General features: G+C 61.5%; 225 protein-coding genes, 2 tRNA genes and 1 pseudogene (2 of these 228 running past the window's edge). 127 read left to right on the top strand and 101 right to left on the bottom strand.

Features of this window, described 5'->3' with window-relative positions:
- From GNP00_RS01355 to ttcA, 4 genes are all read left to right on the top strand, one after another.
- Positions 1–484, top strand: the 3' portion of a protein-coding gene (locus GNP00_RS01355; protein ID WP_011580607.1) for an RNA methyltransferase. It extends 305 nt beyond the left edge of the window; 484 of the gene's 789 nt are visible here — the last part of the coding sequence; the start codon falls outside the window, past its left edge; it ends in the stop codon at positions 482–484.
- Between the two features lie 65 nt (positions 485–549).
- The gene (gene murI, locus GNP00_RS01350; protein ID WP_011580608.1) at positions 550–1,374 is read left to right on the top strand and encodes a glutamate racemase; all 825 of its coding nucleotides are present in this window, start codon (positions 550–552) and stop codon (positions 1,372–1,374) included.
- A gap of 286 nt (positions 1,375–1,660) precedes the next feature.
- Positions 1,661–2,278 carry a 30S ribosomal protein S4 gene (rpsD, locus tag GNP00_RS01345; protein ID WP_011580609.1) on the top strand — a complete coding sequence of 206 codons (618 nt, stop codon included), beginning with the start codon at positions 1,661–1,663 and terminating at the stop codon, positions 2,276–2,278.
- Positions 2,279–2,362: 84 nt separating this feature from the next.
- Positions 2,363–3,217: a tRNA 2-thiocytidine(32) synthetase TtcA gene (ttcA, locus tag GNP00_RS01340; protein ID WP_011580610.1), complete on the top strand. Its 855-nt coding sequence runs from the start codon at positions 2,363–2,365 to the stop codon at positions 3,215–3,217.
- On the opposite strand, the gene GNP00_RS01335 is transcribed toward ttcA, so the two are convergent.
- Both GNP00_RS01335 and grxD read right to left on the bottom strand, forming a co-directional pair.
- Positions 3,214–4,461, bottom strand: coding sequence for a multidrug effflux MFS transporter (locus GNP00_RS01335; RefSeq protein ID WP_011580611.1), 1,248 nt, complete (start codon positions 4,459–4,461; stop codon positions 3,214–3,216). The genes ttcA and GNP00_RS01335 overlap by 4 nt on opposite strands.
- A 184-nt stretch (positions 4,462–4,645) precedes the next feature.
- Positions 4,646–4,981, bottom strand: a complete 336-nt coding sequence (gene grxD, locus GNP00_RS01330; protein ID WP_011580612.1) for a Grx4 family monothiol glutaredoxin — start codon at positions 4,979–4,981, stop codon at positions 4,646–4,648.
- Between the two features lie 207 nt (positions 4,982–5,188).
- On the opposite strand from grxD, the gene GNP00_RS01325 reads away from it, so the two are divergent.
- Together GNP00_RS01325 and GNP00_RS01320 are read left to right on the top strand one after the other, a co-directional pair.
- Positions 5,189–5,779 (top strand): biotin transporter BioY, encoded by a 591-nt coding sequence (locus GNP00_RS01325; protein ID WP_011580613.1) that lies wholly within the window; start codon positions 5,189–5,191, stop codon positions 5,777–5,779.
- Positions 5,776–6,240 carry a DUF1284 domain-containing protein gene (locus GNP00_RS01320; protein ID WP_011580614.1) on the top strand — a complete coding sequence of 155 codons (465 nt, stop codon included), beginning with the start codon at positions 5,776–5,778 and terminating at the stop codon, positions 6,238–6,240. The genes GNP00_RS01325 and GNP00_RS01320 overlap by 4 nt, the downstream gene beginning before the upstream one ends.
- Positions 6,241–6,253: 13 nt before the next feature.
- Here GNP00_RS01320 and GNP00_RS01315 read toward each other — a convergent pair whose 3' ends face one another.
- From GNP00_RS01315 to purC, 6 genes are read right to left on the bottom strand one after another with little or no spacing between them, the layout of a single operon-like run.
- Positions 6,254–6,487 (bottom strand): BolA family protein, encoded by a 234-nt coding sequence (locus GNP00_RS01315; protein ID WP_011580615.1) that lies wholly within the window; start codon positions 6,485–6,487, stop codon positions 6,254–6,256.
- A gap of 27 nt (positions 6,488–6,514) precedes the next feature.
- A complete protein-coding gene (purL, locus tag GNP00_RS01310) occupies positions 6,515–8,749 on the bottom strand; it encodes a phosphoribosylformylglycinamidine synthase subunit PurL (RefSeq protein ID WP_011580616.1) in 2,235 nt (744 codons plus the stop codon).
- 46 nt (positions 8,750–8,795) lie between these two features.
- Complete coding sequence (locus GNP00_RS01305; protein WP_041544642.1) at positions 8,796–9,194, bottom strand: hypothetical protein; 399 nt, start codon at positions 9,192–9,194, stop codon at positions 8,796–8,798.
- A 56-nt stretch (positions 9,195–9,250) separates the two neighbouring features.
- A complete protein-coding gene (purQ, locus tag GNP00_RS01300; RefSeq protein ID WP_011580618.1) occupies positions 9,251–9,919 on the bottom strand; it encodes a phosphoribosylformylglycinamidine synthase subunit PurQ in 669 nt (222 codons plus the stop codon).
- A gap of 59 nt (positions 9,920–9,978) precedes the next feature.
- Entirely contained in the window at positions 9,979–10,221 is a 243-nt protein-coding gene (gene purS / locus GNP00_RS01295; RefSeq protein WP_011580619.1) for a phosphoribosylformylglycinamidine synthase subunit PurS, read from the bottom strand.
- A gap of 18 nt (positions 10,222–10,239) precedes the next feature.
- On the bottom strand, positions 10,240–11,031 hold the full coding sequence (gene purC / locus GNP00_RS01290) for a phosphoribosylaminoimidazolesuccinocarboxamide synthase (RefSeq protein ID WP_011580620.1): 792 nt from the start codon (positions 11,029–11,031) through the stop codon (positions 10,240–10,242).
- 248 nt (positions 11,032–11,279) lie between these two features.
- On the opposite strand from purC, the gene GNP00_RS01285 reads away from it, so the two are divergent.
- Positions 11,280–11,600, top strand: a complete 321-nt coding sequence (locus GNP00_RS01285; RefSeq protein ID WP_011580621.1) for a DUF1476 domain-containing protein — start codon at positions 11,280–11,282, stop codon at positions 11,598–11,600.
- A 35-nt stretch (positions 11,601–11,635) separates the two neighbouring features.
- Here the strand turns inward: GNP00_RS01285 and GNP00_RS01280 are convergent, their stop codons facing one another.
- Positions 11,636–12,184: an RBBP9/YdeN family alpha/beta hydrolase gene (locus tag GNP00_RS01280; protein WP_041545254.1), complete on the bottom strand. Its 549-nt coding sequence runs from the start codon at positions 12,182–12,184 to the stop codon at positions 11,636–11,638.
- A 183-nt stretch (positions 12,185–12,367) separates the two neighbouring features.
- Here GNP00_RS01280 and GNP00_RS01275 point away from each other — a divergent pair, with 183 nt between their 5' ends.
- Positions 12,368–13,171: a VOC family protein gene (locus tag GNP00_RS01275; RefSeq protein ID WP_011580623.1), complete on the top strand. Its 804-nt coding sequence runs from the start codon at positions 12,368–12,370 to the stop codon at positions 13,169–13,171.
- On the opposite strand, the gene purB is transcribed toward GNP00_RS01275, so the two are convergent.
- The 4 genes from purB to GNP00_RS01255 all read right to left on the bottom strand — a co-directional run bounded on the left by purB (position 13,168) and on the right by GNP00_RS01255 (position 17,407).
- Complete coding sequence (gene purB / locus GNP00_RS01270; RefSeq protein WP_011580624.1) at positions 13,168–14,475, bottom strand: adenylosuccinate lyase; 1,308 nt, start codon at positions 14,473–14,475, stop codon at positions 13,168–13,170. The genes GNP00_RS01275 and purB overlap by 4 nt on opposite strands.
- Positions 14,476–14,574: 99 nt before the next feature.
- Complete coding sequence (locus GNP00_RS01265) at positions 14,575–15,309, bottom strand: DUF2259 domain-containing protein (RefSeq protein WP_011580625.1); 735 nt, start codon at positions 15,307–15,309, stop codon at positions 14,575–14,577.
- Positions 15,310–15,334: 25 nt separating this feature from the next.
- Complete coding sequence (locus GNP00_RS01260; protein WP_011580626.1) at positions 15,335–16,342, bottom strand: P1 family peptidase; 1,008 nt, start codon at positions 16,340–16,342, stop codon at positions 15,335–15,337.
- Entirely contained in the window at positions 16,343–17,407 is a 1,065-nt protein-coding gene (locus GNP00_RS01255; RefSeq protein ID WP_041544643.1) for a branched-chain amino acid ABC transporter substrate-binding protein, read from the bottom strand.
- Between the two features lie 145 nt (positions 17,408–17,552).
- Between GNP00_RS01255 and GNP00_RS01250 the strand changes: the two genes are divergently transcribed.
- The 7 genes from GNP00_RS01250 (at position 17,553) to GNP00_RS01220 (ending at position 23,945) form a co-directional block, all read left to right on the top strand.
- Entirely contained in the window at positions 17,553–18,047 is a 495-nt protein-coding gene (locus tag GNP00_RS01250; protein ID WP_011580628.1) for a flavin reductase, read from the top strand.
- A gap of 19 nt (positions 18,048–18,066) precedes the next feature.
- Positions 18,067–18,996, top strand: a complete 930-nt coding sequence (locus tag GNP00_RS01245; RefSeq protein WP_011580629.1) for an AAA family ATPase — start codon at positions 18,067–18,069, stop codon at positions 18,994–18,996.
- Positions 18,997–19,000: 4 nt separating this feature from the next.
- Positions 19,001–20,257, top strand: a complete 1,257-nt coding sequence (locus GNP00_RS01240) for a vWA domain-containing protein (RefSeq protein WP_011580630.1) — start codon at positions 19,001–19,003, stop codon at positions 20,255–20,257.
- Positions 20,258–20,301: 44 nt separating this feature from the next.
- Positions 20,302–20,640, top strand: coding sequence for an XdhC family protein (locus tag GNP00_RS01235; protein WP_011580631.1), 339 nt, complete (start codon positions 20,302–20,304; stop codon positions 20,638–20,640).
- Between the two features lies 1 nt (position 20,641).
- Positions 20,642–21,349, top strand: a complete 708-nt coding sequence (locus tag GNP00_RS01230; RefSeq protein WP_011580632.1) for an XdhC family protein — start codon at positions 20,642–20,644, stop codon at positions 21,347–21,349.
- Complete coding sequence (locus GNP00_RS01225; protein WP_011580633.1) at positions 21,346–22,962, top strand: NTP transferase domain-containing protein; 1,617 nt, start codon at positions 21,346–21,348, stop codon at positions 22,960–22,962. Before GNP00_RS01230 ends, GNP00_RS01225 begins: the two co-directional genes overlap by 4 nt.
- Positions 22,963–23,033: 71 nt before the next feature.
- Positions 23,034–23,945 (top strand): alpha/beta hydrolase, encoded by a 912-nt coding sequence (locus GNP00_RS01220; RefSeq protein ID WP_246259328.1) that lies wholly within the window; start codon positions 23,034–23,036, stop codon positions 23,943–23,945.
- A gap of 13 nt (positions 23,946–23,958) precedes the next feature.
- Here GNP00_RS01220 and GNP00_RS01215 read toward each other — a convergent pair whose 3' ends face one another.
- The gene (locus GNP00_RS01215) at positions 23,959–24,996 is read right to left on the bottom strand and encodes a DUF1176 domain-containing protein (protein WP_011580635.1); all 1,038 of its coding nucleotides are present in this window, start codon (positions 24,994–24,996) and stop codon (positions 23,959–23,961) included.
- Between the two features lie 177 nt (positions 24,997–25,173).
- On the opposite strand from GNP00_RS01215, the gene GNP00_RS01210 reads away from it, so the two are divergent.
- Positions 25,174–25,596 carry a hypothetical protein gene (locus GNP00_RS01210; RefSeq protein WP_011580636.1) on the top strand — a complete coding sequence of 141 codons (423 nt, stop codon included), beginning with the start codon at positions 25,174–25,176 and terminating at the stop codon, positions 25,594–25,596.
- Here the strand turns inward: GNP00_RS01210 and GNP00_RS01205 are convergent.
- Positions 25,577–26,974 carry an MATE family efflux transporter gene (locus GNP00_RS01205; RefSeq protein WP_041544644.1) on the bottom strand — a complete coding sequence of 466 codons (1,398 nt, stop codon included), beginning with the start codon at positions 26,972–26,974 and terminating at the stop codon, positions 25,577–25,579. The genes GNP00_RS01210 and GNP00_RS01205 overlap by 20 nt on opposite strands.
- A gap of 260 nt (positions 26,975–27,234) precedes the next feature.
- Between GNP00_RS01205 and GNP00_RS01200 the strand changes: the two genes are divergently transcribed.
- Positions 27,235–28,077, top strand: coding sequence for a DUF1194 domain-containing protein (locus GNP00_RS01200; RefSeq protein WP_011580638.1), 843 nt, complete (start codon positions 27,235–27,237; stop codon positions 28,075–28,077).
- A gap of 60 nt (positions 28,078–28,137) precedes the next feature.
- On the opposite strand, the gene GNP00_RS23540 is transcribed toward GNP00_RS01200, so the two are convergent.
- Together GNP00_RS23540 and GNP00_RS01195 are read right to left on the bottom strand one after the other, a co-directional pair.
- Positions 28,138–28,263, bottom strand: coding sequence for a hypothetical protein (locus tag GNP00_RS23540; RefSeq protein ID WP_281352145.1), 126 nt, complete (start codon positions 28,261–28,263; stop codon positions 28,138–28,140).
- Positions 28,264–28,282: 19 nt separating this feature from the next.
- A complete protein-coding gene (locus GNP00_RS01195) occupies positions 28,283–28,468 on the bottom strand; it encodes a hypothetical protein (protein ID WP_041544645.1) in 186 nt (61 codons plus the stop codon).
- A gap of 121 nt (positions 28,469–28,589) precedes the next feature.
- Here GNP00_RS01195 and GNP00_RS01190 point away from each other — a divergent pair, with 121 nt between their 5' ends.
- On the top strand, positions 28,590–29,489 hold the full coding sequence (locus GNP00_RS01190) for a LysR substrate-binding domain-containing protein (protein WP_011580639.1): 900 nt from the start codon (positions 28,590–28,592) through the stop codon (positions 29,487–29,489).
- A 70-nt stretch (positions 29,490–29,559) separates the two neighbouring features.
- On the top strand, positions 29,560–30,465 hold the full coding sequence (ligD, locus tag GNP00_RS01185; protein ID WP_011580640.1) for a non-homologous end-joining DNA ligase: 906 nt from the start codon (positions 29,560–29,562) through the stop codon (positions 30,463–30,465).
- 581 nt (positions 30,466–31,046) lie between these two features.
- Here ligD and GNP00_RS01180 read toward each other — a convergent pair.
- Entirely contained in the window at positions 31,047–31,742 is a 696-nt protein-coding gene (locus GNP00_RS01180) for an exopolysaccharide biosynthesis protein (RefSeq protein WP_011580641.1), read from the bottom strand.
- A gap of 231 nt (positions 31,743–31,973) precedes the next feature.
- On the opposite strand from GNP00_RS01180, the gene GNP00_RS01175 reads away from it, so the two are divergent.
- From GNP00_RS01175 to GNP00_RS01155, 5 genes are all read left to right on the top strand, one after another.
- Positions 31,974–32,135: an entericidin domain-containing protein gene (locus GNP00_RS01175; protein WP_041545260.1), complete on the top strand. Its 162-nt coding sequence runs from the start codon at positions 31,974–31,976 to the stop codon at positions 32,133–32,135.
- 263 nt (positions 32,136–32,398) lie between these two features.
- The gene (locus GNP00_RS01170) at positions 32,399–32,866 is read left to right on the top strand and encodes a hypothetical protein (RefSeq protein ID WP_011580643.1); all 468 of its coding nucleotides are present in this window, start codon (positions 32,399–32,401) and stop codon (positions 32,864–32,866) included.
- Positions 32,867–32,874: 8 nt separating this feature from the next.
- Positions 32,875–33,273 (top strand): hypothetical protein, encoded by a 399-nt coding sequence (locus GNP00_RS01165; protein ID WP_011580644.1) that lies wholly within the window; start codon positions 32,875–32,877, stop codon positions 33,271–33,273.
- 59 nt (positions 33,274–33,332) lie between these two features.
- Complete coding sequence (locus GNP00_RS01160; protein ID WP_343034321.1) at positions 33,333–33,722, top strand: hypothetical protein; 390 nt, start codon at positions 33,333–33,335, stop codon at positions 33,720–33,722.
- 399 nt (positions 33,723–34,121) lie between these two features.
- Entirely contained in the window at positions 34,122–34,493 is a 372-nt protein-coding gene (locus GNP00_RS01155; RefSeq protein ID WP_011580646.1) for a DUF4354 family protein, read from the top strand.
- 382 nt (positions 34,494–34,875) lie between these two features.
- Here GNP00_RS01155 and mmsB read toward each other — a convergent pair whose 3' ends face one another.
- The 6 genes from mmsB to GNP00_RS01125 form a co-directional block, all read right to left on the bottom strand.
- Positions 34,876–35,760, bottom strand: coding sequence for a 3-hydroxyisobutyrate dehydrogenase (gene mmsB, locus GNP00_RS01150; RefSeq protein ID WP_011580647.1), 885 nt, complete (start codon positions 35,758–35,760; stop codon positions 34,876–34,878).
- A gap of 45 nt (positions 35,761–35,805) precedes the next feature.
- Entirely contained in the window at positions 35,806–36,231 is a 426-nt protein-coding gene (locus tag GNP00_RS01145) for a VOC family protein (RefSeq protein ID WP_041544647.1), read from the bottom strand.
- 69 nt (positions 36,232–36,300) lie between these two features.
- Positions 36,301–37,935: an ABC transporter ATP-binding protein gene (locus GNP00_RS01140; protein WP_011580649.1), complete on the bottom strand. Its 1,635-nt coding sequence runs from the start codon at positions 37,933–37,935 to the stop codon at positions 36,301–36,303.
- The gene (locus tag GNP00_RS01135; protein WP_011580650.1) at positions 37,932–38,795 is read right to left on the bottom strand and encodes an ABC transporter permease; all 864 of its coding nucleotides are present in this window, start codon (positions 38,793–38,795) and stop codon (positions 37,932–37,934) included. Before GNP00_RS01135 ends, GNP00_RS01140 begins: the two co-directional genes overlap by 4 nt.
- On the bottom strand, positions 38,792–39,748 hold the full coding sequence (locus tag GNP00_RS01130) for an ABC transporter permease (RefSeq protein ID WP_011580651.1): 957 nt from the start codon (positions 39,746–39,748) through the stop codon (positions 38,792–38,794). Before GNP00_RS01130 ends, GNP00_RS01135 begins: the two co-directional genes overlap by 4 nt.
- A gap of 234 nt (positions 39,749–39,982) precedes the next feature.
- On the bottom strand, positions 39,983–41,464 hold the full coding sequence (locus tag GNP00_RS01125; RefSeq protein ID WP_011580652.1) for an ABC transporter substrate-binding protein: 1,482 nt from the start codon (positions 41,462–41,464) through the stop codon (positions 39,983–39,985).
- A gap of 226 nt (positions 41,465–41,690) precedes the next feature.
- Between GNP00_RS01125 and GNP00_RS01120 the strand changes: the two genes are divergently transcribed.
- Entirely contained in the window at positions 41,691–42,110 is a 420-nt protein-coding gene (locus GNP00_RS01120; RefSeq protein ID WP_011580653.1) for a L,D-transpeptidase family protein, read from the top strand.
- 7 nt (positions 42,111–42,117) lie between these two features.
- Here the strand turns inward: GNP00_RS01120 and GNP00_RS01115 are convergent, their stop codons facing one another.
- Entirely contained in the window at positions 42,118–43,038 is a 921-nt protein-coding gene (locus GNP00_RS01115; RefSeq protein WP_011580654.1) for a lipid A biosynthesis lauroyl acyltransferase, read from the bottom strand.
- 20 nt (positions 43,039–43,058) lie between these two features.
- Here GNP00_RS01115 and GNP00_RS01110 point away from each other — a divergent pair, with 20 nt between their 5' ends.
- Positions 43,059–43,304 (top strand): hypothetical protein, encoded by a 246-nt coding sequence (locus GNP00_RS01110; RefSeq protein ID WP_011580655.1) that lies wholly within the window; start codon positions 43,059–43,061, stop codon positions 43,302–43,304.
- Positions 43,305–43,316: 12 nt separating this feature from the next.
- On the opposite strand, the gene GNP00_RS01105 is transcribed toward GNP00_RS01110, so the two are convergent.
- The 5 genes from GNP00_RS01105 to GNP00_RS01085 form a co-directional block, all read right to left on the bottom strand.
- Positions 43,317–44,345, bottom strand: a complete 1,029-nt coding sequence (locus tag GNP00_RS01105; RefSeq protein ID WP_011580656.1) for a zinc-binding dehydrogenase — start codon at positions 44,343–44,345, stop codon at positions 43,317–43,319.
- A gap of 30 nt (positions 44,346–44,375) precedes the next feature.
- Positions 44,376–45,644, bottom strand: a complete 1,269-nt coding sequence (locus tag GNP00_RS01100) for a beta-ketoacyl-ACP synthase (protein WP_011580657.1) — start codon at positions 45,642–45,644, stop codon at positions 44,376–44,378.
- Between the two features lie 11 nt (positions 45,645–45,655).
- Complete coding sequence (locus GNP00_RS01095; RefSeq protein WP_011580658.1) at positions 45,656–46,840, bottom strand: beta-ketoacyl-ACP synthase; 1,185 nt, start codon at positions 46,838–46,840, stop codon at positions 45,656–45,658.
- A 23-nt stretch (positions 46,841–46,863) separates the two neighbouring features.
- Positions 46,864–47,148, bottom strand: a complete 285-nt coding sequence (locus GNP00_RS01090; protein WP_011580659.1) for an acyl carrier protein — start codon at positions 47,146–47,148, stop codon at positions 46,864–46,866.
- 94 nt (positions 47,149–47,242) lie between these two features.
- On the bottom strand, positions 47,243–47,794 hold the full coding sequence (locus tag GNP00_RS01085) for a histidine phosphatase family protein (RefSeq protein WP_011580660.1): 552 nt from the start codon (positions 47,792–47,794) through the stop codon (positions 47,243–47,245).
- Positions 47,795–47,917: 123 nt separating this feature from the next.
- Here GNP00_RS01085 and GNP00_RS01080 point away from each other — a divergent pair, with 123 nt between their 5' ends.
- On the top strand, positions 47,918–48,865 hold the full coding sequence (locus GNP00_RS01080) for an AEC family transporter (RefSeq protein ID WP_041544648.1): 948 nt from the start codon (positions 47,918–47,920) through the stop codon (positions 48,863–48,865).
- Positions 48,866–49,028: 163 nt separating this feature from the next.
- A complete protein-coding gene (locus GNP00_RS01075) occupies positions 49,029–50,486 on the top strand; it encodes an NAD-dependent succinate-semialdehyde dehydrogenase (RefSeq protein WP_011580662.1) in 1,458 nt (485 codons plus the stop codon).
- 233 nt (positions 50,487–50,719) lie between these two features.
- Here GNP00_RS01075 and GNP00_RS01070 read toward each other — a convergent pair whose 3' ends face one another.
- Positions 50,720–51,172 carry an Lrp/AsnC ligand binding domain-containing protein gene (locus GNP00_RS01070; protein WP_011580663.1) on the bottom strand — a complete coding sequence of 151 codons (453 nt, stop codon included), beginning with the start codon at positions 51,170–51,172 and terminating at the stop codon, positions 50,720–50,722.
- Between the two features lie 138 nt (positions 51,173–51,310).
- Here GNP00_RS01070 and putA point away from each other — a divergent pair, with 138 nt between their 5' ends.
- Positions 51,311–54,925, top strand: a complete 3,615-nt coding sequence (gene putA, locus GNP00_RS01065; protein ID WP_011580664.1) for a bifunctional proline dehydrogenase/L-glutamate gamma-semialdehyde dehydrogenase PutA — start codon at positions 51,311–51,313, stop codon at positions 54,923–54,925.
- 20 nt (positions 54,926–54,945) lie between these two features.
- Here putA and GNP00_RS01060 read toward each other — a convergent pair whose 3' ends face one another.
- The 3 genes from GNP00_RS01060 to GNP00_RS01050 all read right to left on the bottom strand — a co-directional run bounded on the left by GNP00_RS01060 (position 54,946) and on the right by GNP00_RS01050 (position 56,048).
- Positions 54,946–55,371, bottom strand: coding sequence for an SRPBCC domain-containing protein (locus GNP00_RS01060; protein WP_011580665.1), 426 nt, complete (start codon positions 55,369–55,371; stop codon positions 54,946–54,948).
- 32 nt (positions 55,372–55,403) lie between these two features.
- Positions 55,404–55,796 (bottom strand): GFA family protein, encoded by a 393-nt coding sequence (locus GNP00_RS01055; RefSeq protein ID WP_011580666.1) that lies wholly within the window; start codon positions 55,794–55,796, stop codon positions 55,404–55,406.
- Positions 55,797–55,889: 93 nt separating this feature from the next.
- Entirely contained in the window at positions 55,890–56,048 is a 159-nt protein-coding gene (locus GNP00_RS01050; RefSeq protein WP_157038047.1) for an SRPBCC family protein, read from the bottom strand.
- Positions 56,049–56,112: 64 nt separating this feature from the next.
- Here GNP00_RS01050 and GNP00_RS01045 point away from each other — a divergent pair, with 64 nt between their 5' ends.
- Positions 56,113–56,400: a GIY-YIG nuclease family protein gene (locus tag GNP00_RS01045; protein WP_011580667.1), complete on the top strand. Its 288-nt coding sequence runs from the start codon at positions 56,113–56,115 to the stop codon at positions 56,398–56,400.
- Positions 56,401–57,387: 987 nt separating this feature from the next.
- Here the strand turns inward: GNP00_RS01045 and GNP00_RS01040 are convergent.
- From GNP00_RS01040 to gpt, 5 genes are all read right to left on the bottom strand, one after another.
- Positions 57,388–57,774, bottom strand: a complete 387-nt coding sequence (locus tag GNP00_RS01040; protein WP_011580669.1) for a hypothetical protein — start codon at positions 57,772–57,774, stop codon at positions 57,388–57,390.
- A gap of 649 nt (positions 57,775–58,423) precedes the next feature.
- A complete protein-coding gene (locus GNP00_RS01035; RefSeq protein WP_011580671.1) occupies positions 58,424–62,200 on the bottom strand; it encodes a vitamin B12-dependent ribonucleotide reductase in 3,777 nt (1,258 codons plus the stop codon).
- 692 nt (positions 62,201–62,892) lie between these two features.
- Positions 62,893–64,455, bottom strand: a complete 1,563-nt coding sequence (locus GNP00_RS01030) for an inorganic phosphate transporter (RefSeq protein ID WP_011580672.1) — start codon at positions 64,453–64,455, stop codon at positions 62,893–62,895.
- A gap of 117 nt (positions 64,456–64,572) precedes the next feature.
- Positions 64,573–65,058 (bottom strand): NUDIX hydrolase, encoded by a 486-nt coding sequence (locus GNP00_RS01025; RefSeq protein WP_011580673.1) that lies wholly within the window; start codon positions 65,056–65,058, stop codon positions 64,573–64,575.
- A 96-nt stretch (positions 65,059–65,154) separates the two neighbouring features.
- On the bottom strand, positions 65,155–65,652 hold the full coding sequence (gene gpt, locus GNP00_RS01020) for a xanthine phosphoribosyltransferase (RefSeq protein ID WP_011580674.1): 498 nt from the start codon (positions 65,650–65,652) through the stop codon (positions 65,155–65,157).
- A 240-nt stretch (positions 65,653–65,892) separates the two neighbouring features.
- On the opposite strand from gpt, the gene GNP00_RS01015 reads away from it, so the two are divergent.
- From GNP00_RS01015 to GNP00_RS01005, 3 genes are read left to right on the top strand one after another with little or no spacing between them, the layout of a single operon-like run.
- A complete protein-coding gene (locus GNP00_RS01015; RefSeq protein ID WP_011580675.1) occupies positions 65,893–66,597 on the top strand; it encodes a Clp protease ClpP in 705 nt (234 codons plus the stop codon).
- Between the two features lie 14 nt (positions 66,598–66,611).
- Entirely contained in the window at positions 66,612–67,055 is a 444-nt protein-coding gene (locus GNP00_RS01010) for an ATP-dependent Clp protease proteolytic subunit (protein WP_049764726.1), read from the top strand.
- Positions 67,048–67,275, top strand: coding sequence for a Clp protease/crotonase-like domain-containing protein (locus GNP00_RS01005; RefSeq protein ID WP_157038048.1), 228 nt, complete (start codon positions 67,048–67,050; stop codon positions 67,273–67,275). The genes GNP00_RS01010 and GNP00_RS01005 overlap by 8 nt, the downstream gene beginning before the upstream one ends.
- Before the next feature lie 10 nt (positions 67,276–67,285).
- Here the strand turns inward: GNP00_RS01005 and GNP00_RS23670 are convergent, their stop codons facing one another.
- The 3 genes from GNP00_RS23670 to GNP00_RS00990 are packed head-to-tail and all read right to left on the bottom strand — an operon-like array spanning position 67,286 to position 69,417.
- A complete protein-coding gene (locus GNP00_RS23670) occupies positions 67,286–67,726 on the bottom strand; it encodes a DUF305 domain-containing protein (protein ID WP_198139711.1) in 441 nt (146 codons plus the stop codon).
- A gap of 58 nt (positions 67,727–67,784) precedes the next feature.
- Entirely contained in the window at positions 67,785–68,627 is an 843-nt protein-coding gene (locus tag GNP00_RS00995; protein ID WP_011580678.1) for a universal stress protein, read from the bottom strand.
- A gap of 49 nt (positions 68,628–68,676) precedes the next feature.
- A complete protein-coding gene (locus GNP00_RS00990; protein ID WP_011580679.1) occupies positions 68,677–69,417 on the bottom strand; it encodes a competence/damage-inducible protein A in 741 nt (246 codons plus the stop codon).
- Between the two features lie 160 nt (positions 69,418–69,577).
- Between GNP00_RS00990 and wrbA the strand changes: the two genes are divergently transcribed.
- The 4 genes from wrbA to GNP00_RS00970 all read left to right on the top strand — a co-directional run bounded on the left by wrbA (position 69,578) and on the right by GNP00_RS00970 (position 72,890).
- Positions 69,578–70,177: an NAD(P)H:quinone oxidoreductase gene (gene wrbA, locus GNP00_RS00985; RefSeq protein WP_011580680.1), complete on the top strand. Its 600-nt coding sequence runs from the start codon at positions 69,578–69,580 to the stop codon at positions 70,175–70,177.
- A 169-nt stretch (positions 70,178–70,346) separates the two neighbouring features.
- Positions 70,347–70,432: transfer RNA gene (locus GNP00_RS00980), tRNA-Leu, on the top strand.
- Positions 70,433–70,800: 368 nt separating this feature from the next.
- Positions 70,801–71,175, top strand: coding sequence for a TadE family protein (locus GNP00_RS23225; RefSeq protein WP_343034320.1), 375 nt, complete (start codon positions 70,801–70,803; stop codon positions 71,173–71,175).
- Positions 71,175–72,890 (top strand): TadG family pilus assembly protein, encoded by a 1,716-nt coding sequence (locus tag GNP00_RS00970; RefSeq protein WP_011580682.1) that lies wholly within the window; start codon positions 71,175–71,177, stop codon positions 72,888–72,890. The genes GNP00_RS23225 and GNP00_RS00970 overlap by 1 nt, the downstream gene beginning before the upstream one ends.
- A gap of 19 nt (positions 72,891–72,909) precedes the next feature.
- On the opposite strand, the gene GNP00_RS00965 is transcribed toward GNP00_RS00970, so the two are convergent.
- Positions 72,910–74,220, bottom strand: a complete 1,311-nt coding sequence (locus GNP00_RS00965; protein ID WP_011580683.1) for a DNA polymerase IV — start codon at positions 74,218–74,220, stop codon at positions 72,910–72,912.
- A 74-nt stretch (positions 74,221–74,294) separates the two neighbouring features.
- On the opposite strand from GNP00_RS00965, the gene GNP00_RS00960 reads away from it, so the two are divergent.
- Complete coding sequence (locus tag GNP00_RS00960; RefSeq protein WP_041545272.1) at positions 74,295–74,870, top strand: GNAT family N-acetyltransferase; 576 nt, start codon at positions 74,295–74,297, stop codon at positions 74,868–74,870.
- A gap of 112 nt (positions 74,871–74,982) precedes the next feature.
- Here the strand turns inward: GNP00_RS00960 and GNP00_RS00955 are convergent, their stop codons facing one another.
- Positions 74,983–75,267 (bottom strand): DUF3572 domain-containing protein, encoded by a 285-nt coding sequence (locus GNP00_RS00955; RefSeq protein WP_011580685.1) that lies wholly within the window; start codon positions 75,265–75,267, stop codon positions 74,983–74,985.
- A gap of 329 nt (positions 75,268–75,596) precedes the next feature.
- Here GNP00_RS00955 and GNP00_RS00950 point away from each other — a divergent pair, with 329 nt between their 5' ends.
- The 3 genes from GNP00_RS00950 (at position 75,597) to GNP00_RS00940 (ending at position 77,723) form a co-directional block, all read left to right on the top strand.
- A complete protein-coding gene (locus GNP00_RS00950; protein ID WP_011580686.1) occupies positions 75,597–75,968 on the top strand; it encodes a response regulator in 372 nt (123 codons plus the stop codon).
- Positions 75,969–76,008: 40 nt separating this feature from the next.
- A complete protein-coding gene (locus GNP00_RS00945; protein ID WP_011580687.1) occupies positions 76,009–77,382 on the top strand; it encodes a PleD family two-component system response regulator in 1,374 nt (457 codons plus the stop codon).
- Positions 77,383–77,495: 113 nt separating this feature from the next.
- Positions 77,496–77,723 carry a hypothetical protein gene (locus GNP00_RS00940; RefSeq protein WP_157038049.1) on the top strand — a complete coding sequence of 76 codons (228 nt, stop codon included), beginning with the start codon at positions 77,496–77,498 and terminating at the stop codon, positions 77,721–77,723.
- A gap of 420 nt (positions 77,724–78,143) precedes the next feature.
- Here the strand turns inward: GNP00_RS00940 and rpmG are convergent, their stop codons facing one another.
- From rpmG to GNP00_RS00895, 9 genes are all read right to left on the bottom strand, one after another.
- Positions 78,144–78,311, bottom strand: coding sequence for a 50S ribosomal protein L33 (gene rpmG, locus GNP00_RS00935; RefSeq protein ID WP_011580689.1), 168 nt, complete (start codon positions 78,309–78,311; stop codon positions 78,144–78,146).
- A 143-nt stretch (positions 78,312–78,454) separates the two neighbouring features.
- Positions 78,455–79,192 (bottom strand): NUDIX hydrolase, encoded by a 738-nt coding sequence (locus tag GNP00_RS00930; protein WP_041544651.1) that lies wholly within the window; start codon positions 79,190–79,192, stop codon positions 78,455–78,457.
- 20 nt (positions 79,193–79,212) lie between these two features.
- On the bottom strand, positions 79,213–79,647 hold the full coding sequence (locus GNP00_RS00925) for a DUF983 domain-containing protein (protein WP_041544652.1): 435 nt from the start codon (positions 79,645–79,647) through the stop codon (positions 79,213–79,215).
- On the bottom strand, positions 79,647–81,944 hold the full coding sequence (gene rnr / locus GNP00_RS00920; RefSeq protein ID WP_011580692.1) for a ribonuclease R: 2,298 nt from the start codon (positions 81,942–81,944) through the stop codon (positions 79,647–79,649). Before rnr ends, GNP00_RS00925 begins: the two co-directional genes overlap by 1 nt.
- Before the next feature lie 5 nt (positions 81,945–81,949).
- Positions 81,950–84,499 (bottom strand): type I DNA topoisomerase, encoded by a 2,550-nt coding sequence (gene topA / locus GNP00_RS00915; protein ID WP_166015993.1) that lies wholly within the window; start codon positions 84,497–84,499, stop codon positions 81,950–81,952.
- Between the two features lie 503 nt (positions 84,500–85,002).
- Positions 85,003–86,139: a DNA-processing protein DprA gene (dprA, locus tag GNP00_RS00910; RefSeq protein ID WP_011580695.1), complete on the bottom strand. Its 1,137-nt coding sequence runs from the start codon at positions 86,137–86,139 to the stop codon at positions 85,003–85,005.
- Positions 86,136–86,741, bottom strand: a complete 606-nt coding sequence (plsY, locus tag GNP00_RS00905) for a glycerol-3-phosphate 1-O-acyltransferase PlsY (RefSeq protein ID WP_157038189.1) — start codon at positions 86,739–86,741, stop codon at positions 86,136–86,138. Before plsY ends, dprA begins: the two co-directional genes overlap by 4 nt.
- A 21-nt stretch (positions 86,742–86,762) precedes the next feature.
- Positions 86,763–88,049, bottom strand: a complete 1,287-nt coding sequence (locus GNP00_RS00900) for a dihydroorotase (RefSeq protein ID WP_011580697.1) — start codon at positions 88,047–88,049, stop codon at positions 86,763–86,765.
- A complete protein-coding gene (locus GNP00_RS00895) occupies positions 88,046–89,005 on the bottom strand; it encodes an aspartate carbamoyltransferase catalytic subunit (protein ID WP_011580698.1) in 960 nt (319 codons plus the stop codon). Before GNP00_RS00895 ends, GNP00_RS00900 begins: the two co-directional genes overlap by 4 nt.
- 184 nt (positions 89,006–89,189) lie before the next feature.
- Between GNP00_RS00895 and GNP00_RS00890 the strand changes: the two genes are divergently transcribed.
- Positions 89,190–90,821 (top strand): acyl-CoA dehydrogenase family protein, encoded by a 1,632-nt coding sequence (locus GNP00_RS00890; RefSeq protein WP_011580699.1) that lies wholly within the window; start codon positions 89,190–89,192, stop codon positions 90,819–90,821.
- Positions 90,822–90,833: 12 nt separating this feature from the next.
- Here GNP00_RS00890 and ruvX read toward each other — a convergent pair whose 3' ends face one another.
- Entirely contained in the window at positions 90,834–91,316 is a 483-nt protein-coding gene (gene ruvX, locus GNP00_RS00885; RefSeq protein ID WP_011580700.1) for a Holliday junction resolvase RuvX, read from the bottom strand.
- 70 nt (positions 91,317–91,386) lie between these two features.
- Between ruvX and GNP00_RS00880 the strand changes: the two genes are divergently transcribed.
- The 10 genes from GNP00_RS00880 (at position 91,387) to GNP00_RS00840 (ending at position 99,149) form a co-directional block, all read left to right on the top strand.
- The gene (locus GNP00_RS00880) at positions 91,387–92,091 is read left to right on the top strand and encodes a metal-dependent hydrolase (protein ID WP_011580701.1); all 705 of its coding nucleotides are present in this window, start codon (positions 91,387–91,389) and stop codon (positions 92,089–92,091) included.
- Positions 92,092–92,177: 86 nt separating this feature from the next.
- Complete coding sequence (gatC, locus tag GNP00_RS00875; RefSeq protein WP_011580702.1) at positions 92,178–92,465, top strand: Asp-tRNA(Asn)/Glu-tRNA(Gln) amidotransferase subunit GatC; 288 nt, start codon at positions 92,178–92,180, stop codon at positions 92,463–92,465.
- A 4-nt stretch (positions 92,466–92,469) separates the two neighbouring features.
- Positions 92,470–92,946: a GNAT family N-acetyltransferase gene (locus tag GNP00_RS00870; protein ID WP_011580703.1), complete on the top strand. Its 477-nt coding sequence runs from the start codon at positions 92,470–92,472 to the stop codon at positions 92,944–92,946.
- Positions 92,947–92,956: 10 nt separating this feature from the next.
- On the top strand, positions 92,957–94,438 hold the full coding sequence (gene gatA / locus GNP00_RS00865) for an Asp-tRNA(Asn)/Glu-tRNA(Gln) amidotransferase subunit GatA (protein WP_011580704.1): 1,482 nt from the start codon (positions 92,957–92,959) through the stop codon (positions 94,436–94,438).
- A 68-nt stretch (positions 94,439–94,506) separates the two neighbouring features.
- The gene (locus GNP00_RS00860; RefSeq protein WP_011580705.1) at positions 94,507–95,307 is read left to right on the top strand and encodes a YdcF family protein; all 801 of its coding nucleotides are present in this window, start codon (positions 94,507–94,509) and stop codon (positions 95,305–95,307) included.
- Between the two features lie 224 nt (positions 95,308–95,531).
- Positions 95,532–95,660, top strand: coding sequence for a hypothetical protein (locus GNP00_RS23535; RefSeq protein WP_281352143.1), 129 nt, complete (start codon positions 95,532–95,534; stop codon positions 95,658–95,660).
- Positions 95,661–95,796: 136 nt separating this feature from the next.
- On the top strand, positions 95,797–97,197 hold the full coding sequence (locus GNP00_RS00855) for an L-serine ammonia-lyase (RefSeq protein ID WP_011580706.1): 1,401 nt from the start codon (positions 95,797–95,799) through the stop codon (positions 97,195–97,197).
- Positions 97,198–97,258: 61 nt separating this feature from the next.
- The gene (locus GNP00_RS00850) at positions 97,259–97,690 is read left to right on the top strand and encodes a DUF1489 family protein (protein WP_011580707.1); all 432 of its coding nucleotides are present in this window, start codon (positions 97,259–97,261) and stop codon (positions 97,688–97,690) included.
- A 38-nt stretch (positions 97,691–97,728) separates the two neighbouring features.
- The gene (locus GNP00_RS00845; RefSeq protein WP_011580708.1) at positions 97,729–98,457 is read left to right on the top strand and encodes a hypothetical protein; all 729 of its coding nucleotides are present in this window, start codon (positions 97,729–97,731) and stop codon (positions 98,455–98,457) included.
- A complete protein-coding gene (locus GNP00_RS00840) occupies positions 98,454–99,149 on the top strand; it encodes a DnaJ domain-containing protein (protein WP_011580709.1) in 696 nt (231 codons plus the stop codon). Before GNP00_RS00845 ends, GNP00_RS00840 begins: the two co-directional genes overlap by 4 nt.
- Before the next feature lie 37 nt (positions 99,150–99,186).
- On the opposite strand, the gene GNP00_RS00835 is transcribed toward GNP00_RS00840, so the two are convergent.
- Complete coding sequence (locus GNP00_RS00835; RefSeq protein WP_157038050.1) at positions 99,187–100,533, bottom strand: D-alanyl-D-alanine carboxypeptidase family protein; 1,347 nt, start codon at positions 100,531–100,533, stop codon at positions 99,187–99,189.
- A 565-nt stretch (positions 100,534–101,098) separates the two neighbouring features.
- Between GNP00_RS00835 and clpS the strand changes: the two genes are divergently transcribed.
- The 3 genes from clpS (at position 101,099) to GNP00_RS00820 (ending at position 105,508) form a co-directional block, all read left to right on the top strand.
- On the top strand, positions 101,099–101,428 hold the full coding sequence (clpS, locus tag GNP00_RS00830) for an ATP-dependent Clp protease adapter ClpS (RefSeq protein WP_041545276.1): 330 nt from the start codon (positions 101,099–101,101) through the stop codon (positions 101,426–101,428).
- Positions 101,429–101,436: 8 nt separating this feature from the next.
- Positions 101,437–103,896 (top strand): ATP-dependent Clp protease ATP-binding subunit ClpA, encoded by a 2,460-nt coding sequence (gene clpA, locus GNP00_RS00825; RefSeq protein ID WP_011580712.1) that lies wholly within the window; start codon positions 101,437–101,439, stop codon positions 103,894–103,896.
- Between the two features lie 352 nt (positions 103,897–104,248).
- Positions 104,249–105,508 carry an O-antigen ligase family protein gene (locus GNP00_RS00820; protein ID WP_041544654.1) on the top strand — a complete coding sequence of 420 codons (1,260 nt, stop codon included), beginning with the start codon at positions 104,249–104,251 and terminating at the stop codon, positions 105,506–105,508.
- Here GNP00_RS00820 and GNP00_RS00815 read toward each other — a convergent pair.
- The 5 genes from GNP00_RS00815 to GNP00_RS00795 all read right to left on the bottom strand — a co-directional run bounded on the left by GNP00_RS00815 (position 105,490) and on the right by GNP00_RS00795 (position 109,169).
- Positions 105,490–106,215, bottom strand: a complete 726-nt coding sequence (locus GNP00_RS00815; protein ID WP_011580714.1) for a glycosyltransferase family 25 protein — start codon at positions 106,213–106,215, stop codon at positions 105,490–105,492. The two genes, GNP00_RS00820 and GNP00_RS00815, sit on opposite strands and share 19 nt — an antisense overlap.
- A gap of 2 nt (positions 106,216–106,217) precedes the next feature.
- Positions 106,218–106,655: an HIT family protein gene (locus GNP00_RS00810; RefSeq protein WP_011580715.1), complete on the bottom strand. Its 438-nt coding sequence runs from the start codon at positions 106,653–106,655 to the stop codon at positions 106,218–106,220.
- A gap of 94 nt (positions 106,656–106,749) precedes the next feature.
- Positions 106,750–107,943, bottom strand: coding sequence for a GNAT family N-acetyltransferase (locus GNP00_RS00805; RefSeq protein ID WP_011580716.1), 1,194 nt, complete (start codon positions 107,941–107,943; stop codon positions 106,750–106,752).
- Between the two features lie 42 nt (positions 107,944–107,985).
- Positions 107,986–108,696: a glycerophosphodiester phosphodiesterase gene (locus GNP00_RS00800; protein WP_011580717.1), complete on the bottom strand. Its 711-nt coding sequence runs from the start codon at positions 108,694–108,696 to the stop codon at positions 107,986–107,988.
- Positions 108,693–109,169, bottom strand: a complete 477-nt coding sequence (locus GNP00_RS00795; RefSeq protein ID WP_011580718.1) for a RidA family protein — start codon at positions 109,167–109,169, stop codon at positions 108,693–108,695. Before GNP00_RS00795 ends, GNP00_RS00800 begins: the two co-directional genes overlap by 4 nt.
- Before the next feature lie 98 nt (positions 109,170–109,267).
- On the opposite strand from GNP00_RS00795, the gene GNP00_RS00790 reads away from it, so the two are divergent.
- The 14 genes from GNP00_RS00790 to lpxB all read left to right on the top strand — a co-directional run bounded on the left by GNP00_RS00790 (position 109,268) and on the right by lpxB (position 123,470).
- Entirely contained in the window at positions 109,268–110,119 is an 852-nt protein-coding gene (locus GNP00_RS00790; RefSeq protein ID WP_246259326.1) for a cell envelope integrity EipB family protein, read from the top strand.
- Between the two features lie 156 nt (positions 110,120–110,275).
- The gene (gene rpsB, locus GNP00_RS00785; RefSeq protein WP_011580720.1) at positions 110,276–111,079 is read left to right on the top strand and encodes a 30S ribosomal protein S2; all 804 of its coding nucleotides are present in this window, start codon (positions 110,276–110,278) and stop codon (positions 111,077–111,079) included.
- 83 nt (positions 111,080–111,162) lie between these two features.
- On the top strand, positions 111,163–112,086 hold the full coding sequence (gene tsf, locus GNP00_RS00780; protein ID WP_011580721.1) for a translation elongation factor Ts: 924 nt from the start codon (positions 111,163–111,165) through the stop codon (positions 112,084–112,086).
- Positions 112,087–112,217: 131 nt separating this feature from the next.
- Positions 112,218–112,961 (top strand): UMP kinase, encoded by a 744-nt coding sequence (gene pyrH / locus GNP00_RS00775; RefSeq protein WP_011580722.1) that lies wholly within the window; start codon positions 112,218–112,220, stop codon positions 112,959–112,961.
- A 12-nt stretch (positions 112,962–112,973) separates the two neighbouring features.
- Positions 112,974–113,534, top strand: coding sequence for a ribosome recycling factor (gene frr / locus GNP00_RS00770; protein ID WP_011580723.1), 561 nt, complete (start codon positions 112,974–112,976; stop codon positions 113,532–113,534).
- Positions 113,535–113,571: 37 nt separating this feature from the next.
- Positions 113,572–114,294: an isoprenyl transferase gene (locus tag GNP00_RS00765; protein WP_083764583.1), complete on the top strand. Its 723-nt coding sequence runs from the start codon at positions 113,572–113,574 to the stop codon at positions 114,292–114,294.
- A complete protein-coding gene (locus tag GNP00_RS00760) occupies positions 114,291–115,148 on the top strand; it encodes a phosphatidate cytidylyltransferase (RefSeq protein ID WP_011580725.1) in 858 nt (285 codons plus the stop codon). Before GNP00_RS00765 ends, GNP00_RS00760 begins: the two co-directional genes overlap by 4 nt.
- Positions 115,149–115,226: 78 nt before the next feature.
- Positions 115,227–116,366 (top strand): RIP metalloprotease RseP, encoded by a 1,140-nt coding sequence (rseP, locus tag GNP00_RS00755; protein WP_011580726.1) that lies wholly within the window; start codon positions 115,227–115,229, stop codon positions 116,364–116,366.
- A gap of 268 nt (positions 116,367–116,634) precedes the next feature.
- Positions 116,635–119,001, top strand: coding sequence for an outer membrane protein assembly factor BamA (gene bamA, locus GNP00_RS00750; RefSeq protein WP_166015689.1), 2,367 nt, complete (start codon positions 116,635–116,637; stop codon positions 118,999–119,001).
- 56 nt (positions 119,002–119,057) lie between these two features.
- A complete protein-coding gene (lpxD, locus tag GNP00_RS00745; RefSeq protein ID WP_041544656.1) occupies positions 119,058–120,110 on the top strand; it encodes a UDP-3-O-(3-hydroxymyristoyl)glucosamine N-acyltransferase in 1,053 nt (350 codons plus the stop codon).
- Entirely contained in the window at positions 120,110–120,580 is a 471-nt protein-coding gene (fabZ, locus tag GNP00_RS00740) for a 3-hydroxyacyl-ACP dehydratase FabZ (protein ID WP_011580729.1), read from the top strand. The genes lpxD and fabZ overlap by 1 nt, the downstream gene beginning before the upstream one ends.
- A 7-nt stretch (positions 120,581–120,587) precedes the next feature.
- Positions 120,588–121,421 carry an acyl-ACP--UDP-N-acetylglucosamine O-acyltransferase gene (lpxA, locus tag GNP00_RS00735; protein ID WP_011580730.1) on the top strand — a complete coding sequence of 278 codons (834 nt, stop codon included), beginning with the start codon at positions 120,588–120,590 and terminating at the stop codon, positions 121,419–121,421.
- On the top strand, positions 121,402–122,295 hold the full coding sequence (locus GNP00_RS00730; protein WP_011580731.1) for an LpxI family protein: 894 nt from the start codon (positions 121,402–121,404) through the stop codon (positions 122,293–122,295). Before lpxA ends, GNP00_RS00730 begins: the two co-directional genes overlap by 20 nt.
- On the top strand, positions 122,292–123,470 hold the full coding sequence (lpxB, locus tag GNP00_RS00725) for a lipid-A-disaccharide synthase (RefSeq protein WP_011580732.1): 1,179 nt from the start codon (positions 122,292–122,294) through the stop codon (positions 123,468–123,470). Before GNP00_RS00730 ends, lpxB begins: the two co-directional genes overlap by 4 nt.
- Before the next feature lie 16 nt (positions 123,471–123,486).
- Here the strand turns inward: lpxB and GNP00_RS00720 are convergent, their stop codons facing one another.
- From GNP00_RS00720 to uvrA, 3 genes are read right to left on the bottom strand one after another with little or no spacing between them, the layout of a single operon-like run.
- Positions 123,487–124,293, bottom strand: a complete 807-nt coding sequence (locus tag GNP00_RS00720; RefSeq protein WP_011580733.1) for a DUF72 domain-containing protein — start codon at positions 124,291–124,293, stop codon at positions 123,487–123,489.
- 10 nt (positions 124,294–124,303) lie between these two features.
- The gene (locus GNP00_RS00715; RefSeq protein WP_011580734.1) at positions 124,304–124,930 is read right to left on the bottom strand and encodes a glutathione S-transferase family protein; all 627 of its coding nucleotides are present in this window, start codon (positions 124,928–124,930) and stop codon (positions 124,304–124,306) included.
- A 57-nt stretch (positions 124,931–124,987) separates the two neighbouring features.
- Positions 124,988–127,900 (bottom strand): excinuclease ABC subunit UvrA, encoded by a 2,913-nt coding sequence (gene uvrA, locus GNP00_RS00710; protein ID WP_011580735.1) that lies wholly within the window; start codon positions 127,898–127,900, stop codon positions 124,988–124,990.
- Positions 127,901–128,794: 894 nt separating this feature from the next.
- Here uvrA and GNP00_RS00705 point away from each other — a divergent pair.
- Together GNP00_RS00705 and GNP00_RS00700 are read left to right on the top strand one after the other, a co-directional pair.
- The gene (locus GNP00_RS00705; RefSeq protein WP_011580736.1) at positions 128,795–129,277 is read left to right on the top strand and encodes a single-stranded DNA-binding protein; all 483 of its coding nucleotides are present in this window, start codon (positions 128,795–128,797) and stop codon (positions 129,275–129,277) included.
- Positions 129,278–129,738: 461 nt separating this feature from the next.
- Positions 129,739–130,215, top strand: coding sequence for a DUF4168 domain-containing protein (locus tag GNP00_RS00700; protein ID WP_011580737.1), 477 nt, complete (start codon positions 129,739–129,741; stop codon positions 130,213–130,215).
- A gap of 198 nt (positions 130,216–130,413) precedes the next feature.
- Here the strand turns inward: GNP00_RS00700 and GNP00_RS00695 are convergent, their stop codons facing one another.
- A complete protein-coding gene (locus GNP00_RS00695) occupies positions 130,414–131,046 on the bottom strand; it encodes a MarC family protein (protein ID WP_041545284.1) in 633 nt (210 codons plus the stop codon).
- Between the two features lie 435 nt (positions 131,047–131,481).
- On the opposite strand from GNP00_RS00695, the gene gyrA reads away from it, so the two are divergent.
- Positions 131,482–134,271, top strand: coding sequence for a DNA gyrase subunit A (gene gyrA, locus GNP00_RS00690; protein WP_011580739.1), 2,790 nt, complete (start codon positions 131,482–131,484; stop codon positions 134,269–134,271).
- A 21-nt stretch (positions 134,272–134,292) separates the two neighbouring features.
- Here gyrA and GNP00_RS23530 read toward each other — a convergent pair whose 3' ends face one another.
- Complete coding sequence (locus GNP00_RS23530) at positions 134,293–134,427, bottom strand: hypothetical protein (RefSeq protein WP_281352141.1); 135 nt, start codon at positions 134,425–134,427, stop codon at positions 134,293–134,295.
- Between the two features lie 181 nt (positions 134,428–134,608).
- On the opposite strand from GNP00_RS23530, the gene GNP00_RS00685 reads away from it, so the two are divergent.
- From GNP00_RS00685 to tgt, 6 genes are all read left to right on the top strand, one after another.
- On the top strand, positions 134,609–135,223 hold the full coding sequence (locus GNP00_RS00685; protein ID WP_011580740.1) for a LysE family translocator: 615 nt from the start codon (positions 134,609–134,611) through the stop codon (positions 135,221–135,223).
- Positions 135,224–135,271: 48 nt separating this feature from the next.
- Complete coding sequence (coaD, locus tag GNP00_RS00680; protein ID WP_011580741.1) at positions 135,272–135,772, top strand: pantetheine-phosphate adenylyltransferase; 501 nt, start codon at positions 135,272–135,274, stop codon at positions 135,770–135,772.
- A gap of 104 nt (positions 135,773–135,876) precedes the next feature.
- Positions 135,877–136,368, top strand: coding sequence for a peptidylprolyl isomerase (locus GNP00_RS00675; RefSeq protein WP_425482940.1), 492 nt, complete (start codon positions 135,877–135,879; stop codon positions 136,366–136,368).
- Positions 136,369–136,391: 23 nt separating this feature from the next.
- On the top strand, positions 136,392–136,868 hold the full coding sequence (locus GNP00_RS00670; protein ID WP_011580743.1) for a peptidylprolyl isomerase: 477 nt from the start codon (positions 136,392–136,394) through the stop codon (positions 136,866–136,868).
- 83 nt (positions 136,869–136,951) lie between these two features.
- Positions 136,952–138,028: a tRNA preQ1(34) S-adenosylmethionine ribosyltransferase-isomerase QueA gene (gene queA / locus GNP00_RS00665; protein WP_011580744.1), complete on the top strand. Its 1,077-nt coding sequence runs from the start codon at positions 136,952–136,954 to the stop codon at positions 138,026–138,028.
- On the top strand, positions 138,025–139,155 hold the full coding sequence (tgt, locus tag GNP00_RS00660; RefSeq protein WP_011580745.1) for a tRNA guanosine(34) transglycosylase Tgt: 1,131 nt from the start codon (positions 138,025–138,027) through the stop codon (positions 139,153–139,155). The genes queA and tgt overlap by 4 nt, the downstream gene beginning before the upstream one ends.
- Positions 139,156–139,388: 233 nt before the next feature.
- Here tgt and GNP00_RS00655 read toward each other — a convergent pair whose 3' ends face one another.
- Complete coding sequence (locus GNP00_RS00655; RefSeq protein ID WP_011580746.1) at positions 139,389–140,114, bottom strand: LuxR family transcriptional regulator; 726 nt, start codon at positions 140,112–140,114, stop codon at positions 139,389–139,391.
- A 571-nt stretch (positions 140,115–140,685) separates the two neighbouring features.
- Positions 140,686–145,578, bottom strand: a complete 4,893-nt coding sequence (locus GNP00_RS00650) for an apolipoprotein A-IV repeat region-like domain-containing protein (protein WP_083764588.1) — start codon at positions 145,576–145,578, stop codon at positions 140,686–140,688.
- Between the two features lie 273 nt (positions 145,579–145,851).
- On the opposite strand from GNP00_RS00650, the gene GNP00_RS00645 reads away from it, so the two are divergent.
- Positions 145,852–146,205 carry an Hpt domain-containing protein gene (locus GNP00_RS00645; RefSeq protein WP_011580748.1) on the top strand — a complete coding sequence of 118 codons (354 nt, stop codon included), beginning with the start codon at positions 145,852–145,854 and terminating at the stop codon, positions 146,203–146,205.
- A gap of 71 nt (positions 146,206–146,276) precedes the next feature.
- On the top strand, positions 146,277–146,597 hold the full coding sequence (locus tag GNP00_RS00640) for a 2Fe-2S iron-sulfur cluster-binding protein (protein WP_011580749.1): 321 nt from the start codon (positions 146,277–146,279) through the stop codon (positions 146,595–146,597).
- A gap of 35 nt (positions 146,598–146,632) precedes the next feature.
- Here GNP00_RS00640 and GNP00_RS00635 read toward each other — a convergent pair whose 3' ends face one another.
- Positions 146,633–147,256 carry a DUF922 domain-containing Zn-dependent protease gene (locus tag GNP00_RS00635; RefSeq protein WP_011580750.1) on the bottom strand — a complete coding sequence of 208 codons (624 nt, stop codon included), beginning with the start codon at positions 147,254–147,256 and terminating at the stop codon, positions 146,633–146,635.
- Positions 147,257–147,436: 180 nt separating this feature from the next.
- Here GNP00_RS00635 and folP point away from each other — a divergent pair, with 180 nt between their 5' ends.
- Genes folP through folK form a run of 3 tightly spaced genes read left to right on the top strand, consistent with a single transcriptional unit; the run spans position 147,437 to position 149,180 of the window.
- A complete protein-coding gene (gene folP / locus GNP00_RS00630) occupies positions 147,437–148,273 on the top strand; it encodes a dihydropteroate synthase (RefSeq protein ID WP_011580751.1) in 837 nt (278 codons plus the stop codon).
- 12 nt (positions 148,274–148,285) lie between these two features.
- Positions 148,286–148,645 (top strand): dihydroneopterin aldolase, encoded by a 360-nt coding sequence (gene folB, locus GNP00_RS00625; protein ID WP_011580752.1) that lies wholly within the window; start codon positions 148,286–148,288, stop codon positions 148,643–148,645.
- Positions 148,629–149,180, top strand: a complete 552-nt coding sequence (folK, locus tag GNP00_RS00620) for a 2-amino-4-hydroxy-6-hydroxymethyldihydropteridine diphosphokinase (protein ID WP_011580753.1) — start codon at positions 148,629–148,631, stop codon at positions 149,178–149,180. The genes folB and folK overlap by 17 nt, the downstream gene beginning before the upstream one ends.
- Here the strand turns inward: folK and GNP00_RS00615 are convergent.
- The 4 genes from GNP00_RS00615 to GNP00_RS00600 all read right to left on the bottom strand — a co-directional run bounded on the left by GNP00_RS00615 (position 149,149) and on the right by GNP00_RS00600 (position 152,923).
- A complete protein-coding gene (locus GNP00_RS00615) occupies positions 149,149–149,688 on the bottom strand; it encodes a hypothetical protein (protein ID WP_041545291.1) in 540 nt (179 codons plus the stop codon). The genes folK and GNP00_RS00615 overlap by 32 nt on opposite strands.
- Before the next feature lie 123 nt (positions 149,689–149,811).
- Positions 149,812–150,876: a YcjF family protein gene (locus GNP00_RS00610; RefSeq protein ID WP_011580755.1), complete on the bottom strand. Its 1,065-nt coding sequence runs from the start codon at positions 150,874–150,876 to the stop codon at positions 149,812–149,814.
- Complete coding sequence (locus tag GNP00_RS00605; RefSeq protein ID WP_011580756.1) at positions 150,873–152,336, bottom strand: YcjX family GTP-binding protein; 1,464 nt, start codon at positions 152,334–152,336, stop codon at positions 150,873–150,875. Before GNP00_RS00605 ends, GNP00_RS00610 begins: the two co-directional genes overlap by 4 nt.
- A gap of 86 nt (positions 152,337–152,422) precedes the next feature.
- On the bottom strand, positions 152,423–152,923 hold the full coding sequence (locus tag GNP00_RS00600; protein ID WP_011580757.1) for a SixA phosphatase family protein: 501 nt from the start codon (positions 152,921–152,923) through the stop codon (positions 152,423–152,425).
- Between the two features lie 238 nt (positions 152,924–153,161).
- Between GNP00_RS00600 and dksA the strand changes: the two genes are divergently transcribed.
- From dksA to GNP00_RS00575, 5 genes are all read left to right on the top strand, one after another.
- On the top strand, positions 153,162–153,578 hold the full coding sequence (gene dksA / locus GNP00_RS00595; RefSeq protein ID WP_011580758.1) for an RNA polymerase-binding protein DksA: 417 nt from the start codon (positions 153,162–153,164) through the stop codon (positions 153,576–153,578).
- A gap of 782 nt (positions 153,579–154,360) precedes the next feature.
- Positions 154,361–155,617 (top strand): threonine ammonia-lyase IlvA, encoded by a 1,257-nt coding sequence (gene ilvA / locus GNP00_RS00590; protein ID WP_011580760.1) that lies wholly within the window; start codon positions 154,361–154,363, stop codon positions 155,615–155,617.
- Positions 155,614–156,159 (top strand): DUF1697 domain-containing protein, encoded by a 546-nt coding sequence (locus tag GNP00_RS00585; protein WP_011580761.1) that lies wholly within the window; start codon positions 155,614–155,616, stop codon positions 156,157–156,159. The genes ilvA and GNP00_RS00585 overlap by 4 nt, the downstream gene beginning before the upstream one ends.
- Positions 156,160–156,403: 244 nt before the next feature.
- Entirely contained in the window at positions 156,404–157,786 is a 1,383-nt protein-coding gene (locus GNP00_RS00580) for a DEAD/DEAH box helicase (RefSeq protein ID WP_011580762.1), read from the top strand.
- Positions 157,787–158,011: 225 nt separating this feature from the next.
- Positions 158,012–159,052 carry a cysteine synthase A gene (locus GNP00_RS00575; protein WP_011580763.1) on the top strand — a complete coding sequence of 347 codons (1,041 nt, stop codon included), beginning with the start codon at positions 158,012–158,014 and terminating at the stop codon, positions 159,050–159,052.
- 52 nt (positions 159,053–159,104) lie between these two features.
- Here the strand turns inward: GNP00_RS00575 and GNP00_RS00570 are convergent, their stop codons facing one another.
- Complete coding sequence (locus tag GNP00_RS00570) at positions 159,105–160,307, bottom strand: alpha/beta fold hydrolase (protein WP_041545297.1); 1,203 nt, start codon at positions 160,305–160,307, stop codon at positions 159,105–159,107.
- 298 nt (positions 160,308–160,605) lie between these two features.
- On the opposite strand from GNP00_RS00570, the gene sseA reads away from it, so the two are divergent.
- Both sseA and GNP00_RS00560 read left to right on the top strand, forming a co-directional pair.
- Entirely contained in the window at positions 160,606–161,451 is an 846-nt protein-coding gene (gene sseA, locus GNP00_RS00565; RefSeq protein WP_011580765.1) for a 3-mercaptopyruvate sulfurtransferase, read from the top strand.
- Positions 161,448–162,023, top strand: coding sequence for a GNAT family N-acetyltransferase (locus GNP00_RS00560; RefSeq protein WP_011580766.1), 576 nt, complete (start codon positions 161,448–161,450; stop codon positions 162,021–162,023). The genes sseA and GNP00_RS00560 overlap by 4 nt, the downstream gene beginning before the upstream one ends.
- An 87-nt stretch (positions 162,024–162,110) precedes the next feature.
- Here GNP00_RS00560 and ald read toward each other — a convergent pair whose 3' ends face one another.
- Entirely contained in the window at positions 162,111–163,226 is a 1,116-nt protein-coding gene (ald, locus tag GNP00_RS00555; protein ID WP_011580767.1) for an alanine dehydrogenase, read from the bottom strand.
- Positions 163,227–163,367: 141 nt separating this feature from the next.
- Between ald and GNP00_RS00550 the strand changes: the two genes are divergently transcribed.
- Both GNP00_RS00550 and GNP00_RS00545 read left to right on the top strand, forming a co-directional pair.
- Positions 163,368–163,841, top strand: a complete 474-nt coding sequence (locus tag GNP00_RS00550) for an Lrp/AsnC family transcriptional regulator (RefSeq protein WP_011580768.1) — start codon at positions 163,368–163,370, stop codon at positions 163,839–163,841.
- 162 nt (positions 163,842–164,003) lie between these two features.
- Entirely contained in the window at positions 164,004–164,294 is a 291-nt protein-coding gene (locus GNP00_RS00545) for a Dabb family protein (protein ID WP_011580769.1), read from the top strand.
- 3 nt (positions 164,295–164,297) lie between these two features.
- Here the strand turns inward: GNP00_RS00545 and GNP00_RS23220 are convergent, their stop codons facing one another.
- Together GNP00_RS23220 and GNP00_RS00540 are read right to left on the bottom strand one after the other, a co-directional pair.
- Positions 164,298–164,465: a BA14K family protein gene (locus GNP00_RS23220; protein ID WP_246259347.1), complete on the bottom strand. Its 168-nt coding sequence runs from the start codon at positions 164,463–164,465 to the stop codon at positions 164,298–164,300.
- Positions 164,460–165,116, bottom strand: a pseudogene (locus GNP00_RS00540) (transglycosylase domain-containing protein); the annotation flags it as partial. The pseudogene GNP00_RS00540 and the gene GNP00_RS23220, both read right to left, overlap by 6 nt.
- Before the next feature lie 382 nt (positions 165,117–165,498).
- On the opposite strand from GNP00_RS00540, the gene GNP00_RS00535 reads away from it, so the two are divergent.
- On the top strand, positions 165,499–166,044 hold the full coding sequence (locus GNP00_RS00535) for a DNA-3-methyladenine glycosylase (protein ID WP_011580771.1): 546 nt from the start codon (positions 165,499–165,501) through the stop codon (positions 166,042–166,044).
- A 40-nt stretch (positions 166,045–166,084) separates the two neighbouring features.
- Here GNP00_RS00535 and hmuQ read toward each other — a convergent pair whose 3' ends face one another.
- The 8 genes from hmuQ to GNP00_RS00495 form a co-directional block, all read right to left on the bottom strand.
- Positions 166,085–166,399 carry a heme-degrading protein HmuQ gene (gene hmuQ, locus GNP00_RS00530; protein WP_011580772.1) on the bottom strand — a complete coding sequence of 105 codons (315 nt, stop codon included), beginning with the start codon at positions 166,397–166,399 and terminating at the stop codon, positions 166,085–166,087.
- Between the two features lie 2 nt (positions 166,400–166,401).
- On the bottom strand, positions 166,402–166,605 hold the full coding sequence (locus GNP00_RS00525; protein ID WP_166015686.1) for a hypothetical protein: 204 nt from the start codon (positions 166,603–166,605) through the stop codon (positions 166,402–166,404).
- Positions 166,606–166,669: 64 nt separating this feature from the next.
- Positions 166,670–167,548, bottom strand: a complete 879-nt coding sequence (locus GNP00_RS00520) for a TonB family protein (RefSeq protein ID WP_011580774.1) — start codon at positions 167,546–167,548, stop codon at positions 166,670–166,672.
- Positions 167,545–167,946, bottom strand: a complete 402-nt coding sequence (locus tag GNP00_RS00515; RefSeq protein ID WP_011580775.1) for an ExbD/TolR family protein — start codon at positions 167,944–167,946, stop codon at positions 167,545–167,547. Before GNP00_RS00515 ends, GNP00_RS00520 begins: the two co-directional genes overlap by 4 nt.
- 6 nt (positions 167,947–167,952) lie before the next feature.
- Positions 167,953–168,294, bottom strand: coding sequence for a biopolymer transporter ExbD (locus GNP00_RS00510; protein WP_246259324.1), 342 nt, complete (start codon positions 168,292–168,294; stop codon positions 167,953–167,955).
- A 31-nt stretch (positions 168,295–168,325) separates the two neighbouring features.
- Positions 168,326–169,024: a MotA/TolQ/ExbB proton channel family protein gene (locus GNP00_RS00505; protein WP_011580777.1), complete on the bottom strand. Its 699-nt coding sequence runs from the start codon at positions 169,022–169,024 to the stop codon at positions 168,326–168,328.
- 35 nt (positions 169,025–169,059) lie between these two features.
- On the bottom strand, positions 169,060–169,485 hold the full coding sequence (locus GNP00_RS00500; RefSeq protein WP_011580778.1) for a hypothetical protein: 426 nt from the start codon (positions 169,483–169,485) through the stop codon (positions 169,060–169,062).
- A 2-nt stretch (positions 169,486–169,487) separates the two neighbouring features.
- Complete coding sequence (locus tag GNP00_RS00495; RefSeq protein ID WP_011580779.1) at positions 169,488–171,545, bottom strand: TonB-dependent receptor domain-containing protein; 2,058 nt, start codon at positions 171,543–171,545, stop codon at positions 169,488–169,490.
- A 108-nt stretch (positions 171,546–171,653) separates the two neighbouring features.
- On the opposite strand from GNP00_RS00495, the gene hemP reads away from it, so the two are divergent.
- The 4 genes from hemP to GNP00_RS00475 are packed head-to-tail and all read left to right on the top strand — an operon-like array spanning position 171,654 to position 174,815.
- Positions 171,654–171,959 (top strand): hemin uptake protein HemP, encoded by a 306-nt coding sequence (gene hemP, locus GNP00_RS23215; RefSeq protein ID WP_246259322.1) that lies wholly within the window; start codon positions 171,654–171,656, stop codon positions 171,957–171,959.
- An 8-nt stretch (positions 171,960–171,967) separates the two neighbouring features.
- A complete protein-coding gene (locus GNP00_RS00485) occupies positions 171,968–172,933 on the top strand; it encodes a heme/hemin ABC transporter substrate-binding protein (protein ID WP_011580781.1) in 966 nt (321 codons plus the stop codon).
- Entirely contained in the window at positions 172,930–174,027 is a 1,098-nt protein-coding gene (locus GNP00_RS00480) for a FecCD family ABC transporter permease (RefSeq protein ID WP_011580782.1), read from the top strand. The genes GNP00_RS00485 and GNP00_RS00480 overlap by 4 nt, the downstream gene beginning before the upstream one ends.
- An 8-nt stretch (positions 174,028–174,035) precedes the next feature.
- Positions 174,036–174,815 carry a heme ABC transporter ATP-binding protein gene (locus tag GNP00_RS00475; protein WP_041544659.1) on the top strand — a complete coding sequence of 260 codons (780 nt, stop codon included), beginning with the start codon at positions 174,036–174,038 and terminating at the stop codon, positions 174,813–174,815.
- A 10-nt stretch (positions 174,816–174,825) separates the two neighbouring features.
- Here the strand turns inward: GNP00_RS00475 and rirA are convergent, their stop codons facing one another.
- Positions 174,826–175,287: an iron-responsive transcriptional regulator RirA gene (rirA, locus tag GNP00_RS00470; protein ID WP_011580784.1), complete on the bottom strand. Its 462-nt coding sequence runs from the start codon at positions 175,285–175,287 to the stop codon at positions 174,826–174,828.
- A gap of 220 nt (positions 175,288–175,507) precedes the next feature.
- Here rirA and GNP00_RS00465 point away from each other — a divergent pair, with 220 nt between their 5' ends.
- The 8 genes from GNP00_RS00465 (at position 175,508) to GNP00_RS00430 (ending at position 186,012) form a co-directional block, all read left to right on the top strand.
- Entirely contained in the window at positions 175,508–176,068 is a 561-nt protein-coding gene (locus tag GNP00_RS00465; protein WP_166015684.1) for a GNAT family N-acetyltransferase, read from the top strand.
- Between the two features lie 158 nt (positions 176,069–176,226).
- Positions 176,227–176,805: a sigma-70 family RNA polymerase sigma factor gene (locus GNP00_RS00460; RefSeq protein WP_011580786.1), complete on the top strand. Its 579-nt coding sequence runs from the start codon at positions 176,227–176,229 to the stop codon at positions 176,803–176,805.
- 66 nt (positions 176,806–176,871) lie between these two features.
- Complete coding sequence (locus tag GNP00_RS00455) at positions 176,872–177,462, top strand: ANTAR domain-containing response regulator (protein WP_011580787.1); 591 nt, start codon at positions 176,872–176,874, stop codon at positions 177,460–177,462.
- Positions 177,463–177,467: 5 nt separating this feature from the next.
- A complete protein-coding gene (locus GNP00_RS00450; protein ID WP_011580788.1) occupies positions 177,468–178,679 on the top strand; it encodes a CmpA/NrtA family ABC transporter substrate-binding protein in 1,212 nt (403 codons plus the stop codon).
- A 412-nt stretch (positions 178,680–179,091) separates the two neighbouring features.
- A complete protein-coding gene (locus tag GNP00_RS00445; protein ID WP_011580789.1) occupies positions 179,092–180,372 on the top strand; it encodes an MFS transporter in 1,281 nt (426 codons plus the stop codon).
- Between the two features lie 35 nt (positions 180,373–180,407).
- The gene (gene nirB, locus GNP00_RS00440; protein WP_011580790.1) at positions 180,408–182,852 is read left to right on the top strand and encodes a nitrite reductase large subunit NirB; all 2,445 of its coding nucleotides are present in this window, start codon (positions 180,408–180,410) and stop codon (positions 182,850–182,852) included.
- A 5-nt stretch (positions 182,853–182,857) separates the two neighbouring features.
- Entirely contained in the window at positions 182,858–183,187 is a 330-nt protein-coding gene (gene nirD / locus GNP00_RS00435) for a nitrite reductase small subunit NirD (protein WP_041545306.1), read from the top strand.
- Positions 183,184–186,012, top strand: coding sequence for a molybdopterin-dependent oxidoreductase (locus tag GNP00_RS00430; protein WP_011580792.1), 2,829 nt, complete (start codon positions 183,184–183,186; stop codon positions 186,010–186,012). Before nirD ends, GNP00_RS00430 begins: the two co-directional genes overlap by 4 nt.
- Before the next feature lie 84 nt (positions 186,013–186,096).
- Here GNP00_RS00430 and radC read toward each other — a convergent pair whose 3' ends face one another.
- Genes radC through sfsA form a run of 3 tightly spaced genes read right to left on the bottom strand, consistent with a single transcriptional unit; the run spans position 186,097 to position 188,426 of the window.
- Positions 186,097–186,852: a RadC family protein gene (radC, locus tag GNP00_RS00425; protein ID WP_166015683.1), complete on the bottom strand. Its 756-nt coding sequence runs from the start codon at positions 186,850–186,852 to the stop codon at positions 186,097–186,099.
- 38 nt (positions 186,853–186,890) lie between these two features.
- Complete coding sequence (gene map / locus GNP00_RS00420) at positions 186,891–187,715, bottom strand: type I methionyl aminopeptidase (protein ID WP_011580794.1); 825 nt, start codon at positions 187,713–187,715, stop codon at positions 186,891–186,893.
- Positions 187,716–187,724: 9 nt separating this feature from the next.
- Positions 187,725–188,426 (bottom strand): DNA/RNA nuclease SfsA, encoded by a 702-nt coding sequence (gene sfsA, locus GNP00_RS00415; protein WP_011580795.1) that lies wholly within the window; start codon positions 188,424–188,426, stop codon positions 187,725–187,727.
- Positions 188,427–188,645: 219 nt separating this feature from the next.
- On the opposite strand from sfsA, the gene GNP00_RS00410 reads away from it, so the two are divergent.
- A complete protein-coding gene (locus GNP00_RS00410) occupies positions 188,646–190,952 on the top strand; it encodes a mechanosensitive ion channel domain-containing protein (RefSeq protein WP_011580796.1) in 2,307 nt (768 codons plus the stop codon).
- A gap of 25 nt (positions 190,953–190,977) precedes the next feature.
- Here the strand turns inward: GNP00_RS00410 and GNP00_RS00405 are convergent.
- Positions 190,978–191,052 (bottom strand) — tRNA-Val (locus GNP00_RS00405).
- A 55-nt stretch (positions 191,053–191,107) separates the two neighbouring features.
- On the bottom strand, positions 191,108–191,803 hold the full coding sequence (gph, locus tag GNP00_RS00400) for a phosphoglycolate phosphatase (protein WP_011580797.1): 696 nt from the start codon (positions 191,801–191,803) through the stop codon (positions 191,108–191,110).
- 171 nt (positions 191,804–191,974) lie between these two features.
- Here gph and rpiA point away from each other — a divergent pair, with 171 nt between their 5' ends.
- The 9 genes from rpiA to GNP00_RS00355 all read left to right on the top strand — a co-directional run bounded on the left by rpiA (position 191,975) and on the right by GNP00_RS00355 (position 203,658).
- Positions 191,975–192,682, top strand: a complete 708-nt coding sequence (gene rpiA, locus GNP00_RS00395) for a ribose-5-phosphate isomerase RpiA (RefSeq protein WP_011580798.1) — start codon at positions 191,975–191,977, stop codon at positions 192,680–192,682.
- 19 nt (positions 192,683–192,701) lie between these two features.
- Entirely contained in the window at positions 192,702–193,265 is a 564-nt protein-coding gene (locus GNP00_RS00390; protein WP_011580799.1) for a DUF2059 domain-containing protein, read from the top strand.
- A 111-nt stretch (positions 193,266–193,376) separates the two neighbouring features.
- Complete coding sequence (gor, locus tag GNP00_RS00385; RefSeq protein WP_011580800.1) at positions 193,377–194,759, top strand: glutathione-disulfide reductase; 1,383 nt, start codon at positions 193,377–193,379, stop codon at positions 194,757–194,759.
- A gap of 178 nt (positions 194,760–194,937) precedes the next feature.
- Complete coding sequence (locus GNP00_RS00380) at positions 194,938–196,314, top strand: class II 3-deoxy-7-phosphoheptulonate synthase (RefSeq protein WP_011580801.1); 1,377 nt, start codon at positions 194,938–194,940, stop codon at positions 196,312–196,314.
- A gap of 305 nt (positions 196,315–196,619) precedes the next feature.
- Positions 196,620–198,338 (top strand): NAD+ synthase, encoded by a 1,719-nt coding sequence (locus GNP00_RS00375; RefSeq protein ID WP_011580802.1) that lies wholly within the window; start codon positions 196,620–196,622, stop codon positions 198,336–198,338.
- Between the two features lie 101 nt (positions 198,339–198,439).
- Positions 198,440–200,359, top strand: coding sequence for a DNA primase (dnaG, locus tag GNP00_RS00370; protein ID WP_011580803.1), 1,920 nt, complete (start codon positions 198,440–198,442; stop codon positions 200,357–200,359).
- Positions 200,360–200,663: 304 nt separating this feature from the next.
- A complete protein-coding gene (gene rpoD, locus GNP00_RS00365; RefSeq protein WP_166015681.1) occupies positions 200,664–202,670 on the top strand; it encodes an RNA polymerase sigma factor RpoD in 2,007 nt (668 codons plus the stop codon).
- Between the two features lie 229 nt (positions 202,671–202,899).
- Positions 202,900–203,193, top strand: coding sequence for a GYD domain-containing protein (locus GNP00_RS00360; RefSeq protein ID WP_011580805.1), 294 nt, complete (start codon positions 202,900–202,902; stop codon positions 203,191–203,193).
- Between the two features lie 45 nt (positions 203,194–203,238).
- A complete protein-coding gene (locus tag GNP00_RS00355; RefSeq protein WP_041544660.1) occupies positions 203,239–203,658 on the top strand; it encodes a secondary thiamine-phosphate synthase enzyme YjbQ in 420 nt (139 codons plus the stop codon).
- Positions 203,659–203,762: 104 nt separating this feature from the next.
- On the opposite strand, the gene GNP00_RS00350 is transcribed toward GNP00_RS00355, so the two are convergent.
- Positions 203,763–204,236 (bottom strand): VOC family protein, encoded by a 474-nt coding sequence (locus GNP00_RS00350; RefSeq protein ID WP_041544661.1) that lies wholly within the window; start codon positions 204,234–204,236, stop codon positions 203,763–203,765.
- 200 nt (positions 204,237–204,436) lie between these two features.
- Between GNP00_RS00350 and GNP00_RS00345 the strand changes: the two genes are divergently transcribed.
- Positions 204,437–205,090: a glutathione S-transferase family protein gene (locus tag GNP00_RS00345; protein WP_011580808.1), complete on the top strand. Its 654-nt coding sequence runs from the start codon at positions 204,437–204,439 to the stop codon at positions 205,088–205,090.
- Positions 205,091–205,164: 74 nt separating this feature from the next.
- The gene (locus GNP00_RS00340) at positions 205,165–205,449 is read left to right on the top strand and encodes an HlyU family transcriptional regulator (RefSeq protein WP_011580809.1); all 285 of its coding nucleotides are present in this window, start codon (positions 205,165–205,167) and stop codon (positions 205,447–205,449) included.
- A gap of 78 nt (positions 205,450–205,527) precedes the next feature.
- Here GNP00_RS00340 and GNP00_RS00335 read toward each other — a convergent pair whose 3' ends face one another.
- The 4 genes from GNP00_RS00335 to GNP00_RS00320 form a co-directional block, all read right to left on the bottom strand.
- On the bottom strand, positions 205,528–205,986 hold the full coding sequence (locus GNP00_RS00335; protein WP_011580810.1) for an FKBP-type peptidyl-prolyl cis-trans isomerase: 459 nt from the start codon (positions 205,984–205,986) through the stop codon (positions 205,528–205,530).
- Between the two features lie 202 nt (positions 205,987–206,188).
- On the bottom strand, positions 206,189–206,605 hold the full coding sequence (locus GNP00_RS00330) for a VOC family protein (RefSeq protein ID WP_011580811.1): 417 nt from the start codon (positions 206,603–206,605) through the stop codon (positions 206,189–206,191).
- Between the two features lie 85 nt (positions 206,606–206,690).
- The gene (locus GNP00_RS00325; RefSeq protein WP_011580812.1) at positions 206,691–207,956 is read right to left on the bottom strand and encodes an RNA polymerase sigma factor; all 1,266 of its coding nucleotides are present in this window, start codon (positions 207,954–207,956) and stop codon (positions 206,691–206,693) included.
- The gene (locus GNP00_RS00320; RefSeq protein WP_011580813.1) at positions 207,953–208,339 is read right to left on the bottom strand and encodes a YciI family protein; all 387 of its coding nucleotides are present in this window, start codon (positions 208,337–208,339) and stop codon (positions 207,953–207,955) included. Before GNP00_RS00320 ends, GNP00_RS00325 begins: the two co-directional genes overlap by 4 nt.
- Before the next feature lie 132 nt (positions 208,340–208,471).
- On the opposite strand from GNP00_RS00320, the gene pyrC reads away from it, so the two are divergent.
- The 3 genes from pyrC (at position 208,472) to GNP00_RS00305 (ending at position 210,745) form a co-directional block, all read left to right on the top strand.
- Entirely contained in the window at positions 208,472–209,512 is a 1,041-nt protein-coding gene (gene pyrC, locus GNP00_RS00315; protein WP_011580814.1) for a dihydroorotase, read from the top strand.
- Positions 209,513–209,724: 212 nt separating this feature from the next.
- Positions 209,725–210,429: an orotate phosphoribosyltransferase gene (locus tag GNP00_RS00310; RefSeq protein WP_011580815.1), complete on the top strand. Its 705-nt coding sequence runs from the start codon at positions 209,725–209,727 to the stop codon at positions 210,427–210,429.
- 91 nt (positions 210,430–210,520) lie between these two features.
- Entirely contained in the window at positions 210,521–210,745 is a 225-nt protein-coding gene (locus GNP00_RS00305; protein WP_011580816.1) for a DUF378 domain-containing protein, read from the top strand.
- Between the two features lie 48 nt (positions 210,746–210,793).
- Here the strand turns inward: GNP00_RS00305 and GNP00_RS00300 are convergent, their stop codons facing one another.
- The 3 genes from GNP00_RS00300 to GNP00_RS00290 all read right to left on the bottom strand — a co-directional run bounded on the left by GNP00_RS00300 (position 210,794) and on the right by GNP00_RS00290 (position 213,915).
- Positions 210,794–211,738: a metallophosphoesterase gene (locus GNP00_RS00300; RefSeq protein ID WP_011580817.1), complete on the bottom strand. Its 945-nt coding sequence runs from the start codon at positions 211,736–211,738 to the stop codon at positions 210,794–210,796.
- Between the two features lie 291 nt (positions 211,739–212,029).
- On the bottom strand, positions 212,030–213,223 hold the full coding sequence (locus GNP00_RS00295; protein ID WP_011580818.1) for a pyridoxal phosphate-dependent aminotransferase: 1,194 nt from the start codon (positions 213,221–213,223) through the stop codon (positions 212,030–212,032).
- 95 nt (positions 213,224–213,318) lie between these two features.
- Positions 213,319–213,915: a helix-turn-helix domain-containing protein gene (locus GNP00_RS00290; RefSeq protein ID WP_011580819.1), complete on the bottom strand. Its 597-nt coding sequence runs from the start codon at positions 213,913–213,915 to the stop codon at positions 213,319–213,321.
- A 126-nt stretch (positions 213,916–214,041) separates the two neighbouring features.
- On the opposite strand from GNP00_RS00290, the gene GNP00_RS00285 reads away from it, so the two are divergent.
- Both GNP00_RS00285 and GNP00_RS00280 read left to right on the top strand, forming a co-directional pair.
- Positions 214,042–214,752 carry a nitroreductase gene (locus GNP00_RS00285; RefSeq protein WP_166015679.1) on the top strand — a complete coding sequence of 237 codons (711 nt, stop codon included), beginning with the start codon at positions 214,042–214,044 and terminating at the stop codon, positions 214,750–214,752.
- Between the two features lie 118 nt (positions 214,753–214,870).
- Positions 214,871–215,437: an acid-shock protein gene (locus tag GNP00_RS00280; protein WP_011580821.1), complete on the top strand. Its 567-nt coding sequence runs from the start codon at positions 214,871–214,873 to the stop codon at positions 215,435–215,437.
- 191 nt (positions 215,438–215,628) lie between these two features.
- On the opposite strand, the gene GNP00_RS00275 is transcribed toward GNP00_RS00280, so the two are convergent.
- The gene (locus GNP00_RS00275; RefSeq protein WP_011580822.1) at positions 215,629–216,804 is read right to left on the bottom strand and encodes a sensor histidine kinase; all 1,176 of its coding nucleotides are present in this window, start codon (positions 216,802–216,804) and stop codon (positions 215,629–215,631) included.
- Positions 216,805–216,988: 184 nt separating this feature from the next.
- Positions 216,989–217,549, bottom strand: a complete 561-nt coding sequence (locus GNP00_RS00270) for a type 1 glutamine amidotransferase domain-containing protein (protein ID WP_011580823.1) — start codon at positions 217,547–217,549, stop codon at positions 216,989–216,991.
- 181 nt (positions 217,550–217,730) lie between these two features.
- On the opposite strand from GNP00_RS00270, the gene GNP00_RS00265 reads away from it, so the two are divergent.
- Positions 217,731–218,465 carry a helix-turn-helix domain-containing protein gene (locus tag GNP00_RS00265; RefSeq protein ID WP_011580824.1) on the top strand — a complete coding sequence of 245 codons (735 nt, stop codon included), beginning with the start codon at positions 217,731–217,733 and terminating at the stop codon, positions 218,463–218,465.
- Positions 218,466–218,518: 53 nt separating this feature from the next.
- Here GNP00_RS00265 and GNP00_RS00260 read toward each other — a convergent pair whose 3' ends face one another.
- Complete coding sequence (locus GNP00_RS00260; protein WP_011580825.1) at positions 218,519–220,201, bottom strand: ATP-binding protein; 1,683 nt, start codon at positions 220,199–220,201, stop codon at positions 218,519–218,521.
- Between the two features lie 190 nt (positions 220,202–220,391).
- Between GNP00_RS00260 and GNP00_RS00255 the strand changes: the two genes are divergently transcribed.
- The 4 genes from GNP00_RS00255 to GNP00_RS00240 form a co-directional block, all read left to right on the top strand.
- Complete coding sequence (locus tag GNP00_RS00255; RefSeq protein ID WP_041544662.1) at positions 220,392–220,703, top strand: hypothetical protein; 312 nt, start codon at positions 220,392–220,394, stop codon at positions 220,701–220,703.
- A gap of 182 nt (positions 220,704–220,885) precedes the next feature.
- Complete coding sequence (locus tag GNP00_RS00250) at positions 220,886–222,688, top strand: acetolactate synthase 3 large subunit (protein WP_011580827.1); 1,803 nt, start codon at positions 220,886–220,888, stop codon at positions 222,686–222,688.
- A gap of 40 nt (positions 222,689–222,728) precedes the next feature.
- Positions 222,729–223,301 carry an acetolactate synthase small subunit gene (gene ilvN, locus GNP00_RS00245; protein WP_011580828.1) on the top strand — a complete coding sequence of 191 codons (573 nt, stop codon included), beginning with the start codon at positions 222,729–222,731 and terminating at the stop codon, positions 223,299–223,301.
- 87 nt (positions 223,302–223,388) lie between these two features.
- Positions 223,389–223,542: the start of a LysE family translocator gene (locus tag GNP00_RS00240; RefSeq protein WP_011580829.1), read on the top strand. It continues 443 nt past the right edge of the window; 154 of the gene's 597 nt are visible here — the first part of the coding sequence; its start codon is at positions 223,389–223,391; its stop codon lies off the right edge, out of view.

The following is a 223,542-nucleotide window of genomic DNA, read 5'->3' as shown; positions in this document are numbered from 1 at the left end:
CGGGCCGGTGGAGGCAACGCTGCAATTGCGCGCACGTCATGCCGCGGGGCAGAGGACCGGCATTCTCTTCGGCCGCGAGCGCTGGGGGCTCACCAATGAAGAGGTTGCGGTTGCCGACGAAATCGTGACATTCCCGGTCAACCCCGCCTTTGCCTCGCTCAATGTCGCCCAGGCGGTGCTTCTGATGTCCTATGAATGGTTGAAGGCCGGAGGGGAGGGCGTAGCGCCCGTCTCGCCCGAGCACGTTCCCGCGCCGCGTGAACACCTCAACAGCCTCATGGATTATCTTGACCGCGTGCTCTCGGAGCGCGGCTATTTCCGCAATGAGGACAAGAAGCCCAAGATGTTCGACAATCTTAGGGCGCTCTTTACCCGGCCGGGTTTTACTGTCGAGGAACTGGCGGTGCTGCGCGGCGTGCTGGTCTCGCTAGAGAAATTTTCGCCTAAGAAGCCGCGCGGGTCCGGTGCGCCTGAAACCGATTGATTCATGATGTCGAGCCCTTTCACGCAACGTAGAGCGCGACGCTCACCGTGGTTCCTCGTGTCACAATGACCGCGCTCGCACAAACCAGCCCCATCCTCTTCTTCGATTCCGGCATCGGCGGGCTTTCCGTCGTGAAGGAAGCGCGCGTGCTCCTGCCCGAGCACCCCTATGTCTATGTGGCCGATGACGCCGCCTTTCCCTACGGCGCCTGGGAAGAGGGGGCGTTGCGAGCCCGCCTTGTGGAACTCTTCGGAAGTCTGATCGCGCGTTTTGCGCCATCTCTCATCGTCATCGCCTGCAATACGGCTTCGACGCTTGCGATCGCCGATCTGCGGGCGGCCTATCCGAGCCAGCTCTTCGTCGGCACCGTGCCGGCCATAAAACCGGCCGCCGAGCGCACGCGCTCCGGCCTCGTTTCGGTTCTTGCCACGCCGGGCACGGTGAAGCGGCAATACACGCGCGACCTGATCAGCGCCTATGCGGCCAAGTGCCATGTGCGGCTGGTGGGCAGCGAAAACCTGGCAAGCTTGGCGGAAAAATATATGCGCGAAGGATTTGTCGACGAGGAGGCGGTGCGCAAAGAGATCGAACCCTGCTTCATGGAACGCGACGGTCAGCGCACCGACATCGTCGTTCTGGCCTGCACCCACTATCCATTCCTGGTCAACCGCATGCGCAAAATGGCGCCTTGGCCGGTGGATTGGATCGACACCTCAGAGGCAATCGCCCGCCGGGCGCTGACTTTGGCCGAAACCCTTCCGCCACCCGCCCGGCCGGACCTGCCCGACCGCGCCTGCTTCACATCCGGAAACCCACCGGCCAGCCTGCGGCGGCTGGCATCCGGCTTCGGCTTCAGGATTGTGGATGGGATTGAGGCCGCGGCGGGCTGACCCGCTCCGGCCGCCATCCCTCAGGTCAGGGCGTCGGCCTCCAGGCTGGCGGGAGACAGCGCCGATGATGACACGCTAATGGTTGACTTTCCCGCTCGTCTCCCTTAGGGACACGACGAGCGCGATGGCGTCATTCGCCGCCGCGCTTTTTTGACGTGTCCCGTGAACATTGCCTCAAGCGTGCGGCGATGTCCTGTCAGGCCTCGAAAACGGAGGCCAGAGGAGGGCGCGTTTCCTTCGTCCGGAACATGAGGTTTCGGATGCAATTTGTTGTAAAGGGAATGCGATGAGCAAACGCCAATCCGCAAAGTACAAGCTTGATCGCCGTATGGGCGAGAATATCTGGGGCCGTCCGAAGTCGCCGGTCAATCGCCGCGAATATGGCCCCGGCCAGCACGGCCAGCGCCGCAAGGGCAAGCTTTCTGACTTCGGCCAGCAGCTCCGTGCCAAGCAGAAACTCAAAGGCTATTACGGCGATCTTTCTGAGAAGCAGTTCCGCCGCATCTATGACGAGGCGAACCGCCGCAAGGGCGAAACCACCGAGAACCTGATCGGTCTTCTGGAATCGCGCCTCGACGCGATCGTCTTCCGCGCCAAGTTCGTGCCGACCCCCTTCGCCGCGCGCCAGTTCGTCAACCACGGCCATGTGAAGGTCAATGGCCGCCGCGTGAACATTCCGTCCTATCGCTGCAAGCCGGGTGACGTGATCGAGGTGCGCGAGAAGTCGAAGCAACTCACCGTGGTGCTGGAGTCCGTCGCGCTCGCCGAGCGGGATGTTCCCGACTATATCGAAGTCGATCACAACAAGATGACCGCGAAATATGTGCGCATGCCGGCGCTGGCCGATGTGCCCTATGCCGTGCACATGGAGCCGAATCTCGTCATCGAGTACTATTCGCGCTGATATCGTTCGAATTGCCGGAAAAGGCCGCCAGTGGCGGCCTTTTTCTTTTGGCGGACCGGCGTTATGGAGGGGCAGGAGATTGCCATGACGTTCCATCAGCCAGTGTCTGAAACGGCCCAACCGGATGAGGCTTCCGGCCATCCACTTTTTGCCGATGCTCCCTCCTCAGTGGAGTTCAACAAGCTCCGCAAGAGGCTTCTGCGCCAGGTGCGCCAGGCGTTCGAGGATTTCACCATGGTGAAGCCGGGCGACCGCTGGCTGGTGGCGCTTTCGGGCGGCAAGGATTCCTACGGGCTGCTTGCCGTTCTCCTCGATCTCAAATGGCGCGGTCTCCTGCCGGTCGAGCTTCTGGCCTGCAATCTCGACCAGGGGCAGCCGAATTTTCCCAAGCATATTTTGCCGGATTATCTTACCCGTCTCGGCGTTCCCCATCGCATTGAATACCAAGACACCTATTCCGTGGTGACGGAAAAGATTCCTGAAAACCGCACCTATTGCTCCCTCTGTTCGCGCCTTCGCCGCGGGCATCTGTACCGCATCGCGCGGGAGGAGGGGTGCTCCTCGCTCGTTCTCGGCCATCACCGCGAGGACATTCTGGAAACCTTCTTCATGAATTTCTTCCACGGCGGGCGGCTTGCAGCCATGCCGCCGAAGCTTCTGAACGACGAGGGCGATGTACTGGTGCTGCGGCCGCTCGCCTATTGCGCGGAGACGGACTTGGTGAAATTCGCCGAGGGAATGAAATTCCCGATCATTCCCTGCGATCTCTGCGGCAGCCAGGATGGCCTGCAACGCAACGCGATGAAGGCAATGCTGGAAGATATCGAGCGTCGTATGCCCGGCCGCAAGGATACAATGATCCGCGCGCTCGCCAATGTGCGGCCGTCGCATCTGCTGGACCGGCAACTCTTCGACTTTGCCGGTCTCGGAATTCTCTAAACCGGCGCGCTTACCTGGCGGAACAGCTGTCCGCGTTCGCCGATCAGAACCAGGATCAGGCCGACACCTCCTGAGATGAAATAGCCAGCCGCCAGCGGCACCAGCGTACCGTCAAAAGACAGGCCGATGAGGGCGCCAAGCACGCCGCCTCCAAGCGTCGTTATGAATCCCTGCACCGCGGCCGCGGTACCTGCCACGCGGCCCAGCGGCTCCATGGCTATGGAATTGAAATTCGGGGCCACCCAGCCGAACTGGAACATGGCCAGCGAGAACAGGATAAAGAAGAGCCAAAAGGGCTCATAGTCGAAAAGGGCCATGATCAGCCAGATTCCGGAGACAGCCACGAAGCCCAGCAGCGCGGCGTGGGAGAGGCGGCGCATCCCGTAACGGCCAACGAGCCGGGCGCTTGTAAAGGAGGAAACCGCCATCAGCCCGGCGCCAATGGCGAACATGAGCGGGAACAGCGTTCCCATATCATAGATCTCCACATAGATCTGCTGCGCGGAATTGATGAAGCCGAACAGAGCCCCGAAAATGGCCGTGCTGGCCAGTGTGTAGCAAAGCGCCACCCGGTTGGTGAGGACGAGGCGGAAACCCTCCATGATCGAGCCGAGGGAGAGCGAGCGCTTCATTTCCGGTGCCAGCGTTTCGGGTAGGCGCAAAAGCGTCCAAACCGTGATGATGAGGGACATGAAGCCCATGAGCAGGAAAATGCTCGGCCAATCGTCGAACAGCATTGCCACCTGGCCGAGGCTGGGCGCCACGACTGGGATAATCATGAAAACCATCATGACCATCGACATCACTTCGGCCATGCGCCGGCCGCCATAAACGTCCCGGATAGCCGAGATCGCGACCACCCTGGTTGCGGCCGCCCCGATTCCCTGCAGGAGGCGGAGCACCAGCATGGCTGCGAAGCTCGGCGCAAAAGCGCAGGCAAATCCTGTGGCGACGTAAATGACAAGGCCGATGAGCAGAGGGGTGCGGCGTCCGAAGCGGTCCGTTATCGGCCCATAGAAAAGCTGGGCGCCGCCGAGCCCCAGCACATAAGCGCTGATGATGAGCTGACGGCTGTTCTCGTCGGCCACGCCGAGTGCGGACCCGATCTGCTGCAGGCCTGGCAGCATGATGTCGATCGCCATCGCATTGAGCGCCATCAAGGCCGCCATGAGTGCGATGAATTCTGTTTTCCCAATGGACAAGGCAGCCGAGGCGGGCGCCTCTCGCGCGAGGGAATCGTCCATGTTCTTGCTCCGGCAAAGGCGCGCCTGCAGGACAAGGGCGCGCTGTCGTAAAGAAATAGCGACCCCCAGGCAGGAGCGCCTGAAGGGGCCGGAAAAAATGTCGGCTGGCAGTCGACTGAGATGATCAGATGTTAAGGCACTTAAACCCGGATGCGTGCCGGGTGAGACCGCCTACTGCAAGCGGTCAGGCGGCCCCGCGGACGCTCACCCCTTTTTCTTCAAGGAAGGACTGCATTTCGCCTGCCTGGAACATCTCGCGCACAATGTCGCAGCCGCCGACAAATTCGCCTTTTACATAAAGCTGGGGGATGGTCGGCCAGCTCGAATATTCCTTGATCCCCTGGCGCAATTCGTCCGAGGTCAGCACGTTGATGCCCTTGTAGTCGACTCCGAGGTAATCGAGAATCTGCACGACCTGGCCGGAAAAACCGCACTGGGGAAAGCCCGGCGTGCCCTTCATGAAGAGAACCACGTCGTTCGTCTTCACCTCGTTGTCGATGAATTCATTGATGCCGCTCATCGCGTCTTCCTTTCTTTGCCGGGGTCAAGGCCCGGCATTCATAGTGCTTTGGTCTCTTATCTATTGCACGACGGGAAGGCGTGCAATGCGGCGAGGGTATAATCCGACACGACAGTCAGCGGCGTAGCGCGCGCGGCTGGTTGCGGAATTGCCCGCACAGCGGCAAACTCCCGTGCACTCAGTTCGATTCCCACCGATGGTCGCTTCATGTCAAATCTGTCGAAATCAGCGTCAAAAACCGCATTAAGCCCACTCGGCCGGCAAAATCGGTCGTTTGCCTTGCAAGCTGCGGCGGTCGCCTTCGGGTCGGCCTTTCTGGCGCTTGCATCGTATATCGAGGTGCCGATGTATCCCGTGCCGATGACCATGCAGACCTTTGCGGTCGCATTTTTGGGCGCGATCTATGGATGGCGGCTGGGGGGCATCACCGTCCTGGCATGGCTCGTCGAAGGGGCATTAGGGTTGCCCGTGCTCGCCGGCGGTGGCGGCGGCTTGCTGCATTTTTCCGGACCGACCGCCGGTTATCTTTTCGCCTTTCCCCTGATGGCAATGCTTACGGGCTGGCTTGCCGAGCATGGCTGGAACGGCAGCCGCGTCTTTCTCGCCTTCCTGTCCATGCTGCTCGCCAACTGCCTTTGCCTTTTGCTTGGCGCGGCGTGGCTTTCAGGCATGATCGGCGTCGAACAGGCGATCATCCACGGGGTGACCCCATTCATTCTCGGCGCTGTTTTGAAATCCGCGCTGGGCGCTGCGGCACTCAAGGCGCTCCAACGCGGCAAGGTGTTGCCTTCGGCGTGACCATCCGGCTCCGAGCACATCACCTGCTGTGCCTGCTGACCTATGTCGGCAAAGGTTACAGCCCCGCCTTCACCGCGAATTACGACGTGATTGCGGGGCGACTCGCTGCCGGTGAAGACATCCTCGTTGTTGGCGGGCCCGATGACATCTGCGCTCCCATGCTCGGCGATGCCGAGCCGCACTGCCTTTGCGAGAGTGTGCGAGAACGCGATCGTCTGGCGGCGGATGACGTGGCGGCTCTCCTGGGCCGGCCGATCACGCCGGGTGTATCGCTCAAGCTGCGGAACGCGGATCTGCATCGCATGCGCGCGGCGTTCTCCTCAGGGCAGGTCCGTGCGGCATGCGTGGGCTGCGAATGGAATACACTGTGCAACGAGATCGCCGGTTCGGGCTATCGTGGTGCAAGATTCTGTAGCGTTGCCGAGAATTGCGGCGATTTACATCCCGCCGGGAAAATTTAGGCGGGTGTGCTGCTCAATTGGGCACGCTGGTCTGCAGTGCAAGTGCATGCAGCGCGCCGCCCATGTTGCCTTTTAGGGCTTCATAGACCATTTGGTGCTGCTGCACACGGCTCTTTCCCCGAAAGCTTTCGGACACGACCTCCGCCGCATAGTGGTCCCCGTCACCCGCAAGATCGCGGATGGTGACCTTCGCATCCGGTATGGCTTCCTTGATCAGGCGTTCAATGTCGCCCGCGCTCATGGCCATGATCAATCTCCCCTTCGGCCCGCCCATTCATTGCAAGCTTCCGTCCTGCATGAACCTCGGGAACCAGCCCTCATGGGCTTCTTTTAGTTCTTCAACCGATATGGCACGTGCCTCGCCCAGTTTCAATTCGCGCCCCCCGGTGACGCCGATCGCGATCAGCGATACCCCCGCTTTTCTTGCGTCCTCGATAAGCGTCGCCAGCTGCGCGTCCTCTCGCGCAAGGGCTGCCGTAAGCACGTAACGGCCTTGATCTTCGCCGAAGAAAGCCGCCGATGCGCTGTTTACCGGGGCATCGATCCTGGCGCCGATACCGGATGCCATCGCCATTTCTGCCAAGGCGACCGCAAGTCCGCCGTCGGAGCAGTCATGAGCGGCCGTAACAGTGCCTGAGCGGATCACGCCGCGCACGAAATCGCCCACGCGCTTTTCATGTGCCAGATCCACGGGCGGCGGTGCGCCTTCCGCGCGTCCATGGACGTCGCGAAGATAGGCCGATTGGCCGAGATGCGTTCCCCAGCTTTCCGGGGCACCGGCAAGAAGAATCGCCTGGCCTTCGCCTGCAAAGGCGATGCGGGCCATCTTAGACCAATCCGGAATGAGCCCGACACCGGCAATGGTGGGCGTCGGCGGTATCGCCTGGCCAAGCGTCTCGTTGTAGAGCGAAACATTGCCGGAAACGATGGGGAAGGAGAGGGCGCGGCAGGCCTCGCCTATGCCCTTTATGGCGCGCACGAACTGCCCCATGATCTCCGGCCGTTCCGGATTGCCGAAATTGAGGTTGTCGGTGACAGCGAGAGGGTCCGCCCCGGTGGCGGTCAGGTTGCGCCAGCACTCCGCCACCGCCTGCTTGCCGCCTTCGAAGGAATCGGCCTCGCAGTATCGCGGCGTTACATCGGAAGAAAAGGCAAGCGCTTTGGTCGGGTGATCCTCCACGCGCACGACACCGGCATCGCCGCCGGGGATCTGCAGCGAATTGCCCTGGATCAGCGTGTCATACTGTTCCCACACCCAGCGGCGTGAGGAGAGATCGGGCGAACCCAGGAGCTTCAGAAGCGAATCCGCGACATCTGCTGCGGGCACCGTGGCGGCATCGAGGGCAGGGGGCATTTTAGGCTCCGCCCAGGGCCGGTCATATTCCGGCGCCTCGTCGCCCAGCTCCTTGATGGGAAGGTTCGCGACCTCCTCTCCTCCATGCAGGATGCGGAAGCGTAGATCGTCCGTCGTGCGGCCGACGATCGCGAAATCAAGCCCCCATTTGCGGAAGATTTCCTCTGCCTCCGGCTCCTTTTCGGGCCTGAGCACCATGAGCATGCGCTCCTGGCTTTCCGACAGCATCATCTCATAGGCCGACATGCGCTCCTCGCGCACCGGCACCTTGTCCAGGTCGAGTTCAATACCGAGATCGCCTTTGGCGCCCATTTCGACCGCCGAGCAGGTCAGGCCCGCTGCGCCCATATCCTGAATCGCGATAACGGCACCGGTCGCCATCAACTCCAGGCAGGCTTCGAGAAGGCACTTCTCGGTGAATGGATCGCCCACCTGCACCGTTGGGCGCTTCTCCTCAATGGTTTCGTCGAACTCGGCCGAAGCCATGGTGGCGCCGCCCACCCCGTCGCGGCCGGTTTTCGCGCCCAGATAGACCACCGGCAAGCCGACGCCCTCGGCCTTGGAATAAAAGATCCCATCGGTGCGGGCGAGGCCTGCCGCAAAGGCGTTGACCAGGCAATTGCCGTTGTAGCGCGGGTCGAAATTGACCTCGCCGCCGACAGTCGGCACGCCGAAGGAGTTGCCGTAGCCGCCGATGCCGGCCACGACGCCCGCCACAAGATGCTGCGTCTTGGGATGATCGGGCGCGCCGAAGCGCAGCGCGTTCATGGCAGCGATCGGCCGCGCGCCCATGGTGAAGACGTCGCGGAGGATGCCGCCCACGCCTGTCGCCGCGCCCTGGTAGGGCTCGATATAGGAGGGGTGGTTGTGGCTCTCCATCTTGAAGACAACGCACTGTCCGTCACCGATATCCACCACGCCGGCATTCTCGCCGGGTCCCTGGATCACCTGCGGGCCGGAGGTGGGCAATGTCCTGAGCCACCTCTTGGAACTTTTGTACGAGCAATGCTCGTTCCACATGGCCGAGAAGATGCCAAGCTCGGTGAAGGTCGGCTCGCGGCCGATCAGATCGAGGATGCGTTGATACTCGTCTGGCTTAAGTCCGTGCGCAGCCACCAGCTCGGGTGTGATCCTGATATCGTTGGGGATCGTCATCGTCCGTTATCCGTTGCGGAGAGTCTGAGGCGGGCGGCGCATGAGCTCAAGCAGCCCCGCCGCAGGAATTGTTACCGGATGCCCAGCGAGCAACATCCGAGGAGATGCGCCTGCCAATTGCCTCGTTCATCAAAGGTCCGAAAACTTCGACCGCGCTTGAATTCCCTTCGGCCTGCACGACGAGAAGGGGTCTCGCCTCGAAGTCCTTTGCGGGTACGAGCAGGAAGCGCGGCCGGCCGGTGAAGGAGTTGAGCTCATTGGCCATGCGGTATGGCCGGAAAGCCGGATCCTGACTTGCGAACCAGCATCGGTGCGCGGCTATGGCAACCCGCTCCATGGACTGAAGCGCGGCACTTTTGCCTGAGCCTGCGGAGGTTTCGCTTTGCCGATTATTGGATTGGCAGGCCGACAGAAGAGCAACGCCGCAGAGGAAGGTCGCGGTCAAAATGCCTCGCCCCAAGCCGCTTTCGCGCGAACTCCGATGAGAAGAAGCGTGGTGCATCAGGCCGCACGTCCGAGCACGCTTTCGAAAAGCGCCCGCCCGTCCGTGCCGCCATGGGCGGCCTCGACGAGATTTTCCGGATGCGGCATCAGGCCAAGGACGTTGCCGGCACCGTTCACGATACCGGCGATGTCGTTGATGGAGCCGTTGGGGTTCGTTCCCTCGGCATAGCGGAAGGCCACCTGGCCCTCGCCCTCAATGCGCGCCAGCGTCTCGGGGGCGGCGAAGAAGTTGCCGTCATGGTGCGCCACGGGGCAGCGGATGATCTGGCCGGGAGCGTAAGCGCGGGTAAATGCGGTATTGGCGTTGGCCACCTGCAGCTTCACCTCGCGGCAAACGAATTTGAGCGATGCATTGCGCATCAGCGCGCCGGGCAGGAGACCGGCTTCAAGCAGGATCTGAAAACCGTTGCAGACGCCGATGACGAGCACGCCCTTTGCCGCTTTCTCCGCCACCGCCTTCATGACGGGCATGCGCGCGGCGATCGCACCGCAGCGCAGGTAGTCGCCGTAGGAGAACCCGCCTGGGATGACGATCAGGTCGACCTCCGGCAGTTCCGTCTCGGTTTGCCAGACGGTGACCGGAGCCTGGCCGGAGATCTTGGTGAGTGCGGCGATCATATCGCGGTCGCGATTGAGGCCGGGAAGCTGGATGACGGCTGACTTCATGCGCTCAATTCGTAGGGTTTTTCGTCGGCTGGGGGTTCAGCCGACTTCCTCAATGCATCTCAGGTGATGGAGATACTATAGTTCTCGATCACCGTGTTCGCCAGCAAACGCTCGCACATTTCCTTAAGCTCTGCCTCGGCCTTGGCCTTGTCGGCCCCCTCGAGCTCCAGGTCGAAAACCTTTCCCTGGCGCACCGAGCCGATATCGGAAAAGCTCAAGCCCCTCAGCGCGCCTTCTATGGCCTTGCCTTGCGGGTCGAGCACGCCGTTCTTGAGCGTGACGATGACGCGTGCCTTGATCACTCTTTGCCCCTGTGTTTGTCAGTGACGGGTTTCGCCGTCAGGCTTGGAAGAGACGAGCACGGGCCCGGCGGGCTTCGGCGGCTCATTTTCATTCATGATGCCGAGGCGGCGTGCCACCTCCTGATAGGCTTCCACCAACCCGCCCATATCGCGGCGGAACCGGTCCTTGTCCAGCTTGTCCCGTGTGTTGATGTCCCATAGGCGGCAGGAATCCGGCGAAATCTCGTCCGCTACCACGATCCGCATCATGTCGCCTTCCCAAAGGCGGCCGCATTCGATCTTGAAATCCACAAGCTGGATGCCAACACCGAGGAAAAGACCGGTGAGGAAATCATTGACGCGAATGGAAAGCGCCATGATGTCGTCGATCTCCTGGGGGCTTGCCCAGCCGAAAGCCGTGATATGCTCTTCCGAAACCATGGGATCGTCGAGCGCATCCGCCTTGTAGTAGAACTCGATGATCGAGCGCGGCAGCACGGTGCCTTCCTCAATGCCGAGCCTTTTGGCGAGAGAGCCTGCGGCAATATTGCGCACCACGATTTCGAGCGGAACGATCTCCACTTCCTTGATCAGCTGCTCGCGCATATTGAGCCGGCGGATGAAATGGGTGGGAATTCCTATCCGGTTCAGATGCTCGAAAATATACTCCGAAATCCGGTTGTTCAGCACGCCCTTGCCGTCGACGACCTCGTGCTTTTTCTTGTTGAAGGCCGTGGCATCGTCCTTAAAGAACTGAATGAGCGTACCTGGCTCGGGGCCTTCGTAAAGGATTTTGGCCTTGCCTTCGTAAATGCGGCGGCGACGATTCATGGCTTTCTCTGGGTTTCGTGTGCCGGTCCTAACGTGATGGTCATGGGCCCGACTCGGCAAGAGGGAGGAGCCAGCTGGCTCCTGCGGTCTCTAGCGCAAACCTGCCTTCACCTCAATCGGCATTTCATCTCCTTAACGTGAATCGCCGTTTGCAGCGCACCTATTGACCAAGCGGAGCGCTTCTGGTCTCTCTAGGAGCAGATTGCCCTGCATGTTGCAATGTGCTGCTGCCAAGGCCGGAGACAAGGATGAGCAATTTGAAAGAGCGTGAAGAAACATTCGAACGGATGTTCGTGCGGGACGAGGAGTTGAGATTCAAGGCCACGGCGCGGCGCAACAAGCTGCTGGGTCTTTGGGCCGCCGAGAAGCTCGGTAAGACGGGCGACCAGGCGGAGGCCTATGCGCGGGAAGTGATTAAGTCCGACTTCGAGGAATCAGGCGATGAGGACGTGTTCCGCAAGATCCGCCGCGATTTCGATGCCGCCGCCGTGAACGAGACCGACGAGGCCATTCGCGGCAAGATGGTGGATCTGCTTGGCCAAGCCATCGCCCAGGTGAAAAGCGAGTAGGCGCGGGGCGCCGCCTGCGGTTTTCCGTCTAGCGGTCAGAGTTGCGAAAGGAAGCGAGCGAAAGCAAGGCTTCCTTCCGGCCACGGCCCAAAACCCGCTTCCGCATTGATATGCCCGGCTTCACCGGCATCGAGAAAGAGCGAGCCCCACGCTGCCGCGATGTCTTCCGCCTGTTCGAAACTGCCGAAATGGTCGTTGCGGCTAGCCACCACGATTGATGGAAAAGGCAGGGGATCCCTAGGGTAGGGGCCGAATGTCATCAGGTGCTTCGGCCTGATGCTTGGGTTGGCAACGTCGGGCGGAGCGACGAAGAAGGCGCCCGCGATCTTCTTGCGGAAATGCGGGATGCCATGCACAACCGAGGCTATCCCGAGCGAATGGGCGACCAGAACGATCGGCTTTCGCGCCTCGTTCACGGCTTCCACGACCTTGTTCACCCAGTCGTCCCGAACGGGCTTTGACCATTCCGCCTGCTCCACCCGGCGGGCCGTCGTCAGCCGCGCTTGCCAGCGCGTCTGCCAGTGATCGGGCCCGGAATTCGTATAGCCGGGGATGATAAGGATGTCTGCGTCCTTTGATTTCATGGTCGCGCATGTAGCCAGCATGATCTCTCCATGCAACCCGTAGGGTATGGTTGTGATTGTTGAACACGGCGTTCTCTTTTCAGAGCTTGTTTGCCGGGGAATGCGCTATCACATGCATCCAGGAAGCTGCCGGGACGCGCCGTAGCTAAGCGGCGCCGAAATCCAGCAGTCAGGAGACCAAAAATGGCAACTCTTCCCTTTGCCGCGACGACACCCGTCAATGTGGCCAGCGTCGGCCTCAAATCACGTGATGCGGAGGCCCTGGCGCAATTTTACCGCGATGTCGTTGGCCTTCATGAATTGTCGCGCAGCAATGGAGCGATATCGCTTGGCACGGAGGAACGGACACTGCTCGTCCTCGAGGAGGACAAGGCCGCGCTCCCGGACGATGCGCGCGAGGCGGGTTTGTTCCACACGGCCTTTCTTCTGCCGTCGCGGGCCGATCTGGCGCGCTGGGCGCGCCACGCGCTGGACCGGCATGTCACGATCGACGGTGCGTCCGATCATCTGGTCAGCGAGGCGATCTATCTGAGCGACCCAGAGGGGAACGGCATCGAAATTTATGCGGACCGTCCGCCCGAAAGCTGGCCCTGGGAGGATGGAGAGGTCGCCATGAAGACTCTGCGCCTGGATTTCAACGGCCTGCTCTCGGCCGCCGGGAACGTGGGGTGGAGCGGAGTACCGGACGGTACGGTTGTCGGCCATGTGCATCTGCGCGTCGGCGATCCGGCCGAAGCCGAGCGCTGGTGGCGTGAGAATATGGGTTTTGAAACCATGGCCCGATACGGGTCAAATGCCGTCTTCCTCTCGTCGGGAGGCTATCACCACCATATCGGCGCCAATGCCTGGCACAGCCCCGGTGCCGGACGGCGAAATCCGGCACGCGCGGGCTTGTCCTGGGTTCAGCTCAGCGCGGCTGGCGCCGAGGGCGAACGCGCGCTGGAAGACCCGTGGGGGACCGTCATCCGGGTAAGCGGGAAGGCTTAGGCCTTTCCGAAAACCCGCTTGAAAATCGTGTCCACGTGCTTGGTGTGGTAGCCGAGGTCGAATTTCTCGCGGATCTCGGCTTCCGAGAGCGCGGCGCGCACATCCTTATCGGCGAGCAGTTCCTGCTGGAAATCCGCCCCATGCTCCCATACCTTCATGGCGTTGCGTTGGACCAGCCGGTAGGCGTCCTCGCGGCTCACGCCCGCTTGGGTGAGTGCCAGAAGCACACGCTGGGAGTGGACGAGCCCGCGGAAGCGGTCTAGGTTCCTGAGCATGTTCTCCGGATAGACCACCAGCTTTTCCATGAGCCCGGTGAGCCGTACCAGCGCGAAATCGAGCGTCACCGTCGCATCGGGGCCGATCATGCGTTCGACGGAGGAGTGGGAGATGTCCCGCTCATGCCAGAGCGCGACATTTTCCATGGCCGGCATTGCATAAGAACGCACCATCCGGGCAAGACCCGTGAGGTTTTCCGAAAGCACCGGGTTGCGCTTGTGCGGCATGGCGGACGAACCCTTCTGCCCCGGCGAGAAATATTCCTCCGCTTCCAGAACTTCCGTGCGCTGAAGATGGCGTATTTCCGTGGCCAGCCGCTCGATTGAGGAGGCAATCACCGCCAGTGTGGCGAAGAACATCGCGTGCCGGTCGCGCGGGATGACCTGGGTCGAGACCGGCTCCGGCTTCAGCCCCATTTTCTCGGCCACATGCTCTTCCACACGTGGATCGATATTGGCAAACGTGCCGACTGCGCCGGAGATGGCGCAGGTGGCGACTTCCTCGCGCGCATGCTCCAGCCTTTCGCGGCAGCGGGAGAACTCCGCATAGGCCTGCGCGAGCTTGATTCCGAAGGTGGTTGGCTCGGCATGTATGCCATGGCTCCGGCCGATGGTGACGGTGTCCTTGTGTTCGAATGCGCGCTTCTTGAGGACTTCCAGCAGCCTGTCGAGATCGTCGAGCAGGATATCGCTTGCCCGGACCAGTTGTACGTTAAGGCAGGTGTCGAGCACGTCCGAGGAGGTCATGCCTTGATGCACGAAGCGCGCCTCGGGGCCGACGATCTCCGACAGATGCGTCAGAAACGCGATGACATCGTGCTTCGTCTCGCGCTCGATCTCGTCGATCCGGTCGATATCAAAAGTGGCATTGCCGCCTTTTTCCCAAATCGTCCTGGCCGCTTCCTGCGGCACGATGCCGAGTTTCGCCATCGCATCCGCCGCATGGGCCTCGATCTCGAACCAGATGCGGAATCGCGTCTCGGGAGACCAGATGGATACCATTTCGGGCCGGGAATAGCGGGGGATCATGGAACTGCCTGCATAGATTGGAAAGGAGTTGCGTCGCGTCCTATCAGACAGCCGCGCGAAGCTCAACGCACATGGCTATCGTGCCGATAAGACGGACGGTTATTCGGCTTCCTGAAATTTGCCTGTGATCGCCAGAAACCGATGGTCGGGTCCCTCGAAACCGACACGGCGGACGGCGATCAGTACGGCGAAGACCGGCTCTCCGCCCTGCGGGTGGAAGGTCTGGATGCCTGCAATCCGATAGCCGAGAGGGCAGCCACGGCTCGACGGCACCCCTTCGTCTTCGTGTAGAGTTCTTGTCTCGGCACCGGCGACCGTCGCGATTCGAAGCAGGCGGAAACCGACGATATCGCCCATGTTCCGGCAACTTTCAGGCTGCGGGACCGGTATTTCCTCAAGGCGGAACTCGAGTGGATCATCGAGAGGCGGCACGATAGGGCGGGGATTGATCACCATCCGATGAGGGTCGGCCGAAAGCTCCGTCACATCGTTCCAGCCCGCCTGAAAGCCGCGATTTTCCTTCAATTCCTCATCCGAAAATATTGATTCGGAACGTTTCCTCGCCTCTTCGCGCGCCCCTTGCACGGTCGCCTGCTCGTCATCGAGCCTGACGCGGATCGGCGTACCTGGCAGAAATTCGTCGCTGTTCGTATCGATGTAGAACCGGTTGGCATAGGGAAAGCCTGAGCCGTCCTGCACGCCGAATTCCTCGAACGCGAATATTCTCCCGTCGGCGCTGAAGCCGAGAATTTCAGCCGCCGCCATATCGCCTGCCCGGGCGGGAAAGGACAAAAGCAGGAAGGCCGCGGCGGCCAATCGGAAAAGAGACGGCATCAGGTTTCCCCCTTAAATTCCTAGGTTAGCCCGCCTGACGTTCCTGCCAGCTAGGCAGAAGGTCCCCTTCGGCGGTTGCTGCGCTAAAAACGCCTCTGGCTATCGCACGGGCCATGGTTGCAGCCGCGGCGGCGTGAAGTTCCTTGCTTTCTGCGACGTCGAGATCGCTGGGATGTCCTCCAGTCGCGACTGCGAAGACCAGATCGCCATCGACCGGCGTGTGCGAGGGCCAGATGGCGCGCGCAAAGCCATCATGGGCCGCAATGGCGAGACGCTTCGCGCCCGCCTTGCCAAGCGTGGTATTCGTAGCGATCACGGCGATGGTGGTGTTTCCCGAAAGCCCCCCCATCGCCTTGCTGGGAATCCGACGGGCTTCCGGCGGAATGGGCGAGGGAAGGCCAAGGCCGCCGAACTCGGCATCAATTTCGAAGGGCGCCGCCCAGAAACAGGGAGTCGCCGCCACGGTAACAGAACCGGCGGCGTTAACGGCTGCAAGGGCGCCAACGATTATTCCGTTGGAAAGCACCGTGGAGGCGGAGCCGAGCCCGCCCTTGAGCCCGGCCGTTAGAGCCCCCGTGCCCGCGCCCTGGCTGCCGAGGCTGAAATCCGCGGAGGCCGCGCGGCAGGCTTCGTATCCCAGTTCCCTGTAGGGTGGATAGCGGCCCCAATCCTTGTTGCCGCCATTGGCAAGATCAAACAGGATTGCGGCGGGAACAATGGGGACGCGATGGCCTGCAACCTCGAAGCCCTGTCCCATCTCCCGTAGGGCGGCCTGCACGCCGGAGGCGGCATCGAGCCCAAATGCGGATCCGCCTGAAAGTACGATGGCGTTGATCCGCTCGACGAGATTGTGCGGCTCGAGCAGATCCGTTTCGCGCGTGCCGGGCGCACCGCCCAGCACCTGGACGCCGGCCACCGCCGGCTCCTCGCAAACGACGACCGTCACCCCTGATTTGAGAGTTTGATCCTCGCTGTTTCCGACGCGAAGGCCGGGAACATCGGTGATGAGATTTCGGGCGCCGGTTTTGAACACTCAATCCGTCTCCACGAATTGCTCTCCGTCATAGCGGAAGAGCCGATAGGGATTGTCGGCGAGATCCCCCTTCTCATTGAAGTGGATCTCTCCCATGCCGGTGCTGAAGCTGAGGCGTGAGAGTGCGTCCGTCATCTCCACCCCGGCCTGCATCGCCTCCCGGCTGGCCTTTGCCGCGATCTCGAACGCGGCCAGGCCGGGAAGGGTATAGCCCTCCGCCAGGACGCCCGCGCGCTGCAGCACTTCGTTTGCCTCAGGGGTCGCAAGGTCCCGCCATTCCGGCAGCCCGACCATCAACACTCCTTCCGGCAGGGGGACGGGTCCATCCGCCGATCTGAGAGCCTCGCCCCCCGCGAAGGTGACGGAGTAATCAAGATTGCCCGCGTCGCGCGCCATGATGGCGACATCGCTCCGATCGCCACCGACGAAGACATAAGCGGCGCCTGCTCTCCGCAATCTGCCGACCAGGCCGATCTGATTGTCCATCTGCGGGCGAAATGTATCGACAAGAACAGGCTTCAGCTTCGCAAGCTCCGCCTCGGCCCGCAGGTTCTCCGCAAGCTCCCGGCCATGAATGGTGCCGTCGTCCACGATTGCAAAGAATTCTTCCCGCCATAGCGGGACGAGAAGACTTGCCACGGCCTCCCGCTCGTCATCGGCCCGCGGTCCCAGCCGGTAGACGGGCCAGCCGGTACGGTCCTTCTGGTCCGTGAGGCTGCTGGTTCTGACAGGCGTGATGACCGGAATGCCGGCCTCTTTCAGGATCGGCATGGCAGCTTCGATCGCCGGCGTGCAGAGAAAGCCGATCACGATCGTGACCTGCGCATCCACCAGCTGCCGCGCGGCTGCCGCTCCCCCTTCCGCCGTGCAGGCATCGTCGGTCACGACCAGTTGCGTGGACTGGTCCCGCGTTGCCGCCGCTCGCGCGCCATCGGCCCACTGTTCCCCAAGCAACTGGAAATCGCCGCTCAGCGGCGCGGAAAGCCCGATCACCAGTTCCTGGGAGCGCGCCGACAGTGTCCCCATCGCGGAGAAAAGAAGCAAGGTGAATGTAACCAGGCGCATCACATTTTGAAGCCGAGGCTGTTATGCAGCGGTAGCCGTTGCACTGGTAAAGCTTGGCAGGCCATGGCGCAACACGCTATTGAGCCTCCGGCTCGGCTTGCAAGCGTGGGAGCCGCACCTATATCGAGGCGGGCGAGGATTTTTTGTGCTGAAGACGAACGACATAGCTCCCCAGGATTATCGGAATGCGATGGCCCACTTTGCGGGCGCCGTCCATGTGATCACCACCGATGGCCCCGCAGGAAGGAGGGGGGTGACCGTCATTGCCGCCTGCTCGGTCTCCGACGATCCGCCCACCGTGCTTGCCTGCCTCAACCGTCAAAATCCCAGCAACGATCTTTTCCTGAACAACGGCGTCTTCGCCTTGAACACGTTGGCCGCAGGGCATGAAGACCTTGCAAACGCCTTCTCCGGGCTGACTGGCCTTTCGCAGGATGAGCGTTTCGCATTGGCGCAATGGGATACGCTATCGAGCGGCGCCCCGACTCTGCTCGGCGCAATCGCCGTTTTCGATTGCCAGCTGGTCGATGCCAAGGAACTTGCCACGCACCGGGTTTATTTCGGCAAGGTGACAGGTCTGCGTATCGGAGCTAACCTCAGGCCGCTCCTTTACCACGACCGAGCCTATCACGTTCTGTGAGCTGATTTCCGGAGAAAATATGTCCGAGAGCAAGCCGCGCGTCCTTCCGCAGTCGATCGACGAGACCGTCACGCTGCTCAACGAGGCCGATTATGTCGCGGATCGTGCGCTTGCGACCGTCGTCTTCCTGGCTCTCAAGATGCAGCGCCCCCTCTTCCTCGAAGGCGAGGCCGGGGTGGGCAAGACCGAGATCGCCAAGGTTCTGGCGCAGTCGCTCGGCCGCCGGCTCATCCGGCTGCAATGCTATGAGGGCCTGGATGTCTCCTCCGCGGTCTATGAGTGGAACTACGCGGGACAGATGATCGAGATCCGCATGGAGGAAGCGGCAGGCGTCGCCGATCGCGATGTCATGGAGCACAACGTTTTTTCGGAAAAATATCTCATCCGGCGCCCCGTGCTGGAGGCGCTCACGGGTACGCCCGGCGCCGCTCCTGTTTTCCTTATCGATGAGCTCGACCGCACCGACGAGGCCTTCGAGGCTTTCCTGCTCGAAATCCTGTCCGACTATCAGGTGACCGTTCCCGAGCTGGGGACGATACGGGCGGAGGAGCCTCCGATCGTCGTCATCACAACCAACCGCACGCGCGAGATCCACGACGCCCTGAAGCGCCGCTGCCTCTATCACTGGGTCAACTACCCCGATGCCGAGCGGGAGCTGGAGATTGTCCACCGCAAGGTGCCTCAGGCCAACAGCCGCCTGTCGCAGGAGGTCGTTGCCTATATTCAGAGACTGCGCGGCATGGATCTCTTCAAGGTTCCCGGTGTTGCCGAATCGATCGATTGGGCAAGCGCGCTCGCCGAGCTCGACAAGGTAGCGCTCGATCCCGAGACGGTTTCCGATACGCTGGGTGTGCTCCTCAAATATCAGGATGACATTGCCCGCCTGCGCGAGGGCGAAAGCGCGCGCATCCTCAACGAAGTGAAGGCTGAACTCGCGGCCGCCGGGTGAGACGATGGCCGGAAACGGCGTAGAAAAGCACGCGACGGCCGCCGATCCGGAAGGGCGCATTGCCGACAATATCGTCTATTTCGCCCGCGCTCTCCGTAAAGCAGGGCTAAGGGTCGGGCCGGCGGCGGTTACCGACGCCATTCAGGCCGTGCTCGTTGCTGGCATCGGCACGCGCGAGGATTTTTACTGGACGCTCCATTCCGTGCTCGTCACAAGGCATGAGGACCATGCGGTCTTCGACGAAGCCTTCCGCCTGTTCTGGCGCTCACGCGAGCTGATCGAGAAGATGCTCGCCATGCTTTCGCCTCTGGCGCCGGTCCCGCTTAAAAAGGAAAAGCCGAGGGCTGGCGAGACGCGCGCCGGTCATGCCCTGCTCAGCCCGGACCGGGAAGAGCGCCGGGAGGCGCAGCCGGAGCTGGAAATAGACGCCAGGCTTACCTTCTCTTCCCGCGAGCTGCTGCGCGGCAAGGATTTCGCGCAGATGACGGCGGAGGAGCTAGCCGAGGCGCGGAAGGCCGTTTCCTCGCTCGTCATGCCGCACGACCTCGTCGCCACGCGCCGGCATCGGCCCGATCCGCGGGGACGGCGTATCGACCCGCGGTCGATGATGCGGCTTGGCCTGCGCACGGGCGGAGACCTGATTTTGCCGCGTTATAAATCGCCCCGCCGCGTGCACCCTCCTTTGGTGGTGCTTGCCGATATCTCCGGTTCCATGAGCCAGTACACACGCGTCTTCCTGCACTTCCTGCATGCGCTGACCGAGAGCCGCAGGCGCGTGACGAGCTTCGTCTTCGGGACGCGGCTTACCAATCTCACACGCCAGCTTCGCTATCGCGATCCCGACGAAGCGCTTGCCCATTGCGCTGCCGCCGTTCAAGACTGGTCAGGTGGCACGCGCATCGGCGAGGCGATCGGCTCCTTTAATCGTCTTTGGTCGCGCCGCGTCCTGGGGCAGGGGGCGGTGGTGCTGCTTATCACCGACGGACTGGAGCGCGACGACGTGGAAGCACTCGCACGCGAGATGGAGCGCCTACACAAGTCCTGCCGCAGGCTTATCTGGCTCAATCCGCTTTTGCGCTTCGATGGATTCGAGCCCAGGGCGCGCGGCATGCGGGCCATGCTGCCTTATGTGGACGAGTTGCGGCCCGTGCATTCGCTGGATGCACTCTCGGATCTCTGTGAAGCGCTCTCGGCCGTGCCCCGCAGCCGCGCAAGGCCGTCAGCTCTTCTTGAAGGGCTTGGCAAGCGCCCGCCCGCGTGACCATATTGTGAATCATCCCACGCCTCATAATCGAGGAGGCAGACATGCCGCAAAGCGTAGAAACCCATGAGCCGCGCGATCCCCTTTTGATCGCCGAGGAATGGATGAAGGACGGCAAGGATGTGGCTGTCGCCACGGTCGTGGAGACATGGGGTTCGGCCCCGCGTCCGGTCGGCAGCCATCTGGTCATCGATTCCGAAGGCCTGTTCGAAGGCTCCGTTTCCGGTGGTTGCGTTGAGGGAGCGGTGATTGCCGAAGCGGCTGAGGTGATCGCCGACGGCAAACCGCGCATGCTGGAATTCGGCGTGGCGGACGAGACCGCTTGGCGCGTCGGGCTTTCCTGCGGCGGCCGCATCAAGGTCTATGTGGAGCGGCTGGGCTGATATGGACCCCTATTCACTCAAGAAGCTCAATCAGTGTCGTCGTGAGCGGCGAGCCGCAATCCTTCTCACCGATCTGGGCGACGGTCGCGACCGGGTGGTGGTGGAAGGCGATGCCGTCGCGGGAACTTTGGGAGAGGCGATCGCCGCTGCCTTCCGGTCGGGAAAATCCGGCACGGTAGAGGTCGAAGGGCGCAGCTTTTTCCTGAATGTGCATCTGCCGCCGCCGCGCCTGGTGATGGTCGGCGCCGTTCATATCAGCCAGGCGCTGGCGCCGATGGCGAAAATCGCGGGTTTTGATCTGCACATCATCGATCCGCGCACCGCCTTTGCCTCTCCGGAGCGTTTTCCCGACATCCGGTTGGATGCCGAGTGGCCCGAGGATGTGCTGAAAAAGGCTCCGCTCGACGCCTATTGCGCGATTGCGGCCCTCACGCATGACCCCAAGATTGACGATCCGGCACTCAAAGCGGCGCTGGAGGCCGAATGCTTCTACGTGGGCGCGCTCGGCAGCCGGAAAACCCACGCAAGCCGGGTCGAGCGGCTGGCGGCCGCGGGTGTTCCGATGCCCGCGATCAAGCGCATCCGGGCGCCCATCGGCCTTCCCATCGGTGCGGCGAGCCCTGCCGAGATCGCCGTGGCCGTTCTTGCCGAAATCATAGAGGCCCTGCGTTTGCGCGGACTGCAAGACCGGAAAGGCGAGGCGGCGTGAAGTTCGGCACAATAGAAACGGAAAAGGCGGAAGGCGCGATCCTTGCCCATGCCACGGTTGCCGGTGAAAAGCGCCTTCGTAAGGCGCATCGCCTGACGGCCAGTGACGTGGAAGACCTTCTTCGCGCCGGTATCCGCGAGGTAAACGCCGCGGTTCTGGAAGCGGGCGATCTTGATGAAGATGCGGCCGCCGCCCGAATCGCAGCCGTGCTGCTTTCGGACCATGTGGAGGCCCGCCCGCCATCAACGGGCCGCGTCAACCTGCACTCCACCGAGGCGGGTATTTTCCTCGTCGACCGCGGCATCGTCGATGCCACCAACCGCATCGATCCGGCCATTACCGTGGCAACCCTTGAGCCATACGCCGCTGTCGAGGCTGGGCGGATGGTTGCCACCGTCAAGATCATTCCCTTCGCCGTGCGCGAAAGCCTTGTGAAGCGTGTCGAAGCGATCGCGTCCGAACGCCGGGCCTTCTCGGTGCGCCCTTTTGTTCCGCGCTCCATCGGCCTCGTCCAGACGGTTTTGCCCGGCATCAAGACGAGCGTGCTCGACAAGACCGCCCGCATCACCGAGGCGCGCCTGGCCCGCTCCGTAAGCCGTATCACGCGAGAGCTGCGTCCGGCCCATGAGACGGAAGAGGTCGCCCGGACGATCGCCGATCAGGCGCGTTCAAATGACATTGTGCTTGTGTTCGGAGCCTCGGCGGTTTGCGACGAGGACGATGTCGTGCCCGCCGCGATCCGCCGTGCGGGCGGCGAGGTCTCGCGGGTCGGCATGCCAGTCGATCCGGGCAACCTTCTGGTGATGGGAGTGCTCGACGGCAAGCCGGTGATCGGGGTGCCGGGCTGCGCCCGCAGCCCGAAGCTCAACGGTTTCGACTGGGTGATGGACCGCCTCATCGCTGGGATCGACGTCTCGCCGGAAGATATCGGGAGCATGGGCGTTGGCGGGCTTCTGATGGAAATCCCAACCCGTCCGCAGCCCCGCGAAGCGCCCGCCCAGCGTGCACCGGCAAGGGTCTGGGCCGTTCTTCTCGCGGCGGGCCAATCGCGCCGGATGGGGCCGCAGAACAAGCTGCTCGCGGATTTCGGAGGAAAGCCACTGGTGCGCCGCACGGCCGAGCGCCTTCTTGAAAGCCGGTTGGCCGGCACTGTTGCGGTTCTGGGCCACGAGGCGGAGGCGGTATCGAACGCCCTTTCCGGCCTGGACCTCAGGACGGTTCACAATGAGGATTTCGCGACCGGGCTTGCAAGCTCGCTTAAGGCAGGCATCCGCGCTCTGCCGCCCTCGGCCGATGCCGCCCTCGTGGCGCTTGGCGACATGCCGGGCATCACCACGGCGGATCTCGACCGGCTCATCGCAGCTTTCACCGCTTCCGGTGGGCGGACGATCGTGCGAGCCACCCACAACGGCAAGCGCGGCAATCCGGTGATCCTTCCGCGCGCTCTCTTTGCAGAGGTGGAAAAGCTCGAAGGCGACACCGGCGCACGCCAAATTGTCGAAAGTGCTGTCGACGTGGCCGATATTGAACTGGGCGCTGCGGCAAGCCTGGACGTCGACACACCCGAAGCCTTGATTGCGGCAGGTGGCGTATTAGGCCAGCGATCTTCCTAGTGCCACGGATGCTGGCGCTCCTTCCTACCCCCCTCTGGCCTGCCGGCGTAATCTCCCTTTTTGAGGGGGAGATGGCCGACAGGCCAGAGGGGGGTGTGAAAGCGCACAAGCGTTTTGTTCTTTTGGTCGTTGCCATACTCACGGTGTTCTTCACAGCGCCAAGCCACGCATTCGAACTCGCTCCTTTCAAGGATCATCTCTTCGCCTATCCGCGCATCCTGCAACAAAGCGAGGGCGGCGATTATCGTGTGGTCGACTATCAGGAGATGCGCGACATCAATGGCCGCGACGCCGTGCCGGAGCGAAGGGTGCAGGGGCGCTACGTCTCGACCGAAATTCGCCGATTGCAGCGCGACCTGGCAATCAGGACGAGCGCCGGGAACATTCGCCATTTTGCGGTCGGCGCGACGGAGAATGCGCGCGTCATCACTGTCTATCTGCACGGGCAGGGCGGCAACCGGCACCAGGGCGTGAACGACTTCACCTTCGGCGGCAACTTCAACCGCATCAAGAACCTGATGGGGCGCAATGGCGGCCTCTATCTTTCGCCGGACTTCTCCGACTTCGCGGAAAGGGGCGCGCGGGAAATAACCGCGCTTGTCGCTTATTACGCCGCCAGGTCTCCCCAGGCTCCGATCTTCATCGCCTGCGGCTCCATGGGAGGGGCGCTGTGCTGGCGGCTCGCGATGTCGGGACCGTTTGCCGGGCGCATCGGTGGGCTTCTTCTACTGGGGTCCTTCTGGGACGATTCGTTCCTGAACTCACCTGCCTTCCACAACCGCGTTCCCGTCTTCTTCGGCCATGGCAGCCACGATTCCGTCTTCCCGGTAGAGAAACAGGAGGCATTCTTCCGTGCGATAGGGGAGAAGGCGCCCGGCTATCCCGCCCGCTTTGTCCGGTTTGAGACGGGCACCCATGGTACGCCGATCCGCATGACCGATTGGCGCGATACACTCAACTGGATGCTGTCTCGGCGGCCCTAGAAGTTGGGGCTTTTTACGGCCCCGTCGCATAGTCGAGCACCGTCTCCGGGTTGATCTCCCCGTCATAGGAAGCATCCACATCGTAACGGACAAGCGAGAAGGAGCCCGAGCGGAAAATCCATTCCCCGTTGGAGGAGGCATCCCCAACGCCGCGCCACTTTTCATGGGTGAGAAGTGTGAGCGTGTCCGGGTCGAATTCCGAATTGACGAGCCGGTCTTCCGTCTTGAAGCCGATGATCCGCACCTCCTCGACGCGTCCTTCCCGGTCCCCATTCTCGTACCGGATGTCGAGCTCCGGCGATGCGAAGTTTAGGGGCAGGATCTCCCCGTTCTCGTTGGCGAGGAGGTAGACATGAACTTCGTTATAGGCGCCACGATCGCAGAAGAAGCGGAACAGCCGCGCCTCGTGCGGCTCGGTGCCCTGTGAATCGTATTCGTAGTTGAAGCGGATCACGTGGCTCTCCGTCTCCGTGCCGCTTTCCGACCCCGCGCCCGTGCAAATGCTGCCATAGACCGTGTCAAAAAGCCGTTCGGCGCGCTGCAAAGTAGCGTCGGCGGTTTGCGCAGCCCCTTCACCGCAGCTTGCCGGCAGTGCCTCTGCGAGCGCACTGTCGGAGGGCTTCAACTGCCCGCTCTCAATCTGAAGCGGGATGTAGGGTGACGTCTGCACCGAAGGCTGCACGAATCTCAGCTCATAGCAGCCCGCAAAGACCCTTTCTTCGCCGCTTGCCTCGCGTGCGCGGATGGCGACGGGCAGCGAATAATAGATGCTGCCGGCCGCTCCGTCTTCGCTGGCAGCTCCCGTAACCACATCGACCTGCTCGGTCGTCTCGTATCCGGCCGCATATGTGTCGAGGTCCTTGGCGGGCGGCGTGCCGAAATAGGAGTAAGCGCGCGCGTATTCCTTTCGATTGATGGCGTTATAAAGCGATTGCACCAGCGCCTCCGGGCTTGACCGGTCGTCGAGATAGGCCGGGTCCGCGGCCCGGGCCTCGACTCCGAGCGTCAGCAGGACAGAGCCTGCGATCTGAAGGAGAGTGCGTGGCTTCATGGGATCGCTCCACTGTTCGCTTGGCAGACTGGGTGATGTTAGGACGTCGTTTTGGCGGATTGTATGAAAAACGTCGTGCCGGCGGCGGCCTTGGCTTGATTTGTGTGGATTTCGGCAGATTTTTCTTAACGCTCCTTCCTTAGGTTCCGCCGCGTCACGGTTCGGGGCAGATTTTTCATGACAAAACGCGCATCCCGCGATTTCGCAAGCATGCTGGACGAACTTTTGGCCGAGCGCGTACAGGAGCCCGGCCGCGCCCACCTCGTTTCGATGGACTATCTTTCGGTTGTCGAGGAATTGCATTCCGGCCGGATCATCATTTCGGACGAGAATCTGCAGGCCGCCTATGGGTCCGTAAAGGAGACGGCGGCAGCCGAGCCGGAACCGTCAGTCGATCCGGACGAGATCGCACGCGAACTGTGCCTGGAGGGCGCACTGAAATCCCGGGAGTTCGATCGGCTGCGTCGTGATTTCGCCCTGCGCAACCATCCCGACCGCGTTCCGGAGCATCTGCGTGCCCGCGCGGTGATTCGCATGCAGGTCGCAAATATGCTGATCGACGAGGCGAAGCGGCGGCGGCTCAGGCTGAAAAAGGCATGAGCTTTTCTCGACGCAGCCACCGCCAAAGAAGCATCACGGCCACCACGGCAAGCCCGGCGCAAAGGCCGGTCCAAATGCCGACGCCGCGATAGCCCAGCGGGAAACCCAGGACGATGCTGAGCGGCAGTCCGATGCCCCAATATCCGAGCGCCGCATAGATCATTGGCACCGTCGTGTCGTGCAGTCCGCGCAGCATGCCGCTTCCCACGGCTTGAGCGCCATCGGCGATCTGGAAGAGGGCGGCGAAGGCAAGGAAGGTAACGGCCGTGGAGATGACCGGCTGGTTTTCCGGGGCGTTCAGGTCCAGGAAGCCGGCGATGAGCAGGCGGGGCGCGAAATACATCAAAAGCGCCATCATGCCCATGAAGCTCACGCCCATAACGAAAGCCGTCCAGCCCGCGCGCGTGATGGCCTCCGCATCCCTCGCACCATATGCGCGGCCCACGCGCACCGTTACTGCCTGGCCGAGGCCCATCGGCACCATGAAGCTCGCCGAGGCGATCTGGATGGCGATTGCATGGGCGGCGAGTGAAACCGCATCGATAAGGCCCATGAGCAGGGCGGCGATATTGAAGATCGACACTTCAAAGGTGAGAATGCCCGCGATCGGCAATCCCAGCCGCAACATGGCTTTAAAGCGCGGCCAGTCCGAGCGCCAGAGGCGGCCGAACAGGCTGAACCGGCGGAACTGGCGCACGAGCGTGACCACCGCCACGAGCCCGAGAAACATGAAGATGCTTGAAAGCGTGGTGGCCAGGCCCGCGCCCTGAAGGCCGAGTGCCGGAAAACCGAGATTGCCGTAGATCAGGCACCAGTTGGCGAGCACGTTGAAGCCCACGCAGATGAAAGCCACCAGCAGCGCCCAGCCCGGCCGCTCCAGCGCCGAGATGAAGGAGCGCAGCACGATATAGCCGAAAAAGGGCAAGGCCGCCCATTGCAGCGCGTTCATATAGGAAGCCGCGCCCCTGCTCAGCGCCGGGTCCTGGCCCATCGCCAGGAGGATGCTTTCCGTGTTCCAAAGGATGAGCCAGATGGGAACGGAGATTACCAAGGCAAGCCACAGCCCTTGCCGGGCGGTCCGCCGCACGTCCCGCACATAGCGCAGCTTTCGGCCGATGGCGCTCGCCATCATGGGTGACGCGGCAGCAAGCAGGCCGAGACCGAATATGACCAGCATAAAATAAAGGTTATGGCCGAGCGTGCCGGCGGCGAGCGCCTCGGGCGAGAGGCGGCCCAGCATCATCACATCGGTCATGGTCATCGCCGTCTGGGCGAGATTGGTCAAAATCATGGGCCAGGCAAGCGACAGTGTCGCCCGCGCTTCGGAAAGCCAAAGATTGACCGGGGGCGCACTCGCGCCCGTAGCCAGCGCTGTCATAACCATGCTTTCTTTGTGCGGTGTGCGGCTGGCAGCCGCATCGATTGCAGCAAATCCGGTTCAGATTGCCTGCCGGATGCTTAATAGCGCCCGCAACCGGGCGGACAAGTTAATTTCTCTGGAGGAAACGAGCAATTCCCGTGATGTATGCGCTGCAAAGCCGGCGGGCGCGGGGCCTCATCGCGCAATTGTGAATTGGCGGCAAGGCTTTTTCGCACGCCAGGAATTGCAGGCGGCGGCGTCTCCCGTAAACTCCGGATATGTTTGCTCCAGGTCGACAACGGCGCTGGCATTTCCTGGGTGCGCTCACCGCGCTCTCCGTCATGCTTGTGCCAGGCGCTGCGCAGGCACAGGAGGCTGTGGATGTCGAGCTGGTGCTGGCCGTCGACGTTTCGCTCTCCATGTCGCCGGGAGAACTCGAGATCCAGCGTCATGGTTATGCGGCGGCGCTCACCCACCAGTCGGTGATCGACGCGATTTCGGATGGGTTGCACGGGCGCATAGCAGTTACTTTCTTCGAATGGGCGGGTGACTTTTCGCAACGCGTGCTCGTGCCGTGGACCGTGATTGCTTCGGCAGAGGACGCGGAGAAGATCGCCCAAATGCTGACGGCCAGCCCGTCGCAGAGCGCGCGCAGGACATCCATATCAGGCGCCATCAATTTCGCCTCCGACCTGTTTGCCGAAAGCCCCTATAAGGGAGTGCGCCGGGTGCTCGACGTCTCCGGCGATGGCCCCAACAATCAGGGGCCCTCCGTCACCGAGGCGCGCGATGCGCTGGTGGCTGAAGGCATCACGATCAACGGCCTGCCGCTCATGACGAACGAGGGCTACGCCTCGTCCTTTGATACCTCGGACCTCGACAACTACTATACGAATTGCGTGATCGGCGGGCCCGGCGCTTTCATGATCCCGGTCAACGAATGGTCGCAGTTTCCCGAAGCGATACGCCGGAAGCTGGTTATCGAGCTCGCGGGCGCCAGCGCGCCGGACGAGTTGCGGCCACATATTGTGCTAGCCCAGGCAAGCCCCGCCTATGACTGCCTCATTGGCGAGAAGATGTGGCGGAACCGGTCCTGGATCTGGCGGGAACAGTCTCCCTAGAGCAATCCCAGGAAAAGCGGACCTTCCGTCCTGGTATTGCGTAAGATCAAAGCTTGGATTTCAGCGTCTCGGTGAAACGCGCTTGAGACCCACATCCCGCCGCACCGGGCTTTTGCCGGTGCGGCCCTGCTCCATCATCTCGTCGAATTCACGGAGAAACACGCGGAGCGTTATTAGGATTCCCATTTCATCCTCCTCTGCGGTTCTAGGGCTGACCGAGACCGGGGCCGGCCGCGCGGTAGAGGGTTTGCGTCGGCGCTCCGGCGCTCGGCCAGCCGATATCCTTCTGGATTTCAGGCGGCAGGCTGCTGATGAGGCGCTCCGCTCGGCGACGTCGCCAAAGCGCAGCGTAATGCCGCAAATATTCCGTAAGCGATGCTCGAACAGGCATGGTTCTGCTCCTTCTGCTTTCGGGCGGGCCGGGTTTCTGATGGATTGACTATGTGGGGGTTTTGTTATTCAATCAAACGCAATGATGTTATGATAACGTTCAATGAAATTGAAGAGTCGTCATGAACGCACCCCTGAATCACCCGCTGCCGCTGCTGGAGCTTGATGTCCTTCGAACCTTTGTCGCCATTGCCGAAACGGGCAGCTTCACCGCGGCTTCCAATGCCGTCTTCCGCACTCCTTCGGCCGTTTCCATGCAGATCAAGAAATTGGAGGAACAGCTCGGCCGCCCCGTTTTCGTGCGGGACGCGCGCTCCGTCACATTGACCTCCGACGGCGAGACGCTGCTGAGCTATGCGCGGCGGCTGCTTGCGCTCAATCGCGAAGCGGTGTCGAAATTCGTGATGCCGGATATCAGCGGCATTGTGCGGCTTGGCTCTCCGGATGATTTCGGCGAGCGCGTGCTTCCGAGCGTTCTGAAGCGCTTTGCCCAGACACATCCGGCCATTGCCGTCGATGTGGTGATCGATCAAAGCGCCAGTTTGAGAAAGCGCATGGCCGCTCGTCAGCTCGACATCACGCTCATGACCTGCTCGGAAGATGTGGATCAGACGGGCATTGAGATCCTTCTGACAGAGCCGATCGTATGGGCGGGAGCGAAGGGGGGATGCGCCCATATGCGAGAGCCCCTTCCGGTGTCTCTCTGGGAGGAGAGCTGCACCTGGCGCGCCAGAGCGGTGAAAGCGCTTTCAAAGCATAACCGTGATTATCGCATCGCCTATATGAGCGCGCACGCGGCCGGGCAAAGAGCGGCGATCCTTTCAGATCTCGCGATCGCGCCCCTTCCCAAATCCTTCATGGAGGATGACCTGGTCGAGCTTGGACCGAAGGACGGCCTGCCGGAACTCGGCAATTATCAGATCGCCATGGTCGTCACGCCCGATGCCGCCGCACCGGTAAGAGCCGCGGCCGACCATATCCGTGCAGCGTTCGACATGTTCAACGAGACCGGGCGGTTCTAGGCGGCAGGAACCATTGGCGCGGCGTCTTTATTGGTAGGGGCGTTTTTCTTCGGGATATTGAGGAGGCGGCATGCAACGCGAAGGCCGCGAGACGATCGCCGGCATTTCCTTGTCCCACCCGGACAAAGTGCTCTTCGAGTCCCAGGGCCTGACAAAGGCCGATATTGCCCGGCATTATCTCCGGGTTGCCGATCGCATGCTCCCCGCGATCAGGAATCGTCTGGTGAGCCTCGTGCGTTGCCCGGACGGCCCGAGCCAGGAATGCTTTTTCCAAAAGCATGCCGGCCGAGGGTTTCCCTCGGCAGTCAAGCGGCGGGAAATCACCGAGAAGGATGGTGACAAGGCAGAATACCTCTATACTAACGACCTCAAGGGCATCGTCGCCGGCGTCCAGATGAACACACTGGAGTTTCACATCTGGGGATCGCGAATCGATGCGATCGAAAAGCCCGATCGCCTCGTCTTCGATCTCGATCCGGATGAAGGGCTAGGTTTTGCCGATGTGAAGCAGGCCTGCTTTGATCTGCGCCATCGCCTTGAGGGGCTTGGGCTTCAAACGCTGCCAATGGTGACCGGCGGCAAGGGCATTCATGTGGTGGCGCCGCTTTCCCGCCGCGCGGAATGGCCGGAGGTGAAGGCCTTCGCTCGCGCGCTTGCCTACCGCATGGGAGAGGAAGAACCGGAGCGCTTCCTGGCCCAGGCTTCCAAGGAGAAGCGCAAGGGCCGCATCTTCATCGACTGGCTGAGGAACGAGCGCGGAGCGACAGCGATAGCTCCCTATTCGACGCGGGCGCGGCAGGGCGCGCCGATCGCGATGCCCGTCTCGTGGGAGGAGTTGCGGGGACTGGATGCGGCCAACACCTTCCATGTGCAGGATATGGAAGCGCGCATGGCGGCTCCGGATCCCTGGGCGGAGGCCGCCGGCTGGCGGCAGTCCATCACGAGGAAGCTTCTGGAGAAGGCGGGCGCGGAGTAGCACGCATGATCCGGGCCGATCGGACACTTGAAGCGGCTCGCCCATAAGAAGGTCCGATATCGCCATAATCGCCGCGCGCCTTATCAACACCGGGCCAGCCGAACCGAACTCAACAGGAGTAGCCCGCCCATGCCCTTCGGCCACATCCCGCCATCCAGTCAAAATCCGGCTGGCGCCCCGCCGGCCTATTCCCGGCATCCCAATCCCGGTGCGGAGTTCCGGGGCGCTCCCCGCCGGCCACCAGCCTATGCTCCGGGTCCTCCTCCGCCCTATAACCCTTCCAACGTGCAGCAGCAGGGGTCTTCCAGCGCTCCTGTCTGGGGCTCGGCCGCTGACATATGGCAGCAGAGAAGGCCGGGGAGTGGCGGCGAAGGCGGCAGCGGAACGGCAGGTGCCCCGCGGGAGTCACGCGTGTAATCGGGTAAAAGGCATCTCCGCCGAACTGATCCTCAAACAGACGGTTTTGGAGGCCCCGTGTCTCCGCCCCGCCGCACCCGTTCCTAGCGCGAACGGCGGCGGGGTCTTTTCGCGCAGGCAATCGTGAGCACCCAGCTTTATTAGAAAGCGACGCGGCTATGAGGCTACAGTATGAAAAATGCTGCGAGGGCGCCCGCACTGCCGAAAATGACGCCCACAATGACAAGCGAAAACAGCCCGACTGCGACGGCGATCCCGAGCAGAAGCCCGTCACATTCGGAGAGTGCTAGGCCGAGTAGCGCGCAGGCAAGCGCCGGGAACCAGTTGCCGAACGGGATCGGCAGTGTGATGAGGACGCCCAGAAAGAGGGCGCAGAGGCCGACTGCGCGATCCGCCTGGCCCGGAGCGAACGGCCAGTAGCGCGGGCGGATCAGGCGCTCCACCCGTTTCACCTTGGGGCCGAGCTTTTCGCTCATCTGGCGAAATTGCTCCACGCCCACCGACTTCGTCAGGATCGAATGTGGAAGCCACACCGTGCTGCGACCCAGCACCATCTGGATCGAGATGAGCAGGAGAGGAATACCCAGCACAAGCGTGCTGCCCGGCGGCAGCGGAAGCATATTGAGCAACGCGAAGAAGACAAGAAACGTCGCGAAGCTGCGCTCACCCAGCGCATTTCGCAATTGATCCACGGTGATCGCCGTTCCCTGCGCATTATGCACTAGATCTTCGAATATCTGGGACAGGCGCCGTGGCGGTGGATAATGTGCCGACAATCTCTCCAGTGCGCTTCCTTCCTCGTTCAACCGGTTCTGTTTCAAGCTATTTCGTTGCAAGCGCCGCCAAGCGATAAGCAGCATTATATAGCGGGTTAATGTGAACGCCGAAACTCCAGGATATCAAGCCTGGATGCATCTGCTGATATTGAAGGTCGACGGCATTCTGCGCCGGCCGCCGAGCCCGCAATCAGCATAGGTCACAAGCGCCGGCGCAGGCGATGGCCAGAACCTTTTCTGGCTCAATGCGTTTTGTCCCTGTCATTGTCGTCATTTTCACGTCTCTCGCGTGGAGCGAAAATGGGGAATCAGATCATGTCTGCCAAGATCCTTTCGCGCATTGCCGTTCTCGCCGCCGTGATCGGCTTGGCCGCCGGCTGCGCCAACACCATTCGCGGTGTGGGCCAGGACACCGCGAATGCCGTTAATGCCACTCAGAACGCGGGGCAGAATGTAGCGACCGCCGCCGAGAGATAGCGTGCACGGCTGCAACTGACGCTCGGGTCCAAGCTGCCATAATGTACTTGCGCTCAATCAAGCATTGGCGCGTTGCGATGCCGCCCGCAGGAAAGAGACTGCCAGGCACACTCCGCTCCAGCACCTGCGCCAATGCCCCGTCCTCCTTGCAGGATTGATCTTCTAGTTGTTTCAGCATATCAAAATACACGTTTAAATGTTGGTTAACAAAGTGAGTGCTACTGAGTCGGACGGGGGGTTTTTGGGCTTCCAGGAGCAACATTATGAAGAAACTCTTTGTCGCTGCTGTCATCACGGCTGCAACGATGTCCAATGCCGAAGCTGCAACCGCTACCATGCCGTTCAGCAGCACCGTATCTGCGACATGCAATATCGCCATCGATTCGGCAGGTATCATGACCCCCAGCAGTGATCAGACCCAGTTGAGCTCTCAGGAGCAGGGCGGCAGCGCCGGTCTTGCGACGATCACGACCACCGGAGCGTCCTTCGATGTCACGGCCTCCGCGCCGACCGCGTTTAGCGCGGCCCCTGCGGGCGGCGAGACGAATGTCACCTTCGCCTCGCTCTACAGTGCCACCGGCGCCACGACAGCCACCGACGTGGCCGGCGCAACACCGACGGCATTGGGCACCGGTGTTACGAATCTGGCCGTCGATCTCACTGCGACGAAGTCCACCGGCATCTTCCCTGAAGGCAATTACTCGGCCGACGTAACCATAACCTGCGAATAGGACGGGCGATGAGACCGGACCGGCTGCTTCAGGTTGCGGTGTTCTTTGTGGTCGCTTTGTCGAGTTCTCCTGTCGGCGCCCAGTCTATGACTCCGATGCGGGGCGTCATCACCAGCTTTGCCGATGAGTTCGCTGTCCGCGTCTTCCCACGCAATACGTATCGCCACCAGGTTGAGGTGGCGGTACGCGTCTATGACGAAAATTTCCGCCCGGTTCGTGCACGTACATCGCCCTCCACGATGATGCTCACCGGCGGGGCCTCCCGCCCGGTGGTCGTCGTTATCCCGTTCGAGGGCATGAGCGAACGGCGCGTTCGAATCTGTACCGAAAGCATTCCCTTCCCCGACGGCACAACCAGGATAAAGGCACAGATATGCGGGCGTTTCCTGGCTCGTCGGTTGCGCTGATGGCGGTGATATTTCCATTACATTGGACCGTAAGTGCAGCCGCCGATGATTTTTTTATAGTGAAGCAAAATCAGACCGGCATCTCCTTGCCGGGCGTCAGCGCCCCGAGCGGTCACGACGAAGTTCGCGCCGCCGACGGGACCACCTGCCGGTCCGCGGTAGGTGGACGAGGCGCCTATGTCGATTCCGGCATCATAGGAGGTGGCCTTGATGGCAGCGGCTCCAACGCGCTTACGGCGTATGGGCGTGTCGTCGTACCGCTGGGGAAGGGGACCGAGCGGGTCGACTGCAACCGCCTCTACAATCTGGAACTGGAGCGCCTTCAGCTTGAGGTGCAGATGCTCAGGCGTGGTCTTGACCCCCGTATGAATACCGTCGTCGAGGTAGACGAAGGAGCGGCTTGGGCGGACGAGGGGTGGAGCTCCGCGGGAGAAAAACCGGGCAACTAGGAGCCTGCGCTGACCTGCTGAAGACGGCGCTGCGCGGGTGCTTGCCCGTGGGATCGCCTTATGCGCTCGGATGGCTCACCACCGCCACGAACAGCGATACGCAGGCGCCTGTGAATGCGCCAAGATGCGCCGAGCACAATGCTTACACGCCAGAGTTCGTGCCCCAAGCTGCGTCGGGGGCGTCGTAGCTCTGTCCTGCGAAAATTCGCGAATGATGTGGATCAGCTGCGGAATGCAGCCGCGTGTCAGGGCTTCTCGCCGCCGACAGTCTTTCGTTTAGACAGGTAACAGGAATGTTAGAGGAGGGAAATATCTTATAAGCCTTTCTATCCTAAGATATCTTATTGAAATCTATTTGAAAAGTATCGCCTTTAGTCTAATTGTAAATGGTAGCTCATTATGAAAAATACATATGCGTATTCAATTTTAGCAATGGCATTTGTTCTGCTTTCTTGTTCCGAAAAAGCAATCGTTGAGGGGCCAATCAAGGTGACTTCGACCCGAGATGCGTTGGAAGTCGAGACGGACGAACCCGGCGATCAGAAGGCCTTCAAGGTCAAAGTCGAGAATATCGGCGTTGCTCCAGTCGACCTGACGGATGGATGTTTTGTCCTGGTTGGGCCAGATAAGTATAAGATTGTTGCGAATACGCCAGTTTTGGACCGCACGATACTGCCTGGTCAAATCCTGGAAGGCAGCGTCGTATTCGCGGGGCCAAGAAGCATCTTTTCGGCCCGTGAGGTCAAGTTCAGCACTTCTTGCGGCGATTGAGTGCATAGCCCCAGGACGTATCTGGCGAGGCTATGCCGGGCGTCACCGTAGCGGCTCCTCGGCTCCGCGGAAACGCCTCATAGGCTTCGCATAGGCCGGCTTCCACGCGGGGCAAAAAAAGCTTGGTCAAAAAAAGCGAAACCGCGTTCTCCGGCCGGGAGAAACGCGGTCTTCTACGCACTACTCTGTCTGCCCCCGCTATACTCGTACGCTGGCGGGAGCGGCCCCTCCGGTACGCGAGACCTGATCCGGAGCCGGGGAGGCTTCAATGTCCGCCTCGTGTTTTGTTTTAGCTGGACATCGTTACCGGGAGGTTAGCGAGTGCTTGCTTATTCCTTAATTCGGGATTTTTTCCTCGCCGGTGAAAGCTTTCGCCGATGGATCATTTGGTAGTGCCGCGCAGCAAGCTTATGATGCCTGAAAAGTCCCGTCCGCCTTGGCCCATCGCATCGAAGAGCGCATAGATCTGCGCCGCTTCGGCTCCGAGCGGGGTTACGGCGCCGGCCGTCTGCGCGGCCTCCTGGGCAAGGCGCAGGTCCTTGAGCATCAGGCTTGTGGCAAAGCCTGGCTGGTAGTCCCGGTTGGCGGGGGAGGTCGGCACCGGCCCCGGCACCGGGCAATAGGTTGTCAGCGACCAGCACTGGCCCGATGAAGCCGACGCCACCTCAAAGAGGGCCTGGTGCGAAAGTCCGAGCTTTTCCGCCAGCACGAAGGCTTCCGCGACGCCGATCATCGAGATGCCCAGGATCATATTGTTGCAGATCTTCGCGGCCTGGCCGGCACCCCCATCGCCGCAATGAACGATGCGGCCGGCCATCGGCTTCAAGATGGGCTCGGCCTTGGCGAAGGCCTCAGCGGAGCCTCCGGCCATGAAGGTCAGGCTGCCCGCTTCCGCTCCGACCACCCCGCCGGAAACGGGTGCATCGACAGACAGATGACCGTGCTTGCGGGCCATCAAGTGGGCCACTCGCGCCGAGGCGACGTCGATGGTCGATGAATCGATGAAGAGCGTGCCCGCCGCCGCCTTGGCCAGGATGTCCTCATAGACCGTGAGCACATGCTTGCCCGCCGGCAGCATGGTGATGATCGCATCAGCACCTTCGATTGCCTTCTGCGCGTTCTCCGCCCGGAAAACGCCGCTCTTTTCCGCTTTTGCAAGATTCTCGGGCAAGAGATCGAAGCCATTCACCTCATGCCCGGCTTTGACCAGGTTGGCGGCCATCGGGTTTCCCATGTTTCCGAGGCCGATAAAGGCGATTTTGGTCATATAACCTCCGAATAATGGGCACCGGCCACTGTCGAATAGGAAATTTCAGGCCTCTTCATGCGCCTTCGGCCAGTAGGTCCCGACCGACCAGACATTGCCCTCGGGATCGCGGCATATGAACTCGCGGCTGCCATAGTCCCGATCGGTCAGGCCTTGCAGGATCTCAGCGCCAATCTTCACTGCCCGGTCATGGACCAGATCGGCATCCTCGACCGCGATATAGACGGATTTCCCGCCACCTTCCCCCGGCTCCCCCACCATGGCCCCATACTCATCGTCCTTTGCCTTGCCGAGCATGATGATGGATGAGCCGAGGGCGAGTTCGGCATGCGCCACTTCGTTTCCTTCTCCGTAGCGCGCATGAATGGAAAAGCCGAAAACCTTCACCAGCCACTCGATCATGGCAGCGGGATCGCGGTAGCGGAAGGTGGGGAAAACGCGCGGCGGCTGGATGGAGACGGACTTGCTCATGCGGCATTCCTCCTCGTTTGTTCGCCCGCCGGTTCCCGGCACAACTCTGCACCTTGTGGTGCTCTTTTTTCAACCCGTATCCTGCGCGAGACGTTTTCGCAGGGTCAGCCCGAGGTCGGGAGCGGCGGCCAAAAGCGCGCGGGCCGCATCGCTCCTGGGATTGTCCAGGACGATTTCCGTCGGCCCCGTCTCGACGATTTTTCCCTCGTGCATCACCAGCACCGTGTCGGTGATCGCGCGGGCAACCCTTAGATCATGCGTTATGAAGAGATAGGCGACCCCCAGCCGGTCGTTGAGGTCCGCGAAAAGATCGAGGATCTGCGCCCTGATCGAAACGTCAAGCGCGGAAACGGGCTCGTCGGCGACGATGAGCTTCGGCCTGGTGATAATCGCGCGGGCGATGGCGAGGCGCTGCCGCTGACCGCCTGAGAACTCATGCGGATATTTGTCGATGTCCAAGGGCGAAAGGCCGACTTGCTCCAGCGCCTCGGCGACCAGATCGCGCCGGCGCGCCGCACCCGGTTTCTCGTCGGCAAGATGCAGAGGCTCGGCCACTAGCCTTTCCACGCGATGACGCGGGTCGAAAGAGCCGTAGGGGTCCTGAAAGACCACCTGCATGTTGCGGCGCGCGGGCCGCAGCGCTTCCTCGCTTCTTCCGCCGATCTCCTGGCCCATAAAGCGGATGGAGCCTGAACTTGGCCGATCAAGCGCCAGAATCATTCGGGCCAGTGTCGATTTCCCGCAACCGGAGCGGCCGACGAGAGCGACGCTCTGGCCAGGGAAAATCGAGAAGGAGACATGGTCCACGGCGCGGAACCTGCTTGCCCGTGCAAAAAGACCGGCAGGGCGTACGGGATAGTCGCGCGTCAGGCCCTCCACTTCGAGGAGGGGTGCGGCAGACGGCCCGGCGCCCGGTTTGGAAATCGCCACCCGCGCCGGGACGTGAGTGGAGGCTTCCGCAAGTTGCCTCGTATAAGGATGTGTTTTCCGCGAGAGGATCTGGACCGTTTCACCCGCCTCCATCACGGCGCCATCGCGGATGATCGTCAGGCGGTCCGTCATTTCCGCCACGACCGCCAGATCATGCGAGATGAGAAGCAGGCTCATGCCGCTTTCGTTCACCAGCTCGCGTAAGAGCGTCAGAATCTGCCTCTGCAGCACCACGTCGAGCGCCGTGGTCGGCTCATCCGCGATCAGAAGCTTCGGCTTGAGCGCGCAGGCGATGGCGATCACGACGCGCTGGCGCTGTCCGCCCGAAAGCTCGTGCGGATAGCGGGTGAGGGGGAATTCCTTTTCGGGCAGTCCCACGCGTTCGAGCATGGCGCGGGCGCGGCTCTCTGCGTCTGCCCTGTTCGCGCCCGTGTGCCAGCGGATTCCTTCGGCCACCTGCTGGCCGATGGTCTTCACCGGGTTGAGCGCCGTCATCGGTTCCTGAAAAATCATGCCGATGTCGTCCCCGCGCAGCCGGCACATGGCGGCTTCAGGCGCGGAGAGGATGTCGATGCCGTCGAACTGCACGCGGCCGCCCGCCCGTGCGCCAGGCGGCAGAAGCTTCATGATGCTGAGCGCCGTCATGGACTTGCCGGAGCCTGATTCGCCCACCAGGCCCATGATTTCGCCCGGCTCTATCGAAATGTCGATGCTCCTGAGGATCTGCGATCCGCCGATCGAGAGCGTCAGCTTTTCGATCTGGAGCAGGCTCATCGCTCTTGCCTCAGCCGCGGGTCGAGAACGTCGCGAAGCCCGTCGCCCAGCAGGTTCAGCCCGAGCACGGTGACGACGATGGCGAGTCCCGGAAAAAGCGCCAGATGCGGCGCCACGGCAATCCGCGTTTGCGCGTCGAAGAGCATGCGCCCCCAGGAGGGCATGGGCGGCTGGGCGCCGAGGCCCAGATAGGACAGCCCCGCCTCCGCCAGAATGGCGAGCGCGAATTGGATCGTTCCCTGCACCAGAAGAAGGCCGGCGATATTGGGCAGGATGTGCTCCAGCGTTATCAGCACCTTGCCCTTGCCGGAGGCGCGGGCGGCCAGGATGAATTCGCGCGGCCACAGCGCCAGTGCCCCCGCGCGCGCAACGCGGGCAAAGACGGGCACGTTGAAGATGCCGATGGCGATGATCGCGTTTACAGCTCCCGGACCGAAGATGGCCGTGATCATCACCGCCGAAAGCAGCGCGGGAAACGCGAACATCACGTCGTTCGCGCGCATGAGCACCTCATCCGCCCAACCCCCGCGGGCGGCCGCCCAGGTACCGAGCGGTACGCCGACGCCCATCCCAATGCCCACCGCCACAATCGCGACGGCGATGGAATTGCGCGCCCCGATCATGATCATGGAGAAAATGTCGCGCCCCATATGATCAGTGCCGAAGGGATGTTCCGGGGAAAGCCCCAAAAGCCTGTTCGCGACCGCAAGCCGCGTGATGTCGTAGGGCGTCCAGAAAAAGGAGACGAGCGCCATCAGGATCACCGCTCCGGTGATGACGAGCCCCACCAGGAACGAGCGGTTGGAGAGCGCGCCGCGCATCCGTCGGCGCTGAGGCGCGGGAACCGGATCGAGGCTCATCGGCCGCCCCTCAGGCGGGGATCGACGATCGTGTAGCAAATGTCGACGACAAGGTTGATGAGGATGACGCTCGCGACGAGCAGCATCACGACGCCTTCCACCACGATCAGGTCGCGCTGGCTGATGGCTTGGAAAATGAGCCGGCCCAATCCCGGCAGGTAGAACACATTTTCGATGATGATGGTACCGGCGAGAAGGAAAGCGAATTGCAGGCCCATGATGGTGAGCACGGGGATCATCGCATTGCGCAGCGCGTGCCGCCACAGTACCCTGCGGTACGGCAGCCCTTTGGCGCGGGCGGTGCGGATGTAATCCTCACCCAGCACCTCCACCGTGGCGGAGCGCGTCACGCGGGCAAGAATCGCGGCCTGGGGAAGGGCAAGGGAAATCGCGGGCAGGATGAGCGCCCTCAGCGCTTGCCAGTGGCTCGCCCAGCTATCGCCCCATCCCGGAAACCCTCCAGCCGGAACGAGCCTCAGGCTAACGGCGAAAACATAGACGAGAAGCAGTGCGAACCAGAAATTGGGCACGGCCACGCCCACCTGCGCCAACCCCATGGCCACGGTATCGGCCGCCTTCCCACGCCTTGCCGCCGCGAAAACACCGACCGGGATGGCGATAATCGTCGAGAGGGTGAGCGCAATGAGCGCAAGCGGAAAAGAGACGGCGAGCCGTTCCTTGACGAGATCGATCACTGGCGAGGAATAGGTGAGCGAGCGGCCGAAATCCCCTGTGATCATCCCGCCGAGCCAGTCAAGATAACGGGCGGCAAGGGGCCGGTCGAGCCCCATCTCCGTGCGTAGGGCTGCGAGCGCATCGGGACTGGCATTCAAGCCCAGCATGAGGCGCGCGGGATCGCCCGGCAGGATTTCCAGGACGGAAAACACCACGAGAGAAGCCACGAAAAGAGTGGCAACCGCGATGGCAAGGCGGCGAAGGAGATAGGCGGTCATCGAACCCGCCTCGTCTCTGGCTCGGCTCGTCGGTGCCCTTTCGTACCCCCCTCTGGCCTGCCGGCCATTTCCCCCTCAAGGGGAGAGATCAACTGTCGCCAAAGTTTTCGCTGATCTCCGGCGCCGAAAGGGGCGCAAAGGTTGCCACAGCCAATCTCCCCCCTCGTGGGGGAGATGGCCGGCAGGCCAGAGGGGGGCCACGTAGAGCGCAAGCCTTCAAGGTTCCCCGAGATCTCAATCCACCCAACGCACCTTGGTGAGATCGTTTGCCTGGATGGGCATATTCTCCCACATGCCTTCGAGCTTCGCGTCCCACACCCCGATCTTCGGGAGCTGGAAGAGGAACACGTTCACCGCATCCTCAGCGATGATGCGCTGCGCCTGCCCGTAAAGTTCCTTTCGCTTTTCGGGTTCGACGGTGGCGTCGAGCTTCGTCATGATCTCGTTGAACCTGGGGTTCCGGTAACTGAAGTAATAATCGTCGCGCGCATAGATGTTGATGTCGTTCGGCTCCGTGTGGGAGATGATGGTGAGGTCAAATTCTTTATTGGTGAAGACCTGCTCCAGCCACTGGGCCCATTCCATGGGAATGATCTCGAGATTGATCCCCACCTCCCGCAATTCGGAGGCGATGATTTCACCGCCAAGCCGTGCATAGGGCGGCGGCGGAAGCTTCAGCGTCGCCGAAAAGCCGTCAGGATAGCCGGCCTCGGCCAGAAGCGCCTTGGCTTTCTCGGGATCATACGGGTAGGTGCCGGTAAGGTCCACATAGGCGGAATTTGCCGGTGAGAAGTGAGAACCGATCGGTACGCCATGGCTGTTGGTGGCGCCGAGGATCACCTCGTCGCGATTGACGGCATGAGAGATCGCCTGACGCACCTTCAGATTATTGAAGGGCTCCTTGCCATTGTTCATCGCCAGGATCGTCTCGCCCTCGGTGGCGCCGATGACAACCTTGAAGCGCGGATCGGCCTCGATCTGCGGCAGCGCGTCCCCGGCCTGCAGATTGGGGAACGCCTGCACATCGCCTGAAAGCAGCGCCGCCACGGCGGCCGCTGCATCCGGGATGAAGCGGAACTCGGCCTTTTCCAGACGCGCTGGCTCGCCCCAATACTCCGGATTCCTTGTAATCGTGACAGACGAGCCTTTTGCCCAGTTTCCGAATTTGAACGGGCCGGTGCCGATGGGCTTCTCCTTATTGCCGTCGGCCGATTCGGGCGCGACGATAACGGCATCGCCCCAGGCCATATTGTAAAGAAACGAGCCCTGCGGCTGCTGGAGCGTGACCTTCACGGTCGTGGGATCCACCACCTCGACGGTTTGGATCCCCGAGAAGAGCACTTTCTGCGCATTGGTCGAATCTTTCCCCATCGCGCGCTCGATCGAGAATTTCACATCCTCGGCATCGAAGCTTGTCCCGTCGTGATATTTGACGCCCTCACGCAGCTTGAACGTGTAGATCTTGCCGTCCTCTGAGATCTCCCAGCTCTCGGCGAGAGCCGGTACGACATCGCCGTTGGGGCCAATACGGGTAAGGCCCTCGAAGATATTGGCGTAGACAATCTCGTCGATTGCCGCGGCAGCCCCCGCCGTGGGGTCGAGATGCGGCGGCTCGAGCACGACGCCCAGCACGAGGTCTGTCCGCGCGCTCAGAGCTGCGGAAGCCGAAGCGGCCAGAATGACAGCCGCGGCCAGCGATCGTGCAAACATTCTCATTCGTCACTCCCCAAATCCGGCATCTGATTGAAGGTGCATGTTCTGCAATGATTGAAGCCTGAATCCAAGGGCGAATAGATCGCACTTGTTATCGTCGGCCCCCGGTGCCTGCTCGCCTAAGATCTTACGAAAATCAGAATGCAACTTTAGGGAGAGTTTGCATCTATGATTAAGCTGCAGATTGTATCTGTTTGGAGCAACTGGAGGGACACAGGATGAAGAGTTGGTGCGAAGTTTTGCTGCAGCGGTCCTGCTTGCAGCTTGTCTCGCGGGAGAGGCGGCTGCTGCAGGCCTGGAAGCCAGGGTAAGCCTTTCCAAGCAGGTCATGACCGTGAAGAAGGGCAACCAGGTCCTTTACCGCTGGCCGGTCTCCACCGCGCGCAAGGGCTATGTGACACCGCGGGGACGCTGGAAGCCGACGCGCATGCACCGCATGTGGCGCTCGCGCAAATACGATATGTCTCCCATGCCCTTTTCCATCTTTTATCACAGGGGCTACGCGATCCACGGCACCTATGCGGTGAAATCGCTTGGCCGCCGGGCTTCTCACGGTTGCGTGCGGCTGCACCCGGACAATGCCGCGAAGCTCTATTCGCTCGTCAAGGAGATTGGGCCCGCCAACACGCTGGTCGTCGTGACGGACTAGAAAGGGGTTACCGGATCTGCCACCGCTTATGAAACCACATCCACTGACCGGGATCGGCGCGCACCCATTCCTCCACCACATCATTGAGCAATTGTGCGGTTCGCTGAACATCGACGGCGCCAGCCTCATCGCGCGGCAGGTCGAGCTTTTCACTCACTTCGACACGGTAGCGGCCGCCGGGCAGTCGGATACAGTGCGCGGGGTGGACGTCGCAGTCGTAATGCCGCGCGAGCTTGGGCACGAGCGGGCTCGTGTTGCATTCGCGGCCGAAGAAGCGGGTGCGTGCGCCGCCCATGAATTTCTGATCCACCAGCGCGCCGATATTGCCGCCTTCGTCCAGCACTCGGGCAAGCTGGAGCGCAACGCCTGAGCGCGAGGCAAGCAGCCCGCCCATGGAAGTGCGGCGCGTTCTATGGATGTACTCGCCGATATAGGGATTATTCGGTGGCCGGAAGAGCGAGGTGACCTGAAGGCCGAAGGTTGCCGCCGCGATGGGCAGGAATTCGAAATTGCCCAGATGCGCGGTAAAGAAAATATGCGGGCGCTTCTCCTCGCGAACGCGCAGGAACACGTCGATGCCGGAGACTTCCACCCGGCCGGCGTTCGGCCTCTCCGGGTCGAAATCGAAGAGCTTGTCGAGAAAGACATATTCCACCGCAAGCCGGGCCATGTTCGCCCACATGTCGGAGGCAATGGCCTCGATCTCGTCCGCAGATTTCTGGGGATAGGCGCGGTGCAAATTGTCGAGCGCTACCCGGTGCCTGCCGGTCATCGGCCCGACCCTGCGTGCCACCCGCTCGGCGAAGTTGAGTGAGGCGTCAGGCGGCAGCAGCCGCAGCAGGGCCAGCATGGCAAGCGCCACCTGGGCCGTCAGCCAATGCTCGGCGTTTTTGAGCCTGCGGCCGAGCTTGCGGAAAAAGCGCTTCATGGGCGGGCTTAGAGCCTTTCATGGCTAGATTGAATCAATTCTGTTTCTCGTCCGGCGCGGCGATCCACGAGGAGGACGGCGCAGCGCGATGCGGGACATCGGGCAAGCCGGCCGACAAAGTGGGCGCCCGCCGGCCGGAAACCCAAAGGGCCGCGCCGGTTTGGCCCAATTCCAGCGGGCTTTGGCTCGACCGTATGCCCGATACGGCCTTCGCCAAATCCCTTGACCTTGAGCCAAACCAGCTCCGGCAGAATGGTTCAATCTAACCATGAAAGGCTCTAGCCCACACGCAGGATGATCTTGCCGAAAACATCCCGGCCTTCCATGCGCTTCAAAGCCGTGTCGATGGCCTCAAAGCCGACCTCGGTATCGATGACCGGAGCGACGATCCCGGCTGCCATTTTCTGCATGGCGTCGGCCATGTTCTCCATGCGGCAGCCGAAGGAGCCGAGGATCTTGAGCTGCTGCTGGAAGAGCTGCATCAGGTTCATATTCGTGGAAACGCCCGAGGTCGAGCCGCAGGTGACGAGCCGCCCGCCGCGCTTGAGGCACAGCATGGAGCCTGCCCAGGTATCGGCGCCCACATGCTCGAACACTACATCCACGCCGCGTTTTTTGGTGATCTTGCGCACGGCGCCTTCGAAGCGGTCCTCGCGGTAATTGATCACATGGTCGGCGCCCAGCGCCTTCGCTCGTTCGATCTTTTCGTTCGAACCCACCGTGGTGAGGACCGTGCAGCCCATGCGTTTGGCAAGCTGGATCGCGGCGGAGCCGATGCCCGAGCCGCCGGCATGAACCAGGATTGTCTCACCGGGCTCAAGCTTCGCATTGTCGAACAGCATATGCTCGACCGTTCCGAATGAGACAGGAGCCACGGCCGCGCCGATCTCGTCTACGCCGGGCGGCGCGGGCACAAGGAGGCGCGCCGGCAGGTTGATCTTTTCCTGCGCGAAGCCGTCCAGGTGAAAGCCGTGCACACCGCCGACATGCTCGCAAAGATTGTCGCGGCCTTCGCGGCAGGGGCGGCAGAGCCCGCAGGTGCGCGCGCCATAGATTGATACAAGCTGACCCGGCACGAGATTGCTGACGCCGGGTCCGACAGCGTCGACCCGGCCGGAAGCCTCCGCGCCCACGGTAAGCGGCAGCTTGCGTTTGGCAAAGGCCATGCCGCGCCAGCCCCATACATCGATGTGGTTGAGCGCGACCGCGGAGATCCGAAGCGTCACCTCACCATGGCCGGGGGGAGGGGGTGGGGATACGTCCGCGATTTCGAGCTTGCGGTCCGCGACGAGTTGCAATGCACGCATGAATGCCGGTCCTTTAGACAGGCCGGTCGCTTAACCCGCTTCGCGCGCCATGACAAGGCAAGTGTTCTGGCCGCCGAAGCCGAACGAGTTCGAAAGCACGCTGGCCACCTCTGCTTCGCGCTTTACGTTTGGCACCACGTCAAGCTCGATTGCAGGGTCCGGGTTCTCGTAGTTGATGGTCGGCGGGATGGTGTTCTCGCGCATGGTCAAAATGGAGAAGACGGCCTCCACGGCGCCCGCGGCCGAGAGCGTATGGCCGATCATGGATTTGTTGGACGAAATGGGAATCGTGCGCATGCGCTCCCCAAAGACGGTCGAGAGCGAGAGATGCTCCATCTTGTCGTTCTCGGGCGTCGAGGTGCCATGCGCGTTGACATAGCCGATCTCGTCCTCCGACATCCCGGCATCGCTGAGCGCGGCGCGCACGGCGGCGATGGCCGGCGATCCGTCAGGCTTTGAGCGTGTGCGGTGAAAATCGTCCGCCTTTTCGCCGCAGCCGCGGATAATGCCGAGGATCTCGGCGCCGCGCGCCAAAGCGTTCTCCAGCGATTCCAGCACAAGCGCGCCCGAACCTTCCGCCAGCACGAAACCGTCGCGATCCTTGGAGAAGGGCTTGGAAGCTTTTTCCGGCCGCTCGTTTTGCGTCGAGAGCGCGGAAAGAAGCGAGAAGCGAATCAGCGCCTCGGCGGTGGCCGAGCCATCCGCGCCTATGGCGAGCGCCCGCTCGCACTCTCCGCGGCGGATCGCCTCCGTCCCGAGTTGGATCGCCGTGGCGCCGGAGGCGCAGGCGGTCGAAAGTGTGATCGGAAGGCCGCGCGTGCCGTATTTTTCAGCCAGCCGGTCGGCAATCGCGGCGAACTGGCTCTCATCGAAAAGGGCGCGTTCGCTTGCCTTCCGCGCCGCCTCGATCAGGCTGCGCCAGCCATTGGCGCGATCGGATTGCGCGTAAAGCCGCAGGCGGTTGTGCCAGTCGAGCTCGACGGGTGGCGCTGCGAGGAACAGCGGGCCGCCGAAATCGCTCGTTGAGAAACCTGCCTCGCCGATGGCTTCCTCTGCGGCCGAGTCCGCCAGCGCAAAGGTAAGAGCGCTTGCGCCGCGGCTGCTCTCCGGCAGAAAATCCACCATGCCGCTTATGGTCGTCGCCAGGTGATCCGTCGGAAAGCGCGTGATCGGATGGATTCCGGACTGGCCGCCGGTCAGGGCTCGCCAATTGTCCTTCTTGCCCTGGCCGAGCGAGGTGACGACACCCATGCCGGTAACGGCGACGAGCGGGCGTCCGAAACTGTCGGTGGTCTTCATGGACGCTCTCCTTAGGCCTCTACGATGAGCCCCATGCCCTCGAAGCAGTCATAGCCGATGGCGGTGGCAAGCGCTGCCTTGGGCGCGCTTTCGAAAGGCTTTTCACTGGACGGGTCGAAGGCGGGGTAGGCTTGTCCGTGCCGGACGGCCAGCGCCGCCAGCGCCACGGCGAAGGGAAATTGCGCTTCCTTCAAGTGCCCGGTGAGCGTGTTGAAACCGCGAACCACGGCTCCCGCGCTCTCAAGCGCTGCCCTTTCCGCCGCCGTCGGCGCATGTGCGCCGGAAGCGCCGGAAATTGCGAGGACCGGCCGGACATCCTGCTGAAGCGGGGCGAGCATCGCAGCCAAGTCTTTCTGCAGGTCCGTGTCTTTCCGCCTGGCCCGGCCTGAAGCAACGGGGCCGATGGCGGCATAGGGTGTGCGGCCCCGCTTTTCCGCATGCTCACGGGATTCGAGCACCAGGAACGCGGCGCCAGACCCGGTGATCACGCCGCCGCCCAGATCTTTGTTGCGTTGCCAGACGGGCGACCATTTCTCCCGCTGAAGATATCCGCCCAGTTCGTAGGCGAGCAGCATATCCGGATGCTCGGTCTGGAACGCCGCGCCCACGAGCAGATGTGCCGATTGGCCGGAACGGATCCGCGCCGCCGCCGTCTCGATGGCTGAAACGCCGGCGCCGTCTTCGCCCATGAAGGTGCGCGACGAGCCAGTGACCTTGTGCACGATCGAGATGTTGCCGGCCAGGAGATTGGACAGCTGTGCCAGGAAGAGCGTCGGGCGAAGCTCCGTCGTGAGCTTTTCGTTCAGGAGAACGTCATTGTCGTTGCGTGTGAGCGATGCATCGAGGATCGCCTGGTCCACCGCCACGTCCCGTTCACCGCCGCCGGCCGCTATGATCATGTCCATGGACGCGCAGAGCGCTTCGTCATCCTTGATCCCGGCATCTTCCAAGGCAAGCCCTGCGGTATAAGTGCCGAGCCGCTGCCAGGTCTCCATCTGCCGCTGGTCCCCGCGCTTGGGGATCTGCGTGCTCCAGTCGATCTCGGGAAGGGGATGGACGATGTAGGGCGAGAAGCGCTCCAGGTCGAGCGCGGGCATGGGCTCGCGCCTCGTCAGGGCCTGCCAATGGGCGTCGGCGCCGAGACCCAGCGAGGAGACGACACCGATGCCGGTGATGAGCACGTCTGTCGGATTCATGTCCCCTCGCTTTGAGGCAAAGCTTAGCTGGCTGCCTTGGCGGCAACGAGCTCGTCGATCTTGGCGCACAGGTTCTTCATGACGAAATACTCCTCGCCGGAGACTTTCCCGTCATTGACTTCCTGCGTCCACTTCTCCAGCGGAATCTTGATGCCGAATTCTTTGTCGATCGCAAAGACGATGTCGAGGAAATCCAGGCTGTCGATTCCCAGATCGTCGATCGTATGGCTCTCAGGTGTAATCTTGTCGCGGTCGATCTCGCTCGTCTCTGCGATGATGTCGGCCACTTTATCAAATGTTGTCGTCACTGGCTTCCCTCGGAACGGGATTCGTTTTCTGAATGGATCAGCGGCTCTCTAATCGGTTTTTAAAGGCAGGAAAAGGGCAGATGGCAAGGGAAGGCTAATTGAACGCTATGCGTGCGGCAACGCCGATGCGCTCCTTCGAGCGCGAAACGATGATTGCCTCGGCGTCCCGCGCCCGTCCGCCTGTAACAGCTTCGATCACATTCGGGTGAGTCACCATGATCAAATTGCCGGCGCCGGTGTAGCCCATGACGCGCTCGCGAATCTCCGCGGTCTGCGCCTCTTCGGCCTCCGACCCGCGCTCGAAATCGTCAAGGGCGGCAAAGATATCCGCATCCCCGAATGCCAGCGTTGCGGTCTCGTATGCTCTGCAATAGCGGCTTGAAAGAACCGCATCGATGGGTGCTGCGCGGGCGAAGAAGAGCGCGCCCATCCTGCGCGCCTGTTCCCGGCCTTGATCGGACAGGTTGCGCCGAGTGGCGCAGGAAGCGGGATTGAAATCCGCCGGTTCGTCATGCCCAAGGGCGTTCGCATGGCTGATCAGCACGACTTGCCCGCCCTGGCGCAGCAGCGCCCAGCCCGCTTCTGTCGCGATTGCCTGGATCGAGGCGAGGAAAAGGAAAAGGACAGCGAGTGCGGTGCGGATCATCAAGTTCTCTCTTGCGGTTCACCCCTTATAACGTTCCATGCCCGTTTCCGGAAATGGGATGCCCCGGCCCGCGTTCCTGGCGCGGGTTGCGCGGTCATGTGGAGTGGCCTAAAGCAAAGGCGGATGTCGCCTCTTTTCGAAACAATCGCGTTCGTTTTCGCGCTGGTTGCCCTTGGTTATGTGAGCGGATGGTCTGGTTACCTGAGGAAGGAAACCGGAGCGGGCCTGAGCGACTTCGCCATATCCGTGGGCGTGCCGCTGCTCCTGTTCCGTACCATGGCGCAAGCCGATTTCACGGGCGGGCTGCCGCTGCGCCTGTGGGTCACCTATTTCGGGGCTGCTACGGTCACATGGGTGGTGGCGCAGCTCACGGTCGTCTACATATTCGGCCGCGATAGCCGCGCCGGGGTGGTGGGGGGCTTGTCCGGCAGTTTTTCCAATCTCGCCCTGCTCGGAGTTCCCTTTGTCCTTGGCATCTTCGGGCATGAGGGATTCGAAGTTCTCTCCCTCATCATTGCGGTCCATTTGCCGCTTATGATGGGGGCGACCATAGCCATGCTGGCATGGTTCGGCGGCAAAGGGGCGCCTCAGGGCATAAAGGCCATTCTGCGGGATTTCGTCTATAATCTCGTAACAAACCCGCTTGTTATCGGCATAGCCGCTGGCCTCCTATGGCGCTTCACCGGGCTTGAGATGCCTTCGCTTGCCTCGCGGCTTGTCGACGCGCTCGCCAATGTTGCCGCGCCGGTCGCTCTTTTCGCCATGGGGCTTGGCCTGTTGCATTACGGTGTGAGCGGCAATGTGCGGCCGGCGATCGCACTTTCCTTCCTCAAGCTATTTCTGATGCCGGCCCTGGCGCTGGTGGCAGTAAAATTGATTGGCCTCACCGGCATCAGTGCAAAGGTAGCGGTAACCGCGGCTTCGATGCCGTCAGGCATGAATCCATATCTCATTGCGATGCGTTTTGGCACCGGCCAGGGGCTCGCGTCGAATTCCATGTGCATCAGCACGGCCCTGGCGGTCGTCACCACTGCCTTCTGGGTCGCGGTGGTACAGTGGGTGTTCGGATGAAGGTGCGCTACCGCTACCCACTGTTCCTGGCTCTATCTCAGCGCCCAATTGGCTCATGAAACGATCGTGGCGATCTGCTTGAACCAGCCGCGAATCTTCCCACCTTCGGATATGAGTCCGATCTTTCCGGCCAGAAAGGCGCGCAGCGCGCCAAGGAGGACCAATGCTCAAGAAGACCAGTCATTTCCTTCGTGAAGCGAATTTCATCGCAGGCGAGTGGGTAAACGCGGACTCGGGCGCGACGATCGAGGTTATCAATCCCGCCACCCGGCAGACGATCGGCACGGTGCCGAAATGCGGCCGGGCCGAGACGCGCCGCGCCATCGAGGCGGCGCAGGAGGCATTCCAGTCCTGGAAGAAAACTTCGGCCAACGATCGCGCCAAGCTTCTGCGCAAGCTGCACGATGCCATCATGGACAATCAGGACGCGCTTGCCGAGCTTCTCGTGATGGAGCAGGGAAAGCCCCTTGCAGAGGCCAAGGGGGAGGTCGGCACATCTGCGGCATACATACTCTGGTTCGCAGAGGAGGGGAGACGCATCTATGGCGACATCGTGCCCGCCCCCTGGACGGACCGGCGCATCCTGGTGACCAAGGAGCCTGTCGGCGTGATTGGCGCCATCACCCCTTGGAACTTCCCGTCCTCCATGCTGGCGCGTAAGCTCGGCCCGGCGCTCGCGGCCGGCTGCACGACGGTAGCCAAGCCTGCATCGCAGACTCCCTATTCGGGCCTTGCCTGGGGCGTATTGGCCGAGGAAGCCGGATTCCCCAAAGGCGTGGTGAACATCGTTACCGGCTCGGCATCTGAAATCGGCGATGAACTCACCGAAAACCCGCTTGTGCGCAAGATCACCTTCACCGGTTCGACCGAAATCGGCAAGCTTCTCATGGAGAAGGCCGCGGGCACGGTGAAGAAGGTGTCGATGGAACTGGGAGGCAATGCGCCATTTCTGGTTTTCGACGACGCGGATCTGGACCGGGCGGTGAAAGGCGCGATGATCGCCAAATACCGCAATGCGGGACAGACCTGCGTGTGCACGAACCGCTTCTTCGTTCAGGACGGCATCTATGATCGCTTCCTCGAGAAATTCGTCGAAGCATCCCGGAAGCTGAAAGTCGGCTCCGGGCTTGACGAAGGCGTGGAGCAGGGACCGCTGATCGATGGCGGTGCCGTCGAGAAGGTGGAGGAGCTGATCGCCGATGCGGTCAGCAAGGGTGGCAAGGTTGTCACTGGCGGCAAGCGCCATGCGTTGGGCGGCAGCTATTTCGAGCCGACCGTCATCGCTGAAGCAACGCCCCAGATGCGCTTCATGGAAGAGGAAATCTTCGGTCCCGTTGCCCCTGTTTTCCGCTTCAAGGACGAAGCGGACGGCATTCGGATGGCGAATGACACATCCTTCGGCCTTGCCTGCTATTTCTATACCAGCGACCTTGGCCGCGCCTTCCGTGTGATGGAAGGGCTGAAATATGGTCTGGTGGGAGTGAACGAAGGCTTGATCACGACGGTTGAAGCGCCCTTCGGCGGGCTGAAGGAGTCAGGCCTTGGCAAGGAAGGCGGGCGCCAGGGTATCGAGGACTATCTCGATACCAAATATGTCTGCATCGGCGGCTTGGGGCTTTAACTCCAAACCAGTCCGGCTGGCTTCCGAAGGCCTGTCGTAGCACTTCGAACGGAGCGAGAGCCCCAGGAACCTGGACAACCGCCGCGGCCACATTGTGGGCCCGGCGGACGGCCGGTTCAGGCGCATCGCCTCGATGAGCGCCGCGAGATTGGCGCCGTTGACGGAAACGCCGCCGCCTGTCGTGTCGACGGGATTCCCCACCAGCAGCCCCGGCATGCGCGCAGAAGATGCCGTTATCGATCCTTTACCGTCTCCATCACAACGAAAGTGGACGTGTGGGAGACGTGCGGCAGGTTCGAGATCTTTTCGCCCAAAACGCGCCGATAGGCGGAAATGTCCCGGGTGCGTACTTTCAGCAGGTAATCAAAGCTTGCCGCGATCATGTGACATTGATCGACCTCCGGCACCGCCAGAGCGGCCTTGTTGAAAGCCTCCAGCGCCGCCGAGCGCGTGTCTGACAGCGTCACCTGCACGAAGGCGATATGGCCTTCGCCCATGCGCTCCCGATCGACGATTGCGGTGTAGCCGCGAATATAGCCGTCCGCCTCCAATCGGCGCAGCCGCGCCTGCACGGGCGTTTTGGAAAGCCCCACCTGTTTGGCAAGCTCCGCCGTGGAGAGCCTGCCGTCCTGCGACAGCGCGTCGAGAATATTCCGGTCGATACGGTCCAGTCGATCTAAAGTCACGGCCTATTGCGGTCCTTTAATGCTGCTATTTATCATTAGAACAGTATTTATGATCTTACAAACGCTAGATTTCAGTCCGGCGGGCGTCTGCACCATATGATAAGAACGTCGAAGTCCTACGCTGATCGAGGTCCTCCGATGCCTGCACTCGATGCCCTTCGCGACGAGATCCGGAAACATTACCTTGCCGATGAAGACGTTCTGCTCCGGCGGCTGATCGAATCCGCCGACCTCTCCCCCGCCCGTCGTGAGGCGATTTCGGCAAAGGCGGCGGAACTGGTGCGCGCGGTGCGGGCAGGCTCCACCCGGCATTTGATGGAATCCTTCCTGGCGGAGTACGGCCTATCGACCAGCGAGGGCGTAGCGCTGATGTGCCTGGCGGAGGCGCTGCTGCGCGTCCCTGATGCGGAGACCATGGATGACCTCATCGCCGACAAGATCGCGCCGCACGATTGGTCGGCGCATTCGGGCGAATCCGCCTCCATCTTCGTGAACGCCTCCACCTGGGCGCTGATGCTGACGGGCCGTGTGCTGGACGATGAAGGCAACGGCATCGAGGCGACGCTGCGCGGCATGGTCCGCCGCCTGGGCGAGCCGGTGATCCGCGCCGCGGTGGCCGCCGCCATGCGCGAAATGGGCGAGCAGTTCGTGCTTGGCCGCACCATCGCGGAGGCGATCAAGCGCGGCCGTGCGATGACCGCCAAGGGCTATACCTATTCCTATGACATGCTGGGCGAGGCAGCCCGCACGGAAGCCGATGCCCGGCGCTATTTCCAGGCTTACCGGAATGCGATCGCCGCGCTTAAGGGAGAGGCGAAGAGCGAGGATATCCGCGCCAATCCAGGCATTTCCGTAAAGCTGTCGGCAATCCACCCCCGTTACGAGGCCACGCAGCGCGAACGCGTGATGCCGGTCGTGACCGAACGCCTGCTTCTGCTTGCGCAGGACGCCAGGGCCGCGCGCATGGGCCTCAACATCGACGCGGAGGAAGCGGACCGGCTCGACCTCTCGCTTGACGTGATCGAGCGCGTGCTGGCGGACCCCTCGCTTGAAGGTTGGGACGGCTTCGGCATTGTCGTCCAGGCCTATGGGCGGCGTGCCCCCTTTGTCATCGACTGGCTTTACGCGCTTGCCGAAAGGCTTGACCGCCGGATCATGGTCCGTCTCGTGAAGGGAGCCTATTGGGACACGGAGATCAAGCGTGCGCAGGTCATGGGCCTGTCGAGCTATCCCGTCTTCACGCGCAAGGTGAACACGGACATCTCCTATATTGCCTGCGCGCGGAAGCTCCTTTCGTTGACCGATCGCATCTACCCGCAATTCGCCACGCACAACGCGCACACGGTCGCCGCCATCCTGGCCATGGCCGAGAACAGGAATGCTTTCGAATTCCAGCGTCTGCACGGGATGGGCGAGGCCCTGCACGATATCATTAAGCGCCGCGAAGGAACGCGCTGCCGCATCTATGCGCCCGTGGGCGCGCATGAGGATTTGCTTGCCTATCTGGTCCGCCGCCTTCTCGAAAACGGCGCCAATTCTTCCTTCGTCCACCAGATCGTGGATGAAGAGGTGAGCGCGGAGGAGATCGCGCGTGATCCCTTCGCCCTGGCCGAAGCCGCCGGCTCTGCTCCGAATCCGGCCATTCCCCTGCCGGCACTCATCTTCGGTCGGCAGCGGATTAACGCGAAGGGGTGGGACATCACCGACGAGACGGCGCTTCGTGAGATCGAGACGGCGCGGCGGCCTTTCCAGGCGCCGCATCGCTGGGAAGGGCGGCCGATCACGCGCGCGAGAGGGCAGGGCGAGGCGCGCATCATCGTCAATCCCGCCCGGACCAGCGAAATCGTCGGCACGGTTTTTGATGCTTCGCCCGGGCAGGTGAGCGAATCGGTCCGCCTTGCGGTTGCCGCCCAGCCCGGCTGGGCCGCCACGCCGGTTACCGAGAGGGCGGAGATCCTGCGGCGCATCGCCGATCTCTACGAAGCCCATGCCGGCGAATTCTTCGCCCTTTGCGCGCGAGAGGCGGGCAAGACATTGCCTGACGGCATTGCCGAACTGCGCGAGGCCGTGGATTTCCTGCGCTATTATGCAAACGAGGCGGCACAGGCGGAGGAGGGGACCGGGGCGCGTGGCGTCATCGCCTGCATCTCGCCCTGGAACTTCCCGCTCGCCATCTTCACGGGCCAGATCGCGGCGGCGCTTGTGACGGGCAATGCGGTGGTGGCCAAGCCCGCGGAGCAGACCTGCCTCATAGCAACGCGTGCGGTGGCGCTGATGCACGAAGCGGGCGTCCCCGAAGATGTGCTGCATCTCCTGCCCGGCGACGGCCCCTCCGTCGGCGCGCCGCTCACGGCGGACCCGCGCATCGCCGGCGTCTGTTTCACGGGCTCGACCGAGGTTGCGCGGGCGATCGAGCGCCAGCTTGCCAAGACCGCCGCGCCTGACGCGATGCTGATTGCCGAAACCGGCGGCCTCAACGCCATGATCGTCGATTCCACGGCCCTGCCGGAACAGGCCGTGCGCGACATCCTCGCCTCTGCCTTCCAGAGCGCCGGCCAGCGCTGTTCCGCCTTGCGAATCCTTTACATCCAGAAGGATGTGGAGGCCCGTGTGACCGCGATGCTTCGAGGAGCCATGCAGGCGCTCACCGTAGGTGATCCTTGGCAGGTTCCCACCGATGTGGGCCCCGTCATCGATGACGAGGCCCTTTCCGGGATTTCCGGCTATTGCGAGGAGATGGAGCGCAAGGGCCGTCTCCTCGCCCGGATCGAGCGGCCCGAGGGGGGGCGCTTCGTGGCGCCCGCAGCCTTCCAAGTCTCGGGCATCGAGGAAATGGAGCGTGAGGTTTTCGGCCCCGTCCTGCATGTTGCCACCTTCGAGGCGGAGGATCTGGGACACGTGATTTCCGCAGTCAACGCGAAGGGTTACGGCCTGACTTTCGGGCTTCACACGCGAATTGACGCGCGCGTGCAGGAGGTCGTGGACGGGATCCATGCCGGCAACATCTATGTTAACCGCAACCAGATCGGAGCGGTCGTGGGATCGCAGCCTTTCGGCGGAGAAGGGCTTTCGGGCACCGGGCCAAAGGCGGGCGGTCCGCATTATCTACGGCGTTTCCGCCGCGGCAAGGCCGGGCCGGACCTCGCGCCAGCCGATGCTCCGGCGATCGCCGCCGAAGAGCTGGTGCGGGCAATGCCCGATGCGCAAAAGAGCGGCTGGGCGGATCGCACAGATCGCATCGTCGCGCTGCGGCGCGCGCTGCGCGGGCGCTGGGCGGACGTGCTTGCCTCCGCGGCCGCCCTCGATCTGGGTCCTGTCGACCTGCCCGGGCCTACGGGCGAGGCCAACACCCTGCAGCTTGCCCCACGCGGCCGCGTGCTTTGCCTTGGCGCCGATGCCGATGCTCTTGCCGCGCAGGTGATCCAGGCGCTTGCCGCGGGCAATGCGGTGCTTGCCGTCGCAAAAGATGCGCCGGCCATCTTGCAGCCCCTGACCAGGGCCGGATTTCCGCTCGCCGCTTTCCATGGAAATGTCGCGCCGCAGACACTGGAAACACTCGCGCTCGATCTTGTTGCGGCTACGGGGGAGCGGCAGTGGCTCACGGCAGTGAGGACCGCGCTTTCCGCGCGGGAAGGCCGGATCGTGCCGCTCGTGACGGAGCTTGTCTACCCCGCGGCCTATGCCCATGAGCGATCGGTCTGCGTCGACACGACGGCGGCGGGTGGAAATGCAAGCCTGCTTGCAGCGGCTTAACCGACGCTAGCCGTCGAGCCTCATGAAAGCGCCGGGCTCCTCCGGGTATGGAGTTTTGCCTCCGCCCCGCCGCTTCCACGCCTTCCGGCGACCGGCGCCGGAATACGCCAGGTCATCGTCATTTCGCTGGCAAAGGAAGGATCGTCGGACCGGAAGGTGACCGCCCAAACAATGCGCTCATCTTCGACAAGCTCCACGAAACGGCCCTGGAGCAGATCCTTGTTGCCTTCCGTCTTGCCGCGCCGGCCGGCCGCATCATGGGTAAGCGCCATGCGAAACGCGCCGCCCGCGCGCGGCTCGAAGGCAAAGATCTCGGCCGTCATGCCCTTGGGCGGGAGCCATGGAGCAAGGGCAGCAGGATTCACGAAGGCGCCGTAGATGGCGCGGGGAGGGGCGTTAATGAGGCGCGAGGCGCGGTCGTTTCTGCTGGCAGGCTTGCCTTTCATGGCGGCGACCCGGTGTGAATCGATCCCACAGCCTAGTCCTCAAAGCGACTCGTGGGGTCACGGTCGCGGTCGTATCGTCTCTTGAGCGGAAAAGACGGCAACCAGGACTCGCGGCGGACGATCCAGCTCTCGTAGGTGGGCATCAATTGGTCGGGAGCATCCAGTGACCCGAGGTTCACTTCGATTTCGTCCCCGCTGCGGGCGAAAACCGAAGAGCCGCAGCGCGGACAGAAGAACCGTCCGGCATAGTCGCGTGTTTCGCCGTCGATCGTCACCGCTTCCTGGGGGAAAATCGCGGATGCGCTAAAAAGGGCCCCGTGATGCTTGCGGCAGTCGAGGCAGTGGCAAAGACCGACCCGGTATGGGGATCCCAACGCCACAATGCGCAGGTTGCCGCACAGGCAACCGCCGGTGAATCGGTCCATGCTGCATCTCCTCTATGGGGCCGGACCACGGTTTGAGATTGCTCTTTTAACAGGATCACCTTGGAAGAATGCGGGAGAGTATGACGCTGACTTTCAGGCGACTTTGGGACGGCGGACGGTTTGATAGGCTCGTCCCGCCAGCAGGCCGGCAATGGAGATATCTTCGTCCAGTTCCACGAAGCGCCCCTCGACCACATCCCTGTTGTCGTCCGTCTTGCCGCGCTGGCCGGCCTCCTCGCGGGTAAGCGCCATCCGAAACGCGCCGCCCGCGCTCGGGTGGTTGCGCGTTGCCTCGGCACTCGATTAGCCTTCTGACATGACCGGCTATGTTTATATAATCGCGAGCCAAAAGCGCGGCACGATCTATATCGGCGTGACGAATGATCTTGGCCGCCGCATCATCGAGCACAAGGATGGAAAGGGATCGCGCTTCACTAGCCGGTATGGTGTTGCACGGCTCGTTTGGTACGAAGAGCATTTCGATATGCGCGACGCCATTCAGCGGGAGAAATCGCTGAAACGCTGGCCGCGGCAATGGAAAATCGATCTGATCGAGAAAAACAATCCCGAGTGGCAGGAACTGCTGCGCGGGTGGGGGTGGTGACGCCTGCGCCGTGTGGCGTGCTGGTTCCAGCTTCCCATTTTCGTCATCCTCGGGCTAGCGCGTGTGGGCGCAACCCTGCGTTCGTCATCCTCGGGCTTGACCCGAGGATCCATGCCGTGACGGTGAAAACAGGTATGGCATTTCGCCATGAGCTCCCGGTGCCGGAAGCCTCGGGCGTGGGCGGAGAGGGAACGGCATGGATCCTAGGGTCTGCGCCTCGCTGCGCTCGGCTCCGCCCTAGGATGACTAGGGGAGAATGTTGTCAGTCAGCGGCAATTTCGGCACTAACGCGTGCGGACGAACCTACCCTTCTGGTTTCGTCATCCTCGGGCTTGACCCGAGGATCCAAGCCGTGAGGAGGATGAAGGGGGGCGGTGTTTCGGCAGGATGCCCGGTGCCGGAAGCCTCGGTCGTGAGCGGAGAGGGAACGGCATGGGTCCTAGGGTCTGCGCCTCGCTGCGCTCGGCTTCGCCCTAGGATGACTAGGGGAGAATGTTGTCAGTCAGCGGCAATTTCGGCACTAACGCGTGCGGACGAACCTACCCTTCTGGTTTCGTCATCCTCGGGCTTGACCCGAGGATCCATGCCGTGACGGTGAAACAGGTGTGGCATTTCGCCATGAGCGCCCGGTGCCGGAAGCGCCGGTCGTGGGCGGAGAAGGGAACGGCATGGGTCCTAGGGCCTGCGCCTCGCTGCGCTCGGCTTCGCCCTAGGATGACTAGGGGAGAATGTTGTCAGTCAAGCGGCAATTTCGGCACTAACGCGTCGGGACGAACCTACCCTTCTGGTTTCGCATCCTCGGGCTTGACCCGAGGATCCATGACCCGAGGATCCATGCCGTGACGGTGAAACAGGTGTGGCATTTCGCCATGAGCGCCCGGTGCCGGAAGCGCCGGTCGTGGGCGGAGAGGGAACGGCATGGGTCCTAGGGTCTGCGCCTCGCTGCGCTCGGCTTCGCCCTAGGATGACGAAGGAGATGTCAGTGATCTAAGCGGCGTTTGGAAGGTCAGAAACAATAACTTGATCTTCCATGGCAATGTTTGTGGCAGCTTTATACGCTTCCCGCCGCGAACTGTCAGAGAATATCCCATCTCCGATTTCCGACATTATCTTTTCAAAAACAGTTACCATCCTTAGGAAATGATCATTGTCATCCCGCAACGATGGCTTTAACTTGCGTAAGTAGATGTTGCGAAAGCCCTTGATTTTAAATCCAACTGGCTTTCTTTCGTCGATGCCAAGTATCAGCGTCAAAAGACCATCGATCCGGCGATATACCACAGGTTCATCGATGCGAACGTATTCCAAGGCATCCGCATCCGCATAGTATAATGCTCTTGGCGTGAACCGCGTGAGTTCGGCTACCGTTTGCATTTGAACATGCTCATCACCAATACCGTCGTCGGAATCTTGCCTCGTAGTCCATTGGCAACAGAGGCTCAGCAGGATCGCATTCGACTAGTTGCCAATGCGTTACAACGCCATTCGTGACTGGTCTGTTTCCTGTCTTGGATTGATAAGCTCGGCCTTCAGGGAAATCAAGGTGTGCATAGATCAGGAACAACAAATCTTCCGGTATATCGTAGGGTTCGATGACACAGCTCATCGAGGGTCGGTAGCGAAATCCCACTTTTGGCTTGGTTACAAATGCTGCATAGTCCAGGCCTCGATCGTCTTCCGCGACAGGCCGCATAATCCCACGAAAACAGGCATGGGCCGAATGCAGTCCCTGCTCCGTGTCAGCGAACATTGAGGAATACCGCTCTGCCCCTGGAACCGGCGGTGTTTCCCCGTACACATGCCACCACAAGTCCAGAATTGGTTGATGGCGGCCAGTAGCGATGTGCTTTCGTAAATCGCCAGGCGCCACGCGGTAAGCCATTATCGCCGCGTTATCGAAGGGAGACTTTCCCAATACGGTTGAAGGAGGCGAGAGCCATTCAGACGACTTCTTTCCACCGCCTTCTATAAGCTTTAGTCGCGGTCGTACGCTCACCATGGCAGCAATAATGCTCCTCGCCCCTCAACTGCACCCGCTCGTCGCGCCGCATGTGTCGCACTTCTCGCAAGTCCCGTTCCGCACCATGGTGAAGTTCTGGCATTCGGAGCACATGTTGCCCGTATAGCCCTGGGCAATCGCCTGCTGGCGGCGGTGGGATTCGACCTTCTTGGCTTCCGCCGCCTCGTCGGCCGCTTCCTCCGTGAAGAGGGCGTTCAGCCCTTCCTCCTCGGCGGCTTCCTGGGCCAGCTCCTTGGCGCGCTCCTCATAATCGCGGCGGAAGGCGGTGGCTTCCTCCTGAAGGCCCGCATAGGCGGGTTTCAGCGCCGTGACGGTCGCGCCGGAAGAGAGGGCGCGGACATTGGAGCCGGCCGACTGCGCGCGGGCAGGGGAGGCGGAGGCCTCGCCCTTCGGCTCCGTCTTGCCGCTCACCACCTTGAGCGGGGAAGCGCCGCGATAGAGACCCTTGGAGAAGGGGGTCGCCTTGCCCTCGGTAATGCCGCGGCCGAGCGCCGTCTTGTCGAAATCCGAGGTGTCCACATGAGCAAGGTCGTTGCGGCCGAGATAGGAGACGGCAAGCTCGCGGAAGACATAGTCGAGGATCGAGGTGGCGTTCTTGATGGCGTCGTTGCCCTGCACCATGCCGGCCGGCTCGAACTTGGTGAAGGTGAAGGCCTCCACATATTCCTCAAGCGGCACGCCATATTGCAGGCCAAGCGAGATGGCGATGGCGAAATTGTTCATCATCGCGCGGAAGGCAGCGCCTTCCTTGTGCATATCGATGAAGATCTCGCCGAGGCGGCCATCGTCGAACTCGCCGGTGCGCAAATAAACCTTGTGGCCGCCGACCACGGCCTTCTGCGTGTAGCCCTTGCGGCGGTTGGGCAGCTTCTCGCGCTCGCGCACCACCCGCTCGATCACGCGCTCGACGATCTTTTCGGTGATCTGGGCGGCCCGCGCAGCCATGGGCTGGGCGACGAGGGCTTCCACCGCATCGTCCTCTTCCTCCTCGTCATCGGCGATGAGGGAGGAATTGAGCGGCTGCGAAAGCTTCGAGCCGTCGCGGTAAAGCGCGTTCGCCTTCAGCGCCAGCTTCCAGGAGAGCATATAGGCATTCTTGCAATCCTCGACCGTGGCCTCGTTCGGCATGTTGATGGTCTTGGAGATGGCGCCGGAGATGAAGGGCTGCGCCGCCGCCATCATGCGGATATGGCTTTCCACGGAGAGGTAGCGCTTGCCGATCTTGCCGCAGGGATTGGCGCAATCGAAGACGGGCAGGTGCTCGTCTTTCAGGTGCGGGGCGCCCTCGAGCGTCATGGCACCGCAGACATGGATGTTTGCGGCCTCGATGTCCTTCCTTGAAAAGCCCAGAGCCGGCAGAAGCTCGAAGGAGAAATCGTCGAGCTGATCCTGGGTGAAGCCGAAGGTCTCCTTCAGCCAGTCCGCGCCCAGCGTCCACTGGTTGAAGACGAATTTGATGTCGAAGGCCGATTTCAGCGCCTCGTTGAGCGCGGCAATCTTCTCGTCGGTGAAGCCCTTCGTTTTGAGCGTGGAGGGGTTGACGCCCGGCGCCTGGTTAAGATTGCCGTGGCCGACGGCGTAAGCCTCGATCTCGGCGATCTGGCTTTCGGAGTACCCGAGGGTACGCAGGGCCTCGGGGACGGCGCGGTTGATGATCTTGAAATAGCCGCCGCCGGCGAGCTTCTTGAACTTCACCAGCGCGAAGTCGGGCTCGATGCCGGTCGTGTCGCAGTCCATGACGAGGCCGATCGTGCCGGTGGGCGCGATTACCGTGGCCTGGGCGTTGCGGTAGCCATGCTTCTGCCCAAGCTCCAGCGCCCGGTCCCAGGCCGCGCGGGCATGCGCGGTGAGCGCGGGATCGGGGCAGTCCTCGGCCTTGAGCGGCACGGGGTTGACGGCGAGCCGTTCATAGCCTTCCGCAAGACCGTGGGCGGCTCGGCGGTGATTGCGCATGACGCGCAGCATTGCGTCGGCATTGCGCTCGTAATCCGGGAAGGCGCCGAGCTCGGCGGCCATCTCGGCCGAGGTGGCATAGGCGACGCCGGTCATGATCGCGGTGAGCGCGCCGCAGATGGCGCGGCCCTCGTCGGAATCATAGGGGATGCCGGAGGTCATCAGGAGGCCGCCGATATTGGCATAGCCGAGGCCCAGCGTGCGGTACTCGTAGGAAAGCTTTGCGATCTCCTTGGAGGGGAACTGCGCCATCATGACGGAGATTTCGAGCACGATGGTCCACAGCCGCACCGAATGCTCATAGCCCTCGATGTCGATCCTGCCGTCCTTGCCGCGATAGGCGAGGAGATTGATGGAGGCGAGGTTGCAGGCCGTGTCGTCAAGGAACATGTATTCCGAGCACGGATTGGACGCGCGGATCGGGCCGGCGGCCGGCGAGGTGTGCCAGTCGTTCATGGTCGTGTTGAAGTGCAGGCCTGGATCGGCGGAAGCCCAGGCGGCATAGCCGATCTTCTCCCACAGATCGCGCGCCTTGATGGTCTTGCCCGGCTTGCCGTCGATGCGGCGGATCAGTGTCCAGTCGCCGTCATTCTCGACCGCGCGCAGGAAATCGTCCTTGATGGAGACGGAGTTGTTGGAGTTCTGGCCGGAAACGGTGAGATAGGCCTCCGAATCCCAATCCGTGTCGTAGGTCTTGAACTCGATCGATGTGTAGCCCTGCTTGGCGAACTGGATAACGCGCTTGACGTAGTTCTCGGGCACCGCATTTTTCTTGGCCGCCTTGATCTCGCGCTTCAGCGCGGGGTTCTTGGCGGGATCGAAGCAATCATCATTGGCGCCTTCGCAGTTGATGCAGGCTTTCATGATCGCATCGAGATGTTTTCTGACGATCTTGGAGCCGGTGACGAGGGCGGCGACCTTTTGTTCCTCGTTCACCTTCCAGTCGATAAAGGCTTCGATGTCAGGATGGTCGGCGTCGACGATCACCATCTTTGCGGCGCGGCGCGTGGTGCCGCCGGACTTGATGGCGCCCGCGGCGCGATCGCCGATTTTCAGGAAGGACATGAGGCCGGACGACTTGCCGCCGCCGGAAAGCTTCTCGCCTTCGCCGCGCAACTGGCTGAAATTCGAGCCCGTGCCGGAGCCGTATTTGAACAGCCGCGCCTCGCGCACCCACAGATCCATGATGCCGCCTTCATTGACGAGATCGTCGGCGACCGACTGGATGAAGCAGGCATGCGGCTGCGGATGCTCGTAGGCCGACTTTGATTTCGTCAGCTTGCCGGTGAAGGGATCGACATAATAGTGGCCCTGGCCGGGGCCATCGATGCCGTAGGCCCAATGAAGGCCGGTGTTGAACCACTGCGGCGAGTTGGGCGCGACGCGCTGGGTGGCGAGCATGTAGGAAAGCTCGTCCATGAAGGCGCGGGCGTCGGCTTCCGAATCGAAATAGCCGCCCTTCCAGCCCCAGTAGGTCCAGGTGCCGGCAAGGCGCGTGAAAACCTGGCGGGCGTCGGTTTCCGAGCCGTAGCGCTGCTCTTCCGGCAGTTCGGACAGCGCCGCCTCGTCGGCCACCGAGCGCCATAGGAAGGAGGGAACGTCATTCTCCTCGACCTTTTTCAGGCGCGCGGGCACGCCGGCCTTGCGGAAATATTTCTGTGCCAGGATATCGGCGGCGACCTGGCTGAACTGCGCGGGGACGTCGATATCGTCAAGCCGGAAGACGATGGAGCCATCCGGGTTCTTGATCTCGCTCAAGGCCTTGCGGAAGGGGATCTCCGAATAGGGAGACTGGCCTTCCTTAGTGAACCGACGTTCGATACGCATCTCTTCGCGTCCCTCTGATATCAAGATATAGCGCTCGCCGCGAAGCAATGCTCGTCACATTTGCCTCAGCAGCAGCCCAAATCCTCCGCCTGCTGTCATGCGCTGACACATGGCAGCCCCCATACCTCCTCCCCGCCCGTTGCCTGGCGCGGATCCGAAATCCACGCAAAGCCGCCGGGCAAGTCCGGCTGGTCCCCTTGACGCTTCCCTGTGATTATCTCTCCGAATGGAGATCGTCACATTATATGGTGCCGAGTTTGTCCAGCAAACGCTAAATATAGCATTAACAGCCTGCAAATACCACTTCGACACCAGCGCCCCCGTCGCCTTTTTCGTCGGACAAAAACACCGCCATCACCCGCGGCGACGACGGGCGAAGCGCTACGCGCAACAACTGACTTTGGAATAACCGACTGAACTGTCCGACTCTCGGTGCGCCCGTGACAGACGCTCCTCAGTTATAAAAGGCGACTCGGGCTCACCCGTCAAGCAGTCGTTTCGTGCAGGTTCTATGACGCTAGATATTGTGTCTTGTACATGTGGATATCGGGGAGAAGCCGCAATGAGGCTTGGCGTGCCTGATGGAGCCTGCCCGTATTTCTCGAAGGCTGTGCGTCCGCAGCGCCCCGTATCCTTCGGGACGCACAAGGAGGCTCCTTTTTCGTACCGATACCTGTGTGGGGGCCGGTGCGTTAGGCAAAAGCATCAAGCAGCAGAAAGATGACGCCGGCAAGGCCGGCCGAAGCCGGTACGGTAAGCACCCAGGCCGCTACGATCGTGCGGACATGGGCGCGGCGCACGAGCTTGCGGCGAACGATTTCCTCGCGCGAAAGCCCCGCCGTCCCGTATTCATCGTCCTCGTGATTGGCGCCGGCAGGCTCCTTGCGTTTTTTGGATTTGCGGGCGCTTCCGTTCCTGCTGGCATATTTACGTTCGATATAGGCGCGGCGGCGCTTCGAATTGGCCGTATACCACTCGCGAAAGAAGCCGACCCCGAAGACAGCGCCCACGGCGGTGTGTGTCGAACTGATCGGCATTCCCATGCCGGAGGCGATGATAACGGTAAGCGCAGCCGAAAGCGCCACGCAGAAGGCGCGCATCGGATTGAGCTTCGTGATCTGCTCGCCCACCATGCGGATGAGCTTCGGTCCAAAAAGCAGCAGGCCCAGCGAGATTCCGAACGCGCCGATGATCATCACCCAAACGGGAATGACGACCTCCGCCGAGACAGTGTTGCTTTGAGCGGCGGAAACGATCGCCGCCAGGGGACCCACCGCATTGGCGACGTCGTTCGCTCCATGCGCGAAGGACAGAAGAGCGGCCGAAATTATGAGCGGCACATTGAACAGCCGGCGCAGCGACTGGTTGCGGTTTTCCATGCCACGCGACTGGCGGCGTACATGGACATGGGATGCCGCCCAGGTGAGAATGAAGGCCGCAATGCCCAGGAGCGCGACCATGCCGTTGGGAACATGGAGCACCTGCCGCAGCCCCTTTGTGGCCAGGTAGGCGGTAAAAGAGCCCGCCATAACGGCGATGAGCAGCGGCACCCAGCGGCGGGCCGAGGCGATCTTGTCATCCCGATAGATGATCATCGTTTTTATGAAGGCGAGAAAAACGGCCGCCACCACACCGCCCATGACGGGGGAAACCACCCAGCTTAAGGCGATCTGCATCATCATGGGCCAATTGACCGAGGAGATCCCGGCTGCGGCGATTCCTGCCCCTATGACACCGCCCACCACGGCATGGGTGGTGGAGACGGGAGCGCCGATCCAAGTGGCGAGATGAACCCACAAAGCGGACGAGATGAGTGCCGCGAGCATGGCGCTGATGAAGACGCCGGGATCTCCCACCGCCGCCGGATCGACAATGCCCTTGGAAATGGTTTCGACCACGTCGCCGCCGGCAATCAGCGCGCCGGCGCTCTCGGCGATAGCCGCGATCAGGAGCGCAGAGCCGAGCGTCATGGCGCGGGCACCGACGGCAGGCCCGACATTGTTGGCCACATCGTTGGCGCCGATATTGAGCGCCATATAGGCGCCTACGGCAGCTGCCGCGATAATGACGAGCGCACCCGGCTCGCCAAACACATAAAAGCCGGCAAAAATCGAGGCGAGCGCAAGGAAAAGCAGGGCAAGGCCCGGCCCCACAAGACCCCGCGCGAGGATGCTTGCCGCTTCCTCGACATAGACGAATTTGTTCAAGTCTTTGTCGAGTGTTTCTTTTTTCGGCTGGATCGGCGTGTCGGTCATTGGCGGCTTTGAATCAATGGCATCCGCGTCATAACCGCGTCGCCCCCTCGTTTGGTCCGCCTAGGCAATAATGAACGAAGGCGCGAACGCCAACGCAGAAAAAGGGCAAACGGTCTCTCAGGCCGTTATTTTTCGTGGATTACCTTCAAAGGCGCCGATCAAACGGGAAAGATCGGGCTCTACGACCAGCAGCGCCGCCTCTTCCGGCACGAACCAGCGGCGGGCCCGCTGCGTTTTCTCAGGCCAGCGCTTGACCTCGCGTTTTACCTCAAGCGGAAATACCGCCACCTCGCAGCGGGACCGGAATCCGGAGGACATCTCCTTGCCGTAGATATAGCGGCCGATCTCGCCCGAGATGGCCCCCTCTACACCGGCTTCCTCCAGCGCCTCTCGCATGGCGGTCTGATCAAGCGCTTCCCGGCCTTCAGGCCAGCCCTTCGGCAATATCCAGCGTCCGGTGTTGCGGCTTGTGATAAGCATCACCTCGACCGTACCGTGCTTGCGCCGCCAAGGCAGGGCTGCGGCCTGGATGCGCGGAGGGTTGCCTCCAAAGAGACGGCGAAACCACTCGATTATGTTGATGCGCTCAAGCCGGCTTATCATTACATTCACACCTCACCATCGGAATGTTTCCAATTGTGAAGATAAGTCGCCGCCGGCTATAGGCAAATAAGCGCCAGGCGATTTCGGCGCGGAAAATCAGCCGATTTCTCCGTCGGCAATAGGTTTTTGATAAGAAAATCCCAAATCCCAGGGAAAATAGATCCAGGTATCCTGTGAAACCTCGGTGACAAAAGTATCTACGAGGGGCCGCCCCTTGGGCTTGGCGTAAACCGTGGCGAAATGGGCCTTGGGCATCATCGCGCGCACAATGGCGGCCGTCTTGCCCGTGTCCGTCAGATCATCGACGATCAGGATGTTTTGCCCGTCCTCCTCGAGAAGGGAGGGAGAAATCTCTTTCAGGACCTTCAGTTCCCCCTGCTCGCTGTAATCGTGATAGGACGCGATGCAGACGGTTTCGATCAGGCGGATGCCCAGTTCGCGTGCAATCACAGCCGCCGGGACAAGCCCGCCGCGCGTGATGCACACGATGGCCTGCCATCGTCCGTTCGTGCCGGCAAGACGCCAGGCGAGCGCGCGGGCATCGCGGTGGAACTGGTCCCAAGAGACGGGAAAGGCTTTTTCTGGAAGGGACATTCGCGCGCACTCCTGAGATGCAGGCCGCTATAGCTGGAATGCGCCGGGAATTAGCCGGAAAAACGGGGAAGTGGCAAGAGCAGCCCTCCTTTCTGGAATTGCGAAGAGATAGCCGCCGCCGACGCGCCATCCTTCGCGCGTTCGGAAGGACTTTCATCAAAAAGCAGAAAAGAAGAGAATTAAAGATTAGGAAGAAATGGATGATGCTATCCTTAGGGTGATATTACTTTAGAGGAATATATGAGAAGATATTTATTATATTCGTTTCTGTGCGCTGGCTTTGCGATATCATCGCCCCCCGCCGGAGCTGACATAATTTCGGTCGCGCCGGACGAGGAACAGTTAAGCGAAACAGCTTTGGCGAAAGTTTTTTTCGTCGGAGAGGTAACCGAGCGGAAAGTAGCGGAACTGGTCTCGGTGCTCGATCGGCTGAACAGCGAGCATAAAGCGCTGCAATCCATTTATCTCTACATCAACAGCCCGGGCGGAGACATGGACAGTGCCCAGGCCGCCTACTGGGCGATCAAGAGTTCGCCTATTCCCGTTATTGCCGTCAACATATCGACCGTGGCCTCGGTCGCGGCGGTGATGTTCTGCGGGGCAGCCGAAAGAGCGGCCTTTCCAAATACGTACTTCATCCTCAAGCCCGCCAGCGTCACTTTGCCGGAAATGTCCATGCAGCCCGTTCATTTCGAGCTCTCAAGAGAGTTGCTGAAGTCATACAACGAAGTTTTTGAAAGCGTGTATCGCGAATGCACGAGCCTTTCTGCCGACGAAATATCGGCCGTTATCGAAAGTGAAGACAACAGGCTGTTGGTGCGCGCCAGCGAAGCGCGTGAGAAGGGGATCATTTCCTCGGAAATGAGGGAGATAGTTGTCTCTCCCCTATCATACACGATCCTCGACAGGGAGGATCTGGACGTCAGGTTTCGATCGCGTGATTGAGAACGGTGATATAGATGAAATTTTTATATGTAGTTATTGGTGCCGTATTGGCCTCTATTGTGTGGTTTGCCTTTGGGGAAATGAAGGAAGAGACAGAAAGCGAGAAATTCGCAAAGGTAATTTTCACTGGGTTGGTTACGGAGAGTTCTGTTAACGATCTCATATCGACAATCGATGAGATCAATCAACAATATGGTGATCTTGAAAAGATCTATTTGTACATCCGCAGTTGGGGTGGCAACGCCGATGCAGGAGATGCCGCATATTGGATCATCAGGAGCAGCCGCACACCCATTACGACCGTCAATCTCGCTTATGTGGGTTCAGCGGCGTCGGTTATGTTCTGCGGCGGCCGTGAACGGCTTTCGTTGGAGTATGGCACATTTCTTCTTCATCCACCGATTTCTTCTTCATCCACCGGCATTGATGGTGCAGGAGGCGCCCTGGACGGTGGATGAGTTGCGGCAGATGGATGAAATGATCAACATATCCGCGAACTTCAGCACCGAAGCCTATAAAACCTGCACCTCGATGCCGGAAGAGGAAATCAGGGCGATTTCCTATTCCGAAAATCAGAGGCTTGTCCTAACGGCCGAACAAGCAAGGGAGAAGGGCCTCATTTCGGGCACGGTGGACGGGATTATCGATACATCGATTTCCTATGTGGTCAGCGATTAGACGACCTGAACTATTTTGCCTGGGCTTCGAGCCATTCGAGCATTTCCGCAATCTCCTGCTCTTGTGCGGCGATGACCTTTTGCGCGAGTTCCTTGGCCCAAGGGTCGTCGCCATGGTCGAGTTCTGCCTTCGCCATCGCGATGGCTCCTTTGTGGTGGGGGATCATGCCGCAAACGAAGGCGACGTCGATGTCCGGCGCCATCATGGCCATCCCCATCTCGTTCATGGCGGCCATGGATTCGATGAGGGCCTTGCGGCCTTCATCGAGACCGTCGGGTGATGGCGGCATGGCATGTGCCTGAGCGGAATTCGCGGCCTCGCTTTTGCAGATTGCCGGAAGCTCGGCGCTTGATGCAGCCGGCGCTGCGCCGTGGCCGGCATGGGTATCCTGAGCGTAGCCTGGCGCTGTCAGCAAAGCGATGATGGCGGTCGAAAGAAGAATTGCGCGCACGAAGGTCTCCTGCTTCATCAACGAAGGAATTTGAGTATAGGAATGCCGTCATCCTTGCTCAATGCGACAACAGCGTCGGTGTGACCATAGACCGGAGCGTGCCGCGCGTCACTCCACCGAAGACGAACTCGCTAAGGCGCGAGCGGCCGAACGCCCCCATAACCAGGAGATCGGCGCCTGATTCGGCAAGGCGGTTGGCGATGACATCCCCGTGCGAACGCCCGTCCGAAGGCTCGGCCTTGAGCGTCACATCGATCCCATGCCGCGCCAGCGCCTGTGCAATGGCCGACCCCGCCATCGCCGCATCCTGGTCCATGGTATCGCGCGCATCGACGCTGAGCACCTCGACCTTGCCGGCCTCCCTCATCAGCGGCAGAGCGTCAAAAGCGGCACGTGCGGCCTCCTTGCTGCCGTTCCACGCCAATAGAACCTGGCCGAACGGACTTGAGCGGCCGGAAAAAGTGTAGGGGACGAGAAGCAGCGGGCGGCCGGTGTTGAAAAGAAGGGTCTCCACGTCGGACATGCGCACCGATTCGGCATTGGGATCGTTCTGCTGCGCGATCACCAGATCAGCCGTCCGCGCGCTCTCGATGCCCGAAACGGCCGAATCGCCGGAGACATTATCGAAGCTGCGCCATTCATAGGCTACGCCCTCAGCCTCCGCACGCTCGCGGAAGAATGTCTTCAGCTCCTTGTGACGCTCCAGCGCATCCTCCTGGAAAGCGGGGGTCATCTCGACGATGGAACCGCCAAGCGGCGAGACGACGGGCATGGGGATCGCCTCGGCATGAAGGCCGATCACATGGCTACCGTGACGCGCCGCCATAGGCAGGGCGAAGTCCAGAACCCGCGGAGCATCCGTGCGGTTCTGCAGAATCACAAGCATCGTCTTGTAGGTCATCGAAGCCTCCTTTGCTCTGCCTCGCCCGCAAAGAGAGAATGGGCAGGTCTCAATTGCGTTGCAAGAGGCGCTCGATCATCTCCTCGACGGAGGATTTGGCTGCCTGGAGAGCTTCCTCGGAACGCGAGCGTATCACCAGCTCCGTCCAGAATTTGCCTTCTATATATCGGGGATATGAGCCGATAATCGTGTCGGGATGGGCCTTCTGGATCTCTCCCAATGGCCCGCCGATGGTGCCTTCGGGAAGGGGGGAGGGCACGGAGACAGAGAGAAGCTTGGCGCCGGTTCTGAGCGTCGGAATGACATTTTCAAGCATCGCCTGGAAGACCGACGGGACGCCGGCCATCACGAAGACGTTGCCGATCGAGAAACCGGGTGCCACGGACACCGGATTGTGGATGTGTGCTGCGCCGCGAGGCATGCGCGCCATGCGCTTACGCGCTTCCGAGAACTCGATGCCGCGCGATGCGTAGTATTCGCCCAGCAGCCGAAGAGCCTGATCGTCATATTCGCAGGGAACGCCGAAGGCGGCGGAGATCGCGTCGGCGGTGATGTCGTCATGGGTGGGGCCGATGCCGCCGGTGGTGAAGACATAAGTGCAGCGGCCGCGCAGCACATTGACGGCCTCGACGATGGCGGCCTGCTCGTCTGGAACGATGCGCACTTCCCGAAGGTCGATCCCGACGGCCGTCATCCTGTCCGCCAGATGGCCGATATTGCTGTCCCTCGTGCGGCCTGAAAGAATCTCGTCGCCGATGACGGTCATTGCGGCCGTGACAATCTCACCCATGGTTTCCCTTTCTTTCACGCCCGCCAGGTAGCCGCGAGCATTTCGCTCGGCAATGGATAGTGAACACTGTGTCCGGATCGAAGGCGTTTAATTTCTCTGAGCACCGACTAATTCAAAGGACGAAGGCGATGTTACGCCAATTATTCAGGAGCTAATCAGTATGGCTAAGATCCTCGTTCTTTACTACTCCAGCTGGGGCCACATGGAAGCCATGGCGATGGCTGCTGCCAGAGGCGCCGGTGAAGCCGGTGCCAATGTGACCATCAAGCGCGTTCCCGAGCTCGTGCCCGAGGAAGTCGCGAGGAAAGCGCACTACAAGCTGGAGCAGGAAGCCCAGATCGCTACCCCTCTGGAGCTTGCCGATTATGACGGTTTCATCTTCGGTGTTTCCACCCGCTATGGCATGATGTCGTCGCAGCTGAAGAACTTCCTCGATCAAACGGGGCCGCTTTGGGCCGCGGGAAAACTGGTCAACAAGCCGGCGACGGTGATGGTTTCGACAGCCACCCAGCATGGCGGAGCCGAAATCGCGCTCGCCTCGACCCAGCTCGCGCTGCAGCATCATGGCATGATTATCGTTCCGCTTTCCTATGCCTATCAGGGACAGTCGGGCAATGACACGGTTCGGGGCGGCGCTCCGTACGGCATGACGACAACCAGCGACACAGACGGCTCGCGCATGCCCTCCGCACAGGAGCTGGAAGGCGCGAGATTCCAGGGCAAAAGGCTGGCGGAGATTACAGCCAAGCTTGTACGTTGATTGTGCCGAAGCGGGCGCCTCCGCCCGCTTCCTGCACTTTGCTGAATGCAACTATGCTACGGCGCGGCTGACATCCGCGCCGCTTTTTTCTGTGGGGGATGAGATTCCGTGTCGGGCGATAAAAAAGAATGATTGACGTTTCCCTCCGAAGCACCGAGAAACGGGCCGCGCGGACGTGGCGGAACTGGTAGACGCAAGGGACTTAAAATCCCTCGGGCTTCGCCCGTGCGGGTTCGATTCCCGCCGTCCGCACCACGCTTTATAAGCGGCGCCGGCGAAGGCATTCAAAGCTAAATCTGATCAATTGCAACTGGAGCGATGCCGTCAAAGGTTGCTTTTGACCGCCCGCAGCCTGCCCCAGGCATTCGCGTGAGCTCCATCTGCTGCGGCAGTGTTAATATTTCAGTTGAACGTGACTGTTAAGCTCCAGAAAGCGGGTTATCTGTCCGCCGACCTTGGGGAGGTCAGAAATGTGGGGCTGTTTTAGGGGCACTCTTTCCAGAAGAGCGCAAGAGTCTGCGCCGGGAAAAGATATAGGCGATCCTCGCGACTGCCGGCCGGCAGGCTTGGCCTGGAGAGGTCCGGCAACCGATCTTGGCCGGAACTGTCGAGGTTCGGCGGCCGTGGAGTTTGCGCTGGTCGCTCCGGTCCTCGTCCTCCTCTTTACGGGGATGATCGCATACGGCATCTATTTTGGGGCCATGCACTCGCTGCAGCAGTTGGCTGCGGATGCAGCCCGGGCCTCCCTTGCCGGGCTCAATGATGCCGAGCGGACAGACCTCGTCGCGCGTTTTCTCGACGAGAATGCAAGCGGCTATGCTTTCATCGATCCGCGCAAGCTCGACGTGGAGACCGTCAGCAATCCAACCGGCACGCAATTTGTCGTCCGCCTGCGCTACGACGCGAAAGACCTGCCAATCTGGACCTTGTTTAAAGATTTGCCTTTGCCCGGCAAGCAGATGTCGCGAACATCGACAATCAGGGTCGGAGGCATTTGATGATGGCCAGGATTGCCGGCAGGGCTGTCCAAGCCCTGAGGGATCGCTCCGGAAATGTGGCCGTCATGGCCGGGCTTCTTTTTCCCGTAATGCTTCTTGGGGCGGTTTTCGGCGTCGACCAGGGCTCTCTCTACCTTGAGCGCAGGGAAGCGCAGGCCCTGACGGACCTGGCAGCCGTTACTGCGGTGGCAAACATCTCTCGTGCAAACGCCGCAGCGGCTTTGACCATGGCCGATAACAGGCAAGGGAACGTGCAACTGATCGATCGGGCAACACTGTCCACACCGATGGCGGCAGGGACGGGTGCACAAATGCTCGTTGAACCCGGCCGATATAGCGCAGATCCCTCAACGGAATCGCCATGGCGATTCACGCCGGGGGCCGAGCCCGCCAACGCCGTGCGCGTGACCTTCCGAAAAAAGGGAAAGCTGTATTTCGGCGCAGGCTTCTTCGAGCCGCCGGTCATAACGACCACGGGCATCGCCGCGGCAAGGGCCGAAGCGGCATTTTCGATCGGATCGCGCCTGTTGAGCGCCAACACGGAGACGTCGATCCTGAACCCGGTCCTCGGTGAATTGCTGGGCGTGAAACTGAACCTCAAATTGATGGATTACGAGGCGCTGGCGAACGCCGATATCCAGGCGCTCACCTTTCTCGAGGAACTTGCAACGGAAATCGGTCTGACTGCCGGAACCTATGACGATGTGCTCGCGGCCGAGGTGACGCTGGGACAAGTGCTGCGCGCGGTCGCCGCCAGCACGAGCCACAGCGCGGCGCGTCAGTTCGTGCTGCAGCTTGCAAGCGGCACCAGGACCGGCAGCCTCAAGGTGCCGCTCTCATATCTGCTCGATCTCGGAAATCTCGGGCGGCTGGCAATTGGCGAGCAAGCGCCGGGAATCGAGGCCGTGATCGGTATCCTGGACCTGGTGAGCGCTGCAACCGCGGTGGCGAATCGAAACGAGCAGGTGAATGTCCAGCTCGGAGCGTTCTTGAACGTGGCTGGCGCCTCCGTAAAGATCGCGATCGGTGAGCCGCCGCTGAACACGCCCTGGTTTGCGGTGGGAGAAGCGGGAACCCTCGTGCGGACGGCGCAGACACGGCTCTATCTCGAGCTTAGCGTCAGTCTTCCGGGATTGGCGAACGCCAAATTGCCGCTCTATCTGGAGCTTGCCTTCGCCGAAGCCAAACTGCGCGAGGTGACATGTTCTCCAGGCGGCGTTTCGCGCGTCGCGATCGATGCGCGCCCCGGCATCCTTGAAGCCTGGATTGGCCAGGTCGACCCATCGCAGCTCAAGAGGTTCGACCGCAAACCAACGGTACAGGAGGTGCAGTTGGCGACGGTCAACCTGCCGCTCCTGCCAACTATAGCGGTCAAGGGGAGGGCACACCTTCAGACGGCGGACGAAACTGCACAAACCTTGATCTTCGATAAGCGGGAGATCGAAGGACGCGTTCTGAAGACGGCCTATTCCACGACCCTTGCCGGCCCGTTATTCTCGTCGCTTCTCGGCAATCTCAAGTTCAATACGGAACCGAAGATTCTAGGCGGTGTCATCGACCCGGTTCTGACAGGCCTCTCCCAGACGCTTGCGGGCTTCGGTAGCGTCATCGATCCGATCCTCTTCAATGTTTTGACGGCGCTCGGCGTCCGTCTGGGCGAGGCCGATATCCGCGTGAATGGAGCGTCATGCAGCCGAGCAACGCTCGTCAACTAAGGTCCTTCCGCCCGGGCGGTCACTCCTCGATTTCCGGCTCCGGCCGCGAACGGCGGAAGCGGCCGAAGGTGTAGCCCATCTCGACCGCCTGATTTCCAAACTTCGCCCTGAGCGCATCGATCGCGCCCTCTGCCAGCGCCCGCTTATGGGAAAGGCGGTCGACAAGGTCCGGCGGGTCGGCTTTGGCGGCGTCCGTCAGATCGCTGACGCCGATGCCGATCAGGCGGAAGAACGTGCCGTCCGCCTCGCGCTTGAGCATGTCCAATCCCGTGGAAAAGATCCGGTCGGCAAGACGAGTGGGATCGGCAAGCTGCCGGTTGCGCGTACGGATGCGGAAATCAGCCGTTTTCAGCTTCAGAACCACGGTCCGTCCTGCGATGCCCGCCTTCTTTAGCCGCGTGGAAACACGTTCACTTAATGCTCGAAGAACCGGCACCAACTCCTCGAAAGAAGAGATATCTTTGTCAAAGGTGGTTTCGGACGAAACGCTCTTTGCCTCGTTGCGCGGCTGAACGGCTCGCGCATCTTCGCCGCGCGAGAGCCGGTAGAGCCGGTCGCCCATGATGCCGTAGCGGCGCATGAGATCGCCGCGTTCCATGTGCTGCAACTGGCCGATGGTGCGGATGCCATCGGCGGCAAGCGTGGCCGCGAAGGCCTTGCCGACGCCCCAGATCGTGGTGACCGGCTGCCCGGCGAGGAAGGAGAGCGCTTCCGCCCGGCCGATGACGGAAAAGCCGCGCGGCTTGTCGAGATCGGAGGCGACCTTCGCCAGGAATTTGCAATAGGATAGGCCGACCGAGACGGTGATTCCGATCTCCCGTTCCACTTCCCTGGCGAAACGCGCCAGCACGAAAGCGGGCAAGGCGCCATGCAGCCGCTCGGTGCCTGCGAGGTCGAGGAAGGCCTCATCGATCGACAGCGGCTCCACCATAGGGGTGAGCGCCTGCATCATTTCGCGGACCTCTCGTCCCACGCGCACATATTTTTCCATGTCCGGCTTGATGACAATCGCGTGAGGACATGCCTCCAGCGCTTTGAACATGGGCATGGCCGAGCGCACGCCATGAATGCGGGCGATGTAGCACGCGGTAGAAACCACGCCGCGCTTGCCGCCACCGATGATCACTGGCTTGTCGCGCAACTCCTGATTGTCTCGCTTCTCGACCGCGGCATAGAACGCGTCGCAGTCGACATGGGCGATTGAAAGGCTGCAAAGCTCCTCGTGCCGCACCATGCGAGGGCTGCCGCACGCCTTGCAGCGCCGCTCGCCAACTCCGGCACCGGTAAGGCAATCGCGGCAGAGGCTTTGCAGAGGAGCGTTGACAGCCATGGATCATTATGGGAACATAAGAAGAACAAAATCATAGAACAATGCGCATTGCCATACAAGCGGTGGAGAGAAACGTGACGGTCACCATCGTCCCGTTGGTGCCGGATCTCTGGCCGGCATTCGAGGATCTGTTTGGGAAGCAGGGCGCCTGCTACGGCTGCTGGTGCACCCATTACCGCCTGCCGCCGGCATCGCGGCGCCAGAACACGGGCGAGCGGAAGAAAGATCATATGCGGGCGCGGGTGGAGGCCGGCCCGCCGCCCGGGCTGCTGCTCTTCGAGGCGGAAAGGGCGGATGGCTGGATGCAAATTGGGCCACGCCTCGATATACCCGAATGGAACAACGGCGGCCGTGTCTCAGCGCCCGCGGAGGATGCGCCGGCCGACGATCCGTCGGTCTGGGCCATATCCTGTTTCTTTATCCGCACAGCCGCCCGCCGGCGCGGTCTAACCCACCAGCTCGTGAGGGCAGGGGTGGACTATGCCCGCGCAAACGGAGCGCGGCTCTTGGAAGCCTGTCCGATACGGGAATCGAAGGATTCGCGGTCGGTCGGGCTTTGTGTCGGCTCGCAGCGTGTATTCGAGAAGGCGGGGTTCACCACCATCGTGGAACGCAAGGCGGGGCGGCCGCTGATGCGCATCGCATTTTAAACAGAATTGGCAGAGGCGGGAAGAAATGGAAGCACGATGGTTGGAGGTGCGTTTGATGGCCTGCTCGCGCGCGGTGCGCTCGGCCGCGGGATCCGATGCCCCCGCGGTGGGATTATGGCTGAATGTCCCAGCGCTCCTCGCCAAAGGGGAGGGTCCTTAAAGCAGTGCTCACATCCCGGGGTTCAAAGCCCTTCGCTTCGCTGAAAGCGGCAAGGGTGGGTTCATGTGCCATCACGAATTGGAGAACGCCGGCGAGGAAACCCGGTTCTTGCGCGGCTTCACGGATCTGGTTCGCTTCGATGCCGGTGATCGCAAGAAAGCGCGGCAGAAGCTGCGGGTCACCGGCAATGAAGGTCAGCGCCTGAACGGCAATGGTTTCGGCTTGCTCGGGACTCATAAAACTCTCCTTCGGCGCAAGTCGGCAATTCGGTCGGGGTGGAACGTGTTTAACCGGGATTTTTGATCCGGTCCACGCGCGTCCTCGCGCATGGATGTCATCGGCACCAAATAGCGGCGCCGAGTTTGGGTGAAGCCCGCGAAATGGCGGCTCGGCAGTGTCTATGAGGATGCCAATTCCGCCAAGTGGGTGCGGCTCGGAAGGCCTATGGAACATCGATGGAATTTGAGCGCGATAATTTTTTCATTCGTAAAGCAAATTGTGCCAAAACACCCTATAAAGGGCCATTCCGGAGCTTCCTCCGGGGCGGTTATCGTCGTGGGGTATCGATGCCGAAAAAAGTCATGATCGTCGAGGACAACGAGCTCAATATGAAGCTCTTCCGCGACCTCATCGAGGCCAGCGGCTACGAAACCGTACGCACGCGCGACGGGCTGCAGGCGTTGGACCTTGCCCGCCGGCACCGGCCGGATCTCATCTTGATGGATATCCAGTTGCCCGAGGTCTCCGGGCTCGAAGTCACGAAATGGCTGAAGGAGGATGACGAGTTGCACTCCATCCCGGTGATCGCGGTGACCGCCTTTGCCATGAAGGGAGACGAGGAGCGCATACGCCAGGGGGGATGCGAAGCCTATATTTCCAAGCCGATCTCGGTGCAGAGCTTTATCGAGACAATCAAATCCTATCTCGGGGACGCCTGATGCGCGCCCAGACTTATTCCAGCGAGAGCGACCGAGCGCTATGACTGCCCGTATCCTTGTGGTGGATGATGTTCCTGCCAATCTGCGCCTGCTGGAGGCACGGCTCCTCGCCGAATATTACGACGTGGTGACCGCCCGTTCGGGACCGGACGCCATCGATATCTGCGAATCAAGCAAGATCGACGTTGTGCTCCTGGACGTGATGATGCCGGGAATGGACGGCTTCGAGGTCTGCCGGCGCTTGAAAGCCGATCCGCTCACGACGCATATCCCCGTGATCATGATCACCGCGCTCGACCAGCCGTCGGATCGCGTCCGCGGCTTGGAGGCCGGAGCCGATGATTTTCTGACGAAGCCAGTCAACGACCTGCAGCTTCTGACGCGTGTAAAGAGCCTAACCAGGCTCAAGGCATTGACGGACGAGCTCAGGCTGCGCGCGGCTACGACGCGCAACATCGGCATTGAGCAGCTGCTGCAGAAGAAGAGTGTCGATGACGAGGAAAAGCCTTCGGTGCTCCTCATCGATGAGGATAAAGCTGCCGGCAGGCAGCTTGCCAGAATGCTGCAGGATCATTTTGCGCTGGATGCCGTCGACGACCCGCAGGAAGGCTTGGTTCGCGCCGCCGAAAGGTCTTACGAGTGCATCATCGTATCGAGCAGCTTTGTTGCCTATGACCCGCTGCGGCTGTGCTCGCAGCTAAGGGCGATGGACCGCACGCGGCTCGTTCCCATCATCCTCTTTGCGGGCGAGGGCGATGAGACAGTGATCATTCGCGGGCTCGAACTGGCGGTGAATGATTATGTGCTGCGCCCGGTGGAACGGCAGGAACTGATCGCGCGGCTGCGCACGCAGATCCGCCGCAAGCGATACAATGACAGCCTGCGCTCCAGTGTCGCCCAGACTGTGGAAATGGCGATCACCGATCCGCTGACCGGCCTTCATAACCGGCGGTATCTTGATAGTCACCTTCAGAGCCTTTTCGACCGCGCGGAGGCCAGGCGCCGTCCGCTTTCGGTCATGATCGTCGATATCGACCGCTTCAAGTCAATCAACGACACCTACGGACATGATGGCGGTGACGCGGTATTGCGCGCGGTGGCCGCGCGGCTGCGCCGGAGCCTGCGTGGGATCGATCTCGTGTGCCGTTACGGCGGTGAAGAATTCGTGGTTGTGATGCCGGAAACGGAACTTTCGATCGCAGAGCGCGTCGGCGAGCGCATCAGGCAGCAGATCGCCGAAGGCGCTTTTTTGCTGGGCGATTCAGCCGGTGCCATTTCTGTCACGGTCAGCATAGGGGTGGCGGCGCTTCTCCAGCCGCAGGATACCGTGGAGGCGCTGATGAAGCGCGCTGATATGGCGCTTTATGAGGCGAAGTCGAGCGGTCGCAATCGGGTGGTCGCACCGGCTGCCTGATCCATAACCGCGCCGGTTCTTAACGGCATTGCGGGCTGGCAAATCAAGCCGAAATGCGTCGGCGTCAGCGGCCAAGTTTCCGAGATGAAGCCCCTGAAGCGCCGCGGCGTCCTTTGGAGCTTTTCACATCTGTATTGAACCATTTTGCCGAAGCCGGTTTGGCTCAAGGCCAGGGATTTGGCGAGGGGGCACTTATCGGCGTATTGTCGAGCCAAAGCCCGATGGAACTGGGTCAAACAGCCCCCACGTTTCCGGCGGGCGCCACTTTGTCGGCCGGCTGGCTGATGTCCAGCATCGCGCTGCGCCGGCCTTACACCATGCTCTCCGAAAGCCGACCTTGACTGTCGAGCCAATCCGCCAACTCGCGTTTCAGGCGAAGGCTGTAGGGAGGCCGTTTACCTTAACGTGAAACAAATCCCGGCCAAGGTTAAGTTACTGTTGATTTTCGTTAAAAGTTGCGTAAATCTCGCAACCACTGGTGGGTGGCTGGACATAATGTACGGTTGCCGCTCAAATACCCCATGATGCTCAGGTCCGCCGCATCTCCTGGGTCCGTGGGGTTGGCCGGTTGGTGCTGGTGTTAGTGGCCTCCTCGTACCGCAGCCAGTTGCCAGCCGGCCCCCAACAGCGCGCCAATCTGCCCTCTCATCTTTTCAATCTTGCTTCGAAGCAACTGCCGGAAAGATCGGGTTGCACCCGGAAAATCCTGATAACAAAAACGGCGCCCCGAGGGCGCCGCTCGACGCGCAGAAAAACGAAGCTTACTTGATCTTCGTTTCTTTGAACTCGACGTGCTTGCGCGCGATCGGATCGTATTTGCGCTTGGTCATCTTGTCCGTCATCGTGCGGCTATTCTTCTTGGTCACGTAGAAGAAGCCGGTATCGGCCGTCGACAGGAGCTTGATCTTGATGGTCGTGGCCTTGGCCATGTCACTTTTCCGTTTCTGGTGATGATCGGCGGCCTGACGGCTGTCGCGGCAGGGCGCTTTGAAAAACTGGCGGCAGACATAACGGCCGCACGTCAAAAGTCAAGTCCGGCGCCGTCATCGCGGACGATGAACGGCAAGGACCGTCAAAGTATAAGCCTCTCAACGCGTTTGCCGCGGACAAAATAGAACGGCACGCCGGCACCTGGCGAAAGCTGCGGGTCGGCCGCGAGCCGTTTTTCCAGATCGTCGAGAACGGTTCGGGTGATGTTCGGGATTTCGAGCTGCATCGCCTCACGAATGGGAACCCAGGCGATTTCCTCCAGCTCATCCGTCGGGCTTTCGGCAAGCTCGACGGCCACATGGTGACGCCAGGCGGCGAGAAAGCGCGTGTCGAAGCGACGCACGCGTCCAGGTGGCGTGATTGCACGGGCGATGAAACGAAGGCCATCGAGTGAAGGGCAGACTCCGTTCGCAACGAAGCCTTGCCAATGCGGGCTTCTGGAAGAGAAAGGCGCTTCCTGCCCTATGAGCAGCCCCGCCTCCTCATAGGTCTCGCGAATGGCCGAGAGCGCGATGGCCTTGGCTCGCGTGGCCGTCGCACGGGACGACACACTGATGAGCTTGACCTCCTCTTCCGGATGAAGGCCGCTTGCGACCGCGATTCGGCCATCGGCCGGATCGGTCCGCCCGCCAGGGAAGACAAAGCGGCCTGGCATGAATTTGTGGCGCCGGTGGCGTCTGCCCATGAGGACGAGGTATTTGCTGCCTCGCCGATCGATAAGGATCAAGGTGGCCGCATCGCGCGGACGCAACGGCTTGGCGCGAGGTGCCGTTCCTATGGCTTCAGCCGCGTCCACCTCGGCCCTTGTTAGATCTTCCATTCGCTGCATGGCGCCGCAGCCTAGATTTCGGGCTTTGTTTCGAGAATTTCCTTCTCTTCGCCGAAGCCGTGCATTCTCAAGGCCCATTGCAGGCCGACAACGGCACCCTTGACGGGGCCGAGCAACAGCAGCGACATGATGACGGTGATCGGCGCCCAAATGGCGAGATGCAGCCAAAGCGGCCATTCGGTCGCCGCCTCGACACCCATGAATGCCCCCACGACCACATGACCGACGATGACGATCACCAGATAGGCTGGCAGGTCGTCCGCACGGTGGTGGATCATCTCCTCGCCGCATTCGGAGCAGCGATCCACCGTCTTGAGGAAGGAGCGGAAGAGGCGCCCCTTGCCGCAATGGGGGCATTTGCCCTGGAACCCGCGCCACATGGCGCGGACAACAGACCGATCGTGCTGTTTCGCATGGGCGCCGCCGCCGAAAACCTGTTCTTCCATCATCGTCTCCTGCCCCTAACCGTGGAGCGGCTTGGGCGTTTCTGGTTCCGGGCCGATCCGCGTCTCGCCTTATGGAAAGATTTGGAGGAACCGGGCAGGCGGGTGGGGCTGGTCAGGACTTCAAAGCGCATGGCACCCGCAAGCGGTGCTACTTCTAGCAGACGAACATCCACGCTGTCGCCGAGCTGATAGCCGCACCCACTGCGCTGCCCGACGAGCGCATGGCGCACCTCGTCAAAGATATAGTAGTCGTCCCCCAGCGACGAAACGGGAACGAAGCCGTCCGCGCCGTATTGAGGCAGGAGCACGAAGAGCCCGGCCTTGGTGACGCCCGAAATCCGCGCGGAAAATTCCTCGTTGATGCGGCCCGCCAGATGCTCGGCGATAAGGCGGTCCACCGTCTCCCGCTCGGCTGCCATGGCGCGTCGTTCGGTCGCCGAGATGAGAGCGGAAACTTCCTCCAGCCGCTCCTCGTCCGCCTCCCTCAAGCCGTCCGGCCCGAAATTCATCGCCGTGATCAAAGCCCGATGCACGATGAGGTCCGCGTAACGGCGGATCGGCGAGGTGAAATGCGCATAGCGGCGCAGGTTGAGCCCGAAATGGCCGATATTCTCGCGGGCATAGATCGCCTGGCTTTGCGAGCGCAGCACCACCTCGTTGACGAGCTGCTCCTGCTCAGTGCCCGCCACATGCGCGAGGATGCGGTTGAACTGCGCCGGCCTCAACGCCGCTCCATGCGCCAGCGAGATTTCCAGGGAGCCAAGGAACTCGCGCAGCGATTCCTGCTTTGCAAGGGAAGGGGCGTCGTGAACGCGGTAGACGAGCGGCTGGCGGACCGATTCCAGTGTTTCAGCCGCCGCCACATTCGCCTGGATCATGAACTCTTCGATGAGCTTGTGCGCATCGAGGCGCGGCGGCACCACCACGCGATCCACCGTGCCATCGGGCTTCAGGATGATTTTCCGTTCAGGCAGGTCCAGTTCCAGCGGCTCGCGCGCTTCCCTGCCGCGCTTGAGCACCGAATAGGCATTCCAGAGCGGGCGAAGCACCGGTTCAAGCAGCGGCCCTGTCTTGTCATCCGGCCGTCCGTCGATCGCCGCCTGGGCCTGTTCGTAGGAAAGGCGCGCCGCGGAGCGCATCATGACACGATGAAAAGAGTGCCCGATCTTGCGGCCGCCCGAGGTAAAGCGCATGCGCACGGCAAGCGCGGGCCTGGCTTCCCCTTCGCGCAGCGAGCACAGGTCGTTCGATATGCGCTCGGGCAGCATCGGCACGACGCGGTCGGGGAAATAAACCGAATTTCCCCTGTTAAGCGCCTCGCGGTCGAGCGCGGAGTCGGGCCGCACATAGCAGGCAACGTCGGCGATCGCGACGGTTACCACCACGCCGCCCGGATTCTTCTCATCCGTGTCGGCCTCGGCATAGACCGCATCGTCATGGTCCTTGGCGTCGGCCGGATCGATGGTCACAAGCGGCAGCTTGCGCCAATCCTCACGTCCTTCAAGCGTGGCCGGCTTGACGCTTTCGGCCTCTTTCACCACGCTTTCCGGAAAAATGTGGGGGATCTCGTGGGCATGGATGGCGATCATCGAGACCGCCTTTTCCGTCGTGATTGACCCCACCACCTCCAGCACCCTCGCGCGCGGCAGGCCGTAGCGCCCTTGCGATAGCGGCTCCACCTCTACGAGATCGCCACTTTTCGCGCCCTTGCGGGAAGCCTCATCCACGACCAGCTCGGGCTGGCGGCGCTCCACCGGCTCTATGCGGAGGGTACCATCAGGCATTTCACGGAAGACCCCGAGCACTGCCCGCCGGCGCTTTTCGAAAAGCTTGACCACCCGGCCGGTATAGGCCGGGCCGCCTTCCTCCTTGCTCGCAAACACGCGGGCGAGCACACGGTCGCCCACGCCGGCTGCGGGGGAGCGGCCGCCCCGCTGCGGGCGGATGGAAACGAGCGGGATGGGACCGTCCTCATCCTCCAGTTCAGCCGGCCGCGCCAGGAGCCCTCCTTCCGCATCCCGCGAGAAAATGTCGAGGACGACCATCGGGGGAAGGGAGCCCGGCCGGGAGAGCCGACGGCGCTTCTGTTTCAGAAGCCCGTCATTTTGCATGTCCCTCAGCATCTCCTTTAGCCAGATGCGGTCGCCGCCCTTCAGCGAAAATGCCTTGGCGATCTCGCGCTTTCCGGCCTGGTCGGGATTTTCGCTGACGAAGCGCAGGATCTCTTCGCGCGAAGGCAGGTGAGGATTGGCGGAAGCACCTTCCCCTCCTGCCGCTTTCGAGTTCTTGCGCGCCAAATCCGTCAGCTCCTCGCCTTGCTTTTCGCCGGCTTCTTGCCCGTCTTTCCCGCCTTGGCAGCGAGGAGTTCCAGCGCCTCCTCGCGGGTCAAAGACATCGGATCCTTGCCCTTGGGCAAAGTAGCGTTCACCTTGCCGACATTGACATAGGGCCCGAAGCGGCCGTCACGCACGGTAATCACTCCACCGTCCGGATGTTCCCCGAGCTCCTTCAAAGCGGCCGGTTTTGCGCGGGCGCCGTTGGTCTTCGCCTGCTTTTCGGCCAGCAGCGAAACAGCGCGGTTGAGGCCGACCGAGAACACATCTTCGACCGTCTCCAGATTCGCATATGTACCGTCATGCAGCAGGAAAGGCCCATAGCGGCCGATGCCGGCGGAAATCATCTTGCCGGTTTCCGGATGCTTGCCGACATCCCGCGGCAGTGAAAGCAGGGCGATGGCCTTCTCATGGTCGAGATCTTCAGGCGTCCAGCCTTTGGGCAGGCCCGCTCGCTTGGCGTCTTTCCCTTCGCCCCTTTGGACGTAAGGCCCGAAGCGGCCGGACCGCAGCGTGATCTCTTCGCCGGTGAAGGGATCGGTGCCCAGCACCTTGTTCCCATTGAGGCCTGCTTCCGCCTCGCCATTTTCCGCCGGGTTCTCGCCAAGCTGGCGCGTATAGTCGCATTCCGGGTAGTTGGAACAGCCGACAAAGGCACCGTATCGTCCAAGCTTCAGTGAAAGCTTGCCGGCTCCGCATTTGGGGCAGATGCGCGGATCGCCACCATCCTCACGCGTCGGAAAGACGAGCGGCGCCAGTTCCTCGTTCAGGGCGTCGAGCACATCGGTAACGCGCAGCTCCTTGATATCCCCGACGGCGGCGGAAAAGTCCTTCCAGAAATCGCGCAACACCTGTTTCCACGAAAGCTTACCGTCCGAGATTTCATCCAGCTTTTCCTCAAGGTCGGCCGTGAAATCATATTCCACATAACGGCGGAAGAAGTTCTCAAGGAAAGCCGTAACGATACGGCCCTTGGCCTGCGGTACGAGCTTGCGCCTCTCATTGGAGACATAGCCGCGATCGTCCAGCGTCTTCAGGATAGCCGCATAGGTGGAGGGCCGGCCGATGCCGAGTTCCTCGAGCTTCTTGATAAGCGAAGCTTCCGAATAGCGCGGCGGCGGCTCGGTTGTGTGCTTGGTGACATTGACCGAGTTGCGCTTCAGCGCCTCGCCGCTGTTGATCTCCGGAAGGCGACGGTCCTCCTCGTCCTGGGAGTCCTCGTCCTTCACCTCGGCATAGGCCGCAAGAAAGCCGTCAAAGCGGACGACGGAGCCCACCGCCCGTAGTCCCGCCGCGCGGCCAGCGCCCGAAGCCTCGATCTCGACAGTGGTCCGCTCGATCTCCGCCGCCTCCATCTGGCTGGCGATGGCGCGCTTCCAGATCATCTCGTAAAGCCTGGCCTGGTCGGAATCGAGGTATTTGCGCACCTCGTCCGGCGTGCGGGAGAAGTCGGTCGGGCGGATCGCCTCGTGCGCTTCCTGCGCGTTCTTGGCCTTGCTCGAATAATGGCGCGGCTTTTCGGGCAGGTATCGCGGGCCGAAAGTGTTGGATACGGCGGAACGGGCCGCTTCGATGGCCTCGGGCGCCATCTGCACCCCATCCGTACGCATATAGGTGATGAGGCCGGTGGTTTCCCCGCCGATCTCGACGCCTTCATAGAGCCGCTGGGCGACCTGCATGGTGCGCGAGGCAGAAAAGCTCAGCCGTGAGGAGGCGGCCTGCTGCAGCGTGGATGTTGTGAACGGCGGGCCAGGGTTGCGGCGCGTCGGCTTCGCCTCGACCGAAAGCACCCGATAGGCCGCACCGTCGAGCAGCGCCTTGATCGAGTCCGCTTCTTCCTGACTTTTGATGTCGAGCTTCTGCAGCCTCTTGCCGTCCAGCGTGGTAAGCCGGGCCTCGAAGCTATCGCCACGCGGCGTGTCGAGAAGGGCGGCGATCTGCCAGTAATCCTCGCGCACGAAGCGCTCGATCTCCGCCTCGCGGTCGCAAACGAGGCGCAGCGCCACGGACTGGACGCGGCCGGCCGAGCGGGCGCCCGGCAGCTTGCGCCAGAGGACCGGAGAAAGCGTGAAGCCCACGAGGTAATCGAGCGCGCGACGGGCGAGATAGGCGTCTACCAGCGAAGCGTCGACCTCGCGCGGGGAGGCCATCGCGTCGAGGATCGCTTTCTTGGTGATGGCGTTGAAGACCACGCGGCGGACCGGCTTGTCCTTGAGCGCCCGCTTCTGGCGCAGAACTTCCAGAACATGCCAGGAGATGGCTTCGCCTTCGCGGTCGGGGTCGGTGGCGAGGATCAGGCCGTCGGCGTCCTTGACCGCCTTTGCAATGTCGGCAAGCCTCTTGGCCGAGGGGCTGTCGACCTCCCAGGACATGGCGAAGTCTTCTTCCGGGCGGACGGAGCCATCCTTAGCCGGGAGATCGCGGACATGGCCGAAGGAAGCCAGGACCTTGTAATCCTTCCCCAGATATTTGTTGATAGTTTTCGCCTTTGCAGGCGATTCGACGACGACGACATCCATTTCGCTGGCAATACCTTGGTTAAATGCCGCGGTCTGCGCCGCGGTTGGCCCCGAATACGGCGATCCGGCAGCACGTGACATGGCCGCGCTTGTCGCTGCGGTCAAGGCCCCCCGGTGAAATTGCGATATTCGGCACCGGCGGTGTCAATCGGGCTGCATGGCCTTCCAGCCCTTTATTTCAACATAACGGCCGGATGTGCTCGCCTTGAATAAAAGGCGAGCGACTGGGGAGCACGGACGGAGATGAAGGGGTGGTGTCACAAATCCCGATGGGGTGGGGCAGCCCATTGCGAGTAAGCGAAAAGGAGCGAGACCGCATGGGACCGTCGCATACAAACCAACGGGCCGAAACGTTGGAATATATACAGGAGATACTGGAACAGCTCTGCCTTTTGGCACGGCAGCAGGATTGCGAGTTGCTTGGCTATCTCATCGAGATGGCAACGATAGAGACCGGTGACCTGCTTCGGGCCAGCCAGGAGCCTTCTTTAAGCGCGGACGGTTCAAGACTCCGGCGGTAGAAGCGAGACCTTGCCTCCGGCATGGCGTTCGAGCCTGCCGGCAAGGTCCAGTTCCAGCAGAACGAGGAGAACCTGCGCCGCGGGCAAGCCGGTGTGATGGATAATCTCATCCACGGCGACGGGAGCGGCGCCCAACGCTTGGAGAATAAGGCTCCGCTCGTTCTCACCGGGATCGGGGGTAGCAGAAAGATCGGGCGTTTCTTCCAGGTCCGCCGTCGACGGCGGCAATCTGCCGATGAGCGGCGCGACGGCGGTCAGTATGTCCCCGCTCTCGGTAACGAGGATGGCGCCTTCCTTCAGAAGTTTGTTGGTGCCCGCCGCACGGGGATCGAGGGGCGAGCCGGGGATGGCAAAGACGAGCCGCCCCATCTCGTTGGCGAGCCGCGCGCTGATCAGAGATCCGGAGCGGTGTGCCGCCTCCACCACCAGGAGCCCATAGGAAACGCCGGCGACGAGGCGGTTGCGACGGGGAAAATCCCGTGCTCGCGGCGCCCAGCCGAACGGCATTTCCGTCAGCACCACGCCGCGTTCCCCGATCGCGCGGAAAAGCCCGTCGTTCTCGGGCGGGTAGGGGCGGTCAAGGCCGCCGGCGAGAACCGCCACAGTGCCCGTCTCTAGGCTTCCCTGATGGGCGGCGGCATCGATCCCGCGTGCGAGCCCCGAGGCGATGACATAGCCGGCGCGGCCGAGCTCGATCGCCATGCGCTGCGCCAGCTTGACGGCGGCGAGCGAGGCGTTGCGGGCACCGACGATGGCGAGCATCGGCTGGCGCAGCAGATTGAGATGCCCCTTCGCGGCGATGATCGGCGGAGGATTGTCGACAGCCGCCAGAAGCGGGGGATAGTGGGCTTCGCCAAGCGCGATGAATTGCGCGCCCATGCGGGCCGCTGCCGCGATTTCCGCGTCGATTTCCTCTTCCGAGCGGATCCTGACCTGCCGCGCGCCGCCGCGGCGGGCAAGCTCGGGCAGTGCTTTCAATGCCTCCTCAGCCGAACCGAACCGGTTGATCAGCATCCGGAAGGTGGCAGGCCCGACATTCTCCGTGCGGATGAGGCGCAGCCAGGCCTGGCGCTGCCGGTCATCCAGTTTCGGGCCGCCCGCCGGCGGCGCAGCGGTCATCCCTTCGCTCCGATGCGCGATTCGTTCCCCTGTATCAGCCGCTGGATATTGGCCCGGTGCTTCAGAAAGACGAGAAGGCTGAGGACGGTGAAAAGCTGCGCGGGCAGCAAATACCCCATCAGGTAAAGCGCGAGCGGCACGCAAATCGCCGCCACCAGGGCGGCGAGCGACGAATAGCGGGTGACGAAGGCAATCAGAAGCCAGGCGATAGCAAAGACCAGCGCTCCCGGCCAGGCAATCGCGACGAGCACACCGAGATAAGTCGCGACGCCTTTGCCGCCCCTAAAGCCGATCCAGACGGGAAAGAGGTGGCCGAGAAAAGCGCCTAAACCGGCCGCGACCGCGGCTTCCTGGCCGTAAACGCCCGCCAGCAGCACGGCTGCGGTCCCCTTGAGGGCGTCGAGGAGAAGCGTAAGCGCGGCGAGGCCCTTCCGGCCCGTTCGAAGCACATTGGTCGCCCCAATATTGCCGGACCCGATCTTGCGGACATCTCCAAGACCCGCCGCGCGTGTGATGATGACGCCGAAGGGGATTGAGCCGAGAAGATAACCCCAAAGAACCGCGGCCAATAATAGTGGCAGCGAAGCCGACCAGCCCGTCATATCCATTCGCCCTCCCCAGAATCAGGTTGTGAATACTGTGGAGCCTGCAACCATGGTTTGCAATACTCGGCCTTGCATCCGCGCCTCCTCGAAGGAGGTGTTCTTCGAGAGCGAGCGGATATTTTCCTCTCGCACGATCCATGGCGCATCGAGGTCGACAAGAATGAGATCGGCCGGCGCACCCGGCTTCAAACTTCCCCCCGGCAGGCCGAAGAGGCGGGCGGGTGCAGTAGACAGCGCCTCGACAAGGCGAAGAAGCGGCACATCGCCGGAATGGTAGAGCCGCAAGGCGGCCGAAAGAAAAGTTTCGAGCCCGATTGCACCGACCGCGGCGTCGGAAAAAGGAAGACGCTTCGTGTCCACGTCCTGCGGGTCGTGAGCCGAATGGATCACGTCGATGGTCCCGTCCTTGACGGCTTCGACCATCGCCAGGCGATCTTCTTCGCAGCGTAGCGGAGGCGAGAGCCGGAAGAAGGTCCGGTATTCGCCCACATCGTTCTCGTTCAGGCAGAGATTGTTGATGCTGACCCCAGCCGTGGCCCGCGTGCCCTCGTCCTTTGCGCGTTTGACCGCCGCCGACGACATGGCGGTCGAAATCTCGGCGGCGTGATAGCGGCTCTGGGTGAGGGCGGCCAGCATCAGGTCACGGCTCAGCGGAATGGCCTCGGCCTCGCGAGGAATGCCGGGAAGGCCCAGCCAACTTGCAAGCAATCCTTCGTTCATGACGCCAGAGGAGCCGAGATCCGGGTCCTGCGTCGAATGGGAAATCACCATGTCCATGTCGCGCGCATAAGTAAGCGCCCGGCGCATGACGAGGGAATCTGCGATCGTGTGGCGGCCTTCAGTGACCATTACCGCGCCGGCATCGCGCAGCAGGCCAAACTCGCTCATTTCGTGTCCCGCCAGCCCCTTCGTGATGGCGGCGGCGGGGAAAATATTGACACAGGATGTCTCCCGCGCGGTCCGCAGCACGAATTCCACCAGCGCCACATCATCGATCACGGGCGAGGTGTCCGGCATCATGATGATGGAGGTTACGCCGCCCGCCGCGGCTGCGCGGCCCGCCGAGGCGATGGTCTCGCGGTGCTCCGCACCGGGTTCGCCGATGAAGACGCGAGAATCAACAAGACCGGGGAGAATGGCCTTGCCGCCGCAGTTGACCACCGAGGCGCCGTCGGGATGTCCCTGATTTTGTGCGGACGCGCCGGAGGCGACGATGTTTTCGCCATCGACGATCAGCGTGCCGATTTCGTCGAGACCGCGCGAGGGGTCGACCAGGCGTGCGTTGGTGAAGACGGTGACGCTCATGCTCCGTCCCCGTTGCGGCGCGGATCGAGCAGGGCTTCCATCACCGCCATGCGTACGGCAACGCCCATCTCCACCTGTTCCTGGATCACGCTTTGCGGACCGTCAGCCACTTCCGAAGCGATCTCGACTCCGCGGTTCATCGGTCCGGGATGCATGACCAGCGCATCCTCCTTGGCGGCTTTGAGCTTTTCGGCATCGAGGCCGAAGAAGCGGAAATATTCCCGCACGGAAGGCACGAAGGTGCCGGCCATGCGCTCGCGCTGGAGCCTCAGCATCATCACAACATCGGCCCCGGCAAGCCCTTCGCCCATTTTCGTGAAGGGCTCGACCCCCATCTGGCCGATGCCGGAGGGCAGAAGGGTGGAAGGGGCAATGACGCGCACACGCGCGCCGAGCGCGTTGAGAAGAAGGATGTTTGATCGCGCGACGCGCGAGTGGAGAACGTCACCGCAGATCGCGACGACGAGCCCAGCGATGCTGCCTTTCTTGCGGCGTATGGTGAGCGCGTCGAGAAGGGCCTGCGTGGGGTGTTCATGCGCGCCGTCGCCAGCATTCACCACCGAGCAGCCTACCTTCTGCGCAAGCAGCGCCGCCGCGCCCGCCGCGGAATGGCGAACCACAAGGATATCAGGCCGCATGGCGTTGAGCGTCATCGCCGTATCGAGAAGCGTCTCGCCCTTTTTGGTCGAGGAGCTTGCGACCGACATGTTCATGACATCGGCTCCAAGCCGCTTCCCCGCCAGCTCGAAGGAAGACTGGGTCCGGGTGGATGCCTCAAAGAAGAGATTGATCTGGGTGCGCCCGCGCAAGGTGGCGAGCTTCTTTTCCGGCCGCCGCGAGATCGCAACGGCAGCGTCGGCCCGCTCGAGCAGGAGCTCGATATCGGCGGGCGAAAGGCCCTTGATGCCCAGGAGGTGGGGGTGAGGGAAGAGGGGAAAGCCCGGCGCGTCAGTCATCTTGAAGCGCTGCTATAGGCCCGCAGCGCCCGGGCCGCAAGCACCGAAAACCCTGTGCGCAGTTTCTTCCCGCCATTTTGTGCGGGAAAGAAAAAGAGATAAGGCATTCTGTTGACATGGACCATATATCAGAATCGGCCGTTTCTTTCATAACATCCGGGTTCGCCGCCTCGGAGGAGGTGTCATGAAGAATGAAGAGGTGCTGAACCAGCCGCCGCCGATAAGCGGCACGAACGCGTGGCGCGGCGATCCCTTGCTGGTGCAGCTTTGTGAGCGTTTCTCCGAGCCCGTCCGAAAGGACGTTGAGCAGCTCGGCCGTTTCGTGCGGACGCAAGAAGCGCAAGAGCTGGCGCGGCTCGCAAACACCGAGCTCCCCGTTCTCAAGACCCATGACCGATATGGCTTCCGCGTGGATCAGGTGGAATATCATCCCGCCTATCACGCCTTGATGCGGCGGTCCGCAAGTGCGGGCCTCCATTCCTCCATCTGGGAGGACGGTGAGGACGAGAAGGGCCAGCGTCATCAGGCGCGGGCAGCGCGATTCTATCTGACGGCGCAGCTGGAATGCGGCCATCTGTGCCCGATGACCATGACGAGTGCGGCTCTCGCCGCGCTCATGTCAAACCCGGCGCTTTTCCGCGCCTGGGCGCCACGTGTGATCGCGCGCAAATATGACAACGCTAACAGGCCCGCCGCCCAGAAGCAGGGCGTCACGCTCGGCATGGGCATGACGGAAAAGCAGGGCGGCACCGATGTGCGCGCGAATACGACCAGAGCCGAACCGGCCGGAGAAGGGCTTTATCGTCTCAACGGCCACAAGTGGTTCATGTCCGCGCCCATGAGCGACGGATTCCTGGTTCTGGCACAGGCGGAGGAGGGCCTTTCCTGCTTTCTGCTGCCGAGGGTCACCGATGACGGCGCGACCAACGGCTTTCGTTTTCAAAGGCTGAAAGACAAGCTCGGCAACCGTTCGAACGCCTCCTCGGAGGTCGAATTCGAGGGAGCGCTCGGCTATCTCGTCGGCGAGCCCGGCGCGGGCATACGCACCATCATGGACATGGTCACGCTGACGCGGCTCGACTGCGCGCTTGCCTCTTCAGGGCTGATGCGGGCGGCGCTCGCAGAGGCGGTGCATCACGCGCGGCACCGCAGCGTTTTCGGCAAGGCGCTCTTCGAGCAGCCGTTGATGAACCGGGTGTTGGCCGATCTCGCGCTCGATGTGGCGGCCGCCACCGCGCTTGCGTTCCGGCTGGCGCGCTCCTTCGATGAGGCGGCGAACGGCCGTGCCGAGGCCGCCTATGCCCGCGTGATGACGCCGGTCACAAAATACTGGGTGTGCAAGATCGCGCCCGCGGTGATCTATGAGGCCATGGAATGCCTGGGCGGCAACGGCTATGTGGAGGAGGCGCCACTCGCCCGCTATTACCGCGAAGCACCGGTGAATGCGATCTGGGAAGGTTCGGGCAATGTGATGGCGCTGGACGTGCTGCGTGTCTTGTCACGCAATGCAGGGCTGTTCGACGACGTTCTTCAGGGAATGGCCGCGGATCTAGGCCCGGCGGGAAGCGGCACGGTCGAAGTGCTCTCGGCGGCCATGCGCGTGTGCGAAAGCGACGAAGGGGCAGGGCGGATCCTGACGGAACAACTGGCCCTGGCTGCGGCAGCGGCCGAGCTGAAGCGGCTCGGAGCGGGGCAGGTGGCTGACGCCTTTATAGAGACACGACTTGCCGGCCAATGGCGCGGCACCTACGGAATGCTCGATGCGCGATATGATGCGGTAGCCATCCTGGATATGCTCTACCCCGAGGCGATGTGAGCGCCTTGGCTTCTACCCGCCGGGGTCCGCACGCAAGGCCTGAAGGCGGTCGAGCGCGCCCTGCAGGATGAAGGCCGCCGCCGCTGAATCGATGCGTTGCGCGCGTTTGGCCCGCGAGACATCCATCTCGATCAGTGCCCGCTCGGCCGCGACCGTGGAAAGACGCTCGTCCCAGAAGGCGAAGGGCAGTTTTGTCAATGGCTGGAGGTTGCGCACGAAGGCGCGCGTGGACTGGGCACGGGGGCCCTCGCTGCCATCCATATTGATGGGCAGGCCGACAATGACGCCGCCGGCATTCTCGCGGGAAAGAAGATGAAGGAGCGCCTTCGCATCCTCCTGAAACTTCTTGCGCGGGAGATACGCGCGCGGCGTGGCGAAGGAAAGGCCAAGATCGGAAATCGCAACGCCGATCGTTTTCGTGCCGAGGTCGAGCCCAGCGAGCGGCCGGCCATAGGCCCTGGCCTTTTCCAGTTCCTCAATGGAAACAACGCTCACGCCGGTATCCCTGATTTGACACGATCTCTTCCCGTTTTATCCTTTGCGCAAACCATCGAGGAGTCCCGGCATGAAAATAACCTGGTATGGCCATTCCGCTTTCAGGATTGAGGCGGGCGGCGCCAAAATCCTCATCGATCCTTTCCTTTCCGGCAATCCCACTTGGAAAGAGGGCTGGGAAGGACCCGCCGAGGGCGTCACGCACGTTCTTCTGACCCACGGCCACGGCGACCACTTGGGAGACACGCTGGACATCCTGAAGAAGACAGGAGCCATGCTGGTCGCAAATGCCGAGATCAGCAGCTATTACGGCGCTCAAGGCGTTGAGGGCAGCAGGATCAACCCCGGCAATCACGGCGGCACTGTGGATTGCGGCGGGTTCACCACAACCTTCGTGAACGCGCTGCACTCGTCCTCCTTCACCAAGGACGGCAGCAACATTTATCTCGGCAATCCTCACGGCCTCGTGCTGCATTTCCCGAGCGACAAGACCGTCTATCACATGGGGGATACCGATATTTTCGGCGATATGGCCCTCATCGAGGAGCTCCACCAGCCGCAGATCGGCCTTGTGCCCATCGGCGACCGCTACACGATGGGCGGCGCCGTCGCGGCGCTCGCCTGCCGCCGCTTCTTCCGCTTCGAGGCTGTCATCCCCTGCCACTATGGGACCTTTCCGATCATCGATCAGACCGCCGAGAAGTTCATCGAGGGCATGGAAGGCGCTGAGACGAAGGTGTTGACGCCGCCCCCCGGCCAGGAGGTTGATCTATAGCAGAGCGAATGCCGCGAAGCTGTTGCGCATGGCGCCGGGCGCGACTATAGCCCTGTGCCAAGGATTTCCCGTGCAAGGAAGAAGGCATGTCCGTCGACATCGACACCGTGAAACGTGTGGCCCGGCTGGCGAGGATCGCCGTGGACGAGGAAGATGCAAGCCGCATGACCGGCGAGCTCAACGCCATCCTCGGCTTTGTCGAGCAGTTGAACGAGGTGGACGTTACGGGTGTCGAGCCGATGACCTCCGTTATCCCCACGACCATGAAGATGCGGGTCGATGAGGTGACGGACGGGAGCAAGGCCGAGGATATCGTCGCAAATGCGCCTCAGACCGAGGAGCACTTTTTCCTCGTGCCGAAGGTGGTGGAGTAGCCGGATGGCATTGACCATAACGGCTGAGACGCCGTTGCAGGACGATGTGCGGGCGCTGATCGAGGAATTGAACGAAACCTTGCTCGCGCTGACGCCAGCCGAATTCTGCTTCCATATGACAGTGGAGCAGATGACCGGGCCTGCGACGACGCTGTTTGTGGTGCGGGACGAGGGCCAGGCGGTGGCCTGCGGCGCACTGCACCGGCACCCGGGCGGCATCGCCGAGGTCAAGCGCATGTATACGAGGCTTTCTCACCGCGGGCGCGGCATCGGCGGCATGGTCGAGCAACAGATCGAAGCTCTGGCGCGCGAGGAAGGCTTCGCCAAGCTGGTTCTGGAGACCGGGGATCGGCATCCGGCCGCCTGGGCGATCTACGAGCGCGCGGGCTTCACCCGCTGCTGCCCCGTGCTCGATTATCCTGACTCTCAATGGTCCGTCTTTTACGAAAAAAACCTCTCCGCACAATCCGCGGCTGCCTGAACGGAAGAATATGACCGAGCTTACGAAACTCACCATTTCGGAAATCCGAGCCAAACTGGCCGACAAGGAGTTCACGGCGCTGGAATTGACGGAGGCGTATCTTTCGGCAATCCAAACGGCGAATGAGAAGCTGAACGCCTATATCACGGTGACGGCGGACAAGGCGCGGGAGATGGCCAAGGCTTCGGACATGCGCCTCATGCAGGGCGGCGCGCGGCCGCTTGAAGGCGTGCCTCTCGGAATCAAGGACCTTTTCGCCACGGAAGGCGTGCACACCCAGGCCTGCAGCCACATTCTCGATGCGTTCAAGCCCCGTTACGAATCGACTGTCACGACCAATCTCTGGGCCGATGGCGCAGTGATGCTCGGCAAGCTCAACATGGACGAGTTCGCCATGGGCTCCTCCAACGAGACTTCTTACTACGGCCCGGTGGTAAACCCTTGGCGCGAGGAAGGCGGCAACAAGGATCTCGTGCCCGGCGGCTCTTCGGGCGGCTCGGCCGCGGCGGTTGCGGCCTGGCTTTGCGCGGGAGCCACCGCGACCGATACGGGCGGGTCGATCCGGCAACCGGCGGCCTTCACCGCGACGGTGGGCATAAAGCCCACTTATGGGCGCTGCTCGCGGTGGGGGATCGTCGCCTTCGCATCCTCGCTGGATCAGGCGGGGCCGATCGCGCGCGATGTGCGGGACGCGGCAATCCTTCTGAAGTCCATGGCCTCGGTCGATCCCAAGGATACGACGTCGATCGACATCCCCGTGCCGGATTACGAGGCCGCGATCGGCCAGTCGGTGAAAGGGCTGAAGATCGGCATTCCGAAGGAGTACCGGGTCGAAGGCATGCCGGCCGAGATCGAGGCGCTTTGGCATAAAGGAATCGAGTGGATGCGCGATGCCGGCGCCGAGATCGTCGATATCTCTCTGCCGCACACGAAATACGCGCTGCCGGCCTATTATATCGTCGCGCCGGCGGAGGCTTCGTCAAACCTGGCGCGCTATGACGGCGTGCGTTACGGGCTGCGGGTGCCTGGCCGCGACATCACCGAGATGTACGAGAATTCGCGGGCGGCGGGCTTCGGTCGCGAGGTCAAGCGGCGCATCATGATCGGCACCTATGTGCTGTCTGCCGGTTATTACGATGCCTATTACCTGCGCGCGCAGAGGGTGCGCACGCTGATCAAGCGCGATTTTGAGCAGGCCTTCGAGGCGGGCGTTGATGCGATCCTCACACCGGCGACCCCTTCGGCGGCGTTCGGCATTGCCGACCAGGAAATGAACGCGGATCCTGTGAAGATGTACCTGAACGACATTTTCACCGTGACGGTGAACATGGCGGGCCTGCCAGGCATCGCCGTACCGGCGGGGCTCGATTCCAGGGGCCTGCCGCTCGGACTTCAGCTCATTGGCCGCGCCTTCGACGAGGAGACGCTGTTCCGCACGGCTCACATAATCGAGCAGGCCGCGGGTAAATTCGAGCCGAAGCGCTGGTGGTAATTGCGCCCGAGGTGACGCTGGGGCGTACTCTCGAGCACGATCTTCGTGATTCGGCTTGAGGGCGAAATATGTTCCACCTGGCCTCCGCCATTTTTTGGGCGTTGGTGCAACCGTTCAATCTTGTGGGCCTGCTGATCGCGGCAGCGCTTATCGCCGCGATTTTTCGCTGGCGGAAGCTTTCAATCACCTTCGGCGTCTTCGCTTTTCTTGTTGTCGCTCTGGCCGGCTGGACCACCTTCGGCGCAATGCTTCTCCATCCATTGGAGAGCAGGTTCGCACGTCCCGACCCGGCGCCGCAGCATGTGGACGGGATCATCGTTCTGGGCGGCGGCTTCGAAGGCGCGGTCAACCTTGCGCGTGGCGGCTATGAGCTTAACGACAGCGGTGATCGCTTTGTCGAGGCAGCCATTCTCGCGCGGCGATATCCCGAGGCGCGGCTTATCGTTTCCGGCGGTTCCGGATCGGTCTTCCTGCCCGGAGAGGGAGACGCGGACACCGCGCCTCGGCTGTTGACCGCCCTGGGCGTGGCGCCCGAGCGCATCGAACTCGATAACCGGTCGCGGGACACGTTCGAAAACGCAAGGTTTTCCATGTCCATGGCCGAACCCGGCCCTGATGAGACATGGCTGCTGGTCACTTCTGCCTTCCATATGCCTCGCGCGGTGGGCGCTTTCCGGCAAGCGGGCTTTCCCATCCTGCCATGGCCGGCAGACTACAAAACCACCGGTCGCGAGAAACCGGGGCTGACGGATGACAACGTGCTCGATTCGCTGCGCAACACCAGCATCGGCATTCGGGAATGGGTAGGCCTGCTTGCCTATAGGATGGTCGGGCGGAGCGACAGCATTCTGCCAACAAGAGCGCCTTAGATCCTGCCACATTTCAGCCTTCATTGTTGAAAAGTCACTAACCGCATTTGTTGTATAAGCTGTTGAATTCCCAGCGATCGCGATTATATTTTGATCATGTACAGCCGTCTGGTGCCAAGCTCCTGCCGCTTTTGTTATTGCGTTGCAGCAAGCTTGGGAGTATTTCGGCCGCTGTGGCGACGGGGACGAGGGCTCGCCACGCGTAACAAGAACACGGAAAATCTATGGACGAACCCGTTCAGAAATCGTGCTGGGGCGTGACCGCCAAGGCGGTCGTCGGTCTAGCCGGCATCATCCTTCTGGCCTGGCTTTTTGTTGGGGGCGACGGAGTCGCCATGATGGCCGCGAGCTAAATCCAGCGAACGATTAGAAAACGGGGCGCGGCGTCTGGCCTGCGCCCCGTTTTCTTTTGGACCTTGCGTTGCCATGCCGGCATAGGCATATCCGCCTTGTTCGTGCGATGAGCAAACAGGCTCGCTGGAGTCCGCCATGTTCCTTTCAGTCTTCGATCTTTTCAAGATCGGCATCGGTCCGTCGAGTTCACATACGATGGGGCCGATGGTAGCCGCAGAGCGCTTTCTGCGCGAAATCGCGGAAGGGGAGTGGCCGCGGCCGGCGGGCGTGCAAGTCAATCGGCTGTCCGTCAGCCTGCACGGCTCGCTCGCATTCACGGGTGTGGGACACGCTACCGACCGCGCCGCGATCCTTGGGCTGCAAGGTTTCACACCGACGACGGTGGACCCGGACCAGGCGGATTCCATTCTGGAACAAATCGGCAGCACAAAGCGGCTTTCGCCCGCCGGACATCCCGAATACCGCTTCGACCCCGAGACGGATCTCGTCTTTGACAGGAAGGCGCCTCTGCCCGGCCATGCGAATGGAATGGCGTTCAGCGCTTTCGATGCGGATGATCGGCTGCTTTTGCGACGCGTCTATTACTCCGTGGGCGGCGGGTTCGTAGTCTCGCAGGAGGAGCTTGAAGCGCTGAAGGCCGAGAAGAGGCCGGGCGCGGATAGCAGCGTCCCCTATCCCTTTACCAATGCCCGCCAGATGCTGGAGATGGCCGCCTCAAGCGGCCTCTCGATCGCCGAGATGAAGCGTGCCAACGAGCTGGCTCACAGAAGCGCTCAGGAACTTGACGCGGGCCTCGATCGCATTTGGGACGCCATGCATGGCTGCATCGAGCGCGGGCTGACGCAGGAAGGCATCATGCCGGGCGGGCTGAAAGTGCGCCGCCGCGCGCGTGAACTGCACCGCAAGCTGGAAGAGGAATGGCGGCAGAACAGGCCCAACCCCCTTGCCGCCAATGACTGGCTTTCCGTTTATGCCATGGCCGTCAATGAAGAGAACGCGGCGGGCGGAAGGGTCGTCACCGCTCCCACCAACGGCGCGGCGGGCGTCGTGCCGGCGGTGATGCGCTACTGGCTGCGGTTCCATCCCGAGGCAGACAGGAACGGCATTCGCGATTTCCTGCTCACTGCCGCGGCGATTGGCGGACTCATCAAATTCAATGCGTCGATTTCCGGCGCGGAGGTGGGCTGCCAGGGGGAAGTGGGCTCCGCCTCGGCCATGGCGGCGGCGGGGCTGGCCGCGGTCATGGGCGGCACGCCCGAGCAAGTGGAAAACGCGGCCGAGATCGCGTTGGAACACCATCTTGGCATGACCTGCGACCCGGTGGCCGGTCTCGTGCAAGTGCCCTGCATCGAGCGTAATGCGCTGGGTGCGGTCAAGGCTGTTACGGCGGCATCTCTGGCCATCAAAGGCGACGGCCAGCATTTCGTATCGCTGGACGCCGCGGTCGAGACCATGCGCCAGACGGGGCTCGATATGAACGAGCGCTATAAGGAAACAAGTCTCGGCGGGCTTGCGGTCAATGTAGTAGAATGCTGACCGCCTGTGGAAAGGGCGGGGCCGCGTTGACCTTGCCTCTGATATTCCCGATGGTGCGGCCATGGCCCTTTATCTCATAAAATTGTGCGTTGGTTGCGAAAGCCCGGAAGATCTCGAAGAGTGGATCGCCGAGCGGCTTGAGGAAAAGCTGCGCCGCGGAGAGCCTGAAGAGCAGTATCATGTCACCCGCATGGTGCCGAAGCAGACGGATGAGATCACGGGCGGATCGCTCTATTGGGTGATCAAGGGCATGGTGCAGTGCCGTCAGCGGCTTCTCGACATCCGCCCTTTTGTGGACGGCGAGGGCATTCAGCGCTGCCGGCTTGTGCTGGAGCCCGTCGTCGTGCGCACGGAATGGCAGCCGCGCCGCCCGTTCCAGGGCTGGCGCTACCTGAAGCCTGAGGACGCGCCCGCCGATTTGACCGCCGGCTCCGGTACGGGCGACCTGCCGGACCACCTGCGCCGCGAGCTGACGGAGCTCGGATTGTTGTAGGCCTTGCCTCGAGGACCGCGAAAGCACATCTTTTCCCCATGAGCGACAGAAAGCCGCCGATGGAGACCGGGAGGAAAGCGGAGGTCTCGAAGCCGCGCTCCGAGAACAGCGCGATTGAAGCCTTTGTGCGCCAGGCGCGGGCGCTGGCAACAATTGGAAAAGGAAACGGGCGCCTCATTCTTGCGCTCGATGCCACCATGAGCCGCCAACCCACCTGGGACCTCGCCTGCGAGATTCAGGCTGAGATGTTCGACGCCGTCGGCAAGGCTGGTGCGCTGAACGTGCAGCTTGTCTATTACCGCGGGTTCGGGGAATGCGCCGCATCCAGGTTCGTAACCGACACGGAAGCGCTCAAAAAGCTGATGGCGCGGATCGATTGCCGCGGCGGGCGCACGCAGATCGGCAAGATTCTTGCTCATGCTTTGAAGGAAAACGCGCGTGGCAAGGTGAATGCTCTCGTTTTCATCGGTGATGCGATGGAGGAGGATGTGGACCTGCTCTCCCAGCGTGCCGGCGAACTCGGCTTGAAAAGTGTACCGGTGTTCGTTTTCCAGGAAGGCCGCGACCCCTCGGCCACCGGCGCTTTCAAGGAAATTGCAAGGCTCTCCAAGGGGGCCTGGTTCCGCTTCGATCGAAACGCCGGCGACGTATTGGCCAAGCTTCTCGGAGCGGTGGCGGTCTACGCCACCGGTGGCCTACCCGCCCTGGAGGCGAGGGGGCGGCCAGAAGACCGGATGATGATCGAGCATCTAAGCGGCAAGAAATGACCTCTCCGCTCTTTCTTATCGGCCTTTTAGTTGTGCTCGCGTTCGCCGCCTATGCCTTTTCGCGCGCGAGCCCGGCGGCAATCGCCGCCGCGGTAAGATTGGCGGGGCCGACATTGGTAGCGCTTTGCGGATTGGCACTGATGCTTGCGGGCAGGGCAGGGGTCGGCGGAACCCTTCTGTCGCTCGCGGCCGCCTGGCTGGGAACTGTCAGGCTGAGCCAACGCAGAAAGCGATCGGCCGGCACGCGGTCCAGCGTTCGCTCGGCTGCGCTCGAAATGGAACTCGATCACGATAGCGGATCGCTTGAGGGAACAGTCCTTGCGGGCCGGTTCGAGGGGCGCAAACTGGGAGAGCTGCCGCTCGACGATCTTCTGCTCTTACACGCCGAACTTGCCGAGGATGAAGAAAGCCTCCAGCTACTGGAGACGTATCTTGACGGCAGGTTTCCCGTTTGGCGCGAACGCGTTCAGACGAACCATGACCGACGGCAGCGAGGCGCGCCAGCTTCTGGCCCCATGAGTGAGGAGGAGGCTTACAAGATCCTTGGTCTTGAAGTTGGAGCGTCCGCGGCGGAAATCCGCAAGGCTCATCGCCGTCTGATGCAGCGCCTGCATCCCGATATGGGAGGCTCCGCCTTTCTTGCCGCTCGTATCAACGAGGCTCGGGACGTTCTCCTGTCCGATCATCGCTAGTTCCCTGACGCGATTACTTGAACGGCGGCGCAGAAGGCTAGTTCTGCACCGCGTAACAATCCACGCTCTTCCGCTTCAGCGACGCACAGGCATCCCATGCGGCCGTCTTGCTTTCGAAGCCGCCGAAGCGAGCGCGATAATAAGTACGCCCTTTGAGCTCAAAAGTTTCAGTGAAGGGCTTGACCCCGGAAAGAATTCCCGACGCGGTCGCTGCCGTCTTCTCCAGCACGCGGCGCGCATCCTCTTCCGTCTGGGCCGAAGCAACCTGAATCACCCAGCCGGAGACAGGGGTCGACGCGGTCGCCACTGGATCGACTGAGTTGTTGTTCTGCTCGACGACGGCTTCCGCGAGTGCCGCCTTGGCGCTCGGAATGGGATCCTCGGCATAGGCGTTGACGGGAACTTCGACGTCAGGCCGCTCGGCAGGCAAAGGGGCCCGCTTCGGCAAAGCCGCAGCAGACGCCATGATCGCGGGCGTATCCGTGATTGTCGGGCGAATGGCTGGCCCCTTTGCAATCAGGTCCTGGCCGCGACCGGTGGATGCCTTGGGCAAATAGCGCTCGATGAGACTCACCATATGGGCGTCGCGGCTGCGCGCCGTCTTGCCGCCCATCACAACGGCCACGATCTGCCGTCCACCCGTCGAGACCGAGGAGACGAGATTAAAGCCCGAAGCGTTGATATAGCCGGTCTTGATGCCGTCTGCGCCCTTCACGCGGCCAAGAAGATTGTTGTGGCCGTTGATTTTCTTTCCGGAGAACACGAATGAGCGGGTGGAGAAATAGTCATAATATTGCGGGTAGTGCTCGCGCAGCGCGATCCCCAGCCGGGCCATGTCACGGGCCGTCGTTTTCTGTGCGTTGTTGGGAAGGCCATGCGCGTTGCGGAAGGTGGTGGATTTCATGCCAAGCTGACGGGCCTTGGCCGTCATCATCCGGGCGAAACTTTCCTCCGACCCGCCCAGCTTTTCCGCAATGGCCGTGGCCGCGTCATTGGCCGAGCGGGTGATGAGCGCCAGGATAGCCTGCTCAACGGTAATGCTTTTGCCTGCCGGCACGCCGAGCTTCGTTGGCGGTTCAGCGGACGCATTCTTGGAAAACGTGATGCTCGTGCTCTTGGAGATGCGGCCCGCCGCCATTGACTCGAATACGAGGTAAAGCGTCATCATCTTGGTGAGCGAGGCCGGATACCGCAGCTCGTCGGCACTGTCCTCGTAAAGCACCTGCCCCGTTTTCGCATCGATCACGATACCGGCGTATTTTGGGTTTGCCGCAGCCGAAGCTGCGAGTGACAGAACAAATGCCCCCGTCGCAACCGCCAGAACCGCGATATTGGTGACCTTACGTAGTTTTTCTGCCAGTGCCTGTCGCACGACCACACCCATCAAAGCAATTGTTCCTTCCGCGGCCAGCGGGGGTCCGCAGGTTCTTTTCATTGACCCTAGGTAACCCTCGTTACCAATTCGTTATGGTGAGCGATCGCTTGACGGGATTTTTCGCATTCGATGCGTTTTTAAATCCTGTTTTATGGATGCCCCTTTCCGGCTGTCCCCCGCCGATTGGGCAACAATGGGGCAAGGCGGCAACTGAATGCGATTAAATTGGGTGAGGATCGTTAATCGAAGGGTGGCCTCCCGGCATTGTTCAATAGCCTTTGAAATAGCGTATGGGGTTCCTATCTATTGATCGTGTGCGGCCCTGGGGTGGCCCAGCCAAACTACAATCGCCCAGCCGCGGCATTCCGTAGCGCATCCCGCGTTCCTTCATCATGGCTGGGCCTGCATGTGAAAAATTTGAGCGGGGCGGGAGTGCAATGCGTATTGTCAGCACGCCAGAAGGGCTTAAAATCACCAATAAGGTGCCTACATGTCATAGCTCATGGGGAGCTATGACGGAACGCATGGGAATATTGGGATCGGCGAGAGAAAAATGCCAGGCGACGCTTTGCGGATGAGCCGTGGGGACGACGAAGGCAACAGCACAGGGCGCGGCACGGCTGTCATCACCCGTACCAGAACCAAGACCAAAAAGCCGAGTCTCTATCGCGTGCTGCTGTTGAACGACGATTACACGCCCATGGAATTCGTCGTTCATGTTCTGGAGCGTTTCTTCCAGAAAGACCGGGAGGCGGCGACAATGATTATGCTGCATGTCCACAATCATGGGGTGGGCGAGTGCGGCATATACACGTTCGAAGTGGCCGAGACAAAGGTGTCCCAGGTCATGGATTTTGCCCGTCAGCACCAGCATCCGCTGCAATGCGTGATGGAGAAGAAATGAGGTTTTGAATGCCGGCTTTCTCGCAAGGCCTGGAACGCGCGCTACATCAAGCGCTGACCTATGCCAATGAGCGCCATCATGAATATGCGACGCTCGAGCACCTGCTGCTCGCACTGATCGACGATAATGACGCGGCCGCCGTGATGCGGGCGTGCAATGTCGATCTGGACGAGCTGAGGCGCACCGTCACCGACTACATCGATACCGAACTCGACAACCTCGTCACCGGTTATGACGAGGATTCCAAGCCGACGGCCGGATTTCAGCGCGTGATCCAGCGCGCCGTAATTCATGTGCAGTCGTCGGGCCGGGAAGAGGTGTCCGGGGCCAATGTGCTTGTTGCGATCTTCGCCGAGCGCGAGAGCCACGCCGCTTACTTCCTGCAGGAACAGCAGATGACCCGCTATGACGCGGTCAACTATATCAGCCATGGCATCGCCAAGCGTCCGGGCGCTTCCGAAGCGCGCACGCCGCGCGGCGCCGACGAGGACCAGGCGGGCTCGACCGGCGCGGAGACGGAGGAAGGAGCCAAGAAGAAGCAGCAGCAGGACGCGCTTTCGGCCTATTGCGTCAATCTGAACGCGAAGGCGAGGGCAGGGCGCATCGATCCGCTCATCGGCCGCGAGAGCGAAATCAGCCGCACGATCCAGGTACTTTGCCGCCGTTCCAAGAACAACCCGCTCTATGTGGGTGATCCGGGCGTGGGCAAAACCGCGATCGCGGAGGGCCTTGCAAAGCGGATCGTGGAAGGCGACGTACCCGACGTTCTTGCCGATGCTACTATCTTCGCGCTCGATATGGGCACACTGCTCGCCGGCACCCGCTATCGCGGCGACTTCGAGGAGCGGCTGAAGCAGGTCGTCAAGGAACTGGAGGATTTCCCCGGCGCCATCCTCTTCATTGACGAGATACATACGGTCATTGGTGCCGGCGCTACGTCGGGCGGCGCGATGGATGCGTCCAACCTGCTCAAGCCGGCGCTTTCCTCGGGCGCAATCCGCTGTATCGGCTCAACGACTTACAAGGAGTTTCGCCAGTTCTTCGAGAAGGACCGGGCGCTGGTGCGCCGGTTCCAAAAGATCGACGTGAACGAGCCGACGGTGCTGGACGCGATCGAGATCATGAAGGGGCTGAAGCCCTATTTCGAAGATTTCCATCGCGTGAAGTACACGAACGAGGCGGTGAAGGCCGCGGTGGAGCTCTCGGCGCGCTACATCAACGACCGCAAGCTGCCCGACAAGGCGATCGACGTGATCGACGAGACCGGCGCCTCGCAGAAGCTCCTGCCCGAATCCAAGCGGCGCAAGACGATCACCGTAAAGGAGATCGAGACCACCATCGCCACCATGGCCCGTATCCCGCCGAAGACCGTATCGGCCGACGACGAGAAAGTGCTGGCGGGGCTCGAAACCGAATTGAAGCGCGTGGTCTACGGCCAGGATAAGGCCATCGAGGCGCTTGCCTCGGCGATCAAGCTTGCCCGCGCCGGCCTGCGAGAGCCCGAAAAGCCAATTGGTTCCTATCTCTTCTCCGGCCCCACGGGCGTCGGCAAGACGGAGGTTGCCAAGCAGCTTGCGGCATCGCTGGGCGTGGAACTGCTGCGCTTTGACATGTCGGAATACATGGAGCGCCACACGGTCTCACGGCTCATCGGCGCGCCTCCCGGCTATGTCGGCTTCGACCAGGGCGGGCTTTTGACCGACGGTGTCGATCAGCATCCGCACTGCGTGCTGCTTCTCGACGAGATCGAGAAGGCGCATCCGGACCTGTTCAACATTCTCTTGCAGGTCATGGATCACGGCAAGCTGACGGACCATAATGGCAAGCGCATCGACTTCCGCAACGTCATCCTGATCATGACGACCAATGCGGGCGCGGCGGATATGGCCAAGCCGGCCATCGGCTTCGGCTCGTCCAAGCGTGAAGGCGACGATATGGAGGCGATCAACCGGCTGTTCACACCGGAGTTTCGCAACCGGCTCGATGCCGTCATTGCCTTTGGCTCCCTGCCCATGCCAGTTGTGCACCAGGTGGTGCAAAAGTTCGTCATGCAGCTCGAAGCACAGCTTGCCGAGAGGAAGGTCACCTTTGACCTTTCCGAGGAGGCAATCGCCTGGCTGGCCGACAGGGGCTATGACGAACGCATGGGCGCCCGCCCGCTCGGTCGCGTGATCCAGGAGCACATCAAGAAGCCGCTGGCGGAAGAGGTGCTCTTTGGCAAGCTCAGGCGTGGCGGCACGGTGAAGGTCACAGTGGAGTCGAAGGACGGCGGTGAAACCGGCCTGAAGCTGGAGACGATCCCTGATGATGCGCCCGTGAAGCCAAAACGCGAATCTCCGCCGGCACGCAAGACCGCGGCGAAGCGGAATTCGGCTAAAAAGACGAAGCCGAAGGCGGCGAAGCGGCCCCCGGCGCTGCCGGAGCCGCCGAAGCGTAGCCTTGTGCCGCAGCTGCCGCGCAAGAGTTGACGCGGTTGTATCAGAAATGATGGCGTGGGTTTCAGGCCCGCGCCATTTTTCTTTTCAGCAAAGGGCCGGTGCAAGCGGCGCCGCAAATGGTTTGCCGCGCCGGCTTTTCAATGGCCGGGTGTTCGTGCCGTTGGCTTTGGGTTGTTGCCTGCCTTACGTTCGGAAAAAAGTTGTGGTCCGTGTCGCATCCAGGGGATTGCTCGATGCAAAAGCCCATTGTGCGCGGGCCGCGCTATGATATCCACACCAACTTCGAGCGGTGTGAATAGACATCAACTTAGAGTAGAAATAATTCCGGCGTATATATCTTTTGGCAAGGGAAGGAAGCACGGTGCCACCTAAAGCAGGAATAATGTTCCGTTTCCTCCTCTGGCGCAGACACTACGACCCGGTCCTCCTCTCCATTGCTGTCGCCTGCCTCGTGGTGAAGGTAAAGCTGGATGTGCTGCTCTTCGGATTTTTTGCGGGTATCGGCATTTATCTCATTACTGGCATGCACCGCTCGATCCGTTCCATAGATCCGGTCTATGCGACGGGCGCCTGCCTCTATGCCGGCTGTGCAATAGTAATCGGTCTGATCCACGGCAACTTGCCCGAGGAGATTCGCTGGATCGGTTATCCCCTTTACCTGTTGCTCGGCATCACGCTTTTTCCCGGTGTCGTATTGATAAAGGACCCGCTGCGTCAGATCGTGCTCGGCGCAAGGGCAGGCCTGATTCTCGCTCTGGTTGTAGGAGCGTTCGAGATGGTGGGAGGGTTGGTGCGCATCGGCCTGGGCGGCAATGCGGCCAATACAGCCTTCGTCATTGTGGTCGTGGGCGTGCTCTCGCGCATGCCGGTGCGAAATCCGCCCCGGTTTCTTCCCAATTCCCGGCTTTGGTTTTACCTCGCTGCCCTAGCGGTGATTATGACGGGCACGCGATCCGTGCTTCCCGTCTTCGCCCTGGGCCTCCTCTTCGATCTTTTTGCGATGCGTCGCCAGCTGGCGAATGGCGCGCTTCGCATGAGTCTGAGAAGCGCAGCCGTGGTCATGCTGGTCTTTTTTCTTGGGCTGGGCGCGATCGGCTACGAACTTGCCGGGTCGATCGCCAATCGGGTCGACTACACCTTCGCCGAGATCGATTCCACGATGCAGAACCCCGGCGAAGAGGACGCCCCCCTTACTGGCCTCGAAATTCGACTAACGCTGTGGCAAAAGGCGATTGAAGTTATTCGCAGTCATCCGCTTATCGGCAGCGGCGGCGATGCGAGCATGCGGGAAATCATACGATCTACCCCGCAGGAGCAGCGAGCCACCTTTTCCCCCTATATTCATGTGCACAATTTCGTTCTGGACGAGCTGCGCGTGCGCGGGATCATCGGCCTCGTCGTGATGCTGGGATTCTTCCTGGCAGTTTGTTGGAGACTTTGGGCGAGCGGCCTGCCGGAAATTCGCGAGGCGACGGTGCTGTTCTTCGCCTCGCTCCTGACCTATGGCGCATTGCACGGATTGCTCTTGGCGGACCGGAACATGGCCTTGATCGCCATCTTCCTCGTATCGCTGCTTCTGTACCTCAAGAAGGAGGCCTTCTGGCGGAACGTGCGGCGGCCTTTTCAGCTGAAAACAGCGTAAAGCGTCCGCCGCAAATAGTCCTGGCCGCGAAAGAGAGCGGTCGGGATGCGCATATAGAATGGAAATTTGGTCTTCTTATAGCCGCCGATGGTGGAGCCTGAGCGCGCGGGCTTTAAGAGCGGTTTGCGCGTGATGTAGACGCGCAGGCCATGTGCCCAGCCGCGCTCCAGCGCGATATCATACGGCAGGAACATGGGAAGTGCCCCCGCCCGAAGCTTGGCCGCACCCTCGCCGGAAACAAGATATCCCATGGACGAACCCAGCGGACCATGGATGCAACGACCCACATGGTCGCCGGCCTCCGTCTTCGCTTTCGTTAGGAATCCCTTCGTCCTGTGGTTATAGAGCTTCACGAGATCCGGTTTGAGATCGAGCCGCGTCAGCGCCCGGAGACGAGGCGCGAAGTCCGGCAGAAACTCGGCATCGTCTTCAAGAATAACTGCATAGGGCCAGCCTGCGGCAATCACCCGGTCAAGAGCGCGCATATGGCTCATATAGCAGCCATATTCCCCGCCCATCGGCCTTCGGCCGTGCCATAGCTGGAACTTTCGCAGCTGCAACTCCCGCCGCTCCGAGGGCTCGATCGCATTCCCATCCACGGCCTGAACACGTTCGGGGAAAATATCGATCGCCGCGGCGCGAGCCGCCAAGCCCTCCCACCGTTCCTTCGAGCGGTCGAGATTGATGACCAAAACAGGGATATCCACGATCAGCTTTCCGCCTCAGCCGCTTCCAGCGCCTCGCGGATTTTGCGTGCGTTCTCAGCCAGGATGTCCGGCTTTTCCATCGGCCCGCCTTCGGGACCGAGGCTCCTGCCTGCGAAGCAGGGGATGACGTGTATATGCAAATGAAAGACGGTTTGGCCGGAGGCGGGCTCGTTGTACTGCGCAATCCTGACACCATCGGCCTGAAAGGCGGTCATAACCGCCTTGGAAAGCTTCTGGGCGGTTTGGATGAGCGCGGTGAGCACCGCTGGATCCGCATCGAGAATGTTGCGCGAGGGACGCTTGGGGATGACCAGGCAATGCCCCGGACTGCGGGGCATGATGTCCATGAAGGCGAGCGTCTCGGCATCCTCGTAAATCTTTTGCGCCGGCAGTTCCCCGCGCAGGATCTTGGCGAAGGGATTGTCGTTGTCATAGGTCATGCTGGACTCGCTCTCGTATGCGAAGATTGGCCGCGCTGATGTTTGGGAGGTGTCGGCGTTCCGGTCAAGCCCGACTTTTTAGCGTGGACGCCCATCATCCCTTTTTATAGGGCGAATGCTCTGTCAGGAAATCGCCGATGGCCTCGACCTCGCGGCGCTCGCGGGAGAGATAATCGGCCACTGCGCGGCGCAGTCCGGGATGGGCAATGTAATGGGCGGAATATGTGGTGACGGGAAGATATCCGCGCGCGAGTTTGTGTTCGCCCTGGGCCCCGGCCTCGACGCGCTTCAGCCCTTTGGCGATGGCAAACTCTATTGCCTGGTGATAGCAGACCTCGAAATGCAAAAAGGGATGGTGCTCGATCGCACCCCAGTTGCGGCCATAGAGCGCATCCGAACCGATGAAATTGATGGCGCCCGCGATATAGCGGCTCCCGCGCTTTGCCATGACGAGGAGGATATCGTCTGCCATCCGCTCGCCGATGAGCGAAAAGAAGAGCCGGTTGAGATAGGGCCGGCCCCATTTGCGGCTGGCCGTATCCATATAGAACGCAAAGAAATCGTCCCAGGCGGCCTCGGTGATATCGCGTCCTGTGAGCCACTCAATTTCCATGCCTGCTTCGACCGCCGTCCGCCGCTCCTTTTTCAGCGCCTTGCGCTTACGTGACGCAAGGGCCTCCAGGAAATCCTCGTAGGAACCGTAGCCTTCGTTGAAGAAATGAAACTGCTGATCGGTGCGCGTGAGGAAGCCGGCATGGCTCAGCACCTCGGTTTCGCTCCGGGGCGCGAAGGTGACGTGGAGAGATGAGACCCCGAGCCGGTCGGTCAGCGTCTTGAGGCCTTCCGCCAATGCTTGGCGCACGGCATCCGGATCGGCATCCTTGCTTGCGAGGAGGCGCGGACCCGTTACGGGCGTGAAGGGCACGGAAACCTGGAGTTTCGGGTAGTATTGGCCGCCTGCGCGCTCGAAAGCGTCCGCCCAGCCATAGTCGAAGACATATTCGCCCTTGCTGTGGGATTTGAGATAGCAAGGCACCACGCCCAGAAGACTGCCGTTTGCGTCTTCGAGCCGCAGATGCTGAGGGAGCCAGCCCGTGCGGCGCGCGGCGCAGCCGCTCTCTTCGAGCGCGGCCAAAAATTCATGAGAAATAAAGGGATTATAGTCGCTGTCGCTTCGCGTCGTGCCGGCCAGCGTTGCCCATTCCTTGCGCGTGAAGGCATCGAGACCCGTTGCGATCGTCAAATTCGCCGTCGTTTGCCCGCCATCCCTGTCGTGTCTTGTCGCCATCGCATCAGAACATAGGCTCTGACACCGTGTCTTTCACCATCCTCAAGGCGCAAAACCTTCGAAAGTGATCTGGTCGGCATATCGGAACGACTTTTCCAGATCCACCTGGTTGCGCACCGTCCAGGTGATGACCGGCATGGAAAGCCGCTGGCGCACGAAGGAGATGAAGGGATTGGGAACATGCGCCACCGCATAGGAGACAAAGGAGATATGGTGGCCGAGCATGGAGAAATGCGCTTCGAGCGCGCTGTCGGATTCACCCTCGGCGGTAAGCCCTATCGGCAAATTTTCCGCCTTTCGCGCGAGTTCCCGGATGATCCAGTGATCGAAGGACATCAGCGCCACCTCGCCGCGATAGCCGCGCAGGCTTTTCAAAACACTGTCCACGAGGCCCGTGTCGTGGCCGGGAACGCCCTTGAGTTCGATCACGAGCGGCACCGCGCCGTTGACATGGTTCAGCATCTCTGAAAGCGCCGGAACCCGCTCCGCGGTGCCACCCACGGATAGGGCGCATAATTCCGCGGCCGTGCGTTGCCAGACCTGGCCCTCCGCGCCGGTGAGCCTCGCCAGGTCGTGATCGTGAAAGACGACAGGCGAGCCGTCGCTGCTCAGCTGCACATCGCACTCGATTGCGTAGCCGCGCTCGACCGCAGCGCCGAAAGCGGCAAGCGTATTTTCCCACCGCGCGTTGTTCATGTCATGGAAGCCGCGATGTGCGATGGGCCGCGCGGTCAGCCAGGAAAGGTCGTTCATGAAACGTCCTGAGCCACCTCGATGATGGCATCGATTTCAACTGGAGCGTTGAGGGGGAGGGAGGCCATGCCTATTGCCGCCCGCGCATGCCGGCCGCGATCGCCCAATGCGGCAACGAGGAAGTCCGACGCTCCGTTGGCGACCACATGATGCTCGACATAGTCGGGGGTGGACGCCACGAAGATCGTGATCCGCACGATCCGCTTGATGCGTTCGAGGTCTCCCAATGCGGCGCGAACCTGAGCGAGCACGTTAACCGCGGACCATTTGGCGGCGAGCTTGCCGGCCTCGGTCCCGAGCTCCCGGCCCAAAAGGCCCATTGCCATCAGTTTGCCGTCCTTGATCGGCAATTGACCTGAAATGAACAAAAGATCGCCGGTTTGGACATATGAAACGTAGTTGGCCGCGGGTGCAGCGGGATTTGGCAGTTCGACGCCCAGTTCCAGAAGCCTTTTGTCGATCGCATCGCTCATTTTATTGTCCCTCGCTGTGTCAGCCCTTGCATGATCGCCTATCTTTCGTCACGACAAAGGCCCACGGTAATCTGTTAAGCCCGATATGAAACCGTTCGATGACGGAGATGCCAATGCGCCTGTCGCGCCTCGCCCTAATTTTTGTTTCGACGTTATCGGCCACGATTGGCGCCGCCTCGGCCCAACCGCTTATGCCGCATCGGGCTGTCTACGATCTGGCACTCCTTGAAACAAGTGACGAGACCGACATCGACGGGCTGACCGGCCGCTGGGTTTTCGAATTTTCCGGTTCCGACTGTGAAGGCTACACCCTGAAGTCCCGTATTGTCATGCGCTTTGAGACGGCAGAGGGGCCGAATCTCGTGGATCAGCAGGTGACAAGCTTCGAATCCAGCGACAGCAAGACGCTGCGTTTTGTGACCAAATCCTTCGTGGATGAACAGCCGGAAAGCGAGGTGAGGGGAACGGCGAAGCTCGATGCAAACAACACGATCGTTTCCTACGAGCAGCCGGAGGCGACCGAAAAGAAGTTTGCGCCCACGCTCTTCCCGACCGCCCAATTGCGCGAGCTTTTGGAGAAGGCTCAGGCGGGCCAGCGCTTCTACGAGACCGCGATCTTCGACGGAACGGAATTCGCCGACCAGGCCGTCCAGGTATCCATCGTAGTCGGCGATCCCAAGGCGGTGGAAGGCGACGACCCGGAGAGAAAGGCGCTGGGATCACTGGCGGAGGATAAGTTCCGCCCGGTGACGGCGGCCTATTTCAACGGCACGGAAGACGATGAAGAAAAGGGTGAGGAGACCAGCGACTACAATGTGAGCTTCAAGCTGCATGAAGGCGGCGTGCAGCGCGACATGGTCATCCGTTACGCGGAGTACTCCATGACGGCAAAGCTTGTTGATTTGACTGTCTTTGATCCGCAGCCCTGCGAGCCGGAAGAGAAGAACTGATCGGGCTCAGGCTTGCATTGCCGCGCATATGCATCTATATGCGCGACCATTCCACACGCGGATCATGGGTTTCCGTCCGGGAGAAATCCGGCGGACGCCTCCGGTGGCGGCACTGCCGCCTGAGGATCCGCGGAGGCTAACCGGAAAGGACATAGAATGGCACTGCCTGATTTCAGCATGCGCCAGCTGCTTGAAGCTGGTGTTCACTTCGGCCACCAGACCCATCGCTGGAACCCGAAAATGACTCCCTACATCTTCGGGGAGCGCAACAACATCCACATCATCGATCTCAGCCAGACGGTGCCGCTGCTGCACCAGGCGCTGAAGGTCGTTTCCGACACGGTGGGACGCGGGGGCCGTCTGCTCTTCGTCGGCACCAAGCGCCAGGCATCAGACATCGTGGCCGATGCGGCGCGCCGTTCCGCACAGTATTACGTCAACTCGCGCTGGCTTGGCGGGATGCTGACGAACTGGAAGACGATTTCCAATTCGATCCAGCGCCTGCGCCGACTCGACGAGATGCTTTCGAGCGAGAATCTGGGCCTCACCAAGAAGGAGCGCCTCAACCTGGAGCGCGAGCGCGATAAGCTCGAGCGCGCGCTTGGCGGTATCCGCGACATGGGCTCCACGCCCGACATGATGTTCGTCATCGACACGAACAAGGAAGCGATCGCGGTCCAGGAAGCCCGCCGGCTGGGCATTCCGGTGATTGCCGTTATCGATTCGAACTGCGATCCGGATGTCGTCGACTACCCGATCCCCGGCAATGACGATGCCGCCCGTGCGATCGCGCTATATTGCGATCTGATCGCCAAGGCTGCCATTGACGGCATCGAGCGCCAGCAGGGCTCGCTGGGAGTTGACATCGGCGAATCTGCCGCGGCGCCTTCCGAGCCTGCGCTGGAGACTGCTTCCGCAGAAGCCACGGCGGAAGGCGAGCAGCCGGGTAGCCAAGCATAGAAAGGGTTTCTGTAGGAGACCCCTCTACCCTATTTTCCGGGTCGCCTTTCATGGCGACCCACATGAATTAAAGAGAGGCGACGATGAGCATTTCAGCTGCACTGGTCAAGCAACTGCGCGAAGTGACGGGCGCAGGCATGATGGACTGCAAGACCGCGCTTGCTGAGACTGGCGGCGATCTTGAGGCTGCGGTCGACTGGCTGCGCAAGAAGGGCATTTCCAAGGCGGACAAGAAGGCCGGCCGCACGGCGGCCGAGGGCCTTATCGGCCTTGCCGCGGATGCCACGAGCGCCGTGGCCGTCGAGGTCAACTCCGAAACCGATTTCGTGGCACGCAACGATGCGTTCCAGGAGTTGGTGCGCAATATTGCTCAGGTCGCATTGGGAACCGACGGCAATGTCGAGGCTGTTTCCGCGGCCTCGTATCCCGGCAGCGGAAAGTCCGTGGCGGATGCAGTTCGCGATGCCATCGCAACCATCGGCGAAAATATGGCGCTGCGCCGCTCCGCGAAGCTTTCGGTCAGCAAGGGCGCGGTTGCGACCTATGTGCACAACTCCGTGAGCGAAGGCCTTGGCAAGATCGGTGTTCTCGTTGCGATCGAGACCGAGGGCAACGCCGAGGCGGCCCGCAATTTCGGGCGCCAGGTGGCAATGCACGTTGCCGCGACCAACCCGCTTGCCCTGTCGGAGGCGGAGGTGGATCCGGCTGCCGTCGCCCGTGAGAAGGAGATTTTCTCCGATCAGGCCCGTCAGTCCGGAAAGCCCGAAAACATCATCGAGAAGATGGTCGAGGGCCGGCTGCGCAAATTCTATGAGGAAGTTGTGCTCGTGAAGCAGGCTTTCGTCATAAATCCGGACCTGACGATCGAGAAGGCGCTCAAAGAAGCGGAGAAGGAGATCGGTGCCCCGGCAAAGATCACCGGCTTCATCCGCTTCGCGCTTGGCGAGGGTGTCGAGCGTGAAAGCTCGGATTTCGCCGCTGAGGTCGCGGCCGCAGCCAAGAAGTAAACACCGCAATTGAGCTTCAATCGAGGGCACCGCGTGACAACGCGGTGCCCTTCGTGTAGGGCCACTTGTCTGAAGCATCGAAACGGCTCTAATCGTCTAAGAGAAGCCTGCCGATAAGAGGAGACGATCGCTTGACCCCACGATATCGCCGCGTCGTGTTGAAGGCCTCCGGCGAGGCCCTGATGGGTAAGCAGGGTTTCGGCATCGATGTTTCGGTCGTCGATCAGATTGCAGCCGATATTGCGGACGCCCTTTCGCTCGGTGTCGAGGTGGGTGTGGTCATCGGCGGCGGCAACATATTCCGCGGCGTGGCCGTCGCCTCCAAGGGCGGCGACCGGGTAACCGGCGACCACATGGGAATGCTGGCAACTGTCATCAACTCGCTGGCGCTGCGCACCTCTCTGGCTAAAATCGGCGTCGAGGCCGTGGTGCTCTCGGCGATAGCCATGCCGGAACTTTGCGAAAGTTTCTCCCAGCGCCAGGCCCTGGCCTATATGGATGCGGGCAAGGTTGTGATCTTCGCAGGCGGTACGGGCAACCCGTTTTTCACCACCGATTCCGCTGCGGCGCTGCGGGCCGCCGAAATAGGAGCCGATGCGCTCTTCAAGGGCACGCAGGTTGACGGTGTCTATTCGGCCGATCCGCGCAAGGATGCGAACGCGGTGCGTTACGATCACATCACGCACGATCAGGTGATCCGCGATGGGCTTGCCATCATGGACACCGCGGCGATTGCGCTTGCGCGTGAGAACAACATTCCGATAATCGTTTTTTCGATTCACGAAGCGGGCGGGTTTGGAGCTATTCTGCGGGGCGGAGGTCACTGCACCATCGTCGACGATGACCCGGCTGCCCAACAACAGGCAAGTGCGTAAGGAGGCTCAAAAATGCCGGATGGTATTGATTTCAAGGATCTGCACCGGCGCTTCGACGGAGCCATTGCCGCGTTCAAGCACGATATCGCATCGCTCAGGACGGGCCGGGCTTCGGCCAACCTGCTCGATCCAATTCATGTGGACGCGTATGGCGCCTCGATGCCGGTCAATCAGGTTGCCACCGTCTCCGTTCCGGAACCTCGGATGATCTCCGTCTCCGTATGGGACCAGAGCCTGGTGGGCGCGGTGGACCGGGCAATTCGCGAAGCCAATCTGGGCTTCAATCCGATCGTGGAAGGATCGACGCTTCGCATCCCGCTTCCCGAACTTAATGAGGAGCGGCGAAAGGAACTGGTGAAAATCGCTCACCAATATGCCGAGCACGCCCGTGTTGCCGCGCGTCATGTGCGCCGCGACGGCATGGAGCATCTCAAAAAGGCCGAAAAGGATGGCGAGATCAGCCAGGACGAGGCGCGCGTTCAGTCCGATCGCGTGCAAAAGATGACCGACGAGACCATCGCCGCGATCGACAAGCTCCTTGCTGAAAAGGAAGTGGAGATCTTGCAGGTCTGATGGCCGCATAGAGCGGGCATCATCACCACAAAAGGGGATTCGAGCGGTGAAACCCGCGCATATCGCGATCATCATGGATGGAAACGGCCGCTGGGCGCGCGCCCGCGGTCTTCCGCGAAGCGCTGGTCATCGCGCGGGCGTCGAGGCGCTGCGCCGGACGGTGCGTGCCGCCGGCGAGATGGGTATCCGGTGGCTCACCGTCTACGCTTTTTCGTCCGAGAACTGGTCGCGGCCGAAATCGGAAATCAGCGACCTCATGGGGCTTTTGAAGCTGTTCATTCGCCGCGACCTGGCGGAACTGCATCAAAGCGGCGTGCGGGTGCGCATCGTCGGCAGTCGTGAGGGCCTGGAGCCCGATATTTCGGCGCTTCTGCTGGAAGCAGAGAACCTGACCGCCGGCAACACCAACATGAACCTCGCCGTCGCTTTTAACTATGGCTCACGCGATGAGATTCTGCGCGCGGCGCGCGCGGTGGCCTTGGAAGCCAAGGCAGGCCGACTCGATCCTGAGAAGATGACGGCGGAAGAATTTTCCGCGCGCCTTGATACCGTCGGGATGCCCGATCCCGATCTCATTATCCGGACGAGTGGAGAGCAGAGGCTTTCCAATTTCCTTCTTTGGCAAGCTGCTTATACGGAATTCGTGTTTCTTCCCTGCCATTGGCCGGACTTCGGTCCGGGCGATCTGGCGGCGGCCATCAGCCTTTTTGAAGAAAGGGACCGCCGCTTCGGCAGTATCGCTCAAGAAGCGGCCTCATGAGCGAGGCTGCTTCGCCGCTTGGCAGCCCCGGAACGGGCCCGAGCAACCTGACGCTTCGTATTGTTTCTGCCATCATACTGGCGCTGCTGGCGCTGGGGCTTACCTATCTGGGCGGGTTTGCATTCCGGCTTTTCGCTTCCGCGCTGGCCGTGCTTGTTTTTTATGAGTGGACTGCCATGAGGCCGGCCGAGAGCCGTATCCACACGGCTGTTTCGTGGGGCGCGCTCGCGGTTTTCCTGCTTGCTTTGCTGGCTGCCGTTTCAGCACCGGCGGCACTTGCAATGCTTCTTATCTGTTTTCTGGTGGCGCTAGTACATGGCGGCTTTTCCGGCGATGACCGGTGGAGCGCATATGGAATTGCCTATGCCGGAATACCTGCGACCGCGCTGGCTTATCTGCGCGGAGACGATAGCGCGGGTTTGATCGCGATCCTCTTCCTTTACGCCGTTGTCTGGGCCACGGATATCCTCGCCTATTTCGTTGGGCGAGCTGTTGGAGGACCGAAGCTTGCGCCGTCCATTTCTCCCGGAAAGACCTGGAGCGGCGCTGCGGGCGGCGCGGTCGGAGGCATTCTGGCCGGTGGGCTGGTCGCTTATCTTTCCGGCGCGGCGCTGCCCTTTTGGGCCGTGCTCCTTCTTGCGCTGCTGCTTTCCCTTGTGTCGCAGCTGGGTGATCTTTTCGAATCGATGATCAAGCGTCGCAGCGGCGTGAAGGATTCTGGCTCCTTCATCCCTGGCCATGGCGGCGTCATGGATCGGGTTGATGGGCTTGTCGCCGCCGCCCTGGTCCTTTATCTGCTGGGCGTCATCTTTTCAGGACACGCGGCACCCGCCGGTCTTTTCTCCCCGCGATAGGAGATATGCCACGGATTTGCCGCCTTTCGCCAGAGAACTGACACAGGGAAAATTCCGGCATCGGCTTTGGGGCTTGTTTTGGGCGACGTCACGGGCACAATCTTCGGCTTTGGCAGCTTTCTTGCGGGAACGATCGTGCCGTTCCTGTTCGTGCTGACGGTCGTCGTCTTCGTTCACGAGATGGGACATTACCTCGTCGGTCGCTGGTGCGGTATCGGAGTAAGGGCCTTCTCGATCGGCTTCGGTCCCGAGCTCGTCGGCTTCACCGACCGTCACGGCACGCGATGGAAGCTTTCGGCGATTCCGCTCGGCGGCTATGTAAAATTCGTGGGCGATGTAGGGGCCACCAGCGCGCCGGATGCCGAAGGCCTGGAGAAACTCAGCGCCGAGGAGCGGCGAACAGCCTTTCACCTGCAGCCTATATGGAAGCGGGCGGCGACGGTTTTTGCTGGCCCATTCTTCAACTTCCTTCTGACCGTCGCGGTCTTTTCGGTCATGTTTTCGCTCTTTGGCCGCTACATTTCGGACCCCATGGTGGCGGAGGTGCGGCCTGATAGCCCCGCAGCCGTCGCAGGCATCATTCCCGGCGACCGTTTCGTCTCGATCGACGGCAAACCTGTGGAAACATTCGGCGATGTGCAGCGCATCGTCTCCGGTCGGGCCGGCGATCCTCTCACATTCGTAATGGAGCGGGATGGGCGCCAAATCACCGTCACCGCCACCCCCGAACTGAGCGAGCAAGCGGACGCGCTCGGCAATCAGATCAAGATCGGCGTCATCGGCGTCATCAACAACGAGGCGCTGGGGCAGCCGCGCCTTGTCGAATACGGCCCCGTCGAGGCGGTTGGCGCGGGCATTGAGGAGACCGCGGGCGCGATTGTCCGGACAGGCCAGTTCCTACAGCGTCTGGTGGCGGGACGGGAGGACCGATGCCAGCTCGGCGGGCCGGTCAAGATCGCCGACATGGCGGGGAGGGCGGCGAGCCTTGGCTTCGAATGGCTCGTGCAGCTGGCTGCGCTTCTTTCTGTGGGTATCGGGATTCTCAATCTTCTGCCAATTCCGCCGCTTGATGGAGGACATCTCCTGTTCTACGCAATAGAGGCGGTGCTTCGCCGGCCCGTGCCGGAACAGGTGGCAGAGGCGGTTTACCGCGTGGGGATGCTTATGGTGCTGGTCTTTATGGGATTCGTCTTTTGGAACGACCTTTTCGGGTGCTAGAGTCTTTCTCGGTTCAAATTTAGCCATCAAGGCTCTAAGTTCCGACGAATCCGGGTTTGGGGGGCTGTATCGATCGCATTGTTGAGACGGTGTTTACCACGCGGAAGGAATGGCGTGACCGGAAAGCCACGCCCGCCCTTTCGGTAAATGCAAATTAACCAGAAGCCTTGCGTGTAGTGAAATTCCAGCTATTAGGGGGTAACTGATCTTGCCCGTATTCTGGATTTCTCTCGGTGGGGATAACGAGAATAGAAGGTTTTAAGGCCCAATGAAGGCAGTTTCCAGATTGATGAGCGCCGTTTCGGCGGTGGCGCTGTCTGCCGGTATCGTCGTTAGCGGCGCGATGGTTGCTGAGCTAACTGCAACCGTTTCGGCCTATGCCGCGACCGTCAGCAGAATAGAGGTGCGGGGGAACCGTCGGGTGGATGCGGAGACGATTCGCAACCAAGTCGGCATTCGTCCCGGCCAGAACTTCACCACGGCCGATGTGGACGAGGCTGTGAAGCGCCTTTTCGCAACGGGCCTGTTCGCCGACGTTTCAATCACCCAGCAGGGCGGCGCGCTTGTCGTCTCAGTTGACGAATACGCAATCGTCAACCAGGTGCTCTTCCAGGGCAACAGGAAGGTCAAGGACCAGACCCTTTCCGAGGCGATCCAGCTGAAGCCCCGTTCTGCTTTCTCCAATCAGCTCGTGGAGAGCGATGCGGAGGTGATCCGCGAGGCTTACCGGCGCGTCGGACGCGACGAGGCGACGGTGACGAGCGAGGTCCAGGACTTGGGCGAGGGCCGGGTCAATGTGATCTTCCACGTCCAGGAAGGCGACCGCACCAAGATCACCGAGATCAATTTCGAGGGCAACACGGCGTTCAGCGACCGGCGCTTGCGGGACGTCATTACGACCAAGCGGTCGAATGTCTTCTCGTTCATGATGCGCAACGACGTGTATGATGAGGCCCGGCTGCAGGCGGACGAGGAACTGCTCCGCCGCTTCTACTACAATCGCGGATATGCCGATTTCCGCGTGATCTCCTCCGATGCGCAATTGGTGGACAACAAATACACCATCACCATCATGGTCGATGAAGGTCAGCGCTACACCTTCGGCGACGTGAGCATCGAATCGACCATTCCGGGCGTCGATGTCAGCGCGTTGCAGTCCGCCTTGAAGACACGTCAGGGTGCGGTCTATAGCGCCGAGGATGTCGAACAGTCGATCATCGGTCTTACGGAAGATGTGGCCGGCCATGGCTATGCGTTTGCTCAGGTCACTCCGCGAGGCAACCGCGACTTTCAGAACCGCACGATCTCGGTCGTCTACTCCATCGACGAAGGCCCGCGCGCCTATGTCGAACGCATTGAGATTCGCGGCAACAACCGCACGCGCGACTATGTGATCCGCCGCGAGTTCGACGTCAGCGAAGGTGACGCTTTCAATCAGATCCTCATCCAGCGGGCCAAGCGCCGCCTTGAGAGGCTGAACTTCTTCCAAACGGTGAACATCACCACCGTGCCGGGCTCGCAGCCCGATCAGGTGGTTCTGGTCGTCGATGTTGTGGAAAAGTCGACGGGCGAATTCTCGATCGGCGCCGGCTATACGACCAGCGCCTCTTCCGGCAGCAGCGGCGGCTTCTCGGTCGAAGGATCCGTGACCGAGCGCAACTTCCTCGGCCGCGGTCAGTTCATCCGCTTCGCCGCGGCGGGCGGCGAGAAATCGCGTGACTATACCTTCTCCTTCACGGAACCGTATTTCCTGGGCCGGCGCATCGCGGCGGGCTTCGATGTCTTCCGCAATACCCGTACCTTCGAGGATTCGGACGGCGACAACATCTACGACCGTGAGGTTACCGGCGGTACCGTACGGTTCGGCCTGCCGATCACCGATGCACTCACAGCACAGCTCGCCTACAATCTGACGCAGGAAGAGTACGAGCGTCTCGCCGATTCATCGGACCTGTCGACCGGCATCAACCAGGCGCTTGATCAAGGCAAATGGGTGAAGTCGTCGGTTAGCGCCTCGTTGATCTATAACACGATCGACAACATGCAGAACCCGCATGACGGCATCTACGCTAACCTCACGACGGAGATCGCCGGCCTCGGCGGCGATGCGAAGTGGGCGAAATTTACGGCGCGTGCAAACTACTATCGTACGCTGTCCGATGAGCTCGATCTGGTCGGTCTGTTGACGGTTGGCGGCGGTCACATAGTCGCCTTTGGCGATGAACCGCTTCGGATCTTCGATCAGTTCAACAGCAACGACCGCATCATTCGCGGCTTCGAGTACAATGGCATTGGTCCATTCGAGCTGAGGTCTGCTGGCGACGACGATCGCGATTATCTCGGCGGCACGACCTACTTCCATGCTTCGGCGGAAGCGCAGTTCCCGCTGCCCATCGTGCCGGAGAGCTTCGGTCTGCGTGGTGCGGTCTTCGCAGACGCCGCGACGCTTTATGGCAGCGATTATACCAGTCCCCTCGTGAGGGGGACCGATATGGAGTGGCGTGCCTCCGTGGGCGCAAGCCTTATCTGGGCCTCGCCGTTCGGTCCGCTGCGCGTCGACTATGCCGAACCGGTGGTCAAGGAAGATACCGATCGCATTCGCCACTGGAATTTCGGCATCTCCACCCGGTTTTAGGGCTTCACCGTATGTTGTCCGGGCGGCCTGACGGTGCGCCCGGACGAGAAGGCATCATGACGGAACCGGCTTTTTTTGCTCCCGCACGCCGCTTTGAGGTGGGCGAGATTGCTGCCTTGACGGGCGCGCGCCTGAGGGATGCCTCGCAGGAAAAGATCACGATCAGCCGATTGGCGCCCGCTGCCGAGGGCGGCGAGGAAACATTGGTTTTCATCGACGGAAGGCGCCATGCCTCCCGGATTGGTTCGGTGCGCGCGGCGGCGCTCTTGTGCTCGGAAGAGTTGGCGGAAAATGCGCCGGACGGGGTCGCGGTGCTTGTCAGCCCGAAGCCGCAGCAGGCCTTTGCCATGGTGGCGCGCCTCCTCTTTCCCGAGGCAAACCGGCCGCAGCCGGTAACTGGCGAGACGGGGGTCTCCCCACGGGCCGTGATCGCCGAGGGAGCTGTCGTCGAGGACGGCGCGATCATAGAGGCAGGCGCGGTGATCGGCGTCGGCGCCTCGGTGGGGCGCGGAACGATTGTGGGCCCAAACACCGTTATCGGCGCCCGCTGCAGCATCGGCCGCGACGGCTATGTGGGGCCGAACGTGATGCTGCAATATGCTGTCATCGGAGATCGCGTCATTATCCATCCTGGCGCGCAGATCGGGCAGGACGGGTTCGGCTTCCTGCCGGGGCCGAACGGGTTCGAGAAGAACCCGCAGATCGGCCGCGTGATCATTCAGGATGACGTTGAAATCGGCGCCAACACCACCATCGACCGCGGCGCTCTGTCCGACACCATAATCGGCGAGGGCACCAAGATCGATAATCTTGTGCAAATCGGGCACAACGTGCATATCGGCCGACGCTGCGTCATCGCCGGCCTTTGCGGTCTCTCGGGCTCGGTTAAGCTCGGCGACTATGTCATGCTCGGCGGGCAGGTGGGCATTGCCGATCACATTACGATCGGCAATCGCGCGCAGCTCGCCGCCTCGAGCGGTGTGATGGACGATGTACCCGAAGGCGAAAGATGGGCCGGCGTGCCGGCCAAGCCCATGCGGCAGGCGTTCCGCGAAATCGCGGCGCTGCGCAGCCTGGTGCAGGATATGCGGAAGGGGAGTAAGGGATAATGGCCGACGGTGTGTCGCCCGCGATGGAAAGCCTCGACATTTTGAACGTGCTGCGACTCCTGCCGCACCGCTATCCATTTCTGCTGGTGGACAGGATTGTAGAAATAGATGGCGACAACTCAGCCATCGGCATCAAGAATGTCACGGTGAACGAGCCCCACTTCATGGGGCATTTCCCGGAGCGTCCGGTCATGCCGGGGGTGCTGATCATCGAGGCTATGGCCCAGACCGCAGGAGCCATCTGCATTCAGCATGCAAAGCAAATAAAGCCGTCGGTCGTCTATTTTCTGACAATTGAGAATGCGAAGTTTCGCAAGCCCGTGGTGCCGGGCGACAGAATGGAAATCCATGTGAAGAAGGTGAAGCAGCGCGGCATGATCTGGAAGTTTGCCTGCGAGGCGATAGTAGACGGCGGAAAGGTTGCGGAGGCCATGATCTCGGCCCTGCTCTCGGCCGAAGAACCGGAATGACCTGACGATGGCGGAAGCGTTCATCCACCCGACGGCGATAGTCGAAGAAGGGGCCGTACTTGGTGCCGGCGTAAGAATCGGGCCGTTCTGCCATGTCTCCGCTGAAGCGGTGCTTGGGGATGGGGTGGAGCTGATCGGGCACGTGACTGTTCTTGGCGCGACCACTCTGGGCGCCGGTTGTCAGGTCTATCCCACAGCCGTGCTGGGCGGAGCGCCGCAGAATTACAAGCATGAGGGCGGCCCAACGACGCTTACCGTCGGGCGCGACTGCATCATCCGCGAGGGTGTCACCCTTCATAGGGGCACGGATACGAGCCGCGGCAAGACCACCATCGGCGATAATTGCATGTTCATGGCCTACAGCCATGTGGCGCATGATTGCGACGTGGGCAGCAACGTGACCATGGCGAATTGTGCTTGCCTGGGAGGCCATGTCACGGTCGGCGATGGCGTCATCATTTCCGGTTACGCGGCGGTTCACCAGTTTGTACGGGTCGGTCACCACGCCTTCCTTGCCGGTTACGCGGCGGTCGTGGGGGATGTCATCCCCTATGGCATGGCAGTGGGGGACCGGGCCAAATTGCGCGGGCTGAACGTGATCGGCATGAAGCGCAGCGGAATGGCGCGGCCGGACATCATGCAGATCCGAAAGGCATATCGCCTCCTTTTTTCGGAGGAACAGCCGCTTGCACAGAATATCGAGCGCGTGCGGCAGGAGTTCGGCGGCTCGGCACTGGTTATGGATATCCTTGACTTCATGGCGGGCCGCGAACGCAAATATTTCGTTCTGCCAGCGCGGGGAGCGTCCGTGGAAGAGGACGATGAGCACGGAGGCGCATGAGCCGCGCGCGATCGATCTGACGGCGGGAGACCGGATCGCCGTCGTCGCGGGAAGCGGGCTCTTGCCGAGGGAAGTTGCAAACGGCCTTGTCCGCGCCGGGCACCGACCGCTCGTCGTCGCCATCACCGGCGAAGCAGACCTTGAGGACGAACCGGCCCGCTATGATTTTATGCGTGTGACCCATGAGGAACTGGGAAAGCTTCTCTCGATTCTGAAGCGCAGGGGCGTAACGCATCTCGTGCTCGCCGGCGGTGTAGCGCGCCGGCCGCCGCTTAGCACTCTTCGCTACAGCCCGAAAATTCTTTTGTATTTGCCCCGTTTGGCTGCCGGCTACGCACGCGGAGACGACGGTTTGCTGAGGGCCATTATCGGATTCATCGAGTCCTATGGGATCAAGCCTGTCGGCGCCCATGAGGTGGTGCCGGAATTGCTCGCGCCCGCGGGCCTGCTCACCGGGACGGCTCCCACCTCTTCCGACGAGAAGGATATTTCCGCCGCCATCGCCGCTGCTCGCGCCATCGGCCGGCTGGATATCGGCCAGGCGGCGGTTGCCGTGGGCGGCCGCGTGATTGCGCTGGAGGATATCGAGGGAACGGACGGTCTGTTGCGCCGCGCCAAGGCGTTGCGCACGCATGGGCGGCTTGCCGGTAAGACGCGGGGAGTGCTCGTGAAATGCGCCAAGCCGGCCCAGGAGCTGCGCGTGGATTTGCCGACCATCGGCCCACAAACCGTAAAGGATGCTCACGAGGCGGGGCTCGCAGGCATCGCGGTTGAGAGCGAGCGGAGCTTGATTCTTGAGTGCGGTGAGACTGTGCGCCTTGCGAACCTCCTTGGGCTTTTTCTGCTGGGTTTTAAGAGAGGGCGCGACGAATGAGTGAGGTCCGCCCACTGCGCATCGCGGTGATCGCCGGCGAGGAATCGGGCGACCTGCTCGGCGCGGATCTGGTGGACACCATTAAGCGGCAGACTGGCCGCCCTGTTGAGCTTCTGGGCGTCGGCGGGCGTAATCTGCAAGCGCTCGGCCTTCGATCGCTTTTCAGCGCCGACGACATCGCCATCATGGGCATTTCCGCCGTGCTGCGAGACCTGCCGCGGCTTTTAAAGCGCATCAGCGATGCCGCCAAGGCGATCGCTGCGGCCAAACCCGACTGCCTCGTGACGATCGACAGCCCGGATTTCGGCCTGCGTGTGGCGCGGAAGGTGAGGGCGGCCGAGCCTGCCGTCCCGATCGTTCATTATGTAAGCCCAAGCGTATGGGCATGGCGGCCTGGCCGGGCAGCCGCCATGCGGCCTTATGTCGATCATGTGCTGTGCCTCCTGCCGTTCGAGCCCAAGGAGCTTGCCCGCCTCGGCGGCCCTCCTGGCACCTTTGTCGGTCATCGCCTCACGAGCGATCCCGATCTGGCAGCCGCTGCGCGCGCGCAACTCGGTCGCAAAGGGAAAGGGCAGCGGGAACGGAAAACGCTTCTTTTGCTGCCAGGCTCTCGCAAGGGAGAGGTGCGGCGCCTGATCGGCCCTTTCGGCGAAACGGTAAGGGAGCTCGCCGCCGCCGGCCACGGATTCGATCTCCTGTTGCCCACCGTTCCCCATGTCGCGGCGCTTGTGGAGGAAGGTGTGCGCGATTGGCCGGTACGGCCGGAAATCATTCTGGACCGGGAAGGCAAGTGGCGCGCCTTTGCAGCGGCCGATGCGGCTCTGGCCTGCTCGGGAACCGTGGCTCTGGAACTGGCGCTTTCGCGCGTACCTTTTATCAGCGTCTACAAGACGGATACGATCGGCGGCATGGTCGGCCCGCTGCTGGTCAAGGTTTGGTCGGCATCGCTGCCGAACCTGATTGCCGGCTGGCCCGTCGTTCCGGAGTTCTTCAACGAGTTCGTGCGGCCTGCCTATCTTGCAAGGCTGCTTCCCAAACTTTGGCAGGATACGCCAACCCGCCGCGCTCAGCGCGAGGGATTTGCCGAGGTGGCGGAGGCGGTCGCCGGTCCAAAGCCTTCGGGCGAAATCGCCGCCGAGGTCGTTTTGCGCACCGCCGGAGCGATGAAGGAATAGGCTTTCGCAGCTTCGCTTACTTGTCCACGCGCTCCATGAGGGCCCGGGCCGCATGTGGCGCGCGGATTTTGCCTTCGTGAATGAAATAGACGAAAACGTCGCGCGGACGCGCCTCGATCTTAACCGTCTCGTCCGCCAGCGGCAGGTCGCCGGGCATCCCTCCCTCGGCCCAAATCTTCGCCCGGTCGGCCCAGGCATCGAGATCGGCCGGCGTGTAGGCGGTTGGGATGGTATCTTCGCCACGCTGCAGCCGCGCATAGACAAAATCGGCCGTCACATCCGCAATCTCCGGATAGGTGAAGTGATGCGCGTAGCAGACGGCCGCTCCGTATTTGCGGGCCAATGCGGCAAATTCCGGCGCGACAAAGGAAGCATGCCGAACCTCCAGCACATGGCGCAGCGGCACGCCGTCCTGCTTTTCCGGCAGAAGCTTCAGAAAGCTCTCGAAGTCCTCCGGGTCGAACTTCTTGGTGGGCGCAAACTGCCAGACGATGGGGCCCAGCTTTTCACCCAGCACCGCAGGACCTGATTCGAGGAAGCGGGTGATCGACTCGCCGGCTTCGCCCAAGACCCGCCGATTGGTGGCGAAGCGGATCGCCTTGACGGAGAAGACGAAACCGTCGGGCGTCTCGGCCGCCCATTTGGCATATGTGTCCGGCCTGAAGGTCGAGTAATAGGTGCCGTTGACCTCGATGGTGGGGATCTGGCGGCTGGCATATTCGAGCTGCCGTTTTTTCGGAAGGTCGTCGGGATAAAACGTGCCTTCCCATGGTTCGAAGGTCCAGCCGCCGATGCCGGCGCGGATGGTGCCGGATGTGGTCATGCGATCGCTCCTAAGCTGGCGGTACGAAGGGCTGGGAGATCAGATTGAACGCCGGCAATGCTTCGAGCCGGCCCGCATGATCACGTAGGGCCGGATGGCCGTTCATATCGATCATGCCGGGATGCGCCTCGGCAAGATGGCGCAGCATGGCGGCGACCGCAATATCGGCGTGGCCGATATCACGGCCGAACCAATATTCTCCGGTCCGGTTCGCGCGATCCGCTTCGAGCACGGCGATCGTAGCTTTGATCTGCGCCCGGCACCGGTCGACCCAGACCTGCGAAACTTCGCGATGCATACGTATTTCATAGAACAAACTGACAGCCTTGTCGGATATACCAGTCGCCAGAGCCGTGACTTTCACCGCTTGATGGCGAGCATGCTCTTCGGCCGGCATCAGCCGTTGAGCATGAGGCACCAGGGTGTCCAGATGATCGAGGATGTTTTGGCTCTCGATGAGGACATCGCCGTTGTCAAGCACCAGCGTCGGCACCCGGATGAGAGGATTGTATTTTCCGATCTTCTCCGCGTCGCCAAATGTAGACCATGGCCGGTGTTCGAAGGGCAGGGCATAAAGCGTCATTGCTATGCCGACACGCCGCACGAATGGCGAGTCATACTGGCCGATAAGGATCATCCCCTTCATCCTCCAAAGCTCAAGCGGACCAGGCGATTGGCGCGCCGCGACCGCGGGTCATTCCGCCGCCTGCCTCCGTGCCGGGCGTCTTTCCAGCAACTCCTTCAGGAACTTGCCCGTATAGGAGCGTGGCTGGGCCATGACATCGTCGATGGAGCCGGCAACCACCAGCTCGCCACCGCCGTCGCCTCCCTCGGGCCCGAGGTCGAGGACCCAATCTGCCGTCTTGATGACCTCCAGATTATGCTCGATCACGACCACCGTATTGCCCTGGTCGACCAGCTCGTGGAGAACCTCCAGCAGCTTGGCCACATCATGGAAATGCAGGCCCGTCGTCGGCTCGTCGAGGATATACAGCGTCTTGCCGGTCGCCCTCTTGGACAGCTCCTTCGCAAGCTTGATGCGCTGCGCCTCGCCGCCTGAAAGCGTGGTGGCCTGCTGCCCGATATGGATATAGCCGAGGCCGACGCGCGACAGCGTGGTGAGCTTATCGCGAACGGCAGGCACCGCGGAGAAGAACTCCACGCCTTCGTCCACCGTCATCTCAAGCACGTCCGCGATGGACTTGCCCTTGAAGAGCACCTCCAGCGTCTCGCGGTTGTAGCGCTTGCCGTGGCAGACATCGCAGGTGACGTAGACATCCGGCAGGAAGTGCATCTCGATCTTGATCACGCCATCACCCTGGCAAGCCTCACAACGCCCGCCCTTGACGTTGAAGGAGAAACGGCCCGGCTGATAGCCGCGCGCCTTCGCCTCCGGCAGGCCGGCGAACCAGTCGCGGATGGGTGAGAAAGCGCCGGTATAGGTGGCCGGGTTCGAACGCGGGGTGCGCCCGATGGGCGACTGGTCGATATCGATCACCTTGTCGAGGAACTCCAGCCCCTCGATGCGGTCATGCTCGGCCGGGTGCTCGCGCGAGCCCATGATACGGCGTGAGGCAGCCTTATAGAGCGTCTCGATCAGGAAGGTGGACTTGCCGCCGCCCGAAACGCCGGTAACGCAGGTGAAGGTGCCGAGCGGGATCTCGGCCGTCACGTTTTTCAGATTGTTTCCGCGTGCACCTACGACGCGCACACGCCGCTTCTTCGGGATCTCGCGGCGGCGCTCCGGCATCGGAATGGAAAGCTCGCCCGTGAGATATTTTCCGGTAATAGAGTTCGGGTTCGCCATGATCTCGCTCGGCGTTCCCTCCGCGATCACGCGCCCGCCATGGACGCCGGCCGCCGGGCCGATATCCACCACATAATCCGCGGTCAAAATCGCATCCTCGTCATGCTCGACCACGATAACCGTGTTGCCAAGATCGCGCAGGTGGCGAAGCGTGGCGAGCAGCCGGTCATTGTCGCGCTGGTGAAGGCCGATGGAAGGCTCGTCGAGAACGTAGAGCACGCCGGTGAGGCCCGAGCCGATTTGCGAGGCAAGCCGGATGCGCTGACTCTCGCCACCCGAAAGCGAGCCTGAATTGCGCGAGAGCGTAAGATAGTCGAGGCCGACATCGTTCAGGAAGCGCAGGCGCTCGCGGATTTCCTTCAAAATGCGCGCGGCGATCTCGTTCTGCTTGGCGTTAAGTTGCTCGGGAAGTGCCTCGAACCAGGCGCCGGCCTTGCGGATCGACATCTGGGTGACTTCGCCGATGTGGATGCCGGCGACCTTCACCGCCAGCGCCTCCGGCTTCAGCCGATAGCCGTTGCAGGCGGGGCAGGGATGGGTGGACATGTAGCGCTCGATTTCCTCGCGCATCCAGGCCGATTCCGTCTCCTTCCAGCGCCGCTGCAGGTTGCTCACCACGCCCTCGAAAGGCTTTGTGGTGCGGTAGCTGCGCAGCCCGTCATTATAGTCGAAGGCGATCTTGCGCTCGCCCGTGCCATGCAGAATCGCCTGCTGCGCCTCTTCCGACAGGTCCTTCCAGCGGTTGCTCACCTTGAAGCCGTATTCCTTGCCAAGGGCCTCAAGCGTCTGCAGGTAATAGGGCGAGGTGGACTTCGCCCAGGGAGCGATCGCCCCCTCGCGCAGCACCGCGCTTTCGTCCGGTACCACAAGGTCCGGGTCGATGGCGCGCTGGCTGCCGAGCCCGTCGCAGGCGGGGCAGGCGCCAGCCGGATTGTTGAAGGAGAAGAGCCGGGGCTCGATCTCGGGAATGGTGAAGCCCGAGACCGGACAGGCGAATTTCTCCGAAAAGATCAGCCGCTCATGGGTCTCGTTCTTGGACTTGTTGGCGCCTTCTGTCTCCGCCTCGGGGAGCGGCCGGTCGGCAAACTCCGCCACCGCGAGCCCCTCGGAGAGCCTCAGGCAGGTCTCGAGTGAATCCGCCAGGCGCGTGGCGATATCAGGCCGCACGACGATGCGGTCCACCACCACATCTATGTCGTGCTTGTATTTCTTGTCTAGCGCTGGCACGTCGGCGATCTCATAAAACGCGCCATTTACCTTTACGCGCTGAAAGCCTTTCTTCTGTAGATCCGCCAGCTCCTTGCGATATTCTCCCTTCCGCCCGCGCACGATGGGCGCGAGAATGTAGAGCCTGGTACCTTCCTCCAGCGCAAGAACGCGGTCGACCATCTGGCTAACGGTCTGGCTCTCGATGGGAAGACCCGTCACCGGCGAATAAGGCACGCCCACGCGCGCGAAGAGCAGCCGCATGTAATCGTAGATCTCGGTAACGGTGCCGACCGTCGAACGCGGATTGCGCGAGGTGGTCTTCTGCTCGATGGAAATCGCCGGCGAAAGCCCGTCGATCTGGTCGACATCGGGCTTCTGCATCATCTCCAGGAATTGCCGCGCATAGGCGGACAGACTCTCTACATAGCGGCGCTGGCCCTCGGCATAGATCGTATCGAATGCGAGGGAAGACTTGCCGGACCCCGAAAGCCCGGTCATCACGATGAGTTTTTCACGCGGCAAGTCGAGATCGACATTCTTCAGGTTGTGCTCGCGCGCGCCGCGAATGGAAATAGACTTATGGTCGGGCATGCCCCGTCGACGCCTTCCGAACTGTTCAGGATGGCCGGCGGGTACCGCCGGTCATGCATATATAGGAAATGCGAGCCCGATATCGATGGCGCGGCCGCATCTCACCCTTGGGCGAATGCCTCCACCTTTTTCAGCTTTTTACATTCAGAGCAAGCAAAAAGAACAAAGAACGAACGGCCTCCTGACAGGATGCTGTCGGGGGGGGCGGTATGGCTTGATCACATTTTCGCTCCGGGCGTAGGGAAGGCTTGACGTCGCGCTGCGATCGGCGCAGGATTCGAACCTCTCGGCAAATGGCGCTCCCAAGTCACAGACTCTCGCAGCGTCCGTTTTCCGATGGTGTTGGAGCAACGTAACAGGGAGGGAGGCATGACTCCACCGGACTGTTCAGAAGGCTCCGCCGAGGCGTGGAGCCACAGCCGGCTTGCAGCTGACTGATCTACCGCTATGTCCCGAGACGGCTATGCCGACTGGGAAACGCGGAGGCTGAGGTCATCCAGGTAGATGCCACGCCAGCCAGAAGCCGACTGCCGAAAATCAGGAAATTTGCGCGGATGGTTGGAAGACCATCTGAAAAGAGCGCCGGTAAATCACTCCCGGCGAGGAAAAATCCAGATCGGCCCCTGCGCGCCCGAAAACCAAGCGGCGGCGGGGCCATTCCTTTGCTGTCCATCCGGCTAGAATGGTAGAAAACCGCCTTGCGCCGGCGCAAAATCTGGAATAGAACAAAAAAGGAACATAAATGAGTTGTGGACGGACAGGCAGACCGGCCATTCATGGGCGCGCGGCGGATGCGGGTCGGGTAAGATCGCGGCACTGGATCGGAGCGGCCGCTTCTCCTGCTGGGGAAAGCACTCTTCGGGACGCGAAATTTAGGACGAGTGGAGTAAAGTCATGGCGGGTAGCGTCAATAAGGTGATCTTGGTGGGCAATCTGGGGGCCGACCCCGAGATCCGGCGCCTCAATTCGGGCGATCCGGTTGTCAATCTTCGGATCGCAACGTCGGAGTCCTGGCGCGACCGCAACTCGGGCGAGCGTCGCGACCGCACCGAGTGGCACAATGTCGTAATCTTCAACGACAATCTGGCCAAGGTGGCGGAGCAGTATCTGAAGAAGGGCATGAAGGTCTATATGGAGGGTCAGTTGCAGACCCGGAAATGGACCGATCAAAGCGGCCAGGAGCGTTATACGACCGAGGTCGTCCTGCAAAAATTCCGTGGGGAACTGCAGATGCTGGATTCCCGTGGCCAGGGCGGCGGCGAGGGCCAGGTAAGCTACGGTGGTGGCCGGGGCTCCGATTTCGGCCGGTCCGGTCCGGCCGAAAGCGGCGGAGGAGGCGGCCACTCGCGAGACCTGGACGACGAAATACCGTTCTGATTTCGTCCATGGTCCGCATGCGGGGAGCAAGGCCGTTGTTCTACCATGGGTAACGACAGGTCTCACCCGGTGGCTGCATTCCGATGCGGCGTTTTCAGCAAAGGCATGATGAGATGAGCGCCGGCATGGCGCTCGCTCCGCAACCTCACCGCCGTTGTTAATGGCGATCTTGACCCAAGATGCCATAGGGCATTCCGGAATATCGTCGCTATCTGCACTCTCGCCAAATGGCGGGGGCGCCTTTAAGGCCTAAAAGCGGGATGGCAACCCCCTTGCAGTCAGGATTTCTTTCCCGCGGTAAGCGGAAATGATGCCGCGAACGGCCTTGAGCGGTTTTAATCGCCACATTGATTTTCCATCCTTGAAATCGCCCGTACCGAGAACGCACGGGCAGCAGCGTTGCCGGCGTGGGGAACCTTGCACGGCCCGTTGAACGAAAACGCCAAGGAAGGATCAGAAACGTGATTTTCAAGAACGCTTCTCGACACCTGCTCATGGCCACCTGCCTGTGCGCCGGTGTTGCCATTGCATCCCCGGTGCTTGCACAAGCGCCTTCCCAACCCTCCGCGCCCGCGGCAACCCAGGCTCCTGCGCCGGAGGAAGCTCAGCCATCCGCGCCAGCGGCAACTCAACCTGCCGCACCTGCGCCAAATCAACCTTCCCAAGCCACATCGGTCACTGACGAGAAGCTGGAGACCTTTGTGGTGGCTCTCGCGGAGGTCGAACGGATCAAGCAGGAATATTCTCAGCGGCTGCAGACGGCCGGCTCAGAGGCGGAGCAGCAGCAGATTCAGAACGAGGCCGGTCAGAAAATGCTCCAGGCCGTCGAAGGCAAAGGGATATCGGTCGACGAATACAATCAGATCATTCAGACGGCGCAAACGGACCCTGCCTTGGCGGAGCGGCTTTCCAAGGCTATGGGCCAGTCCAACCAATAGCTGGCGCGGTGACGCTCGCCCGTGTGCGCTCACGCGGGCAAACCATTCTCCCTCGCCCGTCAAACAAGGGCGAGGGCTGCTCATGGAGGCGAGCAACACCTTTCATGCCCGCCCAAGCGAAAGCTAGGCCAGTTGAGCCTCTTATCTTCTCACATCTCTCATAAGGGGCAGACGCGCCGCGTCTCTGTCCGGCTAAATCTAGCCGTTCTGAATAAGTTCCCTGGCGCCATCAGCCACGAACTGCACCGCAAGTGCGGACAGAAGTAAGCCCAGAAGGCGGGTCAAAATCGACCGTCCCGTTTCGCCCAAAAACCGATCGATGCGCTCGGCCAGCACGAAGACGAGATAGGTGATCAGGATGACCACCAGCAGGATCGCGACCATCACCAGCCGCGCGCCAGGGGCCGAGGCGGTGCCGGAAAGAAGGAGCGTGGCCGAGATCGCGCCCGGCCCGGCGGTGAGCGGGATCGCCAACGGAAAGGCGGCGATGTTGTGGATCATATCGCGCGTGATCGCGCGTTCGGCGCTCCTCTTGTGGCGCTGCTGCCGGCGTTCGAAGATCATTTCGAAGGCGATAACAAAAAGAAGCATCCCGCCGGCGACGCGGAAAGCCGGGATCGTGATGCCGAGGACGGAGAGGATCGAGCTTCCCGCCAGCGCGAACAACACCAGCACGCCAAGGGAGATCAGGCACGCGCGGATCGCGACTTGATGGCGTTCCTGGCGGTTCATGCCAGCCGTCAGTGCCAGGAACAAGGGTGCCAGACCCGGCGGATCAACCGTCACAAGCAGTGTGGTGAAAGCATTCAGGATGGCGTCGTAGGGCGGCATGGGCATCTTTCGAATCTGCATTCAAATTAGAGCCGTTCATCGCTGGATTGAACAGCTCTGTTTCTCGTCCGGCGGCGCGGTGCAGCGCGATGCGGAATGTTGGGCAAGTCCTTTGATAAAGTGGTCGCCCGCCGGCGGAAACCCGGCTGACCTTGAACCCGAACCGGCTCCGGCAGGAAGGGTCGATCCATCCATGAGAAGGCTCTGTCGGCCGGCGCGCGCAACATGGAGCGGACATCGTTTGTCTCCTCAAGAAAACATCTTCCCGCCCGGCCACGCTCCTTTTCGTCATATTTTGTTGCAGATGCGAAATCACTTTCGTATCCAATTGAAAAATAGAGATAAAATCTCCGTTAATATCGACTCCGGCAGTTGGAGTATCCGCTGCGCTTCCTATATAAGAAGCGTATGATTCTTTAACCAAAGTGATCTGTTTTGACTGACCAGACGACGCGCGGGCCGGACGAGCCCGACGACATCGAACCGATCTCGATCATCGAGGAAATGCAGCGCTCCTATCTCGATTACGCCATGAGCGTGATCGTTTCACGTGCGCTGCCGGACGTGCGCGACGGCCTGAAGCCCGTTCACCGGCGCATCCTCTACGCCTCCTATGAGAGCGGCTATCACTGGAACCGCAAATATGTGAAATCGGCGCGTCCGGTGGCTGACGTGATGGGTAAATACCACCCGCACGGCGATGCCTCGATCTATGATGCGCTCGTGCGCATGGCGCAGGACTGGTCCATGCGCGTTCCGCTGATAGACGGGCAGGGCAATTTCGGATCCATCGACGGCGATCCGCCGGCGGCCATGCGTTATACAGAAGCGCGGTTGACCAAGGTCGCTCACGAGCTGCTTGAGGATATCGACAAGGATACCGTCGATTTCCAGGATACCTATGACGGGACAGGCAGCGAGCCGCGCATCCTGCCGGCGCGCTTTCCCAATCTGCTGGTCAACGGCTCCGGCGGCATTGCCGTGGGCATGGCAACCAACATCCCGCCGCACAACCTGTCCGAGGTGGTGAACGGCTGCGTGGCGCTGATCGACAATCCGGCGCTGCAGCTTCCACAGCTTCTGGAGATCATTCCCGGGCCTGATTTCCCGACCGGCGGCATTATTCTTGGCCGCTCCGGCATCCATAGCGCTTATGCCACCGGCCGCGGCTCCGTTGTTATGCGCGGCAAGACCTCGATCGAGCAGATCCGCAATGAGCGCGAGGCCATCATCATCACTGAAGTGCCTTACCAGGTGAATAAGGCGCAGATGATCGAGAAGATGGCAGAGCTCGTGCGCGAGAAGCGCATCGAGGGCATCTCCGACATCCGCGACGAGAGCGACCGGCAGGGCTACCGCGTGGTGATCGAGCTCAAGCGCGACGCCAACGCCGAGGTCATCCTAAACCAGCTTTACCGCTTCACGCCGCTGCAAACCTCCTTTGGCGCCAATATGGTGGCGCTCAATGGCGGCAAGCCAGAGGTGATGAACCTTCTCGATATGCTGAGGGCCTTCGTGGCCTTCCGCGAGGAGGTGGTGACCCGCCGCACGAAATACCTGCTGCGCAAGGTGCGCGAGCGGGCGCATGTGCTCGTCGGCCTGGCGATCGCCGTCGCCAATATCGACGAGGTCATCCAGCTCATCCGCCGCGCCCCCGATCCGCAAACGGCGCGCGAGCAGTTGATGGAACGGCGCTGGCCGGCGCAGGATGTGGAATCGCTCATCCTGCTGATCGCCGACCCGCGCCACAAGATCAACGACGATGGCACCTACAACCTTTCCGAGGAGCAGGCCCGCGCCATCCTCGACCTCCGCCTGCAGAGGCTGACGGCGCTCGGGCGCGACGAGATCGCCGACGAATTGAACAAGATCGGCGCCGAGATCCAGGACTATCTTGACATCCTGTCGTCGCGGGCGCGCGTCCAGGGCATCGTCAAGGACGAGCTCATCGCCGTGCGCGACGAGTTCGGCACGCCCCGCCGCACCGAGATCACCGAGGGCGGGGCGGACATGGAGGACGAGGACCTGATCCCGCGCGAGGACATGGTCGTCACCGTTACCCATAAGGGCTACATCAAGCGGGTGCCGCTCTCGATCTACCGGGCGCAGGCGCGCGGCGGCAAAGGCCGCTCGGGCATGTCGACCAAGGACGAGGATTTCGTTACCCGGCTTTTCGTGGCCAACACGCATACGCCGATCCTCTTCTTCTCCTCCCGCGGCATCGTCTACAAGGAAAAGGTCTGGCGGCTCCCCGTCGGAACACCGCAATCGGTCGGGAAATTCCTGCGCAACATGCTTCCACTTGTGGAGGGTGAGCGCATCACTTCAATCATGCCGCTGCCGGAGGATGAAGAGAGCTGGGCCGCGCTGGACGTGATGTTCGCCACCACGCGGGGAACCGTCAGGCGCAACAAGCTGTCCGACTTCACGCAGGTGAACCGCAACGGCAAGATCGCCATGAAACTGGACGAGGAGGGCGACGAGATCCTCGCCGTCTTCACCTGCACGGAAGATGACGACGTGTTGCTTACGGCCGCCTCGGGCCAGTGCATCCGCTTCCCCGTCACGGATGTGCGCGTGTTCGCCGGGCGCAATTCGATCGGCGTGCGCGGCATCAACCTTCCCGACGGCGACAAGGTGATCTCCATGGCAATCGTCGGCCATGTGGACGCGACGCCCGCCGAACGCGCGGCTTATCTCAAGCAGGCCGCGGCTGAGCGCAGGCTCTCCAATGGCAGCGACGAGGAAGAGATCGCGCTGACCAATGAAGAGGTGGGCGAGGAAACTGTGCTTTCGCCAGAGCGTTACGAAGAGCTCAAGGCGCGCGAGCAGTTCGTGCTCACCGTCAGCGAATACGGCTACGGCAAGCGTTCCTCGTCCTACGATTTCAGGGTCATCGGCCGCGGCGGCAAGGGTATCCGCGCGACGGACGTATCGAAGCGCGAAGAGATCGGCTCGCTGATCGCGGCCTTCCCGGTCGCGCCGGAAGACCAGATCATGCTGGTGAGCAATGCGGGCCAGATCATCCGGGTGCCGGTGACGGGCATCCGCATCGCCAGCCGCGCCACCAAGGGGGTCACGATCTTCAACACGGCCGACGGCGAACGGGTGGTTTCCGTTGACCGTATTTCCGAGCCCCAGAATGGGGAGGAGGACGCTGCGGTTCCGGAAGGGGCCGGGGAGATCCCGCCAGCAGATTCGGAGGGCGAAGGCGGCGCCGAATAAGCGCCGCCTGCCCTGGAAGATTTATCGGCGGAAGGGGTAGCGGTCTTTCTGAACCCGGTTCTCCAGCTTGACGCGCTGGGCTTCCTGATGAAGGCCAAGAGCGGTGGCGATGAGCATGGCGACCGTCATGGCGGCTGCGAGCGTGAATATCAGCATCGGACTGCCTCCTTGGCAGTGTTAACGATGAGAAGGCGGTTTGGTTCACTGCCTGTCGCCACTTGTCTGCCGGATTCCATAAGAACCTCGCCTGAATATTCCGTTCAGGCCGTGTTTAGAATTCTACCTTGCCAAGGCGGTGCGGCTATGGCTTTGCTTCGATCGTCACGGAGGCACTGAAATGCCGGAAACCACTGCGCTGCTCTCCTACACGCTTGCCTGCATCGCGATTATCATCGTGCCCGGCCCGACGGTGACGGTGATCATCGCCAATTCCATACGGCATGGTGCAAGGGCAGGGCTGCTCAATGTGCTGGGCACCCAGATTGGCCTCGCATCCATGCTCGGAGTGCTGGCGCTGGGCCTCAAGGCCATTGTGGCCGGCATGGGCAATCTCTTCGAGGTCGTGCGGCTGCTGGGGGCCGCCTATCTCATCTGGATCGGCATTCGCATGTGGCGCTCCGACGGCTCGCTGGGTATGGCCGAGGCGCCGCCGCGTGGGGACGGCTCGCTGATCCTGCAGGGCTTCGTGGTTTTCTGGTCGAACCCGAAGACCCTCATATTCTTCGGCGCCTTCATTCCACAGTTCATCAATCCCGCAAATGGCACGGCGTGGCAGGCCCTGTTCCTGGGCGCCATTTTCATGTTCATCGCGGCCGTATCCGATTCCTTTTATGCCTTTGCGGCGGGCGGAGCGGGTGCGAAACTAACCAAGGCACGGGTGAGACTTGCGGAGCGCATCTCCGGCACCTGTCTCATCAGTGGCGGACTGTGGCTTGCGCTCTCGAGGCGATAAGCCGAGAAGCGAATTGCCTTCCCTTGATAGGAGCGTTAGAAGCCGCCCATGACTGATCGCACCGCCTTTTATGCCGGCTCCTTCGATCCGCTTACCAACGGCCACCTCGACGTTCTGAAGGGGGCGTTGGAACTTGCTGATACCGTGGTGATCGGCATCGGCATTCACCCGGGCAAAAAGCCGCTCTTTTCGTATGGCGAGCGCGTTGCCCTGATCGAGCGCTCGGCCAAGGATGAGCTGGGCGCCGATGGCGGCCGCATCAAGGTGGTGGCTTTCGATAATCTGGTCATCGATGCTGCGCGCGTCCACGGTGCTTCGATCATGATCCGCGGCCTGCGTGACGGCACGGACCTCGACTACGAGATGCAGATGGCGGGCATGAACCAGACCATGGCGCCGGAGCTGCTCACGGTTTTTCTGCCGGCGAGCCCATCGGTCCGCACCGTCACGGCTACGCTCGTGCGGCAGATCGCATCCATGGGCGGCAATGTCGCGCCTTTCGTGCCGGCCGTCGTGGCGGCGGCCCTGAAAGAAAAATTTTCAGCCTAACCGGGAGAGATTTGATGCGCCCTTTTTCTCGCTTTGCACCTCTTTGCGTTGCCGCCGTTTTGGCCTTCGGCTCCGCCGCACTTGCCGCGGAACCCGAAAACACGATGATCATCAAGCTCAAGGATGGCGATGTGGTGATCGGGCTGCGGCCCGACCTCGCGCCCAAGCACGTGGAGCAGATCAAGACGCTTGTGCGCCAGGGCGCCTATGACAATGTCGCCTTCCACCGCGTGATCGACGGCTTCATGGCGCAGACGGGCGACGTCCAGTTCGGCGATCTGGAAGACGGCTTCAGCGCTGAGCGCGCGGGCACCGGCGGCTCGGACCTGCCGGACCTGCCGGCCGAGTTCACCAACACCGCCTTTGATCGTGGTACGGTCGGCATGGCGCGATCGCAGGATCCCAACTCAGCCAACTCGCAGTTTTTCATCATGTTCGCACCGGCATCGCATCTGAACGGCGCCTACACTGTGGTAGGGCAGGTGGAAACGGGCATGGAGCTCGTCGACAACATCAAGAAGGGCGATCCGGCGGCGAACGGGCTGGTGCAGGATCCCGATCGCATGCTGAGCGTGCGGATCGCGGCAGACGAATAGAAACGACAGAAGAGAGGCGTCTCATGACTAAAAAGAAAGACCCGGAAAACACAATCGTCATGGAGACGACCAAGGGCAATGTGGTGATTGAGCTATTCCCGGATGTGGCGCCCGCCCATGTGGCGCGCATCAAGGAGCTGGCCCGCGAGGGATTTTACGACGGGATTGTCTTCCACCGCGTGATCGACGGCTTCATGGCTCAGACGGGCGACCCCACGGGCACCGGCATGGGCGGTTCCGACAAACCGGACCTCAAGGCCGAGTTCTCGAACGTGCCGCATGTGCGCGGCACCTGCTCCATGGCCCGCTCGCAGAACCCCAACTCCGCCAACTCGCAGTTCTTCATCTGCTTCGGGGAGGCGCCCTGGCTCAACAAGCAATATTCCGTCTGGGGCCAGGTAGTCGAGGGCATGGACAATATCGACAAGATCAAGCGCGGCGAGCCCGTGCGCGATCCGGATTCGATCGTCTCGATGCGGGTGGCGGCGGATATTGCGTAGAAGCAGTTAGGGAGTAGCGAATAGCGGGTGGGGACGAGTAGGCTGCACTATTCGCAACTCACTATTCGCTCTTTCGCTCACCCATGCGTGTCGATCTCTTCGACTTCGATCTTCCAGAAGAACGGATCGCGCTGAGGCCCGCAAGCCCGCGCGATTCAGCCCGTATGCTCGTCGTGCGGCCGGGGAAACCTCTGGAAGATTGCATCGTGCGTGACCTGCCGCAGTTTTTGCGGCCGGGCGATGCGCTCGTCTTTAACGATACGAAGGTGATCCCGGCCCGGCTTTCAGGCATTCGCCGGCGCGGCGAGACGGTCGCGCAAATCGAAGCGACGCTGCATATGCGCGCCGGCCCGGACCGCTGGAAGGCATTCCTGAAGCCCGCCAAGCGGGTGGCGGTGGGCGAGCGCATCCAGTTCGGCCATGATGGCGAAAGCTGTTTTCTGGGTTCACTGGATGCGACGGTGGCGGAAAAAGGCGAGGGTGGAGAGGCGCTGCTCGTTTTCGATTTCTCCGGGCCGGTTCTCGACGAGGCGATCGCGGCGGCCGGCCATGTGCCGCTGCCGCCTTATATCGCCTCGAAGCGGCCTGACGACGAGCGCGACCGCGCCGATTACCAGACCATCTACGCGCGCGAGGAAGGCGCAGTGGCGGCGCCCACCGCCGGGCTCCATTTTACGCCGGATCTCTTCTCAGCCCTCGATACAATCGGCGTCGAGCGGCATTTCGTGACGCTGCATGTGGGCGCCGGGACCTTCCTGCCGGTGAAGGCGGAGGATACGGAAGCTCACAGGATGCACGCCGAGTGGGGCGAAGTCGACGGGATGACGGCCGATGCGCTCAACGCGGTGCGTGCACGTGGCGGGTGCATCATCGCCGTGGGCACGACGTCGCTCCGGCTGCTCGAAAGCGCGGCTGAGCCTTCGGGGCTGCTCAAGGCCTGGTCCGGCGAGACGGATATCTTCATCACACCCGGCTACCGCTTCCGGGCGATTGACATTCTGATGACGAACTTCCATCTGCCTCGCTCGACCCTGTTCATGCTGGTTTCGGCCTTCAGCGGGCTTGAGACGATGAAATCCGCCTACAGCCATGCCATCGACCAGGGCTACCGGTTTTACTCCTACGGCGATTCCAGCCTGCTTTTCAGGGAAGACACGTGAGCGACACCTTTACCTTCCGCGTGCTCGCCACCGACGGCAAGGCGCGGCGCGGCGAAATCTCCATGCCGCGCGGCAACATCCGTACGCCGGCCTTCATGCCCGTAGGCACCGGCGGCACGGTGAAGGCGATGTATATGGACCAGGTGCGGGCGCTGGGCTCCGACATTATCCTGGGCAACACCTATCATCTCATGCTGCGACCGGGTGCCGAGCGCGTGGCCCGGCTCGGCGGGCTGCACGAATTTGCCCGCTGGCCTTATCCAATCCTAACCGATTCCGGCGGTTTCCAGGTGATGTCGCTTTCGGCCCTGCGCAAGGTGAGGGAGGAGGGCGTCACCTTCCGCTCCCATGTGGATGGCGAGGTGCACGAGATGTCGCCCGAGCGGTCCATCGAGATCCAGGGTCTGCTCGATTCCGACATCCAGATGCAGCTCGACGAGTGCATCGCGCTGCCGTCGCCGGAAAAGGAAATCGAGCGGGCGATGGAGCTTTCGCTGCGCTGGGCCGAACGCTGCAAAATCGCTTTCGGCGATCAACCGGGCAAGGCCATGTTCGGTATCGTTCAGGGCGGAGACAACCGGCGGCTCCGGCTACGCTCTGCCGAAGCGCTCGCTGCGATGGGGCTGAAAGGCTATGCCGTGGGCGGGCTCGCGGTGGGCGAGCCGCAGGAGGTGATGCTCGACATTCTCGATGCAACCTGCCCTGCGCTGCCGGCTAACAAGCCGCGTTACCTGATGGGCGTTGGCACGCCCGACGACATCTTGAAGTCCGTTGCGCGCGGCATCGACATGTTCGACTGCGTGATGCCGACCCGGGCGGGCCGCCATGGGCTTGCGTTCACCCGGCGCGGCAAAATCAACCTGAAGAACGCCCGCCACGCGGAGGACACGCGTCCGTTGGACGAGGAGAGCGATTGCCCGGCCGCGCGTGATTATTCCCGCGCCTATCTGCATCACCTGGTGAAATCCGGCGAGGCGCTGGGCGGCATGCTGCTCACCTGGAACAATCTCGCCTATTACCAGGGCCTGATGGCCGACATCCGAGCCGCCATTGAAGCCGGCCGGCTGGGCGAACGCACGGCGGAAATCCAGGAAGAGTGGGTGCGCGGCGACTTGCCGGCGCTTTAGGGCGTCATACCGCTGCGTCTGGCGCAGGCCGCGCAAGGCGGGGACGGAGATCAAGCGCCTAAACGATTTGTGCGCCTTGTGCGCGGGCCCGGCCACGCCGCCGAGGTGCATTACGGTGCCGGAATATGCGCGGATGCACGATGCCGCTCGAAGGACCACTGACCTCCAGAAGCTGAGTAAGACGAAGTTTCTTAGAAGCATTAATCGGAGCCGTTTGGCTCGATGCCGATGGTCTAGGGATCGATGATCCGTTGCCGCGTGGCCGTGGCCACCGCCTGTGAAAGCGTTCTGCATTGCAGCTTTTGCCGCGCAGTTCTCAAATAGCTGCGCACCGTATACTCGGACAGATCGAGAATCCCGGCGATATCCTTCGAATCCTTGCCTCGAGCGGTCCACAGTAGGCATTCCCTCTCGCGCGGCGCCAAGGTTGCGCCGGACGGCTCACCGATCCCCAGTTCATTAAGCGCCTTTTGGTGCAAGACCTGAGAAATTTCGATCACTGATGAAGCATGCCGGCGGATGAAACCCGCCCAGAGGCCAAGGTCGAGATCGGCTGTCAACGACAGAAGCGAGCGACGGGAGAACCGATCCACCGTCGGAATTGAATAGCCTTGGGCGCCGATACCGTGGGAACGGGCATCCTCCATGAACTCCCGCTCCTTTTCGCTCATTTCGAGCTCGTGCCATGAAAAGGGGCGCAGGGATGAAAAGCCTTCGCGCATCACCGGATCGTGACCGACATACGTACGCAGAACGTAGCGGGAGATCCACTGTGAGGGGAGAGTCGTCCTCACATAGGGATAATCCAGCGGGGCTGCTCCGGAAACATTCAGATGGAAGCTCACATGCGCGAGGCCGAGGCCGTCACGCAATAAGAATATAGCCTCCTCAATATTCTTCGCGCTCCGTACAGTTTCCACGATCCCAGCTTGAAGGGCGTCGTCCTGGCCACCAAGCATACAGCCCTCATTTCTGTCCCAATTTGAGAATGCTCGGGAAGGTAGAGTAATGCAAGTATAATTTGAGCTGCGAAAAAATGCCTTATGCAAAAAGAAGTTTCGGAAAATGCGGGCTATGTGGCAAGTGAATCCGCGTAACCGGTTCTTTCTACTTCAGGCGATGGCGATCCTGAATTTTGATGGCAAGCAGGATGCGACAGGCGGGACGGGGAGGGACATTTGAGGTCCTGTTCCCTTGAGATCTTGTCAGGAACTTCCGTCAGCCATCTTCTTTTGATCGTGCGGAACGGATATTTGCCGGCGCATCGTCCGCCGCGCATCATTTTGCGCCGGCGCTCGCGTTGATACGATTGAGCTCGTCTCGAAATGGCGCTTGACGAGACGCCTTTTAGCGGTAGTCCAGCGCGCCTTCAGCGTACAGCCGGAACATTTGGCGTCGCATCGACTGCTCCCCGACAATGTGTCCCATGAAAATGGCCGCCTCGTTTCCAAGGCGGCCATCCTAAGGATTTTACGGCAGCCTTAATGGCCGGCCATGAAAGCGGCCCACATCTGAGGCCGCTTTAACAGTTCAGTTCAGCCGCCCGCTTGCGTGGGCCAGCATGGTGTAGACCTTGCCCGTGTCCGAGGTGAGGTAGGTCTGGCTCATCACATTGTCGCGGTCGGAACGGGCGACATCGGCCAGTAGCTTCTCGAAATCGCGGCAGTATTGATCGACTGCTTTGCGGAATTCTGCATCCTCTCGATACTTGCGCTGGATCTCGTCAAAGGTTTGCTGACCCTTCAATGTGTAGAGCCGGCGATTGAAGACGTTGCGCTCCCCGCGACGATATCTCTCCCAAAGCTCGACAGAGACGTCGTGATCGATCGCCCGGGCGATATCGAGGGAGAGAGAATTCAAGGATTCCACGACATGTGCGGGAAACTTGTCGGAGGGCGCTTCCACGGCCGCGGCTTCTTCCTCGCGGGAGGCGCTACGCAGAAGGTCGCGAATCCATCCCTCGCCGCTGGGGGATGAGGGCTGCTCGTCGCGTGCGGAAACAACCTGCCGGGGTGCACTCTGGCGCGGCCTCTGCGGCGCCAGGTCGGGACGCGGCTTTTCGACGATGCGCGAGAAGCCAAGCGCCGGTCCTGCCTCCGTCACGATCTGCCCGGAGTTCGGACGAACCCGCTCGAGCGCAGGGCCCCCGTCAGGCGCGCGCGCACTGCTACCGCCCACGTCATGCAGACGACCGGATTTCGCCACGATGTCCGAAAGCTCCTTCAGGGCGTTGATCTGCTCCGTGATGGCCCGGCGCATGGCGAAGGTCGACTGCTTGGCCTCCTCGGGAAGTTCGACAATTCCCCGTTTCACGTCTGCCCGGGTGGCTTCGATCTCATCGCGGATTTCCCGTGCGCTTTGGCGCAGGTCTTCCGTCGCGCCTGCAAAGCGGCGTGTCGCGGATTCCACGACCTCATTGATGGAGTTGCGAATGGCATCCATCGATTCACGCGTCCGGCCTTCGGCGCCGTCTATCGTGTTTTCAATAAGATGCTCGAAGGACTTCATGATCCGCTCGACATGCTCGGACTTTTCGACAAGCCCGTTTGCCAGCTCATCCAGCGCGCGCTGCCTGCTTTCCAGGCTGGCGCCGAGGCTTCCCTGCGCCTTCTCGAGCAACTCGGAAGCTGTTTCGAGAACGCGGCTGTGATCTTCGAAACGGCTGGCAATGACTGAGATCTCCCGCAAGGTCCGCTCGGAGAAATCCGCCAGCCGGCCGGAATTCGCATTGATGAGGCTTGCGGAATTGGCGATCGTCTCCGCCGCCCTTTCTGCGTTGCGGGCAAATTCGTGCGTGGTTCCTGTCAGCTTTTCGTCCACGTCCGAAAGATTTTGCGTCGCTGCGGTTATCAGCCCGCTTAGTTTCTCGCCGGAGGTTTCCAGCTTGCCGAGCAGGTCGCCGACATTGCCGAGCACATTGTTGCGGGCACGCTCCATGGCGCTGAGCGTTTCGGACGTGCGGCTTGCCAAGGCGTTGACGAGGGCGGCGTTCTCCTGGCGCAGGCGCTCTGCGGTCTGCTGCGTGATGGCTTCAATGCCTTCGCGAAGCTCTCCTCCGCTGCTTTCAAAGCGCTCGACCAGCGGCCGAGCGGTTTCATCCAGGATACGGGCGATCTCGGATGTGCGGCTTGCAAGCACGCTGTTGAACTCGCGCGTGCGCTCCTCAAGCGTCCGGACAGTCTCGCCGGTGCGCCGGGAAATATGTTCATTGATGGTGGCAAAGGTCTGGCCGATCGTATCGGCGGTCGAAACCAGATCGGCCTGAGTGCGGGCAAGCTGCTGGCTCAAATGCTGAGCTGCCTGTTCCGCGGTGGTCTTCAAGCGTTCTTCGGCGCCGCCGAAGCCTTCTTCCAGCGCGACCGCCGTGCGGCCGACGCTTTCGGTGAGTCGCCGCTCGACCTCGGACACGCTGCCCATGATGGCCGAGCTCGTGGAGCCGGTCGCCGTCCTCAGGCGACCTTCGACCTCGGCAAGCTGCTCCACCATGGCCGCGGCACGCGCCTCGAGCTCCAGGGACGTCTGCTTGGTGCGGGCAACGATGCGCTGGTCGGCTTCCTCAAAGGTGCGCGCGACCATGTCTGCCCGGTCGGACAGCACGGAAGAGATCTCGTCGATCCGTGTTCCGACGCGCCCATCGATCTCGTTGAAACCGCTCTGAAAGCTTTCGGTTCTTTCGGCGATACGCCGCGCAGCACTGTCGAGCGTCAGGTCGATCGTCTCCACATGCTCGCCAAGAAGCTTCGCGGCGCCTTCGACGCGACCGGCAACCCGGTCCGCCGCGTTATCGAAAGTGCTGTCGATCTGCCCGATCTGGTCGGAGAGCGAGCGGCTTACACCCTCCACGCGAGTTGAAATTCGATCCGCGGCCGCATCAACAGCCGAATCGATCCGGCTGACTTGGCCAGCGATTGCTTGAGCGACCATTTCGACACGTCCGGAAGCCCGTTCCGTCGCGCCGTCGAAGGTCATGTCGATCTGCTCGACATGTTCACCGAGCCTGCGCGCGACCTCTTCGGCGCGGGCAGCTATGCGGTCGGCAGCGCTGTCGAAGGTGGCGTCGATCCGCTCGGCCTGATCCGTGAACAGACGCGTCGTGCTTTCCACGCGCGCGGCCACTCGGCGATCGATGCCTTCCAGCAGCTTGGTGGTCTCGTCACCCAGGGAGGACGTTGCCTCGGTCACCTTGTCGCGAAGCGCGGAGGCGACCACGATTGCGCTGCTCTCCAGCGTCTGGCGCACATTATCGACGCCGATGGTGAGCGCCTTCTCCATGGTTTTGGTGCGCTCTTCGATGAGGCCGGTTTGAGCAGCGAAAGCGCTGTTGATCTGCTCGATATCCGTGCGGATGGCGGCGGTGATCCCGTCGCGCTGTTCGCCAATCTTGGCAATATCCTCTTCAAGCGCCGCAGCGAACGTCCCGCGCGTCTCGATCAGCTTGTTGATCTGCCTGGAGACCCGGCTCTCGAAGTTTGCATGAACCTCGTCGAGCTTTTGAATATCCGATTGAAGGAGCTCCGCGAGACGCCCCTGGTTTTGCTCGAATACGTTGATCTGATTGGTGATCGCCTCATCCATGCGTGCCTGCACGGAATGGAAGCGGCCGAGACCTTGGTCGAGGCGGCTGTCCAGGTCTGCGTGCCCTTCCTTGAGCCGTTCTGCGAATTCCTCCGCCTTGCCCTGCAGCATGATGGATGTCGAGGCGACGAGTTCCGAAAGTTCGCCGTCGATGGTGTTTCGCCCGGCCTCGATGGCCGAGATGACATCCTGCTTGCCACGGACAAAAGTATCGGCGATTTCGCGGGCGCGCTCGACCAAAGCCTCATTGATGCTGCGCGCGCGCGCATCGAGCGCCGATTCAAGCCGCTCAATTCCTGTGTCCAAAGCCTGGGCACGGGTAGAAAACTCCGAAAGCAGTGTTTCGCCGCGATCGGTGAAGGTGCGCTCGATTTCGCCCAGTCGGTCGGCGAACAACGCATTCAGGCGATCGGATGCGCTTCCGACCGAGGAGACGAAGCCGTTTACCCGGTCGTCGAACAGATCGCTGAGGGTACGTGTGGCGTGATCGGTACGCTCCGTGAGCGTCGCGATACGGGTGTCGAGCAACTCCGCGAGCCCGCTTCCCGAGGTGGTGATCTGCCGCGAGAGAGTTTCCGCGCGCTCGTCCAGAAGGCCTTTCACGCCATCGCTAGAGGCGCTGACACGCTTGATGAACTCCTGGCTGGATTCGCCAAGCGCAGAAATGCGCGAATCAAGCAATCCGGCGAGGGTCTCGCTCGACGTGGCAAGCTGGCGCGAGAGAAGTTCCGAACGCTCGTTGAGCAGATTGGCGACCGAATCGCCCGTGGTATTTATGCGCTGAGCAAAGGTGTCGCCAGACTGCTGAAGTATGGTGGACAGATGCTGCGCCGTGCCATCCACTGTCACGCGGATCTGCTCGCTGGCAGAATTGAGCTCTTCTTTTATGACTTCATGAGCACCGGTGATGGAGGCCCGGACACGCTCCGCATGCCCGACGATGCCCTCGCGCTCGCTGCCAAGGCTGTCGACCAGAAATCTGATGCGAGCCTCGTTCTCCGAGTAAGCGCGCTCGAGCTCGTTGACTTCCGTATGAACGAGCGTTTCCAGTTCGACCGCCCGTGCCAGCGTGCGCTCGATGCCCTCGCTCATCGCCTGCACTTCGCGGCGGATGGCCTGGCCGACCATCATCACGCGCTCATGGGCCAGGTTTTCAGGCTCGGTGAGGCGGAAGGCGATTTCGGCCATGTTGCGGGCGGCAAGCCGCATTTCCTGGGCACGCCGGATCATCACGGCGAAGCCCCAGATGAGCAGCACGGGCATCACGACGGCGGCGATAAGGCCAAGCGCCGCGGGAGCAGAGGCAAGCTCGCTCAACGAGCCGATCTGCCAGATCTGGGAGCCGAAGCCAAAATGAGCAACGGCGGCGCCGAGCAGGACCCACGCGACTGAAAGCGCGGCAGCAATCCAGTAATTCGTGCGCGAGGGCTGTTGCTCGATCGTGTGGGCGAGACGCAGATAATCGCTCGTCTGCTTGTCATCATTGGCCGGCAGAAGCGCCGGCGTAGCGCCGGTGCTGGGCGGCTGAGCCTCCGCTCGCGTAAGGTTTTCGACAGGCTGAAACTCTTCCGGCTCCTCGTCCAGCTCGGGCAGCTCTTCGAAATTGTCAGCCAAGGCTTCGGCCTTGGTGTTCGCCGCTTCCTTGGGGAGGGCGGCCTCTTCCTGATCGCTGCGGCCCTCGCGGGCAAGCTCCTCGGCAGCCATTGTGATCTGCGCTTCGAGCTCCTCCATGGAGGCAGCCACGTCGAGATCCTCGCTCTCCACCGCGAAAGATGCGGTTTCAAGCTCCAGGGCATCCTCGAGCTCTTTCGCGAAGTCGTCTTCTTTTTTGATCGTATTGCGTGCCATGCCGCCGCCTACCCTGTCATTGGGCATCCCGAATTGGGTCCCTTCACGACCTGTTTCCGCCCACATATTGCCACCCGTATCGTAGTGGCACAGGGTTGTGATTAAAATACGTTTTAAAAGCCATGCCCGTAAGTTTAAATATAGGGTTAACGGCAGACTGGCTGAATGCGGTATTTTTTGGGCATAACCTTAATGCCTTGTCCACAGGAGTTAATGCTGGTTAAACGCACATTAGCTGGATATTAATGGGGTGGCCAGGGTGGGTTGCCGGGAATGCTGGACTCAGAAAAACAACATATTTTCAAAGCCTTACCGCTTGATTTCGCGCATCTGAGCCGTCAGACGATGGGCGACGAGCAATTGAAGCGCGAGGTGCTCGATCTCTTCCTTGTGCAAGCGGCGGCGGCGCAAGCCGAAGTTGCCGGCACAAACCTGGAAGGCCGTCGCATGCTTGCCCACAGGCTGGTCGGATCGGCGCGGGCCGTCGGTGCTTTCGCGATCGCAGCCTGCGCCGCCGAGCTGGAGGCTTCGCCAAATTCCGAAGAGATCGCGGAGCGGCTGCCCCGCCTTATCGAGGAGATGAAGCTCTTTGTCTCCCAGCATACGGAAACTGGTGGAGCAGGTTGACTCGTCCTGCGTAGTGATTATTCCCGGCTGTTGTTCCTCCGCAGCAGCTCAACCCCTCCAGGTTTTCGCTTATGCCAAGGCTGAAATTCATCGCGTTCGACGGCACGGAATTCGACATCCAGGCCGATAACGGCTCAACGTTGATGCAAAACGCCGTCAGAAACGGCGTGCCGGGCATAGAAGCCGAATGCGGAGGCGCCTGTGCATGTGCAACCTGCCATGTCTATGTGGACGAGGCATGGGCGGAGATCGTCGGCCCACCGGAGCCCATGGAAGAGGACATGCTCGATTTTGCCTATGACGTGCGGCCGACCTCACGGCTGTCATGCCAGGTTCGGGTGAGGGAAGAGCTGGATGGCCTTACGGTAAGGATACCTGAGCGTCAGGGCTGACCTCATCAGGCCCGCCACTGCCAGCGCTGCGGCAACTAACGGCCCTGCTGCCGCATTTGAAGGGCCTCGATCTGTTGCAGGCGATAGCGCAGCAGGCGCATCATCCGGCTCTCGAAATTGATGCTCTCGATGCGGTCGAACTTGTCTTGAGCAGCGTCGTGCTGTGCAAGAAGCCGCTGCGTTGTCTCCTCCACTTGCTTGGCAAGCGCGCTGCAGGTCCGCCGCGGGAACAGTCCCTTCAATGTATCCTCGAGCAGCCGCGCGTGGTTCTTGGCGATGCTCAAATGGCTTTCTTCATGGCGTTTGATGTCGCGTGAGAGCGTGTCCCAGATCAGCCTGACCTCGGTCTCCGCGCGACGCCTGTCCCGCCACTGCGGAAGGATCACCTTGGCCTTAACGGAGACACGGGCATTTTCGATGCGGCATTGGCCGCGCGACTCCGCATAGTCGATGCGCGTTGTGAACTCCATATTAGTGGCGCCCGGATGTCTCTGGCCGGTGCTGTCGAGGCGCGGCCCGCGTGTATGAAGCTGCCGCTCTATTTCCGACAGGGTTCGGCCGCCGATGGGAAAATAGCTATAGGTCTTGGAAATGGTTGCAGCCGTAGCGGGATTAAGCGCCATGGCAAAAAACAGCATGATCGGGAGAAGGCGTAGCATCAAAAATCTCCTGGGGGCGCCCCGATGAGACTTTGCGACGACGCGGGGGCGGACGCAATGAAAATCGGGGCCCGGCACAGACGCATCTTCCTTTAGGTAAAAAGCATGTATGACCCGGCCGTGGCAGTTGATTCTGCGGGCAAGGAGCCGCACATGAATTTGATCGCATGGATTTAGGAAATGACCGAACCGCGGCAGTGGACATTGGCTCATGGGCGCACCCTGGAGCTCGGAGGGGATGCCCTGATCATGGGCATCCTCAACGTCACGCCGGACAGCTTTTCAGATGGCGGACGCCTGCTGTCCGTGGAAAGTGCGGTTGCGGCGGCTCGTATAATGGCCGCTGAGGGGGCCTCTATCATCGATGTCGGGGGAGAATCCACGCGGCCTGGCGCCGAACCCGTGAGCGCAATTGAGGAACAAAGAAGGGTTCTGCCCGTCATCGAGGCGCTTGCCGGGGAAGACGGCTTCGTGCTGTCGATTGACACCTATCGTTCGGAAACGGCCGAGCTTGCCGTTCGCGCCGGCGCCCATATCGTCAACGACATTTTCGGCGTGCAAAGGGATCCGGCCGTTGCCACGGCTGCCGCGAATGCTGGTGCGGGCCTGATTCTCATGCACACCGGGCGGGGAAGGCAAAAGCTGCCTGACGTCATCGCCGATCAGTTCTTCTATTTGCGCAAGTCGATCGAAATCGCCCATCAGGCAGGCAACCGGGACGAGCAGATCGTTCTCGATCCGGGATTCGGGTTTGCCAAGGAATGGCACGAGGATATCGAGATCATGGCCCGTTTCGGAGAACTGAGGGGGCTGGGATTTCCGCTTCTCGTCGGCACCTCGCGCAAACGCTTTATCGGCCGCATCACGGAACGCGAGGTGGGCGATCGAGACACTGCAACGGCGGCAACAAGCACCTTGCTGCGATTGAAAGGGGCCTCGGTCTTCCGCGTGCACAATGTTGCGGCGAACAGGGACGCGCTGCGGATCGCAGACGCCACCCGCGCCGCCGAAAGGTAAGGGAGGATTCCCGTGTACTCCATCCGATTGAGGAATTGCGCGTTCTACGCTCGGCATGGCTTGCTCGACGAGGAGGCGGCGCTGGGCCAGCGATTCTATGTCGACGCCGAGCTCCTTGTGGAGCCTGAAGTGCCGCTGGAGGAGGCTTCCATCGGGACGACTGTCGATTATGGCGTCGCCTTCTCCCTTATTGAGAAAATCGTCACGGGCGAGCGTTGCCCGCTTATCGAAACGCTGGCACTTCGGATCGCAAAGTCGCTATGCGCAAGATTCCCTCAAATCAAGCATGCAACGATCACGGTTCGAAAGCCGTCCGCGCCCATTGCCGGCGTCTTGGATTATGTCGAGGTAACGGTTGACTGGCCCCAATAGGAAAGCACGCGCCTTTTTGTGCCTGGGCGGCAATCTGGGCGAGCCGGAACGCGCCATGGCAGAGGCGCTGCAGGTTCTTGATGCCAGCCCCGAGACCTGCGTCATCCGTGTTTCTTCGGTCTATCGAACGCCGCCCTGGGGCAAGCTGGATCAGCCGGAGTTTCTCAACGCGGCCGCCGAAATTGAGACCGGGCTTACCCCGCACGAACTGCTTTCGCAGTGTCTGGCAATCGAGCGCATGCTGAAAAGGGAGCGCCGCGACCGGTGGGGCCCACGCGTCATCGATATCGACATCTTGACCTATGATGATGAGCGGATTGCCGACGCCATGCTTGAAATTCCGCACCCGCGGATGCTCCAGCGCGCTTTCGTGCTGCTGCCACTGGCCGAAATCGCGCCTGGCCTTGTGCTCGAAGGAAAGTCGATCAGTGAACATATGGCACGGCTCGATGCTTCCGGCGTCGAGCCGGTCAAGACCGGCGGCGAGTGGTGGAAGAATGAGGCTATTCGCCCGTTAACGCGCTCACCGTCTTAGCGTCCACGCGCTTCAGCGTCATGCCGATCACCGGGACGAGGTCCTCATCCACATGGACGGAGATCGTCACATTCATCGTGTTCTTGTCCGAAAGCTGCGCGCGCATCGCCCCGGTAAGGGCTTTGCGATGAATGGCAAAGACTGCGGATTGGCCTTTGACAGAGCCGCCGATTACATCGAGCCCTTTGCCGCTCGCGCCGTCCTGGAATGTGCCGCTGAACCCGGATTTGCTGCGCTCCACCCTGGCGGACATGTCCTGATTGAAGACGCCCACACGGCAGCCGCCGTCAAGCGACATGCCCACCCGGTCCTCCGGGGTTGCGCCCGCAAAATTGCAGACGAACTTCGTACCCTTGTACTTTCCCGCGACGATCTCGCCGGGGCCGGTCCAGCCACCCTCGATCTGCTCAAAGAACCGGCGCTCATGGTCGGAGGCGGTCGCGAATGCCGTCGTCCCGAGTAAGAGGGCGGCGGCGAAGGGTAAAAGGACAATTTTGCGCAGGAACATGGGACGGAACATCCACTGGGGCGACATCGATTTCCGAAGCATGAAGAAGTTTGGTTAAAGCTTTATCACTGAGTAGCCCCGGCAGGCGATGGTTGGCCCGATAAACTTCTGTATCAAAGGCATTCAGGTTCGTTTGCCGTCGGTTTTGGCCGCGAATTGAGTAAGCGCCTTCAGGAAATCGCCGATTCCGGGCCGCTCGACAGCGCGGAAGGAAAGCGGGCGTATCGCCGAAATGGCAGCCATGCCGATGCGCGCCGTCATCATGCCGTTCACCACCCCCTCGCCGAGCCGGGCCGAAAGGCGGGCAGCAATTCCGTGCCCCACGATCTGCTGCACAATCGTATCGCCCATTGCCATGGAGCCGGTGACGGCGAGATGGGCGAGCACGTTGCGTGACAGCCGCAGGAATCCGAAAAAGCCCGGGCGGCCGCAATAGAGCTCGGACAGGCGGCGGAGCAGGCGCACCGCTTCGAAGATGACATAGCCGACATCCATCAGCGCCCGAGGGCTGACCGCCGTTACAACCGAAACGCGCTTGGCGGCATCGAGCACCAGTTTCTGAGCACGCTTGTCGAGGGGCGCCAGGAGTTCCTTTTCGGCAATCCGCAGGAGGTCGCGTCCGTCGATGACGTCGCCCTCCAGCTGTTCCAGTTGCCGCCGCCCTGCGGCCGTGTCGGGGTGGCTTGCAAGCAGCGAGGACAGATCCGCGATCACCGCCCGCGCTTGCCTGGCATCGTCACGCTCATAAGCGTCGTCGGAGCGCCGCCGCATCCTTTCAACGGAAGCAAGCCGCGCGACCGCGATGGCCTCGCGCACGACGATCGCAAACAGCGCCAGCGCCGCGACTGCTACGAGCGCCGCACCCAGCCAGCCAAGCCAATCGGCGCGGGAGAAGAGGTCGCGGATGAGACTGTCCGCCCAAAGTCCCGCTGCCAGGGAGACGAGCATTCCCAGCGCCGCCACGAAAACGGCACCGAGGCGTGAGCGCCTTTTCGGAGCTGCCGCGGGCGGCGGAGCGGAAGCTTCAGTCTCCAGAGAATCGAAGATGTCGATCTCGGCCGGCGTGATCTTGACCGCCTCGTCCACTCTTATGGCGCGCGGCTTGCGTACGTCTTCCCGCGTCGCCTCGGGAGAGGGGGAGGGCGCGGGCTCAATCCGGAATGCGGCGGGGCGGCGCGGTTCGCTCATGCGAGCTTGTCTCCAAGAAGGAATTGCAGGGCTCGATCAAGCCGGATGTGAGGCAGCGACAAGGTAATGCCCTCCATGGTGCGTTCGAGCTTCGGCGGGCGGAAGCGTACGAAGCGGATCGCAGGGTCGCCGGAAGGCGCGGGTGCTTCCTTGCGGAAGAAGGCAGCAGGGCTTTCCGGCAGGTCTCCGGGGAAAATGGCGGTTTCCGTTTCACCGTCGAATATTTCTCCGCCGATGCTTTCCCCCGCCAGCGGAGTGCCGATGATGACGGGAAGCGTCTGACGCCCGCGCGTCACCGTCCCCTCCCGCGTTGCCCTGACCGCCGCCATCGCCACCACGTCGACGAGCGCGCCGGAAAAGTCCGCCCGTGCTATCGCCCGCTCCGCCAGGCGCCGCACGATTGCCTGCAGGCGGTCGTGGCTCTCATGATGGATATGGTCCGCCTTGGTGGCGGCGATCAGAATCCGGTCGATCCGGCGCGAAACGAGACCGGTGAGCAGGTTGCTGCGGCCGGGCCGGAAACAGGCAAGGATTTCCATCAAGGAGCGTTCCAGGTCGTGCACGGCTGGCATACCGGCATTGATGGCCTGCATGGCGTCCACGAGAACGATTTGCCGGTCGAGCCGTGCGATATGCTCGCGAAAAAAAGGCTTCACCACGTGGGTTTTGTAGGCCTCGTAGCGCCGTTCCATCATAGCTTGCATGGAGCCGGCGCGTGCGCGCGTGCTGAACCTGGCAAGGGGTGCGAAGGTGAGGGCAGGCGAACCTTCCAGGTCTCCCGGCATAAGGAAACGGCCCGGCGGCAGGGTGGAAAGAGCACGGCTCTCTTCCTTGCATGCCCTGAGATATGAGGTGAAGCTTTCGAACAGCTTTCGGGCGAGAACCTCGTCGGCCTCGCCATCCGGGTCGATGCTGGCGGCAAGGTTCCGCCAGGGACGGGCAATATCCTCGCGCCCCGGCAGTTCCGACAGTTCCATCGCTTCGCGGCTGAAGGTCTCGAAATCCTTGCCGAGGAGAGGAAGGTCCAAAAGCCACTCGCCGGGATAGTCCACGATGTCGATCGAGACCTTCCCGCGTGAGAGGAGCCGGCCCCAGGCCGAGGCCGATTCGTATTCGATGGTAAGTCTGAGTTCCGAGATCGCCCGCGTGGAGGCGGGCCAGACATGCCTTTCCACAAGATCCGCGATGTGGTCCTCATACTGGAAGCGTGGGACGGCATCGTCGGGCTGATGCTCGAGATAGGCTTTGGCGATGCGGCCTGAGGACTGCGCCTCAAAAAGCGGCAGCCGTCCGCCATGGATCAGATTGTGGACCAGCGCGGAAATGAAGACCGTTTTGCCCGCCCGCGAGAGGCCGGTCACGCCGATCCGGATGGAAGGTGACCAGAGACCTGCGGTCCGGTCGGCCACGGTGTCGAGAGCGATGCGGGCTTCGTCAGCGAACGTGGTCAGCGATGGCAAGGGGTGTTCCTTATCTGCTCTCCGGCACCGATATAGGCAATTGGAAGGGAATATGAAAAGGGTTGAGGGTGTCGCCCCGCTGCACCTCACTTGCGCGGCGAAAGGACGGCGACGAGGGTGCCGGTCCGCGGCGCCAGGTTTTGCAGCGGCTCCGGGAAGTCCAGGACGGCAAGTGTTCCCGGCGCAAATCCGGCCGACGCGGCCATGCGCGCCTCACTCCCGCGTAGGAGCAGGTGTGCCAGTTCCTGGATCGCGGGATTGTGGCCGATCACCAGGAGGGAACTCTCCACCGGCGAGGTCATGATCAGGATACGGCAATCCGCGGCATCTCCCCGGTAAAGTTCGGGCAAATAGCTGACCTCGATCGAAAGGGCTTCCAGGCCCTGTCTCACGGCTTCCCAGGTCTGGCTCGCCCGAACCGCGCTGGAGCAAAGGACGGAACTGGGCAGATAGCCGGCAGTCTTCATGGCACGCCCGAGTTCCACGCCGTCTTGCCAGCCCCGGTCGGACAGCACACGGTCGAAATCATGCGCACCTGCCGTCGCGTGCGAAGCTTCAGCGTGCCGCAATAGATAAAGCCGGTACAAGCGCTTCTCCTAGGGTGAGCGGCCGTCCGACGGCCTCTGCTCCATCTTATGATGTAGTATGTGCGGAGCCAAACCGCTTCGCACCTCCGGAAACCTTATCCCACTGCGAATTTACGTTGCATCCGTTTGATGTTTTCCACCTGAAGATGACAAATGCGTTATTCAAAGACCGTTAATGCTTGTCCCAGCCCTCACAGCCGAATATATAGGCGCCGCTGGCAAGCTGTGGGGTTAATCCATGTCCGATCTCGTCGATGCCGACTATGTCCCCTCCGAGGACGAGCCCTTCATGAACGAGCGTCAGCGGGCCTATTTTCGGGCCAAGCTGATCAAGTGGAAAAACGAGATCTTGAGGGAAGCTCGCGAGACGCTCGATGCGTTGCAGCAGGAAAACGCCAATCATCCGGACCTCGCTGATCGCGCTTCTTCCGAAACCGACCGAGCGATCGAGCTGCGGGCGCGTGACCGCCAGCGCAAGCTGATTGCCAAGATCGATGCTGCATTGCAACGCATCGAGGACGGCACCTATGGCTACTGCGAGGAAACGGGCGAGCCGATTTCGCTGAAGCGCCTCGATGCGCGGCCGATCGCGACACTCTCGATCGAGGCTCAAGAGCGGCATGAAAGGCGAGAGAAGGTTTATCGCGACGATTGAGCCGGATTGGCTCTAACGTTCTTTAAGGCGGGCCAGGACCAGGGTCATTTTAGCTCCCGCTTAGCTCTGTTTGCCTGTCGCCTATTGATGCCGGCGGCCGCTGGTGTGTATTTTATAAACTCCCGCAATTTTTAGAAAAATTGCTTCAATCTGTGCATTTAAGCCAAAAACCGGTTGTACTCTTTCCCCATTAGTGCACGTTATAGTGGCAATTGGATGAGGAGTCGGGAGTGAACGCCTTGAGCCGCACTTCACAGTGGATTTGCGACGGTTGCGGTGTGGAAAGTGCGTTGCGTAAGATCGACGAATGGCGCTGGGTTAAGATCAAGATCACGTCGCGGCAGGGATCAGAGCTGCTGACGGGCGATTATGAGCTTTGCCCCACATGCCGGCTTCGCCTCGTAGAACGGGCGAACCCGCGGCACTGGTCGCAAAAGTCTCTCCTGAATAGATAATGGCGATTTTTGCCGTATAGGCGAGGCCATCGCAAAAATCCCTCTCGCTACAACGATTCGGCCAAAGAGATTTGGCCTGTACATAGATACCAAACAGTCCTCCATGACGGCGCGGATTTCCTGGCTTCACGTGACCGCTCGGAAATTTGTGAGCCGGGCCGTAGCAAAGCGCCGGAAATAAGAACCGAGATTGGGCATGCCGATTCGTCGGCCATGGCGTTCTTCCGCCTGATCCTGCCTTTGGCGGAAGAAATGCAAAGTGGCCTCAGCCTGTTCGATATGCAATAGCATCGTGATTGCCGAGCTTTCCGGCCTGAGGAGAATTGTATGAGCGCTTTCATAGGGCGCGTCGGGAGAGCAGCGCAGGCGCTGCGCGACCTGTTTCCCGAGACGCCGCTCCAGAAAAACGATTATCTCTCCAGGAAGACGGGCGCGAGGGTCTTCCTCAAGCGAGAAGACCTGACCCCCGTGCGCTCTTACAAGCTGCGCGGTGCGTTCAACTTCATGCGCAAGGCAATCGCGGCCGGTGCGGGGGCGGATGGCTTCGTCTGTGCCTCGGCGGGCAATCACGCCCAGGGCTTCGCGTACGCCTGTCGGCACTTCTCCCGCAAGGGTGTGGTGTTCATGCCGGTTACAACGCCACAGCAGAAGATCGAAAAGACGATGCTTTTCGGCGGAGAATGGATCGAGGTTCGGCTCGTGGGCGATTTCTTCGAGGATTGCTATGAGGCGGCGAAGGAGTTTGCCGATACTAACCATGCGCTGATGGTCCCGCCTTTCGACCACAGCGATATCATCGAAGGACAGGCGACGGTTGCCCAGGAACTGGCCGACCAGTTGGGAAAGGGTCTGGAGGGCGCGACGATCATCCTGCCGGTGGGCGGCGGCGGCCTTGCTGCCGGAATCACTGCCTTCCTGCAGGAAAGCGGTATCGGCGCGCGATATGCCTTTGCCGAACCGGCCGGCGCGCCAAGTCTTGCGCTCAGCCTTTCGGCCGGCAAAAGAGTAAAGCTGCCGCAGGTGGACAATTTCGTGGACGGCGCTGCTGTTGCCGAGATCGGGCGCGAGCCGTTCAAGCGTCTTAAGAACTTTTCTGCTCAAGATGTTCATAAAATACCGGAAAATCGCCTTTGCTCGACGATCCTCGAAATGCTGAACATAGAAGGTGTGGTGCTCGAGCCTGCAGGGGCGCTGGCGATTGACGCCCTCAAGGATTTTTCACGGCGGGAGATCCGTGGGAGCACGATCGTCGCTGTCGTTTCCGGTGGCAACTTTGATTTCGAGCGGCTGCCGGATGTGAAGGAGCGCTCGCTGCGTTTCGAGGGCTTGAAGAAGTACTTCATCTTCCGTTTTCCCCAACGCCCCGGCGCGCTGCGGGATTTCCTCGATCTGCTGGGGCCGGACGACGATATCACCCGCTTCGAATATCTGAAAAAATCCGCGCGCAATTTCGGCTCGGTGCTGATCGGCATCGAGACCAAGGACCCGCGGAACTTTGCCCTGCTGGGGCGTCGTTTTGACGAGGCCGGCTGGGGGTATCAGGACATCACCCAAGACGAGACGATCGCGAATCTCCTCATATGACGGCGGGAACGGCCTATATCGTGCTCTTTCGCGGCGTGGGCGGCGCCACGCAGCTTCCTGTGGCGCGGCTGCGGGAGGTGCTTCCGCAGGCGGGCTTCCGCAACGTCTCCACCTATATCAACAGCGGCAATGCCGTTCTGTCCTCGCCGTTGACGGAAGCACAGGTGGCCCGGAAAGTGGCTGCGGCGGTGAAGGAGCAGATGGGCTTCGAAAAGAGAGTGCTTGTGCGCAGTCTCGCCGAATGGGTAAAGGCGATAGAGCAGAACCCTTACCCCGACGTGGTCGCAGAACCGACCAAGCTGCACCATTTCGCGCTGGAGCGTGAGCCCGAAGCGCAGGCCGTCAAGGCTCTTCAGGGGAAGGCTACGGGCGCGGAGCGCTTTGTCCTTAACGGCCGGTCCCTTTATCTCCACACGCCGGACGGCATGGGCCGTTCTCTGTTCGTGCCCAAGATCGAGCCGACGCTCAAGGTCGCCATGACCGCGCGGAACTGGCGCACCGTGCTTGCGCTGAGGGATATGGCCGCAGCCATCCGGCCCTGATGCCGCACCGCACAAGATTATCATTGCGCTTCGGCGAAGGATACGCCATATGAGCAGCATAGGCGCATGGGCTGGGCAATCCGGCTTTCTCAAAACGAGACTGGTTGCGTCTGATCCTCCTCGAATTCAGTGAATCGCAGGCGGAGAAGCCCGAACAATTCGGGCGCGACAGCGCAGCCGTGTGGAATTTTCCGCCGCCTTGTCGTTTCACAAAATCCTATTCGGCAGGTTGCGCCCTGCCGCAATGCAATTTGCGCCGACTCATGGAGTTGAGCGCGAAAGAGAGAATAGATTGACCAAAGACAACATTCTGCCTTCCGGCGGCTTCGCCGATCTGGGCATCAGCGAAACGCTTCTGAAGGCAGCAGCGGCTGCCGGCATGACCGAACCGAAGCCCATCCAAAAAGAAGCCATTCCGCCTTTCCTCGCGGGCAGCGATATTCTGGGCGTCGCTCAGACCGGTTCCGGCAAGACCGCGGCATTCTCCCTGCCCATTCTGTCGAAGATCATCGGGCTTGGGACGAAGCGGCGTCCGCGCACGGCGCGTGCTCTCATCCTGGTGCCGACCCGCGAGCTCGCGGTGCAGATCGAGAAGGTCGTGCGCGAACTTGCCAAGGGCGCTCACGTCTCCACCGCGCTGGTGCTCGGCGGCGTTTCCCGCCATTCACAGATAAAGCGGATGGCTCAGGGCGTGGACGTGCTGATCGCCACGCCGGGCCGGCTGACGGATCTCGTGCGCGATGGGGCAGTCGTCCTTTCGGAGACGACCTGGCTCGTGCTCGACGAGGCGGACCGCATGCTGGACATGGGGTTCATCAACGATGTCCGTCGCATCGCAAAAGCAACACATCCGGCACGCCAGACCGCACTGTTTTCCGCAACCATGCCAAGGGAAATCGAAGCGCTGGCCTCCAGCCTGCTAAAGGAACCCGTGCGCATTGAAGTCTCTCCCCAGGGCACCACGGCGGCAGAGATCAGGCAAAGCGTCATAATGGCCCGCACCAAGCAGAAGCGGAAGCTTCTGTCGGAAATGCTGGCCGACGAGAAAATGGCCCAAGTCATCATTTTCTCTCGCACCAAACACGGCGCGGACAGGGTGACAAAGGACCTTCAGCACGACGGTTTTCAAGCGGCGGTGATTCACGGAAACAAGTCTCAGAACGCGAGGCAGCGCGCGCTCAATGATTTCCGGGAGGGCGCGGTGCGCATCCTGGTGGCGACGGATATCGCCGCCCGCGGCATCGACGTTCCGGGTATCAGTCACGTGGTGAATTTCGATCTGCCGGACGAGGCGGAGAGCTATGTGCACCGCATCGGCCGTACCGGCCGCAACGGTGCGGAGGGCGAGGCAATCACGCTCTGCGATCCCGGCGAAGTTTCCAAGCTGCGCCAGGTGGAACGCGTGATACGCAACCGCCTTCCAATCGCTCGCGATATCACCGGCCAGCCGGATTCTGCACCAAAGCCCCGCGTCCCTTCGGCAATTCAACCGCTTGCCGAGGGCGTCGAGGGGAAGCCGCAAAGAAATGCCGCGCCCAAACGGTCGGGCGCCAAGCCTCCGCGTCACCGGCGCAACCGCCGCGGACAGAAAGGCGGAGCGCAGCGCCCCACCTCAAAGGCGGCCTGATTGTAACTCCCAGGGAGGGCGGCTTTTCCGGCCTCCCTCAAACGCCGGAGCAGCGCAACGGAAAAACTGTCCGCTTGGGGGCAGAATGACCGAAGCATTTTGCCAACGCTTTGTGGACGGCGCAAAAACAAGAACTTGCAACAGGGATGACCGGTTTTTAGGTTCGCAGGGCGACATACTGTCCGTGCACCAGTCGCCGTAGCCCGTGACCAGCGAGGATCCGCCATGTACCAGACCGTCATCGAAGCCATTGGCAATACGCCACTTATCCGCCTGAAACGGGCTTCCGAGGAGACCGGCTGCGAGATCTATGGTAAGGCGGAGTTCATGAATCCCGGGCAGTCCGTGAAGGACCGGGCCGGGCTCTTCATCATTCGCGATGCCGAGAAGCGTGGCCTGCTGCGGCCGGGCGGCGTGATCGTGGAGGGCACGGCCGGAAATACGGGGATTGGCCTTACCGTCGTCGCCAAGGCCCTGGGCTATCGCACCGTAATCGTCATTCCCGATACGCAAAGCCAGGAGAAGAAGGATGCACTTCGCATCCTCGGAGCGGAGCTGATCGAGGTGCCGGCTGTCCCGTACAAGAACCCCAACAATTACGTGAAGGTTTCGGGCCGCCTCGCCGAACAGCTTGCCCGCACCGAGGCGAGCGGCGCCATCTGGGCCAACCAGTTTGACAATGTGGCGAACCGCGACGGCCACATCCGCACCACAGCCGAAGAGATCTGGCGCCAGACGGGCGGCAAGGTGGACGGCTTCGTCTCCGCCGTTGGTACTGGCGGCACGCTTGCGGGCGTGTCGGCGGGCCTCAAGGCCAGGAACCCGGACGTCAAGGTGGCGCTGGCCGATCCGCTTGGCGCTGCCCTTTTCAGCTACTACACCGCTGGCGAATTGAAATCGGAGGGGAGTTCGATCACCGAAGGAATCGGGCAGGGGCGCATCACGGCGAATTTGGAAGATTTCCAGCCGGACTTTTCCTTTCAGATTCCCGATGAGGAGGCGCTGCCGATCATCTTTTCGCTCGTGCAGGAAGAAGGGCTGTGCCTGGGCGGGTCGACCGGCATCAACATCGCTGGCGCGATTCGAATGGCAAGGGAACTGGGCCCCGGCCACACGATCGTTACGATTCTGGCCGATTACGGCACGCGCTATCAGTCGAAGCTCTTCAATCCTGCCTTCCTGCGTGAAAAGAAGCTTCCCGTTCCCGCCTGGATGGAAGGAAGATCGGAAATACCGGTGCCATTCGAACAGGTGGCGGCCAGCTAAGCGCACCGGCCCGAAAACCGGAAACGGTTTTCGGAAAGAACGATGCGTAGATTCAATAACGTACGGTCGGCAGGTCCGCGCAATCGCTAGGCGCGGGGCTGCCAGCGAGGCGATCTGAAATCCATTCTACGACATCGGCTGTGGCGCCGGCCAGAATTCCCATGTGATCAAGCCCCGGTCCGGCAATGAAACGGACCGGCCTGCCGCTTCGGCATGCGCGCTCGGCGAAATCGCGCGTCACCTGGGGCCGCACAATTGTGTCCGCGGTGCCCTGCGCCATGAAAAGCGGGGCGTCGGCCTTGCCGGCATCCGGCGTGTTTTCTTCGAGCAGTCTCTTCCAGGGCTCGGTCTGGGTCAGATCACCGTGGATGAAGTTCCCGTCGATCGCCTTTTCCCGCTCCGCGAGAACGAGACCCTGAAGGACATCCTCCATGCAATCGGCAGCGATGCGGTCGATGGCCGCTATGGCTTCCGGATCGAGCAGAGGCGACAGGGGAGCGTCAAAGACCTTGTTCCAGGACCACATGGCAAGTGCGGTCAGCACCTTTCCGGCCTTGCTCGGAAGATCATCGTCCACAAGCTCCGCGAGGTTTGTCGCAGGTGCTGCGACCGCCACGCCGGCAATTTCGAGCTCCGGCGCATAATCCGCGGCGATCTGCCCGGCAAAGAGCGCGGCATGTCCACCCTGCGAATGGCCCCAGGCGGCAAACCGCTTAGACGTCCCGGCGCTCTCCACTTTGGCCGCTGCGCGAACCGCGTCGAGCACTGCGCGCCCCTCGCTCTCGCCGACAAGGTAAGGATGAGGGGAGGGCGTCCCGAGGCCGGGATAATCCGTCGCCGCCACCACATACCCCTTCCTGAGCAACTCGGTTACGCCGGGAACATGCTGGAAGAAGTCCGCGCGCAGCGAGGGCGCGCAACGGCTGGTCACCCCCGTGGTTCCATGGGCCCAGGCGACCACGGGCCTACCCTCGGCGGGAGCCTTTTCCTCCGGCGCGGCAATCACGCCGGAAACGGCAATCGGCTCGCCCGAAAGCCCGGTCGAGACATAAAGCACGCGCCAGGCCCGCGCCCCGTTGGCAACGGGGCCGGGAAACGGTGCGACGCGAAGAATATCGCCCGGCGCCCCCTTTATCTCCTCCTCGATCCTGTAGAACGAGCCTGGCTGTGATGGTTCAACCAGCCAGCCGGCGGTAAGAACGGCCGCAGCCATGAGGATCAGGCTGCCGATAAGCTTTATCGCGTTTCGTTCCATATTACCTTCCGCGAGATCCTGTCCGAGCATCAGCGCGAGACACTTTGCCATCCCCTCGGGAAATACCAAAGTGGAAGGTTTCCTTCATAACAGCCCGCGCTAACCTCTGGCGGACGCTTTTGGTGCAGGTTAGATCAAAGCCGATGGAGAAAGCGCATGTGATCCGAGACTTTGTTACGCGGGCAGCCATATGTTGCCTTTGCCGGAGCAACGTTCCTCGGCATCATCGATCGTTGCGACCTCATCTTTTCTTTCCGCGCAATTGGGTGGATGATCACCCTAGCTTCAGGTGTGTAGCATGAGTGAAAAGAGCCCCTTTGTCGTTTCGCCCGATTGGCTGCAGGAACGTCTCGGCAGTCCGGGCCTGTCAATCGTGGACGGGTCCTGGTATTTCCCCGGCCGCGACGCGCGGGCTGAATATGAGGCGTCGCATATTCCCGGCGCGGTGTTCTTCGATCACGACCTCGTCGTCGACACGGATTCCGATCTGCCCCATGCGCTCCCCGACCCGCTGACCTTCGAGCGCCATGCGAGTTCGATGGGCATCTCAAAGGACGACACCATCGTCGTCTATGATGGGCCGGGCCTCTTGGCCGCCCCGCGCGCCTGGTGGCTTTTCCGGGTCATGGGCGCAAAGAAGGTCTTCGTGCTCGACGGCGGCTTTGAGCGCTGGCGGTCGGAGGGGCGCCCCGTGACGGGCGAGAGGACGAAAATCGCTCCATCGGCCTTTGTTTCTGAATTCGATGCGAGCCGGGTGGTTCCTTTCGAGGAGATGCGGCGCATCGTCGAGCGAGAGGAAGCGCAGATTGCCGATGCCCGCTCGGCGGGCCGTTTTGCCGGCACCGAGCCGGAGCCGCGCCTCGGCCTTCGCGGCGGCCATATGCCGGGAGCCGTGAGTGTTCCTGCCGCCTCCCTATCGGAGAACGGAGAGCTTCTGCCGCTTGATCGGCTCCGGGAAAAGCTGGAGGCCGCGGGCATTGATCTGGAAAGGCCAGTCGTGACCTCCTGTGGCTCCGGCGTAACGGCGGCGGTGATCACGCTAGCGCTCGAATCCCTCGGCCATAAGGACAACCGCCTTTATGACGGCTCCTGGAGCGAGTGGGGAAGGCATCAGGATACGCCGGTGGTGACGGGGGACAAATGAGCGGAAAGGAACCCCTCTCCAAAGCGCGTTCCCTGGCGGCAGTGGTGACGCACCTGCGGATGGATGCGCCCCCGCCCGGCCATCCGCTTTTCCCTTCGGGAATGCCGTTGGCGCTGCTCCGGTGCCGTTCCATTCCCTTGCATTTTTACCGATATCTCTACGACCGTGTCGGCCGGGACTGGCATTGGACGGCGGCGCTCACGCTTTCCGACGCCGATCTCAAGCAGAGGCTGGACAGCCCGAAGACCGATATTCGCGTCCTTTACATGGACGGAGCGCCGGCCGGCTTCTTCGAATTGCGTCTGCTTTCGGAAGAGGAGTGCCGGCTCGTGCATTTCGGACTCATGCCGCATGCCGTCGGGCGCGGCCTCGGCCGCTGGTTCCTGGGAACGGCAATTCAGGCGGCATGGGAACACCAGCCGCGCATCGTTTCAGTCGAGACATGTACCCTCGACCACCCGGCGGCGCTGCCGCTTTACCAAAAGCTTGGTTTCTCTCCCGTCTGGCGGAAGGAAGAGACGGTGAGGGAGCTTTCCTCCGATGCACGTGCGGACGTGCTGCTGCGCCCGTAATTCTTGGCCAAAGTCCGCCCGAGCAGGCGGACAGGTTACGAGCAGCTTTGTGCGTCAAAAAAGACGCACAAAGGAGGCCGGCGCGCATCAGGCGGCGAGGGCGGCCTTTGGCTCGATCATTTCATAGCCGAGAGAATCCGCCACCGCGCGGTTCGTGATGCGGCCCTTATGCACGTTGAGGCCGTTGCGCAGGTGCTGGTCGTCCGCAAGAGCCCTTAGCCCCCTGCCGGCCAGTTGCAAACCATAGTGCAGCGTCGCGTTGTTGAGCGCATGCGCGGAGGTGACGGGCACCGCACCCGGCATGTTCGCGACGCAATAGTGGATAATGCCGTCCACCTCATAGGTCGGATCGGAATGGGTGGTGGCATGCGAGGTCTCGAAGCAGCCGCCCTGATCGATCGCCACATCCACCAAAATGGCACCTTTCTTCATGCCGGAAAGCATCTCGCGGGTGACGAGCTTTGGCGCGGCGGCACCCGGAATGAGCACCGCGCCGACCACCACATCGGCTGAAAAGCACTCTTCTTCGATCGCTTCGACAGTGGAATAGCGCGTGTGGATGCGCCCGTTGAAGATGTCATCCAGCTGGCGCAGCCGTGGAATTGACCGGTCTATGATCGTCACGTCGGCGCCGAGGCCCACCGCCATTTTTGCCGCATTAAGCCCGACCACTCCACCGCCGATGATGGCGACCTTGCCAGGCAGCACACCCGGCACGCCCCCAAGCAGCACGCCGCGCCCGCCATTTGCCTTTTGCAGAGCCGTAGCTCCCGCCTGGATCGCGAGGCGACCGGCAACTTCGGACATCGGGGCAAGCAACGGCAGGCCGCCATGCGCGTCCGTCACGGTTTCGTAAGCAACCGCCGTCACGCCGCTTTCGAGCAGGCCCTTGGTTTGCTCAGGATCCGGAGCCAGGTGGAGGTAGGTATAGAGGATCTGGCCTTCACGAAGTTGCACCCATTCCGAAGGCTGCGGCTCTTTCACCTTTACGATCATGTCCGACCGGGCAAACACGTCTTCGGCCGATTTGGCGATTTCTGCGCCCGCAGCTCGGTAAGCATTGTCATCCGCGCCGATCCCGGCACCGGCGCCAGTTTCGACCAGCACATCGTGGCCGTGGGCCATATATTCGCGTACCGAGCCCGGGGTCAGGCCGACCCGGTATTCATGGTTCTTGATTTCCTTGGGACATCCGATACGCATTGCCACCTCCAACTGGCTTTGTTCAATTGCTCTAGGGAACCACAAACCGGCTGGAAGGTCCTTGTGAATATATTTGCTCGCTCCGGTCAAATTCGTTATTTCTTGCGTGACTGGGGCTTTTTGTAGGAGAAGTTTCGAACGATGCCCCTTGATAGGATTGATATTGCCATGTTGACCGCCCTTCAGGAGGACGGTCGCATGCCCAACGCAACCCTCGCGGAAAAGGTGGGGCTCTCCCAGTCGGCCTGTTCAAGGCGGCTCGACAATCTAGAAAAGTCCGGCGCCATCAAGGGTTACCACGCCCGGATTTCAAACGCGGCACTTGGCCACCGGATGACGGTGATCGTGCATATTTCTCTCTCCGGGCAGTTCGAGAAGACCCTGAGCGAATTTGAGGCTGCGGTGAAGCGTTGCCCCAACGTGCTTTCCTGCCACCTAATGTCCGGCGAATATGATTACATCCTGAGGATAACCGCACGTGATCTCGAAGATTACGAGCGCATCCACAAGGAATGGCTGACCGCCATGCCTCATGTCATCAAGCTCAATTCCGCTTTCGCGTTGCGGGAGGTGATCGATCGGACAGCCGTCGGCATCCGGCCTGAAATGGCGTGACAGGGCATCGCCATCCATGCGCCACCGGAATCAGTTGGACTGAATCTGCTACATTCATTGGAAATGCCCAAGGGTCGCGGCGCCTGTCGGCGCGGCCCATTTTCGTATTGACTTCCGCTGCGCTACGGCGCGTTTTCCCGCCAGAGCCTTGGAGGCAGCCCCATGATTCGTCACATTGTCTTTTTCAGCGCGAAAAATGAGGAAGATATCCAGCGCATAGCCGAGGATCTAAATGGGCTCGGCCGGATTCCGCACAGCGAGTTCTTCGAAGTGGGCCTTAACCGCAAGGTCGACCAGCTGGGGACCGAAGTCGACGTCGTGGTCTATGCGGAGTTCCGCGACGAGGCTGCACTCCATGCCTACAAGGCGCATCCGATCTATTCCGAGACGATCACGAAGGTCCGTCCGCTGCGGGAAATGCGCATTGCCGCCGATTTCGTGTCGAAAGTGTGAGTTCTATTTTTCACACAGCTGGCGCGGGCCACTATAAGGCTGATAGGTGCAGTCGGAGGCGCGGAACGAGCGGTATGCCCGCGTGCAGGCCTGGATGTTGCATTCCGGGACCGAGCCCAGGTTTCCGGCCGCCGGCAGTGTCTGCGAGCGAGCGCCCGGTGCAAGGCGCAACTTCGCATAGCGCCGCTTTGCCTGTTCGGCCTCTGCCGCGTCCAGCCTGCCGTCGATGACCATGAGGTCCAGAACGAGTTCCGCGCGTTTTCTGGCACCCTCGGGGTTTTCCAACGGATTGAGCATTGAAGGGGCGCGGATCAGGCCCGCAAGAAGTGCCGATTCGGCAAGATCGATGTCTTGTACGTCCTTGTGGAAATAGACGCGCGCCGCAGCGGGCATTCCTGTGGCGCCGGCGCCGAGATAGATGCTGTTGAGATAGCGGGTAAGGATCTCTTCCTTGCCCAGCTTCTGTTCCAGCCAGATCGCGATCACCGCTTCCTGGAACTTTCGTTTGAATGTCCGGTCATGTTGCAGATACGCGATCTTTATGAGCTGTTGGGTGATGGTGCTTCCGCCCTGAACGATCTCGCCGGCGCGGAAATTGCTGACGACGGCCCGGGCAATGCCCCGCAGATCCAGCCCGAAATGTCCGTAGAAGCGGCGATCCTCCACCGCCAGCACTGCATCGACAAGATGCCGCGGGAATGCCGATCTGGGAACATACCCGGCTTGCGCGGAAGCAGGCTGGTCGGCAATCTCTTTCCACGGGGTGCCTTCCATTGCCCAGGCGATCAGGATGCTAAGCGCGAACACCCCGGCAAGCGCCATGAGCACAAGCCATCGCAAAGCCCGCTTCACTGGGCTTGAGGCGGCGCGATCCGAAACGTCAGACGGCAGGAGCCTGCCTGCCATCCGCTTCCGGCCCTCAAAGATGGTGTTGCGTAAGGTCAAAATTACTCGCTGTAAGACGATTTTGCTTTTTCGCGAGCCTGCGTTGTCAACAGGCGGCGTTTGCCGCCGCCGCCTCCAGGCCCACGCGAGAATTCATTCATATGGCTATCCGCACCTTCTCCGCTTTTTCAAGATAGGATAGTTGGGACGGGTATAACAGCTTTCCAATAGGGCAGGCTAACAGCGGCTTCCGCACTCCGGCCTTGACCCCTCGCTTCCATCCTGCAATTCAGACAGTCTGGATACCCTCTTCTTGATCATGTCTCTTACCGCTTTCTTTTCACGTCCCTCTGTCGTTGTCGCGAAAGATCTGATCGGAGCGAATTTCTTCGTCGGGTCCGCGGGCGGCATTATCGTCGAGACCGAGGCCTATGATCGAGAAGAGCCGGCCTCCCACAGCTTCCGCGGTCCTACCGCCCGAAACAGGTCGATGTTCGGCCCGCCTGCGCATGCCTACGTCTACCGTTCCTATGGTATTCATTGGTGTTTGAACTTCGTCTGCCTGCCGGGCAGCGGGGTCCTCATCCGTGCCCTGGAGCCCACCGCGGGCATCGAACTGATGCAGGAGCGCCGCCGGACGATTTCCCTGAAACAGCTCTGTTCCGGTCCGGGACGGGTAGGGGAGGCACTCGGCATCGACCGGTCTCTTGACGGGCGCGGTCTCGATCAACCGCCCTTCAGACTGGATCTGTCGAACGCAAAAGCATGCGCCATAAGCGGCACGCGCATCGGCATCACGCGCGCCGCCGAGCTAGAGTGGAGGTTCGGGTTGGAAGGCTCAATCTATGTGAGCCGCAAATTCTAACGGCGCGCTTTCTGGCGCGGCCAACATGCGGAAATTGCCCTTACGCCCCCTCAACACTCTCAAAGCCCTCGAAAGCCGGCGGGCCCTTATATAGCCCTTTGTTCTGGCCGGCATTCTTGTGGGCATTGCGGAAATTCTCCGATTTCGTCCAGGCAACAAAATCGTCCCGGCTTTTCCAGATCGTGTGGGAGGCATAGAGCGTGTAGCCTTCCTCCTCGTTTTGCGGGCCGCGCAGCAGGCGAAATTCGACAAAACCTGCCATCTCGGCGAGGCTTGAATCCCTGTTCTTCCAAACCTGCTCGAAGGCCTCTTCCTGGCCTGCCACGACCTTGAAGCGATTCATTGCGATAAACATGTTCAATTCCCCGTCAGTTCCGCAATTAAGGTACCAGTGATCTTCCGGTGGTCGCCGGAAGGAAACAACAGAACGTTCTTCGGCAACGTTCCGTCGATGCGCTGCGCCGGATCGGGACCAGCCTGCCGCTCCGGGTAGATCTCCCGCACGGCAGGATCAACTCGTTCGGCCCGTTGATGCAAGAGTTCGAGAAACTCCTGTCTCAAGCCCTCGCCACGCGAGGCGGCCAATTGGTGAAATGCGGTAATGTGAAAAATGGGAGACATCCTTTCAACGTTTGAACTCGAGGGGGACCGTGAAGGGCCACGATGGTCGGCCCGCTTCGGCCGGTATTTTGGGAAAAGGGGCCGCTCGCTGGACCGTCTCGAGGGCTGCTTGGTCCAGAACAGGCGAGCCGGAGCTGCGCACGATGCGAATGCCGCTTACCCGTCCGTCCTGCGTTACCGTAAATGCGACGCGCACCTCCCCACCGAGGCGCTGCCGCCGGGCTTCGCGCGGATAGCGCAGCGAACGGCGCAATTTCGCGACGATCTTTCCTGGGTAGTTGGAAGTTGCGGCATTGCCGGTTTGCCGTGAACGCCCCGGCCCCTGGCTTTCCGTTCCGCTTGCCGTCCGGCTGCCTTCCGATGAACCGCGCCTTGCATTTTGCGTGTTCTGACCGCGCGAACCACGTGACGTGGCCTGCCGTTTCGGACTTTCCTTTCTTTCCTCGGTTTGTTGGCGCGGGGAGGGGGCCTGCCTGGGCGGCTGGCCTTGGCGCGGCTCGACCTTCGGTGGAGTGTAATGCGGGCGGGGTGTCGGCCGCGGGATGGGCAGCATCGCCACCTCCTCCTCAGGCCCCAAGGGCTCTGTTGTCTCCGCCGGTACGGCGATATCAGCGGGCGAAGGTTCGGCCGGCTCCGGCGCGGTGACAGTCGGCTCCGGCGGCACAATCGCCGCCGGGATCTCCGTCTCCGGCTCCACGATTTCCGATTCCTCGCCCATGGCGGACATGTCCGCGAAGACATTGTTGCCGAGCACGATCACGCCGCTTCCGCCACTCTCGACCAGCACCTCTTCCTTGGAAGGCTCGATCAGCGCGGCCGCGCCCGCATGGATGACGCAGGAGGCACCGACTGCCAGCATCCAGTGGGACCGCTTCCATTTCATTCGGCGATCTCCGTCACGATGCTGATGCGTGCGGCTCCCGCCTGGCGCAGCTCTCCCACGATCTCGATCAGCCGCACGGCCGGCAGATTGCGATCGGCCGCAAGCTTCACCTCGATTTCATCTGCCTCCGTGCCGCCTGCCGTCAGATCTTCGATGAAGGCTGCAACGGTCGTTGTTTCGCCGCGGGCGCGAAGTTCTCCTTCACCCGTGACAAAAAGCGCGTCTGGCGGGGCGCTGGGCTCGGTCATCGCTGTCGAGATCAGCTCGATCTCCTTGTCGATCGGTGGCGCGAGCGAGCCAGCCACAAGAAAGAACACGAGCATCAGAAAGACCACATTGATAAGAGCGATCGTGCTTTCGCGCTGGCGTCGGGGCAGGGGGCGGGAAAGGCGCAGCATGTGGGATCACCTCGCCACGGTGACGGAGAGTGACGTTTCGCGGCGGATCCTTTCGAGCGCGCCGACGAGATCCTGCGAGGAAAGTTCTTCGCGAACGAGAAGCACCGCCTTCTCGGCCCCCACTTCTTGCAGCCGCTTCAGTTCCGTCATTCCCTGCTCGGGATCGGTGGAGACGCCGTTCACCTGCCAGCTTTGGCTGTCGAGACGGATCAGAATATCGGGCGCCTCCCCTCTGGCGGCGCTGGAGGCGGCACCGCCCGTCACCTCCACCTCGGCGAAGCGCAGGAATGTGGAGGAAAGCATGAAGAAAAGGAACAACAGGAAAATTATGTCGATGAGCGACGTCATCGACAGCGGCCTCCGCCGGGGAACGGGAAGGTCAATGCGCATGGGCCATTCCCGTGCCTGCCGCCATTGCATGGGTTTCGCCTTCCGGCTGCCTGTGTGCACCTCGGTGTGAGAGGACGGCGCTCGTCATCGTCTCGATCGCCACGCGTTCGTTCTCGACGCGGGTCTCGAACCAGGTGAGAAGGAGCGAGACGGGCATGGCGACCGCAAGGCCCGCGGCCGTCGTCAAAAGCGCCACCCAGATGCCGCCGGCGAGCATGGAGGGGTCCACCGCATTGCCGGCATTCTGGAGCTGGCGAAATGCCTCGATCATGCCGAGCACGGTGCCGAAGAGACCGAGCAGCGGCGAGATCTGCGCGATGGCGTCGAGCGCGCGGAAGCCGCGCTGCAAATCGTGCAAACGCGAGAGCGCGATGCGGGCTACCTCGTCCTCGATCGCGTCCTTGGGAACATTGCGCATCGCTGCAAGCCGCATGGAAGCAGCAAGCGCCTCGCCCGCCGGCGAGCGGTCCCCTTCCACCATGCGCCGCGCTTCGCCGTGGCCGGCGTGAAACCAGGCATGCAGTGCCCGTTCCGCCCCGCGGTGGCGACCCACCCGCTCGCGCCAGAACTGAGCGAATTTGAGGAGAATGATCGCGACCGCGAAAATTGAGAGAACCAGGATCAAGGCCACGACGATGCCGCCGAGCTCCAGGAGAGAGGCAATGGAATCGATTAGTCCTGCGGGCATTTTCCTTATCCTTGCTGGCTTTTCTGCTTGCTGGCCTATTTTCCGAAGGCCACCGCGCCGCGCGTGGCGGTTTCCAGCCGCCTCATGCAGGCGGCGGCTTCCGGCCCTTCGCAGGCGGTGGCATCGTTGACGAGAACACGTCCGAGATCCGCGCAATCCATGTCCGGCATGACGAACTGGCGGACCTTCGTTTCGCTGTCGGGCAATTCCTTGAAGTCGAGGACAGTGAGGCGCTTGACCAGCCCGTCCTTGCCGAACAGTGCGACCTCGTAGGCGGCCCGGGCTATATCTTGCCCGAGCCGGTTCGCCGCGACGAATGTCAGCCTGCACCCGCGCTCGCTTGGCTCGGCTCCGTTGAGTTCAAGCGAGAGGACGGGCGCGTTGCCGCCCTCCTGGGCCAGAACATGTCCGGCGTCCGCCATGAGTGTCACGATCAGCCAGGATGCAAGCCGCCCGCGCATGGTCAGCCCCCGAGCCGCAGGGTGGCGCCGACTTTCAACGTCACCCCGGGCTGATAGTCGAAGCCACCGGCCGTATCGACGAGCGGGACGACGTATTTCTCGTCGAAGAGGTTGTCGACGCGGAAGTCGAGCCGCAGGTTCTCCGTGGCCTGGTAGTTCGCGTAGATATTTACGAGCGTGTAGTCCTCGGCGAAGCTCGATCCCTTCGGGGCCTCGTTGAACTGCACCTCGCCCCCGACCGTCAGCCGCTCTTGCAGGAAGCGCATGCCCAGATCGGCGGTCACAGTGGTCGGCGGAATGGTCGCGAGATCGGTCCGCGTCCCGTCCTGCTGGATTTCCTGGCCGTCAATGATGGAAACGCTTAAGCCCCCGAAGAACCGGCCGGCGTCATAGTAGCCTTCGAGCTCGAAGCCATCGATCTCCGCCTTGAGAATGTTTTGGTACTGCACGCAGAATCCCATGGGGGAGAAGGCGCAGGCCGATCCCGGCCCCATGAAAATGGTCTCGGTCGTGATGAAATTGTCCACGTCATTGTGGAAATAGGCTGCCTTGAGCCGCAATGCGTCGTCGGGCCGGAAAAGCCCTTCGGCGGTATAGTTCACGCCCGCTTCCCAGGTCTTGCCAGTCTCCGGCTTCAGATCGGGATTGGGAAGGAACGGGAAGGGCGGAAAGGGATGCATGCCGCTGATGAAGGCCTCGGACGTGCTCGGCGCACGATAGCCTTCGGCATAGGAGCCATAGATCTGCAATCCTGAAAGCAGGCCCTCGCGGAAGGGCGACACGCCCACGCTGAGGCGCGGCGAGATGCGGTCGTCGGAGCTTTCCTGGGAAGCTTCGAGCGTATAGGCGTCGTAGCGCAGACCGCCGACCACCTCCAGCCAATCATAGGTCAGCTTGTCCTGGATATAGGTGCCCCAGACGGTGCGCTCACCGGCCGGATTAAAGAAATCCGCGCCCGTCCCCGTGCTGGAGGTGAAATCGTCGTAGACCCAGTCGCCGCCCACGGTGAGTTCGTGCCGGATGACGCCGGTATCGAAATAGGAGGTGTTCCAGATGTCGAAACTCGATGTCTGGAGCTCGTACTCGGTCTGGCCGCCCACCTCTGTCTCGGTAAGGTCCATCGAGTTGATGGCGCCCTTCACATTGAGGTTAAGCCATTTCTCCTCCTCGCCGGAGATCTTGAATTCGCCGGTGAAGGTGTTGCCCTTGAGCTCGTTGTCCACCTCGTCGGACGTGGACCACTCGTCCCGCGAGCCCGTCCAGCCGAGCGTAAACTCGCTGAGTTCCGTCGGCTTCAGCGTGGCCTTTGCATGCCCGCTCAGGATTTCGAAGCCGGAATTTTCCACCGTGTTTCCGGCGCCGTCGTCATAATCGCCATAGTCGCGCCAGACGACACTGCCCAGGACGGAGAAGTCATCGGTGAGCCGGTAGGCGCCCGTGGCGCTCGTGGTCCAGCCGGAGCCGTTCGATTCGTAGCGCGCCGTCGTTGAAAGCGCATGGGTCTCTCCCTCGCGCAGAAAATCCTCAGCCGTCTTTGTCTCGAAATAGACGACGCCGCCGATAGCGCCCGAGCCGAAGGTGTTGGCGCTCGGCCCGCGGATCACGTCGACCTGCTTTACGAGTTCCGGGTCGATCCAGAACATCCGCGAGACATCATGGCCGTTCTTGTGAAAGTTCTGGCGGGCGCCATCGACAATGACCGCGACACGGCCGGCATTCTGCAGGCCGCGGATGTTGATGTTCGTCACCGAGGGCTGTCCGTCGGCATAGATGTTGATGCCGGGAACTCCGTAGAGAAGGTCGCTTGGCGTCGTGGCCATCCGCCGCTCCAGCCGCTCCTCGCCCACATGGCTCACCGAAGCCATGGTCTCGATCGGCGTCTCGCCGGTGCGGCTGACAACGGTAATTCTGTCTAACTGCGTCGTGCCTGGCTGGCCTGTTGCTGCTGCTTCAGCGGTTTGACCGCCTGCCTCTTGTGCGGCTGCCGCCGCCGAAATGCTCACGACAACGGTCGCACAGACAAGCATTGCCATCCGATGGCGAGCCAAAAGCCCCTTCATTGCGAATCCCCTTAATCTCTCGATTAGGCCTTCGCTGGCTCGTCCCGAGCGGGATTGCTGGCTCGCCTTTGCCCCCGGCATTCAAATGTTGAGTAAATCTATCCGGTATTGCGCTTCCTATTAAAGTTGATTATTGATGTCAAGAAATCAGATCACAGTGAGATCGCCCAGCCAGCCCCCGATGCGAGCCAGGCGCTTAGACCAGGGGCATTGAACGTGAACGCTGAATTTTCTCTGGATCGAAAGCCGCCGACGGCAAAGCACGAGCACGAGCTTCCGTACAATGCGCCGTCTTTGCGCACCTTTGCGAGCGAGGATCTTTTCCGCGGCGCGCAGGAGATCGTCATCGCCCACGGCGGATCATTCTACCGCCTGAAAATTACGAAGCAGGGCAAGCTCATTCTCAACAAATAGGCGCTGGAATGACTGTTGTGGGGACGGTGCGACCGGAGGAGATCCGGCGGAAACGGGCAGACAATTTTCGGCCTGCTGCTCGACTTGCGGCAGTGATCAGGCCGGCCACTCTACTACTGGCAGGCATCCTTTCCTCATTTTCAGCCCATGCCCAGCAAGATCTGCCCGAGCCTTTCGCAGACCCCTCCCGGCTCGTTGCGATTGGAGGATCTCTTACAGAGATCGTATATGCGCTGGGCGAAGAGGAACTGCTGGCCGCGCGCGATTCGACGAGCATATTCCCTCCGCAGGTCAGGGAGCTTCCCGACATCGGCTATATGCGCCAGCTTTCGCCGGAAGGCGTGCTTTCGGTCGCGCCCACGGCGATCCTCGCGCTGGAGGGCAGCGGCCCGCCCGAAACAATGGATGTACTCGCGAAGGGCAGTGTGCCGCTGGTCCGCGTGCCGGAAGAATTCGACCGTGACGGCATCTTGAACAAGATACGCATCGTTGGCGCCGCCTTGGGAAAAACGCAGAAGGCCGAGAAACTTGCCGCAAGTGTCGGCGCAGAAATCGATCAGGCGGAGGCGGTAACAAGAGGCATCGCGGAACGCAAGCGCGTGCTTTTCATCCTGAGCAATCAGGACGGCCGCATTCTGGCTTCAGGGACCGGCACCGCAGCCGACGGGATCATCCGCATGGCCGGCGGCCTCAATGCCGTCAGCGCCTTTCCGGGCTATAAGCAAGTATCGGCGGAAGCGATCATAGAGGCACGGCCGGACGTCATCCTGATGATGAATCGGGGCGGAGGCCTGGACGTCGGCGACGAGGAGCTTTTCGCAAATGCGGCAATCGCGGCCACGTCGGCTGGCCGCAACAAGGCCGTGGTGCGCATGGACGGCAGCTATTTGCTCGGGTTCGGGCCGCGCACGGCCGGAGCCATTCGTGATCTGGCCGCCGCACTTTACGGCGCTTCCATCGCCAACCGACCATGAGCCAAGTGGCAGAAACAATCCTCGTCCGACGCATCGCCGCGGGGCCGGAAGGGGACCGTTCCGCGCGGGCGAGGTTTGTGCTGGCTCTGCTCATCCTGCTGCTCTTGGCAGTCACCGCAATGAGCATTGCCACCGGAGCTTCCGATGCATCGGTAATCGGGGTTCTTGAAGGCTGGCTCGGCGGCGGGGCTGAAAGCGCGCTTTCGGCGCGCGACCGCCTCATCATCAACGAGATTCGGCTGCCGCGCATCGCGCTCGGCATGTTTGTGGGCGCGGCATTGGCGGTCTCCGGCGCTCTGATGCAGGGGCTTTTCCGCAATCCGCTCGCTGATCCCGGTATCATCGGCGTATCCGCCGGGGCTGCGCTGGGCGCGATTTCCGTCATCGTGCTTGGCCACACCCTCCTTGCACCTGCGGTTGGCTTGCTGGGCATCTATGCGTTACCGCTCGCGGCCTTCGTCGGCGGGCTGGCGACAACCCTCATTCTTTATAGTGTGGCCACAAGGCGGGGCCAAACCTCCATCGCCACCATGCTGCTCGCAGGCATCGCGCTGGCGGCATTGGCCGGCGCGCTCTCCGGCATCCTCATCTATATCGCTGACGACCGCCAGCTGCGCGACCTCACATTCTGGCAGCTCGGCTCTCTCGGCGGCGCGACATGGACCAAGATCGGGGCGGCAGCGCCAGTCATCGCGGTGGCGCTTGCCGTCACGCCGTTTCTCGCCCGCGGACTCAATGCGCTAGCTCTGGGCGAGCCTTCCGCCCGGCATCTTGGCGTGGCGGTTCAGTGCATCAAGGCGCTGGCGATTCTGGCGGTGGCGGCGGCCACGGGGGCGTCCGTGGCGTTTACCGGCGGCATCGGCTTCGTCGGCATCGTTGTGCCGCATCTGCTTCGTCTCGTGATCGGCCCGGACCACCGTTATCTGCTTCCCGCTTCCGCCCTTTTGGGCGCCAGCCTTTTGCTGATCGCCGACGCCGTAAGCCGCACCATTGTTGCGCCGGCGGAACTGCCGATCGGCATTGTCACTGCCGTCTTCGGCGCGCCCTTTTTCCTCTGGGTGCTTTTGCGCAGGCGCGGCATCCTCGACCTTTGAGCAGAAGCATGATCGAAGCACGGGACCTTAACGTTTCCATAGGCGGAAAGCGCATTCTTTCCCATGTGAACTTTGCCGCCGAGCCGGGCATCGTCACCGCCATTGTCGGCCCCAATGGCTCGGGCAAATCCACGCTGATCAAGACCATTTCGGGCGATCTGCCATATGGGGGAAGCATAACCCTCAACGGACAGGAGCTGGCCCGGATGAAGCCCGCCGAAGCCGCGATGGTAAGAGCCGTTCTGCCCCAAAGCACAACGCTCTCCTTCCCCTGTACGGTGCGCGAAGTGGTGAGCCTTGGCATCATGAGAGGGTACAGCGCGGCGCGGGATAACTGCCTTCCCGAGCGCGCCTTGGAGAAGGTGGACCTTGCCGGCTTTGCCGGCCGCTTTTACCAGGAGCTTTCCGGGGGCGAGCAGCAGCGGGTCCAGCTCGCGCGCGTGCTATGCCAGGTCTGGACGCCATGTCTGGGGCAGCCCCGCTATCTCCTCCTCGACGAGCCGGTATCAAGCCTCGACATAAAGCATCAGCTCATTGTCCTGCGGATCGCCAGGGAGTTCGCCGCAGCCGGTGGCGGGGTCGTGGCCGTGCTGCACGACCTGAACCTGACGGTCGCCTTCGCGCATCACGTGGTCATCATGCATCAGGGGCGAAGCGTCGCCGGCGGCACGCCGGAGGAGGTGATGCAGGATGCGCTGTTATCGGAGGTCTTCGATTGTCAGCTGAAAGTGGGTGCGCTCCCGGACGGACCCACACCCTTCCTTTTGCCGCAGACGGCGATGGTCTGATATTCTCTGCCTAGACGGTTGTGGCTAATGGAACTTGCTGCACTTCCAAGCCCAATACATCGCGCATGTTCGGGCGCGCGTCGACCAAATCCTGGATCGTGTAGGAGGCAAGAACCTCGAAGAATGCGCCTAGCGCCTTACGCAGCGCCTCATTCAGCCCGCAGCCATCGACGAGCGGACACTCCGTATCGTTCTCGAAGCACTCCGCCATGGCAAAGCTCTCTTCCGTGACACGGATGACGTCGAACAAAGTGATGTCCTCGGCCGGTTTGCCAAGCTTCACACCACCGTTGCGGCCGCGCACCGTCTGCACGAACCCGGCCTCGACCAGGGGTTGAAGGATTTTGAAAAGAAAAAGGTCGGACAGGGAATAAGCTTGAGCAATGTCGGGAATCCGGCTGAGGCGGCCTTCATTCGCCGCGCAATACATCAGAATTCGAATTGCATAATTCGTTTGCCGGGTAAGCCGCATGAGAAACCCTTCGCTGTATGTCGCAAACCAATATGGCTAATAGTTCAGCGCAATTCCAGATATAATCACAAAAAGATGACGCTATAGGTCCAGATTGCCAGGTCATGCATTTTTTACAATGCCGCGATGCATGATCAGGGCTTGTTAAGCAGGTTTTTCCACACAGATAAGGGGCTAGCGGTCGAACAGCTCGGGGAGGAACCCGCGAGGAGTGCGGCTTATGGTCCAAGCAATAAAATCCACGAATATGCTCCCAGGGGTGATACGGCGCCTGAGGCCATCCGAGCTCGAGCTTTTCCGCGAGCATCTCTTGAGATTGGATAAGGAAAGCCGGCGCGACCGCTTCAACGGCGTCATCAGCGATAAATTTCTCGAGCAATATGCGATCCGAAGCTTCCACGAGGGCGCAACGGTGGTCGGTTATGTGGAAGGGGGGCAGGTGCTCGGCGCTGCGGAACTGCACGAGCGGCCCCAGCTAACCCCGCCGACAGGCGAGATCGCCTTCAGCGTTGAAAAGGCATTGCAGCATCGGGGGCTGGGAAGCCGGCTCTTCGAGCGGCTCATCGCCCATGCGCGATCGCTCGGCTATACGCGCCTTTACGTGACCACACACCCGAATAACAACACCATGCGGGCCTTAGCGGCGAAATTTGCCGCCAGGATCATCTTCGAGGAGGGTGAGACCGTGGGGCTGATTGAGCTCGATCCCTCACACCCGCAGGAAGACGAACTGGCGACAGCCCATCCGGCGCTGCGGGCGCAAAGCCCTGCGGCGGCTTGAATTCCGTATAATTCGGGGTGCCAAATGCCGGGCGGGCATCGCGTAAGGGTCCGGCGAGTTTCTTTGCCAAGTTCCTCCGGCTTTTGGAACTCCCACCGCCATCGCGCATTAATCCCGCGAACAGCCGAAAAGATTCGTCGTAAGAGAAGGGATTTGGAATGGCACCGTCCCGATATGAGAGAGACAGCGCCCCCAGGCATCCCGGCTCCGAGATCGTAGACCTCATTCCCGCGCTGCGCGCTTTCGCGAGAACCTTCTACCGCGACCCGAACGATGCCGACGACCTGGTGCAGGAGACGCTGACGAAAGGCCTTTCACACCTGCATCAGTTCGAAGCCGGGACCAGCATGAAGTCCTGGCTTTTCACGATCATGCGCAACACGTTCTACACCAAGATCAAGGTAGCCAAGCGGGAAGCGCCGGGAACGGCCGATTGCGTTTCCGCGCGGCCGGTGGTGAACGCCACCCAGGAATGGTCGGCGCGCGGTCTTGAGATTCACCATGCCATTCAGCGGCTGCCTGAGCAGCAGCGCGAGGTGATGATGCTGATCGGCGTGCTCGGGATGAGCTATGAGGAAGCCGCCACCATCTGCAATTGCGCCATAGGCACAATCAAGAGCCGGCTTAACCGCGCCCGTCTGCGGCTTCTGGTCGAGCTTGGGGAGAAATCCAGCCTCTCCGCCGTGGAGCGGGAGGAGGCGACGCCTGCCGGCGACAACGGTATCTTCTACGCCTGACATTCGTCTTTCGCCCTTGTGATTTTTTTGCGTTGCACAATCATTGTGCATGCGCAAAATAGAGGCATGTCGCCTCGGTCGCTTTCTGTCCTGGTTATCGATGAAAATACGGTGCGCGCCGCCATCATAGAGGCGGGCTTGCGCGAGGCAGGCCATGAGTTCGTGACGGTGGTGCACGACGTCAATGGAATCGCGCAGCGAATCGCGGCCGTCGAGCCGGATGTCATCGTCATTGATCTGGAAAACCCAAATCGCGACATGCTTGAAAGCATGTTCAGCCTGTCCCGCGCCGTGAAGCGGCCGATCGCGATGTTCGTCGACCAGTCGGATCAGAGCGCCATCGAGGCGGCCGTGGAGGCGGGCGTGTCCGCTTATGTGGTCGACGGCCTTCGGCAGGATCGCGTAAAGCCGATCGTCGACATGGCCATCAGCCGCTTCAACGCCTATTCGCGCATGGCGCGCGAGCTGGAGGACGCGCGAAGCGAGCTCGAAAACCGCAAGCTGATCGACCGCGCCAAAGGGATACTCATGCGCTCGCGCGGCCTTACGGAAGAGCAGGCCTACGCGCTCCTGCGCCGCACGGCCATGAACCAGAACCGGAAGATTTCGGAGATCGCCCAGAGCCTCATTCTGGCCGCGGGGCTGCTCGAGGAGTAACCGCTATGGCCGATACGCATGCAATCACAGCCGGATTCCTGCCATTGCTCGACAGCGCCATTTTGGTCGCGGCGAAGGAAAAAGGCTTCGCGGAACGCGAAGGCATCGATCTTACCCTGGTGCGGGAAACCTCCTGGGCCAGCATCCGTGACCGAATCGCTGTCGGCCACTTCGAGGCCGCGCACATGCTGGCGCCCATGCCGATCGCCGCCACGCTCGGCCTCACGCCAATCCGCCTGGACCTGGTGGCGCCAATGGCGCTGGGGCTGGGCGGAAACGCGATCAGCGTCAGCCGCGCGCTCTGGAAGGAGATGGAGAGCGCCGGTGCCCGAGGCGTGGGCGATCCCGCTGCGGCTGGGAATGCCCTAAGGCAGGTTATCGCCGGAAGGCGCGGGACAGCGGAAGGCCGGCTTCGCTTTGCCGTCGTTCATCCCCATTCCGGGCACAATCTCGAGCTCCGCTACTGGCTGGCCGCGAGCGGCATCGATCCCGAGCGGGACCTTGATGTCGCCGTGCTGCCGCCGCCCTTGATGCCAGACGCGATCGCTGCGGGAAGCATCGACGGTTTCTGCGTCGGCGAGCCATGGAGCAGCGTCGCCGTCGCCCGGGGTCATGCGCATATCGCGGCGGTCAAGGCCGCGATCTGGAAGTCGAGCCCCGAGAAGGTGCTGGGGGTGCGCGCCGATTGGGCCGCAGCGAACGGAGAGGAGCTGTTCCGCCTCCTGCGCGCGCTTTACCGCGCGGCCGAATGGTGCGGGAAAGCGGACAACTGCGCCGAACTGGCAGAGATCCTTGCCGGGGAGCGCTATCTCGGCCAGCCGGTTGAAATCGTCCTCGGCGCGCTCGAAGGTCGGCTCGACACCGGCCACGGATTGCAAAACGTGCCGGACTTCTTCCTTCCCGCCGCGCGGGCGGCTACTTTCCCCTGGCGCAGCCATGCGCTTTGGCTCTATTCGCAGATGGTTCGTTGGGGGCAGGTGGCGCATAGCGCTGCCAATGCGGAAAAAGCCCGCAATTCCTTCCGGCCGGACCTTTATCGCGCCGCGCTCCAGCCGCTCGGTGTTCCCGTGCCGGTGGAAGACATGAAGCCAGAGGGCGCCGCACTTGCTCCAGGCGCGGGCGGCTTCTTCGACGGTGCCGTTTTCGATCCCGACAAGCTCGACGCCTATATCGCGGGCCAACGTCCTGCCGGTAAAGGCAGCGACCCTTCCATTTGATCTTTTGCGGATTGAATGGTTCGGGAACGCCGCCGCCGGTCAGGAGGCCTGCAGCAAAGAGCCTATTTTTTAGGCGCAAACTTCAATTGCCTAAGAAATAAACATCGCGCTGCAACATTCGGCAGCGCTTTTCGCCGCGCGAAAGATGAAGCCACGGCACCATTCCATTTCAATCCTTTGATATAATTGCACTTATCGCGCTGCAGCAAAACTGGCACGCAATCTGCATAGTAAAAGGCGGAACCCAGAGGGGACCAGAAAGAAGCGTCCAGCGAAGGGCGCTCGGGCAAAGCTGCCGATCAGTCTTGCACCCACGTTGACCGCGGTGGGCGTGCGAGATCTGGCCGGCAGCTTTTCTTTTGGTCGGCCCCTCCGGGCAGTTTGGACACGAGCAGTTGGATGGAACCGACCCATGACCTCACATGAGCCAGCCTCAAGCGCGCCAACCACCACACCGGTCCGCGCGCTCAGCATGTCCACCATCGCCTTTACCGTCTGCTTCGCGGTATGGACGATCTTTTCCATCATTGGCGTGCGCATCAAGGAGGAACTGGGCCTCTCGGAAACCCAGTTCGGCCTGCTTGTGGGCACGCCGATCCTCACCGGCTCGCTGGTGCGCCTTGCGCTCGGCATCTGGACAGACCGCTACGGCGGCAGGTTGGTCTACACCGTCACTATGCTCGCGGCGGCGATCGCCACCTTTCTCCTCTCCTTCGCCCACACCTATGCGCATCTGCTCCTGGCGGGGCTTGGCGTGGGGCTCGCCGGCGGCTCATTCGCCGTGGGCGTCGCCTATGTCTCGCGTTTCTATCCAGCCCAGAAGCAGGGCACGGCACTTGGCATTTTCGGCGTCGGTAATGTGGGCGCGGCAGTCACGAAATTCCTGGCGCCCTTTGTGCTCGTCGCCTGGGGCTGGGAAGCGGTGGCGCAGGTTTGGGCGCTGGCGCTCGCTGCAATGGCCATCCTCTTCTGGTTCACCACGGGCGACGACCCGGTGATCCGCGCCCGGCGGGCAGGGCAGGGTGCGCAGCACAGCTTCGCCGCGGATTTTGAGCCGCTTAAAAACCTGCAAGTCTGGCGCTTCGCCCTCTACTACTTCTTCGTCTTCGGCGGGTTCGTGGCGCTTTCGCTGTGGCTGCCGCGCTATCTGATCGGGGTCTACGGGTTCGACATCGCAACAGCCGGCATGATCGGCGCGGCCTATTCCATCCCCGCCTCGGTCTTCCGCGCCTATGGCGGCGCGCTTTCGGACCGCTCGGGCGCGCGCACCGTGATGTATTGGACGTTTGCCGTCTCGGCCGTCTGCGCGCTGATCCTGTCCATCCCGCCCACGGACTATGTGGTGCGTGGCGTCAACGGCCCCATCGCAGCCCATTTTGAGATCGGACCGTGGGCCTTCATCGCCGTTATCTTTGTGCTCGGCTTTTTCATGAGCCTCGGCAAGGCTGCGGTCTACAAGCACATCCCGGTCTATTACCCGCAAAATGTGGGCGCGGTGGGCGGCCTTGTCGGCATGATCGGCGGCCTGGGCGGCTTTTTCCTGCCACTTCTCTTCGGCTGGCTCAACGACGTGACCGGCCTTTGGACGAGCTGCTTCATGGCGCTCTTCGTCATCGTCGCCGGCTCGCTCGTCTGGATGCACATCGCCATCCGCCAGATGGAGCGCCGCCAAGCGGGCCTGCAGCCCGCCTGAAAGCGCCACGCGAAACAAAGAGGAAACTTGTTCAAATGACTCAGAAACTCGTGGTGGTCGGCGCCGGCATGGCCTCCGGCCGCATGCTCGAGCACCTCTTCGAGGCAGCCCCCGGTGCATTCGATGTGACGCTCTTCGGAGCCGAACCGCGCGGAAATTACAACCGCATCATGCTCTCGCCCGTGCTGGCCGGTGAGAAGACCTACGACCAGATCGTCACCCATGACGCGGAATGGTACGCGGCCAATGATGTCCACTGCCGCTTCGGCGAGACGGTGACGAAGATCGATCGCAAGGCGAAGGTGGTCTTCTCCAGGAGCGGCGAGACGCCTTACGATAAGCTCGTCGTCGCCACCGGCTCCGCGCCCTTCATCATCCCGATCGCCGGCAAGGACCTGCCGGGCGTGCGTGCCTTCCGCGACCTCGATGATGTCGACGCCATGGTGGCCGCCGCCGGCAGGCCCGGCGCCAAGGCGGTGGTGATCGGCGGCGGCCTTTTGGGACTGGAGGCTGCGGCCGCGCTCAGGCTGCGCGGCATGGACGTGGTGGTGCTTCACCTCATGGGCCATCTCATGGAGCGCCAGCTCGATCCCGCCGCCGGCTATCTGCTCCAGAAGGAACTGGAGGGCAGGGGCATAAAAATTCACTGCAAGGCGCAGACCAAGGCCATTCTTGGCGATGCCCAGGTGGAAGCCGTGCTTCTGGAGGACGGCACGATCTATCCGGCAGATATCGTGGTGATGGCCGTCGGCATCAGGCCTGAGGTGCGCATCGCGGTCGATGCGGGCCTTTATGTCGAGCGCGGCATTGTCGTGAACGACCAGATGGTAACCTCCGATCCTGACATTCTCGCCATCGGAGAATGCGTGGAGCACGAGAGCATCTGCTACGGGCTCGTCGCTCCCCTCTATGAGATGGCCAAGGTGGCGGCCAAGACGCTGGTCAAGCAGGATGCGGCCTTCCGGCCGGTGGAAACTGCGACACAGCTTAAGGTTACCGGCGTAACCCTTTATTCCGCTGGCGATTTCGCCGATGCCGAGGATCGCGAGGAAATCGTGCTGCGCGATGCCAGTGCCGGCGTCTACAAGCGCCTGGTACTGAAGGAAAACCGTATCCTCGGCGCGGTTCTCTACGGCGAGACGTCGGATGGGGCCTGGTTCTTCGACATGCTGAGAAAGGGCACCGATGTTTCGGAGATGCGCGAAACCCTGATTTTCGGACAGGCCTACCAGGGAGGGGGGCAACTGGACCCTATGGCGGCCGTTGCAGCCTTGCCGGATGATGCGGAAATCTGCGGCTGCAACGGCGTATGCAAGAGCAAGATCACCGGCACCATTCAAGAAAAAGGCCTGACGACGCTTGACGCCGTGCGGGCCCACACCAAGGCCTCCGCCTCCTGCGGAACCTGCACAGGGCTTGTCGAGCAGCTCATGAAGCTCACGCTCGGCGACGCTTTCAATCCGGCCGCCGTCACGCCCATGTGCGGTTGCACCGACCTTGGCCACGACGACGTGCGCCGGCTGATCAAGGCATCGAGGCTCAAGACCATTCCAGCCGTCATGCAGGAGCTGGAATGGAAGACCTCCTGCGGCTGCGCCAAGTGCCGGCCGGCGCTCAACTACTATCTCGTCTGCGATTGGCCGGACGAATATGCCGACGACTACCAGTCGCGCTTCATCAATGAGCGTGTTCACGCGAATATCCAGAAGGACGGCACCTATTCGGTGGTCCCGCGCATGTGGGGCGGCGTGACGAGTGCTGCGGAGCTGCGCGCCATCGCGGATGTGGTGGACAAGTTCAACATCCCCACGGTGAAGGTCACCGGCGGCCAGCGCATCGACATGCTGGGCATCAAGAAGGAGGACTTGCCCGAGGTTTGGGCCGATCTCGGCAAGGCTGGCTTCGTCTCCGGCCACGCCTATGCCAAGGGCTTGCGCACGGTGAAGACCTGCGTCGGGTCGGACTGGTGCCGCTTCGGCACGCAGGACTCGACCGGCCTTGGCATCCGAATCGAGAAATTCATGTGGGGCTCGTGGACGCCCGCGAAAGTGAAGATGGCCGTCTCTGGCTGCCCGCGCAACTGCGCGGAAGCCACTTGCAAGGATGTCGGCGTCATCTGCGTCGATTCCGGCTTCGAGATCCACTTCGCGGGCGCGGCGGGCCTCGATATCAAGGGCACGGAAAAGCTCGGCCTGGTCAGATCGGAGGACGAGGCGCTGGAGGTGATCGTCGCGCTTACGCAGATGTACCGCGAGCAGGCGCGATATCTGGAGCGCATCTACAAATGGGCCAAGCGCATCGGCTATGACGAGATCCGCCGCCAAATTCTGGACGATCCCGAAAAGCGCAAAGCCTATTACGACCGCTTTGTCTTCAGCCAGAAATTCGCCCAGGTGGACCCCTGGTCCGAGCGCGCCTCGGGCAAGGACAAGCACGAGTTCAAGCCGATGGCCACGCTGACCCTGGAGGCTGCGGAATGAGCACCATGAACTGGTTCGCTATCGGTAAGCTCGAGGATATCCCCCTCCGCGGCGCGCGCTGCGTGGAGACCGGCAACACCAAAATTGCCGTATTCCGTACAGCCGACAATCGCATCTTCGCTCTGGAGGACAAATGCCCGCATCGGGGAGGGCCGCTTAGCCAGGGCATCGTGCATGATGGCTGCGTGACCTGCCCGCTGCACAATTGGGTGATCTCGCTGGAGACGGGGTTTGCCCAAGGCGCGGATGAGGGAGCCACCGCGCCCTTTCCGGTCCGGCTTGAGGGCGATCGCATTTTGCTTGGCCTCACCGACATGGCGGAGAAAGCGGCGTGAAGGTCGATAATGAACAACTGGCGGAGGTGCGCACCACCTGTCCCTATTGCGGCGTCGGTTGCGGCGTAATCGCCACGCCGCAGCCCGACGGCACGGTTGCAATTAAGGGCGATCCCGACCACCCGGCCAATTTCGGCAGGCTCTGCTCCAAGGGATCAGCCCTCGCCGAAACCATTGGCCTGGAAGAACGGCTTCTTTATCCGGACATACACGGCCGCCGCGCGGGCTGGGACGAGGCGCTCACACTCGTGGCGCAACGATTTTCGGATGCGATCAAGGAACACGGGCCGGATTCCGTCGCCTTTTACGTATCCGGGCAGTTGCTGACGGAGGATTACTACGTCGCCAACAAGCTGATGAAGGGCTTCATCGGCTCGGCCAATATCGACACGAATTCCCGGCTCTGCATGGCATCCTCGGTCGCGGGCCACCGCCGCGCCTTCGGCGCAGACACGGTGCCGGGGACCTATGAGGATCTGGAGCTTGCGGATCTTGTCGTGCTCGTCGGCTCCAATCTCGCCTGGTGCCATCCCGTCCTCTATCAGCGGCTTGCCGCGGCGAAGGATAAGCGCCCGGAAATGAAGGTCGTGCTGATCGACCCACGCCGCACCATGACGGCCGACATCGCCGACTTACACCTTGCCGTCGCGCCCGATGGCGACGCGGCGCTTTTCACTGGCCTGCTCGGCTATCTCGATATAACTGGAGCATTATCAAGAGATTACATAGAAAACCACACAAACGGCTTCAATGAAGCATTGGCGGTTGCACGTGCTTTCAATACCGAACGGGTGGCTTTGGAGAGCGGCCTGGCCGCCTCCGAAGTGTTGGCGTTTTTCGACCTTTTTGTCGGCAATGAGCGCACGGTTACGGTCTACAGCCAGGGCGTCAACCAGTCGGTTTCCGGCACCGACAAGGTCAGCGCTATCATCAACTGTCATCTGGCGACGGGCCGGATCGGCCGGCCGGGTATGGGGCCGTTCTCCGTCACCGGCCAGCCCAATGCCATGGGCGGGCGTGAGGTTGGCGGGCTAGCCAACATGCTGGCCGCGCATATGGACCTGGAAAATTCTTGGCATCGCGAAATCGTGCGGCGCTTCTGGCGGGCGCCGCGCCTGGCGGAAAAATCCGGGTTCAAGGCCGTGGAGCTGTTCCGTGCCGTGGCCGACGGGCGCATCAAGGCGCTTTGGATTATGGCCACCAACCCGGCCGACAGCCTGCCTGATGCGGATTTCGTGCAGGCGGCATTGAAAGCCTGTCCCTTCGTCGTGGTCTCCGACATTTCCGCGGCGACCGATACGCTGCGCCACGCCCATGTGAAGCTGCCGTCGGCCGGCTGGGGCGAGAAGAATGGTACGGTGACCAATTCGGAGCGCCGCATTTCCCGCCAGCGCCCATTCCTGCCATTGCCCGGCGAGGCCCGGCCCGACTGGTGGCAGGTGGTCGAGGTAGCCCGGCGAATGGGATTTGCGGAAGGCTTTGCCTATTCAACACCTGCGGAAATTTTCCGCGAGCATGCCGCGCTTTCCGCATACGAAAATGATGGCGCGCGCGATTTCGACATTGGAGTCTATGCCGGCCTCTCTGCCCCTGCCTTTGAAGCGCTCCAGCCCTTCCAATGGCCAGCGCCATCGCTGGGAAGCACCCCCCTCTGGCCTGCCGGCCATCTCCCCCTCAAGGGGGGAAATCAGCTTTCACTGGGACCTTCGCCAATCGCCAATGTTGCAGATGAAGCCTCGGAACTTGCGGCCGGCATAATCTCCCCCCTTGAGGGGGAGATGGCCGGCAGGCCAGAGGGGGGTAATATCCGCTTTTTTGCCGATGGAGGCTTTTATACCCCTGATCGCCGCGCGCGGTTCATCGCCGTTTTTCCGCGGGTGCGAAATGTCGCGGATGCGGACTTCCCACTAGTGCTCAACACGGGCCGCGTGCGCGATCACTGGCACACCATGACGCGGACGGGTCAAAGCGCCCGGCTTTCTGCCCATCTGGCCGAGCCCTATGCCGAACTGCATCCAGAGGATGCCGCCCGTCTCGGCATCGGCGATGCCGATCTCGTGCGCGTGGAAAGCCAGCATGGCGCGGTGATCGTCCGTGCGCTGATCTCGGCGCGGCAGCGTTCCGGCTCCGTCTTCGTGCCGATGCACTGGACCGACCAGTTCTCCGCCAAGGGCAGGGTGGATGCGCTTGTCGCCCCTATCACCGATCCCATCTCCGGCCAGCCGGCGTTGAAGAACGTCGCGGTGCGCGTAAGCCGCTTCGAGGCGGCTCTTTACGGCTTTGCCGTTTTGCAAAGCCGCCCGGAGTGGGATGGCCTGGACTATTGGGCGCTGGCCCGCGCCGACGGCGGCTGGCGCATCGAACTGGCGCATGGCGCGCTGTCGGAAAGCCCGGAGATCCTGCTTCGACGGCTCATAAAGTCGACCGGCAAGACGCAGATCCTAGCCTATCACGATCCCAAGAGGGGAGATTATCGGCTCGCGGCTTTTGATGGCGAGCGCATGGTGGGCGCGCTCTATCTCTCTGCGCACCCCGTAGCCGTCTCGCGCTCCTTCGCCGTCGCGCAGCTTGGAAGCGCTCATCCCGACCCATGCTCCCGCTATCGCGTGGTGGCGGGCAGGGCAGAAGCCGACCGCCCGGAAATCGGCGCCATCGTCTGCTCCTGCTTTGGTGTTGGAGCCAACCAGATCGCCGCTGCCGCCCGCGGCGGATGCCGAACCGTCGAAGCCATCGGCCGCGCCCTGTCGGCCGGCACCAATTGCGGCTCCTGCCGCGGAGAGATTCGCGGCATCGTCGAGGCGCATGTGGTAGAGGCGGCGGAATAAGGAATAGCGAATAGACCGAGGCGGTGAGGCCGCAGCAAGAAAGCCGCGTCGATCAACAACCCCTGGTCACCCTCGCTGCTTCGCTCAAAACAGCCGCATACCCTTCATGCTGGCATGGCCCTTTTTGCCGATAATGATGTGATCGTGCACGGTGATTCCCAGCGGCTCCGCCGTCGACGCGATCAGCTTCGTCATCTCTATATCGGCCCGCGAAGGGGTCGGGTCGCCCGAGGGATGATTGTGGACCAGGATGATGGCGCTTGCCGATAGTTCCAGAGCGCGCTTTACCACCTCGCGCGGATAGACAGGCGTATGATCCACCGTGCCGGTCTGCTGGCACTCGTCCTTGATCAGCGCGTTCTTCTTGTCGAGAAAGAGTATCCGAAACTGCTCGCGATCCTCATAGGCCATCGCCGCGCGGCAATAGTCTAGCACCTGGGTCCAGGAGGAAAGCACCTGCTTTCCACGCACCTCGCTGCGCAGCATGCGCTGCGTGAGCGCGGCGATCAGCTTGAGGTCACGGGCGGCCGCCTCGCCGATGCCCTCCACCTCCCTCAAGCGATGTTCCGGCGCCCCCAGAACCTCGCCGATCGAGCCGAATCGGTTGAGCAGTGCCTTGGCCGCGCACTTGGTGTCGGCGCGTGGCACGGAGCGGAACAACACCATCTCCAAAAGCTCATAGTCGGCAAGCGCATCCGCGCCGGCCTCGTTAAAACGCTCGCGCAAGCGCTCGCGGTGGCCTTCGTAATGCTTCTTGATACGTGTTTCCGTCTTGCCCGGTACGTTCTCTGTTGTGCGCAGCGCACCTTCGCTGAACCCGCCGTTGCCGCTTTCCGCCATGATCAGCTTTGCCCCGTCCCCAATCGACTACAGGGTAACTATGGGAGGCCGGGGCGATCAAGCCCTGCTGGAGAGAGAGTGAAAATTTCACAGCCTGTTTCGGTGACACCCACGCTGTGCTCGTATTGGGCGGAGAGGGAACGGTCCCGCGTGACGGCGGTCCAGCCATCCGACAGCACCTTCACATGCGGCCTGCCAAGATTGATCATGGGCTCGATCGTGAAGATCATGCCCGGCCGCATCTCGACGCCCTCGTTGGGGCTGCCGTAATGCAGGATGTTTGGCGCATCGTGGAACAGACGGCCAACGCCATGTCCGCAGAAATCGCGCACCACCGAGCAGCGCTGATTTTCAGCATAAGTCTGGATCGCAGCGCCGATAGCGCCCGTTCGCGCGCCCGGTTTCACCGCCTCCACGCCGCGCATGAGGCATTCGTGGGTAACTTCCAGAAGCCGTTCGGCGGCTCGCTTGATCTGCCCCACGGGGTACATGCGGCTTGAATCTCCGTGCCACCCGTCGAGCACATAGGTCACGTCGATATTGACGATGTCGCCTTCGCGAAGCGGCTTATCGTCGGGGATGCCGTGACAGACGACGTGGTTGATCGAGGTACAGGTGGACTTCGTGTAGCCGCGGTAGTTGAGCGTGGCGGGAAGCGCCCCATGGTCCATCCCGAACTCGAAGACGAACTGATCGATCGCGTTCGTCGTCACGCCCGGTTTCACGATCGAGACGAGTTCGTCCAGGCAGCGCGCGGTGAGCTGGCAGGCCCTGCGCATGCCCTCGAAGCCGTCTTTGCCGTATAGGCGGATCTGGCCGGTGTTGCGCAGCGGAGCCGTGTCCGCATCGAGATAGGTGACCATTGAGGCGTCCTAAAAATCCAAATCGATCAGGCGATCGGGAGCGATCGCGTCGGCAGAGATTTGGCACCCTATCACGAAAGCTTCAACCCCCGCATCCCTCGCGCGCCCGAAAGCCGCGGCATAAGAGGCGTCAAGATCCGCGCAAAGGCGGAATCGGGAGCAATCGGCCCGCTGGACCACATAGATCATGACGGCGCGGTTGCCTGCCCTGCGCATGGCTGCAAGCTCGTCGAGGTGCCGGGCGCCGCGGTCCGTCCTCGTATCCGGAAATTCGGCAAGCCCGGCCTCGCGCATGAAATGCACGTTTTTCACCTCCACATAGGCTGGCGGGCGCTCCGGGTGCTCCAGAAGAAAGTCGATGCGCGAGCGCTCGCCATAGCGCTGTTCGGGCCGTATCACCGGATATGTGCCGAGGTCGCCCACCAGACGGGCGCGGATAGCCTCCGCCGCAAGCCGGTTCGGCAGGCCTGTATTGATACCCACCAGCGTTCCGTCCGCTTCCACGATTTCCAGCCGATAGGGATATTTGCGTTTCGGATCGTCCCATTTCGACAAGAGCACGCGCGATCCCGGCGCGGTGAGCCCGAGCATCGATCCGGTATTGGGCACTGAAACCGTAAGTTCCGTTCCGTCCGCAAGCACTACATCGGCCAGAAAGCGCTTATAGCGGCGGATGAGCCGGGCTTCGGTGAGCGGGGAGGGAAATATCATGGAAATGGCGAGGCAAGCAGTTCTTCCAAAGCTCCATATCGCCCGCGCGACCGGAAAGGTCAAATCACCGGGAAGCCTTTTCGCTGCATCTGCTGACGGATATGCAGCTTAGCTGGCTGCCTCTCTATCGCCGCAAACTAATAATTGGTTAAGCAGCAGCTGCTTAGAAGAAGGTGGCGACGATTGGCGGCAGTCGCTGGAGCTTCCTGCGGGGGTCTTATGCGGATTTTGGCTCTCCTCTTTTTATTGATTTGCGCATCACCGGTTGCTGCACAGTCAGCGAACGGCGCGAGTGGTGCTGAAGCGGCTGAGTCTCCAGGCGATGTCGAAGCACTCATCCAAATTCTGGAAAACGATCAGGCGCGCACGCGCCTGATCCAGACATTGCGCCAGGCCGAGACGGAGGAGGCCGCGGAGGAGGCAACGCCCACCGGGGTGCTCCAGATCGGCGAATATGCGCGTGCTGCGGTGGAAAGCTCGGCAGCATTCATTTCTGCCGTGGTTCGCCTGTCAGGCGATATTTCCGATGTGCTCACCGGCACGACGACTGTGGATTTCTCCATCATATGGAATGCCGTGCGCACGGTCATCGTCGTCGCCGTCGTTACTTTTTCGGCCTTTTTCCTGCTGCGCCTTGGTTTTCTGCGCATCCAGCGCGCCCTTGCCGCGGCAGCAGCCGGTTCCGGTCCCCTGCGGCGCTCGGGCCTGATCCTTGCGTCGGCTCTGTTCGACACGGCTACCGTGCTTCTGGCGTGGGCAGCCGGCTATGTGCCCGCTATCTACTTTGATTTGGCGGACCGGGCGGGAGGCGGCCAAACGCTTTTCCTGGGCGCCTTCCTTTCTGTTGAGCTGGCGAAAGTCGTGGCTCGTGTGCTGCTTGCGCCCAGATGGCCCGCACTGCGCTTTCTGCGGATCGGCGATACCACTTCCGCCTATTGGTATTTTTGGTCGAGCAGGCTCCTCAGCATTCTAGGCTACGCTTTCCTTTTTCTGGCCCCCCTTCTGGCCTCCGGCGTATCCTATGGTGCAGCTCAGGTATTGCGCGCCTTTGTGCTTTTCTGTGCGCTCACCATGGCCTGCATCATCATTATGCAGAACCGCGATCTCGTCCGCTCCTGGCTTATGCTTGGGGCGGAACGCGTCAAGTCCGAAGTGATTTCCCGCGCGCTTTCGATCCTCGCCCGCTTCTGGAACGTGGTCGCGATCGCCTATCTCATACTGATTTTCGGCCTCTGGCTTGCCGACCATGAAGCCGCGCTGCCTTTCGTGCTGACCGCCACTGCGCAGACATTCATCGCGATCGCCATCGGCACTGCGCTCACCATGGCGGTGACGCGGATAGCCGCAGGCGGCATGCATTTGCCCGACGATATTCGCACACGTGTGCCGCTGCTTGAACAGCGCCTCAACGCTTTCGTGCCGAATGTCCTGCGGGTAACGCGTGGCGTTATTGTAATCGGCGTCATTATCGCCTCCGCCCAGATCTGGCTTGTAGCCGATTTCCTGGGTTGGATTTCGAGCGAGGTCGGCCAGCGTATCGTCACCTCCATCTTGTCGGCGGGGATCATCCTGATCGCCGGCAGCCTGATCTATATTGTCGTCCAGTCCTGGGTGGAATACCGGCTCGACCCGCCGAAGGGGAGCAAGCCCAGTGCGCGGGAGCGCACCTTGCTTTCGCTTTTCCGCAATGCCTTCACCGTCGCGCTCGGCGTCCTGACTTGCATGCTTGTCCTTTCCGAACTCGGGGTGAACATCGCTCCGCTTCTGGCAGGCGCCGGTATCCTCGGACTTGCCGTCGGCTTCGGCGCGCAAAAGCTGGTGCAGGACATCATAACGGGCGCCTTCATCCAGTTCGAAAATGCCATGAACGAGGGAGACGTCGTCACAGCCGGCGGGGTGACGGGAACGGTCGAACGTCTCACGATCCGCTCGGTTTCGCTGCGCTCGCTTGATGGCGCCTACCATCTTATCCCGTTTTCGTCGGTGGATTCCGTATCGAATTTCATGAAGAACTTCAGCTACCACGTTGCCAATATCGGTGTGGACTACGGGGTAAGCGTTCCCGAAGTGAAGCGCGCCATGCAGGATGCCTTTGAACGCCTGAAGAAGACGGAGGAAGGCGAGCACATCATCGGCGAATTGGAGATGCACGGCGTGACCGAGTTCGGCGATTCGGCAATCATGGTGCGCGCACGCATCAAGACGCAGGCCGGACGACAGTGGGCGATTGGCCGTCTCTACAATGAGATCATCAAGGAGTTGTTCGAGGAGCGGGGAATCGAAATCCCATTCCCGCATGTCACGCTCAACGTCAGCAATGAAGATCTGGCACGGCTGACAAAGCCATTGATGGATTCCACAGATTCCAGTGAAGAAGCCATGAATTCGCCCGCCAAAGCGAAGCCGCGTGCGCCCCGGAACGATGGGGAGCGGCCCGCAGTCGCCGCCAAGCGCCTGCGCTCAAGGCGGCCGTTGCAGGACGGTCCGCCTGACGATGAGCATGATCTGGCGGAGCAGCAGGCCTAGAGTGTTGGAAAGTGGCTCAAGAAGATGGTGGGCGCGGTAGGGATTGAACCTACGACCCCACCCGTGTGAAGGGTGTGCTCTCCCGCTGAGCTACGCGCCCGCCCGGCGGCAAATCGCCAAGCGCGCGGCGATATAAGGGAGCCCCGGTGGCGAAGTCAAGCCACTGGCTGGCCCGCAGCCGATTTGATCAGCTTGCCCGCAAGCTCCACGGTCAATTCGTCGAAATGAGAGATGACGACGCTCGGCTCGAACTCGCGCACCGGCCGGTCGGTGTAGCCGAAATCAACCGCGACAACAGGGATTCCTGCCGCCTTGGCGGTATCGATGTCCGTACGCGAATCGCCAACCATGATGGCGCGATGCCGGTCTCCTCCGGCCCGCTCGATCGTATCGGTCAGGTGACGCGGGTCGGGCTTCCGATGGCCAAATGTATCCGAACCACAAATTGCCTCGAAGCGATCCGCGATATCCAGCGCTTCGAGCAGGGCCTGTGAGAGGCCTTCGAATTTGTTGGTGCACACAGCCGCGATGAAGCCGGCCTCGCGAAAGCGCGCCAAGGCTTGCAGAACGCCGGGAAATGGGCGCGAAAGCCCTGGCATCGCGGCGGTGTAGTGCTCGATGAAAAGCTTCTGCAGCGCTTCAAGCTCCTCGTTGTTTGTCGGCCGTCCATGCGCGGCAAAAGCCCGCTCGATCATCACACGGCTTCCGAAACCCACGAAGCGGCGGAGTTCCTTGGGTTCCGCCTCGGGCAAGCCGATCGTGCGCAGGCAGTGATTGAGGCTGTCGAGCAAGTCGGGTGCGGTGTCGACGAGCGTGCCGTCGAGATCGAACACGATGATCGGCGATATCATGAATCGTCCCTCGTTGATCCTCACGCGATAACCCGCATGAGCCCATTCTTCAAGGAAGGCTATGGAACTATCATTGGCGCCTGCCCGATACGGTGCACCATTCACAGCTGCAAAGCATTTGCGGGAAAAGGTGAAACGGGTTAGGAAGCCGGTCTGGTTTGGGGCAGGATAGTGACGGACGCAAAGACGCTTAAGATTGAAGCCGCCAGGGTGGCGCTGGGCTATGTCGAAGATGGCATGAAGCTTGGAATCGGCACGGGCTCGACCGCCGAGGAGTTCGTGCGGCTGCTTGCGACGCGCGTTAGCTCGGGGATGAAGATCGTCGGCGTTCCCACCTCCGAGCGCACGGCTGCCCTTTGCCGCGAGCTGTCGGTTCCCCTTTCGACGCTGGATGAGACGCCGGAACTTGATCTGACGGTGGACGGCGCGGACGAAGTGGGGCCGGACCTCACGCTGATCAAGGGCGGCGGCGGTGCGCTGCTTCGCGAGAAAATCGTTGCCGCGGCTTCACGCCGGATGATCGTGATTGCCGATGAGAGCAAGGTCGTTGATGTGCTTGGCACCTTTCCGCTGCCCATCGAGGTGAATCCCTTTGGCCTTCGCGCCACCAGGATCGCCATTGAGGCCGCCGCCGCGCGCCTCGGTCTTGCCGGCGAGATGAGGACACGTATGGCCGGCCAGGAGCCGTTCGTAACGGACGGTGGACATTTCATAATCGATGCATCTTTTGGCCGTATTCAAGCGCCAAGAGCACTGGCGGAGGCGCTGAATGCAATTCCCGGTGTTGTGGAACACGGTCTCTTCATCGGACTGGCTGGCGCGGCGATTATTGCAGGCAGGAACGGTGTCAGGACGCTCGACGCCGGCAGCCGAATCTAGACATGGAGAAGAAGCGAAGATGAAACTGGCCCAACGCGCTCGCATGATCGCATTGACCGCCGCGGTAGCACTGACGGCTCTGTCATTCCCGGCAGGCGCGCAGGAGGTTTCGGAAGAGCATCTGAAGGCTGCGCGCGCCGCCATCGACGCGATCAACGCCACCGATCCTTTCGACAACTACCTGCCCGACGCCGCCGCATCCCTCAAAGCCCAGCTCATACAGCAGAGCCCCAACCTGGTGGATCTGATCAACACCACCGTGGATGAGAAGGCGCTTGACCTGGCTGCACGTCGAGCCGATCTGGAGAAGGAGGCCGCAATTGCCTATGCGCGCCTGTTCAGCCAGGAGGATCTGCAGAATATAGCGACCTTCTACAACTCTCCCACGGGCAAGAAGCTCCTCTCCGATGGCCCCATCGTCACGCGGGAACTGCTGCAGGCGGCTGAAATCTGGCGGCGCGGCGTTGCACGCGATCTGACCAACTCCGTGGTGGAAACGCTTCAGGTCGCGGCCGGCGCCGAGGCTCCGAAGGCGCCTGCGGAAGAAACCGATGGTGCGGCCGCAGCGCCCAGTTCCAACTGAGCTCGGCAGCAATATTGAATAGAATTGAAGGCCCGGCCCTAGCGCCGGGCTTTCTTTTTGCGCTGCAAAGTCATAGCTGCGAGGAAGCGGAACGAGAGCAGCGGGAGAATCATGGCGAAATACGACCTCGACCTCTTCGTGATCGGCGGCGGCTCCGGGGGCGTGCGGGCCGGGCGGGTCGCGGCCTCCATGGGCAAGCGTGTCGCGATCGCGGAGGAATACCGTTTCGGCGGCACCTGCGTGATCCGCGGCTGTGTGCCCAAGAAGCTTTTTGTCTACGCCTCTCAATTTCCCGAGCATTTCGAGGATGCCGCCGGTTACGGCTGGGCTGTGGGCGAGAGCCGCTTCGACTGGGCGACCCTAATAGCCAATAAGGACAAGGAGATCGCACGGCTTGAAGGTCTCTACCGCAAAGGCCTCGAGAATGCCGGCGCTCGCCTGATCGACGGCAGGGCGGTTCTCGTCGACAGCCATACGGTGCGTGTCGGCGGTGAAACTTTCACGGCTGAACATATCCTGGTCGCCACCGGCGGCAGGCCAAATCCGCATGTGGCGCTCCCGGGCCGGGAGCACTGCATCACCTCGAACGAAGCTTTTCACCTCGAAGAACTGCCCGCCTCGATCGCCATCGAGGGCGGCGGCTATATTGCCGTCGAGTTCGCCAACATCTTCCACGGCCTCGGCGTGAAGACGACGCTGATTTACCGCGGCAGGGAAATTCTGAGCCGGTTCGACGGCGATCTCCGCAAGGGCCTGCACGAAGCAATGGAAGCCAAGGGCATCCGCATCCTCTGCCAGGACATTATCGAGCAGGTGGAGAAGCAGCCCGATGGCCGGCTTGCCGCCCATTTGATGTCGGGAGGCGTCGAGACCTTCGACAAGATCATGCTCGCCATCGGCCGCGTTCCGAATACCGAGGGCCTGGGGCTGGAAGCCGCGGGTGTCGAGACGGGCGTGCGTGGCGAGATCCTCGTCGACGGCTATTCGCGCACCAATGTCGAGAACATCTGGGCGATCGGCGACGTGACGGACCGGGTGCAACTGACGCCCGTCGCGATCCACGAGGCCATGTGCTTCATCGAGACCGCCTTCAAGGACAACCCGACCACTGTCGATCATCGGGATATCGCCACGGCGGTTTTCTCACAGCCGGAGATCGGCACCGTGGGCCTAGCGGAGGAGGAGGCGGGAAAGCATTTCGAGGAGCTGGAGATTTACCGCGCCAGCTTCCGCCCGATGCGGCATACGCTTGCCGGCCGGCAGGACAAGATGATCATGAAGCTCGTGGTGGATGCCGCTTCCAAGCGCGTTGTTGGCGCGCACATATTGGGGCCCGATGCCGGCGAAATGGCGCAGCTTCTTGGGATCGCGATCAAAGGCAGGCTCACGAAGGACGTCTTCGACCGCACCATGGCCGTCCACCCGACGGCGGCGGAGGAATTGGTGACCATGTACCAGCCCTCCTATCGCGTTAGAAACGGTGAGCGGGTGTAAAGGCATGCCTCCTCTCGCTCGCCAACCAATGGCGAGCGGGAATCGCCGCATAGGACCCCGAAAGACGATTTTACGTCGATTCACGGCGAAATGCGGGGTAGTATCCGGGCGAAGCTTCCGCTAAATAGCCGCAACCTGCCGGTGAACGCCGCAGGGAGGAAGCCTATGGATAATTGATATGACGAAGTGGTCCCCGAATTCCTGGAGAAGCAAGCCGATCCAGCAGGTTCCGGCCTATCCGGATTCTGCAGCGCTGGCCGAGGTCGAGGGCCGCATGGCCACCTATCCCCCGCTCGTTTTTGCAGGTGAGGCGCGCAAGCTCAAGAAACAGCTCGCTGCCGTCGCCGATGGCGAGGCTTTCCTGCTTCAGGGTGGCGATTGCGCCGAAAGCTTTTCCGAGCACGGCGCGGACAATATCCGCGACTTCTTCCGCGTCTTCCTTCAAATGGCCGTGGTGCTGACCTTCGGCGGCGCGCAGCCCGTGGTGAAGGTCGGGCGCATCGCCGGTCAGTTCGCCAAGCCGCGCTCGTCGGATTCGGAGACGAAGGGCGATGTCACATTGCCTTCCTACCGGGGCGATATCATCAATGGTATCGACTTCACCGAAGCTGCGCGCATTCCCGATCCCGCGCGCCAGGAAATGGCCTACCGTCAATCGGCCGCGACGCTCAATCTCCTGCGCGCCTTCGCCCAGGGTGGCTATGCCAATCTGGAGAACGTGCACAAATGGATGGTGGGGTTCCTTTCCGACAGCCCGCAGGCTGAGCGTTACAAGGCGCTGGCGGACCGCATCAGCGAGACGATGGATTTCATGCGGGCCATCGGCATCAATGCCGAAAGCCATCCCTCGCTGCGCGAGACGGATTTCTACACCAGCCATGAAGCGCTGCTCCTCGGCTACGAAGAGGCGCTGACCCGCGTCGATTCGACCTCCGGTGATTGGTATGCGACCTCCGGCCATATGATCTGGATCGGCGACCGCACGCGCCAGCCCGACCATGCCCATGTGGAATATGCCCGCGGCATCAAAAACCCGCTGGGCCTAAAATGCGGCCCGTCTCTGGAGCCTGACACGCTCATCCGCCTGATCGATACGCTCAATCCGCAAAACGAGCCTGGCCGGCTGACCCTTATTGCGCGCTTCGGCGCCGACAAGGTCGTTGATCACCTGCCCAAGCTGCTTCGTGCGGTGGAGAGGGAAGGGCGCAGAGTCGTCTGGTCCTGCGATCCGATGCATGGAAACACCATCTCGCTCAACGGCTACAAGACGCGGCCCTTCGACCGCATCCTTAAAGAGGTGCAGACCTTCTTCGACGTGCACCGGGCCGAGGGCACGCATCCGGGCGGCATCCATATCGAGATGACCGGCAAGAACGTTACCGAGTGCACGGGCGGCGCCCGTGCCATCTCGGCTGACGATCTGCAGGACCGCTATCACACCCATTGCGACCCGCGCCTCAACGCCGATCAAGCGCTGGAGCTTGCTTTCCTGGTGGCGGAACTTCTGAAAAAGGATGCCGCGGCTCATCCTGAGAGGAAGATCGCGGCGGGCTGAGGACTTTTACTCCACAGCCCTTGCTGGTGAGGCGGCAATGCTCAGGCACGGATCCTCGGGTCAAGCCCGAGGATGACGACGGGGGATGCGTTTCCACCAATCGCCAGTGCCGGAGACTAGCGGAGACCTCTCCACTTCGTCATCCTCGGGCTTGACCCGAGGATCCATGCCTGAACGCTCAACGGGCGAAACGGCCAAAAACGGCATTGGCAGCAGGTGAGCGGGGCAGGCAAAGCACGATCTCTGCGGCGCTGCAGGCTTCCATACGGGCGCCGATCCTTGCAAGCCTTCCGGACGCAAGCTAGATGAGCTTCATGACGAACGCCGCTCCAGACATTTTCCGCATCGCCGTCGCCCAGCTGAATCCCACGGTGGGCGACATCCCCGGCAATCTCGCCAAGGCGCGCGAGGCGCGCGCGGACGCGGCGCGGAAAGGCGCGGATCTCGTTCTTTTCACCGAGCTTTTCATCGCCGGCTACCCGCCCGAGGATCTTGTGCTGAAACCGGCCTTTGTCGCAGCCTGCGAGAAGGCGGTGCTGGAACTGGCTGCCGAGACGGCCGATGGCGGCCCTGGCGTCATCATCGGCACGCCGCTCAAGCGCGAAAGCGGCGTGCACAACGCGGTCGTGGTGCTCGACGACGGAAAAGTGATCGCCGAGCGCTATAAGCTCGACCTGCCAAATTACGGCGAGTTTGACGAGAAGCGCGTCTTCGATGCCGCTCCCAGCATGCCCGGCCCGGTGAATTTCCGCGGTGTGCGCATCGGAATTCCCATTTGCGAGGATATCTGGGGCAAGCTCGACGTCTGCGAAACCCTTGCTGAATCCGGTGCCGAAATCCTCCTCGTTCCAAACGGCTCGCCCTACTACCGGGGCAAAGTGGAGGTGCGTCAGCAGGTCGTCATCGTGCAGGTGATCGAGAGCGGCCTGCCGATCGTCTATGCCAATATGCTTGGCGGGCAGGACGAACTGGTCTTCGACGGCGCTTCCTTTGCGATCCAGGCCGACAAGTCGCTCGCCTTTCAGATGAGCCAGTTCGAGGAGGCGGTAGCCGTCACAACCTGGCGCAGAGGCCGCGACGCCGCAGGCGCGCAAAGGGGAAAGGACGATGAATGGGTCTGTGCCGAGGGGCCAATGGCGATCATTCCCGAGAAGGAGGAGGCGGACTACCGCGCCTGCATGCTTGGCCTTCGCGACTATGTGAACAAGAACGGCTTCAAGAATGTGGTGCTGGGCCTTTCCGGGGGCGTCGATTCCGCGCTCTGCGCGGCGCTTGCCGTTGATGCCTTGGGGGAAGAGCGGGTGAGGGCGGTCATGTTGCCCTATCGATATACATCCAAGGAATCGCTGCGGGACGCGGAGGCTTGCGCGCGGGCGCTCGGCTGCCGCTATGACATCGTACCCATCAACGAGCCGGTGGAAGGCTTCAGGAATGCGCTCGGCCAGCTTTTCGAGGGCACCGAAGAGGGTATCACCGAGGAAAACCTCCAGAGCCGGGCGCGCGGCACGCTGCTTATGGCGATCTCGAACAAGTTTGGCTCCATGGTGGTAACCACCGGCAACAAGTCTGAAATGTCCGTCGGCTACGCCACGCTCTATGGCGACATGAATGGCGGCTTTAATCCGATAAAAGACCTTTATAAAATGCAGGTCTACGCGCTCTGCCGCTGGCGCAATGCGCATGTGCCGCCGACCGCGCTCGGGCCTTCCGGCGAAGTGATCCCCGCATCGATCATCGACAAGGCGCCTTCGGCCGAACTGCGCGAGAACCAGACGGATCAGGATTCCCTGCCGCCTTACGCCGTGTTGGATGATATCCTCGAATGCCTGGTCGAGAATGAATTGGGGGTGGACGAGATCGTCGCGCGCGGACACGATCGCGATCTTGTCCATCGCATCGAGCATCTTCTTTACGTCGCCGAATACAAGCGCCGTCAGGCAGCACCCGGCGTGAAGATCACAAAGAAGAATTTCGGGCGCGACCGGCGCTATCCCATCACCAACAAATTCCGCGACCGGGGATGAGACAAGCCTTGGCCGCTAGCCTGTGAACAACGTGCATTGCTCAAACGGGGCCGCGACAGGCCGGCAGGCGGGGTATAAGATCGCCATAACAGGCGGGACCGATGCGCTTTCCAAACAGCTTTCTTGACGAAATCCGTGACCGCGTGCCCATCAGTCAAGTGGTGGGCTCGCGTGTCACTTTCGACAAGCGCAAGAGCAATCCCGGTCGCGGCGATTTCTGGGCCTGCTGCCCGTTCCATGGCGAAAAATCACCGAGCTTTCATTGCGAGGATCGGAAGGGGCGATATCACTGCTTCGGCTGCGGCGTCTCTGGCGATCATTTTCGCTTCTTGACAGAGCTCGACGGGATGAGCTTCCCCGAAGCCGTTGAGCGCGTGGCCGAGATGGCGGGCGTGCCGATGCCGGCGCGCGATCCGGAGGCGGAAAAGCGGGAGAAGGAGCGCGCCAGCCTTACCGATGTCATGGAGATGGCGGCCCAGTTCTTTCAGGACTGCTTGCAAGGGGCACGAGGAGCCGAGGCAAGAGCCTATTTGCGCGGGCGCGGCATCGCTTCCCTGACCCAGCAGACCTTCCGTCTCGGCTTTGCGCCCGACAGCCGCAACGCCCTTAAGGAGTTCCTGGCTGGCCGGGGCGTCGGGAAAGAGCAGATGGAGGCTTGCGGCCTGGTGGTGAGCGGACCGGATGTTCCGGTTTCCTATGACCGCTTCCGCGGCCGCGTCATGTTCCCCATTGAGGACGCGCGCGGACGCGTCATCGCTTTCGGGGGCCGGGCGCTTTCCTCCGATGTTCCGGCGAAATACCTCAATTCACCGGACACCGAGCTCTTCCACAAGGGCAATGTGCTCTACAATCACGCCCGCGCGCGCAAGGCCGTGAAGGATGGGCCTGTGATCGCCGTCGAAGGGTATATGGACGTCATCGCGCTCGCCCAGGCCAGCGTCGAGAATGTCGTGGCGCCGCTGGGCACGGCGCTGACCGAAAACCAACTGGAGCTCTTGTGGCGCATCTCGGGCGAGCCGGTTCTCTGTTTCGACGGTGACGGCGCGGGGCTGCGCGCCGCCTGGCGCGCGGCGGATCTGGCGCTGCCCCTGGTGCAGCCGGGAAGATCGCTGCGCTTCGCGCTTCTCCCCGAAGGCAAGGACCCCGATGACCTGGTGCGCGAGGAGGGGAGACAGGCTTTCGATGCGCTCATCGGGGAAACGCGGCCGCTCGCCGATCTCCTCTGGATGCGCGAGACCTCTGGCCGTGTGTTCGACACGCCGGAGCGGCGCGCCGAATTGGAGCAGACCTTTCGAGAGCTTGCGAACCGCATCCGCGACGAGAACGTGCGCCGGCATTATGCGCAGGAATTGCGTGAGCGGGTGCAGAGCTTCTTCGGTTCGGGCCCGCAGCCTGGACGCCAGCAGCGTGGCGGCTTTTCGCCGCGCGGAGGAGGACCGGGCAAGCCTGGCGCGGCGGCCGGCCGGTTCGCCGTTTCGGAAAGCCTCGCCCGTTCGGCCATGGTGAAGCGCACAGCCGGAATGATGCCGCTTCGCGAGGCTACCCTGATCGTCGCCCTCGTAAACCATCCGGCGCTGATCGATGAGCAATTCGACGCCGTCGAGAAGTTGTCGCTCGCCAATGCTGATCTCAAAAAGCTCTATTCCGCCCTGCTCGACGCGGTCGCCCATGACGTAGCGCGTGATCATGAAGCGTTGACGGCGGCGATAGGCGCTGCAGGCCTGGGCGAAATCCTGGAGCGGGCACAGACGCTGGTTCGCCGCGCCAACCAGTGGCCGGCTCTGCCGGAGGCCGCCTTAGAGGACGCGCGCGAGGCCTTTCTGCAGGCCCTGCACTTGCACCGCAGTGCGGGTGCCCTACATAGGGAGCTGAAAGCGGCCGAGCAGGCGCTGGCAAACGAACCGACCGAAGAGAATTATCGGCACCTTGTGGAGATTCAGGCGGAACTGCGCAACTTGCAGTCGGCGGAAGCGCTCATCGAGGGTTTCGGCATTCTTTCAGGCCGTGTCGGAAGGTCTTGATTTATCCCCAGAAGCGAGCCGTGAAATGCGCTGCGATTCGCTTTTTGGACGCGAATCATGGCACAGCAGCTTGACCTCGGCGCAATTTAAAGGAATCAGGGTCGATTCGATCGGATACCGTGGGTTGGTCTGCTAAGAGCAAAGAGACCACAGGCATGGAAAGGCAGCAAGGCTGCCATAGATGTCAGGGTTAATCGCGCTTTAACACTGGGCGCATAGAGCCTGACGGCGCGCATCCCGGCGATGAGTCGAGCTGTGGGTAGTGGCTGAGCCCGCTGCAAAGGGCGGTTGGAGAAGGCAGAGCATGGCGACAAAGGAAAAGGAAGAGGTCGAGATCGAACGCGACGGCACCGATGGGCCGCTGCTCGACCTTTCCGACGACGCAGTCAAGAAAATGATCAAGCTCGCGAAGAAGCGCGGCTATGTGACCATGGACGAGCTGAATGCGGTGCTGCCTTCCGGTGAGGTGAGTTCCGAGCAGATCGAGGACACGATGGCCATGCTTTCGGACATGGGCATCAATGTCGTCGAGGACGAGGAGGCGGGCGAGGAAGCCGAGGCTGACAGCGCGCCCGAAGAGGAAAGCGGTGAGCTGGCCGAGACCGGCAGCGCCGTTGCCACCGTTGCCAAGAAAGAGCCGACCGACCGCACCGACGACCCCGTGCGCATGTATCTGCGCGAGATGGGTTCGGTGGAGCTGCTGTCGCGCGAAGGCGAAATCGCCATCGCCAAGCGCATCGAGGCCGGCCGCGAGACCATGATCGCCGGGCTTTGCGAAAGCCCGCTGACGTTCCAGGCGCTCATCATCTGGCGCGAAGAGCTTAACGACGGAAAGATCCTGCTGCGCGAGATCATCGATCTTGAGGCGACCTATGCCGGCCCCGAGGGCAAGCAGGCGCCGGTGATCGCGCGGCCGGAAGATGTCGCCAGGCCCGCGCCCGAAGAGAAGCTGATGCGGCGGGCGCGCGATGACGACGACATTACCAATGTCGGCGGAGAGTCGCGGCCCGAGGAAGACGACGAGGAGGAGGACGAGACGAACCTCTCCCTCGCTGCCATGGAGGCCGAGCTCAAGCCCGGCGTCATGACGACGCTCGACTTCATCGCCGACACTTATTCCAAGCTGCGCAAGCTGCAGGACCAGGAGGTGGAGAGCCGCCTGGGCGATTCCGACAAGCTTTCGGCTGGTCAGGAGCGCCGGTCCAAAGAGCTGAAGGACGAGCTCATCAAGGCGGTGAAGTCGCTCTCGCTCAACAACCAGCGCATCGAGACGCTGGTCGAGCAGCTTTACGATATCAATAAGCGCCTGGTGCAGAACGAGCTGAAGCTGTTCCGGCTTGCCGAGAGTTATGGCGTGAGGCGCGAGGATTTCCTCAAGGCCTATCAGGGTTCCGAGCTTGACCCGAACTGGGGTTCCACGGTGGCCGTCCTGCCGCAGCCCGGTTGGAGGGACTTCGTCAAGCACGAAGCCGACACGATCGAGGCCCTTCGCTCCGAGATCCAGAATCTTGCGCAGGAAACCGGTATTTCGATTGGCGAGTTCCGCCGCATCGTCAATCAGGTTCAAAAGGGCGAGCGCGAGGCGGCTATCGCCAAGAAGGAGATGGTGGAGGCCAATCTGCGCCTGGTCATCTCCATCGCCAAAAAATACACCAACCGTGGCCTGCAGTTCCTTGACCTGATCCAGGAAGGCAATATCGGCCTCATGAAGGCCGTGGACAAGTTCGAGTATCGCCGCGGCTATAAGTTCTCGACCTATGCCACCTGGTGGATCAGGCAGGCGATCACCCGTTCGATCGCCGATCAGGCGCGGACGATCCGCATCCCTGTGCATATGATCGAGACGATCAACAAGATCGTGCGCACCTCGCGCCAGATGCTGCATGAGATCGGCCGGGAGCCGACGCCGGAAGAACTCGCCGAAAAGCTCGCAATGCCGCTTGAGAAGGTGCGCAAGGTTCTCAAGATCGCCAAGGAGCCGATCAGCCTCGAAACGCCTGTGGGCGATGAGGAGGATTCGCATCTCGGCGATTTCATCGAAGACAAGAGTGCGATCCTGCCGATCGACGCGGCAATCCAGGCGAACCTTCGCGAGACGACGACGCGCGTTCTTGCTTCGCTCACTCCGCGCGAGGAACGCGTGCTCCGCATGCGCTTCGGCATCGGAATGAACACCGATCACACGCTTGAGGAGGTGGGCCAGCAATTCTCGGTCACACGCGAGCGCATTCGCCAGATCGAGGCGAAGGCGCTGCGCAAGCTCAAGCATCCGAGCCGCAGTCGCAAGCTGCGCAGCTTCCTGGACAGCTGAGGAAGCGTCTCTACTTCTCCTAAAAGCCGGGCCTTGGCCCGGCTTTTTTTGTGCCCGGCAGCCTCATCCAGCTTTGGTAGGAATGCTTCCCAAAGCGGATGGCGCTCGGAAAGCGGCTAGCTTGCCGGTCTAGCCAGGCAGGCGCATACTCGGCTCCGGGTGGTGGGAAAACGTTCCGGCGCCTGAGCACTGCGCTCCGCAGACGTCACGGCGCCGAGGGAGGTGTGACGTGACCACGTATATCGTACTTTCCAACTGGACAGAGCAGGGCATCAAAACTGTGCGCGAGTCGCCGCGGCGGCTCGATGCGGCTAAAGCCCTGGTTGAGGAAATGGGGGGGTCGATCCGGGCGTTCTACCTGACCATGGGGGAATACGACATGGTCGTTATCTGCGAAGCGCCGGATGATGCGGTAGCCGCTCGCTTTGCCCTCGCGCTGGGCTCTCAAGGCAATGTGAAGACCTGCACCATGAAAGCGTTTCCCGAGGAGGCCTATCGGGAAATCATCCGCTCGCTGGGCTGAGGCCTGAGGCTTGACAGGCGCGTCCGGCCGATGCACGACCCAGGTATGGCCCAGACGCGCCTTTTCATATCCACCTCCGGCCAAGGCCTCTACGAGTTTACGCGGGAAGCTGCCGATTTCGTACGCCGTCAGCCGGTGGAGGAGGGGCTGCTCACGGTCTTCGTGCGCCACACCTCCTGCTCGCTTATCATTCAGGAGAATGCCGATCCTGACGTGAAGCGGGACCTCGATGCATTCTTCCGCAGGCTCGTGCCCTCGTCGAGCGATCCGTCCATGGACTGGATCGTCCATCGCATCGAGGGGCCGGACGATATGCCGGCGCATATCAAGGCGGCGCTTACGCAGACCTCGATCGGCGTTCCCGTATCGGGGGGCCGGATGCTGCTCGGCACCTGGCAGGGCATCTACCTTTTCGAACACCGCGACCAGCCGCACCGGCGCGAGATCATCCTTCACTTGAGCTAGAGCATCGGCCCGAAAACCGGAATCGGTTCTCGGGTGCCTCCCAGAGGAGGCAGGGCGCTGCGGCAAAACCGAGGAGTGATCCTCACCGGTGAAAAGGCGGAGCATCAACCGCGTCGCGCAGCCTCGATCGCGGCGACATCGATTTTCCCCATGGTCATCATGGCCTCGAAAGCGCGCTTCGCTTCCGCGCCGCCGGCCGCCATCGCTTCCATCAGAACACGCGGGGTGATTTGCCAGGAAATGCCCCATTTGTCTTTGCACCAGCCGCATGCGCTCTCCTGGCCGCCATTGCCGACAATGGCGTTCCAGTAGCGGTCGGTCTCCTCCTGGTTTTCGGTGGAGATCTGGAACGAGAAGGCTTCGTTATGCTTGAAGGCGGGACCCCCGTTGAGGCCGAGACAGGGAACGCCCGCAACGGTGAATTCGACCATCAACACATCGCCCTCTTTGCCGGACGGGTAATTACTGGGCGCATGATGCACGGCAGTCACCGCGCTGTCTGGAAACACATCGGAATAAAAGCGCGCGGCTTCTTCGGCATCCTTGTCGTACCAGAGGCAAATCATGTTCTTTGCCATTGCGTCTTCCTTTCGATTTAAAATCCAGAGTGACGGCGTTCCTTCCAACGAAGATCTCTGGCGCATCTCTTCATCCCGGAAGGTCTCATGCAAGTGAAAATGTCCCCAACGGCTCAAAATCGAGCTCGTTGTCGGAAGGCGCGCCGGGTGTTCGTCCTAGGATCATGCTTGACACGCAATGCCATCAACAGGAGGCCGCTATGACCCCCATTATCACCGCCTTTGAACGGTCGCCGGATCGTGGCGCGGGTTTGGCGCGAGACATGCGCGTTCGCTGGGCGCTCGAAGAAGTGGGCCAGCCATACGAGGTTCGTCTTCTGTCCTTCAAAGCAATGAAGGAACCGGCGCATCTCGCGCTTCATCCTTTCGGGCAGATTCCGACCTATGAAGAAGGCGATCTCACACTTTTCGAGTCCGGGGCGATCGTGTTTCACATCGCCGAGCGCCATGCGGGCCTGCTGCCCGAGGATGAGAATGGCCGGGCGCGGGCGGTCGCGTGGATGTTTGCCGCTCTCAATACGGTGGAGCCGCCGATTTTCGATCGCAACCTCGCCAAGATCCTGGAGCGCGACGAGCCCTGGTACGAGCAGCGCCTGCAAGCCCTTGAGGAAAGCATCCGCAAACGGCTGGACGGCCTTTCCGGCCACCTCGGCAATGCGGACTGGCTCGATGGTGCTTTTAGCGCCGGTGACCTTTTGATGGTCTCGGTGCTGCTCAGGTTGAAGAAAAGCTCGGATATATTGGACGAATATCCAAACCTGTCCGCCTATGTTGCGCGCGGCGAAGCGCGGGCCGCATACAAGCGTGCTTTCGAGGCTCAGCTGGCGGTTTTCACGGCGGCTTCGGCCGACTGACAATCCGGCATGCCCCGGTCTGGTCCTGAATGCGCGGCCGCGCTAGCTTCCGGAATCGATAGAGGAGAGTTGCCATGTCATTTCTGAAGCGTTTGTTCGGCGGCGCCGAGAAGTCTCCCGCGCAAGAGACGGTCGGCACGCCGGAGGAGCACAAGGGCTTTACCATCCGGGCTACGCCCTTTTCCGAGCAGGGACAGTTCCAGACCTGCGGCGTCATTTCCAAGGAAGTCGGCGGGGAGTTGAAAGAGCACCGTTTCGTTCGGGCTGATCGCTTTCCCAGTGCCGATCTCGCAGCCGAGCATGCGATCCGCAAGGGCCGCCAGATCGTGGACGAGCAGGGCGACGCCCTGTTCGGTTAGTCCCGCTTTGCCGGAGAGGGAATAGCCGAAATAGGCGGTAAAGCCGCCTTCTGGCCTACTTTCCTTTTCCCTGATCTCCTATTGCCCGAATTTCAGGCCGGGCTCGGAACCGACGATCTCGACCAGTTCGATATCGAAGACGAGATCTTGTCCCGCCAGCGGATGATTGGCATCGACGATCACCTGCTCGTCATTCACGTCGGTTACGGTAAGCGGTATCTGCTTGCCGTCCCGCGTGGTGGCGGTCAGCCGCGTGCCGACCTGCAGGTCCAGATTGTCAGGCATCGTGTTGCGCGGCACGGATTGCACTTGCCGTTCGTCGCGCTCGCCATAGGCCTGATTGGCGGGAATGGTCACGGTCGATGTTTCGCCGACCTCCATGCCTTCCACCTGCTTTTCGAAACCGGCAATGACCTGACCGCCGCCGACCTGGAATTCCAGGGGCTCGCGACCGTCGGAGGAATCGAACTCGGTGCCGTCGGTGAGGCGTCCCCGGTAATGGACGCGTACGACATCGCCCGCTCTGGCTTGTCTCATGGATTTCTCCCTTTTTACCGATTTCGATCCAGTTCGCGCTCAGGCGCCAAGCGGCGGGCCATGGATCGCCGCCACTAAGGCCAAGGGTAGGGCATGCTAGAGCCGTGTAAACCCTATAAGGCCGATATTTTTACCGGATCCCGGCGAAAGAACGGCTGCCGCAGATTGGGCGGCAGCCGTTCAAGGCGGTGAGGGGGCAGGCTTACTTTCCGACGATGGCCCAATCGAAGCCGAATGGATCCCGCAATTGGCCGTAGCGGTCGCCCCAGAACATCTTTTCGAGCGGCATCACCACCTCCATGCCTTCCGTCTTCGATGCGCGATCCCACCAGAAGTCCACGTCCTCCACGCAAAGCGTGAGCGACACGCCCGCGGGCTTGACATAGGCGTGACCATATTCGGGGTAAGGATCGCTCATCATCAGCGAGCCTCCATTGATGTAGAGGTGGAGATACATCGTGCGCCCCTGCTCATCGACCGGGTGGCGGGCCACTTCCTTGGCGCCGAAGGCTTTCTCGTAGAACGCGGCGGCCTTGGCGGCGCCTTCCACCTGCAGATAAGCGATGACGCCGCCGCGCGGTTGGCCGGTTTCCCCTGGGGCGATCTGGATTGCAGACATGTCCTTCTCCTTCTTTTCCTGAAACATTGGCAGGCTGCGTTCCAAGGACGTTCGGGAAGGCGCCGATCCGACAGGAAGCGAAAAATTAGGCGGACTTTGCCCGCGGCTTCGCGTCGCTGATCAGCCGGTCGATCTGCTGACGGATATGCGCTGCCTCGGCCGGCGTGCGCGCGAGCGATATAGCCTTGTCGAAGGCCGTCCGCGCTTCCCGCTCCCGGCCGAGTTCCATCAAAAGCGCGCCGCGCACGCCGTGGAAATAGAAATAGTTGGAAAGGCGCTCCTCCAACGGCTCGATGAGCAGCAGCGCGGCTTCCGGTCCTTGCGTCTTGAACAGGGCGACTGCGCGATTGAGCCGGATGACGGGCGAGGGCTGCAGCCGCTCCAGCATTTGATAGAGGAGATTGATCTCCTGCCAATCCGTATCCTCGGGCTTGGCCGCCCGCGCATGAAGCGCCGCGATCGCCGCCTGCACCTGATAGATGCCGGGCTTGCGGTGGCGCATAGCCTTGTCCACCAGCGCCAGTCCCTCCGTGATCATATCGCGGTTCCACTGGCTTCGATCCTGCTCCTCCAGGAGCACGATATCGCCGTTGCCATCGATGCGTGCTGGCGTTCGGGCATGCTGCAGGAGCATCAGCGCCAAGAGCCCCATGACCTCCGGCTCGGCCGGGAACAGTCTCAAAAGAAGCCGCGCCAGCCGGATCGCCTCGTTGCAGAGCGGTTCGCGCACATGCACTTCCCCGCCGCTTGCGGAGTAACCTTCGTTGAAGATCAGGTAGATCATGGCGGCCACAGCCGCGAGCCGTTCGGCGCGTTCCGCCGCGCCCGGTGCCCCGAATGCCACATTCGCCTCGCTCACACGGCGCTTGGCTCGGGTGATGCGCTGCTCCATTGCTTTTTCGTTGACGAGGAAGGCGCTTGCGATCTCCCGCACCGAGAGGCCCGAGACGATGCGCAGCGCCAGCGCCACCTGCTGGGTAGCCGGAAGATCCGGATGGCAGCAGATGAACATCAGCCGCAGGATGTCGTCCCGGTAGTGAGAATCGTCGAGCCTTTCAGCCATGTCCGCCTCGGCGTCGCCGAGCTCGGAAATCGCCGAGTCTTCGGGCAGCGCCGTGTTGCGGCTGTCGCGGCGCACCGAATCGAGCGCCGCATTGCGGCCGACGAAGATGAGCCAGGCGGCGGGATCGCGCGGCGGCCCTTTCACCGGCCATGTCCTCATGGCGCGCAGGCAGGCCTCCTGAAACGCCTCTTCCGCCCGGTCGAGATCGCGAAAATAGCGCAGAAGCGCACCCATCGCCTGCGGGCGCGCGCCCGTCAGTGCAGTCTCGATCCAGGCCATGTCGTTCATGATGCCACTTTCACCTTCTGAGGGAGCACGCCTTCTTCAAAGATCTGGACGGGGCGGATTTCAAAGGTGCAGCTCTCGCCTTCCTTCATGCGCTTGGCGAAATCGATCACCTCGTCCAGGTTCTCGCAGTCCACGAGGTAGAAGCCGAGGAGCTGCTCCTTGGTCTCTGCAAAGGGTCCGTCCAGAACCAGCTGCTCGTTGCCGGAGGCCCGGATCGTCGTTGCGCCCGTCGTCGGCACGAGCCTGATCGCCGGTCCCATCTTGCCGCGTTCGACAAAATCCTTCTGCACAAGCTTGCGCTTGGCCAGGACCGCTTCGTCCTCGGCCTTGCTCCAGGACATCACCACGTCCTCGTCGTGATAGCAGAGAATGGCGTAAAGCATCGGCATCACCTCGTTCGCTTAAAAGACGGCCGAGCATGCCTCATTCCGACAGGAGCCGCGAGGGAATTTCGCTGCGGCGCCGCGAGTTTCGCCTTGCGCTTGCCCGCAAACCGGATATGTCTCGGCCCTGTCATGAAAACACTTACCATCAGACAGCCGGACGACTGGCACCTACACCTGCGCGATGGCTCCGTGCTTCAGGCGGTGGCGGAGCACTCGGCGGCTCACTTTGCCCGCGCCATCATCATGCCGAATCTGGTGCCGCCCGTCGTGACCACAAGGGATGCGGCGGCCTATCGCGAGCGCATCCTGGCGGCGCTGTCTGAAGGCAGCGCCTTTACGCCTCTGATGACGCTCTATCTCACGGAATCGAGCTGCGCTGACGATATCGAGGCAGGGTTCCGCAGCGGCCTGATCAAGGCGGTCAAGCTCTATCCGGCGGGAGCCACCACCAACTCCCAAAGCGGCGTGCGCAACATCGAGGCCGTCTACCCGGTGCTGGAGCGCATGGCGAAAATCGGCCTGCCGCTCTGCGTGCATGGCGAAGTCACCGATCCCGCGGTCGATATCTTCGACCGAGAGGCGGTGTTCATCGAGCGGGTGCTGCAGCCCTTGCGCCGCCGCCTGCCGGAACTGCGCATCGTCATGGAGCATGTGACGACGAAGGACGGCGTCGATTTTGCGCTGTCGCAGGATGAGAATGTCGGCGCGACGATCACGACGCATCACCTGATCATCAACCGCAATGCAATCCTCGCCGGCGGCATTCGCCCGCATTATTACTGCCTGCCCGTCGCCAAGCGGGAGTCCCATCGCCTCGCGCTGCGCGCGGCCGCCATCTCCGGCGAAGGCCGCTTCTTCCTCGGCACGGATTCTGCGCCGCATCTGGATCCGCTCAAGGAATGCGCCTGCGGGTGCGCAGGCGTCTTCAATGCACCGAACACCATGGCCTGTCTGGCGCATGTGTTCGAGGAGGAGGGCGCGCTCGACCGGCTGGAGGCTTTCACCTCCTTAAACGGTCCCGCCTTCTACCGCCTGCCGCCGAACGAGAAGCGCATCACGCTCAGGCGTTACGACGAGCCGCTGGAAATGGAACGGAAAGTCAGCGTGGGGGACGAGGCTATCACCGTCTTCGACCCGATGTTCCCGATCCACTGGAAAGTTGAGGATTAGGCTTTTTAGGCGGTCCTTGGCTTGATAGCGAAGAAAGCCGCAAAAAACGCCACTAGCGGGAGCAGGTAATTTGTGGCCGCGCTGGTGCGAAGCGCCCTATCTCTCCCCTTTCGGGAGAGAAAGCGATTTCTTGGTTTGGCGAAGCCAAAATCTTAGAAATTGCAAGTGAGGGGTATATTGTTGAAGACGGTCCGAAGGAACCAAGCCCGCCCATGTTTGCCAACACCTTTCCCGACAAGGCCCTGATCGCCGAGACGGTGGCCAAGATGCTTCTGGAGATCGAGGCGGTCCACATCCGTGCGAACGAGCCCTATACCTTCACCTCCGGCATCAAGGCGCCCGTCTATATCGATTGCCGAAAGCTCATCTCCTATCCTCGCATCCGCTCGGCTGTCATGGATTTTGGCGCGTCGGTGATCCTGCGTGGCGCCGGCTTCGAGCAGTTCGATGTGGTTGCGGGCGGCGAGACGGCCGGCATTCCCTTCGCTGCCTGGCTTTCCGAAAAGCTCGGCTTGCCGATGCTTTATGTGCGAAAGAAGCCAAAGGGGTTTGGCCGCAACGCGCAGATCGAAGGCAATCTGCCGGACGGCGCGCGCGTTCTTTTGGTCGAGGATCTAACCACGGATGGCGGGAGCAAGATCAAGTTCGCCGAAGCCATCCGCAATGCCGGCGCTACGGTGAGCGACACTTTTGCCGTCTTTTATTACGACATCTTCCCCGATACGCCGGACCGGCTTAAAGCCGCCGGCATGCGGCTCCATTATCTCACCACCTGGTGGGATGTCCTCGCCGTCTGCCGAAAGGAAAACCGTTTCGGCACTGAAGCGCTGGATCAGGCGGAAGCCTTCCTCAAGGAGCCGCTCAAATGGTCTGCCAGCCACGGCGGCATCTCGGAGCTCCCCCGCACGGAGAGTTGAGATTGCCGGTACGATCACGAATTGTTACAAGAGGAACGATTGGCGTAAGATCCGCATTGTCAGCATCAGGGCGTCCTAATGGAGAACCCCTATGCACGCACTCAATGTTGTCACGCTCATCCTCCTCATCATTGGGGGACTGAACTGGCTGCTCGTCGGTCTCTTCCAGGTTGACCTGGTGGCGTCCATCTTCGGAGGGCAGGAAGCGGCAGTTTCCAGGGTCATCTATGTCCTGGTCGGGCTTTCGGCCTTGTGGCAGCTGATGCCGTTGTTCAAGTCCTTCAACGAGGATGAAGCAATGGCCCAGCGCCATTAAGAAGAACGGCCGGCGGAGCGATAATCGCCCGCCGGCCTCTTTCTTTGTTTAAGCTCCGCGTGCTCCATCCAGCCTCAGGCTGCGGCTTGGCTCACGGCCGAAGCCGGTGATCTCCAAGCGATCTTCATATACGGCCACCGTCGAAAACGCATTATGCGCCGGCGTTTCGACCATCCCTTGAAAATTGACGAAATGCTTTCCGGAGATTTCTCCGTAATTTCCGGCATGGTTGTGCCCGTTGAAGAAGGCGGCCACATGGTCGTGGCTCGTCAGGAGTTCGACAATGCGATCCGAATCCCAGAGATTGTGCATATTGTCGGGATAAATCGGATAGTGACTGAGCACGATCACCTTCTCTCCTGCCGTCTTGGCCTTTTCCAAGGTTTCACCCAGCCAGGCAAACTGTTCATCGCTCAATGAGCCGTTCCAGCTCTGGGCATTGGATGCACCGGCCTCCTTGAGTTTTGCCAGCCGCTCTGCGGCGATCTCCAGCCTTGGGTCGCCCGCTGGCGGTGCGAACAGGCTTATATCGTTGCCGTCAAGAACGATGAATCGGTAGCCCCCGCCGGTGAAATCATAATAGGGCTTTGGCATGCCCACGGTGCGGACGACCGAGCGCAGGTAATCCTGCCCGACTTCATAATCGTGGTTGCCGAGCACGAAGAAATGATCGTGCCGCAGTTTGTCATAGATCGGCAGGATGTCGCCAAAGCTGTCCCAGTGCCGGTCGATGATGTCGCCCAGCGTGGCGACGAACTGGAGATCCTGCTGGTTGAAAGTGTCGATGGCTTCCGTCAGCTTCCACAGGCTGTTCGCATAATACCGGGTGCCGCCGGCCTTGGGCGGAAAGGGCGCGTATTGCGGGTCCGCGATGATGCCGAACCGGAAGAGGGCGTTGCCCTGTGCGCTCGCTGGCGCGGCAGAAAACCCGCCGAATGGAGCTAGAAGGCCGGCCGCGGCAGTGGCCTTGATGAGCATGCGACGTGTGGGCATCTCCGATTCTCCTCGTCTGAACAGGGATGCTCTGTTCTAGGCCGCACGCGGTGACACGCGGGTGACGCGAAGATGAAAATGGGATGACCACGGCACGGGGAGCATCTAGCAAATCGGCAGCGTTGAGGATTTGCCGAAACGCTCTCGCCCTTACCGCTCCGCCAAGCTCGGCAAGGCGGCCTTTGCTGCCCCACGAAGTTGGAGAGGTGCTGATACCGGAACTCAACCGGGGGAGAAGGTGAGGGGTTGAAGCACGGCTCAACCCTCCCATCAAAAAATAGAGACCTGTCCCTATTCGGCTGCGTCGCGCCTTGTGATCTCCGACGCGATATAGCGGCGGATGCGCATCGCCGCCTCCCGCAGCACGGGCTCTTCCTGGCACATGGAGATGCGGATGTGGCCCTGCGCCGCCGCACCAAAGCTCGGTCCGGGCATGACGGCGACCTTTTCCGCCTCCAGGAGGCCCCATGCGAATGCTTCGGCGTCCGGATTTATGTGCGAAATGTCGAGCATGACATACATGCCGCCTTCGGAGCCCCGGACGACGATGTCGTTTGCGCCCCTGATCTCATCCAGGAAGGCCTTTCGGCGGCTTCCGTAGCGCGCCGCGATCTCTTGAACCCCATGGCCGTTTTCCACCGCCGCCACTGCCGCGCGCGAGACGAAATCCACCATGCCGTAGCTCGACACGATGTTGAGGCTGATCAGGAGCTTCACCACCTCGGCCGGCGCGGTGAGCCAGCCGACGCGCCAGCCTGTCATGCCGTGGCTCTTGGAGAGGGAGTTGACGACCAGCGTGCGCTCCTTCATCCCTGGCAGGGATCGGGGGGAGACATGCTCCCGCTCGCCGCGCAAGGTCCAGTAAACCTCGTCGGAGAGGAGCCAAAGGTCGTGCCTGCGGCAAATCTCCGCGATTGCCTCGAGAGTGGCGCGCGAATAGACGGCGCCCGTCGGGTTGTTCGGCGAATTGATGAGGATCATGCGCGTTTCAGGCCGGATCGCGGCGGCGATCGCCTCGACCCTCGGCTCAAATCCGTCTTCGGAGCGCGTTTCGATTTCGGTAAAGCTCGCGCCCGCCGCCCGTACCGTGCCGGGATAGGTGGCGTAATAGGGTGAGACGATCACCGCATGACTGCCGGGATCGAGCACTGCCTGGCAGGACGCGTAAAGCGCCCCCTGGCCTCCCTGTGTGACGATCACCTCCTCCGGGGCCGTATCGACGCCGGTGCACTCGGTGGAAAGCCGCGCCAGCGCCTGGCGCAATTTCGGCAGGCCGGGCAGCTGGATATAGTGGTGATGGCCGCTTTGCACGGCTTCCACGCAGGCCTCGACCGTTCCCGCGGGCGTGTCGAAATCATGATCGCCCACCGAGAGCATCAGGATGTTTTCACCCGCCAGTTTTCGGGTCAGGGCTGCGAAATGAACCTCCCAACCGTCCTTGCCGGAGGGCATGATGCCGGTAATGCGCTTTGAAATATCAGGCATGAATCTACTCTTATTTGATGGCTTCGGGGCCAATTTTACGGCAAAGCCGTCTTCTCCACGGTTCAGATTGTCAAGCCCTGCTTTCGTCGGGAACGTTAGTAGACCGGCGGTGAGACGACCCAGACCACGATCGCAGGTTCCTCATGCGGGTTGCGCCACCGGAGGGTCTCGCCGCGCACGCGAAAGCTGTCGCCCGCCGAAAGCTCGTACCACTTTCCGGTGACTTCGATGTCGAGCGCGCCGGAAACCACATAACCGGCCTCTTCGGCGGCGCGTTTTCGCGGCTGGGGCAGCGGCGTATTGCCCGCAAACTCACAGCAGATGATTTCGAACCGGCCTCCGAGGTTCGGCGATAGAAGCTCCTCAAGCACGCGGGGCTGGCCGGATACGAGCTTGCGGCGCTTGTCCGCGCGCACGACCACCTGCAACTCCTTCTCGTCCGATGCCGCGGGTGTGAGGAAGAAGCTTACGGGGACTTTGAAATGATTGGCGAGCGCGCGCAGGTCGGCGACACTGGGAAGCGAAATGCCTCTTTCCACCTGGCTCAGCCATCCGACCGACCGGCCAAGTTGCGATGCCAGGCCGGCAAGCGTGAGGCCGCGCGCCTTGCGCAACCGGCGGATATCGCTCGCCAGGAGCCGAAGCGCCTTGGTTTTCAGATCCGTTTCCGCGCGTTCGAAGGACGTGGACATCGTGAAATTTTCCTCTGGAAATTCATGAAACCAGCCTGTATGAAAAAATCAAGGGGATTTTCACTGTGCGGGCCGCAAACACTTCGCCTCCGGCGGTCACGTTTACCCGGCCTCAAGGACGGCAAAATGTTGGCACCGGACCAGAGAACAGTGGATGCGGAGGCTGTCGCGGCCGTCGACGAGGCCATTACGTCGCGCCGTTCCGTGCGCGCGTTTCTGCCCGATCCGGTGGATGAGGGGACTATCCGCGAAATCCTGCAAGTCGCCTCCCGAGCGCCTTCGGGCACGAACATGCAGCCCTGGAAAGTCTATGTGACGGCCGGCGAGACCAAGCACAGGCTGGCCGAAGCAATTCTTTCCTCGGGCATTTGCGCGGAAAAGGCGAAGTGGGAGGAGTACAAATACTATCCCGACAGCTTCTTCGAGCCCTATCTCTCCCGCCGCCGCGCGGTCGGCTATGCGCTTTATGGGCTTCTCGGCATCGGAAGGCGCGAGGTTGACCGGATGCGTGCCCAGCACGACCGCAATTTCGTCTTCTTCGACGCCCCGGTCGGCATGATCTTTACCATCGACCGCAGGCTCAACAAGGGCTCATGGATCGATCATGGAATGTTCCTGCAGTCGATCATGATCGCCGCGCGGGCGAGGGGGCTCCATACCTGCCCCCAGGCGGCATTCGCCCCTTATCACCGCTACATCCGCCCCATTCTCGATATTCCCGAGGAGGAAGTGGTCGTGTGCGGCATGGCGCTCGGATACGAAGACACGTCCAAGCCGGAGAACAAGCTCAGGACCGAACGCGCGCCGATCGAAGAGTGGTCTACCTTCCTGCGCTGAAACAGTCGAAGCCTTACAGAAATGTAATTCCGCAGCAAGCGCACCGTAATGTTGGGCGTGGCAGAAAAGAGCTGTCGCAAGCGCCGCCACCGGCGGCACAACATGAAGGAGTGAACGGATGCTTCGCAAGGTTCTTGTTTCCGCCATCGCCCTATCGATTGCCGCCGGCGCCGTGAGTTTCGCGCAAGCCCAGCAGGCCGGCAACGACAACGCGCCCGCTGCCGCCCCGCAACAGAACGAGCGCGGACCCGGCGGGTTCTTCAACCGCTTCGATTCCAACAGCGACGGTTCAATCGCAAGAGATGAATTCGGCGGCGATCGTCTCGACACGCTGCGGACCGCCGATGAGAACCAGGATGGCACGCTCTCGCAGGAGGAATTGGCCAATTACCTGATGAAGCGTGAGTTCGAGCGGCGCGCCGAACGGTTGGCCGGGCAATTCGATATCGACGGCGATGGGCAGGTTACGCTTGCCGAGATCGAAAACCAGCAGGGCAAGCACTTCGCACTGCTCGACCGCAACGATGATGGTCAACTCAGCCAGGACGAGTTGCGCCGGGGCAGGGGCGCGACGCTTATGCACCGCGGCGACGGCCGGCGCCTTGCCATGCGCGACGGTCACCGTCCTCACAAGATGATGATGCATCGCATGGAGCGCGACCGGGCTCCGACGGATCGGGAATAGCCGCGATCAGCAACAGTGTCGCTGCGACAGGCTCGGCCTTGTGCCGGGCCTTTTGCGTTGCACGGGGTCATGTCGCAAACAGCCGTGGACTAAGCCGCTCTTGGCGTGACTCGATGGCGGTCGAGAAGAGCTATCGTCGAGACCTGAACATTATGCCTGCGACACGCGGCTTGCCGCGGCGGCATTCGCTTTCACGTGAGAAGATTGCCTAACGGCAGGGTGATCGTAACAACAAGACCCGATGCTTGCCAATCATACTCGAGCTTGCCGCCAAATTGGCGCGTGACGGTGGCATGTACGAGTCGACTCCCATAGCCGGTGCTTTTCGGCGCGCTCTCGATGGAAGGGCCGCCGCTTTCGGTCCAAACGATCGTCAGTAGGTCGTCGGCGCTGCGCCAGCAAATGTCGACGCGCCCTTCTTCCGTCGACAGCGCACCATATTTCGAGGCGTTGGTCGCAAGTTCATGCATTGCAAGGGCAATGCCATCTGCTGCCTTGTCACCGCATGCGACTTGCGGACCCTCCAGTTGGAAGCGCGCCGAAAGATCGGGAGCATGCGGGCGTATGATGGTGTCGATTATCTCGCCGAGTTCCGTGGTACGCAGGCCCTCCTCGTTGTGACGCACCTTGCGGCGGACAAGCGAATGGGCAGCCGACAGCGCATGGAGCCGTCCGGAAAGGGCCAAAGCCATTTCTTCCTTGGTGGATGTGCTGCGCGCGGTGGTTCGGATCATGCTTTCCGCGATGGCAAAAAGGTTCTTGATCCTATGGTCCATCTCGGCGGCAAGCCGCTCTTGCTCCTCAAGCGCGCGGCTAAGGCGCATCTGGCTCTCATGGAGGCTGAGAGCCCCGCCCACGAAAGTAGCAAGTTCGGTCATGGTTCGGGCATCGCCGCCGTCAAAATGGCCAGCTTCACGCGAGACGATCCAAAGTGTGCCGAAAGGTTTCTTTCCGCCGACATGAATGGGAACGAGCAGAACTTCCGGCACTGTAATGCCTGCATCCGCTATCCAGCTATATGCACGTTCGGGGTGGAGAGCGAGAACCGGACGGTTTTCATCCAGCGTGACGCCGCAGGGGCTATAATCGCGCGGGGTAGGCATGCCTTCGAATGAGGCAAGGGTGCCGCGCAAATAGCGCCAGCGAAACACGCGGGTGTCGTCGCCTTCATAAAGGCTGATCCCGGCGGAAACGCCGCCCGTGATCTCCAGCGCCAGATCGACGAAACGGGGAAGGACCTCCTCCGGCGCGTCGACCATGCGGACCACGAGTTCTTGCAGCGCCAGCTTTTCCTGAAGGTAATCCGGCTTCTTTGGCGCGCGACGATTAAGTTCGTCGGTGATGAACACGTCGGCGAAAGATGGCATCAATGGCTGCAGCAAGTTCTCAGGGGCCTCTAAAAAAACCAGTCTATGTTAGTTTTGCAGGGCAAGCGAGTAGCGACTTTGTGATTTTCTTTCAAAATTTTGCTCAAAGTAAAACCCACCCGGCCAGAGGGCGCGGGCGGGTCGGCGCGGTCAACCGGGAGGATCGGCGCGCCTTATTGAAGCCCTAGGCGGCGCGGCGCTGGTGCCTTCCTTCCCGTATTTCCTCAGCGAGCTTGTCGCAGAATGCGTCAAGGTCACCCGGATTGCGGCTGGTAACGAGACCCTGATCGGTGACGACCTGCGAGTCCTCCCATTTACCGCCGGCATTGATGACGTCCGTCTTGATCGAATGGTAAGAAGTGACGCGGCGGCCCTTTAAAATCCCGGTCTCAACGAGCAACCAGGGAGCATGGCAGACGGCGCCGATGACCTTGCTGTCATTCCAGAAGCTCTTGATGAAATCGAGAGCTGCCTTCTCCACGCGCAGAAGATCGGGATTGATCTGTCCGCCGGGCAGGACGAGGGCATCATAGTCTTCCGGCCGTGCCTCGTCCAAAGTCTTGTCGACTTTAACCGGACGCCCCCAATCCTTCTCGTCCCATCCCTTGATCTCGCCGGGCTCGAGCGAGATTACGTGAACCTCCGCGCCCGCCTGCCGCAGCTTGTTGAGAGGGACCTCAAGTTCAGACTGCTCGAAGCCATGGGTTGCGAGAATTGCCACCCTTTTTCCAGAGATGTCCTGCATCGCTCGCTCCATCTATCTCTTTGGGGACTACCTGCCAAACCGGGGAGTTAGAGAGGTGTTCCGCTTTCGGGCGGGGGAAAAGGGACCGTGGCACTGGAACAAAAAGAGGGATTTGAACGGGATCGATATAGCCGCATGGGGCGTTGCAATCTTATAGGCTCCACAACCAACTGAATGCAGAGTGACAGAATACCCGCTACTAAAGCAGTTATCTCTTCGAGGCTCGATCACGCGTGAAGAGTCGGAGTTCTTGACTGCAGCTTTCTCTGGAACGCGGGAGATTCCACACGACCGGGAATTCATCAGGGAAGGGGACGTTCCGCAGGCGAGTACCGTTCTTTTAAGCGGGTTCGCTGCGCGATCGAGAGAGCTTTCAGACGGAAAACGGCAATTTTTGACCATTCACGTGGAAGGAGACTTCGTCGACCTGCACAGCTTCCTTCTGAAGAAGATGGATCACGGGGTCGTGGCCCTCACCCGATGCACGGTTGCTTCCGTTCCGCATGAAAGGCTGAAGGAGATCACGGAGCGTTTTCCCAACCTTACGCGTCAGCTTTGGCTGAGCACGTTGATCGATGCTGCGATACACCGCGAGTGGCTGGTAAGCTTCGGCCGCAGATCTTCGCGCGCAAATGTCGCGCACCTCTTGTGCGAACTTTACATGCGCCTGGCGGCCGTCGGCAAAGCCGACAAATTTCAGTTTCGGTTGCCCATTACGCAAGGGGAACTGGCCGATGCTAGGGGCATGTCCATCGTACACCTGAACCGCGCTATTAAAGGGCTGAGGGAGCTGGATCTGATCACTTGGCTCGGGGAGACGGTCGAGATCAAGGATTGGAACGGCCTTGCCAGCCTGGCGGATTTCGACCCGAATTATCTCAAGTTGGATATGAGGCGCCTGGCGCCGCTCGAATGACCTCGAACACTGGTCAGTCTCGGCCGCAGAACGGCCAGGCGCCCTTCGCGCCGCTATGATCCGACCTTTTCACGACGGCCCGTATTGCGCATCCGGCCAACGATTGATGCGAGATCGGTTTCTTGGCTGCCGGCATCGGCGGCTCGATCCCAATGCGTATCTTTCTTCGAGCCGGGGAGCAGGTTTTCCTGCAATTGCTCGAACTTCATTCGCATGGTGGCGGCCACGCCGTCGCCGAAGGCGATCGCCTCGCGCTGGCCCATGGCGGAGAGAAAATTGAGAATGGATGCGGAGGAATCGGGGATCGCCGAGCGGATGATCGCCTGGTCCTGCTCATTGGCAAGGCGCATCGCGAAAATCGTTGAGCATTGCGACAGCACCGTCGGGTCCAGGTCTCCCGGCCGCTGCGTGACCACGCCGAGATAGCATCCATATTTACGGCCCTCCTTGGCGATCCGGGAGAGCGCGTGGCGCGTCGGCGAAAAACCGAGCCTTGGGTCCGCCGGCATGTAGCGGTGGGCTTCCTCGCAAAGGAGAAGCAGCTTGAGCTTTCCCTCGCTCCAAAGCGCCAGGTCGAAAGCAAGGCGGGCGAGCACGGAGCAGACCGAATTGACCACTTCGGCGGGAAGACCGGCCATCTCGAAGCAGGTAACCGGCCGTCCCTCGCTGGGAATACGGAAAATCCGGCCGATCGTTTCGTGAATCGAATCCTCGATCAGCCGTGAAGCGAACATGAAGCGATAGCGCGGATCGGCGACCGCCGCTTCGATGCGAACGCGTAATTGCCGGTAGTGCGGCCGCTCGTTCTTGGTTTCAAGCTGCCCCATGCGATCATCGATCTCTCGGATCACATCCGCCATGCGATAGGGCACCGGGGTGTCGGCCGTAACCGCGCCCGTATCGGGACTTCGCCTCAGCAGGCCGGCGTTGGGGTTCCGGTACAAATGCTTTGCGGAAGAGACCAGCTCTCTGAGCAGTTCCACCTCTTCGGTGACTGGCTCGCGTCCACGATAGAGCACCTCGACCAGTTCCTCGAGGCGGAAGAGCCAGAAGGGTAGTTCCAGCGTGGAAGTGTCGATCCGTACGGAATATTCCGGGAGAGACGGGGCGAACTCGTTGTGGGGATCGAGGATGAGGACGTGCAGGTCTGGCCGCACCCCGATCATCTTCCGCAAAAGGAGGGAAACTGCCGTGGATTTCCCAACGCCGGTCGTTCCAACCACCGCGAAATGCCGCGTAAGCGTTTCATCCACCGCCAGCGAGGCCTCGATTGAACTGTCCTGGGATAGGCGGCCAATTGTGACGGAGCGGCGGCCGCCGAGATGATAGATCGCGCGCAGGTCGCTGCTTCGGATCCGATGAGCGATGGCGCCCACATGCGGATATTCCGTGATGCCGCGATCGAAGATCTGTCCGCCTTCTAGGTCGCGCACCTCGCCGATAAGCTCGACGAAAATTTCCACGGGATTGGTGCCCTGATCGTCCCAGACGCGCTTCGGCCTCTCGATCGCATAGACCAGGCCAACGGTTCGCGTCGACCCGAGATTGATCGAGATCAGCCTGCCGACGGTCCAGGTGGACGCTATGGCAATTTCTTCCTTGCCGATGTTGGCCGCGATTACCGCGCGCGCGCCATCGCATTGGACGACATGGCCAAGCGCACGCGAACGCGGCTGGTCTGCTGCGCGCCTCTCCTGATGCGCAGCGTTCTGCGGAACATCGCCGGCCTGATGCATTGCTTAGCCCCCTCTGCCAGAGGAAGCTAAGCGCGACGGGTTAAGACCGGATGAGAGGGGATGGTTGAAAAGGCGTTAAGGCAGGCAGCGAAATGCTATTCGGCTGCTCTCTTCTCCGCCCACTGAGCCACATTTCCTCCCAACTTTCTTGGCGTGGCTCCATTATTGCTGATCAGGAGATAATTTGGGCATGTGCGTGTTGAAATGGGCATTTTCGCTACTCCTTCTTATTCCATGCGGCGGCCTCGCTGCTGAAAAGCCTGCGCATCCCGCCAATTTCCGTTACATGGGAGCGGGGGACCTCGAACAATTCAGGGAAGTTTTGACGCGGCCGGAGATCGCCGGGGTTCAGATCGTCTATAGCTGGAGGTCCCTCAAGCCCGGTAAAGACGCCTTCGACTTCTCGGCGATTGAACGGGATCTGGCCAGTTCAGCAGTCCGCGCTGGGGGTTGCGGATCGAAGACAAATTTACATGACCAGCAGCGACGAGATTGCCGTTGACACGCAGCGCCCTTCACCCTTATTGTCCGCCCCCATGATTAAGAAGATCATTCTCGTAGTAGGAAGGCACATGGGCAAGGCGGCGTAGCCGCCAGGCGACAGCCGCTCATGTGCAGAAGACAGGCTCCCTCGGGGGCCTTTTTTATTGGGCCGAAGACGACGATCAGAACGGGAAAAGAGCGATGGAACAGCGGGCGCCGGAGCCAAGGGCACACGAAACGGGCAGACAGGAAATGACAGGCGCGGAGATGGTCGTGCAGGCGCTGAAGGACAACGGCGTCGAGCACATCTTCGGCTATCCTGGCGGCGCGGTGCTCCCCATTTATGATGAGCTCTTCCAGCAGGACCAGATACAGCACATTCTCGTGCGCCATGAGCAAGGCGCAGGGCACGCCGCGGAAGGTTATGCGCGGTCGACCGGCAAGGCCGGCGTGATGCTGGTGACCTCCGGTCCCGGCGCGACCAACGCCGTCACGCCGCTTCAGGACGCGTTGATGGATTCCATCCCGCTTGTCTGCATCACCGGCCAGGTGCCGACGCCGCTCATCGGCTCCGACGCTTTCCAGGAATGCGATACGGTGGGCATCACGCGCCCATGCACCAAACACAATTGGCTTGTGCGGGACGTCAGCGATCTCGCGGCTATTCTGCATGAGGCTTTCCATGTCGCCACCACGGGCCGGCCCGGCCCGGTCGTGGTCGACATCCCCAAGGACGTGCAATTTGCGCGTGGCATCTACACCCCGCCGCAGACCGCTCCGCGGACAAGTTACCAGCCGACGCTCGACGGAGATCAGGAAAAGATCCGTGCGGCCGTCGCGCTGATGGCTTCCGCCCGCCGGCCGATCATCTATACCGGCGGCGGCGTCATCAATGCCGGACCGGAGGCGAGCCATCTTCTGCGCGAACTGGTGGGGCTGACGGGTTTCCCGATTACGTCGACGCTGATGGGCCTTGGCGCCTACCCGGCCTCCGGCGAGAACTGGCTCGGCATGCTCGGCATGCACGGGACCTATGAAGCCAATATGGCCATGCATGACTGCGACGTGATGCTATGCATCGGCGCACGGTTCGACGACCGCATCACCGGCCGGCTCGATGCCTTCTCGCCGAACTCGCGCAAGATCCATGTCGATGTGGACCCTTCATCGATCAATAAGAATGTGCGGGTCGATATTCCCATCATCGGCGATGCTGGCCGGGTGCTTGAGGACATGGTGCGGCTCTGGCGGGCGAGCGCCAATGCCGACAAGGCGGCGCTCAAGCCTTGGTGGGAGCAGATCAACAGGTGGCGCGCGCGCCAGTCGCTGGCCTATAAAACCAACAGCGACGTGATCATGCCGCAATACGCGGTCGAGCGGCTTTATGAACTGACGAAGGGGCGCGACGTCTACGTCACCACCGAGGTGGGCCAACACCAGATGTGGGCGGCGCAGCACTTCGGCTTCGATCAGCCCAATCGGTGGATGACCTCTGGCGGCCTCGGGACAATGGGATATGGGCTGCCGGCCGCGCTGGGGGTGCAGATCGCGCATCCGGACGCGTTGGTCATCGACATCGCCGGCGACGCCTCCGTCCTGATGACCATGCAGGAAATGAGCTCGGCGGTGCAGCATGACGCGCCGATCAAGATCTTTATCCTCAATAACCAGTATATGGGGATGGTGCGGCAGTGGCAGCAGCTTTTGCATGGAAACCGGCTGTCGCATTCCTATACCGAAGCATTGCCTGATTTCGTGAAGCTGGCTGAAGCCTACGGGTGTCACGGTATTCGCTGCGAGAAACCGGGCGAACTCGACGACGCGATCCGCGAGATGATCGATGTGAAGAAGCCGGTGATCTTCGATTGCCGGGTTGCGAATCTCGCCAACTGCTTCCCGATGATCCCTTCCGGCAAGGCGCATAACGAGATGCTGCTGCCGGACGAGGCAACCGACGAGGCCGTGGCGAATGCAATCGATGCCGAGGGCAGGGCGCTGGTGTAGACGGAAAGACAAAGCAGAAGAATTTGCAGCGAGAGATATTATGAACGCCCAACTTCAGCCGACCGGTTCAGCCTACTTCATCACCAAGGAAACGGAAAAGGCCGAGACGCGGACGCTCGCGGTGCTCGTAGACAACGAGCCGGGGGTGCTGGCCCGCGTCATTGGCCTGTTTTCGGGCCGCGGCTACAACATCGACAGCCTTACGGTTTCGGAGACGGAGCACGAAAGGCACCTGTCGCGCATCACCATCGTCACGCGCGGCACCCCACATGTGCTGGAGCAGATCAAACACCAGCTCGAACGGATCGTACCGGTGCATCGGGTGGTGGATCTCACGCTCACCGCGCACAATCGCGGCCAGGAGCGCCCGCTGGAGCGGGAGCTTGCCATGGTGAAGGTCAGCGGCAGCGGCAACAGCCGTGTTGAGGCGCTGAGGCTTGCGGATGCCTTCCGCGCCCAGGTGATCGATGCGAACACAGAGCATTTTATTTTCGAAATTACCGGCCGGGTCTCCAAAATTGAGCAGTTCATTGCCATCATGAAGCCGCTTGGGCTTGTGGAGGTCTGCCGCACCGGCGTCGCTGCGATGAATCGCGGACCGGAGGGGATGTAAAAGCTTCGATCAAGCCCGAGAAGCAGAAGAAGATCACGTCAAAGGTCACAAATTCTGACCGGGCCTGTTCTTCTTGCGGAGCGAGCCATGTCGCTTGACGTTTTCATAGCCCTCCTGGTGTTTTCGCTCGTGTCCTCGATCACGCCGGGACCGAACAATTTCATGCTTTTGACCTCGGGTGTGAATTTCGGCTTTGTGCGCACCATTCCGCACATGCTGGGCATCGGCGTGGGCTTTGTGT

The sequence above is a fragment of the Chelativorans multitrophicus genome, from assembly GCF_011317445.1.
GTDB classification, from domain to species: domain Bacteria; phylum Pseudomonadota; class Alphaproteobacteria; order Rhizobiales; family Rhizobiaceae; genus Chelativorans; species Chelativorans multitrophicus.
Note: the sequence above shows the minus strand (reverse complement) of the source record. Positions and strands in the feature narration are given on the sequence as shown.

Coding starts and splice junctions, on each gene's coding strand:
- GNP00_RS00465 (WP_166015684.1), top strand. CDS start 175,508: ATGGTCCAAGCAATAAAATCCACGAATATGCTCCCAGGGGTGATACGG.
- GNP00_RS01180 (WP_011580641.1), bottom strand. CDS start 31,742: ATGCTGCTTATCGCTTGGCGGCGCTTGCAACGAAATAGCTTGAAACAG.
- GNP00_RS01195 (WP_041544645.1), bottom strand. CDS start 28,468: ATGCCTGTTCGAGCATCGCTTACGGAATATTTGCGGCATTACGCTGCG.
- GNP00_RS00340 (WP_011580809.1), top strand. CDS start 205,165: ATGTCATTTCTGAAGCGTTTGTTCGGCGGCGCCGAGAAGTCTCCCGCG.
- GNP00_RS00515 (WP_011580775.1), bottom strand. CDS start 167,946: ATGCTGCGCCTTTCCCGCCCCCTGCCCCGACGCCAGCGCGAAAGCACG.
- GNP00_RS23540 (WP_281352145.1), bottom strand. CDS start 28,263: ATGGGAATCCTAATAACGCTCCGCGTGTTTCTCCGTGAATTCGACGAG.
- tsf (WP_011580721.1), top strand. CDS start 111,163: ATGAGCATTTCAGCTGCACTGGTCAAGCAACTGCGCGAAGTGACGGGC.
- purC (WP_011580620.1), bottom strand. CDS start 11,031: ATGAATCGTCGCCGCCGCATTTACGAAGGCAAGGCCAAAATCCTTTAC.
- GNP00_RS01170 (WP_011580643.1), top strand. CDS start 32,399: ATGAAGAAACTCTTTGTCGCTGCTGTCATCACGGCTGCAACGATGTCC.
- GNP00_RS00295 (WP_011580818.1), bottom strand. CDS start 213,223: ATGCCTGATATTTCAAAGCGCATTACCGGCATCATGCCCTCCGGCAAG.
- hmuQ (WP_011580772.1), bottom strand. CDS start 166,399: ATGTTTATCGCAATGAATCGCTTCAAGGTCGTGGCAGGCCAGGAAGAG.
- GNP00_RS01210 (WP_011580636.1), top strand. CDS start 25,174: ATGACAAAACGCGCATCCCGCGATTTCGCAAGCATGCTGGACGAACTT.
- GNP00_RS00320 (WP_011580813.1), bottom strand. CDS start 208,339: ATGCTTTACGCCATTCTCTGCTATCACGACGAGGACGTGGTGATGTCC.
- GNP00_RS00255 (WP_041544662.1), top strand. CDS start 220,392: ATGTGCGTGTTGAAATGGGCATTTTCGCTACTCCTTCTTATTCCATGC.
- GNP00_RS00805 (WP_011580716.1), bottom strand. CDS start 107,943: ATGGCGACAAGACACGACAGGGATGGCGGGCAAACGACGGCGAATTTG.
- clpS (WP_041545276.1), top strand. CDS start 101,099: ATGAGCCGTGGGGACGACGAAGGCAACAGCACAGGGCGCGGCACGGCT.
- dksA (WP_011580758.1), top strand. CDS start 153,162: ATGTCCGATCTCGTCGATGCCGACTATGTCCCCTCCGAGGACGAGCCC.
- rpsB (WP_011580720.1), top strand. CDS start 110,276: ATGGCACTGCCTGATTTCAGCATGCGCCAGCTGCTTGAAGCTGGTGTT.
- GNP00_RS01080 (WP_041544648.1), top strand. CDS start 47,918: ATGTCGCCTCTTTTCGAAACAATCGCGTTCGTTTTCGCGCTGGTTGCC.
- GNP00_RS01205 (WP_041544644.1), bottom strand. CDS start 26,974: ATGACAGCGCTGGCTACGGGCGCGAGTGCGCCCCCGGTCAATCTTTGG.
- GNP00_RS00505 (WP_011580777.1), bottom strand. CDS start 169,024: ATGCCCGCAGGACTAATCGATTCCATTGCCTCTCTCCTGGAGCTCGGC.
- GNP00_RS00655 (WP_011580746.1), bottom strand. CDS start 140,114: ATGCTTGGTGGCCAGGACGACGCCCTTCAAGCTGGGATCGTGGAAACT.
- topA (WP_166015993.1), bottom strand. CDS start 84,499: ATGGATGTCGTCGTCGTCGAATCGCCTGCAAAGGCGAAAACTATCAAC.
- ttcA (WP_011580610.1), top strand. CDS start 2,363: ATGACGTTCCATCAGCCAGTGTCTGAAACGGCCCAACCGGATGAGGCT.
- gpt (WP_011580674.1), bottom strand. CDS start 65,652: ATGTCCCTTCCAGAAAAAGCCTTTCCCGTCTCTTGGGACCAGTTCCAC.
- rpoD (WP_166015681.1), top strand. CDS start 200,664: ATGGCGACAAAGGAAAAGGAAGAGGTCGAGATCGAACGCGACGGCACC.
- GNP00_RS23535 (WP_281352143.1), top strand. CDS start 95,532: ATGGACGAACCCGTTCAGAAATCGTGCTGGGGCGTGACCGCCAAGGCG.
- GNP00_RS00545 (WP_011580769.1), top strand. CDS start 164,004: ATGATTCGTCACATTGTCTTTTTCAGCGCGAAAAATGAGGAAGATATC.
- GNP00_RS00900 (WP_011580697.1), bottom strand. CDS start 88,049: ATGAGCGTCACCGTCTTCACCAACGCACGCCTGGTCGACCCCTCGCGC.
- gph (WP_011580797.1), bottom strand. CDS start 191,803: ATGATATCGCCGATCATCGTGTTCGATCTCGACGGCACGCTCGTCGAC.
- GNP00_RS01130 (WP_011580651.1), bottom strand. CDS start 39,748: ATGACCGCCTATCTCCTTCGCCGCCTTGCCATCGCGGTTGCCACTCTT.
- GNP00_RS00460 (WP_011580786.1), top strand. CDS start 176,227: ATGGCACCGTCCCGATATGAGAGAGACAGCGCCCCCAGGCATCCCGGC.
- coaD (WP_011580741.1), top strand. CDS start 135,272: ATGACTGATCGCACCGCCTTTTATGCCGGCTCCTTCGATCCGCTTACC.
- GNP00_RS01075 (WP_011580662.1), top strand. CDS start 49,029: ATGCTCAAGAAGACCAGTCATTTCCTTCGTGAAGCGAATTTCATCGCA.
- putA (WP_011580664.1), top strand. CDS start 51,311: ATGCCTGCACTCGATGCCCTTCGCGACGAGATCCGGAAACATTACCTT.
- GNP00_RS00325 (WP_011580812.1), bottom strand. CDS start 207,956: ATGAACGACATGGCCTGGATCGAGACTGCACTGACGGGCGCGCGCCCG.
- GNP00_RS01125 (WP_011580652.1), bottom strand. CDS start 41,464: ATGAGAATGTTTGCACGATCGCTGGCCGCGGCTGTCATTCTGGCCGCT.
- GNP00_RS00580 (WP_011580762.1), top strand. CDS start 156,404: ATGCAATTTGCGCCGACTCATGGAGTTGAGCGCGAAAGAGAGAATAGA.
- GNP00_RS00895 (WP_011580698.1), bottom strand. CDS start 89,005: ATGACTGACGCGCCGGGCTTTCCCCTCTTCCCTCACCCCCACCTCCTG.
- GNP00_RS00795 (WP_011580718.1), bottom strand. CDS start 109,169: ATGAGCGATGCGATCGACAAAAGGCTTCTGGAACTGGGCGTCGAACTG.
- purL (WP_011580616.1), bottom strand. CDS start 8,749: ATGACGATCCCCAACGATATCAGGATCACACCCGAGCTGGTGGCTGCG.
- rirA (WP_011580784.1), bottom strand. CDS start 175,287: ATGCGGCTTACCCGGCAAACGAATTATGCAATTCGAATTCTGATGTAT.
- GNP00_RS00840 (WP_011580709.1), top strand. CDS start 98,454: ATGACCTCTCCGCTCTTTCTTATCGGCCTTTTAGTTGTGCTCGCGTTC.
- ald (WP_011580767.1), bottom strand. CDS start 163,226: ATGCGTATCGGATGTCCCAAGGAAATCAAGAACCATGAATACCGGGTC.
- purB (WP_011580624.1), bottom strand. CDS start 14,475: ATGATCCCCCGCTATTCCCGGCCCGAAATGGTATCCATCTGGTCTCCC.
- GNP00_RS01325 (WP_011580613.1), top strand. CDS start 5,189: ATGTCAAATCTGTCGAAATCAGCGTCAAAAACCGCATTAAGCCCACTC.
- dprA (WP_011580695.1), bottom strand. CDS start 86,139: ATGACCGCTGCGCCGCCGGCGGGCGGCCCGAAACTGGATGACCGGCAG.
- GNP00_RS00955 (WP_011580685.1), bottom strand. CDS start 75,267: ATGAGTCCCGAGCAAGCCGAAACCATTGCCGTTCAGGCGCTGACCTTC.
- radC (WP_166015683.1), bottom strand. CDS start 186,852: ATGGCGGAAAGCGGCAACGGCGGGTTCAGCGAAGGTGCGCTGCGCACA.
- ligD (WP_011580640.1), top strand. CDS start 29,560: ATGCAACGCGAAGGCCGCGAGACGATCGCCGGCATTTCCTTGTCCCAC.
- GNP00_RS00575 (WP_011580763.1), top strand. CDS start 158,012: ATGTACCAGACCGTCATCGAAGCCATTGGCAATACGCCACTTATCCGC.
- GNP00_RS00510 (WP_246259324.1), bottom strand. CDS start 168,294: ATGACGTCGCTCATCGACATAATTTTCCTGTTGTTCCTTTTCTTCATG.
- GNP00_RS00445 (WP_011580789.1), top strand. CDS start 179,092: ATGACCTCACATGAGCCAGCCTCAAGCGCGCCAACCACCACACCGGTC.
- GNP00_RS00965 (WP_011580683.1), bottom strand. CDS start 74,220: ATGGCTGTCAACGCTCCTCTGCAAAGCCTCTGCCGCGATTGCCTTACC.
- GNP00_RS00350 (WP_041544661.1), bottom strand. CDS start 204,236: ATGGCAAAGAACATGATTTGCCTCTGGTACGACAAGGATGCCGAAGAA.
- GNP00_RS00715 (WP_011580734.1), bottom strand. CDS start 124,930: ATGATCCTTATCGGCCAGTATGACTCGCCATTCGTGCGGCGTGTCGGC.
- GNP00_RS00410 (WP_011580796.1), top strand. CDS start 188,646: ATGCGGATTTTGGCTCTCCTCTTTTTATTGATTTGCGCATCACCGGTT.
- GNP00_RS01140 (WP_011580649.1), bottom strand. CDS start 37,935: ATGAGCCTGCTCCAGATCGAAAAGCTGACGCTCTCGATCGGCGGATCG.
- nirB (WP_011580790.1), top strand. CDS start 180,408: ATGACTCAGAAACTCGTGGTGGTCGGCGCCGGCATGGCCTCCGGCCGC.
- GNP00_RS00380 (WP_011580801.1), top strand. CDS start 194,938: ATGACGAAGTGGTCCCCGAATTCCTGGAGAAGCAAGCCGATCCAGCAG.
- GNP00_RS00970 (WP_011580682.1), top strand. CDS start 71,175: ATGATGGCCAGGATTGCCGGCAGGGCTGTCCAAGCCCTGAGGGATCGC.
- GNP00_RS00645 (WP_011580748.1), top strand. CDS start 145,852: ATGCTGGACTCAGAAAAACAACATATTTTCAAAGCCTTACCGCTTGAT.
- GNP00_RS01110 (WP_011580655.1), top strand. CDS start 43,059: ATGGCTAGATTGAATCAATTCTGTTTCTCGTCCGGCGCGGCGATCCAC.
- uvrA (WP_011580735.1), bottom strand. CDS start 127,900: ATGCCCGACCATAAGTCTATTTCCATTCGCGGCGCGCGCGAGCACAAC.
- GNP00_RS00390 (WP_011580799.1), top strand. CDS start 192,702: ATGAAACTGGCCCAACGCGCTCGCATGATCGCATTGACCGCCGCGGTA.
- GNP00_RS00810 (WP_011580715.1), bottom strand. CDS start 106,655: ATGACCTATGACAACGACAATCCCTTCGCCAAGATCCTGCGCGGGGAA.
- GNP00_RS00475 (WP_041544659.1), top strand. CDS start 174,036: ATGATCGAAGCACGGGACCTTAACGTTTCCATAGGCGGAAAGCGCATT.
- GNP00_RS00855 (WP_011580706.1), top strand. CDS start 95,797: ATGTTCCTTTCAGTCTTCGATCTTTTCAAGATCGGCATCGGTCCGTCG.
- GNP00_RS00945 (WP_011580687.1), top strand. CDS start 76,009: ATGACTGCCCGTATCCTTGTGGTGGATGATGTTCCTGCCAATCTGCGC.
- GNP00_RS00585 (WP_011580761.1), top strand. CDS start 155,614: ATGACGGCGGGAACGGCCTATATCGTGCTCTTTCGCGGCGTGGGCGGC.
- nirD (WP_041545306.1), top strand. CDS start 182,858: ATGAACTGGTTCGCTATCGGTAAGCTCGAGGATATCCCCCTCCGCGGC.
- GNP00_RS00675 (WP_425482940.1), top strand. CDS start 135,877: ATGATCATCAAGCTCAAGGATGGCGATGTGGTGATCGGGCTGCGGCCC.
- GNP00_RS00375 (WP_011580802.1), top strand. CDS start 196,620: ATGAGCTTCATGACGAACGCCGCTCCAGACATTTTCCGCATCGCCGTC.
- folP (WP_011580751.1), top strand. CDS start 147,437: ATGACCGAACCGCGGCAGTGGACATTGGCTCATGGGCGCACCCTGGAG.
- gatA (WP_011580704.1), top strand. CDS start 92,957: ATGACCGAGCTTACGAAACTCACCATTTCGGAAATCCGAGCCAAACTG.
- GNP00_RS00270 (WP_011580823.1), bottom strand. CDS start 217,549: ATGCAGGACATCTCTGGAAAAAGGGTGGCAATTCTCGCAACCCATGGC.
- GNP00_RS01220 (WP_246259328.1), top strand. CDS start 23,034: ATGGCCGACAGGCCAGAGGGGGGTGTGAAAGCGCACAAGCGTTTTGTT.
- GNP00_RS01040 (WP_011580669.1), bottom strand. CDS start 57,774: ATGCAAACGGTAGCCGAACTCACGCGGTTCACGCCAAGAGCATTATAC.
- GNP00_RS01215 (WP_011580635.1), bottom strand. CDS start 24,996: ATGAAGCCACGCACTCTCCTTCAGATCGCAGGCTCTGTCCTGCTGACG.
- pyrC (WP_011580814.1), top strand. CDS start 208,472: ATGAAAACACTTACCATCAGACAGCCGGACGACTGGCACCTACACCTG.
- clpA (WP_011580712.1), top strand. CDS start 101,437: ATGCCGGCTTTCTCGCAAGGCCTGGAACGCGCGCTACATCAAGCGCTG.
- lpxB (WP_011580732.1), top strand. CDS start 122,292: ATGAGTGAGGTCCGCCCACTGCGCATCGCGGTGATCGCCGGCGAGGAA.
- GNP00_RS00950 (WP_011580686.1), top strand. CDS start 75,597: ATGCCGAAAAAAGTCATGATCGTCGAGGACAACGAGCTCAATATGAAG.
- fabZ (WP_011580729.1), top strand. CDS start 120,110: ATGGCCGACGGTGTGTCGCCCGCGATGGAAAGCCTCGACATTTTGAAC.
- GNP00_RS00335 (WP_011580810.1), bottom strand. CDS start 205,986: ATGAGACAAGCCAGAGCGGGCGATGTCGTACGCGTCCATTACCGGGGA.
- GNP00_RS00345 (WP_011580808.1), top strand. CDS start 204,437: ATGACCCCCATTATCACCGCCTTTGAACGGTCGCCGGATCGTGGCGCG.
- GNP00_RS01175 (WP_041545260.1), top strand. CDS start 31,974: ATGTCTGCCAAGATCCTTTCGCGCATTGCCGTTCTCGCCGCCGTGATC.
- GNP00_RS00290 (WP_011580819.1), bottom strand. CDS start 213,915: ATGTCCACGTCCTTCGAACGCGCGGAAACGGATCTGAAAACCAAGGCG.
- GNP00_RS00835 (WP_157038050.1), bottom strand. CDS start 100,533: ATGGGTGTGGTCGTGCGACAGGCACTGGCAGAAAAACTACGTAAGGTC.
- GNP00_RS01155 (WP_011580646.1), top strand. CDS start 34,122: ATGAAAAATACATATGCGTATTCAATTTTAGCAATGGCATTTGTTCTG.
- purQ (WP_011580618.1), bottom strand. CDS start 9,919: ATGAAGTCAGCCGTCATCCAGCTTCCCGGCCTCAATCGCGACCGCGAT.
- GNP00_RS01265 (WP_011580625.1), bottom strand. CDS start 15,309: ATGCCGTCTCTTTTCCGATTGGCCGCCGCGGCCTTCCTGCTTTTGTCC.
- GNP00_RS00845 (WP_011580708.1), top strand. CDS start 97,729: ATGAGCGACAGAAAGCCGCCGATGGAGACCGGGAGGAAAGCGGAGGTC.
- GNP00_RS00800 (WP_011580717.1), bottom strand. CDS start 108,696: ATGAACGACCTTTCCTGGCTGACCGCGCGGCCCATCGCACATCGCGGC.
- mmsB (WP_011580647.1), bottom strand. CDS start 35,760: ATGACCAAAATCGCCTTTATCGGCCTCGGAAACATGGGAAACCCGATG.
- GNP00_RS00995 (WP_011580678.1), bottom strand. CDS start 68,627: ATGACCTACAAGACGATGCTTGTGATTCTGCAGAACCGCACGGATGCT.
- GNP00_RS00450 (WP_011580788.1), top strand. CDS start 177,468: ATGGCCGATACGCATGCAATCACAGCCGGATTCCTGCCATTGCTCGAC.
- GNP00_RS01055 (WP_011580666.1), bottom strand. CDS start 55,796: ATGGACCGATTCACCGGCGGTTGCCTGTGCGGCAACCTGCGCATTGTG.
- GNP00_RS00610 (WP_011580755.1), bottom strand. CDS start 150,876: ATGAGCGAACCGCGCCGCCCCGCCGCATTCCGGATTGAGCCCGCGCCC.
- GNP00_RS00635 (WP_011580750.1), bottom strand. CDS start 147,256: ATGCTACGCCTTCTCCCGATCATGCTGTTTTTTGCCATGGCGCTTAAT.
- GNP00_RS00990 (WP_011580679.1), bottom strand. CDS start 69,417: ATGGGTGAGATTGTCACGGCCGCAATGACCGTCATCGGCGACGAGATT.
- GNP00_RS00730 (WP_011580731.1), top strand. CDS start 121,402: ATGAGCACGGAGGCGCATGAGCCGCGCGCGATCGATCTGACGGCGGGA.
- GNP00_RS00890 (WP_011580699.1), top strand. CDS start 89,190: ATGAAGAATGAAGAGGTGCTGAACCAGCCGCCGCCGATAAGCGGCACG.
- GNP00_RS00695 (WP_041545284.1), bottom strand. CDS start 131,046: ATGCCGCCCTACGACGCCATCCTGAATGCTTTCACCACACTGCTTGTG.
- GNP00_RS00550 (WP_011580768.1), top strand. CDS start 163,368: ATGCCCCTTGATAGGATTGATATTGCCATGTTGACCGCCCTTCAGGAG.
- GNP00_RS01025 (WP_011580673.1), bottom strand. CDS start 65,058: ATGATAAGCCGGCTTGAGCGCATCAACATAATCGAGTGGTTTCGCCGT.
- GNP00_RS00685 (WP_011580740.1), top strand. CDS start 134,609: ATGCCGGAAACCACTGCGCTGCTCTCCTACACGCTTGCCTGCATCGCG.
- rpmG (WP_011580689.1), bottom strand. CDS start 78,311: ATGGCCAAGGCCACGACCATCAAGATCAAGCTCCTGTCGACGGCCGAT.
- rpsD (WP_011580609.1), top strand. CDS start 1,661: ATGAGCAAACGCCAATCCGCAAAGTACAAGCTTGATCGCCGTATGGGC.
- GNP00_RS00520 (WP_011580774.1), bottom strand. CDS start 167,548: ATGAAATGGAAGCGGTCCCACTGGATGCTGGCAGTCGGTGCCTCCTGC.
- grxD (WP_011580612.1), bottom strand. CDS start 4,981: ATGAGCGGCATCAATGAATTCATCGACAACGAGGTGAAGACGAACGAC.
- GNP00_RS00790 (WP_246259326.1), top strand. CDS start 109,268: ATGACGGAGATGCCAATGCGCCTGTCGCGCCTCGCCCTAATTTTTGTT.
- sseA (WP_011580765.1), top strand. CDS start 160,606: ATGAGTGAAAAGAGCCCCTTTGTCGTTTCGCCCGATTGGCTGCAGGAA.
- GNP00_RS00250 (WP_011580827.1), top strand. CDS start 220,886: ATGGAACAGCGGGCGCCGGAGCCAAGGGCACACGAAACGGGCAGACAG.
- GNP00_RS00305 (WP_011580816.1), top strand. CDS start 210,521: ATGCACGCACTCAATGTTGTCACGCTCATCCTCCTCATCATTGGGGGA.
- GNP00_RS01030 (WP_011580672.1), bottom strand. CDS start 64,455: ATGACCGACACGCCGATCCAGCCGAAAAAAGAAACACTCGACAAAGAC.
- GNP00_RS01200 (WP_011580638.1), top strand. CDS start 27,235: ATGTTTGCTCCAGGTCGACAACGGCGCTGGCATTTCCTGGGTGCGCTC.
- GNP00_RS00880 (WP_011580701.1), top strand. CDS start 91,387: ATGAAAATAACCTGGTATGGCCATTCCGCTTTCAGGATTGAGGCGGGC.
- GNP00_RS01165 (WP_011580644.1), top strand. CDS start 32,875: ATGAGACCGGACCGGCTGCTTCAGGTTGCGGTGTTCTTTGTGGTCGCT.
- GNP00_RS00500 (WP_011580778.1), bottom strand. CDS start 169,485: ATGCGCGGGCGGCTTGCATCCTGGCTGATCGTGACACTCATGGCGGAC.
- lpxA (WP_011580730.1), top strand. CDS start 120,588: ATGGCGGAAGCGTTCATCCACCCGACGGCGATAGTCGAAGAAGGGGCC.
- GNP00_RS00820 (WP_041544654.1), top strand. CDS start 104,249: ATGTTCCGTTTCCTCCTCTGGCGCAGACACTACGACCCGGTCCTCCTC.
- GNP00_RS00485 (WP_011580781.1), top strand. CDS start 171,968: ATGACTGTTGTGGGGACGGTGCGACCGGAGGAGATCCGGCGGAAACGG.
- GNP00_RS01275 (WP_011580623.1), top strand. CDS start 12,368: ATGGCAACTCTTCCCTTTGCCGCGACGACACCCGTCAATGTGGCCAGC.
- GNP00_RS00570 (WP_041545297.1), bottom strand. CDS start 160,307: ATGGAACGAAACGCGATAAAGCTTATCGGCAGCCTGATCCTCATGGCT.
- GNP00_RS00860 (WP_011580705.1), top strand. CDS start 94,507: ATGTTCCACCTGGCCTCCGCCATTTTTTGGGCGTTGGTGCAACCGTTC.
- GNP00_RS01235 (WP_011580631.1), top strand. CDS start 20,302: ATGCCGCAAAGCGTAGAAACCCATGAGCCGCGCGATCCCCTTTTGATC.
- GNP00_RS01010 (WP_049764726.1), top strand. CDS start 66,612: ATGAAATTTTTATATGTAGTTATTGGTGCCGTATTGGCCTCTATTGTG.
- frr (WP_011580723.1), top strand. CDS start 112,974: ATGCCGGATGGTATTGATTTCAAGGATCTGCACCGGCGCTTCGACGGA.
- GNP00_RS00280 (WP_011580821.1), top strand. CDS start 214,871: ATGCTTCGCAAGGTTCTTGTTTCCGCCATCGCCCTATCGATTGCCGCC.
- GNP00_RS00615 (WP_041545291.1), bottom strand. CDS start 149,688: ATGTTCCTGCGCAAAATTGTCCTTTTACCCTTCGCCGCCGCCCTCTTA.
- GNP00_RS00330 (WP_011580811.1), bottom strand. CDS start 206,605: ATGTCTGCAATCCAGATCGCCCCAGGGGAAACCGGCCAACCGCGCGGC.
- GNP00_RS00850 (WP_011580707.1), top strand. CDS start 97,259: ATGGCCCTTTATCTCATAAAATTGTGCGTTGGTTGCGAAAGCCCGGAA.
- gor (WP_011580800.1), top strand. CDS start 193,377: ATGGCGAAATACGACCTCGACCTCTTCGTGATCGGCGGCGGCTCCGGG.
- plsY (WP_157038189.1), bottom strand. CDS start 86,741: ATGACGGGCTGGTCGGCTTCGCTGCCACTATTATTGGCCGCGGTTCTT.
- GNP00_RS01100 (WP_011580657.1), bottom strand. CDS start 45,644: ATGAAGACCACCGACAGTTTCGGACGCCCGCTCGTCGCCGTTACCGGC.
- GNP00_RS00560 (WP_011580766.1), top strand. CDS start 161,448: ATGAGCGGAAAGGAACCCCTCTCCAAAGCGCGTTCCCTGGCGGCAGTG.
- GNP00_RS00930 (WP_041544651.1), bottom strand. CDS start 79,192: ATGGAAGATCTAACAAGGGCCGAGGTGGACGCGGCTGAAGCCATAGGA.
- GNP00_RS00760 (WP_011580725.1), top strand. CDS start 114,291: ATGAGCGAGGCTGCTTCGCCGCTTGGCAGCCCCGGAACGGGCCCGAGC.
- GNP00_RS01035 (WP_011580671.1), bottom strand. CDS start 62,200: ATGCGTATCGAACGTCGGTTCACTAAGGAAGGCCAGTCTCCCTATTCG.
- GNP00_RS00670 (WP_011580743.1), top strand. CDS start 136,392: ATGACTAAAAAGAAAGACCCGGAAAACACAATCGTCATGGAGACGACC.
- GNP00_RS00650 (WP_083764588.1), bottom strand. CDS start 145,578: ATGGCACGCAATACGATCAAAAAAGAAGACGACTTCGCGAAAGAGCTC.
- GNP00_RS23530 (WP_281352141.1), bottom strand. CDS start 134,427: ATGCTGATATTCACGCTCGCAGCCGCCATGACGGTCGCCATGCTCATC.
- GNP00_RS01115 (WP_011580654.1), bottom strand. CDS start 43,038: ATGAAGCGCTTTTTCCGCAAGCTCGGCCGCAGGCTCAAAAACGCCGAG.
- queA (WP_011580744.1), top strand. CDS start 136,952: ATGCGTGTCGATCTCTTCGACTTCGATCTTCCAGAAGAACGGATCGCG.
- wrbA (WP_011580680.1), top strand. CDS start 69,578: ATGGCTAAGATCCTCGTTCTTTACTACTCCAGCTGGGGCCACATGGAA.
- murI (WP_011580608.1), top strand. CDS start 550: ATGACCGCGCTCGCACAAACCAGCCCCATCCTCTTCTTCGATTCCGGC.
- GNP00_RS01285 (WP_011580621.1), top strand. CDS start 11,280: ATGAGCAATTTGAAAGAGCGTGAAGAAACATTCGAACGGATGTTCGTG.
- GNP00_RS01240 (WP_011580630.1), top strand. CDS start 19,001: ATGGCCGGAAACGGCGTAGAAAAGCACGCGACGGCCGCCGATCCGGAA.
- sfsA (WP_011580795.1), bottom strand. CDS start 188,426: ATGATATTTCCCTCCCCGCTCACCGAAGCCCGGCTCATCCGCCGCTAT.
- lpxD (WP_041544656.1), top strand. CDS start 119,058: ATGACGGAACCGGCTTTTTTTGCTCCCGCACGCCGCTTTGAGGTGGGC.
- GNP00_RS01015 (WP_011580675.1), top strand. CDS start 65,893: ATGAGAAGATATTTATTATATTCGTTTCTGTGCGCTGGCTTTGCGATA.
- GNP00_RS00275 (WP_011580822.1), bottom strand. CDS start 216,804: ATGCCATCTTTCGCCGACGTGTTCATCACCGACGAACTTAATCGTCGC.
- gatC (WP_011580702.1), top strand. CDS start 92,178: ATGTCCGTCGACATCGACACCGTGAAACGTGTGGCCCGGCTGGCGAGG.
- GNP00_RS01230 (WP_011580632.1), top strand. CDS start 20,642: ATGGACCCCTATTCACTCAAGAAGCTCAATCAGTGTCGTCGTGAGCGG.
- GNP00_RS00455 (WP_011580787.1), top strand. CDS start 176,872: ATGTCGCCTCGGTCGCTTTCTGTCCTGGTTATCGATGAAAATACGGTG.
- GNP00_RS00480 (WP_011580782.1), top strand. CDS start 172,930: ATGAGCCAAGTGGCAGAAACAATCCTCGTCCGACGCATCGCCGCGGGG.
- ilvA (WP_011580760.1), top strand. CDS start 154,361: ATGAGCGCTTTCATAGGGCGCGTCGGGAGAGCAGCGCAGGCGCTGCGC.
- GNP00_RS00285 (WP_166015679.1), top strand. CDS start 214,042: ATGTTGGCACCGGACCAGAGAACAGTGGATGCGGAGGCTGTCGCGGCC.
- GNP00_RS01095 (WP_011580658.1), bottom strand. CDS start 46,840: ATGAATCCGACAGACGTGCTCATCACCGGCATCGGTGTCGTCTCCTCG.
- GNP00_RS01085 (WP_011580660.1), bottom strand. CDS start 47,794: ATGATCCGCACCGCACTCGCTGTCCTTTTCCTTTTCCTCGCCTCGATC.
- GNP00_RS01050 (WP_157038047.1), bottom strand. CDS start 56,048: ATGGCGCTTACCCGCGAGGAGGCCGGCCAGCGCGGCAAGACGGACGAC.
- GNP00_RS01335 (WP_011580611.1), bottom strand. CDS start 4,461: ATGGACGATTCCCTCGCGCGAGAGGCGCCCGCCTCGGCTGCCTTGTCC.
- GNP00_RS01135 (WP_011580650.1), bottom strand. CDS start 38,795: ATGAGCCTCGATCCGGTTCCCGCGCCTCAGCGCCGACGGATGCGCGGC.
- GNP00_RS00705 (WP_011580736.1), top strand. CDS start 128,795: ATGGCGGGTAGCGTCAATAAGGTGATCTTGGTGGGCAATCTGGGGGCC.
- GNP00_RS00870 (WP_011580703.1), top strand. CDS start 92,470: ATGGCATTGACCATAACGGCTGAGACGCCGTTGCAGGACGATGTGCGG.
- GNP00_RS00535 (WP_011580771.1), top strand. CDS start 165,499: ATGTCTCTTACCGCTTTCTTTTCACGTCCCTCTGTCGTTGTCGCGAAA.
- GNP00_RS01060 (WP_011580665.1), bottom strand. CDS start 55,371: ATGAAAGGCAAGCCTGCCAGCAGAAACGACCGCGCCTCGCGCCTCATT.
- GNP00_RS00720 (WP_011580733.1), bottom strand. CDS start 124,293: ATGACCACATCCGGCACCATCCGCGCCGGCATCGGCGGCTGGACCTTC.
- GNP00_RS00355 (WP_041544660.1), top strand. CDS start 203,239: ATGGCCCAGACGCGCCTTTTCATATCCACCTCCGGCCAAGGCCTCTAC.
- dnaG (WP_011580803.1), top strand. CDS start 198,440: ATGCGCTTTCCAAACAGCTTTCTTGACGAAATCCGTGACCGCGTGCCC.
- ilvN (WP_011580828.1), top strand. CDS start 222,729: ATGAACGCCCAACTTCAGCCGACCGGTTCAGCCTACTTCATCACCAAG.
- GNP00_RS01315 (WP_011580615.1), bottom strand. CDS start 6,487: ATGGCCATGAGCGCGGGCGACATTGAACGCCTGATCAAGGAAGCCATA.
- GNP00_RS00260 (WP_011580825.1), bottom strand. CDS start 220,201: ATGCATCAGGCCGGCGATGTTCCGCAGAACGCTGCGCATCAGGAGAGG.
- GNP00_RS01045 (WP_011580667.1), top strand. CDS start 56,113: ATGACCGGCTATGTTTATATAATCGCGAGCCAAAAGCGCGGCACGATC.
- GNP00_RS01245 (WP_011580629.1), top strand. CDS start 18,067: ATGTCCGAGAGCAAGCCGCGCGTCCTTCCGCAGTCGATCGACGAGACC.
- GNP00_RS01255 (WP_041544643.1), bottom strand. CDS start 17,407: ATGCGCCTGGTTACATTCACCTTGCTTCTTTTCTCCGCGATGGGGACA.
- GNP00_RS00300 (WP_011580817.1), bottom strand. CDS start 211,738: ATGCCCACACGTCGCATGCTCATCAAGGCCACTGCCGCGGCCGGCCTT.
- GNP00_RS00925 (WP_041544652.1), bottom strand. CDS start 79,647: ATGGAAGAACAGGTTTTCGGCGGCGGCGCCCATGCGAAACAGCACGAT.
- map (WP_011580794.1), bottom strand. CDS start 187,715: ATGGTCACCTATCTCGATGCGGACACGGCTCCGCTGCGCAACACCGGC.
- GNP00_RS01190 (WP_011580639.1), top strand. CDS start 28,590: ATGAACGCACCCCTGAATCACCCGCTGCCGCTGCTGGAGCTTGATGTC.
- GNP00_RS00310 (WP_011580815.1), top strand. CDS start 209,725: ATGTTTGCCAACACCTTTCCCGACAAGGCCCTGATCGCCGAGACGGTG.
- GNP00_RS00495 (WP_011580779.1), bottom strand. CDS start 171,545: ATGAAGGGGCTTTTGGCTCGCCATCGGATGGCAATGCTTGTCTGTGCG.
- GNP00_RS00640 (WP_011580749.1), top strand. CDS start 146,277: ATGCCAAGGCTGAAATTCATCGCGTTCGACGGCACGGAATTCGACATC.
- GNP00_RS01145 (WP_041544647.1), bottom strand. CDS start 36,231: ATGAGCAAGTCCGTCTCCATCCAGCCGCCGCGCGTTTTCCCCACCTTC.
- GNP00_RS01105 (WP_011580656.1), bottom strand. CDS start 44,345: ATGCGTGCATTGCAACTCGTCGCGGACCGCAAGCTCGAAATCGCGGAC.
- bamA (WP_166015689.1), top strand. CDS start 116,635: ATGAAGGCAGTTTCCAGATTGATGAGCGCCGTTTCGGCGGTGGCGCTG.
- GNP00_RS01280 (WP_041545254.1), bottom strand. CDS start 12,184: ATGAAATCAAAGGACGCAGACATCCTTATCATCCCCGGCTATACGAAT.